This is a genomic window from Winogradskya consettensis (genome assembly GCF_018332715.1).
GTDB lineage: Bacteria > Actinomycetota > Actinomycetes > Mycobacteriales > Micromonosporaceae > Actinoplanes > Actinoplanes consettensis.
Map to the genome: position 1 here is coordinate 1 of NZ_BOQP01000008.1, position 225,557 is coordinate 225,557.

General features: G+C 70.2%; 205 protein-coding genes and 4 pseudogenes (1 of these 209 running past the window's edge). 114 read left to right on the forward strand and 95 right to left on the reverse strand.

All coding sequences use genetic code 11. The features are described 5' to 3' along the window. Window positions 1–17 precede the first annotated feature (17 nt). From Aco04nite_RS08565 to Aco04nite_RS08600, 8 genes are read right to left on the reverse strand one after another with little or no spacing between them, the layout of a single operon-like run. Window positions 18–596 (reverse strand): hypothetical protein, encoded by a 579-nt coding sequence (locus tag Aco04nite_RS08565; RefSeq protein WP_244875828.1) that lies wholly within the window; start codon window positions 594–596, stop codon window positions 18–20. A 14-nt stretch (window positions 597–610) separates the two neighbouring features. Further along, window positions 611–2,833 carry a glycoside hydrolase domain-containing protein gene (locus Aco04nite_RS08570; RefSeq protein WP_212996654.1) on the reverse strand — a complete coding sequence of 741 codons (2,223 nt, stop codon included), beginning with the start codon at window positions 2,831–2,833 and terminating at the stop codon, window positions 611–613. A gap of 49 nt (window positions 2,834–2,882) precedes the next feature. After that, window positions 2,883–4,580: an NACHT domain-containing protein gene (locus Aco04nite_RS08575; protein WP_212996655.1), complete on the reverse strand. Its 1,698-nt coding sequence runs from the start codon at window positions 4,578–4,580 to the stop codon at window positions 2,883–2,885. Beyond that, complete coding sequence (locus tag Aco04nite_RS08580) at window positions 4,505–5,911, reverse strand: VWA domain-containing protein (protein ID WP_212996656.1); 1,407 nt, start codon at window positions 5,909–5,911, stop codon at window positions 4,505–4,507. Before Aco04nite_RS08580 ends, Aco04nite_RS08575 begins: the two co-directional genes overlap by 76 nt. 25 nt (window positions 5,912–5,936) lie before the next feature. Beyond that, entirely contained in the window at window positions 5,937–8,042 is a 2,106-nt protein-coding gene (locus Aco04nite_RS08585; RefSeq protein ID WP_212996657.1) for a serine/threonine-protein kinase, read from the reverse strand. Further along, window positions 8,039–8,935, reverse strand: a complete 897-nt coding sequence (locus Aco04nite_RS08590; RefSeq protein ID WP_212996658.1) for a hypothetical protein — start codon at window positions 8,933–8,935, stop codon at window positions 8,039–8,041. The genes Aco04nite_RS08585 and Aco04nite_RS08590 overlap by 4 nt, the downstream gene beginning before the upstream one ends. After that, complete coding sequence (locus Aco04nite_RS08595) at window positions 8,929–9,978, reverse strand: transporter substrate-binding domain-containing protein (RefSeq protein WP_212996659.1); 1,050 nt, start codon at window positions 9,976–9,978, stop codon at window positions 8,929–8,931. Before Aco04nite_RS08595 ends, Aco04nite_RS08590 begins: the two co-directional genes overlap by 7 nt. Window positions 9,979–9,990: 12 nt before the next feature. Further along, window positions 9,991–11,265 (reverse strand): GlnX family signal transduction membrane protein, encoded by a 1,275-nt coding sequence (locus Aco04nite_RS08600; RefSeq protein ID WP_212996660.1) that lies wholly within the window; start codon window positions 11,263–11,265, stop codon window positions 9,991–9,993. Between the two features lie 375 nt (window positions 11,266–11,640). On the opposite strand from Aco04nite_RS08600, the gene Aco04nite_RS08605 reads away from it, so the two are divergent. Continuing rightward, window positions 11,641–12,075: a hypothetical protein gene (locus Aco04nite_RS08605; protein ID WP_212996661.1), complete on the forward strand. Its 435-nt coding sequence runs from the start codon at window positions 11,641–11,643 to the stop codon at window positions 12,073–12,075. 518 nt (window positions 12,076–12,593) lie between these two features. On the opposite strand, the gene Aco04nite_RS08610 is transcribed toward Aco04nite_RS08605, so the two are convergent. From Aco04nite_RS08610 to Aco04nite_RS08625, 4 genes are all read right to left on the reverse strand, one after another. Continuing rightward, on the reverse strand, window positions 12,594–13,715 hold the full coding sequence (locus Aco04nite_RS08610; RefSeq protein WP_212996662.1) for an IS630 family transposase: 1,122 nt from the start codon (window positions 13,713–13,715) through the stop codon (window positions 12,594–12,596). A 251-nt stretch (window positions 13,716–13,966) separates the two neighbouring features. Beyond that, complete coding sequence (locus Aco04nite_RS08615; RefSeq protein ID WP_212996663.1) at window positions 13,967–14,416, reverse strand: hypothetical protein; 450 nt, start codon at window positions 14,414–14,416, stop codon at window positions 13,967–13,969. A 2-nt stretch (window positions 14,417–14,418) separates the two neighbouring features. Further along, window positions 14,419–15,006 carry an RNA polymerase sigma factor gene (locus tag Aco04nite_RS08620; protein WP_212996664.1) on the reverse strand — a complete coding sequence of 196 codons (588 nt, stop codon included), beginning with the start codon at window positions 15,004–15,006 and terminating at the stop codon, window positions 14,419–14,421. A gap of 46 nt (window positions 15,007–15,052) precedes the next feature. After that, on the reverse strand, window positions 15,053–16,342 hold the full coding sequence (locus tag Aco04nite_RS08625; protein WP_212996665.1) for a S8 family peptidase: 1,290 nt from the start codon (window positions 16,340–16,342) through the stop codon (window positions 15,053–15,055). 99 nt (window positions 16,343–16,441) lie between these two features. On the opposite strand from Aco04nite_RS08625, the gene Aco04nite_RS08630 reads away from it, so the two are divergent. After that, window positions 16,442–19,186, forward strand: a complete 2,745-nt coding sequence (locus Aco04nite_RS08630) for a CHAT domain-containing protein (protein ID WP_212996666.1) — start codon at window positions 16,442–16,444, stop codon at window positions 19,184–19,186. Window positions 19,187–19,205: 19 nt separating this feature from the next. On the opposite strand, the gene Aco04nite_RS08635 is transcribed toward Aco04nite_RS08630, so the two are convergent. Both Aco04nite_RS08635 and Aco04nite_RS08640 read right to left on the reverse strand, forming a co-directional pair. Next, entirely contained in the window at window positions 19,206–21,263 is a 2,058-nt protein-coding gene (locus Aco04nite_RS08635; protein ID WP_212996667.1) for a hypothetical protein, read from the reverse strand. A gap of 105 nt (window positions 21,264–21,368) precedes the next feature. Continuing rightward, the gene (locus Aco04nite_RS08640; RefSeq protein ID WP_212996668.1) at window positions 21,369–23,117 is read right to left on the reverse strand and encodes a multicopper oxidase family protein; all 1,749 of its coding nucleotides are present in this window, start codon (window positions 23,115–23,117) and stop codon (window positions 21,369–21,371) included. Between the two features lie 124 nt (window positions 23,118–23,241). Between Aco04nite_RS08640 and Aco04nite_RS08645 the strand changes: the two genes are divergently transcribed. From Aco04nite_RS08645 to Aco04nite_RS08655, 3 genes are read left to right on the forward strand one after another with little or no spacing between them, the layout of a single operon-like run. Beyond that, window positions 23,242–25,032: a right-handed parallel beta-helix repeat-containing protein gene (locus Aco04nite_RS08645; protein WP_212996669.1), complete on the forward strand. Its 1,791-nt coding sequence runs from the start codon at window positions 23,242–23,244 to the stop codon at window positions 25,030–25,032. Further along, entirely contained in the window at window positions 25,029–25,997 is a 969-nt protein-coding gene (locus Aco04nite_RS08650) for a pectinesterase family protein (RefSeq protein ID WP_212996670.1), read from the forward strand. Before Aco04nite_RS08645 ends, Aco04nite_RS08650 begins: the two co-directional genes overlap by 4 nt. Before the next feature lie 9 nt (window positions 25,998–26,006). After that, window positions 26,007–26,699: a glycoside hydrolase family 12 protein gene (locus Aco04nite_RS08655; protein WP_212996671.1), complete on the forward strand. Its 693-nt coding sequence runs from the start codon at window positions 26,007–26,009 to the stop codon at window positions 26,697–26,699. Here Aco04nite_RS08655 and Aco04nite_RS08660 read toward each other — a convergent pair. Then, window positions 26,668–27,117, reverse strand: a complete 450-nt coding sequence (locus Aco04nite_RS08660) for an SRPBCC family protein (protein ID WP_212996672.1) — start codon at window positions 27,115–27,117, stop codon at window positions 26,668–26,670. The two genes, Aco04nite_RS08655 and Aco04nite_RS08660, sit on opposite strands and share 32 nt — an antisense overlap. A 72-nt stretch (window positions 27,118–27,189) precedes the next feature. Here Aco04nite_RS08660 and Aco04nite_RS08665 point away from each other — a divergent pair, with 72 nt between their 5' ends. The 6 genes and pseudogenes from Aco04nite_RS08665 to Aco04nite_RS08690 all read left to right on the forward strand — a co-directional run bounded on the left by Aco04nite_RS08665 (window position 27,190) and on the right by Aco04nite_RS08690 (window position 31,032). Continuing rightward, window positions 27,190–27,825, forward strand: a complete 636-nt coding sequence (locus Aco04nite_RS08665) for a TetR family transcriptional regulator (RefSeq protein ID WP_212996673.1) — start codon at window positions 27,190–27,192, stop codon at window positions 27,823–27,825. Then, window positions 27,822–28,538 carry a hypothetical protein gene (locus Aco04nite_RS08670; RefSeq protein ID WP_212996674.1) on the forward strand — a complete coding sequence of 239 codons (717 nt, stop codon included), beginning with the start codon at window positions 27,822–27,824 and terminating at the stop codon, window positions 28,536–28,538. The genes Aco04nite_RS08665 and Aco04nite_RS08670 overlap by 4 nt, the downstream gene beginning before the upstream one ends. Before the next feature lie 315 nt (window positions 28,539–28,853). Next, window positions 28,854–29,333 (forward strand): annotated as a pseudogene (locus Aco04nite_RS08675) (DUF8467 domain-containing protein); the annotation flags it as partial. A 10-nt stretch (window positions 29,334–29,343) separates the two neighbouring features. Continuing rightward, window positions 29,344–29,541 (forward strand): hypothetical protein, encoded by a 198-nt coding sequence (locus Aco04nite_RS08680; RefSeq protein ID WP_212996676.1) that lies wholly within the window; start codon window positions 29,344–29,346, stop codon window positions 29,539–29,541. 8 nt (window positions 29,542–29,549) lie between these two features. Next, window positions 29,550–30,128, forward strand: coding sequence for a DUF7919 family protein (locus Aco04nite_RS08685; protein WP_212996677.1), 579 nt, complete (start codon window positions 29,550–29,552; stop codon window positions 30,126–30,128). Then, on the forward strand, window positions 30,121–31,032 hold the full coding sequence (locus Aco04nite_RS08690; RefSeq protein WP_212996678.1) for a hypothetical protein: 912 nt from the start codon (window positions 30,121–30,123) through the stop codon (window positions 31,030–31,032). Before Aco04nite_RS08685 ends, Aco04nite_RS08690 begins: the two co-directional genes overlap by 8 nt. Here the strand turns inward: Aco04nite_RS08690 and Aco04nite_RS08695 are convergent. After that, window positions 31,010–31,435 carry a hypothetical protein gene (locus Aco04nite_RS08695; protein WP_212996679.1) on the reverse strand — a complete coding sequence of 142 codons (426 nt, stop codon included), beginning with the start codon at window positions 31,433–31,435 and terminating at the stop codon, window positions 31,010–31,012. The two genes, Aco04nite_RS08690 and Aco04nite_RS08695, sit on opposite strands and share 23 nt — an antisense overlap. A gap of 179 nt (window positions 31,436–31,614) precedes the next feature. Continuing rightward, window positions 31,615–32,076 carry an Asp23/Gls24 family envelope stress response protein gene (locus tag Aco04nite_RS08700; protein ID WP_244875829.1) on the reverse strand — a complete coding sequence of 154 codons (462 nt, stop codon included), beginning with the start codon at window positions 32,074–32,076 and terminating at the stop codon, window positions 31,615–31,617. A 122-nt stretch (window positions 32,077–32,198) separates the two neighbouring features. On the opposite strand from Aco04nite_RS08700, the gene Aco04nite_RS08705 reads away from it, so the two are divergent. From Aco04nite_RS08705 to fxsT, 3 genes are all read left to right on the forward strand, one after another. Then, a complete protein-coding gene (locus Aco04nite_RS08705; RefSeq protein WP_212996680.1) occupies window positions 32,199–32,708 on the forward strand; it encodes a SigE family RNA polymerase sigma factor in 510 nt (169 codons plus the stop codon). Further along, a complete protein-coding gene (locus Aco04nite_RS08710) occupies window positions 32,705–33,571 on the forward strand; it encodes a hypothetical protein (RefSeq protein WP_212996681.1) in 867 nt (288 codons plus the stop codon). Before Aco04nite_RS08705 ends, Aco04nite_RS08710 begins: the two co-directional genes overlap by 4 nt. 222 nt (window positions 33,572–33,793) lie before the next feature. Further along, the gene (fxsT, locus tag Aco04nite_RS08715) at window positions 33,794–36,343 is read left to right on the forward strand and encodes an FxSxx-COOH system tetratricopeptide repeat protein (protein ID WP_212996682.1); all 2,550 of its coding nucleotides are present in this window, start codon (window positions 33,794–33,796) and stop codon (window positions 36,341–36,343) included. A 6-nt stretch (window positions 36,344–36,349) separates the two neighbouring features. On the opposite strand, the gene Aco04nite_RS08720 is transcribed toward fxsT, so the two are convergent. The 3 genes from Aco04nite_RS08720 to Aco04nite_RS08730 form a co-directional block, all read right to left on the reverse strand. Further along, entirely contained in the window at window positions 36,350–38,134 is a 1,785-nt protein-coding gene (locus Aco04nite_RS08720) for an HEXXH motif domain-containing protein (RefSeq protein ID WP_212996683.1), read from the reverse strand. A gap of 85 nt (window positions 38,135–38,219) precedes the next feature. Further along, window positions 38,220–38,414 carry a hypothetical protein gene (locus tag Aco04nite_RS08725; RefSeq protein WP_212996684.1) on the reverse strand — a complete coding sequence of 65 codons (195 nt, stop codon included), beginning with the start codon at window positions 38,412–38,414 and terminating at the stop codon, window positions 38,220–38,222. Window positions 38,415–38,579: 165 nt separating this feature from the next. Next, complete coding sequence (locus Aco04nite_RS08730; protein WP_244875830.1) at window positions 38,580–39,275, reverse strand: NADPH-dependent F420 reductase; 696 nt, start codon at window positions 39,273–39,275, stop codon at window positions 38,580–38,582. Between the two features lie 28 nt (window positions 39,276–39,303). Here Aco04nite_RS08730 and Aco04nite_RS08735 point away from each other — a divergent pair, with 28 nt between their 5' ends. Then, on the forward strand, window positions 39,304–40,182 hold the full coding sequence (locus tag Aco04nite_RS08735) for a DUF1932 domain-containing protein (RefSeq protein ID WP_212996686.1): 879 nt from the start codon (window positions 39,304–39,306) through the stop codon (window positions 40,180–40,182). Here Aco04nite_RS08735 and Aco04nite_RS08740 read toward each other — a convergent pair. Then, window positions 40,151–41,098: an EamA family transporter gene (locus Aco04nite_RS08740; protein ID WP_212996687.1), complete on the reverse strand. Its 948-nt coding sequence runs from the start codon at window positions 41,096–41,098 to the stop codon at window positions 40,151–40,153. The two genes, Aco04nite_RS08735 and Aco04nite_RS08740, sit on opposite strands and share 32 nt — an antisense overlap. A 39-nt stretch (window positions 41,099–41,137) precedes the next feature. Here Aco04nite_RS08740 and Aco04nite_RS08745 point away from each other — a divergent pair, with 39 nt between their 5' ends. After that, entirely contained in the window at window positions 41,138–41,659 is a 522-nt protein-coding gene (locus Aco04nite_RS08745; RefSeq protein WP_212996688.1) for a CGNR zinc finger domain-containing protein, read from the forward strand. Here the strand turns inward: Aco04nite_RS08745 and Aco04nite_RS08750 are convergent. After that, on the reverse strand, window positions 41,656–42,297 hold the full coding sequence (locus tag Aco04nite_RS08750; protein ID WP_212996689.1) for a ThuA domain-containing protein: 642 nt from the start codon (window positions 42,295–42,297) through the stop codon (window positions 41,656–41,658). The two genes, Aco04nite_RS08745 and Aco04nite_RS08750, sit on opposite strands and share 4 nt — an antisense overlap. 115 nt (window positions 42,298–42,412) lie before the next feature. On the opposite strand from Aco04nite_RS08750, the gene Aco04nite_RS08755 reads away from it, so the two are divergent. Beyond that, window positions 42,413–43,429, forward strand: coding sequence for an aldo/keto reductase (locus tag Aco04nite_RS08755; protein ID WP_212996690.1), 1,017 nt, complete (start codon window positions 42,413–42,415; stop codon window positions 43,427–43,429). Here the strand turns inward: Aco04nite_RS08755 and Aco04nite_RS08760 are convergent. Beyond that, window positions 43,426–45,441 carry a M6 family metalloprotease domain-containing protein gene (locus tag Aco04nite_RS08760; protein ID WP_212997241.1) on the reverse strand — a complete coding sequence of 672 codons (2,016 nt, stop codon included), beginning with the start codon at window positions 45,439–45,441 and terminating at the stop codon, window positions 43,426–43,428. The two genes, Aco04nite_RS08755 and Aco04nite_RS08760, sit on opposite strands and share 4 nt — an antisense overlap. A gap of 14 nt (window positions 45,442–45,455) precedes the next feature. Next, on the reverse strand, window positions 45,456–46,412 hold the full coding sequence (gene ispH / locus Aco04nite_RS08765) for a 4-hydroxy-3-methylbut-2-enyl diphosphate reductase (protein WP_438874906.1): 957 nt from the start codon (window positions 46,410–46,412) through the stop codon (window positions 45,456–45,458). A gap of 115 nt (window positions 46,413–46,527) precedes the next feature. On the opposite strand from ispH, the gene Aco04nite_RS08770 reads away from it, so the two are divergent. Genes Aco04nite_RS08770 through Aco04nite_RS08780 form a run of 3 tightly spaced genes read left to right on the forward strand, consistent with a single transcriptional unit; the run spans window position 46,528 to window position 49,898 of the window. Then, window positions 46,528–47,940: a family 2B encapsulin nanocompartment shell protein gene (locus tag Aco04nite_RS08770; protein ID WP_244875831.1), complete on the forward strand. Its 1,413-nt coding sequence runs from the start codon at window positions 46,528–46,530 to the stop codon at window positions 47,938–47,940. Window positions 47,941–47,949: 9 nt separating this feature from the next. Further along, complete coding sequence (locus Aco04nite_RS08775) at window positions 47,950–49,017, forward strand: family 2 encapsulin nanocompartment cargo protein terpene cyclase (RefSeq protein WP_244875832.1); 1,068 nt, start codon at window positions 47,950–47,952, stop codon at window positions 49,015–49,017. A gap of 23 nt (window positions 49,018–49,040) precedes the next feature. After that, window positions 49,041–49,898: a geranyl diphosphate 2-C-methyltransferase gene (locus Aco04nite_RS08780; RefSeq protein ID WP_212996692.1), complete on the forward strand. Its 858-nt coding sequence runs from the start codon at window positions 49,041–49,043 to the stop codon at window positions 49,896–49,898. Window positions 49,899–51,404: 1,506 nt separating this feature from the next. Here the strand turns inward: Aco04nite_RS08780 and Aco04nite_RS08785 are convergent. Beyond that, on the reverse strand, window positions 51,405–52,295 hold the full coding sequence (locus Aco04nite_RS08785; protein ID WP_212996693.1) for a LysR family transcriptional regulator: 891 nt from the start codon (window positions 52,293–52,295) through the stop codon (window positions 51,405–51,407). Window positions 52,296–52,383: 88 nt separating this feature from the next. On the opposite strand from Aco04nite_RS08785, the gene Aco04nite_RS08790 reads away from it, so the two are divergent. From Aco04nite_RS08790 to Aco04nite_RS08800, 3 genes are all read left to right on the forward strand, one after another. Next, entirely contained in the window at window positions 52,384–53,682 is a 1,299-nt protein-coding gene (locus Aco04nite_RS08790) for an aspartate aminotransferase family protein (RefSeq protein WP_212996694.1), read from the forward strand. Between the two features lie 62 nt (window positions 53,683–53,744). After that, window positions 53,745–54,812 carry a lysylphosphatidylglycerol synthase transmembrane domain-containing protein gene (locus Aco04nite_RS08795; RefSeq protein ID WP_212996695.1) on the forward strand — a complete coding sequence of 356 codons (1,068 nt, stop codon included), beginning with the start codon at window positions 53,745–53,747 and terminating at the stop codon, window positions 54,810–54,812. A gap of 416 nt (window positions 54,813–55,228) precedes the next feature. Further along, entirely contained in the window at window positions 55,229–55,447 is a 219-nt protein-coding gene (locus Aco04nite_RS08800; RefSeq protein ID WP_244875833.1) for a hypothetical protein, read from the forward strand. A gap of 180 nt (window positions 55,448–55,627) precedes the next feature. Here Aco04nite_RS08800 and Aco04nite_RS08805 read toward each other — a convergent pair whose 3' ends face one another. Continuing rightward, the gene (locus Aco04nite_RS08805) at window positions 55,628–56,407 is read right to left on the reverse strand and encodes an SDR family NAD(P)-dependent oxidoreductase (RefSeq protein ID WP_212996696.1); all 780 of its coding nucleotides are present in this window, start codon (window positions 56,405–56,407) and stop codon (window positions 55,628–55,630) included. 85 nt (window positions 56,408–56,492) lie between these two features. Between Aco04nite_RS08805 and Aco04nite_RS08810 the strand changes: the two genes are divergently transcribed. After that, complete coding sequence (locus tag Aco04nite_RS08810; protein WP_212996697.1) at window positions 56,493–57,347, forward strand: helix-turn-helix transcriptional regulator; 855 nt, start codon at window positions 56,493–56,495, stop codon at window positions 57,345–57,347. On the opposite strand, the gene Aco04nite_RS08815 is transcribed toward Aco04nite_RS08810, so the two are convergent. The 3 genes from Aco04nite_RS08815 to Aco04nite_RS08825 are packed head-to-tail and all read right to left on the reverse strand — an operon-like array spanning window position 57,339 to window position 61,996. Then, window positions 57,339–59,702, reverse strand: coding sequence for a glycoside hydrolase family 95 protein (locus Aco04nite_RS08815; RefSeq protein WP_212996698.1), 2,364 nt, complete (start codon window positions 59,700–59,702; stop codon window positions 57,339–57,341). The two genes, Aco04nite_RS08810 and Aco04nite_RS08815, sit on opposite strands and share 9 nt — an antisense overlap. Window positions 59,703–59,714: 12 nt before the next feature. After that, window positions 59,715–61,022: a BNR repeat-containing protein gene (locus Aco04nite_RS08820; protein WP_212996699.1), complete on the reverse strand. Its 1,308-nt coding sequence runs from the start codon at window positions 61,020–61,022 to the stop codon at window positions 59,715–59,717. Beyond that, window positions 61,022–61,996 carry a cellulase family glycosylhydrolase gene (locus Aco04nite_RS08825; RefSeq protein ID WP_212996700.1) on the reverse strand — a complete coding sequence of 325 codons (975 nt, stop codon included), beginning with the start codon at window positions 61,994–61,996 and terminating at the stop codon, window positions 61,022–61,024. The genes Aco04nite_RS08820 and Aco04nite_RS08825 overlap by 1 nt, the downstream gene beginning before the upstream one ends. A gap of 187 nt (window positions 61,997–62,183) precedes the next feature. On the opposite strand from Aco04nite_RS08825, the gene Aco04nite_RS08830 reads away from it, so the two are divergent. Continuing rightward, complete coding sequence (locus tag Aco04nite_RS08830) at window positions 62,184–63,467, forward strand: pectate lyase family protein (RefSeq protein ID WP_212996701.1); 1,284 nt, start codon at window positions 62,184–62,186, stop codon at window positions 63,465–63,467. A gap of 190 nt (window positions 63,468–63,657) precedes the next feature. After that, window positions 63,658–64,413: a SigB/SigF/SigG family RNA polymerase sigma factor gene (locus tag Aco04nite_RS08835; RefSeq protein WP_212996702.1), complete on the forward strand. Its 756-nt coding sequence runs from the start codon at window positions 63,658–63,660 to the stop codon at window positions 64,411–64,413. Window positions 64,414–64,436: 23 nt separating this feature from the next. Here Aco04nite_RS08835 and Aco04nite_RS08840 read toward each other — a convergent pair whose 3' ends face one another. Further along, complete coding sequence (locus Aco04nite_RS08840; protein WP_212996703.1) at window positions 64,437–65,063, reverse strand: NAD(P)-dependent oxidoreductase; 627 nt, start codon at window positions 65,061–65,063, stop codon at window positions 64,437–64,439. Further along, window positions 65,060–66,499: an MFS transporter gene (locus tag Aco04nite_RS08845; protein WP_212996704.1), complete on the reverse strand. Its 1,440-nt coding sequence runs from the start codon at window positions 66,497–66,499 to the stop codon at window positions 65,060–65,062. The genes Aco04nite_RS08840 and Aco04nite_RS08845 overlap by 4 nt, the downstream gene beginning before the upstream one ends. Before the next feature lie 98 nt (window positions 66,500–66,597). Here Aco04nite_RS08845 and Aco04nite_RS08850 point away from each other — a divergent pair, with 98 nt between their 5' ends. Next, window positions 66,598–67,341 carry a TetR/AcrR family transcriptional regulator gene (locus Aco04nite_RS08850; RefSeq protein WP_212996705.1) on the forward strand — a complete coding sequence of 248 codons (744 nt, stop codon included), beginning with the start codon at window positions 66,598–66,600 and terminating at the stop codon, window positions 67,339–67,341. A gap of 20 nt (window positions 67,342–67,361) precedes the next feature. Here the strand turns inward: Aco04nite_RS08850 and Aco04nite_RS08855 are convergent, their stop codons facing one another. Then, entirely contained in the window at window positions 67,362–67,853 is a 492-nt protein-coding gene (locus Aco04nite_RS08855) for a DUF3253 domain-containing protein (protein ID WP_212996706.1), read from the reverse strand. Between the two features lie 55 nt (window positions 67,854–67,908). On the opposite strand from Aco04nite_RS08855, the gene Aco04nite_RS08860 reads away from it, so the two are divergent. Together Aco04nite_RS08860 and Aco04nite_RS08865 are read left to right on the forward strand one after the other, a co-directional pair. Continuing rightward, window positions 67,909–68,046 (forward strand): hypothetical protein, encoded by a 138-nt coding sequence (locus tag Aco04nite_RS08860; RefSeq protein WP_212996707.1) that lies wholly within the window; start codon window positions 67,909–67,911, stop codon window positions 68,044–68,046. Between the two features lie 179 nt (window positions 68,047–68,225). Continuing rightward, a complete protein-coding gene (locus Aco04nite_RS08865) occupies window positions 68,226–69,629 on the forward strand; it encodes a hypothetical protein (RefSeq protein WP_212996708.1) in 1,404 nt (467 codons plus the stop codon). Between the two features lie 30 nt (window positions 69,630–69,659). Here Aco04nite_RS08865 and Aco04nite_RS08870 read toward each other — a convergent pair whose 3' ends face one another. From Aco04nite_RS08870 to Aco04nite_RS08880, 3 genes are all read right to left on the reverse strand, one after another. Then, window positions 69,660–71,699, reverse strand: coding sequence for a DUF4062 domain-containing protein (locus tag Aco04nite_RS08870; protein ID WP_212996709.1), 2,040 nt, complete (start codon window positions 71,697–71,699; stop codon window positions 69,660–69,662). A gap of 1 nt (window position 71,700) precedes the next feature. Beyond that, the gene (locus Aco04nite_RS08875) at window positions 71,701–73,824 is read right to left on the reverse strand and encodes a WD40 repeat domain-containing protein (protein WP_212996710.1); all 2,124 of its coding nucleotides are present in this window, start codon (window positions 73,822–73,824) and stop codon (window positions 71,701–71,703) included. 117 nt (window positions 73,825–73,941) lie between these two features. Next, a complete protein-coding gene (locus tag Aco04nite_RS08880) occupies window positions 73,942–74,772 on the reverse strand; it encodes a S1 family peptidase (protein WP_244875834.1) in 831 nt (276 codons plus the stop codon). A gap of 173 nt (window positions 74,773–74,945) precedes the next feature. Between Aco04nite_RS08880 and Aco04nite_RS08885 the strand changes: the two genes are divergently transcribed. Together Aco04nite_RS08885 and Aco04nite_RS49540 are read left to right on the forward strand one after the other, a co-directional pair. Further along, on the forward strand, window positions 74,946–75,716 hold the full coding sequence (locus tag Aco04nite_RS08885; protein ID WP_212996712.1) for a dienelactone hydrolase family protein: 771 nt from the start codon (window positions 74,946–74,948) through the stop codon (window positions 75,714–75,716). Between the two features lie 32 nt (window positions 75,717–75,748). Further along, window positions 75,749–75,871, forward strand: a complete 123-nt coding sequence (locus Aco04nite_RS49540; protein WP_280519323.1) for a hypothetical protein — start codon at window positions 75,749–75,751, stop codon at window positions 75,869–75,871. Here the strand turns inward: Aco04nite_RS49540 and Aco04nite_RS08890 are convergent. Both Aco04nite_RS08890 and Aco04nite_RS08895 read right to left on the reverse strand, forming a co-directional pair. After that, window positions 75,865–76,491, reverse strand: a complete 627-nt coding sequence (locus Aco04nite_RS08890) for a cellulose binding domain-containing protein (RefSeq protein WP_212996713.1) — start codon at window positions 76,489–76,491, stop codon at window positions 75,865–75,867. The genes Aco04nite_RS49540 and Aco04nite_RS08890 overlap by 7 nt on opposite strands. Before the next feature lie 63 nt (window positions 76,492–76,554). Further along, window positions 76,555–77,268 carry an alpha/beta fold hydrolase gene (locus Aco04nite_RS08895; RefSeq protein WP_212996714.1) on the reverse strand — a complete coding sequence of 238 codons (714 nt, stop codon included), beginning with the start codon at window positions 77,266–77,268 and terminating at the stop codon, window positions 76,555–76,557. 128 nt (window positions 77,269–77,396) lie between these two features. Here Aco04nite_RS08895 and Aco04nite_RS08900 point away from each other — a divergent pair, with 128 nt between their 5' ends. Continuing rightward, window positions 77,397–78,773 carry a S28 family serine protease gene (locus Aco04nite_RS08900; RefSeq protein WP_212996715.1) on the forward strand — a complete coding sequence of 459 codons (1,377 nt, stop codon included), beginning with the start codon at window positions 77,397–77,399 and terminating at the stop codon, window positions 78,771–78,773. Between the two features lie 127 nt (window positions 78,774–78,900). Here the strand turns inward: Aco04nite_RS08900 and Aco04nite_RS08905 are convergent, their stop codons facing one another. Next, window positions 78,901–79,431 (reverse strand): hypothetical protein, encoded by a 531-nt coding sequence (locus Aco04nite_RS08905; RefSeq protein ID WP_212996716.1) that lies wholly within the window; start codon window positions 79,429–79,431, stop codon window positions 78,901–78,903. A gap of 22 nt (window positions 79,432–79,453) precedes the next feature. Further along, complete coding sequence (locus Aco04nite_RS08910) at window positions 79,454–79,930, reverse strand: hypothetical protein (protein ID WP_212996717.1); 477 nt, start codon at window positions 79,928–79,930, stop codon at window positions 79,454–79,456. Window positions 79,931–80,009: 79 nt separating this feature from the next. Here Aco04nite_RS08910 and Aco04nite_RS08915 point away from each other — a divergent pair, with 79 nt between their 5' ends. Together Aco04nite_RS08915 and Aco04nite_RS48675 are read left to right on the forward strand one after the other, a co-directional pair. Further along, on the forward strand, window positions 80,010–80,444 hold the full coding sequence (locus tag Aco04nite_RS08915; RefSeq protein WP_212996718.1) for a DUF4259 domain-containing protein: 435 nt from the start codon (window positions 80,010–80,012) through the stop codon (window positions 80,442–80,444). A 608-nt stretch (window positions 80,445–81,052) separates the two neighbouring features. After that, window positions 81,053–81,247: pseudogene (locus tag Aco04nite_RS48675) on the forward strand (CCA tRNA nucleotidyltransferase); the annotation flags it as partial. 82 nt (window positions 81,248–81,329) lie between these two features. On the opposite strand, the gene Aco04nite_RS08925 reads toward Aco04nite_RS48675, so the two are convergent. After that, window positions 81,330–82,601, reverse strand: a complete 1,272-nt coding sequence (locus tag Aco04nite_RS08925; RefSeq protein WP_212996720.1) for a hypothetical protein — start codon at window positions 82,599–82,601, stop codon at window positions 81,330–81,332. A 116-nt stretch (window positions 82,602–82,717) separates the two neighbouring features. Between Aco04nite_RS08925 and Aco04nite_RS08930 the strand changes: the two genes are divergently transcribed. After that, a complete protein-coding gene (locus Aco04nite_RS08930; RefSeq protein ID WP_212996721.1) occupies window positions 82,718–83,224 on the forward strand; it encodes an Imm21 family immunity protein in 507 nt (168 codons plus the stop codon). Window positions 83,225–83,243: 19 nt separating this feature from the next. After that, entirely contained in the window at window positions 83,244–83,792 is a 549-nt protein-coding gene (locus Aco04nite_RS08935) for a helix-turn-helix domain-containing protein (protein WP_212996722.1), read from the forward strand. 62 nt (window positions 83,793–83,854) lie between these two features. On the opposite strand, the gene Aco04nite_RS08940 is transcribed toward Aco04nite_RS08935, so the two are convergent. From Aco04nite_RS08940 to Aco04nite_RS08950, 3 genes are read right to left on the reverse strand one after another with little or no spacing between them, the layout of a single operon-like run. Next, window positions 83,855–85,354: an MDR family MFS transporter gene (locus tag Aco04nite_RS08940; protein ID WP_212996723.1), complete on the reverse strand. Its 1,500-nt coding sequence runs from the start codon at window positions 85,352–85,354 to the stop codon at window positions 83,855–83,857. Then, the gene (locus tag Aco04nite_RS08945) at window positions 85,341–86,867 is read right to left on the reverse strand and encodes a Vgb family protein (protein ID WP_212996724.1); all 1,527 of its coding nucleotides are present in this window, start codon (window positions 86,865–86,867) and stop codon (window positions 85,341–85,343) included. Before Aco04nite_RS08945 ends, Aco04nite_RS08940 begins: the two co-directional genes overlap by 14 nt. A gap of 23 nt (window positions 86,868–86,890) precedes the next feature. Further along, window positions 86,891–88,657: a flavin-containing monooxygenase gene (locus Aco04nite_RS08950; protein WP_212996725.1), complete on the reverse strand. Its 1,767-nt coding sequence runs from the start codon at window positions 88,655–88,657 to the stop codon at window positions 86,891–86,893. Between the two features lie 99 nt (window positions 88,658–88,756). On the opposite strand from Aco04nite_RS08950, the gene Aco04nite_RS08955 reads away from it, so the two are divergent. Further along, complete coding sequence (locus tag Aco04nite_RS08955; protein WP_212996726.1) at window positions 88,757–89,473, forward strand: SDR family NAD(P)-dependent oxidoreductase; 717 nt, start codon at window positions 88,757–88,759, stop codon at window positions 89,471–89,473. A gap of 48 nt (window positions 89,474–89,521) precedes the next feature. Beyond that, on the forward strand, window positions 89,522–90,697 hold the full coding sequence (locus tag Aco04nite_RS08960; protein ID WP_244875836.1) for a cytochrome P450: 1,176 nt from the start codon (window positions 89,522–89,524) through the stop codon (window positions 90,695–90,697). Here Aco04nite_RS08960 and Aco04nite_RS08965 read toward each other — a convergent pair. Further along, window positions 90,673–91,554: a saccharopine dehydrogenase family protein gene (locus Aco04nite_RS08965; RefSeq protein ID WP_212996728.1), complete on the reverse strand. Its 882-nt coding sequence runs from the start codon at window positions 91,552–91,554 to the stop codon at window positions 90,673–90,675. The genes Aco04nite_RS08960 and Aco04nite_RS08965 overlap by 25 nt on opposite strands. A 76-nt stretch (window positions 91,555–91,630) precedes the next feature. On the opposite strand from Aco04nite_RS08965, the gene Aco04nite_RS08970 reads away from it, so the two are divergent. The 3 genes from Aco04nite_RS08970 to Aco04nite_RS08980 all read left to right on the forward strand — a co-directional run bounded on the left by Aco04nite_RS08970 (window position 91,631) and on the right by Aco04nite_RS08980 (window position 94,677). After that, on the forward strand, window positions 91,631–92,458 hold the full coding sequence (locus Aco04nite_RS08970) for an AraC family transcriptional regulator (protein WP_212996729.1): 828 nt from the start codon (window positions 91,631–91,633) through the stop codon (window positions 92,456–92,458). 504 nt (window positions 92,459–92,962) lie between these two features. Then, window positions 92,963–93,526: a TetR/AcrR family transcriptional regulator gene (locus Aco04nite_RS08975; RefSeq protein ID WP_244875837.1), complete on the forward strand. Its 564-nt coding sequence runs from the start codon at window positions 92,963–92,965 to the stop codon at window positions 93,524–93,526. A 5-nt stretch (window positions 93,527–93,531) separates the two neighbouring features. Next, window positions 93,532–94,677, forward strand: a complete 1,146-nt coding sequence (locus tag Aco04nite_RS08980; protein WP_212996731.1) for a GDSL-type esterase/lipase family protein — start codon at window positions 93,532–93,534, stop codon at window positions 94,675–94,677. A gap of 163 nt (window positions 94,678–94,840) precedes the next feature. On the opposite strand, the gene Aco04nite_RS08985 is transcribed toward Aco04nite_RS08980, so the two are convergent. After that, on the reverse strand, window positions 94,841–95,944 hold the full coding sequence (locus tag Aco04nite_RS08985) for a lytic polysaccharide monooxygenase (RefSeq protein ID WP_212996732.1): 1,104 nt from the start codon (window positions 95,942–95,944) through the stop codon (window positions 94,841–94,843). Window positions 95,945–96,114: 170 nt separating this feature from the next. Between Aco04nite_RS08985 and Aco04nite_RS08990 the strand changes: the two genes are divergently transcribed. Next, window positions 96,115–98,790 carry an alpha/beta hydrolase gene (locus Aco04nite_RS08990; RefSeq protein ID WP_212996733.1) on the forward strand — a complete coding sequence of 892 codons (2,676 nt, stop codon included), beginning with the start codon at window positions 96,115–96,117 and terminating at the stop codon, window positions 98,788–98,790. Here Aco04nite_RS08990 and Aco04nite_RS08995 read toward each other — a convergent pair. From Aco04nite_RS08995 to Aco04nite_RS09005, 3 genes are read right to left on the reverse strand one after another with little or no spacing between them, the layout of a single operon-like run. Beyond that, entirely contained in the window at window positions 98,787–99,695 is a 909-nt protein-coding gene (locus tag Aco04nite_RS08995) for a hypothetical protein (RefSeq protein WP_212996734.1), read from the reverse strand. The genes Aco04nite_RS08990 and Aco04nite_RS08995 overlap by 4 nt on opposite strands. Then, a complete protein-coding gene (locus tag Aco04nite_RS09000; RefSeq protein ID WP_212996735.1) occupies window positions 99,686–100,843 on the reverse strand; it encodes a HEAT repeat domain-containing protein in 1,158 nt (385 codons plus the stop codon). Before Aco04nite_RS09000 ends, Aco04nite_RS08995 begins: the two co-directional genes overlap by 10 nt. Continuing rightward, on the reverse strand, window positions 100,836–101,777 hold the full coding sequence (locus Aco04nite_RS09005; protein ID WP_212996736.1) for an alpha/beta hydrolase: 942 nt from the start codon (window positions 101,775–101,777) through the stop codon (window positions 100,836–100,838). Before Aco04nite_RS09005 ends, Aco04nite_RS09000 begins: the two co-directional genes overlap by 8 nt. 37 nt (window positions 101,778–101,814) lie before the next feature. Here Aco04nite_RS09005 and Aco04nite_RS09010 point away from each other — a divergent pair, with 37 nt between their 5' ends. Further along, on the forward strand, window positions 101,815–102,069 hold the full coding sequence (locus Aco04nite_RS09010; protein ID WP_212996737.1) for a DUF7710 domain-containing protein: 255 nt from the start codon (window positions 101,815–101,817) through the stop codon (window positions 102,067–102,069). Between the two features lie 4 nt (window positions 102,070–102,073). Here the strand turns inward: Aco04nite_RS09010 and Aco04nite_RS09015 are convergent, their stop codons facing one another. Continuing rightward, on the reverse strand, window positions 102,074–102,649 hold the full coding sequence (locus Aco04nite_RS09015; RefSeq protein ID WP_212996738.1) for a TetR/AcrR family transcriptional regulator: 576 nt from the start codon (window positions 102,647–102,649) through the stop codon (window positions 102,074–102,076). Window positions 102,650–102,715: 66 nt separating this feature from the next. On the opposite strand from Aco04nite_RS09015, the gene Aco04nite_RS09020 reads away from it, so the two are divergent. Together Aco04nite_RS09020 and Aco04nite_RS09025 are read left to right on the forward strand one after the other, a co-directional pair. Next, complete coding sequence (locus Aco04nite_RS09020; protein WP_212996739.1) at window positions 102,716–103,894, forward strand: FAD-dependent monooxygenase; 1,179 nt, start codon at window positions 102,716–102,718, stop codon at window positions 103,892–103,894. A gap of 1,041 nt (window positions 103,895–104,935) precedes the next feature. Continuing rightward, on the forward strand, window positions 104,936–105,349 hold the full coding sequence (locus Aco04nite_RS09025) for a VOC family protein (RefSeq protein ID WP_212996740.1): 414 nt from the start codon (window positions 104,936–104,938) through the stop codon (window positions 105,347–105,349). A 49-nt stretch (window positions 105,350–105,398) separates the two neighbouring features. On the opposite strand, the gene Aco04nite_RS09030 is transcribed toward Aco04nite_RS09025, so the two are convergent. The 5 genes from Aco04nite_RS09030 to Aco04nite_RS09050 all read right to left on the reverse strand — a co-directional run bounded on the left by Aco04nite_RS09030 (window position 105,399) and on the right by Aco04nite_RS09050 (window position 111,461). Then, on the reverse strand, window positions 105,399–107,243 hold the full coding sequence (locus Aco04nite_RS09030; RefSeq protein WP_212996741.1) for a substrate-binding domain-containing protein: 1,845 nt from the start codon (window positions 107,241–107,243) through the stop codon (window positions 105,399–105,401). Window positions 107,244–107,409: 166 nt separating this feature from the next. Continuing rightward, window positions 107,410–107,574 carry a hypothetical protein gene (locus Aco04nite_RS09035; RefSeq protein ID WP_212996742.1) on the reverse strand — a complete coding sequence of 55 codons (165 nt, stop codon included), beginning with the start codon at window positions 107,572–107,574 and terminating at the stop codon, window positions 107,410–107,412. Window positions 107,575–107,613: 39 nt separating this feature from the next. Continuing rightward, on the reverse strand, window positions 107,614–107,949 hold the full coding sequence (locus Aco04nite_RS09040; protein WP_212996743.1) for a TraR/DksA family transcriptional regulator: 336 nt from the start codon (window positions 107,947–107,949) through the stop codon (window positions 107,614–107,616). A gap of 38 nt (window positions 107,950–107,987) precedes the next feature. Continuing rightward, the gene (locus tag Aco04nite_RS09045; RefSeq protein ID WP_212996744.1) at window positions 107,988–110,228 is read right to left on the reverse strand and encodes a M4 family metallopeptidase; all 2,241 of its coding nucleotides are present in this window, start codon (window positions 110,226–110,228) and stop codon (window positions 107,988–107,990) included. Window positions 110,229–110,402: 174 nt separating this feature from the next. Beyond that, window positions 110,403–111,461, reverse strand: coding sequence for a zinc-binding dehydrogenase (locus Aco04nite_RS09050; RefSeq protein ID WP_212996745.1), 1,059 nt, complete (start codon window positions 111,459–111,461; stop codon window positions 110,403–110,405). Window positions 111,462–111,529: 68 nt separating this feature from the next. Here Aco04nite_RS09050 and Aco04nite_RS09055 point away from each other — a divergent pair, with 68 nt between their 5' ends. Continuing rightward, window positions 111,530–112,312: a helix-turn-helix transcriptional regulator gene (locus Aco04nite_RS09055; RefSeq protein ID WP_212996746.1), complete on the forward strand. Its 783-nt coding sequence runs from the start codon at window positions 111,530–111,532 to the stop codon at window positions 112,310–112,312. 12 nt (window positions 112,313–112,324) lie between these two features. On the opposite strand, the gene Aco04nite_RS09060 is transcribed toward Aco04nite_RS09055, so the two are convergent. Both Aco04nite_RS09060 and Aco04nite_RS09065 read right to left on the reverse strand, forming a co-directional pair. After that, entirely contained in the window at window positions 112,325–114,061 is a 1,737-nt protein-coding gene (locus Aco04nite_RS09060) for an alpha/beta hydrolase (protein WP_212996747.1), read from the reverse strand. A gap of 96 nt (window positions 114,062–114,157) precedes the next feature. Next, window positions 114,158–114,916: an SDR family oxidoreductase gene (locus tag Aco04nite_RS09065; protein WP_212996748.1), complete on the reverse strand. Its 759-nt coding sequence runs from the start codon at window positions 114,914–114,916 to the stop codon at window positions 114,158–114,160. Here Aco04nite_RS09065 and Aco04nite_RS09070 point away from each other — a divergent pair. Beyond that, on the forward strand, window positions 114,906–115,073 hold the full coding sequence (locus Aco04nite_RS09070) for a hypothetical protein (RefSeq protein ID WP_212996749.1): 168 nt from the start codon (window positions 114,906–114,908) through the stop codon (window positions 115,071–115,073). The genes Aco04nite_RS09065 and Aco04nite_RS09070 overlap by 11 nt on opposite strands. Here the strand turns inward: Aco04nite_RS09070 and Aco04nite_RS09075 are convergent. The 3 genes from Aco04nite_RS09075 to Aco04nite_RS49545 form a co-directional block, all read right to left on the reverse strand. Next, window positions 115,070–116,581, reverse strand: coding sequence for a tannase/feruloyl esterase family alpha/beta hydrolase (locus Aco04nite_RS09075; protein WP_244875838.1), 1,512 nt, complete (start codon window positions 116,579–116,581; stop codon window positions 115,070–115,072). The two genes, Aco04nite_RS09070 and Aco04nite_RS09075, sit on opposite strands and share 4 nt — an antisense overlap. Window positions 116,582–116,696: 115 nt before the next feature. Continuing rightward, window positions 116,697–117,113, reverse strand: coding sequence for a hypothetical protein (locus tag Aco04nite_RS09080; protein WP_212996750.1), 417 nt, complete (start codon window positions 117,111–117,113; stop codon window positions 116,697–116,699). Beyond that, window positions 117,113–119,374 carry a DUF4132 domain-containing protein gene (locus tag Aco04nite_RS49545; protein WP_212996751.1) on the reverse strand — a complete coding sequence of 754 codons (2,262 nt, stop codon included), beginning with the start codon at window positions 119,372–119,374 and terminating at the stop codon, window positions 117,113–117,115. The genes Aco04nite_RS09080 and Aco04nite_RS49545 overlap by 1 nt, the downstream gene beginning before the upstream one ends. Window positions 119,375–119,484: 110 nt before the next feature. Between Aco04nite_RS49545 and Aco04nite_RS09090 the strand changes: the two genes are divergently transcribed. Beyond that, entirely contained in the window at window positions 119,485–120,009 is a 525-nt protein-coding gene (locus Aco04nite_RS09090) for a hypothetical protein (protein WP_212996752.1), read from the forward strand. Here Aco04nite_RS09090 and Aco04nite_RS09095 read toward each other — a convergent pair. Both Aco04nite_RS09095 and Aco04nite_RS09100 read right to left on the reverse strand, forming a co-directional pair. After that, window positions 119,970–120,521: a thymidine kinase gene (locus Aco04nite_RS09095; protein WP_212996753.1), complete on the reverse strand. Its 552-nt coding sequence runs from the start codon at window positions 120,519–120,521 to the stop codon at window positions 119,970–119,972. The genes Aco04nite_RS09090 and Aco04nite_RS09095 overlap by 40 nt on opposite strands. Window positions 120,522–120,537: 16 nt before the next feature. Then, window positions 120,538–121,497 carry a LysR family transcriptional regulator gene (locus Aco04nite_RS09100; RefSeq protein ID WP_212996754.1) on the reverse strand — a complete coding sequence of 320 codons (960 nt, stop codon included), beginning with the start codon at window positions 121,495–121,497 and terminating at the stop codon, window positions 120,538–120,540. Between the two features lie 124 nt (window positions 121,498–121,621). Between Aco04nite_RS09100 and Aco04nite_RS09105 the strand changes: the two genes are divergently transcribed. From Aco04nite_RS09105 to Aco04nite_RS09120, 4 genes are all read left to right on the forward strand, one after another. After that, a complete protein-coding gene (locus tag Aco04nite_RS09105) occupies window positions 121,622–122,245 on the forward strand; it encodes an NADPH-dependent F420 reductase (protein ID WP_212996755.1) in 624 nt (207 codons plus the stop codon). A gap of 119 nt (window positions 122,246–122,364) precedes the next feature. Beyond that, complete coding sequence (locus tag Aco04nite_RS09110) at window positions 122,365–123,300, forward strand: SDR family oxidoreductase (protein ID WP_212996756.1); 936 nt, start codon at window positions 122,365–122,367, stop codon at window positions 123,298–123,300. Window positions 123,301–123,319: 19 nt separating this feature from the next. Continuing rightward, window positions 123,320–123,466: a hypothetical protein gene (locus Aco04nite_RS09115; protein ID WP_212996757.1), complete on the forward strand. Its 147-nt coding sequence runs from the start codon at window positions 123,320–123,322 to the stop codon at window positions 123,464–123,466. A 25-nt stretch (window positions 123,467–123,491) separates the two neighbouring features. Next, the gene (locus Aco04nite_RS09120; RefSeq protein WP_244875839.1) at window positions 123,492–124,349 is read left to right on the forward strand and encodes an RNA polymerase sigma-70 factor; all 858 of its coding nucleotides are present in this window, start codon (window positions 123,492–123,494) and stop codon (window positions 124,347–124,349) included. Here Aco04nite_RS09120 and Aco04nite_RS09125 read toward each other — a convergent pair. Continuing rightward, window positions 124,339–125,073, reverse strand: a complete 735-nt coding sequence (locus tag Aco04nite_RS09125; protein ID WP_212996758.1) for an SDR family oxidoreductase — start codon at window positions 125,071–125,073, stop codon at window positions 124,339–124,341. The two genes, Aco04nite_RS09120 and Aco04nite_RS09125, sit on opposite strands and share 11 nt — an antisense overlap. A 184-nt stretch (window positions 125,074–125,257) precedes the next feature. Here Aco04nite_RS09125 and Aco04nite_RS09130 point away from each other — a divergent pair, with 184 nt between their 5' ends. From Aco04nite_RS09130 to manD, 6 genes are read left to right on the forward strand one after another with little or no spacing between them, the layout of a single operon-like run. Next, window positions 125,258–126,244, forward strand: a complete 987-nt coding sequence (locus Aco04nite_RS09130) for a LacI family DNA-binding transcriptional regulator (RefSeq protein WP_212996759.1) — start codon at window positions 125,258–125,260, stop codon at window positions 126,242–126,244. A 24-nt stretch (window positions 126,245–126,268) separates the two neighbouring features. Continuing rightward, window positions 126,269–127,492 carry an ABC transporter substrate-binding protein gene (locus Aco04nite_RS09135; RefSeq protein WP_212996760.1) on the forward strand — a complete coding sequence of 408 codons (1,224 nt, stop codon included), beginning with the start codon at window positions 126,269–126,271 and terminating at the stop codon, window positions 127,490–127,492. Further along, the gene (locus Aco04nite_RS09140; protein ID WP_212996761.1) at window positions 127,489–128,541 is read left to right on the forward strand and encodes an ABC transporter ATP-binding protein; all 1,053 of its coding nucleotides are present in this window, start codon (window positions 127,489–127,491) and stop codon (window positions 128,539–128,541) included. Before Aco04nite_RS09135 ends, Aco04nite_RS09140 begins: the two co-directional genes overlap by 4 nt. Then, entirely contained in the window at window positions 128,541–129,416 is an 876-nt protein-coding gene (locus Aco04nite_RS09145; RefSeq protein WP_212996762.1) for an ABC transporter permease, read from the forward strand. The genes Aco04nite_RS09140 and Aco04nite_RS09145 overlap by 1 nt, the downstream gene beginning before the upstream one ends. Then, a complete protein-coding gene (locus Aco04nite_RS09150; RefSeq protein WP_212996763.1) occupies window positions 129,413–130,237 on the forward strand; it encodes an ABC transporter permease in 825 nt (274 codons plus the stop codon). Before Aco04nite_RS09145 ends, Aco04nite_RS09150 begins: the two co-directional genes overlap by 4 nt. Then, window positions 130,234–131,442, forward strand: coding sequence for a D-mannonate dehydratase ManD (gene manD, locus Aco04nite_RS09155; RefSeq protein WP_212996764.1), 1,209 nt, complete (start codon window positions 130,234–130,236; stop codon window positions 131,440–131,442). The genes Aco04nite_RS09150 and manD overlap by 4 nt, the downstream gene beginning before the upstream one ends. A gap of 30 nt (window positions 131,443–131,472) precedes the next feature. Here the strand turns inward: manD and Aco04nite_RS09160 are convergent, their stop codons facing one another. The 7 genes from Aco04nite_RS09160 to Aco04nite_RS09190 form a co-directional block, all read right to left on the reverse strand. Further along, a complete protein-coding gene (locus tag Aco04nite_RS09160; RefSeq protein ID WP_212996765.1) occupies window positions 131,473–132,093 on the reverse strand; it encodes a hypothetical protein in 621 nt (206 codons plus the stop codon). Between the two features lie 71 nt (window positions 132,094–132,164). After that, entirely contained in the window at window positions 132,165–133,784 is a 1,620-nt protein-coding gene (locus tag Aco04nite_RS09165) for a glycoside hydrolase family 27 protein (RefSeq protein WP_212996766.1), read from the reverse strand. Window positions 133,785–133,843: 59 nt separating this feature from the next. Continuing rightward, the gene (locus tag Aco04nite_RS09170) at window positions 133,844–134,200 is read right to left on the reverse strand and encodes a hypothetical protein (protein ID WP_212996767.1); all 357 of its coding nucleotides are present in this window, start codon (window positions 134,198–134,200) and stop codon (window positions 133,844–133,846) included. Then, window positions 134,197–135,360 carry a molybdopterin-dependent oxidoreductase gene (locus tag Aco04nite_RS09175; protein ID WP_212996768.1) on the reverse strand — a complete coding sequence of 388 codons (1,164 nt, stop codon included), beginning with the start codon at window positions 135,358–135,360 and terminating at the stop codon, window positions 134,197–134,199. The genes Aco04nite_RS09170 and Aco04nite_RS09175 overlap by 4 nt, the downstream gene beginning before the upstream one ends. Next, window positions 135,333–135,977, reverse strand: a complete 645-nt coding sequence (locus tag Aco04nite_RS09180; RefSeq protein WP_212996769.1) for a methyltransferase domain-containing protein — start codon at window positions 135,975–135,977, stop codon at window positions 135,333–135,335. The genes Aco04nite_RS09175 and Aco04nite_RS09180 overlap by 28 nt, the downstream gene beginning before the upstream one ends. Next, a complete protein-coding gene (locus Aco04nite_RS09185; protein WP_212996770.1) occupies window positions 135,974–136,621 on the reverse strand; it encodes a TIGR04282 family arsenosugar biosynthesis glycosyltransferase in 648 nt (215 codons plus the stop codon). The genes Aco04nite_RS09180 and Aco04nite_RS09185 overlap by 4 nt, the downstream gene beginning before the upstream one ends. Continuing rightward, entirely contained in the window at window positions 136,618–137,322 is a 705-nt protein-coding gene (locus Aco04nite_RS09190; RefSeq protein ID WP_212996771.1) for a glycosyltransferase family 2 protein, read from the reverse strand. The genes Aco04nite_RS09185 and Aco04nite_RS09190 overlap by 4 nt, the downstream gene beginning before the upstream one ends. 143 nt (window positions 137,323–137,465) lie before the next feature. Here Aco04nite_RS09190 and Aco04nite_RS09195 point away from each other — a divergent pair, with 143 nt between their 5' ends. Genes Aco04nite_RS09195 through Aco04nite_RS09210 form a run of 4 tightly spaced genes read left to right on the forward strand, consistent with a single transcriptional unit; the run spans window position 137,466 to window position 141,527 of the window. Continuing rightward, window positions 137,466–138,509 carry an NAD-dependent epimerase/dehydratase family protein gene (locus tag Aco04nite_RS09195; protein ID WP_212996772.1) on the forward strand — a complete coding sequence of 348 codons (1,044 nt, stop codon included), beginning with the start codon at window positions 137,466–137,468 and terminating at the stop codon, window positions 138,507–138,509. Window positions 138,510–138,526: 17 nt separating this feature from the next. Then, window positions 138,527–139,789, forward strand: a complete 1,263-nt coding sequence (locus Aco04nite_RS09200; RefSeq protein ID WP_212996773.1) for a hypothetical protein — start codon at window positions 138,527–138,529, stop codon at window positions 139,787–139,789. 53 nt (window positions 139,790–139,842) lie between these two features. Then, window positions 139,843–140,523 (forward strand): response regulator transcription factor, encoded by a 681-nt coding sequence (locus Aco04nite_RS09205; protein WP_212996774.1) that lies wholly within the window; start codon window positions 139,843–139,845, stop codon window positions 140,521–140,523. Next, window positions 140,520–141,527: a sensor histidine kinase gene (locus Aco04nite_RS09210; RefSeq protein WP_212996775.1), complete on the forward strand. Its 1,008-nt coding sequence runs from the start codon at window positions 140,520–140,522 to the stop codon at window positions 141,525–141,527. Before Aco04nite_RS09205 ends, Aco04nite_RS09210 begins: the two co-directional genes overlap by 4 nt. On the opposite strand, the gene Aco04nite_RS09215 is transcribed toward Aco04nite_RS09210, so the two are convergent. After that, window positions 141,510–142,178, reverse strand: a complete 669-nt coding sequence (locus Aco04nite_RS09215; protein WP_212996776.1) for a HEAT repeat domain-containing protein — start codon at window positions 142,176–142,178, stop codon at window positions 141,510–141,512. The two genes, Aco04nite_RS09210 and Aco04nite_RS09215, sit on opposite strands and share 18 nt — an antisense overlap. A 260-nt stretch (window positions 142,179–142,438) precedes the next feature. After that, window positions 142,439–143,281, reverse strand: coding sequence for an S-methyl-5'-thioadenosine phosphorylase (mtnP, locus tag Aco04nite_RS09220; RefSeq protein ID WP_212996777.1), 843 nt, complete (start codon window positions 143,279–143,281; stop codon window positions 142,439–142,441). Window positions 143,282–143,410: 129 nt separating this feature from the next. Here mtnP and Aco04nite_RS09225 point away from each other — a divergent pair, with 129 nt between their 5' ends. The 3 genes from Aco04nite_RS09225 (at window position 143,411) to Aco04nite_RS09235 (ending at window position 146,236) form a co-directional block, all read left to right on the forward strand. Then, window positions 143,411–144,772 carry an FAD-dependent oxidoreductase gene (locus Aco04nite_RS09225; protein WP_212996778.1) on the forward strand — a complete coding sequence of 454 codons (1,362 nt, stop codon included), beginning with the start codon at window positions 143,411–143,413 and terminating at the stop codon, window positions 144,770–144,772. After that, a complete protein-coding gene (locus Aco04nite_RS09230) occupies window positions 144,765–145,385 on the forward strand; it encodes a TetR/AcrR family transcriptional regulator (protein ID WP_212996779.1) in 621 nt (206 codons plus the stop codon). Before Aco04nite_RS09225 ends, Aco04nite_RS09230 begins: the two co-directional genes overlap by 8 nt. Window positions 145,386–145,447: 62 nt before the next feature. Beyond that, window positions 145,448–146,236: a cupin domain-containing protein gene (locus tag Aco04nite_RS09235; protein WP_212996780.1), complete on the forward strand. Its 789-nt coding sequence runs from the start codon at window positions 145,448–145,450 to the stop codon at window positions 146,234–146,236. Here Aco04nite_RS09235 and Aco04nite_RS09240 read toward each other — a convergent pair whose 3' ends face one another. Next, window positions 146,237–146,815, reverse strand: coding sequence for a TetR family transcriptional regulator (locus tag Aco04nite_RS09240; RefSeq protein ID WP_212996781.1), 579 nt, complete (start codon window positions 146,813–146,815; stop codon window positions 146,237–146,239). Window positions 146,816–147,050: 235 nt separating this feature from the next. On the opposite strand from Aco04nite_RS09240, the gene Aco04nite_RS09245 reads away from it, so the two are divergent. Continuing rightward, window positions 147,051–147,578, forward strand: coding sequence for a GNAT family N-acetyltransferase (locus tag Aco04nite_RS09245; protein WP_212996782.1), 528 nt, complete (start codon window positions 147,051–147,053; stop codon window positions 147,576–147,578). On the opposite strand, the gene Aco04nite_RS09250 is transcribed toward Aco04nite_RS09245, so the two are convergent. Beyond that, window positions 147,575–148,126, reverse strand: coding sequence for a TetR/AcrR family transcriptional regulator (locus tag Aco04nite_RS09250; protein WP_244875840.1), 552 nt, complete (start codon window positions 148,124–148,126; stop codon window positions 147,575–147,577). The genes Aco04nite_RS09245 and Aco04nite_RS09250 overlap by 4 nt on opposite strands. Before the next feature lie 91 nt (window positions 148,127–148,217). Between Aco04nite_RS09250 and Aco04nite_RS09255 the strand changes: the two genes are divergently transcribed. The 3 genes from Aco04nite_RS09255 (at window position 148,218) to Aco04nite_RS09265 (ending at window position 151,014) form a co-directional block, all read left to right on the forward strand. Beyond that, window positions 148,218–148,982 (forward strand): SDR family NAD(P)-dependent oxidoreductase, encoded by a 765-nt coding sequence (locus tag Aco04nite_RS09255; RefSeq protein ID WP_244875841.1) that lies wholly within the window; start codon window positions 148,218–148,220, stop codon window positions 148,980–148,982. Window positions 148,983–149,033: 51 nt separating this feature from the next. Continuing rightward, a complete protein-coding gene (locus Aco04nite_RS09260) occupies window positions 149,034–150,260 on the forward strand; it encodes a VanW family protein (RefSeq protein ID WP_212996784.1) in 1,227 nt (408 codons plus the stop codon). Between the two features lie 391 nt (window positions 150,261–150,651). Then, a complete protein-coding gene (locus Aco04nite_RS09265) occupies window positions 150,652–151,014 on the forward strand; it encodes a hypothetical protein (RefSeq protein ID WP_212996785.1) in 363 nt (120 codons plus the stop codon). Window positions 151,015–152,564: 1,550 nt separating this feature from the next. Here the strand turns inward: Aco04nite_RS09265 and Aco04nite_RS09270 are convergent. Next, window positions 152,565–152,885, reverse strand: a complete 321-nt coding sequence (locus Aco04nite_RS09270) for a hypothetical protein (RefSeq protein WP_212996786.1) — start codon at window positions 152,883–152,885, stop codon at window positions 152,565–152,567. Window positions 152,886–153,110: 225 nt separating this feature from the next. Continuing rightward, a complete protein-coding gene (locus Aco04nite_RS09275) occupies window positions 153,111–154,823 on the reverse strand; it encodes an alpha/beta hydrolase (RefSeq protein WP_212996787.1) in 1,713 nt (570 codons plus the stop codon). A 207-nt stretch (window positions 154,824–155,030) separates the two neighbouring features. Here Aco04nite_RS09275 and Aco04nite_RS09280 point away from each other — a divergent pair, with 207 nt between their 5' ends. Together Aco04nite_RS09280 and Aco04nite_RS09285 are read left to right on the forward strand one after the other, a co-directional pair. After that, entirely contained in the window at window positions 155,031–155,279 is a 249-nt protein-coding gene (locus Aco04nite_RS09280; RefSeq protein WP_203840500.1) for a hypothetical protein, read from the forward strand. A 23-nt stretch (window positions 155,280–155,302) separates the two neighbouring features. Beyond that, entirely contained in the window at window positions 155,303–157,015 is a 1,713-nt protein-coding gene (locus tag Aco04nite_RS09285) for a DEAD/DEAH box helicase (RefSeq protein WP_212996788.1), read from the forward strand. 61 nt (window positions 157,016–157,076) lie between these two features. Here the strand turns inward: Aco04nite_RS09285 and Aco04nite_RS09290 are convergent, their stop codons facing one another. After that, entirely contained in the window at window positions 157,077–157,694 is a 618-nt protein-coding gene (locus tag Aco04nite_RS09290) for an LPXTG cell wall anchor domain-containing protein (RefSeq protein ID WP_212996789.1), read from the reverse strand. Between the two features lie 61 nt (window positions 157,695–157,755). Continuing rightward, the gene (locus tag Aco04nite_RS09295; protein WP_212996790.1) at window positions 157,756–159,561 is read right to left on the reverse strand and encodes a DUF4012 domain-containing protein; all 1,806 of its coding nucleotides are present in this window, start codon (window positions 159,559–159,561) and stop codon (window positions 157,756–157,758) included. A gap of 100 nt (window positions 159,562–159,661) precedes the next feature. On the opposite strand from Aco04nite_RS09295, the gene Aco04nite_RS09300 reads away from it, so the two are divergent. Genes Aco04nite_RS09300 through Aco04nite_RS09335 form a run of 8 tightly spaced genes read left to right on the forward strand, consistent with a single transcriptional unit; the run spans window position 159,662 to window position 169,093 of the window. Further along, window positions 159,662–160,696 (forward strand): polysaccharide biosynthesis protein, encoded by a 1,035-nt coding sequence (locus Aco04nite_RS09300; protein ID WP_280519324.1) that lies wholly within the window; start codon window positions 159,662–159,664, stop codon window positions 160,694–160,696. After that, a complete protein-coding gene (locus Aco04nite_RS09305; RefSeq protein ID WP_212996792.1) occupies window positions 160,693–161,775 on the forward strand; it encodes a polysaccharide biosynthesis C-terminal domain-containing protein in 1,083 nt (360 codons plus the stop codon). Before Aco04nite_RS09300 ends, Aco04nite_RS09305 begins: the two co-directional genes overlap by 4 nt. Next, window positions 161,772–163,022 carry a glycosyltransferase family 4 protein gene (locus tag Aco04nite_RS09310; protein ID WP_212996793.1) on the forward strand — a complete coding sequence of 417 codons (1,251 nt, stop codon included), beginning with the start codon at window positions 161,772–161,774 and terminating at the stop codon, window positions 163,020–163,022. The genes Aco04nite_RS09305 and Aco04nite_RS09310 overlap by 4 nt, the downstream gene beginning before the upstream one ends. Then, window positions 163,019–164,131: a non-hydrolyzing UDP-N-acetylglucosamine 2-epimerase gene (gene wecB, locus Aco04nite_RS09315; RefSeq protein WP_212996794.1), complete on the forward strand. Its 1,113-nt coding sequence runs from the start codon at window positions 163,019–163,021 to the stop codon at window positions 164,129–164,131. The genes Aco04nite_RS09310 and wecB overlap by 4 nt, the downstream gene beginning before the upstream one ends. Next, window positions 164,128–165,285, forward strand: coding sequence for a glycosyltransferase family 4 protein (locus tag Aco04nite_RS09320; RefSeq protein WP_212996795.1), 1,158 nt, complete (start codon window positions 164,128–164,130; stop codon window positions 165,283–165,285). Before wecB ends, Aco04nite_RS09320 begins: the two co-directional genes overlap by 4 nt. Beyond that, a complete protein-coding gene (locus Aco04nite_RS49550) occupies window positions 165,282–166,511 on the forward strand; it encodes a glycosyltransferase family 4 protein (RefSeq protein WP_280519325.1) in 1,230 nt (409 codons plus the stop codon). The genes Aco04nite_RS09320 and Aco04nite_RS49550 overlap by 4 nt, the downstream gene beginning before the upstream one ends. Then, window positions 166,508–167,827, forward strand: a complete 1,320-nt coding sequence (locus tag Aco04nite_RS09330) for a lipopolysaccharide biosynthesis protein (RefSeq protein WP_212996796.1) — start codon at window positions 166,508–166,510, stop codon at window positions 167,825–167,827. The genes Aco04nite_RS49550 and Aco04nite_RS09330 overlap by 4 nt, the downstream gene beginning before the upstream one ends. A 21-nt stretch (window positions 167,828–167,848) precedes the next feature. After that, complete coding sequence (locus Aco04nite_RS09335) at window positions 167,849–169,093, forward strand: hypothetical protein (RefSeq protein ID WP_212996797.1); 1,245 nt, start codon at window positions 167,849–167,851, stop codon at window positions 169,091–169,093. Here the strand turns inward: Aco04nite_RS09335 and Aco04nite_RS09340 are convergent. From Aco04nite_RS09340 to Aco04nite_RS09360, 5 genes are read right to left on the reverse strand one after another with little or no spacing between them, the layout of a single operon-like run. Beyond that, window positions 168,979–169,659 carry an HAD family hydrolase gene (locus Aco04nite_RS09340; protein WP_212996798.1) on the reverse strand — a complete coding sequence of 227 codons (681 nt, stop codon included), beginning with the start codon at window positions 169,657–169,659 and terminating at the stop codon, window positions 168,979–168,981. The genes Aco04nite_RS09335 and Aco04nite_RS09340 overlap by 115 nt on opposite strands. Further along, a complete protein-coding gene (locus Aco04nite_RS09345) occupies window positions 169,649–170,623 on the reverse strand; it encodes an ATP-grasp domain-containing protein (protein ID WP_212996799.1) in 975 nt (324 codons plus the stop codon). Before Aco04nite_RS09345 ends, Aco04nite_RS09340 begins: the two co-directional genes overlap by 11 nt. Before the next feature lie 13 nt (window positions 170,624–170,636). Further along, the gene (locus Aco04nite_RS09350) at window positions 170,637–171,449 is read right to left on the reverse strand and encodes an FkbM family methyltransferase (protein ID WP_212996800.1); all 813 of its coding nucleotides are present in this window, start codon (window positions 171,447–171,449) and stop codon (window positions 170,637–170,639) included. Further along, window positions 171,446–172,051 carry a sugar transferase gene (locus Aco04nite_RS09355; protein ID WP_212996801.1) on the reverse strand — a complete coding sequence of 202 codons (606 nt, stop codon included), beginning with the start codon at window positions 172,049–172,051 and terminating at the stop codon, window positions 171,446–171,448. Before Aco04nite_RS09355 ends, Aco04nite_RS09350 begins: the two co-directional genes overlap by 4 nt. Continuing rightward, a complete protein-coding gene (locus tag Aco04nite_RS09360) occupies window positions 172,048–173,178 on the reverse strand; it encodes a DegT/DnrJ/EryC1/StrS family aminotransferase (RefSeq protein ID WP_212996802.1) in 1,131 nt (376 codons plus the stop codon). Before Aco04nite_RS09360 ends, Aco04nite_RS09355 begins: the two co-directional genes overlap by 4 nt. A gap of 66 nt (window positions 173,179–173,244) precedes the next feature. Here Aco04nite_RS09360 and Aco04nite_RS09365 point away from each other — a divergent pair, with 66 nt between their 5' ends. Beyond that, complete coding sequence (locus Aco04nite_RS09365) at window positions 173,245–173,877, forward strand: arsenate reductase/protein-tyrosine-phosphatase family protein (protein ID WP_212996803.1); 633 nt, start codon at window positions 173,245–173,247, stop codon at window positions 173,875–173,877. Here the strand turns inward: Aco04nite_RS09365 and Aco04nite_RS09370 are convergent. Then, window positions 173,810–175,282, reverse strand: coding sequence for a tyrosine-protein kinase domain-containing protein (locus Aco04nite_RS09370; protein WP_212996804.1), 1,473 nt, complete (start codon window positions 175,280–175,282; stop codon window positions 173,810–173,812). The two genes, Aco04nite_RS09365 and Aco04nite_RS09370, sit on opposite strands and share 68 nt — an antisense overlap. A gap of 89 nt (window positions 175,283–175,371) precedes the next feature. Between Aco04nite_RS09370 and Aco04nite_RS09375 the strand changes: the two genes are divergently transcribed. Both Aco04nite_RS09375 and Aco04nite_RS09380 read left to right on the forward strand, forming a co-directional pair. Then, complete coding sequence (locus tag Aco04nite_RS09375) at window positions 175,372–177,225, forward strand: nucleoside-diphosphate sugar epimerase/dehydratase (RefSeq protein WP_212996805.1); 1,854 nt, start codon at window positions 175,372–175,374, stop codon at window positions 177,223–177,225. 10 nt (window positions 177,226–177,235) lie between these two features. Next, a complete protein-coding gene (locus Aco04nite_RS09380) occupies window positions 177,236–178,453 on the forward strand; it encodes a cysteine desulfurase-like protein (RefSeq protein WP_212996806.1) in 1,218 nt (405 codons plus the stop codon). Here the strand turns inward: Aco04nite_RS09380 and Aco04nite_RS09385 are convergent. Then, a complete protein-coding gene (locus Aco04nite_RS09385) occupies window positions 178,422–179,420 on the reverse strand; it encodes a LacI family DNA-binding transcriptional regulator (RefSeq protein WP_212996807.1) in 999 nt (332 codons plus the stop codon). The genes Aco04nite_RS09380 and Aco04nite_RS09385 overlap by 32 nt on opposite strands. Window positions 179,421–179,523: 103 nt before the next feature. On the opposite strand from Aco04nite_RS09385, the gene Aco04nite_RS09390 reads away from it, so the two are divergent. From Aco04nite_RS09390 to Aco04nite_RS09400, 3 genes are read left to right on the forward strand one after another with little or no spacing between them, the layout of a single operon-like run. Further along, window positions 179,524–181,590 (forward strand): beta-galactosidase, encoded by a 2,067-nt coding sequence (locus Aco04nite_RS09390; protein ID WP_212996808.1) that lies wholly within the window; start codon window positions 179,524–179,526, stop codon window positions 181,588–181,590. A 27-nt stretch (window positions 181,591–181,617) separates the two neighbouring features. Then, window positions 181,618–182,643 (forward strand): LacI family DNA-binding transcriptional regulator, encoded by a 1,026-nt coding sequence (locus tag Aco04nite_RS09395; RefSeq protein WP_244875842.1) that lies wholly within the window; start codon window positions 181,618–181,620, stop codon window positions 182,641–182,643. Window positions 182,644–182,660: 17 nt separating this feature from the next. Then, window positions 182,661–183,605 carry a phosphotransferase family protein gene (locus Aco04nite_RS09400; protein WP_212996809.1) on the forward strand — a complete coding sequence of 315 codons (945 nt, stop codon included), beginning with the start codon at window positions 182,661–182,663 and terminating at the stop codon, window positions 183,603–183,605. Window positions 183,606–183,885: 280 nt separating this feature from the next. Here Aco04nite_RS09400 and Aco04nite_RS09405 read toward each other — a convergent pair whose 3' ends face one another. Both Aco04nite_RS09405 and Aco04nite_RS09410 read right to left on the reverse strand, forming a co-directional pair. Then, the gene (locus tag Aco04nite_RS09405) at window positions 183,886–184,785 is read right to left on the reverse strand and encodes an aldo/keto reductase (protein ID WP_212996810.1); all 900 of its coding nucleotides are present in this window, start codon (window positions 184,783–184,785) and stop codon (window positions 183,886–183,888) included. Beyond that, window positions 184,782–185,333, reverse strand: coding sequence for a TetR/AcrR family transcriptional regulator (locus Aco04nite_RS09410; protein WP_212996811.1), 552 nt, complete (start codon window positions 185,331–185,333; stop codon window positions 184,782–184,784). The genes Aco04nite_RS09405 and Aco04nite_RS09410 overlap by 4 nt, the downstream gene beginning before the upstream one ends. Window positions 185,334–185,583: 250 nt before the next feature. Here Aco04nite_RS09410 and Aco04nite_RS09415 point away from each other — a divergent pair, with 250 nt between their 5' ends. From Aco04nite_RS09415 to Aco04nite_RS09435, 5 genes are read left to right on the forward strand one after another with little or no spacing between them, the layout of a single operon-like run. After that, window positions 185,584–187,731, forward strand: coding sequence for a glycoside hydrolase family 36 protein (locus Aco04nite_RS09415; RefSeq protein ID WP_212996812.1), 2,148 nt, complete (start codon window positions 185,584–185,586; stop codon window positions 187,729–187,731). Then, entirely contained in the window at window positions 187,728–189,047 is a 1,320-nt protein-coding gene (locus Aco04nite_RS09420) for an ABC transporter substrate-binding protein (protein ID WP_212996813.1), read from the forward strand. The genes Aco04nite_RS09415 and Aco04nite_RS09420 overlap by 4 nt, the downstream gene beginning before the upstream one ends. 2 nt (window positions 189,048–189,049) lie before the next feature. Continuing rightward, on the forward strand, window positions 189,050–189,991 hold the full coding sequence (locus Aco04nite_RS09425) for a carbohydrate ABC transporter permease (RefSeq protein WP_203840470.1): 942 nt from the start codon (window positions 189,050–189,052) through the stop codon (window positions 189,989–189,991). Beyond that, window positions 189,988–190,821: a carbohydrate ABC transporter permease gene (locus Aco04nite_RS09430; protein ID WP_212996814.1), complete on the forward strand. Its 834-nt coding sequence runs from the start codon at window positions 189,988–189,990 to the stop codon at window positions 190,819–190,821. The genes Aco04nite_RS09425 and Aco04nite_RS09430 overlap by 4 nt, the downstream gene beginning before the upstream one ends. Window positions 190,822–190,875: 54 nt before the next feature. Continuing rightward, on the forward strand, window positions 190,876–192,441 hold the full coding sequence (locus Aco04nite_RS09435) for a phytoene desaturase family protein (protein WP_212996815.1): 1,566 nt from the start codon (window positions 190,876–190,878) through the stop codon (window positions 192,439–192,441). Here the strand turns inward: Aco04nite_RS09435 and Aco04nite_RS09440 are convergent, their stop codons facing one another. Further along, a complete protein-coding gene (locus Aco04nite_RS09440) occupies window positions 192,442–193,821 on the reverse strand; it encodes an LPXTG cell wall anchor domain-containing protein (RefSeq protein ID WP_212996816.1) in 1,380 nt (459 codons plus the stop codon). It lies immediately after the preceding gene. 156 nt (window positions 193,822–193,977) lie between these two features. Between Aco04nite_RS09440 and Aco04nite_RS09445 the strand changes: the two genes are divergently transcribed. Both Aco04nite_RS09445 and Aco04nite_RS09450 read left to right on the forward strand, forming a co-directional pair. Further along, entirely contained in the window at window positions 193,978–194,307 is a 330-nt protein-coding gene (locus tag Aco04nite_RS09445) for a TfoX/Sxy family protein (RefSeq protein ID WP_212996817.1), read from the forward strand. Further along, window positions 194,300–194,536: pseudogene (locus Aco04nite_RS09450) on the forward strand (maleylpyruvate isomerase N-terminal domain-containing protein); the annotation flags it as partial. The gene Aco04nite_RS09445 and the pseudogene Aco04nite_RS09450, both read left to right, overlap by 8 nt. A gap of 30 nt (window positions 194,537–194,566) precedes the next feature. On the opposite strand, the gene Aco04nite_RS09455 reads toward Aco04nite_RS09450, so the two are convergent. Both Aco04nite_RS09455 and Aco04nite_RS09460 read right to left on the reverse strand, forming a co-directional pair. Then, window positions 194,567–195,166, reverse strand: a complete 600-nt coding sequence (locus tag Aco04nite_RS09455) for a TetR/AcrR family transcriptional regulator (RefSeq protein ID WP_212996818.1) — start codon at window positions 195,164–195,166, stop codon at window positions 194,567–194,569. Then, window positions 195,163–195,876 (reverse strand): MBL fold metallo-hydrolase, encoded by a 714-nt coding sequence (locus Aco04nite_RS09460; RefSeq protein ID WP_212996819.1) that lies wholly within the window; start codon window positions 195,874–195,876, stop codon window positions 195,163–195,165. The genes Aco04nite_RS09455 and Aco04nite_RS09460 overlap by 4 nt, the downstream gene beginning before the upstream one ends. Before the next feature lie 114 nt (window positions 195,877–195,990). Here Aco04nite_RS09460 and Aco04nite_RS09465 point away from each other — a divergent pair, with 114 nt between their 5' ends. After that, window positions 195,991–197,280 carry a PP2C family protein-serine/threonine phosphatase gene (locus Aco04nite_RS09465; RefSeq protein ID WP_212996820.1) on the forward strand — a complete coding sequence of 430 codons (1,290 nt, stop codon included), beginning with the start codon at window positions 195,991–195,993 and terminating at the stop codon, window positions 197,278–197,280. 73 nt (window positions 197,281–197,353) lie between these two features. On the opposite strand, the gene Aco04nite_RS48690 is transcribed toward Aco04nite_RS09465, so the two are convergent. Next, the gene (locus Aco04nite_RS48690; protein ID WP_244875843.1) at window positions 197,354–197,605 is read right to left on the reverse strand and encodes a hypothetical protein; all 252 of its coding nucleotides are present in this window, start codon (window positions 197,603–197,605) and stop codon (window positions 197,354–197,356) included. A 63-nt stretch (window positions 197,606–197,668) separates the two neighbouring features. Between Aco04nite_RS48690 and Aco04nite_RS48695 the strand changes: the two are divergent. Further along, window positions 197,669–197,893 (forward strand): annotated as a pseudogene (locus Aco04nite_RS48695) (STAS domain-containing protein); the annotation flags it as partial. Window positions 197,894–197,956: 63 nt separating this feature from the next. Here Aco04nite_RS48695 and Aco04nite_RS09480 read toward each other — a convergent pair. Beyond that, the gene (locus Aco04nite_RS09480; RefSeq protein ID WP_212996823.1) at window positions 197,957–198,385 is read right to left on the reverse strand and encodes an RrF2 family transcriptional regulator; all 429 of its coding nucleotides are present in this window, start codon (window positions 198,383–198,385) and stop codon (window positions 197,957–197,959) included. Between the two features lie 62 nt (window positions 198,386–198,447). On the opposite strand from Aco04nite_RS09480, the gene Aco04nite_RS09485 reads away from it, so the two are divergent. Continuing rightward, entirely contained in the window at window positions 198,448–199,407 is a 960-nt protein-coding gene (locus tag Aco04nite_RS09485; RefSeq protein WP_212996824.1) for an alpha/beta fold hydrolase, read from the forward strand. On the opposite strand, the gene araD is transcribed toward Aco04nite_RS09485, so the two are convergent. Beyond that, window positions 199,377–200,096, reverse strand: coding sequence for an L-ribulose-5-phosphate 4-epimerase AraD (araD, locus tag Aco04nite_RS09490; RefSeq protein ID WP_212996825.1), 720 nt, complete (start codon window positions 200,094–200,096; stop codon window positions 199,377–199,379). The genes Aco04nite_RS09485 and araD overlap by 31 nt on opposite strands. A 116-nt stretch (window positions 200,097–200,212) precedes the next feature. On the opposite strand from araD, the gene Aco04nite_RS09495 reads away from it, so the two are divergent. Genes Aco04nite_RS09495 through Aco04nite_RS09505 form a run of 3 tightly spaced genes read left to right on the forward strand, consistent with a single transcriptional unit; the run spans window position 200,213 to window position 202,649 of the window. Further along, window positions 200,213–201,040, forward strand: a complete 828-nt coding sequence (locus Aco04nite_RS09495) for a basic amino acid ABC transporter substrate-binding protein (protein ID WP_244875844.1) — start codon at window positions 200,213–200,215, stop codon at window positions 201,038–201,040. Further along, on the forward strand, window positions 201,040–201,834 hold the full coding sequence (locus Aco04nite_RS09500; RefSeq protein ID WP_212996826.1) for an amino acid ABC transporter permease: 795 nt from the start codon (window positions 201,040–201,042) through the stop codon (window positions 201,832–201,834). The genes Aco04nite_RS09495 and Aco04nite_RS09500 overlap by 1 nt, the downstream gene beginning before the upstream one ends. Window positions 201,835–201,839: 5 nt before the next feature. Further along, window positions 201,840–202,649, forward strand: a complete 810-nt coding sequence (locus Aco04nite_RS09505) for an amino acid ABC transporter ATP-binding protein (protein ID WP_212996827.1) — start codon at window positions 201,840–201,842, stop codon at window positions 202,647–202,649. Window positions 202,650–202,674: 25 nt separating this feature from the next. Here the strand turns inward: Aco04nite_RS09505 and Aco04nite_RS09510 are convergent, their stop codons facing one another. Then, the gene (locus Aco04nite_RS09510) at window positions 202,675–203,694 is read right to left on the reverse strand and encodes a LacI family DNA-binding transcriptional regulator (RefSeq protein ID WP_212996828.1); all 1,020 of its coding nucleotides are present in this window, start codon (window positions 203,692–203,694) and stop codon (window positions 202,675–202,677) included. A gap of 467 nt (window positions 203,695–204,161) precedes the next feature. On the opposite strand from Aco04nite_RS09510, the gene Aco04nite_RS09515 reads away from it, so the two are divergent. From Aco04nite_RS09515 to Aco04nite_RS09530, 4 genes are read left to right on the forward strand one after another with little or no spacing between them, the layout of a single operon-like run. Then, the gene (locus Aco04nite_RS09515) at window positions 204,162–206,105 is read left to right on the forward strand and encodes a beta-galactosidase (protein WP_212996829.1); all 1,944 of its coding nucleotides are present in this window, start codon (window positions 204,162–204,164) and stop codon (window positions 206,103–206,105) included. Then, window positions 206,102–206,962 carry a carbohydrate ABC transporter permease gene (locus Aco04nite_RS09520; RefSeq protein WP_212996830.1) on the forward strand — a complete coding sequence of 287 codons (861 nt, stop codon included), beginning with the start codon at window positions 206,102–206,104 and terminating at the stop codon, window positions 206,960–206,962. The genes Aco04nite_RS09515 and Aco04nite_RS09520 overlap by 4 nt, the downstream gene beginning before the upstream one ends. A 17-nt stretch (window positions 206,963–206,979) precedes the next feature. Further along, window positions 206,980–207,786: a carbohydrate ABC transporter permease gene (locus Aco04nite_RS09525; RefSeq protein ID WP_212996831.1), complete on the forward strand. Its 807-nt coding sequence runs from the start codon at window positions 206,980–206,982 to the stop codon at window positions 207,784–207,786. A gap of 11 nt (window positions 207,787–207,797) precedes the next feature. Beyond that, window positions 207,798–209,120 carry an ABC transporter substrate-binding protein gene (locus Aco04nite_RS09530; protein WP_212996832.1) on the forward strand — a complete coding sequence of 441 codons (1,323 nt, stop codon included), beginning with the start codon at window positions 207,798–207,800 and terminating at the stop codon, window positions 209,118–209,120. 27 nt (window positions 209,121–209,147) lie between these two features. On the opposite strand, the gene Aco04nite_RS09535 is transcribed toward Aco04nite_RS09530, so the two are convergent. Beyond that, window positions 209,148–209,432, reverse strand: coding sequence for a hypothetical protein (locus Aco04nite_RS09535; protein ID WP_212996833.1), 285 nt, complete (start codon window positions 209,430–209,432; stop codon window positions 209,148–209,150). 434 nt (window positions 209,433–209,866) lie between these two features. On the opposite strand from Aco04nite_RS09535, the gene Aco04nite_RS09540 reads away from it, so the two are divergent. The 9 genes from Aco04nite_RS09540 (at window position 209,867) to Aco04nite_RS09580 (ending at window position 219,296) form a co-directional block, all read left to right on the forward strand. Next, window positions 209,867–210,199 (forward strand): hypothetical protein, encoded by a 333-nt coding sequence (locus Aco04nite_RS09540; protein WP_212996834.1) that lies wholly within the window; start codon window positions 209,867–209,869, stop codon window positions 210,197–210,199. A gap of 105 nt (window positions 210,200–210,304) precedes the next feature. Then, window positions 210,305–211,510 (forward strand): cytochrome P450, encoded by a 1,206-nt coding sequence (locus Aco04nite_RS09545; RefSeq protein ID WP_212996835.1) that lies wholly within the window; start codon window positions 210,305–210,307, stop codon window positions 211,508–211,510. A 49-nt stretch (window positions 211,511–211,559) separates the two neighbouring features. Continuing rightward, window positions 211,560–212,711, forward strand: coding sequence for an ion transporter (locus Aco04nite_RS09550; protein ID WP_212996836.1), 1,152 nt, complete (start codon window positions 211,560–211,562; stop codon window positions 212,709–212,711). Window positions 212,712–213,003: 292 nt separating this feature from the next. Beyond that, a complete protein-coding gene (locus tag Aco04nite_RS09555; RefSeq protein WP_212996837.1) occupies window positions 213,004–215,523 on the forward strand; it encodes an alpha-L-arabinofuranosidase family protein in 2,520 nt (839 codons plus the stop codon). Window positions 215,524–215,532: 9 nt separating this feature from the next. Next, the gene (locus tag Aco04nite_RS09560) at window positions 215,533–216,558 is read left to right on the forward strand and encodes a glycoside hydrolase family 43 protein (RefSeq protein ID WP_212996838.1); all 1,026 of its coding nucleotides are present in this window, start codon (window positions 215,533–215,535) and stop codon (window positions 216,556–216,558) included. A 9-nt stretch (window positions 216,559–216,567) separates the two neighbouring features. Continuing rightward, window positions 216,568–217,437 (forward strand): alpha/beta fold hydrolase, encoded by an 870-nt coding sequence (locus Aco04nite_RS09565; RefSeq protein ID WP_212996839.1) that lies wholly within the window; start codon window positions 216,568–216,570, stop codon window positions 217,435–217,437. Between the two features lie 28 nt (window positions 217,438–217,465). Then, window positions 217,466–217,885, forward strand: coding sequence for an SgcJ/EcaC family oxidoreductase (locus tag Aco04nite_RS09570; protein WP_212996840.1), 420 nt, complete (start codon window positions 217,466–217,468; stop codon window positions 217,883–217,885). Between the two features lie 18 nt (window positions 217,886–217,903). Next, window positions 217,904–218,788, forward strand: a complete 885-nt coding sequence (locus tag Aco04nite_RS09575) for a fructosamine kinase family protein (protein ID WP_244875846.1) — start codon at window positions 217,904–217,906, stop codon at window positions 218,786–218,788. Between the two features lie 106 nt (window positions 218,789–218,894). Then, entirely contained in the window at window positions 218,895–219,296 is a 402-nt protein-coding gene (locus tag Aco04nite_RS09580) for a DUF6010 family protein (RefSeq protein ID WP_280519326.1), read from the forward strand. Here the strand turns inward: Aco04nite_RS09580 and Aco04nite_RS09585 are convergent. Further along, the gene (locus tag Aco04nite_RS09585; RefSeq protein ID WP_212996842.1) at window positions 219,272–220,840 is read right to left on the reverse strand and encodes a glycosyltransferase family 39 protein; all 1,569 of its coding nucleotides are present in this window, start codon (window positions 220,838–220,840) and stop codon (window positions 219,272–219,274) included. The genes Aco04nite_RS09580 and Aco04nite_RS09585 overlap by 25 nt on opposite strands. A 1,588-nt stretch (window positions 220,841–222,428) precedes the next feature. Between Aco04nite_RS09585 and Aco04nite_RS09590 the strand changes: the two genes are divergently transcribed. The 3 genes in view from Aco04nite_RS09590 to Aco04nite_RS09600 are tightly spaced (at most 4 nt apart) and all read left to right on the forward strand, a layout consistent with a single transcriptional unit that may run on beyond the window. After that, a complete protein-coding gene (locus Aco04nite_RS09590) occupies window positions 222,429–223,136 on the forward strand; it encodes a response regulator transcription factor (protein ID WP_212996843.1) in 708 nt (235 codons plus the stop codon). Continuing rightward, complete coding sequence (locus Aco04nite_RS09595; RefSeq protein WP_212996844.1) at window positions 223,133–224,572, forward strand: sensor histidine kinase; 1,440 nt, start codon at window positions 223,133–223,135, stop codon at window positions 224,570–224,572. The genes Aco04nite_RS09590 and Aco04nite_RS09595 overlap by 4 nt, the downstream gene beginning before the upstream one ends. Window positions 224,573–224,576: 4 nt before the next feature. Continuing rightward, window positions 224,577–225,557, forward strand: partial view of an HAD-IC family P-type ATPase gene (locus tag Aco04nite_RS09600; RefSeq protein WP_212996845.1) — the beginning only. The gene runs 1,470 nt beyond the window's last position; only the first 981 of its 2,451 coding nucleotides appear in the window; its start codon is at window positions 224,577–224,579; its stop codon lies off the right edge, out of view.

The window sequence follows — 225,557 nt, forward strand, 5'->3', positions numbered from 1 at the left end:
AGTTAGGACTTACTCGTCTAGCGCATCATCTTCTGGATCTTCTCGGCGCGACGTCTGCGGGCCTCGGTGTACGGCAGGGCCGTGCCCGCGCCGACCCGCGCGGAACGCCGGCCCCTGGTGAGGGATCCGCTGAGGGACCCGCTCAACCGTCCGGCGAGGGCCCGCAGCCGCGCGTTGCCCGGTGCCACGGTCAGCGTGAAGCGGCCCTCCTGCGGGACGGCGGCGTCTCCGCCCCAGGCCAGCAGCCCGTCACACTCGGCGATGATGTCGCGGATGACCGTGACCTGGTAGGGGAGCAGGCCGCCCGTGACGCCCGGGGCGTACCAGCCCGGCCGGAGGTCCAGGGCGTCGGTGCTGCCCACGAGGTCGCCCGCGTGCAGGGTGTCGATCTCGTAGTGGAAGCGGCGGGCGGCGTACAGGAAGACGGTTGCGGCCGGGCCCGGCAGGAGCTGGACCGTCGCGTCCGTGCCCTCCACCGGGAAGGACCGCAACGAAGCGGGAGCGGCAGTGGCCGGCAGGGAGAACGGCAGGGAGAACGGCAGGGCCGTGGCGACGCCGGCTCCGGCGCCGAGGACGAGCAGGGTGCGGCGGCGCATCGGGAGTCCTTTCATCATTCGGCTCCGGCGAGGGCGGTGAGCCGGTCGGCGAAGGCCTGGCAGAACGTGGTCAGCGCGGCGCTCGCGGGCACCGGTGTGGTGGCCTGGCCGCGCAGGAGCAGTGCCCGTGCCGTCACCACCGCGGTGTCCGTCGTGCTGGTCAGCACGGCGGCGGCTGCGGCGGCCGCACCGGTGGCTCCGCCGAAGCGGCCGTTGAGGAAGGTGGTGAAGCGGGTCGCGCGCGGTGCGGACCGCAGGTGGGCGGCGAGACGGGTGCCGCCCTTCAGGGCCGTGGCCAGGTGGTACGCGTCCACGTCCGCCACCAGGGCGGGCAGGTCGAACGAGCCGGCGACGCCGGGCTGGGCAAAGGTGTAGGCCCCCGTGAGCTGCCATTCGGCGTACAGGGCGGTCCAGTCGAGGCCCCAGCCGCCGAAGTCCGCGCGTACCCCCGTCTGCAGTGATCCCAGAGTCGCATCGCCGAGGCGGCTGGTGTCGATGTCGACAGCGGCCACCGGGTCGCGGTAGCGGCGGATGCGGGTGACCCCGGCCGCGCCGACCGCTGCCGGGAAACCCTTGTCGGTGGCGCCGTTGAGCAGCGACGACTGGGTGGAGTCGTGCCGGCCCGCGCGCAGATACTGCAGGACCAGCGTGTCCGGGTCGCCCTGGCCGTACGTCGTGGCGAGGGCGGTGAGGCGGTCGATCCAGGTCAGGAACTCGGCGTGGGTCGCGGCGGGCGCGCCCGTCGCGCTTTCCCCCTCTTCGGTGTACGCGCGGAGCACGCACCGGTCGACCTCGAGCGCACCGGTGCCCGTGCCGATGTCCACGGTGGAGATCTGGTCGATCGCCCAGTTGTCCGGCAGGGGGTAGCCCATGTTGCCGGTCCAGCCGGAGGTGATGCCGCTGACGAAGCTGCGCAGCGTCCACGCCTCCCGGGCGAGCCGGCTGCACACGTTGCGCGCACCGTAGACGCCGTGGGCGTAACGGCTGCCGCGGGCGCGCAGGCCGGCTGCCACGCCGAGGAAGTACGGCAGGATGCCCGCGTCGATGTTGGCGTCGGTGGCGTCGAAGTCGACCGCGAAGTAGATGGTCGCGTTCGCGTCGATGCCGTGACCCACCGCGGAGTCGTGGGCGGCGAGGGCGTCGGTGCGGCCCTGGGCGAAGCTGAAATAGCCGGCCGAGTCGGCGTACGTCTGGTAGATCGGGAACAGGCGCAGGCCGGCCGCGTACATCGTGGCCAGCTCGCCGGGTTTGATCTTCTTGTCGAGCGAGGTGCCCTCGACGTTGGTCAGGTAGCGGCCGATCAGGGTGTAGCCGCCGTCGGTCAGCGTCTTCGCGCGCGCCGTGGTGACCTGGTCGATGGTGTCGGCCGCGCCCGCGGGCCGGGCCTGGTCACCCGTGCTGATCAGCAGCGACGCCCAGGTCGTGAAGTCGCCGGCGCCGGTCTCGGCGACCTGGGCGAAGTGCTGGAACGCGCGGACCTGGGTGGCCAGCGCCGCCGTGAACGTGTCCGTGAAGACCTGCGCCGACGGGTAGAGCGACAGCGCCCCCGTGAACAGTCGCACCCAGGGGCCCGTCGAGCCGGTCTGGACGATGCCACTGGTCCGCACGCCGGACTGGGTGAGCGGGCCGAAGTTGCCGTTGGCCTGCGAGTCGGTGAGGCCGGCCTCGTACTGCACGCCGAACGTCACGGCCTTGAGGATGTCGCGGGTGGCGCGGCCGTCGGCGGGCAGCACGAAGTAGGCCGACCGGTTCAGGTAGCGGTCGTTCATCCACTGCTGCAGCGACCGTACGCTCGCCGAGCCCCCGGCCGCGAGGGTGTAGCCGTCCATGGACAGCAGCGCCTTGAAGACCTTCGGGGCGACCGTGCCGTCGACCTTCGCGGCGAGCCCGGCGTCGGTCATCATCGCGGCGACCGCCCCGGACGTGCGCGAGCCCCAGAGGCCGTCGACGACACCGGGGTCGTACCCCTTGCAGGTGGCTCCACCCTGGACGATCGCGACGATGTTGTGGTTGGCCTCGCTCGCGGTGACCGGCCCGTGCGCGGACAGCGCGGCGAGGGTCCCGGTGCCGAAGTTGTCGGCGAGGGAGGTGAGTCCCAGTTCGTGTTGCAGGCCGCGGGTCAGCGCGTACATCGTCTGCCAGCCGACGATGCCGTCCTCGGTGATGACGTTGTATCCGCTGACCGTGCGGTAGGTGGCGTTGACCCACCGCTGAACCGCCAGTACCTCGGCGCTCAAAGAGATTCCCCTCCGTCGATGACAACCGGGGGGACCCTACCCCGGCGCGTCAACCCGGTGGGGGCACGCTCATGACCGCGCGCCCGGCGAAGAACAAGTGCGCTGCTCTGCGTACGGTCCGGGGCTGGCTTTCGTCATCGGCGAGCGCGCGGAGGGCTTCGAGGTGGGCCCGGTCGGCGGCCAGCGTGATCAGAACCGCCCGGGCCTCCGGTGATCCGTCGGTGAGCAGCGTGGCGAGGACCTCCACGAGGACGGGCTCCGGCACGGGCAGCCCACCCGCGGCGAACCGGCCGACGTCCGTGGAACCGCCGGGCGCCGCCCGCATCTCCTCGATGAACTCCTCCGGTGTCCCGGCCCGCTCGAACTGCCAGCCGACGACGGCCTGACGCGACGGGGTGCCCATCCCGGTGGTCATGGTATTCCGGTCCAGCCCCGGGGCGGGCCGGTCGGCCGCCAGGTAGGCGACGAGCCCGGTCCAGGTCGGCACGAGGCCGCGGCGCCCGTTCTGGAAGATCCCGGTCCGCAGCAGCAGCTTCGTCACCGGCTCCCGCCAGCGTTCGGGCCGCGAGCCGGGCAGCTGCTCGCCGATCCAGTCGAGGGTGCCGGTCACGACGTCCTTGCCGTCCACGGACGTCTTCGCGGCGGCGACGAGCAGGTCGCGGCGGTGCCGGCTCAGCCATTCGGTGTCCGGCCCGGTGTCGCCCGGACCGGCGAAGAGGGCGTCGAGGGCGGTGCGGCGGGCACCGAGCAGCAGCCCGACGAAGGCCTCCATGAGTTCGGCGGGGCGTGGTGCCGATCCGTGGATGCCGTTCTCCCAGAGCACGGCGGCGACAGTGACCAGCAGCGGGCTGCGGGCCTTCGCGGAGGCGGGATCGCTGCCCAGCCACGCCACGAAGGGATCGGGGTCGCTGAGCCATCGACCGGCCAGCGCCTCGACGTCCTCCTCGGTGAACGGCATCAGGTGGTACGCGTCGAACGGCGCGAGGGTCTCGAGCTCCTTGTCGCCGAGCGGCCGGGTGGTCACGACGAGCCGCCGGTGCCGCGGCGGTGTCGCGGCCTCCCGGGCGAGCATGTTGATCACGCCGCTGCGCTGCTGCGGATCGGCGAGGGCGTCGAGCCCGTCGACGAGGATCACCATCCGGCGGTGCGGCAGCGGTTCCTGGTCGAGCTCCGGCACCCACGGGGCGGCCGCCTCGGCGATCGCGTGCTGCAGCGTCCGGCCCGCCAGCGCTGCGGCCGTCAGCCGGATCACCAGCGGCCCGTCCGGCGCGCGACCCAGCCGGCCCGCGCTGGTCAGCCACCGCTGCGCCGACGCCGCGGCGGCCTGCCGGACCAGCGCGGTCTTGCCGCTGCCCGGGGGACCGATCAGCAGGACGTGCGGGCCGTCCTGCAGGACCAGGTCATCGGTCGCCACGGCGTCCGCGGCCGGGTCGGCCCGGGGTTTGGCAGTGCGCGGTACGTAGACCTTCAGCAGGGGCGGGACGTGCGCGTCGAGCGGGTAGCCGTCCTCCTCACCGGTGTTGAACTGCGCGTTCCAGTAACCGGTGAGCTCGCGCCACCACGCCTGGCGGCTCTGCCGGTAGAAGGTGAGCAGCGTGACGACGGCGATGACCGCGGTGAGGATGCCCGAGACGTCGTCCGCGACGTTGATCGCGTCGAGGAACGTCCCCATCAGCCGGCCCTGTCGTAGCGCACGCCGCACCTGCCGCAGAAGCGCCCGGTCCACGTCGTGTCGTGATGGCGCCACGGCTGGATCTTGTCCGTTCCGCCCGCCGCCGCGGCGGCGCCGGGCGAGTTCCAGCGCGAGGTCTGGGGCCCGGTCGCGGTCAGCGGGGGCAGCATCCGCGGGTTGACGTCGGCGCAGATCCGGACCTTGCCCGCCGCCGCGTCGTCGATGTCGACCACGCGGGTCAGCAGGTCCAGCTTGGCGGTGTCGCCCGCGGCGTGCGCGAGGGCGGCCGCCACGCCGAACTGACGCCCGGCCTCCTCGCGGTCACCGGCCTCCAGAGCTGCCAGGCCCCGCCGGATCGCCTCGGCCAGGTCCTGCTGGCCGGCGTAGTGCGCCACGGTCGGGTGCACGGCGGAGAAGAGCGGGAACTCGTCGGTCCACTCCACGGTGATGCCCGCCTCGTCGGGGTCGGTGCCACCCGGGGACGAGAACGCGCTGAACCACGCGATCCGGCGGCGCTGACCGGCCGCCATCGGGTCCACGTCGAGGGCCACGTGGTAGTCCCGCTGATCACCGGGGCTCCACGCGCCGGTGGGGAACTCCGCCGCGGTGTCGCGGCCGGTGAGGTCGGCGATGACGGGGTACACCTGTTTGACGAACCGGATCCGGGCGACCTCCGCGTGACGGATCCGCAGGCGTACGTCCCCCGCGCGGCTCGCCATGGCATGCGCCAGCACCCGGCTGAAGTCGGCGGTCAGCGTGGAGGTGTCCTCGACCGGCACCACCGGGTTGGCGCCGAGCGCGTCCGCGATGCGCAACAGCTCGTCGCCGTCCCAATCGTGGCTGCCCTCGGCCGACCCGATGCCCCGGCAGTCGACGGTGAACGCGCCGTCGCAGGCCTCGAGCGCGGCGCTCAGCTCGCCGGCCGGCTCGCTCTCGTTGCGGCCGTCGGTGAGCAGGACGGCGTGGCCGATGGCGTCCGGCCGCTGGGCGACCAGCTCGCGGGCCAGGCGCAGCCAGGTCCCGATCGCCGTGCCGCCGTGCGGGGTGGCCCTGCGCACGGCCTTGCGCGCGTCCGCCCGGGTGCCCTCGTCCGCCACGGCCGGCTCGCGCCCCAACGGATAGATCATCTCGGCGACGTGGCTGCCGCCGACCACGGCGAACGCGACACCGTCGGGCAGCACGTCGATCGCCGCGATCGTGGCGAGCTGGGCGGCGCGCATCTTCGTCTGCGGCGCGCCCATCGAACCCGAGCAGTCCAGCAGGATCACCTCGGCCAGCCCGGTCCCGGTCCCAGGCACGGCGATGTCGGAGCCGTCGTCCTCGGCACGCACGGTCACGATGATGTCGACGGTGGCGTCACCCGCCGGCAGGTATTCGTTGTGGTGCGCGGTCACGCTGAACTTCACCTCGGTGGCCTCTCCATCAGGGACTTCACCACCACGACACCGGGCGGAGACGGTTGGCGGCGTCGACGAGCCGGACCCGGAGGCGCCGGTCCGAGGTGCGTGCGGCCAGCCGCCGGCAGCGCTGCTCGAACGCGGTGCCGAGCGCTGCCCCGGTCATCTCCACGCCGAACATGCGGCCCCCGGCGGGCAACCGGTCGCCGAAGTGGCCGACGGCGAACCCGATGGTGTCCAGCTCGGCGGCGGTCCGGTCGTCGGAGACGGGCAGCTGCTCGACGACACGTGCCGCCCGCTCGACGGCCCCGAGCCCGTCGGCACCGGTGGTCAGCAGGCAGCGCGCGTAGCCGTACCCCGCTGCCACCACGCCACGGTCCGCCGCCCAGACCCCGCCGTAGTGCTCGGTCGCGGCGGCCACGTCGCCGCAGAGCTCGGCCGCCACGGCGTACGCCAGCCGCGCCGACACCTCGCCCGGCAGCCACCCGAACGCCTGGTCGAACTGGCGCCGGGCGTCCGTGGCGCGACCGGCGACGAGCGCGATCAGCCCCCGGTGCCACCACAACGCCCAGTCCTGGTGATTCTCCGGCCGGTCCGCCAGCAACTTCTCGGCGCGCGCGATCTCGGTCTCCGCGCGGTGCGCGCGGATCGACGACCTTTCCGTGGACGCGGCCACGGCGACCGCGAGATGGGCTCGTACGGTGCGGAAGAAGACGCCGTCGGACGGCCCGGGTGCCTCCCGTAACTGGGCGAGCACTTCCTCGGAGTCCGGCCCGAGCGAGGCGAGGAACGCGGCGGCGGGGTCGCTCCGGTTGACCAGCGGCATCGGCAGCTGCCGCAGCAGGCCGGCGAGGTCCAGGTCACGCTGGTCGACGTGCAGGGCGAACGCGCACGCGGACGGGCTGAAGACGGTGGAGCGGGCGGGTTCCGGCTCCCCGGTGTCCTCGGCCCGTAGCTGCCGCAGCACGCCCTGCAGCTGCTCGCGCATCTCGGCGGCCGAGGCGAACCGGTGATCGGCGTCGGGCGCCGTGGCCCGGTCGAGGAGGCGCAGGTACACCTCGGAGGGCAGGTTCGCCCCGGTGACCCGGGCGAGAAGGCGCTCCTCGGAAGGGAACCGCGTCTCCATCCCACCCGTGTCGTCGGTGAGGGTGAGCGCGATCAGCGTGCGTCCGACGGTGTAGAGGTCCGAGCGGACCCCGGTACCCCGCGGCCCGTCCTGCACCACCTCGGGGGCGACGAAGCCGGGGGTGTACCAGGGCGGGTTCACCCGGTCGTCGATCCGGCGGACCGCGCCGAAGTCGATGAGCCTGATCGGGTCCGGGTCGTGGTTCTGCACGGCCGGGACCCGCATGACGTTCTCCGGCTTGAGGTCGCAGTAGAGCAGCCCCCGTTCGTGCAGGAACTCGAACGCGTCGAGGATCTGGTCGCCGAAGCCGAGCGCCTGCACGATGTTGACGGCCTTCGGCACCCGCGGCGTGCCGGGCCTGCCGCGGGCGTCCTCCAGGGTGCCGCCGGGGATGTACTCCATCACCAGGTACGGCCCGCCGGCGGCGTGCTCACCCGGGACCACGTCGAGGATGGCGACGATCCGCCGGTGGTTGTGGCTGATCAGCGTCCGGCGCTCCCCGAAGAACGCGTCGGCGGCGGCCTTGTCGTCCGGGTTGCGCAGTCCCTTCAGGACCCGCCACGCATCGTCCATGATCCGGTCGCGGGCGAGGAAGACCCACCCGACACCGCCGTAGCCCACGCAGCCCTTGACCAGGTAGCGGCCGTTGACCAGGGAGCCCGGTTCGAGCGGTGGCCAGAACGAGTACGCGGTGCCGCAGTTCTCGCAGAAGCCCTCCGTCTCGCGGGCGGGCCTGGCACATGTCACGCACACCCGGGCGGACGGCGCGACGGGCCCGGGCTGCAGCGCGTCGAGGGGATCGCGGACCCGGGTCGCGGGGAGCAGCACGGCCTGCTCCCACGGGTGCTCCCCGGTCCGCTCCCAATGCCGTTCCCGCTGCTCAGGCTGCTCCTCCCGCTCGATGGGAGGGGCGTCGGGAAGGCATTCGTGGCCCCACTTGCGGCAGAAACCGTCCCGGTCGACCAGGCCGGGGCACTGCCGGGCCGCGCACCGGGCGCTCACGCCGACGGTCATGGCAGGTCGCCGTTCACGGCCCGCTGATAGGCGAGCACCGCCGCGGCCGCCACCGCCAGGTCGAACCCGTCGGGGTTCAGGGACCGCCGCGCGGCCTGGTAGAACGGGTCGAGGGTCAGCAGCTCGCCGAGGCCGTCGTTGACGGCCTTCTGCCGGTACGCCGCGAGCAGCCCGGTGAGCTCCGAGTAGTAGCCCTGCCGCAGCGCCCGCCGCTGAACGGCCGCCCGCTCGGTGGCCCGGACAACCTCAGCCGGGAGCCCGTCGCCGTCCTGGTCGCCGGTCAGGAACTCGCGCCAGCGTCCGCTGTCCGCGGCCTTCTCCCACCGGGCGAGCCGGTCGAGCACCGCGAGGGCCTCCGGGCTGACCGGCGGGCGCCCGTGGCCCAGCCCGGCACGGAGCGCGTCGGCGATCAGCGTCTCCAGCTTCGCGAGCTGCTCCCGCAGCGCCACGACCGGCCCGTCCAGGGTCTCGCCGAGCCGCACCGCACGGACCGCCAGGCGGATCTCCCGCTCGCGCTCCGCGGCCTCGGCGACGATCCGGGCGACCGGCATCGTCTGCGAGCGCGGTGGCACGCCCGTCGCCGCCGTGAACACCACCCGGCACGGCGCGGACGCGAGCCGCAGCAGCTCCGCCCGGAGCGGGCCGGGCGCCGCACCGCCCTGCTGCTCGAGCCGCCGGTCCAGGGCCACGAGCTCGTCGACCCGGTTCTCCAGGGTCTGGGCGAGACACCCGAGCTGGTGCAGCAGGTCGAGCGCGTCCTGCGCCGCGATCCCGGCCCGGGCCCGGCCCTGCTGCCCGACCTGCCCGGTCACGAACCGGTCCATGTCCAGATAGGTACGCGCCACCGTGCGGCACGCCTCCCGGGTGTCCTCGTAGGCATCGGTCATCACCACGGCCACACCGCCACACTCGGCCCCGCGTCGGGCATCCCCTCGTCAGGGTGCATGGACAGCCATTCGTCGTGCGCCCGCCCCCACTCCCCGAACTTGCCGCCCGGGGTGGCGCGCATCCCCTGCAGCACGTAGTTGAAGTAGCGGACCAGCGGCTCGTCACCACGGCTGAACGCGAAGGCGTGCGGCTCGTCGGTGAACCAGGTGCAACCCGTCTTCGTCACGTTGTAGGCGCAGGAAGGCTCCCTCGGCGGGTCCGTCACCAGGATCGTGTCCGGGGCCAGCTCGGCGAAGCCCCGCAGGATGTTCTCGTCGGTGCTGGCCGCGTCGACCTGGCCCTGGCGCAGCATCACGAGACAGTCGATGGAGTGCTCGGTCTGCACCGGCACCAGTGCCTGCCCGGACGCCGTCCGGTAACGCCGGATCGCGGCCAGCGACGTCGTCAGCCGCGGGGCGCAGACCCGGCGGCCGCCCAGCTGCTCCATGCCCGCGAACTCGGGCCGCACCGCCGGCGAGCCGATCCCGGGCACCCGCCGGACCAGCGCGGTCTGCCCGGAGTCCAGATAGTCGGTGGAGAAATACGCGAGCGCGGCCCGTTCGCAGGTCGCTGTCAGCGACGTCGCCACCACGTCGACGTGCTGCGCGTGCGCCGGGTCGAGCTGCGCGAGCGCCCCGGTGCCGGGCGGCACGGCCCGGAACGTGATCTTGTCGCGCGGGTCGGCACCCGGCCAGAGCGAGCGGGCCACGGCGAGCAGCAGGTCGATGTTGAACCCCTCGAACTGGTGCGAGGTGGCGTTCCAGTGGCTCATCGTGGTGTCGGAGAGGTCCACCCCGGCGATGAGCTTGCCCCCGGCCAGCTTCGGCGGCCGGACGTCGCTCGGCGCGAAACTGCGCCGGACGAGACAGGACAGCGCGTTGTTGACCTTGTCCTCCGGCGGCTGCACCCCCTCGGGCCGTGCGGGGGCCGCGGCGACGGCCCCACCCGCCGTGCACCCGGAGAGGGTCAGCAGGACGGCTGCGGCCCACGCTGTGGTTCGTCGTATCATCACCGCCTCCTCTCAGGAGTACTCGCTCAGCCGTGCCCAGAGCCCCGCCACCGCGGCGAGCGCCGCGACCAGCAGCAACGCCGGCATCAGCAGCCGGTGCTGCACCGGTGTCGCCGGCAACCACTGCACCGCCGCGTCGACGTCGCGCTCACCCTGATCCAGCCGATCGCTGATCTGCTCCCGCGCCGAGGCGAACGCCGTCTCCACGTTCCCGCCCGGCAGCACGAGATCCACCGCCGCGTCGTAGTCGCCGGCGACGCCGCTCTGCCGTGCTGTCCACACGGGCGTCAGCGCCGTGCAGTTCACCTGACCGGCCGCCGAGCCGCACAGATCACGGGCGAGGAAGTCCTGATGATGCTTCACGGGGTCGACGCTCGCCCCCAGCGCCAGGGAGACGTCGGCCCGTCCGCTCAGCAGGGCACCGAGCTGCTGCTGCGTCGCGCCCTCACTGTCCATCCGCGACGCGAGCGCGGTGAACCCCACCTCGGCGGCCGCGTAGTGCGACCACGACGAGACGAGCAACCCGAGCACCACCACGACGGCCGCAACGGCGGCGACCAGCCCCGCGTTGAGCCGCCGCCGGGTCCGCCGCCACAACCACCACTGCACCCCGCCCAGCACGAGCAGCACCAGCACGGGCAGCCCGAGAGCGGCGATCCGCCAGAGCTGCCCGTCCCGCTGGGCCCGCGCCAGCCGCTCCTGGTCCTCGGTCCCCAGCCGCATCACCGACGGCAGCACCACATCCGAGATGTAGAACGAGGCCTCCCGCGCGTACGCCGACGCGAGCACCGCCTGCTTCGCGAAGTCGTCACCCAGGCCCACAGTCAGCCCGTCGTCCACCACCTTGCGATAGGCCCGGACCTCATCGGCGATAGTGGTGAGCCGCGCCAGCCGCGCCGGATCGTCGTACGCCCGAACCATGGCCGCACTCAGCGCACTCTGCGCCCGGTCGACCGCCTCGACGTAGAGGCCCATCAAAGCGTCCCGCTGAGCCAGACTCGTCGCCAGGAACAGGACACTCGCGGCAGCGTCCGTATCGGCGATCCCCTGGTAGATGTCCCGCGCACTCGCACTGTTGCTCGCGGACGCCGCGGCCGCATCCTGCCCCAGCGCCTCCGCCGCCCGGGGCGACACCACCGTGACCCCCGCCAGCGCACCCAGCAACAGCACCACGACTCCGACAGCCACCATCAACCGGCCCGGCGTGTCCAACCGGCCCAGCACCCCGGCCCGCCGCCACCCCGCCGGCCGGGCCCCGGCATCCACCGGCCCGCTCTCCGGACGCATCCCCCCGAGCGTGGTAGCACCAGCCACGCGAGCATCCCCTTCGGACCCCGTACCCGATCACGCAGGACCCGTCATCATGACGCCCTGACGTCACGTGATCACGATCAGTGTCCAAGATCTGACTCGCCAAAGGCTGCGCTGTGCTGTCGGGCCAGGTCGGCTGGGTGCCGGTGCACGCGCCGGCAAGACGCTGGGGGTACAAAGGTTCCGAAACCCGCGCCGCACCGGCGCTTGGGTGAACCGCTCTGGCGTCATCGGGCGTTCCGAGGATCGCAGCACCCCACGCACCCGCCCAGCAATCATCGCCGTCCCGGAACCCACCCACCGCTGAATTCCGGCTACCCCGATTACTCGCCATCTGCTATTCGCATTCCTATGATCCATCTCAACCCGACAATGGCACGCTCGCCCCTTCCGATCATGCCGTTGCACGAGAAGTATCAAGGAGTGCAATACAGGCAGCTGGAAATTTTCACGGCAGTCGAATTGGGTTGGCTACGCGACCCCACCAAGCACCGAAATTACTCCGCGGCGACCGAAGTGTTCCGGCGTGAACACCGGGTCCGGCGCGCTTTCGGAAAGGCACTGGGCCATACCGCCCGGCTGCGCCGCGACTCTCCTGAGGCGCGGACACCGGACGGCAAGGTCATGTGGATCGAGGCGGCACGTGCATTGTTCCGTGCAGCAAACACCACACAGACGTGCGCCGACGCCGCAGATGAGCGTGACCGCAGGCGCGCTGCCGGTGAACTGTTCGACTGGACCCGTTTTGCCGGCCGCTGGCAGGTGATGCACGCCGCCGTCTGCTGACCCGCAGGCACCGGACCTTCCCCGGGCGACACGCCGATGGCGCCACGCATTCACACAGGACTCTGCCCGAGGACCGGGCGCACGGACATGCCGACGCGAGGGGGTGACCTTGAGCACCTGATCGGTGCCGCCACCTCAAAGAATCCGCCGTTGACTTCGGATGCCCGGAGAAATCAATTCCCCTGATTTCCACCGGATCTGTGGCTTGGACGACCAAGGTGAACATGTCCGCGACCTGCTCCGCCGGATTCCCACAATCACAGCGACACTGGCTCCGTTCATGCCGTCTGATTCGGCAAGTGCGAGGCGATTACGGTCTGGCACTGCAGGACTTTCGGTGAGTGTGCACCGGCACATCCCGAGGTGATGCACACCTATCCGCGCCGGGCTCTCCCGCCGCTCCTCGCTGCGGTCATTCTCGGTGACGTAGCTGCCTCGGCCGCAGCAACGCCGAACCTCAGCCGGGAGGTTGAACGACAAGCTAGTGCTCTGACCGGAAACGTTGGCCGGGTCGGTGGTCAGGCCGCGCGGGCAGCGGTTTGGCCCCACCGGTGTTGGCGTTCGCTGCGGACACGGGCTCGTTCGCGGCGCTGGGCGGCCAGGACGTCGGGGTGGCGAGCGTTGGCGTTTCGCCAGCGCAGGTATTTGTGCAGGGCGCGGGTCGCGACCAGGTGGTTGGGGTGGTTCGAGCCGGCGACGACGAAGGTGCGTAGCGGCCCGAAATGCGCTTCGATCGGGTTCGCCCACGACGCATACGTCGGGGTGAAACACAGCTCGACCTTGTTGCGGGCCGCCCAGCTGCGGATCTTCCAGCCTTTGTGCGCGGACAGGTTGTCGAGGATGACATAGACCGGTGCCCCGCCCGGGCGTGCCCGGCGGATCGACTGGAGGGCGGCGAGGGTGTTGTCCGCGGATTTGCGGGCTCGCACGACGCCCCACAGGGTGTCGTCGCCGACGGAGTAGCAGGCATGGAACTGCCGGACCCCACAAAGTTTGTGGTAATTCGCGGGGAGCCGGTCCGGATGCCCCTGCTCGGCCCAGGAGGCGCCGAGGTGCGGGCGGATCGTTAACGGCCCGAACTCGTCGAACACGAACACCCGGTCCGGGAAATGACTGGTCACGTGTTCGATACGGGCGAGTTTCGCCTCGATCTGCGGATCATTGGATTCCTTCCAGGTCTTGGTCCGCTGGAAACTGATCTTGTGGTGGTGCAGGAACTCCCGCAGCCGTTCGCGGCTGACGCCCACCCGGCGATGACCACGGTTATGGGCCAGGTAGTCGCAGAGTTTGCGCAGGCTCCACCGGGTGAATGGCTGGTCAAGGGCTTGTGGTCTGGTGCGGGCCATCTCGACGATGAACGCTTCGTCGTCTTCACTGATTCGGCGGGGACGGCCACCCGCCCACCGAGGGTCCAGGCAGGCCAGCCCGATCTCGTTGAACCGGTGGATCACCTCACGGATCGCGTCCTCGTCACCTTGCACGAGACGAGCGATCGCGGGAACAGTGTTTCCACTGGCCGAGGCCATGATGACCATCGCCCGGCGCAGCCGGATCGGTGATCCGGTCTGACGCCGCACGATCTGTTGTAATCGACGGCCCTCGTCCTCGGTGAGCCGCCGTGCCCGAACAGGATCTGCCATGACGACAGCCTGACCCGCGACCCACCCCACACCACGAACCACGACCGGCGTGTCACCCAACCCGGCCAACGTTTCCGGTCAGAGCACTAGGGCGTATCTGAGGGATCACGGCGAGTCTGCGGCGAGGTCCAGGTTTCGTGTCGCGCGGGGGATTGAGGGGTGAAGACCGGTGTTGTATCCGCCCCTTCATCGCGCGCCGCGAGACGAAAGCTGGGCCCGGCGCAGGCCGTCGTGATCCCTCAGATACGCCCCTAGAGGCGGAAGGCGGCGGTGACGACGTCGGCGCAGGTCAGGGTGATGAGGCCGGTGGGGGGTGGGGCGATGCGGAAGGTGCCGTCGGGGTCGACGGGGATGGTGTAGGCGGCGCTGCCCTCGCGGTGGACGGTGACCTCGGTGGGGCCGGGTGGGACGAGCTGGCCGAGCAGGGCGGTGGTGGAGACGCCGAGCTCGATGGTGAGGGTGGACGATTCGAAGCTGAGGGTGCGCAGGTCGGCCTCCTCGGCGCGCAGGCCGGCCATGGCGAGTTCGTCGACGCGCGAGTCATGGACGAGTTCGGCCAGTTCCGCGTCGATCGTGCGCCAGGTGTAGACCGCGCGGGCTGCCTCCCGTACCGATGCCGGGGTGGGGTCCGGGGTGTGAAGGGCCTGGGTCAGGACCTGGAGCAGGGCCTCGTCGCTCTCCTGCCAGTCGTTGCTGATCATGGTCATCTCCTCACGGCGTGGCCGGCGTCGGCGATCAGGGTCTGCAGGGCCGCGCTGCGGCGCAGGCGGTCCAGGCAGCGGGAGCGGGTGGGGCCGATCGCCCCGCACGGCATGGCGAGCCGGGTGCTGATCTCGGTGTACGCCGCCGGCGGGTCGGTCATCAGCAGGCTGAACAGGGTCCGGCAGCGCTCCGGCAGCTCCGCGAACGCGACCCGCATCGCGGCGTGGAGCTCGTCGCGGATCAGGCCCGCGTCGACCGGGTCGGTGTCGTCGGCGGGGGTGCGGTCGAGCAGGCTGGTCAGGTCGTCGGGGCGTTCGCGCTGCCGGGACCGGTAGAAGCGGGTGCACTCGTGGGCCGCGGTCGTCATCAGCCAGCCGGGCAGCGCCTTCGGCTCGCGCAGCTTGGGCAGGTTCTCGACCAGGCGCAGCCACACCGTCTGGCTCACGTCGGCCGCGTCGGCGGCGTCCAGGCGCCAGCGGCGGCACGTCGCGTGGACCAGCGGGGCGTAACGCTCCACCAGCGCGTTCCATGCCTGCGTGTCGCCGCCCGCCGCGGCGGTCACGAGGGCGGTGGGGTCGCCGTCGGCCATTGTCAGTTCCTCTCGGGCAAAAACCTATTTTAGTTGGGCGAAACGGTCAGTCCCGGTGTTTGGGGAGCAGCGCCGACGTGGCGCCGTGCCGGGCGTCGTGCAGCAGCCGGCGCAGGGCGGTCGGCGCGTCGGTCTCCCCGCGCCGGATCCGCGCGGCGATCAGACCCGACACCCAGGCCGAGGCGAAGGAGGTCCCGCTCCAGGCGGCAACCCCTTGATAGGTACGCGAGGAGCGCGCGTCCGCCGGGTCGGTGATCGTGACACCGGGGCCGAAGTAGTTGCTGACCACGTTCACACCGGGCGCCAGCAGATCGACCCACGGGGCGTCCGGGCTGAACGCGGCGGGCGTACCCGTGGCAGTGACCGCGCCGACCGCGAGCACGTCGTCGGCGGCAGCCGGCCAGAGCGGGCGCCGGGGGCCGTGGTCGTCCTCGCCGTGGTTACCGGCCGAGGCCACCACGACCGTCCCCGGGCCGACGCGCTGCAGGGCGGTGCTGACCGCGAGGGACGGCTGGTTGTCGCCGGTGAAGTAGCCCGCCGACACGTTGATCACGTCGGCGCCGCGGGCCGCGCACTCCACCAGGTCGTTGGCGAGCTGCCAGGTGGTGCCACGGGCCCGGTCGTCGAGGGTGGCGCAGGCGAGGACGGCCGCGCCGGGAGCGTTGCGCAGGATGGTGCCGGTGATGAAGGTGGCGTGTCCCGCGGTGAACGGCAGCCCCTGCGGTCCGGGGGAGGGGTGCAGAGCGGACGGAGTGGCGAGGTACGCGCCGGCGAGCTCGCCGTGGTCCCACAGCCGGGTGTCGCAGACGGCGACCGTCGCGCCCCGGCCGAGCGTGCCGTGCGGACGGGGCAGCCCGCCGTCGAGCGCGTACCGGCCGCCGGGGGTGCCCTCGGGCGCGGGCAGCACGTACGTGTCCTCGGACAACGACCGGCCGCCCCAGCCGCCGTGCAGGATGTCGATCTCACCCGCCACGCTCGCGGGCATGGCGCTGCTGCCGCCGCCGCTGATCACGTGCGCGCCGCCGACGGTCTCGACCTCGCGGTTCTTGCCGAGCACGGGCGTCCAGCCGTCGTAGTCGCGCCGGAAGTAGGCGCGCAGGTCGTCGAGCAGCGCGTCGACGGGGGAGTCCCCGCCGTCGACCGCGGTGGTGGGCTCCGCCGCGTGGCCCGTCAGCTCCAGCAGGGCGAGACCGAGTGCCGGGCTGCGGCGCGGATCGCGTACCGGCTCGATGCCGAGCACGCCGAGGCGGTCCAGGACGAGGTCGAGGTGCGCCAGGGTGACGATCAGTTCGTTGACCCGGTGCGCCGCGCCGCGCCCGGTGGTGGCCGTGCTCATGGTTCCCCCTTCGATCGGGCCCTTCCCGATCCATGTTGCGGAGGGAGTACGGGCGGATCTGATACATAATGTCCCTGAGAGATCGGGCCGGGAGGGCGGATGACGCGGGACACCACCGCTCGCACGCTCTGCACCGAGGCGCTGGCCATCGCCGACGCCCAGCCGCGCCGGGCCTGGGGTCTGGCCGGGCAGGCCCTGGAGCTGGCCCGCGCGGCGCACGACCCGGAGTCCGCCGCGATCGCCGAGCGGGCGCGCGGGCTCGCCGCCCTGCACCTGGCCGACCTGGACACGGCGCTGCGGTGCGAGCGCGCGGCCGTGCGCCTGGCCCGCCGGGCCCGCAACCCCACGCTCGCCGCCGAGGCCCGGATGACCCTCGCGTACGTGCTGAGCTGCCACGGACAGCCGGGCCGTGCCATCGGCGTCATCGACCGGGCCCGCGCCGGACTGGACGGCCTGCAGCGGTTGCGCGCGAACGCGCAGCGCGGCGCGATCCTGCAGCAACTCGGGCGGCTCGGGGAGGCCCTCGACGCCTACCGGGACGTGCTGCCCCGGCTGCGCGCCGCCGGCGACTGGGTGTGGACGTGGCGGGTGCTCAACAACCGCGGCGTGCTCCAGGTCTTCCGCTACCACTTCGCCGAGGCACTCACCGATCTGCGCGAGGCCGAGCAGCTCAGCGAGCGGGAGGGGCTCGGCCTGCTCGCCGCGCAGGTGCAGGAGAACCTCGGCTTCGCCCACAGCCGGCAGGGGGCGATCCCCGGGGCGCTGCGCCATTTCCAGGAGGCCGAGCGGCGCTACCGGGTGCTCGGCGTGGGAGTCAGTTCGCTGCTGCTCGACCGGGCCGAGACGCTGCTCTCCGTCCGGCTCGCCCGCGAGGCCCGGGCCACCGCCGAGCAGGCCGTCGAGGAGCTGATCCGTACGCGCGGCGGTTTCAAGCTGCCCGAGGGTCAGCTGCTCGTGGCGACCGCGGCCCTGCTCGCCGGTGACTGCGGCACCGCGCTGCCGGCCGCTCGCCAGGCCGCTGCCGCGTTCACCCGTCAGCACCGCGGCGGCTGGAGCGCCCTCGCGAGGCTGGTCGGGCTGCGCTGCCGGCTCGGGCAGAACCTGCCGGTCGCGGTGCCGGAGGTGGTACGCATCGCCGCGGCACTGGACGCGGCCGGGTGGCGGCTGCCCGCCCTCGACGCCCGGATCATCGCGGCCCGCCTCGCCCTGACCCGCGGCCGTCCCGCGCAGGCCCGGGCGCTGCTCGCCGACGGCATCATCCCCCGGACCGGCCCGGCCGAGCTGCGGATCCGGGCCTGCCAGGCCGTCGCGCTACGGCACCTGATCGACGGGCGCCGCCGTGCGGCCAGCGCCACGATCACGGCCGGCCTGCGCATCGCCGGGCAGTACCGCGCCACGCTCGGCGCCCCCGACCTGCTGGCACACGTCTCCGGTCAGCGCACGGAGCTGGCCGAGATGGGCCTGCGGATGGCGGTCGAGGCCCGGTCGGCGCGCCGGGTGCTCGCCTGGGCCGAACGTGGCCGGGCCAGCCACCTGCTGCTCACCCGCGCGAGCCCGCCCGCCGACCCGGTCCTGGCCGCCGGGCTGACCGAGGTCCGCGCCGTGGTCGCCGAGCTGGCGGACGCCCGCCGCGCGGGCCGCCCCGTCGCCGCCCTGGAACGCCGCCAGACGACCCTGGAGAACCGGGTCCGCGACCACCTGCACTCCCGGCGCGGCGACTACGCGGACGAGGCGGCACCCGTCACGGTGGACCAGCTCACGGCAGCCCTCGGCGACGCCGTCCTGCTCGAATACGTCGAGAGCGACAACCACCTCTACGTCCTGCTGGTCGCCGACGGCCGGGTACGGCTGCACCCGCTCGGCCCGGTCGCCGCGATGACCGGCCTGCTGGAACACCTGCCGTTCGCCATGCGCCGGGCCGCAGCCGGGACGGGCCGCAGCGCGGAGGCAGCCGGCACGCTGCTCAGCTCGCTCGGCACAAAACTCGACAACCTTCTGACCCGCACGGTACGCCCGGACCTCGCCGGCCGCCCCCTCGTCGTCGTCCCGACCGGCCCGCTGCAGTCCCTGCCCTGGGCCCTGCTCCCCTCCTGCGCCGACCGCCCGGTCACGGTCTCCCCCTCAGCCACCCTCTGGCACCAGGCCGCCCGATCCCAGGCCGCCCAGGCCGCCCGGTCTCAGGCCGCCCGATCGCAGGCCGCCCGCGGCGCGGCCGTCGCATCGCGCGGTGCTGCCGGTGCCGCGTTGACCGGTTCGTCTCAGGCGGGTGGCCTGCGGAGCGCGCGGTGGCTGGCGGTGGCCGGGCCGGATCTGCCCGGGGCCGGGGCGGAGATCGAGGCCCTGCGCCGGCTGAACCCCGGGGCCGGGGTGCTGACGGGCGCGGCCGCGACGGTGGGTGCGGTGCTGGCGGCGCTGCCCGGTGCGGGGCTGGCGCATCTGGCTGCGCACGGCACGTTCCGGCGGGACAACCCGCTGTTCTCGTCGCTGCGGCTCGCCGACGGGCCGCTGACCGTTCACGATCTGCAGACGCTCGCCGGCGTACCCGAGGTGGTGATCCTCGCGGCCTGCGACAGCGGGCTGTCGCTGGTCTGCCCGGGCGACGAACTGCTGGGCTTCTCCGCCGCGCTGCTGGCCATGGGCTCCCGGGCCCTGATCGCCGCGATGCTGCCGGTCCCCGACGGGCCGTCGGCGGTCCTGATGACGACCCTGCACCGGGAGCTCGCCGCCGGGGCACCTCCGGCGGTGGCCCTCGCCACCGCCCGTCGCGACCTGCTCACCGGCGGCGGCCCCGCCGAGCGCGTGGCCGCCGCCGGCTTCGTCTGCATCGGCGCCGGCCTCACCTGACCAGGCCGTAACCCCACGATCAAGCCGCAAGCCCGTGCAGCGCCACCGCACCCGGCACCACCCCACCCGGCCCGCCAGCAACGGCCACCAAGGCCCCCGGCCGATCCGCCCCCGGCCCATCCGCCCCCGGCCCATCCGCACCCGGCCCGGCAGCAGCGGGCACCATCGCACCCAACTGGGCAGCAACAGGCGCAACAGCGCCAGCAACAGGCGCAACAGCGGCGGCAAGAGGCGCAACAGCGGCGGTAACGGGCACCCGCGGCCGGGCGCCGACGGCGAAGCGGCTCTCGGGTGTCAGCAGGAGTTCCAGGCGATCGAGGTCGCCGCACGCACGCGCCGCGGCGACCCGTTCGAGGTGCTCCTGGAAGTGCGCGACCATCCGGATCTGCCCGGCGGCGAGCGTGTGGTGCCCACCCGCGACCAGCCGGTCGGCCCAGCTCAGCAGCGGATGCGCAGTATCGCAGGGTAGTGCCGTCACGTGCGAGACCTCGTCGAGCAGCCGCTGCAACGCGCCCAGGTCGCGCCTTTCCGGGGCGCTGAGCACGGCGAACAGGTCCATCCGGTGGACGTCGTCCCAGGCGGTGAGCGTGCCCTCGAACCACATTCGGTCCAGGCGGCTCAGCGCGAGGGCGGCCCGGCCGAGGATCGAGGTTTCCGCCAGGTCGCGTTCGGCGAGGATGCCCGCGATGTTCTCCTCCAGGAACGGGCCGTGGAAGCCGGTGTCGGGGTCCATGTAGCGCAGGATCTGGGCGCCGCCCACCCCGACGCCGTCGACGCCGGTGCAGACGGCGCCGGCGAGGTTGTGCAGGCGGAAGCCCGCGGAGAAGTACGTCAGCAGCCCCCGTTCGTGCGCCCGGTGCACGAGCGTGACGGCTTCGGCGTACGACAGCTGCTCCAGTACGCACCTGCTCGGGTACGTGTTCGCCGTGCCGTCCCAGGTGACCTTGTCGAAGCCGCCCGCGCGGGTCAGGGCGATGCCGAGCAGCCCGATCTCGAGCCGGTCGACGATCATCCGGCCGTCGAGCAGGCCCCCGGCGCGGTCGTCGAAGAACGGCGTGTTCACGTTGAACGCGGCGGACAGCACCTGTGTGAAGCGGTCCCGGGTGACGCCGGCGCGGACGGCTCGCATGAACCGGACGGCCTGCCGTGCGGTCATCCCCTCGATGGCGATCTTGCATTCGGCGATGCCCTGCGCGAACAGCGCCGAGCAGGCCGCGGCGACGGTCCGGCTGGTCTTCAGCATCGACGGCTCGACGGGACCCTCGAAGACGGGCCGCCCCACGTACGACGAGACCGGCGCGTCGTCGCCGACCAGCAGCCGCACCTGCGCGACCGTCCGCGGGTCCGGGATCCGGTACGGCTCGACGTGCGTACGGTCCTGATGCCCGCCGCGTTCGAGGTGTTCGATGTGGACGATGACGCCGTCGAGGTTGGCCAGCGCGCGCACCGTACCGTCGAGATGACCTTCGCCCGGGTCGGTGACCGACATGTACGTCTGATGGTCCCGGAATCCCGAGGTGCCCCACGTGCACGCCGATCCGGGGCCCCGGGCCAGCGTCTCGAAGGCGAACCGCTCGGCGACGAGGTGTTCAGCGGTGGGCCGGTGCCCGTCGCGGCGGGCCGCGGCGGTGAGGTCCCGGAGCGCATCGAGCAGGGAAGCGCCGCCGAGCCGCAGCTCCAGGGCGCCGTCCACCGCTGTGATGAGCGAGCCGGCCCCGCCCGGCCCGAGTCGCAGCGTGTCGGCGAGCGCGGTCAGCACCGCCGAGTACGAAGCCCAGACCTCGGCGACCGTGGCGGACGGATCCAGCACGACGCCGAGCCCCCGCACCACCTCGGCGAGGGCGCCGCCCCGGCCGGGGAATTCGTCGGCCAGCAGCCGGCCCTGCTCGACCAGCTCCGCGTAGCTCTCGTCCAGGCTCAGCGCCTCGGCGAGCACCGCCCCCTGCAGCTGCCGGTACGCGGCGTCGACCGGGACCGTCGCCTTGACCCACCGCGCGCCGGCCTGGCGCAGCAGGTCCCTTGCGTGGGCCACGGCCACGGCCCGCACGGTCCCGTCAGGAATGCGGAAAACATGCATCAGTCTTTCCCCCGTTGTGCGGCCGGCGAAGGTGCCGGCTGGTTGCTCGTTACGCAGATCGGAGCAGCCCACCGGCACCTTGATACGACGGGATTCGCCACACCGTCAGTGCTCGTGCCCGCCGGGCATGCCGGGGACACCGGCGGGCATCACGACGAACGGCCGCATCATCCCGGCGTCCTCGTGTTCGAGCAGGTGGCAGTGGTAGACGTAGCGCCCGCTGTGCCCGGTGAAGCGGGCGGCGACCACGGCCATCTCGTTCGGGTTGACGCGTACGGTGTCCTTCCAGCCCTGCTCCTGCAGCGGGGTCTCGATCGTCCGCAGATATCGGACAGCCGGGTTCGCCTCGCCGGTGGCCGGGTCGAAGCCGCTCGCGTCGTACACCTCGCGCCGCAGGATCTGGAACTGCACGAGGTGCAGGTGGATGGGGTGCATCTGGCCGCTGAGGTTGAGGACCCGCCAGATCTCCCACGAGTCCTGCACGACGTGGATCGTCGCGGCATCCGCCCAGGTCCCGGCCGCCACCCGGTAACCGGTGCTCGCGCCGCTGACGTCGCTCACCTGCACGATGCCGGGCCCGGCGGGCGACTCCTGCATCTCGCGCAGGGGCTTCGTGGACTTGACCAGCATGATCATGCGATGGCCGTGCTCGTGGGGGAGGTCGTCGCGGGTGAGGCGGCGGAAGGTCGGTGACAGCGCACCTGGTACGCGTACCCGTGGGATCGGACCTTGGGCCCGCTCGACCCGCAGCTGCATGACCTGGGGGAACGCCAGTCGGTGCGCGGCATCGGGTTGTCCCGGCGGAACCTCGGCCGGCTTGCCCAGATAGGGCGCCGCCGCCGTGTTCACCAGGGTCAACGTCCGGCCCGCCTGCGCCTGCAGGTCGATCAGGACGTCGGCGCGTTCCGCGGGTGCCAGGACCAGGCCTTCCACGGGTACGGGCACCGGGGCCCCGAGCAGCCCGCCGTCCGTCCCGATCACGTGCAGCACATCGGGCACCGGGTCGCCGCACTCGTCGAGCAGCACCAGCCGGTACGTGCGGGCGTTCGACGCGTTGACCAGCCGCAACCGGTGCAGCGCGGGCCGCATCCGCGCGTAGGGCCAGATCCGCCCGTTGACGCACGTGTACGGCCCGAAGAACTCGTTCGCCCCGGTCTCCGTCTTGTGCAGCAGCCGCCCGGTGAACAGCCCGTCCTCGTCGAGGTCGAGGTTCACGTCCCGGATCGTCAGCGCCAGCTCGCGCCGCCCGGCCGGCAGGTGCAGCCCGGCCTCCTCCTCGTCGCGGATCAGGTACTGCCCGGCGAGCCCGGCGTACACCTGATAGGCCGTGAGGTTCATGGCGTGGTCGTGGTACCAGAGCCCGCTCGCGCGCTGCCGGTTCGGATACGTGTAGATCGACCGCTCTCCCGGCGAGACGCCGTTCTCGGGCCACCCGTCGCTGTCGCCCCCGACCGCCGCCCCGTGCACGTGCACCGCGGTCCAGGCAGGGACATCGGACAGATCTCTGGGTACGCCACCCGAGCGGCCCGGCTCGTTCTGGCTCCCGGGCGGCGCGGCGACCGACGCGAACGGCAGCGGCCCGGTCAGCTCGTTGATCCAGTGCACTCGCAGGGTCTGATCGCGCGACACCTCGATGGTCGGGCCGGGCAGATGGCCCTCGTACGCCCACACCGGGGTCAGCGGTAACGCCCGGTGCAGGCTCACCTCGGCGGTGCGGGCGCGGATCTTCAGGACGCCGGCGCGCCGCCCGGTCCGCGGTGGCCGTAGCACCGGTGCGACCGGCAGCTCGTCGACGAACGGGGTCAGCGTGGCGCCGGTGCGGACGGGTGCGGGTGTGCTCATGGTCATGGTCATGGAACACATTGTGGCGACCTTGGATGCAACAAACCTGCAAATCCAATTCATTGACTGACGTATATCTCTGGTGGGACATTCGGCTAGCGGCATTCAGTCACATTCCCGACAAGGAGAAATTGCTATGGCGCCATCTTTACGGGCCCGCACACTGCGCCGGGCGGCCGGCGCCGGAGGGCTGATAGCCCTGGTGACAGCGGGTCTGGTGATATCGGTGGCGACCGCGCAGGCAGCCACGGTCTTCACCGCCGACTTCGAATCGGGCAGCACCAGCGCGTGGTCGAAATCGGGTGGCACATGGTCGATCGTCGCCGATGGATCACAGACTCTGCGGCAGGCCGTCGCCACCAGTGAGAATGCCCGGGAATTCGCCGGCGACACCGCGTGGACCGACTACACGGTCTCCGCGCGGGTCAAGCCGCTCTCCCTCGCGTCGAACGGATTCGCCGGCCTGCTGGCACGGGCCGGCAGCGCGACCACGTTCTACCGGCTGGCGCTGCTGCCCGGCAACCAGGCGCAGCTGCAGGCCGTCAACAGCGGCGCGGTCACCGTCCTCGGCACCGCGTCCCGCACCGTCGCCACGGGCACTTGGTACACGCTGAGTCTCACCGTCTCCGGCTCCACGATCACCGGCAGCGTCGACGGCGCCGCGGTCGGATCCGCCACGAACTCGTCCGTCTCCGCGGGGCGGATCGGGCTGCAGACGGCATACGCGACAGCCGGTTTCGACGATGTCACGGTGAACACCACCGGCGGCTCGACGCCGTCGTCACCGCCCACGACCTCGTCGCCCACGCCTTCGTCCTCGGCCTCTCCGCCGCCGACGACCGGGGACACGATCTACGCGTCGCCCACCGGCAGTGCGAGCGCGGCCGGCACGATCTCGGCGCCCACGACCCTGGTCGCGGCGCTCACCCGGGTCGCGGCGGGCGGGACGATCTACCTGCGCGGCGGCACCTACAGCTCCACGGCGACCGTCACGATCGCGGCCGGGAACAACGGCACGTCGAGCGCTCGCAAGACGCTCTCGGCGTACCCAGGGGAAACTCCGATCTTGAACTTCTCCGCCCAGACGGAGGATCCGGCCAACCGTGGCCTGGCGCTCAACGGCAACTACTGGCGCCTCTACGGGCTGGTCGTCGAACGCGCCGGGGACAACGGGATCTTCGTCGGGGGCAGCAACAACATCATCGAGCGGACCATCACCCGCTACAACCGCGACTCCGGCCTGCAGCTGTCCCGGATCGCCTCGGACACCCCGAACAGCCAGTGGCCCGCGAACAACCTGGTCCTGAGCGCGGAATCGCACGACAACGCCGACTCGGACGGCGAGGACGCGGACGGTTTCGCCGCGAAGCTCACCATCGGCACCGGCAACGTCTTCCGCTACGACGTGTCGCACAACAACATCGACGACGGGTGGGACCTCTACACCAAGACCGACACCGGCGCGATCGGCCCGGTGACGATCGAGGACTCGCTCTCCTACACCAACGGCACGCTCAGCAACGGCACGGTCAACGCGAACGGCGACCGCAACGGCTACAAGCTCGGCGGCGACGACATCGCGGTCAACCACATCGTCCGGCGCAACGTGGCGTACAACAACGGCCACCACGGGTTCACCTACAACAGCAACCCCGGCACGATGACGATCTCGAACAACGTCGGCGTCAACAACGCCGAGCGCAACTTCTCGTTCGACGCCGGCACCTCGGTCTTCCGCAACAACACGTCGTGCCGCACCATCAGCGGCTCCAACGACAAGACCGTCGGCAACGCGGACAGCTCCAACCAGTTCTGGACCGGCACGAACGGCTCCCGATGCGCGAATCTCACCGGCGCGCTCGGCTGGTCGTTCGCCGCAGACGGCAAGCTGGTCGTCACCTTCGGCGGAAAGGTAGTCACCCCATGATCGCTCCTCTGCTGCTCGTCGCCTCGCTGTTCGTCGCGCCCACGTCCCTGGCCGCCACGATCACCGTCGCGGCGGACGGCTCCGGCAACTACACCACCATCCAGGCGGCGATCAGCGCCGCGACCACAGGCACGATCATCACGGTCAAGCCCGGCACCTACCAGGGCCAGGTGCAGATCCCGGCGAGCAAGTCGGGCATCACCATCCAGGGCTCGACCGGCACGTCCGGCGACATCGTCATCACCGGCAACAAACCCCAGTCCACCGCGGGTACGGCCGGCAGCGCCACGGTCTACAACCTCGCCGCGAACACCACCATCAAGGGCCTGACGATGCAGAACACGTACGGCGAGGGCAGCCAGGCCCTCGCGCTGTACGCCGCCGGCGACCGTCAGACGTATCGCAACGTGCAGATGAAGGGCTACCAGGACACGTTCCTGTCGTGGGGCGGCACGGGCAGTTCCCAGATCCGCCAGTACGTCTACAAGTCCTACATCGAGGGCGCCGTCGACTTCATCTACGGCAACGGCGCGGTCGTCATCGACTCCACGACCATCAAGTCCCTCGACCGCGGCAGCTCCAACAACGGCTACATCACCGCCGCGGCGACCAACGCCTCCAACGCGTACGGCATCCTCATCACCCGCTCGACCCTGCAGGGCCCGTCCGCCGCGCAGACCGTAGCCCTGGGCCGCTGCTGGCACGCGGGCGGCGCCGCAGACGCCATCGGTCAGGTGCTGGTCCGCGAGTCCACCCTCGGCGGCCATATCCGCCAGGCCGGCGCGTGGCAGGACATGAGCGGCTTCTCCTGGAAGACCTGCAGATTCAATGAGTACGCGAACACGGGCTCGGGTGCTTCCACCGGCACCAGCGACCGTCCGCAGATGAGCGCCTCCACCGCGGCTAACTACACCTCCCAGAAGTACCTGGCCGGCTCCGATGGCTGGAACCCCGTCGTTTCGTAAAGAGGCTTTGTGAAAACCTCCGTCCGTACGATCATCGTCCTGCTCGTCGCCGCGCTGACCGCCCTGATCGGGGCGCCGGCCCAGGCCGCTGTCTGGTCGTCCACCGACCGCTGGGGTACCTGGACCAGCAACGGCTACACGCTCTACAACAACGTCTGGGGCTCCGGCTACGGCCCGCAGACCATCTGGGCCAACTCGACATCCAACTGGGGCGTCTGGGCGAACCACCCGAACACCGGCGGCATCAAGAGCTACCCCAACGCCACGAAGTACGTCGGCAAGAAGGTCAGCGCCCTCGGCACTACCACGAGCAGCTTCAACGTCACGGTGCCGACCAGCGGGGTCGCGTTCACCACGGCGTACGACATCTGGAGCTCCGACAACGCCCACGAGATCATGCTCTGGATGAACAAGTACGGCGCGGTCGGCCCGCTCGGCACCCTGCAGACCACCACCTCGGTCGGCGGCCACACATGGGCCATCTACCGCGGCTCCAACGGGAGCAACCAGGTGTACTCGTTCGTCCGCACCAGCAACACGAGCTCCGGCACGGTCGACATCCGGGCGATCGCCCAGTGGATCCGCACCCAGGGCTGGTTCGGCGACGTCACCATCGGCAACGTCCAGCTCGGCTACGAGATCACGTCGTCGGCGGGCGGGAAGGACTTCATCACGAACTCCTTCTCAGTGACTGCTTCATAAGTACGGCCGGCACGGCTTCGTTCAACATCTTCTTCCTGACCGTACGCAGCAGCTTGGACATGAAGAACCCACCGGCACCCGTGAACCCTGTGTGCTCCCAGGTGAACCGGGTGCCGGTCGGCGTCTCCTCCAACCGGTACGCCACAAAGGACGGCGCCTCGCCCTCGTCCCCGACCCAGGTGTACCGCAACAACCGTGGCTCCTCGACCTCCAGAACCTCACAGTCGACGATCCCGCGCCACCCCATCACCGGCTTCGCGACCAGCCGGAATTTCGTCCCCGCCGCAGCCGCGAACCCCTCGGGCCGCCCGCCCTGCCCGGTCACGGTCCACTGGGCGACCAGCTCGGGCTCGGTCAGCACCCGCCACACCTCCTCGATCGGGTACGCGTACTCGCACACGATCCGGAACTCACTCATGAGATCTCCTTTTACGGTCGCTAGAAATTTACAGTAGCAGTAATTTTTCTGGGACCGTACTAAGCTCATCCCATGACCGAGGGCCTCCGCGAACGCAAGAAGCGCGAGATGCGCCGCCACCTGTCCGACACCGCCGCGCGCATGTTCCTCGAGCGAGGCTTCGAGGCCCTCCGCGTGGCCGACGTCGCGGAAGCCTGCGGCGTCTCGGAGAAAACGGTCTTCAACTACTTCCCGACCAAGGAATCCCTGGTCCTGGACCGCCTGGAAACCACGATGACGGCCCTGCGCACCGGCCTGGCCGACCCCACGGTCCCCCCGGTCCAGGCAGCCCTGCGCATCCTCGCCGACGAACTCACGGCGATGACCTCAGCCCTGACCGACCCCGAAGCCATCGCCGGCCACCGCCGCTTCGGCACCCTGATCGGCTCCACCCCGTCCCTGCGCGCCTACCAGAGCGACACCATGGACCGCTTCGTCACGGTGGCCGCCGAACTCCTCGCCGCCCGCACCGGCCTCGCCCCCACCGACCCGGAACCCACCATCGCCGCCACCGCCCTCCTGGGCCTCTGGCGGGTCCAATACCAATCCCTCCACCGCCACCTGACCACCACCTCGAACCCCGTGACGCTTCACGAGCAGGTGACGGCCGACGTCCACCGCGCCGCCCACCTGATCGAAACCGGCCTCACCCACTGGCCGGCGTCGTGACCTCGGGATACATCCTGGAGTCGCCGGGCGCCCTGTCAGCCCGGGCCGTCCGCTTCCTCCGCACCGCTTCCCACCGCGTGCCGATCGACCACGGCCTCACCGGAGAACGCCTGCGCCGCGAGATCGACCGGGTCCACGGCCGGCCCGACGATGACATCGTGGCGCTTCTGGACCGGCTACAGAAGCGCTACAGCGGCCTGTCCTACGGCAGCGGCTTCTTCCAGTCAAAGGTCACGTTCAGCCCCGTCTGCGAGCCCGAGCACCCCGACGAAGAGCTGGAGATCCTCTACGCCGTGGAGACCGGCAGCATCGCCGGCGCCTCCGTGAAGCCCACCGGCGAGGTCGAGATCGGCATCGACGCGCTATCCACCATCGAGTTCCGTGACCTCGACACCCTGATCGAATGCGACGCCCTGTACGCCGAAGCCTCCGGCTCCGAACGCCGCAGCTACTTCAGCCCCGGTCCGATGGAGGAGGTGCTCAACCACCTGATGTCCGACCCCGCACTCGGCCTCCACCCGGCCCCCGAAGCGTCCGGCCATCACACCCACTGGCTCACGGGCGCCGACACCCTGGTCGCACTCGAAGGCGCATGGGCCACAATCGACAGCAGGGCGCCGATGATTCGTTCCTGGCCCCGCCACCAACAGGCAGCATCCCGCCTCGACGCCGTCCTGCGAGGCTTTCGCGCGGAGCGATCGGGGGATCGCTGATGGACATCGACAGCCCAAAGGCTGGCTGACGACGAGAAAGATGCCGGCTCGGATGGTCTTGGATGATCGGGAACTCTCGTCGGAACAGGCAGGCCTGGGCTTTTGACGTATCTAGCCGTTTTTGAGGATCCTGGCCACGGGGTTCGGCGCTCGGACCTGATTGCGGCCCTGGAGCGGGACTGGCCGGGCGCCGTGCTCCTTGGGCGCCAGGGGTGGTGAATAGATGGGAATGAGCAAGAAACGTGACGTGGAGTTCTTCCTCCTCCCCGACGATGAGGTGGAGTTGACCGACGCTATAAGGGGGAGTTTTCCGGCGTCGCCTTCATTGATGAGGCGCAATGGTCGGACGTAGAAATGCCGACGGTACGTGAAAGTATTCTCGACTGCGGGCGAATCTCCGGGATCTGGTACCAGGGCGCCTATCCTAAGATTCGAGGGCGGCGCAGGGACAACGGCGCGATCGATGGTCCGGAGCGGGAGATCGTGCAATGGCTGAGAAGTCAGGTCCGCAGTCCGGGTGTTCTGCACAGTGGCCGCTGGGCATACTCACAGGACGAATTTACCGATCCGGCGATGGTCAAGTTCGTGGATCGGATCTGGCGTATCTTGTCCAAGGTCACCACGAACCGGATGAGGCGGGCTTCAGCGAATGATCCCCACTCGCCCGAGCATGGGTTCAGGGTCGGCTCCAGTGCGTTCGAGCAAAGTGCGGCCGGGGATCTCGAGCTGGCTGCCAACGCGTTGCGGCTGGCCCCGGAGGTGGGGTACGTCTGGCCGCAAAGGCGGATCCCTTAAGGGGTCAGGAATGACGGTTTGGCACGAAGGTGTGTCCGGTATGGAGTCGTTTTCTATCCTTTGCTTGATTCCGTCGGGCAAGCCCTGGTCCACGCATATTCCGGGTCTGGCGCTGCGTTCCGGACAAGGTGGTTGTCAAACTATGCTGAACGAAACGGTGACCTGTGGTTTTCCGGGCCGGTTGACCTCGCGCGAGACCCTGCGCTGAGGGGATTTGTGGAGTATCTCGATCTTTCGCCGTACGAATACATGCCGCACCCGCTTCCGCTGGTCAACATCGGGTGGCTGGGGTGGGAGAACGGGCTGCAGAACACCGGCTCGGCACTGCTGACGGATGAGGACATCGAGCGGGTTCGGGCTGCCTCGCCTCGGGTGGGGAGCATGCATCTCGGGTTTCATGACTGCGAGTTCTGTACGGGCTATGCGCCGTTCGACGGCAACGGGGAGTACCGGTATTACGCGGCCGGCGGGGTGGTCTACGCCGCGCCGGGGATGATCCTGCATTACATGGAGGCGCACGGGTATCGGCCGCCGCAGGTGTTTCTGGATGACCTGGCGAGGGGTGGCGTGCTGACCTGGGACGGCCGGGCGGATCGGCTCGTCGGGGTGGTCCGGGACGTGACCGCAGAGTGGGAGTTGCGGGTCGAGGCCGTGGTTGATCTGGCGAACTGGAAGGATTCCCGGGCTCTGGACGCGATCATGGTCGCGGCTCGGGAGGAGGAGTTCGCCGACTGCGCGGGGGCCGAGATCGGGGGGGTCACTGGCGGCGTACGTGGACAGTGGCCTCGTGATTGACGACCTGCACCCCATGGTCCGGTACGGCATCGAGGACGCCCGCATCGTCTGGCCCGGCGTGCTCGGGGACAGGCAGATCCGGCGGTGGCTCACGGAGACCTGGGATCGGGCGCGGAAGGTGATCATCGCCGATGGCGGGGAGGACGGGCCGCCGGTTGCTGAGCGGGAAGTGCTTGCCACGGTTGAGGATGAGTCCGCGTTGCGGCAGTTGCGGGAATGGACCACGTCCGAGAATTTCCGGGGTGATGTCTGCCGGTGTCCCGGGGATCTGACGGTGGCGCTCTACGACGCTGAGGACGTGCTGCTCGGGTCGGGGACCTTGCATGCGGGGAGGGTTTCCTGGGAGCGGGATCGGTTCCGCAATGATCTGCTCGTCGATGACGTCGGATTGCGGCTGGTGCTGGCCGGGCTCGGTGTCGGCGGGAGTTCGAGTGCCGTATTGGGCAGGCTGCTGACCGAGTTGGACCTGGTCGACGACGAGGCGTCGTTCAGGCAGGCCGGGGACGTTGCCGCGCTCGAGGCGAGCCGCGTGCCGCCCGTGTTGTTCGACCATCTGCGAGACCACTCGGGGCTGGAAGCGGCCGGGTTCGGGGCGGACAAGATCGAGGTGATGGTCGGGGACCTCGTGAGGTCGGCGGGGGAGAGCGGTGCGGTGCGGCAGGTGTTGGCGTGGCTCGGGTCCGTGGTGTGGCCGACCGAGGCGGTCGGTGGGGATGGGCAGGTTGCCAAGCGGATGCTGGAGCGGCTTGGCGGCGTGGAGGGGGAGCTGGCCGGGCTCACCGAGCGCGCCGAGGTCATGGGGGCCGTGGTCTGGGCGGTCTTCCGAGGCGGGGACGACACCGACGTCATGAACGCGGTGGGGCCGGCCGTCAGCCGGGTGCTCAGATCAGGGACAGGCCGCTGATCGCGGCTTTCTGGGACGTCTTCGAGGCGAAGGCAGCGACGGATGAGCCCTGCGCGGATACCTGCACCGAGATCCAGCCCGCCTCGAACAACAGCGTGGTGGTTGATGAAGCCAGCGCCGGGTCCTGCTGGTCGACGCAGCTGGTCGCGTAGCCCGCGCCGTCCGGTGGGGACGGGAGTTCGGTGGTGCAGTCGCCCGTGCGGCGTTTCACCTGGTCGAGCATGGACGCCGGGGTGTCGCGGTCCGAGCGGCGCAGCAGGTAGGTGACCATGATGAGCGCGGGCGGCGTGGACGACGTCGCGGATGCCTTACCGGAGCATTTGTGGCCGCCCGGTTCGGCCTTGTCGCCCGTTTCGGCGGGGCCTTCGGTCAGTGTCCAGGGGGCGCCCGTCGCGGTGGCCATCAGGGCGATGACGTCCGTGCAGGTCCGCTCGACCGGCTGCAGCCAAGGCGCAGAGGAGGGCGGCGGCGAGGGCACAGGCGAAAGAGAGGGCGCCGGCGCCGCGGAAGGGGAGCTGGTGCAGCCACCGGCAAGAGCGGCTATGGCGAAAAAGGGCGCTGCTGTGCGTACGGTGAGAGGTGTCATGCGGTCATCCTGATGTCATCGACCTTGACGTTGACGTTCTCGACGTGCAGGCCGTAGTTCTCCACAGCCTCGATGACCGCGGTCCGGACGGCGACCGTGACGTCCGAGACGACCTCACCCGCCGCGATGACCAGGACCACCGTGATCGCGACCTTGGTGCCCTCGACGCGGGCCGAGACGCCGCGGGTGGCGTCGCCGACCTCGTCGAGGCCGATCTTGTCGAGGACGGAGTTCATGAAGCGGGCGACGTCACCGCCGAGCTCGGCGACGCCCGGGACCGCGCGGGCCGCCGCGCCGGCGATCTTCTCGACCACCTCGCGGCCGACCGAGGTGCTGCCGCGGTAGGCGGGGACCTCGACAACGCCGGCGCCGCCCTGGTCGGGGATCGGGGCCTGGATGACGGCCGGGAGGAACATCTCCAGCGTGCGGTCGCCGGGGGCGGTGGCCTCGTCGCTCAATTGTCTACCCTCGATAGTTCCACTGGCGGAAAGTCGTGCGCGGCGAGACTACTAGCCAAAGGCGTGCAACCGTTCGGCGGTCCGGGGTCGTGCTTACCGGGACCGAACGGATAGGGGTGGGGATGAGCGATCGCGATGGGGCGTTCGCCGAGTACTTCGCGGCCCGGTCAGGGGCCATGCGGGGAACGGCGTTTCTGCTCTGCGGTGACTGGCACCGGGCGGAGGACCTGGTGCAGACCGCGTTCACCAAGCTCTACAGGCACTGGAACCGGGTCTCACACCACGAGGCCCTGGATCCGTACGTGCGGCAGGTGCTGATCCGCACCTACATCGACGACGGGCGCCGGGGGTGGTGGCGGCGGGAACGGCCGTCCGACACGCCCGCGGACCGGCCGGCGCCACCGGCGTCCTCCGACGACCGGCTGGTGCTGTTGCAGGCGCTGGCCGAGGTGCCACCCCGGCAGCGGGCAGTGCTGGTCCTGCGCTACTGGGAGGACATGACGGTCGACGAGACCGCGGCCGCTCTGGGGTGCTCGGCCGGCACCGTCAAGAGCCAGGCGTCGCGGGGCCTGGACACCTTGCGGGCGCTGATGTCCCCACCCGTCACTGTGGTACGAGGAGCAACCCGATGAACGAGAACGACTTCCGCGCGGCCCTGCGCGACACCATGACCCTCAGCCCCCCGCCCCCGATGGACTCGGCCACGGCGGTCGGTGCGGGACGCCGGTCCGTACGCCGCCGCAACTCGGTGGTCGGCGTCGGCGCGGCCGCCGTCCTCGTCGCCGCGACCGCCCTCGCGGTGAACCCCGGGATCTGGTTGAGCAGCGAAAACGTCCCGGCGGCCCCGGTGGCGGCGGTGCCCTCGGTGCTGGCGAGCCCGGCCGCGGCCGGGGACAAGACCGAGCCCGCGTGGCCGACCGACGGCGACGGCCGGCCGCAGACCGACGCCACCAGCCGTTCCGGTCCGCGCTACGAGAAGGGCAAGGCGCTGCTGGCCGGGCTCCTCGCCGTCGTCCCCGACGGCTGGACCGCCCCGACCGGCAACGTCGGCGAGGATGACGATGCCATTCCGCTGCAGTACCACCAGGCCGCCGTCGACGACATCAAGAAGGACATCTGGACCTACAGCGCCAACGCGGCGGTGGCCAAGGACGGCAGGACCGGGCAGCTGGCCGTGGAGGTGCACACGGCGAACAGCGGCCTGCCGCAGGACCCGTGCAAGCTCGCCAAGTCCCTGTGGGGCCTGGGCGGCAACTGCACGGTGGTCACGGTCGGCGGGCTGAAGGTCGGCACGGCGACCCCGGGGCGCGGCGACGGAGGCCCGGAGCAGTGGGCGGCCTACCGGCACCCGGACGGCGTCGCGGTCTTCGTGATGCAGCAGCGCACGGCCACCAACGGATCGGGCAACCCGCCGGCGCTCAAGGACCTGCCGCTGCCGGTGGCCGGGCTCGCGGCCCTCGCCGTCGACGAGCGTTTCCACGTCACCGATAACTGAGATCGGTCACCGATAAATGAGATCATATTTACCTGATCAAATATCTTCCATTGTGCGCGTCCGTACCGCTCTGTAACACTGCCGATCGGGGACAGTCGTAAAGACAATGTGATCTCAGGGTACGGAATGGGGTCGTGATTTGGCGGAGACGCTCTCCTGGCTGGGCCTGCTCACCCCGCCCGGGGAGCGCCCGGACGGCACCGCGGTGACCTGGGCCTCGGGATGACGTCCGGCGATGACCCGTTGTCCCTCGACGACATCTTCGAGGGACACAGCTCGGACGAGGCGCCGGTGGTCTGGGGCAACGTCCCGACCCGCAACCCCGTCTTCACCGGCCGCCGCGCGCTGCTTGAACAGCTCGAACGCCGGCTGCGGACCCAGCACGTCGCAGCGGTGCTCCCGCAGGCCCTGCACGGCGAGGGCGGGGTCGGAAAATCCCAGATCGCCATCGAGTACGCCCACCGCCACCGCTCCGACTACGACGTCATCTGGTGGATCCCCTCGGAACGCCCCGCGCAGATCCTCGCCTCGCTGATCGAGCTCGGCGACCGCCTCGGCCTCGACGTCGGCAACGAGGTCGTCACCGCCATCCCGAAGGTGCGCGCGGCGTTGCGGGCCGGCACCCCGTACAGCAACTGGCTCCTGGTCTTCGACAACGCGGAGACCCCCGACACCGTCCGCGACTATCTGCCCGAGGCCGGCAGCGGCAAGGTCCTGGTCACCTCGCGCAACCAGGAGTGGAGCCAGATCGCGGAGTCGCTCGAGGTGGACGTCTTCACCCGCGCGGAGAGCGTACGCCTGCTGAAGTTGCGCAACAGCAACCTCCCGGAAGCCGAAGCGGACCGGCTCGCCGACGCCCTCGGCGACCTTCCGCTGGCCATCGAGCACGGCTCGGCCTCGCTGCACGCCACGGGCATGTCGGTCGGCGACTACCTGCGCCTGCTCGACGAGAAACGCACCGAACTCAACCCCCGCGACCTGACCGCAGGGTGCGAGATGCCCGTCGCCGCCGCCGCCAACGTGGCCCTGGACCGCCTGGCCACCGAGAACCCGGCCGCCCTGCAACTGCTGCAGGTCTGCTCCTTCTTCGCCCCGGAACCGATCGACCGTGACCTGTTTGCGGGCGTCCGCGACGCGATGGGCGCCGGCGAGCTCGACGAGGTCCTGAAGAACCCCACCCGCCTCAACCAGGCCATCCGCGACATCCAGCGTTACGTCCTCGCCCGCATCGACCACCGCGGCAACAGCCTCCAACTCCACCGCCTGGTCCGCCGCGTCCTGCAGGACAGCATCCCGGACGAACAGCGGTCGTTGATGGAGCACGGCGCGCACCTGCTGCTCGCTGGTGCCGGCGTGAAGCTGGGAGATCCCGCCGACCCCACCCAGTGGCTGCGCTACCAGGGCCTCGCCTCCCACCTGATCGCCTCCGGCGCCTGGGCCTGCGAGGACGACTGGACCCGCAGCGTCGTCGTCACCCTCGTGGAGTTCTACTTCCGCTGGGGCGACTACCCCAGCGGGCAGGAGCTCTCCCGTCGGATCGTCGACGACTGGACTGTCCGGCTGGGCGCCGACCATGCCCAGACCCTGGCAGCGGCGAAGTGGCTCGGCTACTACTGGTGGATAGAGGGCAAGTTCGCCGATGCCGCCAGAATTCACGAGGAAAGCCTGCAGCGCTATCTGAACACGGTCGGCCCCGATGACGAAGGCACAATCCACGCGATGACCATGGTGGCGCTCACCTTGCGGGCCTCGGGCAAGTTCACCGAAGCCCGGGACCTCGATCTACAGGCCTTTCAGACCGCACAGCGCTGCCTCGGCAAAGATGATCCCGTCACCCTGTGCGCAGCGCACAGCCTGGGTATCAGCCTGAGGCTCATCGGTGAGTTCCGCACTGCGCGCCAGTTGGACGCCGATACCTACCGTCGCCGGGTTGTCGTACTCGGCAACGATCATCCCGAGACCCTGCACACCCTCAACAACCTCACGATCGACGAACGCGAGTGCGGTGAGTACATCCGATCCCGGCGAATGGCCGAGCGGAACTACGCGCGATACGTGCATCTGCTGGGCGTCGGTCATCAGGAAACCATCCGCGTCGCCCGCAATCTCGCTGTGGCGCGCCGCCGGGCCGGTGATCACGAGGGTGCCTACAAGCTGGCCGAGGACACCTTGAACAGGTTCCGCGAGGGTTTTGGAGCGACGCAGCCTGACACCCTCGCCGCTGCTGTGAACTTTGCTGTGGACCTTCGCGAGGCTGACGACCTGGCGCGGGCCTCGGACCTGGCGAGCTGGACGGTGGAGGCCTACGGGGAGATACTCGGGGCCGAGCATCCCTGCACGCTCTACGCCCGGACGAATCTCGGGATCGTGCAACGGTTGGTAGGCCGGTTCGAGGAGGCCGAGCGCAACAACCGGGTCGCCTGGGAAACCCTGGAACGGATCCTGGGCCCGAACCACGTGCTCACCCTGACGTGCGGTATCAACCTGGCCAGTGATCTGGCCGCGCTGGGCGACCACCAGGGCGCCCGCGATCTGGATACGTCACTGCTGGCACAGTGCCGTCAGCTGATCGGTGCGGACCATCCCTCGACGCTGGCCTGTTCGCTCAACCTTGCGTTCGATCTGGAAGCACTTGGCAGGGCGGAGGAGGGCGCACGACTCTACGACGAGACGCTGGCCGCGTACGTCCGGGTGCTGGGCGACCATCCGGCCATCGTGGCGGCGCGTGCCCGGCATCGGGCGAACTGCGACGTGGACCCGATGTCGTTCTGAATCCTGTCAGGGGCGATCGGGGAACGCCGGTCCGAGCCAGGTGGCGATATCCGCCGGGTCCACCCTCCGGCCCATCCCGGCGTAGACGGCGCGGACGAGGTCGGGGCGCCGTCTGAGCGCCGTGGCAGCCGGTGTGTCTCCGGCGGCCGCAAGGCTCAGGGCCAGCCCTGCCCAAGCGCGTGCCTCGTCATCGGGCACGTCGGCATTGTCAACCGCCCCGCTGGTCCGGCCGATCGCGCTGACGAAGGCTGCCCGCGCGCCCGGAACGTCGTGGGAAAGGAGGGCTGCCTCTCCTGCGATCAGCGGATCGGGTGATGCGGTGGTGGAGAGGATCCGCCGGCGTGCGGCCGCGGGGATGTGCTGGTCCCAGCGCAGACCGGCGTGCGGCCGGATCGCGGCGGGCACGGGACCGAGCGGCTCCGCCGGTTTCCCTGCCGTCCGAAGGCTGATCAACTCGGCGACATCGTTCTCCCGGGGCCGGAAGTGGCGTAGCCGCCAGCCGATGCGGTGACTGTCCGCGGTGATCGCCGCAAGCCGGGCGACGTCGGGATCGACGGCGTCCGCCGGTTCGTGTGACCACTCGCCGAGCCGGGTGTGCAGACCCTGGAAGAACCGCTGTCCCGATTCGGTGAGGCCGGGTGCGGACAGGACGATCCGCAATGCCTCGGCGGTCTGCTGCCGGGCCAGGGCGTACTCGAATGCGGCCTGCGTACGCTCGGTGCCGCTGGTCGTTCCCCACCGGATCCGCCAGAACTTGGCGATACCGAAGAAGGCGTAGACGCCCTGGATCAGACCGGGCAGAGGCCGCGGATCGTCACGCCAGGGCGCGTAGTACAGCGTGCCGTCGTCCGGTTCCGTGAGCCGGATGAGGTGCAGAAGGGCGCCCAGCCTGATGTGCTGGAACTCGTGGATCAGAGTGACCGCCATCTCGACGGCGTCGCGCGGCTCGGACATCATGACGGCGCCGAACGCCTCGCCGTGGGAGGCACTGCGGGTATCCCAGCCGGGTTCGTGCTGGAGTGGCACGATCGAGACCACGCCCCCGGCCATCGCCTCGGCGTCGGCCCGGTAGTCGCGGCACAGCAGCTCCCAGGCGCTGGTGATGAGACGGCGCCAGCGCTCGAACGCCGCGTCGTCGAGCCGCGCCGGTGGCACCGGATCCGCGAGATCACGCAGCGGGTCCAGGTCGTCGAGCCGTACGGTCAGCGGCAGTTCTTCGCCGGCTCGGATGCTGCGCAGAGACCACCAGGAGGCGCCACCGTCGGGGTCGTCCATGTCGACGTGCTGCCCACCGCTCCGGAGCCGGATGTCACCGTCTGTGGTGTGTGCCTCGGTGACCTGCTCCGGGCCGGCAGCGAAGCGAGCAATGCCATACGAGGGGATCATCGCGTTGCCGTCACGCAGGGGGAGGCGTGTAGACCAGGGCAGACCGGCCCGCGCCGAAGCGGCCAGCGCCAGTGCGTGCACGATGCCGAGATCGAGCCAGAGCGGCCCGTCACCCCGGGCGCCGCCACGAAGCCGCCTGAGCGCGTACGCGCAGCCGCTGCCCACCTCCGGGTCGATCAGGAGCGCACCGACCTCTGCGGGTGCCTGCTCCTGGGCCTCGGTGAGTACCCGGATGACCTCGGTGATCGGGGGGAGCGGGCCGAGCAGGGCGGGGTCCTTCCCGATCTCGGTCATCAGGGTGCTGGCCAGCAGGAGTCGCCGGCTCTCCTCGGTCTTCCAGAAATCCTGGGTTATACGAGGAGAGCCGTCGCCCCGGGAGAGGGCAGCAAACGACGCTGCGGACAAGGAATGGTGGGGAACACCGGGTGGCGTTTGTTCCGGGTCCATCCAGATCTGCCTTCTCCCGATGAGGACGCGGGCGGGTTCTTGATCAGTCGGCGCGACCAGGCGGACCGGAGCCGAGGTTGATGCGCGGACGCTCGACCTGTGCGATGAGGCCGTTCCGGTAGTGCTCCAGAGTTTCCTGGGTCTGCTGCCGGCACAGCTCGTCGATGGTGCGCCCGTGCAGGTCAGCGAGTTCGGTCTCTATCATACTTGAACATATGGTTTCGTCCTTGAAACTCATGTAAGTCCCTTTCGTAGCGAACTGGGCGTTTTGCGCACAGTGTTGCCTACGGCTTGTGCAGCTGCAAGAGGGAGATGTTCGAGAGCGCGACGCAGCTGCGCCATAAGGGCGTATCTCTAATAACGAGGAAGGGTCCCTTTAGGATCCCCGGCACCGGATTTTGTGTTATTTGACGGGCGGTTGCCGGCGGGCGGCGAGTACGGCGCGGCCGCGTTCCGATTCGGGGAAACGGGCGATCATGGCAGCCAGGGAAGCGGCGTCGACGTTGGCGCCGAAGGGGTCGGTGCCGGGCTCGAGGCGTACGCCCTCGGTGAGGTTGCCGGCGATGACCGGGTCGAAGCCGAGCCGGTCCACCAGGGCGGTCACGGCGGCGAGATCCTCCGGGGCGTCACCGGCGACGGCGATGGCCTTGCGCTTGACGTCGCCGGTCGGGCGGGCCTCCTGCTCGAGGTCGTGGTAGCCCATGTGGTTGAAGGCCTTGACCACCCGCGAGCCCGGCAGGAAGGCCTGAACGATCTCGCTCGACGACGTCCGCGGGTCGGTCAGGTCGTCGCGGATCCCGTCGACCTCCCACCAGTAGTTCATGGCGTCGACGACGATCTTGCCGCGCAGCTCGGCCACGGGGATCGTGCGGTACTTGCCCAGTGGCAGCGCCAGCACGACGAGGTCTGCCTGCGCGGCGGCCTCCGCGGCGGTGGCGACCACGGCGCCCGGCACCAGGACCTCGACGATCAGGGAGATCCTGGTGGCCGGTCCGGAACCGGCGATGAGGACGCGGTAGCCGGCGGCGACGGCGAGGCGGGCCAGTGCCGTGCCCACCTTGCCGGCGCCGAGGATGCCGATGGTGCTGATGTCTGTCACGGTCACCGAGGGTAGCAAGATGGTGGGCATGGACGATCAGCGAACGACGGTGGCGGTGGTGAGCCCGGGGTACATGGGGGCGGGGCTCGGTGGGGCTCTACTGGCGGGCGGGGCCCGGGTGGTGGCGACGGTGGCGGGGCGGTCCGCGCGGACGGGGCGGCTCGCTGAGCAGGCCGGGCTGGAGTTGCTGGCGACGCTCGACGACGTGATTGCCGTGGCGGACGTGGTGCTGTCGGTGACGCCGCCGGCCGATGCGATCGATGCTGCCGTGGCGATCCGGGCCGCCGCGGACCGGGCCGGGGTGGTGCCGCTGGTCGCGGATCTGAACGCGGTGTCGCCGGCGACGATGGAGCGGATCGCGGCTGAGCTGAAGGGCCTGGTGCTGGTCGACGGGTCGATCTCGGGGCCGCCGCCGAGCGCGAAGCCCGGTGCGCGGGTCTATCTCGCCGGGGCCGGTGCGGACGTCGTCGCCGGGTTGCCGTGGGCGGGGCAGGTCGAGCCGGTGGTGCTGCGGGGCGCGGTGGGCACGGCGAGTGCGCTCAAGATGTGTACGGGTGGCGTGTACAAGGGGCTCACCGCGCTGATCACCCAGGCGATGCGGACCGCGGGCGCTTACGGCGTACTCGATGCCGTGGTTGAGGATCTGGCCCGCAACGGCCTTGAGCAGACCGCTGGGGTGGCGCGGTCCGCGACAAAGGCCGGGCGTTTCGTCGATGAGATGCTGGAGATCTCCGCGACCCAGGAGTCGGCCGGGCTCACTCCTGAGCTGTACGCCGCCATCGCCGCCGTCTACCGCGACGTCGCGGGCACCCCGCTGGCCGGCGCCGACCCGGAGCAGGAGCGTGAGCTGACCGCCGCCGAGGTGGTGGCGCTGCTCAGCCAGCCGGTGGGGGATCGCCCAGCTTGACCAGGACGACGCCGGCGATGATGAGCAGGCCGCCGGCGACCTGGGCGGTGCCGGGGAGCTGGTCGCGCAGCAGCCAGGCGAACAGCACCCCCGCGACGACCTCCAGCAGGGCCACGAACGACGCGACGCGGGAGCCGAGGCGGCGGCTGGCGACGATGCCGGCGATGTAGGCGAGGGCCGCGGTGACGAAACCCAGCAGCAGCAACGGGATCCACCAGGCGACACTGCCGGTGGCGTACGCCGCGGGCCGGGTGCTGGCGTGCATCGGCAGGACGCCGATCAGGGCGAGGGCACCGAGAGCCAGGGCGCCGATCGTCAGGCCGGCCCCGGCGAGGGCGACCGGGGGCAGGCCGTTGCCGGTGTCCGCCGAGATCAGGAAGTACGACGTGGCGCCGACCATCGCGGCCAGCGACCAGGCGACGCCGGCCCACGCCAGGTTGGCGCCGGAGAGCAGGTCTAGCACGAGGACCAGGCCGAGCGCGGCGAGGGCGGCGCCGGCCACGGTGAGCCGGGTGGGCCGCTGCCCCTGTCGGATCCACAGCCACGCGACCACGGCGGCGGGTGCGGTGTACTCGATGAGCAGAGCCGGCGCGACGTCCATCGTGGCGACCGCGGCGAAGTAGCAGAACTGCGCGCCGGCCGTCGCGAGCAGGCCGTAGAGCAGCACCTGACGCGCGTGGGTGCGCAGCTTGTGCCAGTGCCCGCGCATCGCCAGGGCCCCGAACGGCGCCACGACGACGGCGGCGATGCCGATCCGGGCCAGGACGACCGCGCCGGGACTCCAGCCGGTGGCGAACATCCCGCTGGCGAGCGGCCCGGACAGGCCGAAGGAGGCCGCCGAGACGACGGCGAGCAGCAGCCCGGCCGCCGTACGGCTGCGGCGTGCGGAGGTGATGTCATCGGCCAACTGGGTCATAGACCATGACGCTAGGAGGCGTCGGCGTAATATGTCAAGGTGCTCTTTGCCTATGACACCGAGTGCTCCCTGCGAGCGGCCGTCACGCTGGTCAACACCGCCTTCACCACAACCGCCGACGTGGACACCTGGTACGCCCACCATGGGTACACCGGCCGCCGGGACCGCGACGCCGCCGAGCTCGCCGCCCTGAACGCCCTGCGCCCCGTCCTGCGCACCCTGCTGACCAGCGACCGCGACCACGCCGCGACCCTGGTCAACGACCTGCTCGCCCACGCCCCGGCCAGCCCCCGCCTGGTCCGCCACGGTGACCTCGACTGGCACGTCCACGCCATCGCCGACGACGCCCCCCTCGCCGCCCGCGTCACCGTCGAGACCGCCATGGCGATGATCGACCTCGTCCGCGCCGACGAGGTCGCCCGCCTGTCGCTGTGCACGGACGACACGTGCGACAACCTCGTCCTAGACCTCACCCGCAACCGCTCCCGCCGCTTCTGCAGCACCGCCTGCGCCAACCGCAACGCCGTCGCCGCCTACCGCGCCCGCGCAAAAGACCGTTAGCCCGCTGCCCAGAGCAGGCCGCGTTCGGTGATGGTGCGGGTCTGGGGGAGCTGGAGGTCGGCGGGGGAGTGGCCGAGGGTGTTGACGAAGACGCGGCCCCGGCCGAAGTGGCGCAGCCAGACGACCGGCATCACCGCGCCCGCGGTTTCCGGGGCGTCGTGGGCGCCGGTGAACGTGGTGGTGGCGAGGACCTCGAGGGTGGGGTCGACGTGGCAGTAGTACTGCTCCGTGCGTACGGAGAAATCGTTGATGTCCTTCATGATGGGGTGGGCGGCGGTGACGTTGACGTCGTAGTCGACGAACTCGCCGGGGTGGCACAGGAAGCGCCCGCCGATCATGAACTGGTAGTCGCGGGCCTCGTAGGCCGTGGCGACGATGCCGCCGTGCCAGCCCGCGAAGCCCGCTCCGGTGCGTACCCGATGGATCAGGTTGTGTTCCTGCTCCTCGGTGAGGGTGCCGCCGGTCCAGCACTGCACGATCAGGTCCGCACGATCCAGAAGACCTTCATCCTCGTACGCCGAGAGCGTCTCCGCGACCTCGACGGTGGCCCCCTGAGCGCGCAGGAAGCCGATGAACAGATCCGTGCAGGCGACCGGTTCGTGCCCTGCCCAGCCGCCGCGAACCACGAGTGCCCTCATGATCCCGGGAGCCTAGTCGTTGCGGGGGAGAGCCGCTCCCATGATGAGTGCTCCGCTGCCGCGCCGGTCCGGGCGGGGGCATCGTGAGGGGAACCGCAACGGCAGGAGGCAGGTCATGCAGTACCGCACGCTCGGGCGTACCGGGATCAAGGTCAGCCCTTATGCTCTCGGCGCCATGATGTTCGGCAGGGCGGCCGGGGTCGGCAACCCCGACCACGATGACGCGATCCGCATCATCCATCGGGCCCTCGACGCGGGGATCAACGTCATCGACACGTCGGACGTGTACTCGTACGGCGAGTCCGAGGAGATCGTGGGGGAGGCGCTGCGTGGGCGCCGGGACAAGGTGGTGATCGCCACCAAGTTCGGCCGGCCGATGAGCGACGACCCCAACGAGCAGGGCATGTCCCGCCGGTGGATCATGGCTGCCGTCGAGGGGTCGCTGCGCCGGCTGGGCACCGACTACATCGACGTCTACCAGGTGCACCGGCTCGATCCCGGCACGGACGTCGAGGAGACGCTCTCCGCGCTCACCGATCTGGTGCGCAGCGGCAAGGTCCGGGCTGTCGGCTCGTCCAACACGCCCGTGTCCGAGATCGTCGAGGCGCAGTGGTCGGCCGAGCGCCGCGGTCTGGAGCGGTTCCGCACCGAGCAGGTCGCGTACTCGATCCTGAACCGTGGCGTCGAGAGCGAGGTGCTGCCGGCCGCACAGCGCTACGGGATGGGGACGCTGATCTGGGGCCCGCTCGCGCAGGGCACCCTCACCGGCCGCATCCGCAAGGGCCGGGAGACCGACCTGCGCCGGGGCGCCTTCTTCAAGCACATCAGCGACGAGCGCCGCCTCGACGTCGTCGAGCAGCTCGTCCCGCTCGCCGAGAAGGCGGGCCTGCCGCTCATCCATCTCGCCATGGCGTTCGTGACCGCCCACCCCGGTGTCACCAGTGCCCTGCTCGGGGCGCGGACGATGGAGCAGCTCGAGGACCTGATCGCCGGGTTCGACGTCACCCTGAGCGCCGAGCTGCTCGACCGGATCGACGAGATCGTCCCGCCGGGCACCGACGTCGGCCGGCTCGACCAGGACTACCGGACGCCGCCGCTGCTGGACGCGGCGCTGCGGCGGCGTGCCGCCTAGGCTTTCACCACCACGCACCTGCGGGTGACCGTCTTCGCGGGGTCGGACTCCGAGGTCGCCGTCAGCGAGACGACCCCGGCGGGTGCGGCGCCGGCGTCGGCCCCGACCGCCACCGCGACCGTGGTGGTGGCGCCGAACTTCGCGGTGGCCAGGGCGTTCGGTGTCACGGCCCGCCAGCCCCGGCCCGTCACCGTTGCGGAGAGCCGGTAGACATCCGACGTCAGGTACGCGGACGCGTCCTCGGGATGCCCGCCGCCGGCGACGTAGCCACCGGTGTTGGTCAGCGGGAACGAGCACGTGACGCCGCCACGGGTAGGCCGGGTCGCGGTGGTGACCGTGCCGGCGCCGAGGCGCACCCCGTGCTTGCTCGCGCCGGCGCCGTCCAGGGAACGGACCGCCACCGTGTAGGACAGCTCGCCGCCGTCGCGGCGGAGGTTGAGCACGTAGAAGTGCAGGCGGTTGGCCTCGTCGACGTACTCGTACTCGCTGCCGGACCGCGTGCCCGCGTGCAGCAGGGCGTCGGAGAGCTGCCGGTAGTCGCCCATGGTGATCATCGCCGTGCCGCCGCCCGGGCGCGTGAAGTCGGTCATCGCGATGTCCTGCGGGTTGGCGTCGACGACCCACTGGAACGGCTGGCGGTCCTGATCCTTGGTCTTGCTGATCAGCACGCCCGCGTCCGGCGTGAACGAGTCCGCACCGACCCGGTCCACGACCTCGATGGTGTAGTTGTCGTAGCCGCCGCCGTCGCAGAGCACGTCCGTCTCCACCTGGCAGGCGGGCTCGCGGTCGGCGTCCATCGCTATGTTCAGGCCCATCAGCCCGTTCTCCCCGGGGTCGACGGCCCGGGCGGTGACGTCGGCGACCACCAGCCCGGAATCCGCGAGCGCCTCCCGGGAGAGCCGCAGCACGTTGCGCTCGTCGACCAGGCCGATCTTCGCCTTGTCCCGCAGGGTGTGCAGCGAACCCATCGAGCCGCCCCGCACGGCCGGGATCTGCCAGCGGGTGTGCGGGCCGCCGGGGCCGTTGAAGGAACCCCGGGACATCATCGACCAGGGACCCGTATACGCCCGGCGCAGCGGCACCCCGTACGGATTGTTGTAGTTGTCGCCGATGCTCAGCAGGTGGCTCAGCTCGTGGGCGTACACCCCCATGCCCGAGCTCTCCGCCTGGGTGGACGAGCCGCCGCCCGCGTTCGGCCAGATCGTCGCCGCCGACGCCCACGACGTCCAGTCCACGTAGCGGGTTTTCGCGTAGTTCGGCTGCGGCTCCACGGGCGGCCCGAACACGTCCGTGACGTCCTCCTTCGTGGCGAACCGCATCTCCCCGAACTCCTGCCACGTCGACGACTCGTCCTGACCGGCGGAGAGGATGAAGACCAGCTCGTACGAGCCGGCCACGTCGGCACCCACGTCGGCGCGCCACGCTGCCAGGGCGTCCGTGCGCAGGTTGCGGTTGCACGTCGACCCGGCCGGGCACATCCCCGGGTTCATGTCGTTGCTGATGCCGTACTCGTAGGACGGGTTCGGCATCTGATAGGCCCCGTACGCGGTCAGGTCCACCCCGAACCGCCCGCCGGAGTCACCCATCCAGTACTCGTGCAGCGTGTGCCCGCCGTTGAGCTCGTTCGGCGTGTTCAGCAGGTCGCGGTAGTACGCCGGCACGTCCGCCCGGTCCAGCCCCGAGACGGCCGGTTGCGGGTTGCCGAAGATCGTGGAGCCCGGCTGCTGCGTCACCACGAACGGCTGGTCCGGATAGTCGAGGGTGACCAGGGCGATGTCGAAGTCGCGCACCGAACCCCGGCGGGCCGGGTCGTTCCACGTCGTGCCGGGCGGCGCGACGTAGTCCGACCACGTCATGTGATCGGGGTTCTCCCAGTTCTGCGGGTCCACGACCCGGAACGGATCGGCGGCCGTGGCCTGCGCCGGCCCGCTCGTGGCGAGTACGAGGCCGCCGGCGAGCACGGTGGTGAGCAGGGTGCCGAGGATGGCATCGATATATTTAGATCTATGCATCACTGGGTCATTATCTACGGGCGGAGCGCGGGCGGAAGGACGAACGTGACCGTCTCCTCGCTCGTGCGGTGCTCGGTCACGGTGAGCGGGCCGAGCCCGCCCAGCGCGGCGACGAGCTCATCGACCAGGTGCGGGGGCGCGGAAGCGCCGGCGGTCACTCCGATCGTCCGGGCATCGACGAGCCATTCCGGGCGTACGCGGGAAGCGTCCTCAATCAGGTGAGCCGGAGTGCCTCGGCGCGCGGCGACCTCGACGAGGCGTTGCGAGTTGGAGGAGTTCGCGGAGCCGACCACCAGCACCAGATCGCACCGGTCCGCGATCGCGGTGACCGCCTCCTGGCGGTTCGTGGTGGCGTAACAGATGTCGTCGGTGTCCGGGCCGGCCAGGTCGGGAAAGCGGTCCCGCAGCGCGTCGATCACGGCGCCGGTCTCGTCGGCGGCGAGCGTGGTCTGGGTCAGGTAGGAGACCCGCCCGGGATCGGGCACCGTGACGGTACGGGCCTCGCCGGCGTCCTGGACGAGCCGGATCTGACCGGGGATCTGGCCCAGGGTGCCTTCCACCTCGTCGTGCCCGTCGTGGCCGATCAGCAGCACGGTGTCGCCGCGGGCGGCGTACCGGCGGGCCTCGCTGTGGACCTTGGTGACCAGGGGACAGGTCGCGTCGACGACGTCGAGGTCGCGGCGGCCCGCCTCGGCCCGGACGGCGGGGGCCACACCGTGGGCGGAGAGGACCACTGTGGAGCCGTCGGGTACGTCGTCCAGCTCGTCGACGAAGATCGCGCCGCGGTCCTGCAGACCGGCGACGACGTGGGCGTTGTGGACTATCTGACGGCGTACGTAGACCGGGGCGCCGCGCTGCCGCAGCACCTGGTCGACCATGTCGATCGCGCGTTCGACGCCGGCGCAGAACGAGCGGGGTGCGGCCATGACGACCGTGCGGGCGATGCCGTCGGGTACCAGGGCTTCCATGATCACGAGCCTAGGTGCTGAAACGGCTCAATTAACGCGAAACCCGACAAACGGCTGAGATCAGTGCGATAGAACTGGCCTTGATCAAGACAAACCCGACGAAACGGGGTTTTCATCCGTGGTCAGTCCAGTGAAGTCCGAGATCCGTGACGAAGAAGTCGACAAGAAGCACAAGCAGAGCCTGAGCACGGCCGCCGCCCGGAACCTGACGCACACCACCAAATCCGTTCCGCAGATGCAGGAGATCAGCTCCCGGTGGCTGCTGCGCTCGCTGCCCTGGGTCCAGGTGTCCGGCGGCACCTACCGGGTGAACCGGCGGATGACGTACCGCCTCGGCGACGGCCGGCTCACGTTCACCAACACCGGCTCGGCCGTCCAGGTCGTCCCGGCCGAACTGCGCGAGATCCCGGTCTTCGCCGGCGTCGAGGACGACGAGATCCTGCGCTCCATCGCCGACCGGTTCCAGCAGCAGGAGTACGAGCCGGGCCAGGTCCTGGTCGAGTTCGGCTCGGTCGCCGACCACCTCTGCCTGATCGCGCACGGCAAGGTCGACAAGATCGGCGTCGGCTCGTACGGCGACCCGGTCAGCCTCGGCGTCCTCGCCGACGGGGAGAAATTCGGGGAGCAGGTCCTCGTCCAGGACCAGACCATCTGGGACTACACCGCGAAGGCGATGACCGCGGTGACGCTGCTCGTGCTGCCCCGCAGCGCGTTCGCGGAGCTGACCTCCCGCAGCGAGACACTGCGGGCGCACGTCGAGCAGTTCCAGGCCAAGTCACGCCGGCCGCAGAACAAGCACGGCGAGGCGGAGATCGCGGTGGCGGCGGGCCACACCGGCGAGCCGGTCCTCAACGGCACGTACGTCGACTACGAACTCACCCCGCGAGAGTACGAGCTGAGCGTCGCCCAGACCGTCCTGCGCGTCCACACCCGCGTCGCGGATCTCTACAACGAGCCGATCAACCAGATGGAGCAGCAGCTGCGGCTCACCATCGAGGCACTGCGCGAACGCCAGGAGTACGAGCTCGTCAACAACCCCGAGTTCGGTCTGCTGCACAACGCCGACCTGCGCCAGCGCATCCACACCCGCAGCGGCCCGCCCACCCCCGACGACTTCGACGAGCTGCTCAGCATGCGGCGGGGCACCCGGTTCTTCCTGGCCCACCCGAAGGCGATCGCCGCGTTCGGCCGGGAATGCACCAAGCGGGGCATCTACCCGCCACCGACCGAGATGGACGGGCACACCGTCCCCTCGTGGCGCGGCGTGCCGATCCTGCCGTGCGGCAAGATCCCGGTGAACGCCAACCACACCACGTCGATCATGGCCATGCGGATCGGCGAGGACAACCAGGGCGTCGTCGGCCTGCACCAGACCGGGCTGCCCGACGAGTACCAGCCCGGGCTCAACGTACGGTTCATGGGCATCACCGAGCAGGCGCTCATGTCGTACCTGGTCAGTGCCTACTACTCGGCCGCGGTGATGGTCCCGGACGCGCTCGGCATCCTCGACCACGTCGAGCTGTCCCACTAGCGGGCCCTCGTGAGCCTTTCGCACACGATCATCGCGGACCTGCGGGGTGCCCCACCCGGCGACCTGGGCCGCCTGCTTCCCACCGGTCTGGGTACGTCAGCCGCGCGCGCGTTCCTGAAACCGTTCCACGCCGCCGACGACGAGCTGTTCTGCCCCGGTGCACTGCGCGAGGACGTCGCTCTCGGGGAGTTCGTCAACGAGCAGGTCGTCGCGTGGGCGGACCAGGTCGGCATCTACGCCGGACGCCTGGAGAAGCTGCGCGCCTGCGGCTTCGGGCGGTTCATGATGCTCGCCCACCCCGGGGCCCTCGACGCCGACCGGCTGGTCGCCGCCACCAAATGCCTCGTCGCCGAATGGGCGGCCGACGACTACTACGTCGACGAGGTGGAACTCGGCGCCGACCCGATGCAGGTCGGCTCGCGGCTGGCGAACCTGCACGCCGTGACCGACCCCGCGCAGCTGCCCCGGCGTTACGCCGCCGACATGGACGCCCACCACCGGCTCCAGCCGATCTCGGTGGCGTTCCGCACCGCGATGGAACACCTTTCCCGGTACGCGTCGATCACGCAGATGGGCCGCTTCCAGCACCAGATGGCGACCCTGTTCCTCGCCTGGACCCAGGAGGCGGACTGGCACGCGAACCGCCGCACCCCACCGGTCTGGGAATACCTCGTGCAACGGCACCTCAACAACTACCTCCCGCCGATGATCCTCGTCGACGTCCTGGCCGGTTACGAGGTCCCGGCGCAGGAGTTCTACCAGCCCCTGGTCCGCCAGGCGTTCACCACCGCGGGTAACGCCGCGGTCCTGATCAACGACCTGTACTCGGGCGCCCAGGAGTCCGAGAACGATTTCAACCTGCCCACCGTCCTCGTCGCCAACGAGGGCCTGACCCGCCACGAAGCCGTCCTGCGCACCGTCGAGATCCACAACGAGCTCATGCACACGTTCGTCGGCCTCGCCACCCAGCTCAGCGCGACCGGCAGCCCGATGCTGCGGCGCTTCTTCGCGGACACCTGGGCCTGGCTGGGCGGCAGCCGCCAATGGCACGCCACCTCCGGCCGTTACCACTCGTAGAATTCAGCAGAGGAGCCTGATCCATGACCACCACGTTCGAGACGCCCGTCCTGCGTACGCACTTCGAGAAGTCCGTCGCCGCATACTGGAACACCAACCAGGAGGACCCGGTCAACCTGCGCCTCGGCGAGGTCGACGGCCTGTTCCACCACCACTACGGCGTCGGCGGCTACGACCCGTCCGTCCTCGAAGGCCCCGCCGAAACCCGCGATCAGCGCATCATCAACGAACTCCACCGCCTCGAAAGCGCCCAGGCCGACCTCCTCCTCGACCACCTGGGCCCCCTCGGCCCCGACGACAAGGTCCTGGACGGCGGCTCAGGCCGCGGCGGCACCAGCATCATGGCCAACCGCCGCTTCGGCTGCGAGGCCGACGGCGTCTCCATCTCGGAATACCAGGTAGGTTTCGCCAACGACCAGGCCGCCCGCCGCGGCGTCTCCGACAAGGTCCGCTTCCACTTCCGCAACATGCTGCAAACGGAATTGCCCACCGCCTCCCGCCAGGCAATCTGGACGAACGAGACGACGATGTACGTCGACCTCGGCGACCTCTACCGAGAATTCGCCCGGGTCCTCGACTTCGGCGGCCGCTACGTCTGCATCACCGGCTGCGCCAACGACGTCACCGGCCTCCGCTCCAAAGCAGTCAGCAAAATCAACGAGCACTACACCTGCGACATCCACCCCCGCAGCGCCTACTTCAAGGCCCTCGCCGACAACGGCCTGGTCCCCATCAACGTCGTAGACCTCACCGCCGCCACCATCCCGTACTGGCAACTCCGCGCCAAGTCCTCCGTCGCCACCGGCATCGAGGAAGCCTTCCTCACCGCCTACCAGGAAGGCAGCTTCCACTACCTCCTCATCGCCGCCGACCGGGCCTGACCCACCCTTGTGAGCGTGGCCGGCCCCCGTCCGGCCGGCCACGCTCCGGGTCGGAGGATGGGCATGCAGCCCGGGTTGTGCCCTCCGGATCGGCTGTCTTTCCGGATCGGCTGTCTTATGGCCGAGCGCCGGGGCCGGCGCTCTCGGAGGACCGGTCGCTGCCGGCGCATGTTGGCCTGACCGCACTCAGGCTTCGTGGCTCGATGTTGCGTCCAGTCACGCTTTCGCGCAGTTTTCTGCGGTCCGTCCTGTCGAGTTCGGGTATTTATTTCCGGGTCCGGAAGTTGTCTTACGGCGTATGGCTCGGTGTTGCGGCGGAGCGGCTTTTCCCGCAGCTTTGTGCCGCCCGTCCTGTCAAGCGCGCGGCAGTTGTTGTTCGGCCTGGAAGTTGTTTTGCGGCGTGTGGCTCGAAGTTGCGTGGGGCTCCTTTTTCCGCAATTTTGTGCGGCGTTTCTGTCAAACGCGGGGCAATCATTGTTCAGTGCACGGCACGCATCCGCTCTATGGTCCGACGTCCGCGTCAGGAGGCTTGCCACCTAGCCTCCTAGGATGCTGAAGAGGGTGTGACCCGGGCAGCTGCGACCCGCGGCGATAGCGCAGGCGGTGGTGACGGCGCGGGGCTTTGCTGGCTCGCGGCAGAGCTGGGGTGAAGGATCGCCGCTGAGAATTGCGGCCCTCGCCGTCTTCGACACCGCCTATGTCGCATGAATCGGCGAGGGCACCGGGGACCTCGAAACGCGCTGAGGCTCGCGCAGCAAATATTCAGCGACGGCGGCTCTGCGGCGGGGCCTCCGCTTCGAACCCCGGGGCCATGACCCTCCGAGCCACCCGGCCCCGGCCATACGGCCCGGCCCCGGGCAAGGCCCCATGCTCCGGGCAAGGCCCCCCTGCTCCGGGTAGGGCTTCCCTCTCCGGCCAGGGCACCCTGCTCCGCCCAAAGCACCCCGCTCTGGGCAGACCTCCCCGCCGCGGCAAACCCCCGCAGCTCGGTAGGCCCGTAGCCAGGTAGCGCCGTAGCCCGGCTTTGGGATCGCGGTCAACGTGAGCTTCCCCGGGAACCTGGCATCAAAATCTCAGCCGCGACACCCCGATCCCCATGGACCGCGGGCCCGTTGACCTCCCGGCCCCATGAACGCAGCCGTGACCTTCAACCGCCTCCGGGCCGGGCCGGGCCGGGCCGCATCAGGATCTGGCCCCCTGAAGGCCGGGTCGCATGAAGGCCTGGTCGCATCCGGGTCTGGCCGCATCCGGGTCTGGCCGCATGAAGGTCTGGTCGGATTGGGGTCTGGCCGCGTGAAGGCCTGGTCGCATCAGGATCTGGCCGGAGTCTCAGGTCGGCAGGGAGGACCGTCCTGGCCTGGTGTTCGCAGCGGGGAGGTCTGTCCCTGGGTCTCAGCGGGCCGGGAGCGTCATGGCCTGGGGTTCGCGGTGAGGGAGGGGTCAGTCGGGTGGAGCGGCGGCACGTCGTGGGTGAGGAGCCGTGTTTGCACCTGGCTGGGGGCAGCGTCAGGGGATGGGGGTGGTCAAGGATTGGAGGGTGGTGAGGACGGTTCGGGTGGCGGGGGGTGGGGTGGGGGTGCCTCGGGTGGCGGCGTAGACGTGGCGGGTGAGGGGGGTGTGGAGGGGGCGAGGGGATACGTGGTAGCGGTGGTCGATGGCGAGGGAGGGGAGGAGGGAGATGGAGAGGCCGGCTTCGACGTGGGTGAGGAGGAGTTCGTAGCTGGAGAAGCGTCCGGTGATGATGGGTTCGAAGCCGGCTCGGCGGCAGGTGCTGGTGACGAGGTTGGACAGGTAGGTGCCGGGCATGTCGATGGACCAGGCGGCGTCGGCCAGGTCGGCGAGGTTGACGGGGGACAGGTCCGGGGCGGGGGAGGGTACGACCAGGACGACGTCGTCCGCGAGGAGCGGGAAGGTGGCCAGCGTCGGGTCCAGGGTGGTGGAGCCGTCGATGAAGTCCGCGGTGACGATGATGTCGTACTCGCCTCGGCGGAGGGCCTGGTGGGCGGCCATGGGGTCGAGTTCCGCGACTGTCAGGGTGATTGCCGGGTGGGTTTCGGCCAGGCGTTTGCCCAGGGGGATGGCCAGGGCGCGGATGGCGCTGGAGAACGCTGCCATGCGTACGTGTCCGGCTGGTTCTCCGGTTGGGCTCTGGAGTTCCTGCTTGGCGGTTCTGAGCTGGTCGAGGATGATCCGGGCGTGGCGGGCGAGGGTATGGCCGGCGGGGGTCAGTGTGACGCGGCGGCCGGTGCGGTGCAGGAGCTCGGCGCCGGCCTCGGTTTCGAGGACGGCCAGTTGGGCGGAGACCGCGGAGGGGCTCAGGTGCAGGGCGGCGGCGACCGCGCGCACGGTGCCCAGGCCGTCCAGGAGGCTGAGCATCTCCAGCCGGGTCGGGTTCAACGGCAGCGACTCCTTGTGCGGATTGTCTGCACAGCGTAGCCAGATATCCGTGCTTTAACGCACAGCAGCGGATGCCTATCGTGAGGGCATGACGCAAAGCTTCTGGTCGGACGCGGAACGGCATCTTGTGCGGTACGGGGGGCCGTTCACGCCCGAGATCATCGAGCGGGCGGCGGGGAGCTTCGTCTACACCGCGGACGACCGGAAGATCCTCGACTTCACGTCGGGGCAGATGAGTGCGATCCTCGGGCACAGCCATCCCGCGGTGGTGCGGACCGTGCAGGAGCAGATCGCGAGCCTCGACCATCTGTTCAGCGGGATGTTGTCGCGGCCCGTTGTCGAGCTCGCGCGCCGGCTCGCCGAGTCCTTGCCGGAGCCGTTGACGAAGGCGATGCTGCTCACGACGGGTGCCGAGTCGAACGAGGCGGCGATCCGGATGGCCAAGCTCGTGACCGGCAAGCACGAGATCGTCGCCTTCGCGCGGTCGTGGCACGGCATGACGCAGGCGGCGGCTGCCGCGACCTACAGTGCCGGACATCAGGGGTACGGCCCCACGTCCCCGGGTAACTTCGCCATCCCGGCGCCGGACTCGTACCGTCCCGATTTTCTCACCTCCGACGGTGAGTTCGACTGGCGGCGGCAGCTGGACTTCGGGTTCGCCCTGGTCGACGCGCAGTCGACCGGGAGCCTCGCGGCCTGCATAGTCGAGCCGATCCTCAGCTCGGGCGGCATCCTCGAACCGCCGCCGGGTTACCTTGCAGCCCTGGCGCAGAAGTGCCGCGAGCGGGGGATGCTGCTCATCGTCGACGAGGCGCAGACCGGGTTGTGCCGCACAGGGACGTGGTACGCGTTCGAGCGCGACGGCATCGTCCCCGACATCCTGACGCTGTCCAAGACGCTGGGCGCCGGTCTGCCCCTGGCCGCTGTCGTCACCACGGACGAGATCGAGCAGCGTGCCCACGACCGCGGCTACCTGTTCTACACCACGCACGTTTCGGACCCGTTGGTCGCGGCAGTCGGTAACACCGTGCTCGATGTGCTTCAAGAAGAGCGGATGGAGGTACGCGCTCAGCAGCTGGGCGCGTACCTGAGGGCTGGTCTGCTGGCCATCCAGGACCGGCACGACGTGGTCGGGGATGTCCGGGGTCGTGGCCTGATGCAGGGGATCGAGCTGGTCGTCGATCGCAAGACCAAGGAGGGCTCCGATGCGCTCGGCGCCGGCGTCACCCGGCGCTGCCTCGAGCTCGGCCTGCACGTGAACGTGGTCCAGCTGCCCGGAATGGGAGGAACGTTCAGGATCGCGCCGCCGCTGACCGCGACCGTGGAGGAGCTGGCGCTCGGCCTGGAGATGCTCGATCAGGCGATCGGGGACGTCGTGGCCGCGTAGCCGACGCCGGGGCGCAAAGGGGGTCGAAACGCGAGCGTGCACGCGCTTGCAAGGATCAGGTCATGTTGTCGTCCACCGCAGAGCCGCCCGACGCTCCCCGATCGTGGCGCAGCCGGCGGTTGCGGCTGGCCGGGGTCGCCGTCTCGGTGCTCGTGCTGGCCGCGATCGGGTTGCGCGGCCGGCTGCCCGACCCGCACGAGTTCTTCGTCGCGCTGACCGGCGCCCATTGGGGCTGGGTGGCCGCCGCCGTCGTCCTGCAGGTCGCCTCGATCGGGGCCTTCGCCTGCCAGCACCAGTACCTGCTCAACGCGCTCGGCGTCCGCATCCGCCGCCGCCGGGTCATGGCCATCACCGTCGCCGGGACCGCGATCTCGATCTCCGTGCCCGCCGGTGCCGCGGTCTCGGCCGGCTATTCGATCCGCGAGTACGAGCGGGCCGGCGCCCCCCGCGAGATCGGCGCGGTCAGCGCGATCGTGAACGGCCTCGCCTCCATCGGTGGCCTGGCCCTCATCTACGTGGCCGGCGGCGCCGTCGTCGTCATGTACAGCTCGACGGCATCGCTGACCTGGCGCCCGCTGGTCATCGTCGGCGTTCTGGCCGCCCTGACGTTCGCCGCGGTCGCCCTGGGCCGCCGCCTCGCCGAGCCGCCCCCATCGCCATCCCCGTCGCCCACGCCTTCGACGGCGAAGCAGCGCGGCCGGGTCGCGCTGTACGTGCACGGCCTGCTCGTCGCAGCCCGCGAGGCGTGGCGGGCCGGCGCGGGTCTCCGGATCCGGGACTGGTGCGCGGTGGTCGGTTACGCCGCACTGAACTGGCTGACAGACCTGCTCTGCCTGGTCGCCTGCACCCGCGCCCTGGGCCTGAAGGTCAACCTCATCACCCTCGCGGGCATCTACCTCGGCGTCCAGATCGTCCGCCAGGTCCCCCTCTCCCCGGGCGGCATCGGCGTCATCGAAACAGCCCTGGTGGCCGGCCTCACCACGGCCGGCGCTACGGCGATCATCGCCTCCGCCGCCGTGCTGATCTACCGCCTGCTGTCGTGCTGGATCCTCCTCCCGGCAGGCGGCGCCGCAGCCCTCTTCCTGCGCCGCGCCGGCACCCGGCAACCGGTTCCCATCGGCACCCGATAACGCCGCACCCTGGGCCCGATACGCCGCACCTGGGGAGGTGCCCGGGGAAGCCGGTGTGCCGGGTCCGGGCGGCGGTGGCTGCGGAAGACCGTGGGAAGCCGGTGTGCCGGGTCCGGGCGGCGGTGGCCGCGGAAGGCCGTGGGAAGCCGGTGTGCCGGGTCCGGGCGGCGGTGGCCCCGAAGACCGTGGGAAGCCGGTGTGCCGGGTCCGGGCGGCGGTGGCCCCGAAGACCGTGGGAAGCCGGTGTGCCGGGTCCGGGCGGCGGTGGCCCCGAAGACCGTGGGAAGCGGGTGCGCAGGGCGAATCGGGTGGGCCCATTAGTGGGTCTACCAGGGGGAATGCGGGCCGATCGGAGGGTCGGGGGTCGCCCGGACGGACGGTAGGCCGCAACGGGCCGGCGTGCGAGATTGGCGCGCATGCCGGACGAGACCCCGATCGACGATGCCCTGCTCGCCTATGCGGCCGGCCACGAGGACGGCGCCGTGCGCCGGCCCGATCCGCAGCGGGCGGGTGACCCCGGGACCGGCCCGGACTACCGTGTCGGCGTCGTCGACGGCAGCCTGATCGCGTTTCAGACCGAGCTCGTCGACCAGGTCCGCCGTCTCCTCGGCGACCCCACCCGGGACAGCCGGTAGCCCTCGAAATCCGCGACGAGACGGCCGGGACAAACGGCCGCGACAAACGGCCGGGACAAACAGCCGCGACGAGACGCCCGCGCCGAGACGCCCGCGACGGCAAGCCCGCGACGGCAAGCCCGCGCCGGGAAGCCCGCGACCACCGCGCTGCCGCCCCCGAATGGTGTCGGGGGCGGTTTGTCAGGCGCCGGCGGCGCCGTCGACCGGGAGGATGGCGCCGCTGACCGCGGAGGCCCGGTCGCTGAGCAGCCACAATGCGGCTTCGGCGACCTCGTCCGGGGTTGCCATGCGGCCCATGGGGCTGGTGGCATTGATCTGGTCGATGATGCCGGGGGTGGCGGCCTCCCAGGCGTCGATCATCTCGGTGGCGGTGCCGCCGGGGGTGAGGCCGTTGACCCGGATACGGTCGGGGGCCCAGGTGACGGCGGCGGTTTCGGTGATGCTGTTCAGGGCGCGCTTCATCGCGCCGTAGGCGGGCAGGGCCGGGTTGGCGCGCCGGCTGCCGATGCTGGAGGTGTTGACGATGGCGCCGCCGCCGGTGCGGCGCATGATGGCGGCTTCGTGGACCATGGCGGTCCAGTGGCCGCGGAAGTTGACGGCGAACTGGGTCTCGAGGTCGTCGGGGCTGGTGGCGTCGAGGGGGCCGGGCTGCTGGATCGCGGCGCCGTTGTTGAAGGCGCCGTCGAGGCGGCCGTGCAGGTCGGCGACGTGGTCGATCGCGGCGCGGATGCTGGTGCTGTCGGCGAGGTCGCAGGCGACGGCGTCGGCGGTGCCGCCGGTGGCCCTGATGCCGGTGACGATGCGGTCGAGGGCGTCGGCGGTGCGGGCGGCGAGGACCACGCTCGCTCCTTCGCGGGCGAACAGGCGGGCCGCTGCCGCGCCGATGCCGCGGCTCGCGCCGGTGATGAGGACGACCTTGCCGGAGAGCAGGCCCGTGGTGGTGGTTGTGCTGTCGGTCATGGGACCAGCGTCATCGGCTGCGAGGAGCGGATACAGGCACAATCGGTACCAGGCTGCCGGGGGTGGTGCCGCGCATACTGGGGCCGTGGACAAGCACGAGCTGGGGTTGTTTCTGCGGAATCGTCGCGCGCGGCTGATGCCGGAGGACGTGGGGCTGCCGTCCGGGCCGCGGCGCCGGACCCCGGGGCTGCGCCGCGAGGAGGTCGCGGTCCTGGCGCACATCTCGACCGAGTATTACGTGCGGCTCGAGCAGGGCAGGGCGCCGCGGCCGTCGGGGGAGGTGCTCGCCGGGATCGCGCGGGCGCTGCTGCTCACCGACGCGGAGACCGGGCACCTGCATGTGCTGGCGGGGACGCTCCGGTCGGGGCCTGCCCGGCACCGGCGGGACGTGCGGCCGAGCATTCTCGCGTTGCTCGACCGGCTGCCGGGGACCGCCGGGTTCGTGGTGTCGGCGGCGTTCGAGGTGCTCGCGTGGAACGAGCTCGCCGCGGCGCTCATGGAGGACTTCGCCGCGCTCGACCCCGCCGGGCGCAATCTTGCCCGGCGGGCGTTCCTCGGGCCGAGGTCCGGCAGCAGCCTGTACGGGGCCTCGCGGTCACCCGGGTTCCGTCAGCACGTCGCCGTGAATCTGCGGGCGTCGCTGGCCCGCTACCCGGACGACCCGGAGATCGCGGGGCTCATCGACGATCTCCGTGCGGGCAGCGCCGACTTCGCCCGGCTGTGGGAGCGGCGTGACGTGCAGGTGGCCCCGATGCTGACGAAGACGTTCCGGCATCCCGAGGTCGGCCTGGTCACGGTGGACTGCGATTCGCTCACGCTGACCGACCGCGACCAGAGCCTCGTGCTGTACACCGCGCCGAAGGGGTCCCGCGACGCCGATGCCCTCGCCCTTCTCCAGGCGCTGGGCCCTGGTGTGCATCAGCAAAGCGCGTCACGCTGAGATCTCGTATCGCCCGCCTGCCCGTGCGGTGAACGTGCACGACCCGTCGGTGTGCGCAGGGTGACGGAGGCCGTTCACCTCGTGTGGTGCCGCGAACAGGGTGCTGCGGACGGTGACCGCGCCGGGGTGACCCGCCGTGATGGCGATCGTCCGGGCCTGCCCGCCGGACCAGGTGATGCCGACGGTCAGGTCGCCGCGGGCGCGCAGCCCGGTGACCCTGCCCTGCGGCCACGCCGAGGGGAGCGCCGGGAGCACGTCGACGGAGCCGGTGTGGCTCTGGAGCAGCATCTCGGTGATGCCGGCGGTGGCACCGAAGTTGCCGTCGATCTGGAACGGCGGGTGGGTGTCCCAGAGATTGCGCAGGGTGCTGGTGCGCAGCTGCTCGCTGAGCATCAGGTGGGCATGGTCGCCGTCGAGCAGCCGGGCCCAGAAGTTGATCTTCCAGGCCTTGCTCCAGCCGGTCCCGCCGTCGCCGCGCGCCCGCAACGACGTCTGAGCCGCCGCGGCCAGGCCGGGGGTGCCGGCGGGGGTGATCTGGCGGCCCGGGTGCAGCCCGAACAGGTGGGACACGTGCCGGTGGTCGTCGGCGGGGTCGTCCCAGTCGCCCTTCCACTCCTGCAGCTGACCCCACGAGCCGACCCGGGTGCCCGGGTCGAGGCGGCGCAGCGCGGCCCGCACCTCGCCGCCGAGCTGCCGGTCGCCGAGCAGGTTCGCGGCCTCGAGGGTGCTGGTGAGGAGGTCGCGGACGATCTGCTGCGACATCGATGCCCCGGCGGAGAAATCCCCGTGCTCGGGTGAATAGCTGGGCGACACCACCAGCGTGGAATCGCGCGGGTCGACGTGCAGTTCGTCGAGCCAGAAACGGGTGATCTCGCGCATCACCGGAAAGGCGCGCTCGCGGAGAAAGGATTCGTCGAGGGTGAACCGGTAATGGTCGTAGAGGTGCCAGGCGAGCCATGCCGCGGCCTCCGGGAACCAGAACGCGGTGGGCCAGTCGTGGACGCCGGTGAACCCGAACGGATTGGTCTCGTTGTGCACGACCCAGCCGCTCGCACCGAACATTTCCCGGGCGGTGACGCGGCCCGGGCGGCGTAGCGCGTCGATGAACTCCACCAGCGGCGCGACGGTCTCGAACAAGTTCGCGGGCCCGGCGGGCCAGTAGTTCATCTGCAGGTTGATGTTGACGTGATAATCGGCGGACCACGGCGCCGACGGATACGGATTCCAGATGCCCTGCAGATTGGCGGGCAACGGCGTCCCGGTCCGGGAGGAGGCGATCAGGAGGTACCGGCCGTACTGAAAGAAGAGCCCCTCCAATGCGTCACCCGGCTGATATTGCGCGAGTGCGACATCCGTCGGCACCTGCGGCAGGGCCCGCCCCAGGTCCAGCCGCACCCGGCCGAAAAGCGACCCATGGTCCCGCACGTGCGTTTCCAGCAGTTGTGGGTACGCCCGCAGCGCCGCCCGATCAACGATCGCGGTCACTTTCCCGTGCGGATCCGTGCCCCGGTAATCCGGATAGCGGTCGGCGTAATCGGTCCCGGCGGCGAGCACGATCGTCGCCGCCGAAGCCCCGCTCACCGTGACCGAGCCGTCGGCGTTGTCCGTCCGCTGCCCGTCCGTGGTGACGATCCGCAGCTGGACCTCGTAACGCAGTGCATTGTCGTCGAGCGCCCCGGCAACCGTGATCCGCCCGTCCGCAGCGGTGGTCGTCGCCATGCGTCCTTCCGGGACGCCGAACGCCGCGGTGAACGAGACGCTCCCGCCGCCGAGCCGCACGACAACAACCCGGTCCGGGTGACTGACGAAGTACTCCCGCGTGTGCCGCACGCCGTCCGTGGCGTACTGCACACGTGCCACCGCCCGTTCCAGGTCGAGCTCCCGGCGATACGAACCGGCGGTCGCGGCCCCCGCGGCGGTGGTCAGGGTGAGCGTGCCCAGGGCCTGATAGCTGCCGTACGCGTTCCGCGCCTGACCGAGCTCCGCGGCGACCTCCTCCGGCGACACCCGTACCCGCTCGTCGATCGCCTGCTGCACCCGAGCCACGGCACCCGGCCGGGGCGTACGCCAATTGCCGAAGTCATAGCCCGCCGAACCGGGTCCGCCGGTCCACAGCGTCTTCTCGTTGATCAGGATCTCGTCGGTCCCGACGCCGCCGAGGATCGAGGCGCCGAGGATCCCGTTCCCGATCGGCAACGCCTGGCTCTCCCACTCCGTGCCCGGCGCGTCGTACCAGAGGGCGAGCTCCCCGGGCTTGTCCAGCGGGGACGGGCTGGTCAGTGACTCCGGGCCGAGCGGCACCTTCGAGGCGACGACGGCGGCCCCGGTCCCCGCGAGCACAGTCCTGCGGTCCATGCGTACCACCTTCTAGATCTTCCAGTCCTGGACGTCGATCTGGCTGCCGCCGTACCGGGGCGCGAAGATGCTCAGTACGCCGAGAGTGCGCAGCCGTTCGTGGTCGATCAGGGGATCGGAGTAGTAGATCGGGCTCGACGTGTAGCGGATGGTCCAGTCGCTCCAGCCGGAGGCCTTCGACGCCGTCTCGATGTGCAGCTTCTTCGTCGACGAGTCCCCGCTCGCGACGTAGAGGTTGTCGTTCGCGTCGACGGCGATGTCCCCGCGCGCCGAGCGTTCCAGGAACGGCGTGTAGTCCTGGTGCCACGCTTTGGAGGCCTTGTCGCGCCAGTAGTGGACGAGCACGGCGCTCTCGCGGGCCGCGGTGAAGTCGGTGTTGCTCGCGGCGGCGGCCGGCAGGTGCGAGGCGAGCACGTGCACGATGCCCGCCTTGTCGACGACCTGCGACTCCTGGTTCATCAGGCCCCGGTTCTGAGCGACGCTCCACGTCCGCAGCCCGGCGTTGTCGGAGACCAGGGGAGTGGTCCCGGTGGTCGCCACGACCGAGCCGTCGTTGTTGCGCCAGGTGCGGCCCTTGTCCTTGCTGTACGCGTAATAGAGGTCATGGTTCGTGCTCGCGTCGGAGGTCTCCCGCACCGTCCACGTGACGTGGAGCAGGCTCGTGGAGTCGTACTCGATGCCGAACAGGTACGCGTTGTTACCGGCCGTGGTGCCGTCGATGAACTTTCCGACGTAGGTCCACGTGCTCCCCGCGTACTCATAGAGAACTTCGTCTCCTGAACCGCTGAGACCGGTGCGGATCGCGAGCTGGAGGGTGCCGTCCGGGACGCTGATGAACTGGGGATAGGTGACCTGGTTCAGCGTGGCCCCGGCCAGGGTGCTGGTGACCGCGCCGAAACTCGACGCGGACCACGCCGCGGTGCCGGGCGACGTCGTCAGGCCCGCCACCGACCGGCGGTAGCGCAGCACGCTGGAGTGCATGTCGAACGCGAGGTGCAGGCTGCCGTCACGCGCGCTGATCCCGATGCTGATCGTGTTGTGCGAGTCGGTCGACGTGGTCACGTAGTCGGTGAGGCGCAGGTTCTGCCACACGCCGGAGGGCAGCTGGCGCCGGGCGACGTTGACGTACCCGGCCTGGTCCCAGTACGCCGAGTACTGCCAGCCGTTCGCCGTGACGATCCCGTCCTGCTGGAACGACTCCCCGTTCATGTACCCGGTGTACGTGAGCGCGGTGCGCCCGTTCGTGGTCAGCGTCGTCGTGGAGATCGGCGTGACGGCCGGCGCCGCGGCCAGCACGACGGCCATCAGGAGCTTCAGCATCAGAGACCCCAGCCCCAGCGCAGCTGCGCGACCCCGGACGCGTTGTTGACGGCCAGGCCGGTGCCGCTCTGCCGGGTGATCGAGTACGTGTCACCCGAGCGCAGCCCCGGCCAGTAGACGACCCCCATCTGCTTCGCCCGGGTCAGGTCGGTGAGGGCGGCGAAGTACGAGGTGAACACGTTGCCGTCCTGGGTGGCCCCGTTCGTGTACGTCAGCCCGGTGGTCATCGGTGCGCCGGCCTCGTCGATCACCGTGCGGGACGCGTACGAGCCGATCCTGGGGGTGAGATCAGCCGTCCACTGAGCGCGCGTGGTGTAGGTGTTCCAGAAACCGTAGAAGTGCAGCGACAGCAGGGTGCCGCTGAGCGCGCTCGCCGCGCCGACCCCGGTGACGTTGTCGTTGTAGCCGGTGCCGCTGATCAGGACCCGCCCGCGGGCGATGGTGCTGTGCCGCGCCAGCCACGTCGAGCACAGCGACACCCACGCGGACAGGGTGTAGCCGAAAGGCTCGTTCATCGGCTCGAAGTAGACGTTCGCGTTGCCCGCGTAATCGCTGGTCACCGTGTCCCACATGGTGTTCCACGCCGCGGAGTCGTCGACGTAGCCGTCCTTGGTGGCCTCCCAGTAGCCCAGGATCACCTTCATCCCGTGCGCCAGCGCCGAGTCGACAGCCCCTTTGTACGCCGCCCACCACGTGGAGTTGACGCTCTGCGGGTTGATCGGCAGCCGCAGCGTGTTCGCGCCGAGCTGCGACTGGAACCCCGCCACGATCCCGTCGGCCTTGCTGCGCACCGTCGCGTAGCTGTCCGACGCGGTCAGCCCGGTCGGGATGACCCAGCCGTCCACGTAGTTGTCCCGGGCGTCGGCCCAGTTGACACCGCGGAAGCTGTTCGTCGCGGCCTGTGCCGGGGCGGGCGTGACGACGGCCAGGGCGGTGACGGTGAGCAGGGTGGTGAGGGCGGCGCGGAGCTTCATCCGAACTCCAGATGTTTGCGTTAACATGGACATCGAAGTTCCTGAATAATTGCCCCCGCGTTACCGGCGTGTCAAGGACACGTGCCGACCGCAAATTTCCTGCACATCCGAATGCATTGACTGGTGCCTATGGTCATGTGAGCGTGACCGGGTAAGCGCTTACCCCGTCGCCCTTCCGGAGTTCGCCATGCCCTTGCTCGCGGCCCTGCTCGCCGTCACCACCGCCCTCACGCCCGCGGCTGTTCCCGCCGCGGCGGTCAGCCTCCCGGATTCCGTCGCCCGTCAGGTCCTGGCGCCGAACGACGGCTGGGCCGCTGCCGGCACCGGGACAACGGGCGGTTCGGCGGCCGACGACGCGCACGTGTTCGTCGTACGCACCCGGGCCGAGCTGCTCGCCGCCCTCGACAACGGCAGCGCCGTCCCGAAGATCGTGAAGGTCGCCGCCCGCATCGACCTGACCGCCGGGGCGACCTGCGCGGACTACGCGGCCCCCGGCTACGACCTCGACGCCTTCCTCGCCGCGTACGACCCGGCCGTCTGGGGCAGGACGACCAAACCCACGGGCCCCCTCGAGGACGCGCGGGTGGCCTCCACCCGCCTGCAGGGCGCGCAGATCCGCATCCCCGTCGGCAGCAACACCACCCTGATCGGCATCAACGGCGCCCGGATCGAGCACGGCAGCGTCACCCTGACCGGCGTCAGCAATGTGATCGTGCGCAACCTCGAGATCACCGACGCCGCGGACTGCTTCCCGGCCTGGGACCCCACCGACGGCGCGACCGGCAACTGGAATTCCCTCTACGACCTGGTCTCGCTCAGCGCGGCCACCAACGTGTGGATCGATCACAACACGTTCAGCGACGGCAACAACCACGACGCCGCGCAGCCGCTCTACTTCGGCCGCCCGTACCAGGTGCACGACGGCGCCAGCGACATCATCCGCGGCTCGGACCTGGTCACCGTCTCGTGGAACAACTACTACGATCACGACAAGACGATGCTGATCGGCTCGACCGACACCCCGGGCGTCGACGTCGGCAAACTGCGGGTCACGGTGCACCACAACCGGTTCGCCAACGTGCTGCAGCGGGCTCCGCGCGTACGGTTCGGGCAGGTCGACGTCTACAACAACAGCTACGTCGCCACCGACGAGGACTACTCGTACTCACTGGGTGTCGGGGTCGAGTCCTCGATCTACGCCGAGAACAACTTCTTCCAGCTCAGCTTTGACGTGGACCCGGCCGACATCCTCAAGGACTGGAAGGGTACGCGGATCAGCGCACTCGGCACCCTCGTCCGCTTCGGCAGCCGCCCGGCCCAGCCCGTGGACCTCGTCGCCGCGCACAACGCCGCCTACGACCCCGACTTCACCCCCGACGCCGGCTGGACCCCGCTCCTGCGCACCGGCGTCGACCCGACCGCCCTGGTGCCGGTCGTTGTCGCCGCCGGCGCCGGTCACGGGAAACTCTGACCCGCGGGCTGTCGGGCGTACGTGGCCGACCGTGGGATCGCGGTCGGCCATCAGGGGCTTGACCTGGGGCCTGTCATCCTTTCGGTTGGTGCCTGAGAGCCCATCGGCTAGGGTTGGGGCAAATGTTTGCCATAGGGCATACATTTTCGGTGCCGCCCCGACTGCGGGGCGGCGGATCCTAGGAGTCGCCATGACGACCGTCACCACCACCGAGGTCGCCAGCGAACTCACCGCCGCCCTCGCCGCGATGAGCCCCGACGACCCCGCGCGGGAAAGCCTGCGGGACCGGTGCATCGAGGCGTGGCTGCCGATGGCGCGGCACCTGGCCCGCCGCTACGCCAACCGCGGCGAGCCCCTCGACGACCTCGTCCAGGTCGCCGTCGTCGGCCTGATCAAATCGGTCGACCGTTACGAGTCCGACCGCGGCGTCGAGTTCGCCGGCTTCGCGATCCCGACCATCGTCGGCGAGATCAAGCGCCACTTCCGCGACCGCACCTGGGCCATCCGCGTCCCGCGCCGCCTGCAGGAGCTGCGGCTCGCGATCAGCGCCGCCAACAACGCCCTCACCCAGTCGATGGGCCGGCTGCCGACCGTCGCCGACATCGCCACCTACCTGAACACCACCGAGGAAGAGGTCCTCGAAGGCCTCGAAGGTGGCCGCGCCTACAGCGCCACCAGCCTGTCCACCCCGGTCAACGAGGGCAGCCAGGAACTCAGCGACACCCTGGGCAGCGAGGACGCGGGCTTCGAGCTCACCGAGCTGCGCGTCGCCCTCGGCCCCGCCATGGCCAGCCTCGACCCCCGCGAGCAGCGGATCCTCACCATGCGCTTCTACGGCAACCTCACCCAGACCGAGATCGCCGACCAGATCGGGATCTCCCAGATGCACGTCTCCCGCCTCATCACCAAGTCCCTCGCCAAGCTCCGCACCCAGCTCGCCTCCTAGAAGCCACGCTCATTCGGCCAGGCTCATTCGGCCAGGCTGGGTGCGCGGCGGCTCCACCGGTGGGCGTCGAGCTCGTCGACGATGAAGCGGGCGACGTCGGTGCGGGTGATGCGCCAGCCACCTGCCGGCGTGCTGTTGTCCGTCGCCCGGTAGGTGCCGGTGGGTTCGCGGTCCTGCAGGTAGGTGGGGCGTACGAACGTCCAGTCGAGGTCGCTGCCGCGCACGATGTCCTCCATCCGGGCCATGTCGGCGTAGAGGTCCCGGCCCAGGGGGCGGATCAGGCCCCGGTACCACCAGGAGTGGTGCGGGTCGTCGTGCCGGACGCCGACCGACGTGATGGCCAAGAACCGCTCCACGCCGGTCGCCCGCATCGCGGCGACGATGGCCCGGGCGCCGTCGGAGTAGAGGTTGCCGGCCCTGCTGCCGGGAGCGCCGATCGCGCAGACCACGGCATCGTGACCCGGGATCACCGCGCGGAGGCTGTCCGGGTCGCGGACGTCGGCCCGCTCCACCCGCAGGCCGGGGGCTGGCTGGACGCTTGTGGGATTGCGGACCGCGGCGGTGACGCGGTGACCGCTGCGCAGGGCCTCCGTGACGATCAGGCGGCCGGTGCGGCCCGCGGCGCCGAGGACGACTACATCGATGCTCATGCTGATTCCCTTTCGGTGCTGGGCTTGCGTCCAGTAGTGGGCTCGCGTTCGGTGGCGGGCAGGGCTCGGACGAGGGCGGCGCAGAGTGCGCAGGAGGCGGCGACGATCAGCGTGCCGGTGAGCAGCGCATCGGCCGGGGAGTCGCCGGCGAGGAAGACCGTGCCCAGGACGGCGACGCCGAGTGCGGTCGCGATCTGCTGGACGGCGTTGAGGGTCCCCGAGGCGCTGCCCACCTCGTCCGGCGCTGCCACGCCGAGGGTGCTCTGGATCAGCGGCCCGAACAGCAGACCCAGCCCGAACCCGCTCACCAGGCCCGCAACGCCGAACGCCACAATCCCCGCCACGCCGCCGAGCCCGCCGGTTGCCGCTGCGGTGCCGAGCGCTCCGGTTGCTGCCGTGGCGCCGAGGCCGAGTACGCCGAGCAGTTCGATGCCGAGTCCGATGTGGAGCAGTGTGCGGCCGAGGCGGGTGTGCAGGACCGGGGCGAGCAGCGACGAGACCGCGATGCCGATGGCGATCGGAGCGAGCGCGAGACCGGTGTGCAGCGGCGAGTAGCGCAGGCCCAGCTGCAGGAAGAGCGACAGGACGAGCATCAGCCCGCCGACCCCGGCGAACAGCACCGCGGCCACGGACAGCCCCGCCACGAACGGCCGCCTGCGCAGCAGGGCCGGCGCGAGAATGGGCGAGGGGCTCGTGCGCTGCCGGCGGCCCAGCACGGTGAATGCCGCCACCGCGGCCGCCGGCAGCGCGAAGGTCCACCACGGCCAGCCCGCCTCCCGGCCCTGGATCAACGGCAGGACCAGCGCCGCGGACCCGGCGGCGACCAGCACCGCACCGATCGGATCCAGCCGCACCGTACGGTCACCGCGGTCGCCCGGCATCCAGGCCAGCGCCCCGAGGATCGCGAAGGCGCCCAGCGGCACGTTGATCAGGAAGATCAGCCGCCAGCCGAGCCCGGCGAGGTCCCCGGCGATCAGCGCACCGGCGAGGATCGGCCCGCCGATCCCGGCCAGCGCGTTGACCGGCCCGAAGAGCGAAAATGCCCTGCCGCGCTCCTGGGCGCCGGCGAACACGGCGGTCAGCACCCCGAAGCCCTGCGGAATCATCAGCGCCCCGAGCCCGCCCTGCGCCACGCGCCCCGCCACGAGCATCTCCGGTGACCCGGCGGCGGCGCAGGCCACCGACGCCAGCGTGAAACCGGCCGCGCCGATGAGGAAGAGCCGACGCCGTCCCCACCGGTCGCCCAGCCGCCCGCCGATCACCAGGAACACCCCGAACGGGAGCGTGTATCCCGCGGTCAGCCACTGCAGCGTGGCCTGCGTCCCGCCGAGCCCGGACCGCACCGAGGGCCCGGCGACGGACATCACGGTCGAGTCGAGCAGGTCCATCACGGCACCCGCCAGCACCACGGCGAGCACCCACCAGCGTCTTCCCATCACCCCTCCAAGTCTACGAACGTCGTTCGCTACGAACACTGTTCGTTGCGAACGATGTTCGTTGCGAACGATGTTTGTCAACCCGGTAGGCTGTGTGGGTGACCGACAGCACCAGCCGGGTCCGGGACAACCCACGCACCCGTCCCGCCAAAGCAGCACTGAGCCGCCAGGCCGTCATCGCGGCCGCGCTGGCCCTCGTCGACGAGGTCGGCTACGCCGCGGTGACCATGCGCCGTGTCGCGCAGGCCCTGGACACCGGCCCGGCATCGCTCTACGTCTACGTCGCCGACCGGGACGAGTTGATGGCCGGCGTCCATGACCTGGCGCTGGCCGCGGTGGAGCTGCCCCGCCCGGCCGACGGCGACTGGCGGGCCCGGCTCGAGCTGCTCGTCAGCCGGCTCATCGAAACCCTGGGCGGCCACGACGACATCGCCCTCGTCGCGATCACCCGGGTGCCGACCGGGCCACAGGCCCTGCGCATCCTGGAGGAGACGCTGACGCTGCTACGCGCCGGCGGCATCGACGACGCCACGTGCCCTTGGGCAGCGGACCTGCTGGACCAGTACGTGACCTCGTCCGCCCTGGAACTCGCCGCCCGGCTGCGCGACCAGCGCGCGATGACGGCGGCGGCGGGCGCCGCCGAGGCCACCGAGGAGGCCATGACCCGGGCCGCCCGATCCGAACTCGACGCCGTCTACAGCGAACTGCCGGCCGCCACACATCCGACCATCCACGCGCTGCGGCCCGCGATGACCACCGCCGGCCGCACCAGCCACACCTCCGCCGCCTGGAAACTCGGCGTCATCATCGACGGCCTCCTGGCCCACCACCCGCAGCCCTGAGGGGCGGGCCGTGCCGCGTCTCACCAATCGGGGCCGCGGGCGAGGCGGATCGGCCCGGTCGCGGTGGCCACGTCGACATCGGAGCCGTGCTGCCGTACGGCGATGACTCCCGCTCGTGACAACTCGGCGGCGACTTCCCGCGCCGTGCCCATCAGATCGCGCCACGACTCGCCACCGGTGACCCGGGCGGCATCGCTGGGACAGATGGTGGCCTCGGGCCGGCGATGCCGTAACAGCGCGCGCATCGTCGCGGCCAGGCGCACACGTTGACCGTCGGACGTCGGTTCCCACCAGGGGTCGCCTCGCTCACCCAGGGCCACCTCGGCGTCCTCGACCCGAGTCCGGGCGGCGTCCGGGGTGTCGCGGGCGAGTGAGCGAGCTGTGGTCAGCTCGTTCACCAGTTCCCGGCGTAAGGAATCCGGGACGCCCGGGTCAGCGGCTTGCCGCCGGCGGCCGGACCCGGTCACGTATCGGCCGTCCGCCGCCACGCTGCCGTCGTCGTCCGGGCTCATCGGGCCATTGTCCCTCGGCGCAACGCCCGCCGGGCGTTGCGCACAAATGCGCGGCGTGACTTTCGATTCTGATCGCCCGCGGGGCCCGAGGCCGGCCGGCAAGGTGCTCGGCGGGGTTGTGGCCCACCACGACGATCCCTCGCTCACCGACGAGCTTGCGTGGCTCGCGACGGCGGGTGTGCGTACCCCGTGAATCTGTTTACGACCCTGATTTCCATGGTGGAGATTAACCGGTAAAGTCTGCGCCGCGATTGCGCGTACGCGCAATTCTTAAGAATGAATTAAGCCGTGGCGGAAATGGATATGAGCGAGCACCCACCGAATCCAAGGAATCACCGTGCGGTCCCTTCCCCGGGCCGTCGCCGGCTCGTCGTGGGCATCGGCGCGGGTCTGGCCGTCGTCGTCGCGGCGGCGGGGGCCTACTTCGTCGCCGGGCCCGGGACCGGGTCCGCGTCGCTGACCTCGGCCACCGCCTCAGAGCGCGCCGCCGATGCTTCCGGCGCGACCAACGGCCAGGCGCTGGCAGCCGGGGCAGCGCCGTCGGCGTCGGTCGCACCGCAAGCGTCGGCGTCCGGGCCACCGGCGGCCTCGGCGAGTCCGTCCGCACCCGCCGCGAAGGCTGCCGGCGGGTGCACGCGGCCGGTCGCCGCGACGCCCAAGGCGAAGGTCACCGAGGTGAAACTCGGGGTGAAGGTCACCGGGTACGGCGGGCAGGGTGACACCGAGGCCCTGCCGATGGCGATCGCCGCGCGGCCGGCCGGTGGGTCGTGGCTCGCGTGGCTCGGCACCGACAAGCGGGTCTACCTGGGCAAGCTCGACTGCGACGACAAACTGGTCGGCAAGCCCACGAGCTTCACCGGGATCGATCTGCAGGACGTGCAGGCCGACAGCAAGGGCGGGGTCATCCTGCTCACCCGCGCCGGGAGCTGCGGCTCCGGACCGCTGTGCGGTGGCGCGTCCAGCCCGTGCAACACCATGCACATGATCCGCTTCGACGACTCGGGCAAGCAGGTGTGGGAGCGCCAGGTCACCAACCTGAGCAGCAGCCGTACGGGCTACGACGACGGCGCCCGGTTCGTCTGGTGGTACCAGCACCACGGCCGGCTCGCCACCGACGGCAAGAACTATGCGGCGTACTTCGGCGTCGCCATCACCGTCAAGAACGGCAGCTGCGTCGACATCCACGAGGGTGACCGGATGCAGGTCGTCAGCGCGAGCGGCAACCTCGTGACGAGCAACAAGGACGCCTTCGAGGTCGGCTGCAGTCACGCGTGGACGTCGCGCATCGTGTGGGACCCGCGTACCGGTCATTTCGTCACGGTCTGCGCCACCGACAACGACTGCCGCATCGCCCGGCCGAACCCCTACCGGACGGTCGCAGCGGGCACCTGCGACGGAACCCTGTTCGGCGGGGACCTCGTGCTGTCGTCGAAGAGCGGCTACTGGACGGCGTGGAGCCAGGGCGGCACGGCCAGGCTCGAGCATTTCACGACCGGCAAGTCCGACACCACCGTGAGGACGGGCGCGGCGACGGCCCATCCGCACCTGGTCGCGTACGGAAGCAAGCGGATGTTGATGGTGTGGGGTTCCGGCAGCTCCATGGCCGCCCAGGTCTACGACGCCGGGTCCGGCAAGGCGGTCGGCAGCAAGTTCACCATCGCCGCCAAGGACCACGACTACCAGGCGTTCAAGGCCTTCCCGGACGGCAGCGCCGCCTACGCCGCCGCCGGCAGCACCAGCACCTCTGTCAGGATCGCCCGCATCCTGCCCAGCTGACGACGCCTGTGGGACGGAGGCCGGCTTTCGCTACGCCGGCCACCGTTCCACGGCGAGGTCGAGGTCCCGTTCCAGGTCGTGGACGCCGTCGGGGACGGCCGCCTTCGCCGCCAGGAAATCCATGTCGGTCAGGGTCGCGTACAGCTCCGGCCAGCACTCACCGTACGCCTGCTGGTAAGGCAGTTCGCTGACCTTGCGCAGGTGGGGTCTGCCCTCCCCGAGCCACAGCGGCTCCTCACCGAAGTAGCGGGCCAGGTCGCGGTGCCGGCCGGGCCCGGTCCCGTACCGCTCGCGCACCACGTCGGCCAGCTGGCGGTGGTAGAAGCCGTAGAGCGGGACGTCGCCGGCCTGGTATTCGCTCAGGTACGGCTCCAGGTCGACGAAGAGCAGCGCCCAGAGCACCGGCGGCAGCCGCTGCCGGACGGCCGGGGCGTGCCGGGCCTGCTCGGCCACTTCGGCCAGGACGGCCGGGTCGCGCGACAGCAGATCCAGTAACTCGTCCTCGCTGAGCCCGGCACGCGCGGCGGCGAGATGGCTCAGCGCGGAGCCGACCCGGTGGGCACCGTGCTCACTCTCGAGGCGGTCGAGCATCTGCCCGGCGATACCGGGGACGTCGTCGGCGATTCTGCCCTCCGGGACCCGCAGTGAGGACGGCCACCGGCGGGCCTCCTCGTACGCCAGCCGCAGGTGCAACGGCCTGCGGTGCACGGCGAACGCGGCCAGGACCGCATCCCGCTGATCCGGCCGCAGGGTACGCCGTGCCGCGTGCAGCCATCGCTCGAGCAGTTCCCCGCCCTCCGCCGCGGACATCGCCGGGACGGTCACCGTTGCTGTACGCGGGTATCCGGCAGGCGGCTCCGCGTCGTCGCCGATCCGGGTGGACAGCACGATCCGCACGCCCGCCGGCAGGTCCTCGGGCAGCCAGCCCACATCGGGCACGGAAAGCTGGTCCAGCGCGTCGAGAACGAGCAGTGTCGGCTCCGCGGCGAGCGCCCCGGCCCAGGCGTCCGGGTCCGCGGGCGCCGGGCCGGTCCCTCCGCCCAGCTCCTGCCACAGGTCCTGGCGCAGCGTGCGCGGGTCCGAGGAGCGCGGTGTCGCCCCGATGAAGCGGACCACCGTCCGCACGTCCGGCCGGTCCCGCCGGGAACGGCGGGCGAGCTCCGCCAGCAGCGCGGTCTTGCCCACGCCGGGCGGCCCGGTCACCAGCACCGGCCGGTCCGGGGCGGCGGCGCGGACCTCGCGCAGGACGCCGGCACGCCCCGTGAAGTGCGCACCCCGCTCCTGCCCGAAGTCTTGGTGCGCCTGGCGTTCCCTCTCGGCCGTATCGGGGGTGCCCCCATCGCACAGTTCGGTCCGGACGGCCGCAGCCATCGTCTCGTAGACGTCGTCGCAGAACCGCGCGATGTCGGCGCCGTCGTACGTCCGGGCCCGGTCCGCCGGCAGGCTGTTGTGGAGCAGAGCCCGGAATCCGTCGAGGGCCGGGTCGCCTCTGTCCGGCGTGTCCCGGAGGAACGCGTACATGCCCGGTGCCCCGGGAGCGGCTGCCAGAGCGGAGCGGACCTCCCACTCGGTCATCGAGACGTGTGCGCCGACCGCGGCACGCAGGCGTTCTTCCACCTCGTCCCACCTGTCGCCGGGCGCCGCGCCACGGCGTGATCGCAGAAGGTGCTCCGGCGGCACCGCGTTGTCGTCCCGGGCGTACCAGCGGTGCAGCTCCTCAGCGGCTCCGGCGGTCAGTCCCGGCAGGAGCGCGGCGAACGGGCCGGCGGGGATCCTCGGCGGCGCGGGCTGCCATCCGTACCGGTCACCGACCAGCACCAGGAAGTTCGGGCCCGGCGTGGTGGCGCAGCGCCGGGCCTCGTCCAGGCAGATGGTGACGGTCCGCTGGTCCAGGGCCGCCGCGTCGGAGACGCCCCAGCGCAGATCGATCGGACGGAAGGACGCGCCCAGCCCGGCGCAGAGCGTCCGCAGGCGGGGGAACACGTCGCGGTGCAGCGCCTCCCGTTCCACGACGAGGTCCTGGAACGTGGAGCTGACGAAGACGCGGAACGCGCGGGTGCCGGCCGGCATGTCAGGAGGGCCTCCGAAGCTCGCAGGCGGAGGTGATGCCGCCGTCGTCGCTGCAGGTGAACAGCGCTCTGGTGGGGTGGGCGGCGACCAGCTGGCCGCGGCTCTGCAGCGGGAGCACGGCGACCTGCCGTCCGCTGTCCAGCTCCCACACCCGGGTCGTCCGGTCGTCGCTGGTGGAGACGACGAGCCGCCCGCGATCGCCGACGGCGACGTTCCGGACGTCGGCGCTGTGACCGCTCAACGGGGCGGCCGCGCCGGCGGCTGTCCATCGGAGGATCACGCCGTCCTCGCCCGCTGAGACGAGGGGGAACCGCGCGGTTCCGGCGGCGAGGTGGCGGACCCGGCCACGATGCGCCGCACCCGCCGTCGAGATGGGGGTGAGGGTGTTGTCCCAGGCGAGCACCTGGCCGGTGGCCGTGCCGGCGGCGAGCACACCCTCCGCGCCTACGGCACAGGCCGAGATCTCTGCGTCATCGCCCGGCCGCAGGACCGTCCGCGCGCCTGTCGCGGCATCGAGGAGGGCGACGGCGCCGGAGGTGTAGCCGACCAGGACCGCGCCGCGGTCCGGGTCCGGAGCCATCGTCGTGAGGCCCCGGTGCCCGTCCAGATGCCAGAGCGGATCGCCCGACGTGAGGCTCCAGGCGTTGACGGTCCCGTCGTCCTTGCCCGCCGACACGATGACGCCGTCCACGAACGCGCCGATGGTGGCCTCGGGATGTCTCAGGGTGTGGAGCTGCTCCTGGCCGGTGCCGAGGCGCCACACCTGGAGACCGGTTCCCCGGTCGACGGCGAGCAGGGTACGGCCGTCCGGCGTGGTGGCCGCCGCCCCGCAGAACCGCCGGCAGGTCTCGAACTCGCCGGACTTCTCCCCGGTGCGGGTGTTCCACCGCCGGGTGATGCCATAGGCGTCGATCGCGGCGACCGTGTCCTCGTCCGGGATCAGCCATAGGTGTTGCAGGAGTTTCCGGAACGGCTCCTGCTCGGCGTCGCCGAACAGCTCCGTGTCCCAGATGTGCACCCGGCCGTCCTGCCCCGCCGAGACGACGCGGGATCCGTCAGGTGACATGGCCACGGCGTCGGCGTCCCCCGAGTGGGCGCTCACCGTGCCGAGCAGGGTTCCCCGCCCGGTGTCCCAGAGCTGCAGCACCCCGCCGGTCAGCGCGGACACCGCCCGATCGAGGGTCGCATCGCCGGCGCAGGCCCACACCGCCGGTACCACGCCGAGGCCCGGGTCGTCGAGCCGGTGGATCCGCCGGAGTCCGGCATCGAGCACGTGGAGCCGGCCGTCGGCGGTGGCGGCGACGATCCTGGTCCCGTCCCCGCTGACCGCGCATCCGGTGACGGTGTGCCCGGTCGTGCAGAGCTGGACGGCCGGGCCGGGCGCCGGGTCGTCGCCCCCCGGCCAGGCCCGCAGGGTGCCGTCGTCGTAGCCCGCCACGATCAGCGCGCCGCCGGGGGTGATGGCGGCGCACGTCGCGTCGCTCCGGTCATCGAGGGTGCGGACGACCTCGAGGGTCCGGCCGTCGCAGAGCCGTACCCCGTCGCCGGCCACCACGATCCGGTCCTTCGCCGCGGACATCGCACGGCCGCTGGCACCCGCCGATGCCCCGCCGGTGTCGTGCCAGGCGCGCTCAGCGTCGTACCGCCAGCGATCCACCCTGCCGCCGCGGTCGAGGAGATACACGAACTCGCCGTGGGGATGGAACGCGCAGGACGTGATCATCCGTCCGTGCCCGGCAAGCCCCACCGGTTCGCGCCCCGACTCCAGGGCGAACAACCGGGCGTTCCCGTCGCGTCCACCGGCCAGCAGCCGGGTGCCGTCCGGGCTGATCGCGCAGCAGTCCACCTGATCGAACGCGGCCAGGACCCGGAGCAACCCGTCGGGCTCGGCCGGTCGCAGCAGCCCGGCCAGCGAATACTCGCCGGGACCGGGGTCCGCGCCGGCGGCGAGGGCGCGCGTGGCGGGCTCCGGATCCCAGCGGAGCCGGTTGATGAGCTGCTGCCGGAGCAGGGCAGGCTCCCGGCTGAGCAGATCACCCTCGAGCCGGACGGCACGGGCGAGAGCCGCCAGTGTGCGCCGGTGCTCCACCGAGGGGACGGCCCGCCGGTCATCGCTGTCCGTCATGAACCAGGTCCTTCGCCGACACCCGAACTCGGACTGAGGGTCAGCGCGACCATATCCGACCCGCCGGCTGCCGTCAGCCACCCGCAGGGGTGGCTGACGGGCCGTGCCCGGAGCGGATCAGGGCTTGGTGAGCAGGCAGCCGCTGATGGTGAGGTCGATGACGCGGGCCGAGGTCAGGCAGGTGGTGAACCAGTAGGTCTCCTGGCCGTAGCTCTGCCCCTCGATGACGGTGGTGGTGCCGTCCGCGGCGACCTCGCACGGGTTGTCGAGCGTGCACATCTCGCCGCTCTCGTTGCCCGTGTTGTTGATGCCGACGACCTGGCCCGTGGTGGTGTCGACGATCGGGGAGCCGGAGGTGCCGGGGATCGTGTCGCAGCCGGTGCTGTAGCGGATCGAGTCGTGCCAGGTCCACTCGTCCTCGCGGAGCTCGCCGACGAAACCGTTGATCGAGCAGTTCCAGATCTCTTTCCAGTAGCTCGACGGGATGGCCATCGTGCTGCCGGCGACCGGGTGGCTGCCCGAGATCGTCAGCGCGGTCACGCCGTACGAGCTGGTCAGGGCGGCGTACGTCGACGTCAGCCGGTAGAGGGTGACGTCGGTGCCGGTCATCGTCGCGTAGAGCACGCGGTCGGCGCGGACCCGGCCGAGGGAGGCGCCGGTGCTGCTCAGCAGCGTGCCGGTGCGGGTGCTCGTGCGGTTCTGCAGGACCTGGCCGGCGGAGAGGAAGCCGCCCTCGTAGCAGTGCCCGTTGGTGAGCATCATGGCCCGGTCGGTGCTGACCGAGCTCGGGTAGCGCACCAGGGACGCGGAGCAGTTGCTCAGCGCGATGGTCGAGGCCAGGGTCACCGCCTTCACCGCCGGTGCCGCCTTGACGGCGGCCTGCGCCGGGGCGGGCCCGAAGAGGATGCCGCCGGCAGCGGCGATGGCGGCGGCTCCGAGCGCAATCATTTTCCGTACGCGCACAGGTGGTCCCTTCCGAGAGCGCTGATCTACCTGCCCGAACCTTTACATCGGCGTTTATCGATGTCAACGCCCCGCTTTGCTCATACCACCGCCGTGACACGAGCGGGGCCATCGCGACACGACCAGCGTCGGCGCCACCGCCGTGACACGATCGGGGCATGATCGATTGGCGGCGCACGTCGCGGACCGGGGCGGGGATCACGCACGACTGCTACGAGAAGGGCTCCGGCCCGGGTGTGGTGCTCATCCCGGAGCTGCCCGGCATCACCCCTGAGGTGTACGCCCTCGGCGACCACCTCGCGGCGGCCGGCTTCACGGTCGTCATCCCGTCGCTGTTCGGCACCCCGGGACGCGCGGCCACCGGCGGGTACGTCCTCGGTGCCGTCGCCCGGGTGTGCGTGTCGGCGGAGTTCCGGGCGTTCGCCGTGGACGCGGCGCGGCCCGTCACCGCGTACCTGCGGAGTGTGAGCCGTGAGCTGGCGGCCCGTACCCCCGGCCGGGGTGTCGGTGTGATCGGGATGTGTTTCACCGGCGGTTTCGCCCTCGCGGCGGCCGTGGACGACGTGGTGCGGGCCCCGGTGCTGAGCCAGCCGTCCGCGCCGTTCCCCATCAGCGCCGCCCGTCGTGCCGACCCCGGGCTGTCCGCCGGCGAGCTCGCCCAGGTGAAGGCCCGGACAACCGGTGACGGACTCTGCGTGCTGGGCCTGCGGTTCAGCGAGGACCGGGCCTCTCCGGCGGAGCGTTTCCGAACGTTGCGGGCGCAGCTCGGGGACGCGTTCGAGGTCATCGAGCTGGACTCGTCGCCCGGCAACCCGGGCGGTTTCTCGAAGGGCGCCCACTCGGTGCTGACCGGCGAGGTCAGGGACGGCAACCCGGCCGCTGAGGCCCGGGACCGGATTGTCGCGTTCCTGCGGACCCGTCTGGTCTGAAGGACTGGCGTGCGGTTCCTACAGTGTCGGCCGTGACTGACGATCGTTTCCGTCCCGCACTGCTCAACGGACTGCGGGTGCTGCTCCTCGGTGGGGCGAGTCTTGTTCTCCTGGCGCTGTTCCTCGGCCCCGTCATCCGGATCATCGTTCACTGAGCGCAGGCGGTGCCGTTCACGGCGCACGTCCGCGGGCGGGTCGACGCGCCTTCGCGGGCGATGTGGAAACGCAGCGCGACCGTGGCTCCGGGTTCCACCGGCACCCCAGAGCGCCAGGTGTAGGTCTGGCCGTCGACCGTCAGGTTCGCCTGCGGCGCCGACTCCACCCAGGAGGTCCGCAGCGCGCCCGTGCCGGCCGCGAAGGTCAGCACGACGGTCCAGTCCGACGCCTCGGCGCCGGAATTCGAGACCAGGACCTCACCTATGTACGCGTCGTCGTACGCATCCACGAGCTGGTACTCGCCCGTGACCGTCGGCTTGACCGTGGGCTTCTGCGCCGGCGCCGGAACCCGCGACGGCGAAGGCGACGGCGAGCGTGACGGCGCCGGCGATGAGGTGCGCGGTGGGGGAGCGGGGGCCCTGGTCGGCGTACCTGTAGGGGTCGCACTTGATGGTGGGACCGGGATGAACGGCGCGAGAGGGATCGGCAGGACCTCGATCACCGGGCCGCGCTTCCAGGCAATCTGCTGGACGGCGGTTATCGCCAGCAGCGTGGAGAGCGCCCCCACCGCGGCGAATATCACGAGCCAGGGCAGCAGATCCCGCAATTGTCGCCTCATCGAAGGCGAACAATATCGAATTTGGATCTTCAGCAAAACTGCCAGTAAAGCTAACAGCTGTCGTCAGGCGAGCTCGAGGAGCAGTTCGCTGAGCTCGACGGGCATGGTGATCATGCAGTCGTGCCCGGTCGGCAGCTCCCGCACCTGCGCGGGGGAGCCGTTGGCCTGCACCGCCGGGACGGGTGGCAGGGCCAGGCCCGCATCACCGGCGACACACCGGATGTGGGTACGCGGGACCGCGCGCACGGCGGGATCGTCGAGCCGGACGGGTTGCTGCAGGCAGAGCACCGGGTGGTCCGACAGCATCGTGCGCAACCAGGCGATGTCGGCCGGATCGGTGACGCCGTACAGCCCGGCCGGTGCCGGCTGCTCCGGCAGCGGCGGCAGAACCCACGACGGAGCGACCGCGTCGAGCACGTCCTGCAACCAGGGCAGGACATCGACCCCGCTCCTGCCGTCCAGCGGTTCGTAGCTGTCGACGTAGACCAGGTGCGCGACCCGGTCCGGCCGCTCGTTGGCCGCGGACGCGATGACCGACGCCGCGTAGCTGTGCCCGACGAGCACCACGCCGGTCAGCTCGTCGTCGTCGATCAGCGTGACGATGTCACGGGCATGGGTGTCGAGGCCGACCTCGGGGCTGAGCAGGTGCGCCTTGTCGCCGTACCCGGTCAGGGACGGTGCGAGCACCCGATGCCCGGCGGCCTCCAGCAGCGGGACCACCCGGTCCCAGGAGTGCCCGTTGTGCCAGGCGCCGTGGACCAGCAGAAATGTTGTCATGATGATCATGGTGATGCACCTGCCGAGACCAGGCAATAAGGCACATTTAGGTGCCTGCGGTTCCCCGGAGGTAACGAGCACCGGCGCGCCCATTGTGGAGCCCCGGCCGCCTCGGATAGCTTTCCATCGTGCGACGTCGATATCTGGTGGTCCTGCTGTCCGTGCTCGCCCTGCTCACCCCGGCTGTCCCGGCTGCTGCCGCCGACGACCTGCTGGAGCGGCTGGAGGCCATTCCCGGGCTGACCGTCGTGTCGCAGAGCGCACCCCAGGGCTACCGGTTCTTCGTGATGACGTACCGCCAGCCCAGCGACCACCGCCACCCCGCACAGGGCACCTTCGAGCAGCGCCTCACCCTGCTGCACCGCTCCAGCATCGCCCCGGTCGTTCTCGCCACCGGAGGGTACGGGCTGAGCGCCAACCCCCAGCCCGGCCGCACCGAACCCACCGCGCTCCTCGACGCCAACCAGGTATCGGTCGAGCACCGCTTCTTCACGCCGTCCCGCCCGCAGAACGCCGACTGGTCCGACCTGACGATCTGGCAGGAGGCCACCGACGAACACCGGATCGTCCAGGCGCTCAAGGGCGTCTACGGCGGGCGCTGGATCCAGACCGGCGCGAGCAAGGGCGGCATGACCTCGGTCTACCACCGCCGCTTCTACCCCCGCGACATCGACGGCGTGGTCGCGTACGTCGCCCCGAACGACGCGATCAACCCCCTCGACGGCGCGTACGACCGCTTCTTCGCGACCGTGGGGCCGGCGGACTGCCGAGCCGCACTGGACGCCGTACAGAAAGAAGCATTGCGCCGCCGCGACCGCCTGGTCCCCCTGCTGGAAGCGGATGCCTCAGCCAACGGCTGGACCTTCACCCGCACCCTCGGCACCGCGGACCGCTCCTTCGAACTCACCGTCCTCGACACGGTCTGGGCCTACTGGCAGTACAGCTCAGCGGCGGACTGTCCTTCCGTCCCCACCGCCACCGCGACCGACGCTGACCTGTACGCCTGGATCGACTCGGTCGCCGGCTGGAGCTTCTACACCGACCAGGGCCTCGACTACTACACCCCGTACTACTACCAGGCCGCCACCCAACTCGGCTGGCCCGACCTCCGCTTCGACCACCTCCGTGGCCTACGCCGCTACCCCGGCCTCTACGCCCCGAACTCCACGCTCCCGGCCTCGCTCCGATCGCCGCACAACCCGCTCCCTATGCTCGACGTCGACCACTGGGTCCGCACCAGCTCCGAGCGCATGCTCTTCATCTACGGCCAGAACGACCCGTGGAGCGCCGAACAGTTCACACCGAGCGGGCGTGACTCGTTCCGCTACGTCGCCCCCGGCGCGAACCACGGCGCAAACATCGCCCGCCTCACCCCAGCCGACGCCACCGCGGCCACGGAGACCTTGCGCCGCTGGGCAGCCGCCCCCGCAACGACGGCCCGCCAGGCCACGGCAGCACTGCCCCACGAGGACATGCTCCCGACCCGAGGATTGTCCGTGCGCTGAACCTGTTGCCGGGAGACACCGACGCCCGGCCGGGAGCCCTGACGGTCGGGGACCAAACAGTTCCACCAACCCTGCAACCAAGCTGGGGCCACCTGCTGAGTGAACACCCCGAGTACCTGGCCGCCCTTCACCAGGGTCCATGGTGAAGGGCGCAGGTGCTGCAAAGCTCGACCCTGCGCAGACTGGCCAGCGCCCACAGGTCGTGCGAGGGCAGCACACGCTCCGCATCGTGCGGGATGCACGCTGGCGCCGGCTCACCGGTCCTGGCCGCGTGGGCAATCGTTCGATGTCCTTCCGGCACTGTGATCGTGAGATTGCTGTAGTCATGCGCAGGCGGCCGGCCGTCGACCGTGGAGGTCTGAACGGGATTGATGATCTCGTACCAGGTGATGAGGTCAGGCTGATCGATCGCGCGTGCGGCGAGGGCGGGGGCTACCAGGGCGACGTTCAGCGCGAGAAAAGGTTCGCGGGCGGGGCCGACAGTGACTCCGGGCCGGTACAGCTCGACCACCAGCCAAGCGATATCGGGTGCCGCGTCCCGCGCGGCGTCCACCTCCGCGCCGTCCCGGTAGCGGCGGACCGGCACCTGTGATGCGTACCGTGGATCAAGTTTGTGCAGGGCCTCCGCGGCGGCATCGACCTCGCAGCCGTAGAGCATGACGCCCCTCATCGGCAGCCTTTCAGTAGTGGGCCTGGATCTGGAGGACAGGGTGGCCGAGGAGGGCGGCTGTTGTGGTGAGCTCGTGGTCGCTGAGTTCCCAGGGGCCGCGGGTCCAGTTCTTGATGGTGATCTCGAAGCGGGCGAAGCCGAGGGGGTCCTCGAAGCGTAGTTCGGGCAGGGCGAGGGCGGCTCCGCAGCAGGGGACGGTCACCGCCAGGTCGTTGAGGGTGGGGTCGTTGCCGGTTCTGACCTGCAGGAGGTCCCAGAACCAGTCCACACCGATCGAGGCCTCGCACCGCGGGCAGAACACATCTTCCAAGTACTCGCCGCCGTCGATCACCGCGATGCGGTCATAGAACAGCGGCTCGACCGACTCGACGTGGTCGCCCGGCCCCGCGAACAGCCCGGCAACGTACTCCGCAGCGGCGATGGCAGCCTCGGGCGTGGGCTGCCACTCGAGGTCTGTGGGGATCACCCGGATCAAGAGTTCGCTCATCTCACCCTCCTGCGCTGCGGGAGATGGTAGGGGTGCACTCTGTGTGATTCAGGATCTGACACCGAGTGGGAGAAACAATATGGGTACGTGGGACGTCGGGCCGTTCGACAACGATGCCGCCGCGGACTGGTGCGGTGGCCTGAATGACGCGGCCCCGGAACGACGACCAGCGCTGATCCGTGACGCACTGGTCCGGGTCGCGGAGCACGACGACGAGTATCTCGACAGCAGCTATGCGGAGAAGGCCATCGTCGCCGCAGCCGTCGTCGCTTCCCTGCTACCGGGCGGGACGGGGATCAACACCCCGTACGCGCCGGACTTCCTTCTGGAGGGCGGCACCGTGACAGTCGCCGATGACGTCCCCGCGATCGCGGTGCGAGCCCTGGACCGGGTCGTCGAGGAGAACTCGGAGTGGCGCGAGCTGTGGGAGGAGGCCGGGGACTCGTATCCGCGGGCACTCGCCTCGGTGCAGGTCGTCCGCTCCTTCCTGGAACGGGCAATCAGCCCTGCATGATGGCTGGCACGAGCTCGCGGGTTTGAAGGGCTTTCCATGATTCTGGGGGACGGGTGTATCAACTGGCCGCTGTTGTCGGCGATGAGGGGATGCTCCGGGATCGGGTGGCCGGGGTGAGCCACGGGGTCGTCGGAGTGCTTCGCGGTGGCCTGGCGATGGTGCCGGTCAGTGATGCGTTGTTCGAGGAGCTGGCCGGCTCCTGGCGCGGTGGCCCGTTCTTCGAGCAGATGCCACCGGCGTTCGACCGGGCGCTGGCCGGGTGGTCCGTGCACGGCCCGCTCGCGTTCGTGCAGGCCAGTTTTCACGGCGGCGACGGGGAGCAGCTCGCCGCCGTGTGGCGCGACGGGGCGCTGGCCTGGGGCCCGGTCTTCGACGGCGGGTTCGACGGTCCGCGGGAGCAGTGGCCGATCAACGCCGCGCTGGCACAGCTCGGTTTGAAGCAGAGCGGCCGTGCGTACTCATGGAACCCGGACCTGCCCGTCGACCTGTTCGACGAGGTCGGATTCGGCCTGGAACGCGACATGACCGATTGGCTCGCCCGCGCTCGGAACGGCCTGGTACCGCCCTCCCTCGAGGCGCTGGCGCGGGAACGGCAACGCCACGACGTCGAGCGGGCACTGGCTCGGATTCGCCCGGATCTGGACGGCCGGGCGATCATGACGCTGCTGGACATCGCACCCGGGCCGCACGTCGGCGCGGCGACGCGGCGGTTGCGCGAACTGAGTCTCGAACGGGGTCCGCTACCCCGTGCGGAGGCCGAGGCCGAACTGCGCGCGTGGGCTCACGAGCAGGGCATCGGCTAACCCGCAAGTGACAGGTTTGGCCGACCTGGCGATGGCGCCCGGGATGCCAGAAAGGTGAGGTCGACGACGAGATCACCAGCGGTCAGGATTCCTCCTTGCTTCCGAGCTGACGCTGCGCTCGGTCGGTGAGTTCGCCGGAGACCTTGCCCATCATTGATCTGGCGCGGCCGACGGCGCCCATGCCGAAACGGCCGGCGGCGCCGACTCCGTCCGCACCGGTCTCCAGGACTTTGTCCTTCACCTCGGTGCTGGTGTCGAGGACCCTGTCCCGCACGTCTGCGGCCGCGTCGAGCCAGCGCCTCGCGTTCCAGGACTGGCGATCGCGTTCGATGCCGAGGCAGCCGTTGAAGTCGACAACGGTGGTGGAGATGTGGTTGGTCGAATGGACGACGGAGCGAGAGGTCGTCGGGTTGAGCAGAACCTTCGCGTTAGCGGTGCCGGCGGCGTCGTCCATCCTGGCCAGCAGGCGCTCGGTGGCGCGGGAGATGAGGTCGAGGCGGTTGCCGCGGGCGATGCGGATGCCGACGCGATGGTTCTCCAGCTCTTCCGGGGAGGCGTCGAGCACGCGGTCGAGTTCGAGGATGGCGACCGCGTCCTGGAGCTGGAAGCAGCGGGCCAGGACAGCCAGCCACTCCTGGACCTTGATCTCGGCTTCCTTGGTCGATTTGGCCAGGTCACCGACCTTGGTCTGACTCTCGAGTTTCTCGGCAACGGCGTCGAGCTGCCGCAACGCGTACGCCTGGGTGCGGGCGAGCGGCACCGGAGTGGCCTGCACCTTCGACCAGGTGACCTCGGAGACCCGGCCGACCTGCGCGCGGATCATCAGGGCCTCGTCGATGACGAGTTCAACGCCGATCATGTCGGCGACCACGGCATCGGTCTGGGCGCGCAGGACGGCGTCGACCTTCGCGTCGATCACGGCGAGATAGTCGGTGATCTCGTCCATGGCCTGCTGCATCGCGAGCTGTGCCATGAGCCCGGCGGCACCGGTCAGGACCGCGGGACTGGTCAGCATCGCGCCGGGCTTCTGCACGATCTGCAGCAAGCCGGTGATCTTGCCGTGGTCGGTGAGTACCGCCCGGCCGACACCGTCCGTCGGCCCTTTCATCAGGGGGTACTTCTTCATCGCCCGGGCGGACTCCGCGGTCAGCTTGACCCAGCGGCCGGAGTGCTCGGCGATCACGGAGCCGGCCTGGGCGACTGCCGAGCCGGCGTGAAGGGTCGAGCTGAGCCGTGAGAGGCCGAGATCCTGAGACGGCAGTCGCTCCGCGGTCAGGAAACGATCGACAGCCGCCGGATGCCCGATGACCGCCAGGCCATCGCCGTCACTGATCAGCTGGATTTCGTTCTCCACCGTCTGCTCCTCAAGAAGTGAGGCCCCACGCTATCGTCGGCGTCTCCGGCCTCACCATGGTCCGCTCGTCTCGAGGATCTCGAGATCGGAGGATGTCGCACAGCAGGTGGAGCCGGATGGCACGGAGGTGGGTATCGGTGCGCCATACATGGGTTTCGTCGCTCGGTGGGCCGTTGGTTGTCGTTCCTCGATCGGCGCTGACGCTCTGGGATGGCGGTGATGAGGGGGACTACGGCCGGGCGTGTGCGGTGGATGGTTACCTCGGGCTGGTCGCTGTTGGTCAGCAGCGGGCGCTGGTGCTGGGTGATGAGCCCACGCTTACGACGTACCTTCCTGCAGAGCGGTTGTTCCTGCGGTGGGCGGCAGCGTATGAGGAAGCGGACCTGGTGAGCGCCGCGCGTCGGGCGGTCCGTGACGGCGTGGAGTGGGATGCCGGGGAGGATGTTCGCTGGGTGGTGGACGGCCCGGTGGTGTTGTTCGATTCGGTTTGGCCCGGGGCGGATCTGGAGCCGGACAACCATCTGGTGGTCGATCTGCTTCCAGGCACGTACCGGGTGCGGGCGACGTATCGCGTCGATGGCGACAACTGGATGGTCCTCGTCCAGCTCCAGCCCGTGCCGTGAAGCCCATAGGCTGTCGCGAGTGGATGATGAGCTGACTCGCGCGCAGTTCGACGCACTGATGAACGAGCGGGGCGGCGACCGGGAGATTCTGGTGGCGCTGCTGAACGAGTGCGTGGGGCGATGGCCGTGGTGGGACCGCTCGTGGAAGGTCATCGAGATCCGGGAGGTGCGGACCCGGCGGCTCAACACATTGCAGCGCCGGGTTGTCGTGAACGGGGTGGTCGGCAGGGACACGGGGGAGACGCTGCCGTTGTCCTTCACCGTACGAGTGTGGGGGCCGGGGCGTGTCCGGTTCGAGGTGCGGGTGGTGGATGCCCTTGTCGGGGAATCAGTTCGGGACAGTGATCCGTATCCGTTCGGGTTGATTCTGTGTGCGTTGATGGACCGGCGGGGGCTTTCGCGGAGGGACGTGGCTCACCGCTGCGGACTCGCCCAGTCGACCGTGGCGAAGATGATGGCGGGATACATGGTGCCTCGAGAGCGAGGCCTTCTGGCCGGCCTGGCGGCGGCGCTCGACCTCTCCGTCGGCGATCTGCGGGCAATCGCAGGCCTGCCCGCCGACGACTGAACAGGCCTGCCCGCCGACGACTGAAATAGCCGTAGCCGTAGCCCGGGCGCTGGTCAGGGCGGTCAGGTATCGCGGCGGGGGGTGAGGGCGACCTGGTCCACGGCGGGGGCGCCGTCTGCTGCGTCGGCGGCGACGGATGCGGCTTTCAGGGGGTCGGGGACGTCCAGGCTGGTGCGGAGGGTGACTGGTCTGAGGAGGACGGCGGCGACGATGCCCAGGGCTGCTACGGCCGCTGAGATCAGGAAGACCTGGCCGGTCGCGTCGCCGAACGCTGTCGCGGGGGAGGCGCCGGCGGCCGTGGATGACGCTACCTGGCGGGCCAGGACTGCGCCGAGGACCGCGACGCCGATCGTGCCGCCCAGGGAGCGGAAGAAGGCGACCGTTGAGCTTGCCGCGCCGATGTCGCTCAGGGGGACCACGTTCTGGACGACCAGGACGAAGTTCTGCAGGGTCATGCCGACGCCCGCGCCGACCAGGACCATTGCTACGGCGATGAGGGCTATGGGCGTACCCGCGTCTATGAGGCTGAGGAGCACGAAGCCGGCGGTGAGGGAGATCGCGCCGGTGACCACGAAGGGTTTGATGCGGCCGGTGCGGGTGATCAGGCGGCCGGCGACGATGGAGGCGATGAGGATGCCGGCCATCATGGGGATGGTGAGCAGGCCGGCCTGGGTGGGGGTGTGGCCGCGGCTGAGCTGGAAGTACTGGGTGAGGAAGACGGTGGCGCCGTACATGGCGGTGCCCGCGGCGAGGCTGCCGAGGATGGCCAGGGCGGTGGTGCGGCCGCGCAGGATGCGGGGCGGGACGATGGGTTCGGCGGCTCGGGTCTCCACCCGGGCGGCCAGGATGAGCAGGAGGACGGCGCCGCCGGCCATGGCGAGGGTTTGCCAGGAGAGCCAGGCGAAGGCGTCGTCGACGAAGGAGATCCAGATGAGCAGGAGGCTGACGCCCGCGGTGATCAGGGTGGCGCCCGCGTAGTCGATGGTGACGTTGTCGCGGCGGACGACGGCGATTCGCAGGGTGAGCTGCAGCAGGACGAGGGCGGCCACGGCGAACGGGATGGCGATGAAGAAGCACCAGCGCCAGCCGAGCCAGGACGTGTCGACGATGACGCCGCCGAGCAGCGGGCCGCCGATCGTGGAGACCGCGGTGACGCTGCTCAGGTATCCGCTGTAGCGGCCACGTTCGCGGGGCGGGATCATCGCGGCGATCGCGATCTGCACGAGGGCCTGCAGGCCGCCGACGCCGATGCCCTGCAGGGCGCGGGAGGCGATGAGCTGGCCGACGTTCTGACTGAGACCCGCGGCGAGGGAGCCGGCGACGAAGACCACGATCGCGATCTGGACGAGGGCCTTCTTGCTGAACAGGTCGGCGAGTTTGCCCCAGATCGGGGTGGCGGCGGTCGCGGCGAGCAGGGTCGCGGTGACCACCCACGTGTACTGGGACTGCGTACCGTGCAGGTCGCCGATCATCCGCGGTAGTGCGGTGGACACGACGGTGCTGCTCAGCGTCGAGACGAACAACGCGAGCAGCAGGCCGCTGAGGGCTTTAGGGGTGCTCATCGGGCTTTTCCAGGAGGGAGAGGATGGTGCCTTCGCCGTCGGCGGCGAGGTGGAGGGTGCCGTCGGGGGCGACCGCGAGGCCGGCGAATCGCTGGGGTACGCCCGGCATGCCGTTGGTGAACAGGTCAGTGCAGGGGAGCGGCGTTCCGACCGCAAGTTCCGTGATGTCAGTACGCGCAGAGCCCGTCACCAGGTCGAGCACGCGCAACGATCGCGTGCCCGCCTCCACGACGAACAGCTCGTCACCCCGGACGGCGATGCCCTGTGGGTCGATCAGGTCCGCAAGAACCACGGCAGAGTCGCGATAGACCACCCCGTGGCCGGAATCGCTGATGTACAGGCGCCCCGAGGCGTCCAGGGCCACGTCGACGGGATGGCCGAGATCGGTCACCAGCGGCGTCACGGTGTCGTCCGGGGAGATCGCCACCACGCGTCCCGCCCCGGCTTCGGCGACGAGAATTGCGCCGTCCGCGCGTACACACAGGCCCAGGGGTTGATCGAGGCCCGAGGCCCGCGTGCGCACCTGGCGTGACCCGCGGTCGTACGTCTTGACCTGGCCGTATTGGGACGTCAGGTGGAGCAGGTCGCCGTCGGCGACGATGCCGTGGACGAAGTGCAGGAGCTCGTCGGCGGGGTCGGGCGGGCTGGCGATGCGGTAGTGGTCCCCGGCGTGGACCCTGCCGTGCAGGTCGACGGTGATGCCGTAGGGGCCGCTCAGGCCGCGCGGCACGATCTCGCGGGTGCGGCCGTCGGGGTGCAGTTCCAGCACGCCGCCGGTGGAGAAACTGGAGACGAACATCCGGTTCTCCGCGTCGAAGGCCGCGTTGTCCAGTCCGGCCACGTTGCTGACTTTTTCGGTACGCCCACCGCTGCCGAACAGATCGACGCAGGTCACGACCCCGTTCACGCCCCGCGACAGCACCTGCAGCACACCCCCGCGGTCGAAGCGGACGGCCACCGGATCGCTCACCCCGGCCTCGACGAGTTCCGGGTCGCCGCCGTCGGGAGAGATCCGGAAGATCTGCCCGGTGACCATGTGCGGGTAGTACAGATTGCCGTCCGGGCCGCGCTGCATGGCGTTGCCCAGCGCGAGCCCCTCGGTGAGCACCACGGGCTCGCCGCCGCCGGGGAAGAGCTCCAGCAGCCGCCCGTTCATCCGCATCTCGTTGACGAACAGGCGGTCGCCGACGCAGGTGATGCCGTTCGGTACGCGTACCGAATCGGACACCAGGTCGTAGTCGCCCGCGGGAGTGCGCCGCCAGACCCGGCCCGGCACCAGGTCGGCGATGTACATGGCACCGTCCGGGCCGAACGCGAGATCGTCCGGGGCCTCGACCGGGCTGTCCGGGCCGGTGATGTCCTCGAGGTCCCCGGTGGTGAGGTCGAGGGCGCTGATCCGCCCGGCGAGGAACTGCGCGATGTAGAGCCGCCCGTCCGGGCCGAACGCGACGCCGTTGGAGCCCCACAACCGGTTCGGCGCCATCATCCTGCGGATCTCCCACCGGCTGCTCACCGGCTCGGACGTCCCGCAGCGGCTCACTTGCCGACCAGGACGTCGTCCAGCCCGCCGCCGGCACGCCATTCCCGCAGCAGGGCGTGGAAGGCGACGGGACCCGGACCGTACGCGTTGTTGACCGTCCTCGGTTTGCCCTCGTTGTTGTAGTAGCCGGGGGTGCACTCGGAAAGGAACTCGTAGTTGTCCGGTGCGTTCGCGCGGATCGTGGCGACCCACGCGCTCTCGGCCTCGGCGCTCGGCTCGATGCGGGCGGCCCCCGACTCGCGGGCCGCGGCGACGACCGCGCCGATGTGGGTGGCCTGCTCCTGCAGCACGTGCACGAAGTTCACCGACGCGGCGTTCTGCAACGAGCCGAGGTGGAACAGGTTGGGGAATCCGTTGCTGTAGAAGCCGTGCAGCGTACGCGGCCCCTGCGCCCACGAGTGCAGCAACTGCGTCCCGCCGCGGCCGTGCACGGGCAGGCTCCCCGAGAGGATCCCGGACATGCCGACCGCGAAGCCGGTCGCGAAGACCACGCAGTCGACCTCGTACTCCCGGTCGCCGACGACGATCGAGGTCTGCGTCATCCGCTCGATGCCGCCGTGGTCCGCGGTGTCGACCAGCGTGACGTTGCCCCGGTTGAACGCCTGCAGATACAGGTCGCTGAACGTGGGCCGCTTGCACATGTAGCGGTACCAGGGTTTGAGCAGCTCCGCGGTGGCCGGGTCGTCGATCACCTCATCGACGCGGGCCCGGATCTCGCTCATCTTCACGAAGTCGGCGTACTCGCTGGTGTCCTCGCCCGCGGGGACGGTGCCGGGCAGCATCTTGCGTTGCAGCAGCGCGGTGCCGGTCCAGCCGTCGCCGACCAGGTCCTCCTCGGCGTCGCCGCCGGTGACGACGGACAGGAAGTTCTCCATCCGGGCCTGCTGCCAGCCCGGTTGCAGGGACTTCGCCCATTCCGGGTCGGTCGGGCGGTTGGCCCGTACGTCGACCGAGGACGGCGTGCGCTGGAAGACGTACAACCGCTGGGAATCGCGGGCCAGGTGCGGGATGACCTGGATGCCGGTCGCGCCGGTCCCGACAACGGCGACCCGCTTGTCCGCGAGCTTCGTCAGGCCGCCGTACTGGTCGCCGCCGGTGTAGTCGTAGTCCCAGCGGCTCGTGTGGAACGTGTGGCCCCGGAAGTTCTCGATGCCGGGGATGCCGGGCAGTTTCGGCTGGGTGAGGGTGCCGCTGGAGACGACGACGTAGCGGGCGCGGGTCTCGTCGCCGCGGTCGGTGCGCACGATCCACTCGGCGCTGTCGTCGTCCCAGCGCAGCTCGGTGACGCGGGTGTGGAACAGGGCGTCGTCGTAGAGACCGAACCGTTGCGCGATCGCGACGGCGTGCTGCCGGATCTCCTCGCCGGGGGCGTACCGCATGGTCGGGACCGTGCCGACCTCCTCCAGCAGGGGCATGTACACGTACGACTCGATGTCGCAGTGGATGCCGGGATAGCGGTTCCAGTACCAGGTGCCGCCGAAGTCACCGGCCTCCTCGACCATCCGGATGCTCCCGACGCCGGCCTGGCGCAGCCGTGCCCCGGTCAGCAGACCGCCGAACCCGCCACCGATCACCAGGGCCTCGACCCGGTCGGTCAGCGGTTCACGCTCAGTCCTCGGCGTGTACGGGTCGGTCGCGTAGTAGCCGAACTCACCGGTCGTGCGCTGGTACTGGGCGTTGCCGTCGGGGCGGATGCGGCGCTCACGCTCGGCTCGGTACCTGGCGCGGAGGGCAACGAGGTCGGGGGAGTCGGATGTGGACATAGGGGATAGCTAATCGACCTTGGGGCGTACCCGTCAAGCAATTGACTTAAATCGCATGACGTCAGGTTCTCGTCAGGATCGTGTGATTCGCTGCCCTTTGTGGACTCACTGCGCTTCGCGGGTAGAACCGTCATCGTGACCGGGGCCGGCTCGGGGATCGGCCATGCGACCGCCACCCGGATCGTGGCCGGGGGTGGCAAGGTCGTGGCCGTCGACATCAACGCCACGAGCTGGGACAACGGTGTCGTCGGCGACCTCACCGATCCCGCGCTGATCGGGCGGATCGTCGAGGCGGCCGGCGGGCCGGTGCACGGGCTGGCGAACGTCGCCGGGATCATGGACGGGTTCCTGCCGCCCGACGAGGTCGACGACGCCACCTGGGACCGGGTCCTCGCCGTGAACCTCACCGCGGTGATGCGGCTGACCCGGGCGGTGCTGCCGGGAATGATCGAGGCGGGCGGTGGGGCGATCGTCAACGTCGCGTCCGAGGCGGCGCTGCGGCCGTCGGCTGCCGGGGCGGCGTACACCGCCTCCAAGCACGCCGTGGTCGGCTACACCAGGAGCGTCGCGTTCTTCCACGGCCCGCAGGGGGTGCGCGCCAACGCCGTCGCTCCCGGGCCGACCGTGACCAACATCGAAGGATCGATGCGCTCCGCGTACGCAGCACGCCGCGCCGGTCCGGTCATGCAGGCCACGATGCCGCCGCCGACGTCCGCGGACCGGATCGCCGCCGCGATCACCTGGTTGCTCAGCGACGACTCGGCCAACGTGAACGGGATCGTCCTGCCGAGCGACGGAGGATGGGCCGTTGCTTGACTTTCCGGATATAGCGGGCATTAACTGATTTCTATGCATACGTTCCCCATGGCACGTGCAGCGAAATGCCCGTTCGACCCGCCGCCGCAGCTCAAGGACCTGCAGGAAGAGGCCCCGCTGACCCGCGTCGAGCTCTGGGACGGCTCGACCCCGTGGCTGGTCACCCGTTACGAGGAGCAGCGCACTTTGCTGCGCGACCCCCGCCTCAGCTCCGTGGTCACCCGCCCCGGCTATCCGTCACCGGCGCCGCTTCGTCCCGGCGCGGACTCGATCGGTTTCATCCTCATGGACGACCCGGAGCACATGCGGCTGCGGCGCATGGTCACCGCCCCGTTCGCGATGAAACGCGTCGAGGCCATGCGCCCCGCCGTGCAGCGCATCGTCGACTCGCTCATCGACGACCTGCTCGCCGGCCCTAACCCGGTCGACCTGGTCGAGGCGTTCGCGCTGCCGGTGCCGTCGCTGGTGATCTGCGAGCTGCTAGGCGTCCCCTACGCCGACCACGACCTGTTCCAGGCACACAGTCGCAACCTGGTCAGCCGCTCGGTCTCCCCGGAGGACCGCGGTGCGTCCTTCGGCGTGCTCAACGACTACCTCGCCGGGCTGCTGGAGAAGAAGGCTCTTGAACCCGCTGAGGACGTCCTGTCCGGCCTCGCCACCCGCGTCACGGCCGGCGAACTGACCCTCCGCGAAGCCGCCGGCATGGGCGTCCTCCTCCTGATCGCCGGCCACGAGACAACGGCCAACATGATCGCTCTGGGTACGGCCGCCCTGCTCGAGAACCCCGGCCAGCTGGCCCTGCTGCGCTCTTCCTCCACCGACCCGGCGCTCGTCGAATCCGCCGTCGAGGAGTTGCTGCGCTACCTCAACATCACCCACAACGGCCGCCGCCGCTCGGCCGTCGAGGACATCGAGATCGCCGGCGAGACCATCCGCGCCGGCGAGGGCGTCATCATGGCCAACGACATCGGCAACCGCGACCCCGCGATCTTCGAAAACCCCGACGACCTCGACCTGACCCGCACCGGCAACCGCCACGTCGCCTTCGGCTTCGGCATCCACCAGTGCCTCGGCCAGCCCCTCGCCCGCCTGGAACTCCAGGTCGTCTACAGCACCCTCTACCGCCGTATCCCCACCCTGCGACTGGCCACCGACCTGGAGAAGATCCCCTTCAAACACGACGGCTCTGTGTACGGGGTCTACGAACTCCCGGTCACCTGGTGACTTATCCCGTACGCCCCGAGCGCCCCGAGAAACTCCGCCGCGTCGAGCACTTCCCCCGGAGCCGCCACCCCCGTCCGCGCCGTAGCCGTCAGCCGTAGCAGCGTCTCAACGGCGATGACGGCGGTGGTGCCGTACGTGTCCCGCCCCTCGACGACGCCCTGTACTTCGCGGTTGTCGAGGGTGCGGGCGTCGACGACGTACCGGAAACGCTGGAGTCGCCGATCCTCCTCGCCCGGCCCTTCCGGCAAGCTCTCGATCAGCCCTGCGGCCAGCGGTGTGCCGAACCCCGCCGCGAGCGCCGTACTGACAAATCCCTCGACCCGCCCGACCTGGACGTGCCGCGGAATGGTCAGCACCTCGGTCAGCGGGAAACCGGTGTCGCCCTCGGTGCGGGGCCGCCACCTGATCCCGGCGAGCGACCGCAGGGAACCCCGCGAAGCGCCGCCGCCACCCACGATGTCGTGCGTGACAGCGATATCCGCGAGCGGCCCCCACCGGTCCGCGATCAGATGGGCGAGCAGATCGGTAGGCACCCCGGCATCGGTGGCTGCCGGCACAGCGGGCCCCATACCGCTCAACGCGTACGTGTCCCTCAGGTAAGCCTGCTCGCCCGCGGTGTCGACATAGGGGATTCCGGCGTCCAGCGCTGCCCGCAACGGCCCGAGCCCGGAGATCAGGAACGGCCCGGCGCAGTTGACGACCCCGTCGGAGCCGGTGAACGCCTCTGTCAGGGCCGCGTGATCGGTCGCGGCGGCGTCCGCGCGCCCGAGCGGGACGGCGGCGATGGCACGGCGGGCGAGCTCGGCCAGGACGAGACGCCCCTGGTAGCCGGCCGCGCCGTAGACGGCAATCTTCATTCCCCGACGCTATGGCTGCTCGATGAGCTGTTCAATGCGTGAAACAGCCTTCTCCATGTGCGATACGTTCACTGTCATGGACGTTCTGTCCGACGCTGTTGCCACTTTGCGGATCGGCCGTCCGCACTCGTCGATCGTCCGGCTCACGTCGGACCGTGCTCTCGGGGCGGTGGCGGGTGCGGGCTTCCACGTCGTACTCGAAGGTTCCTGCCTGGTCACGACGGCCTCAATTCCCCCGGTGCCGCTCGCAGCCGGCGATGTCGTCTTCCTGCCGCAGGGCAGCGCACACGGCCTTTCCGGCGCCGACGCCGTCCTGCTGTGCGGTGCCTACCTGCTCGACCGTTCCCGGTCCCACCCGCTGCTCGACGGCCTGCCCCCGGTGATCCACCTGCCGTCCGGCTCCTGCGACGGACTGCGCACCACAGTGGACCTCGTCGGCGCCGAACTGCGGGGTTCGCGCCCGGGGGCCGACGCGATGCTGCCCGCTCTGCTCGACGTGCTTCTGCTGCAGATGCTGCGCGCTCACTATTCCGAATCCGACACCGGCTGGGCAGCGACTCTGCGCGACCCCGCGGTCGCCGCCGTGCTCCGTGCCATCCACGGTGACGTTGCCCGCCCCTGGACGGTGCCGGCCCTGGCCGCTGAGGCGAGCCTGTCCCGGGCCGCTCTCGGCCGCCGGTTCACGGCCCTGGTCGGCCGTCCGCCCCTGTCCTACCTCACCTGGTGGCGGATGACCGTGGCGGCCGGTCTGCTCACCGCCTCGGCCGCACCCCTGGCCACGATCGCCCGGCAGGTGGGTTACACCTCGGAGTTCGCCTTCGCGGCAGCGTTCAAACGCTCGCACGGCCGGCCCCCGGGGGTCTTCCGGCGTGAGTCAGCGCCGCCTGGTGTTCTGAGTCCTTGATTCGTTTGCAGTAGGTGGCGAGGGTGTCAGGTCCAGTTGCGGGGCACGACGGTGCGCCGAAACCCACGATGCCGCAACATCCTGCGGCTTCAGGTGTCAAGCATGGACCAATCGCGTCTGGCCGGAAGGCATACGTTTCGCTGTCGGACACGATTACTCGGACTTGACGAACCGCGCCGCACAAAGTTGTCGTATATCGGTGCTTCGCGCAACATCTAGCCTCGTGACCTTGCGGCCGTTGGTGTCCCGTGGCGGAGAGTCGCGTCCGGACCGGCCGGAATGACGAGCCAGGGCCCTACGTCCGGACCAAACCGCCGACGAGATTCTTGCCACCTGACTGCGAACGAATCAAGGGCTCAAGACAGCAGGCCGACCGTGATCAGGCCGCTGTTTAGGTTGTGCGCAATTAAGTTGTGCACAACTTAATTGCGCACAACCTAATCGCACGCAACCTAAAGGTGTTAGGCGAATGTGTGTTAGCTTTAGGGAGTGCAGAGGGCGGGGTTGACGAGGGAGCGGCTGGTGCTGGCCGGGGCCGAGTTGGCGGATGAGATCGGGTTCGCGGCGGTGACGGTGTCCGAGCTGGCGCGGCGGGCCGGGGTGAAGGTGCCCAGCCTTTATTCGCATGTGCGCAACTCGCAGGATCTCAGGACCGGGGTCGCGCTGCTGGCGCTGGAGGACCTGGCCGATCGCGGTTCCGCGGCGCTGGCCGGGCGGGCCGGTAAGGACGCTCTCGCCGCGCTGGCGAACGTCTACCGTGACTATGCGCGTGAGCATCCCGGGCGGTATGCGGCTGCCCAGATGCCCCTCGACACGGAAACGGCCCTCGGCAGTGCCGGCCCCCGGCATTCGCAGATGACGCGGGCGATCCTGCGGGGCTATGACCTCGCCGAACCCGATCAGACCCATGCCGTGCGCCTGCTGGGCAGCGTTTTCCACGGCTACGTCAGCCTCGAGCTGACCGGCGGGTTCAGTCACAGCGCCCCGGACTCCGCGGAGTCGTGGGTGCGGATCCTGGACGCGCTCGACGCGATGCTGCGGGCCTGGCCCCCTACCCCGGAAAGGTGAGCACCATGGACTGGATCACGACGCCGATCACGGCGGAGCTGCTGCGCGGCGCGTCGGAGCTGGAAAGCACCTCGCGCGGGTTGCTGCCGCACCGGCTGCCGGCGTGGGCCCGCGCGCAGAGCCCCGACCCGCAACTGGCGATGGTGGAGGCGCAACCTTCGGGTGTGCGCCTCGTCTTCCGCACCCGCGCGACCGCGGTCGAGCTGGAAACCCTGCCCACCAAGCGGGTGTACGCGGGATTCCCGCCGCGTCCCGAAGGTGTCTACGACCTGCTCGTCGACGGCCGGCTCACCCGGCAGGGCAGCGTGACCGGCGGCAACACCCTGACCATCGACATGGCGACCGGCACTGCCGACTACCGCGACGGCGACCCGGGAGCCGTGGTCTTCGACGGGCTGGCGGGCGGGTCCAAGGTCGTCGAGATCTGGTTGCCGCACAACGAGACCACCGAGCTCGTCGCGTTGCGCACCGACGCTCCGATCGAGGCGGTCGCGGATTCGGGGCGCCGGGTGTGGTTGCATCATGGCAGCTCGATCAGTCACGGTTCGGATGCCGCGAGCCCGTCGGCGACGTGGCCCGCGCTTGCCGCGGCTGCCGGGGGCGTGGAGCTGATCAACCTGGGGCTGGGCGGCAGTGCGTTGCTCGACCCGTTCACCGCGCGGACGATGCGGGACACCCCGGCCGACCTGATCAGCGTCAAGATCGGGATCAACCTGGTGAACGCCGACCTCATGCGGTTGCGTGCCTTCATCCCGGCCGTGCACGGGTTCCTCGACACGATCCGGGACGGGCATCCCGGCGTGCCGCTGCTGGTGATCTCGCCGATCCTGTGCCCGATCCACGAGGACACCCCGGGGCCGGGAGCGTTCGACATCGAGGCTCTCAAGGAGGGCCGGGTCGCGTTTGTCGCCACCGGTGAGCCCGGCGGCGGGAGGCTGACCCTGCGCATGATCCGCGAGGAGCTGGCCCGGATCGTCGCGCAGCGGGCTGCCCATGACCCGAACCTGCACTACCTCGACGGATTGGACCTCTACGGCGAGGGGGATCCGCCGTTGCCGGACCGGCTGCACCCCGACGCGGCGACCCACCGGCTCATGGGTGAGCGCTTCGCCAAGGCCGCGTTCGGCGGCGTTTTCGCCGCTGGAAGATAGGCGTGGGGGCGGGGAATGGGGAGGGCGCCTCATTCCCCGCCGAGGATGATTCGCAGAGCCACGCGGTACTTCGCTGAGCCTCCTCTCGCCGGGGGACGTCACTGATACCTGGGAGCGCTCCCATCGATGATTGTGACTGTCGACCGGCGTTCTGAGAAGGGGGTCAGGCGGTGCAGCTCAGGGTCGGCACGGTCGAGGTGCCCGAACCGGTGAACCCGAAACTGGTGCTCGCCCCGGCTGCCACCGATCCGTTGTAGCTCGCGTTGACCGCCGTGGCCGTCGTGCCGCTGGTGGTGACCGTGGCGTTCCAGGCCTGCTGGATGACCGGTGCGGCGGGGAACGTCATGGCCACGCTCCAGCGCTGGATCGCCGCCGTTCCCGCCCGTACCGTGACCGTGCCCTGATACCCGCCGGACCACTGGCTGTCAACGGCATACGTCGCGGAGCACGCCCCCGAAGCCGGCGGCGTCGTGGTAGGCGGTGTGGTGGTAGGCGGCGTCGTAGTGGGCGGAGTAGTCGTAGGCGGAGTGGTGGTCGGTGGTGTAGTGGTAGGCGGCGTGGTGCTGGTGCCGCCGAACGTGATGTCGCTGCAGAAGTAGTAGGACTGGTCGAGGTGGCTGGCCTGCCAGATGGTGTAGACCATGGCGCGCCCGGTGCGGCCCGTCGCGGTCACCGGCAGGTCGATCTGGACGCCCCCGGTGGCGGGGGTCCACTGTGCCGCCGGGGTGTTGCCGATCTGGCTGACCAGGTCGAGGTCCGACCACTTCAGCGGCTGGGTGACCGGGTCGTAGCTGGGCTTCGTGACGTACACCCGGATGTAGTCGGCGCCATGGCTGGCCTGGTCGAAGAGGCGTACCGAGAAATTGGTCCCGACCGAGGTGGTCTTCCAGTTGCCGACCGTGTCGAGGGCGTTGTAGCGCCCGCTCTGGGTGTGCCCGGCGCTGCAGAGCTGGCCGTCGGGGATCGCGGCCTGGTGGTTGCCGGCGACCCCTTCGCGGAAGAGGCCGTTCCAGTTCCACATGGCGTTCGGGTCGGCCTGCCAGGCCTGCCAGCACATCGGATCCTCGGTGGCCATGACGGGATCCTGGAAGCGGGTGCCCCAGCGTTCGAAGCAGCCGTAGTTGCGGGACGCGGGCCCGATGACGTTGCCGTGTGCGGAGGCCGGGCCCGATGGCAGGGCGACGACCGCGAGGGCGGCGATGACCGCGCCGATCAGGGCGCTGACGAGCAGCCGCCTGCGGGGAGGGGAAAGCGCGATGGAGGACATGAGGACTCACACTTCGTCGTGAGGACGGGAGGTGTGGCGAAAGCTGCCCAGGGCCTTCGCCGGCCGCGTGGCTGAGTCGGCTCTCGTAGCCTCCTCTTAACATTTAGACACGTCAATGTCTGATTGAGACGATCATGACCCTCTTTGCGCGGATCGGCTAGTAAGGGGGCATGCGGAAAACATTGGTGTCGGCCGCCCTTGCCGTGGCCCTGGTGATCGGCGCGTATGAACCAGCTCGGGCTGCGCCACCGCCCGCACCCGCCGGCAGCACGTTGCCGGCGGGCTGGTCCGTCGAGGACGGACAGCTGACGTGGCGCTCGGCGCAGCGGGTGCCGATGGGCGACGCCGCGGTCGAGTTCTGGTCCGGCGACCGGCTCCTCGGCCGGCCCCGGGCCCAGAGCGACCAGAGGACCTTCAAGCTGGCCCCGGGCGAGGCGGGTGCGCTCACCGATCTGGCGGTCCGCTCCGGCGGCAGGCGCCTCGACGCGGCCGCACCGAAGGCGCAGCGCCAGTCGAAAACGCAGATCACGACCCCTGCCGCGCAGCCGGCCAACGCGGTCGACCCCGGCCGCCAAGGACCATATTCCACCGTACGAGGTGAGTACGCCCTCGCCGGCGTCAAGCTCCCCGACTACGAGCAGAACGTGGAGATGCAGGCCGTCGTCGTGGCGCCGAAGGGTGCCCCGGGCAAGCGGCCGCTCGCGCTGTTCCTGCACGGGCGGCACTCGATCTGTTACGGCGGTGGCGACGACGACCTGGGGGAGTGGCCGTGCACTGCCCCGAGCAAGCCGATCCCCAGCTACCGCGGCTATCTGCAGGCGCAGGAGCTGCTCGCGTCGCAGGGCTACGTGACCGTGTCCATCTCGGCCAACGGCATCAACGGCCAGGACTGGGTGTCCGACGACGGCGGTGCCCAGGCCCGCTCGTCCCTCGTGCGCCTGCACCTGGCGAAATGGGCTGACTGGGCCGCGGGCGGGCGCGGGAACGCCCCGGCGATCGTGAGGTCCGCGCCGGTCGCCGACCTGTCCCGGGTGTTCCTGATGGGCCACTCCCGTGGCGGGGACGGCGTCAGCCGCGCCGCGATGGACACGCTCACCCCGCCGCCGGCCGCGCAGGACGGCTATCACGGCAAGGTGCGCTGGACGATCCGCGGCCTGCTGCTCATCGGCCCGACCATCTTCGGCCACGACCCGGTGCCGGACGTGCCCTCCGCGACGATCCTGCCCGGCTGCGACGGCGACGTCTCCGACCTGCAGGGCCAGCAGTTCATCGACGAGACCCGCGGCGTGAGCAGGGGCCGGGCACTGCACAGCTCGCTGTACGTCGTGGGCGCCAACCACAACTTCTTCAACACCGAGTGGACCCCGGGACAGGCGGTCGCGCCGGCGTCGGACGACTTCTGGAGCGACGACCAGCCCGACGCGGTCTGCTCGCCCGGGACGCCGACCCGGCTGACCGCGCAGCAGGAACAGACCGTCGGCGCGACCTACATCGCCGCTGCCGCGCGGCTGTTCGTCGCGGGTGACGACCGGGTGCGGCCGTTGCTCGACGGCAGTGGTGCCCGGGCGGCGTCGGCCGGTCCGGCGAGCGTGTACAGCCACGCGCTGGGCGGTGTGCGTACCCCTGTGATCGTGCCGGATCCGTCGGTGAGCGTGACCGGTGCCGGGAAGCTCTGTGAGCAGGTGGCCGCCGAAGCCTCGAAGGCCTGCCTCGACCCGGACGACTGGACGCAGCGGTCGGCGCACTTCACCTCGTTCAACGGCATCACCCCCGAGCCGGGGCGGTGGGCGGTCGGGCTGAGCGGGACAGGGCCGGTGACACTCACGCCGGCACGGCCGGTCGCGACGGGCGGGGCGCGGGAGCTCACGCTGCGACTCATGGTCCCGCCCAACACCACAGGCAATAAGTACGCCGTGAGCGCGATCGACTCCCGCGGTAAGCGCACGGTGCTCGGGGAGGTGCGCGTCGACGGGCTGCCGGGTACGGAGTTCACGACGTCGTACTGGGCGCGCGAGGTGCGCGTACCCCTCAAGGGTGTGAGCGCAAGGATCGCCAAGCTGGAGCTGACCCCCGGGGAAGGCGCGAGCAGGGCCTGGCTGATCGACGCGTGGGCGTGGAACCCGGGCACACCCGCCCCGCTCGCGACGTCGCTGCCGCGGATCGATCTCGGCGCCCTGCAGGTCGACGAGGGTGACTCCGGCACGAAGACGTACCAGGTGCCGGTGACGATCACCGGGCGCGGTGCCGGCCGGGTGCGGTTGTTCCTGGTCGACAGTGCCACGTACGAGAGCACGTCCTGGACGGCCGACATCCGGCCCGGTCAGCGCACGATCCGGGTGCCCGTCGACGTTGCCGGCGACACCCTCTACGGCGAGGGCGAAGGCGAATATCTGCTGGCCAAGGCCGAGCGGGGCGTCGTGATCGGCGACTGGGTCGGCAGTATCGACATCCGTAACGACGATCCGATGCCGGCGATCACCGTCAGCCCGGCCGCCGCCCGGGTCGCCGAGGGAGGCACCCTCACCTGGCAGGTCACGCTCTCCGCGCCGACCGAGACGGGGTTCTACTTCGTCGGTGACCCTGAACCCCCGGCCGGCGGGAACGAACTGTCCAGCACGGACGTCGACCCGCAGTGGTTCCTGGACAACACCGGCGAGGACCCCGAACCGTCCCGGCCGCTGTCCGGGACGTGGGTCACGCCGTACGTGTACCTCGAGCCCGGTCAGACCGCCGGTGACCTGTCCATCCCGACCGTCACCGACGATCTCGACGAACCGGAGGAGACCGTGGAGCTGCACTTCGACGACTCACCGGGCATCCCGCCGGTCACGGGGACTGTTTTCTAGTCGGTGTCGTTGGTGAGCTGTTCGTAGGCGGCGGGGTCGAGGTCCGTGGCACCTTCGGGGGCTGTCTGGGCCGCGGTCCCGCCGTACTGCGAGATCGTGATGACGATGGGCTTGCCGGCCGGCTCGGTGGGCGCGTCGGAAGGGAACGTCTCCGGGGCCTGGGAGGCCGCGTCCTTCAACTGGCCCGGTAGCTGCAGCGTCAGCTCGGCGAGGCGGCCCTGCGCGTCGAGGGTCGCGGTGAACGGCATGGCGTTGGCGCGGGGGCCGTACGCGTAATAGGGGTCGTTGGTCAGCAGGTTGAGCTGCGGGTCGACCTTCGTGGCGTCCAGGGTGCCGGTGATCTCGTCGCCCTCGCGGGTCGCCGTGACGACGGCGGCGACCAGATCGGACGCGCCGGTGACGTCGGGTTTCGCCGCCGTGGGGGTCGGTGGCAGGTTCTCCATCCCGCTCAGGTCCTCGGCGTCGGCCGCCGCGACGAGCCGCTTGTAGTCGGCCTTCACCCAGTGCTCGCCGTCCAGGATCGTGAGTATCTCCTTCGACTTCGCCAGCGCGGCGGCCTGCTTCTTGTCGGCCTTGTCGGAGTACTGCTCGAACAGCTTCGCGTACTGCTCCTGAGCCTCGCCGTAGATCCTGTACCTCAGGTAGACGGCGTCCCCGACCCGCAGGATCGACGGGCGGCCCTCCTGGCGGATCACCGAGCTGCCCGGCACGTCCACGGCCCCCTCCACGAGGCCGCCGTCGGTGCGGCTGAACGTGTAGTTCCCGGCCTGGAGCCCGTCCAGCGACTGCGACAGGGCTGCTTTGCCGTCCGTACCCTTCTCCCCTGCCGGGGTCGTCCCGGCCTCCGCGCATCCGGCGAGTGTCACCCCGGCTGCGAGCACAACAGCGAGCTTCTTCATGGACATGACGGCACCGTACCGTCCTGACGCAAGTGCCGATCAACGTCATGGAGCAGCCAGTACGCGTGTCTGGTGTCGTTCCGGGCCTGTAACTCTCGGTAAGCCCGCTTGTCTCCGTGCCGGGCGAGCCCGGCCAGCGCCTCCAGGCGTACCTCGGGATCGGGGTCGTCCCGGCGGGCGGACAGCGCCCCGGCCGTCACCGGGCTGTCCGGGGCATGATCGCGCAGGACGATCACGGCCATCCTGCGCACCGAGGCGTCGTCGTCCGCGGCCAGCTCGGCCAGCAGGCTCTCCCGCCCGGATCCTGCCAGGCCGAGTGCCACGGCCCGCCGCACGCCGGGATGAGCATGCCGGGCGAACGTCACCAGCTCCGGCAACTCCTCGCCCGGCGCGCGGTATTCGTCGAACGCGCCGATCAGCTCGCTGAGCACCGCACCGTCCTGTTCGGCGGCCAGGCGTTCCCGTAGCGGCGCAAGGGCCCGATCGAAGCCGGGCTGTTCGCCGTCCACGTCCTGCATGCCGATCGTCCGCACCACCTCGGCGCCGAACAACCGCGCCTCCCGGTCCGCGTGGGTCAGCAGCATGGCGGCCCAGTCGAACGTCGCCTCGCGGTCCGGCAGGCTGTGGACCCCGTGCCACGACTCGGTCCAGGTCGCCGAGCCGGGATCCGGATCGGTCAGGGCCCGGGCGAGCAGTTCGTCGCGGGACAGCGGGATGAGCAGCCGCCGCTCCAGCAACGTCACGATGCCGAGATGGGTACACAGCGCCTCGGCCCACGTTCCATCCGCGGCCGTGACCCGCACCCGCTCGGCGTGCGTGAATTCCGAGGCGGGCGCGGTGTCCCGGCGCACCGTGGCGCTCTCGCTCTCATCGCCGAGCCTGCGGCGTAGCTCAGTCTCCAGATCCAGGCCGGCCCAGCCGCGCGCGACCCGTAGCGCGGTGTGGATCGGGTGGCGCGGATCGATCAGTGGCAGGTGATCGTTCCTGCGCCCCACAAGGCGTTCCACGACTTCGATCGCGCCGTAATCGGCTGCCCAGAACAAGAATTCGACATCGGTGCCGTCCCAGCCTTGCCAATCGTCGCCGAGCACCTCGCGTACGGTCCCGCAGTGGGGGTCCTCTGTTTCGGGGTGGTGCACCAGGCGGTCACTCATCGCCGGGCAGGATGCGCGCCAGCCATTGCAGGCGGGCCTGGCGGGCATCGCGGGAGAGGGCGATGTCGGGGGCCATCGAATCGAAGGCGTGCACACCGCCCGGCCAGACATGCAGCTCGGCGGCGCCACCGGCCTGCCAGATCCGGGACGCGTAGGCCACGCCCTCGTCACGCAGGGTCTCGGCCGACCCCACGTCCACAAACGCGGGCGGCAGCCCGGAAAGGTCGGTTGCCCGGGCCGGTGCGGCATACGGGGACACGTCCGCGTCCCCCAGCAGCGCGTCCCATCCCGTCCGGTTGGAGACCCGGTCCCACATGTCGATGTCGGCCATCTGTATCGCGGACGGCGAGTCGTTGCGGTCGTCGAGCATCGGGCACAGCAGCAGCTGCCCGGCCAGCGCCGGCCCGTTGCGGTCCCGGGCGAGCAACGCCACCGCGGCGGCGAGACCACCACCGGCGGAAATCCCGGCGACCACGAGAGCCGCCGGGTCGAAACCGAGCTCCCCGGCGTGCTCCGCGATCCACTGCAGACCGAGATAGCAGTCCTCGACCGGTGCCGGATGAGGGTGCTCCGGCGCGAGCCGATAGTCCACCGAGACCGCGACCAGCCCGAACGCCTCAGCCCAGTCAAGGAGCCGCCCTACACCCCGCCGGTTGTCGCCGAACATCATCCCGCCGCCGTGGATGTAATAGATGCAGCCGCGCGCCTTCGTGACCGGCCGGGCGATCAGCAGCGGAACGCCGGCCCGCGTGTGCTCCTCGACCGTGAACCTGCCGCCGCGCTCCAGGTCGACCTCCGGGGACGGCGGGGCGGTCGCCCTCACCTCGGCGATCATTTCGGGCGTGAGGCGCGCAGGCCCGGCATTCTCGGCGGTGAGCACCTTCGCCAGCTCGGCATCGAGTGGCGGCGCGTCATAACGTTGATCGGCGTCCATGCCGTCATCAGATCACGGCCGCCGGCACACTGTGGGGGTGCCTACTGTGTGGATCTTTCACGGCGACGCCGCCCGCTTCGCCTCCGGCGTTTTCGCGTCGCGTGAGGAGGGGCTCGCCTGGGTGGCGAAGCACGGGCTGACCGGTGTGCTCAGCGAATACCCGCTCGGCGAGGGTTGTTACGACGCCGCGGTCGCGCAGGGTCGTTTTCAGCCGAGCAGGCCCCACCACGGCACGCCATCTCACGTCGCAGGGTTCTCCCCGGGCCTGGACCACGTCCATATCGCCGGCTGACCGGTCAGCTCCGGCGGTGGTCGCGGACAGCCAGGACGTTGTCGACCAGCGTGGCGGGGTCGGCGAACCGCTGCCACGCTCCCGCCGGCAGCATGGCGCGGACATACATCGGGGCGAGGATCAGCTCGAACACGTCCAGCGGGGTGAGCTCCGCGGTCCCGCTCGCGTCCAGCATCGCCTGGAACTGGTCGAGGCGGGGCACCATCAGCTCCAGCGAGCCCTCCACCGACTCGTGGGCTGCGGCGACGATGGCCCGGAAGAAGTCGAGGCCGCCCGGGCGGGTCAATTCCTGGGAGAGCCTGCTCGCGTACGCCGTGAGATCCGCCCGTAGGTCCCCCGTCGCCGGCACCGGGGCGCGGGCTGCCAGATCGTTGACCGCGACGTCGAGCAGCAGCGCGTTCGGCGAGCGCCACCGGCGGTAGATCGTCGCCTGGTGCACGCCGGAACGGGTGGCGATGTCGGCGATCGTGATCCCGCCGCCGGGCAATTCCACCATCAACTCCCGCACAGCGGCGTGAACGGACTCCCGCGTGCGTGCCGTGCGCCCGCCGGGGCGAGCCGTCCCTGTCTGCTGTGCCACACCATCAGCCTACCGACGCCTAACGCGAGTACGCTCGCATTTAGCAAACAACCTCGGAGGTGCTCCATGGCACGTGTCCTCATCGTCGGCGCCGGCATCGGCGGCGACTCGCTCGCGCTCCTGCTCGGGCGGGCCGGGTGGGACGTGACGGTCGCGGAGATCGCCCCCTCGCTGCGCACCGGTGGTCAGACCGTCGATCTGCGCGGCGACTCCCGCGACGTGCTCGAGCGCATGGGCCTGCTCGAAACCTGCCTCGAGCGCCTCGTGCCCCAACGCGGCGCTGCCTGGATCGACGCGGCCGGTCACCCGCAGGCCGAGATGCCGGTCTCCGCGTTCGACGGCCAGGGCCTCGTCTCCTCGCACGAACTGCTCCGCAGCGACCTGTCCCGCATCCTGAACGACGCCGCCGCCCGCCACGCCACCTACCGCTTCGCCGACACTGTGACCGCCCTGACCGGCACCCGTGCCACCTTCCGCAGCGACGGCGCCACCGAAGACTTCGACCTGGTCGTCGGCGCCGACGGTGCCCACTCCCGGGTGCGCACGCTCGCCTTCGGCCCCGAGGCGGACTACCGCAAGCCGCTCGGCCTCGCACACGCCTGGTTCACCCTCGTCGAGCAGCCCACCACCCCCGCCCTCGACGGCTGGTTCCTCATCCACCACGCCCCCGGCTCCCGCGTCGTGGAGGCCCGCCCCGGCCACCCCGGCGAGCAGGAAATCGGCTTCACCTTCCCGGCCGCCAACCTCCCACCCCGCAGCGACCGCCAGGCCCAGCTCACCCTCCTCGACACCGTCTTCACCGACGTCGGCTGGCGCACCCGCGAGCTCCTCACCGCCGCCCGCACCGCCCCCGACTTCGCCTTCGACACCTACGACCAGATCCTCATGCCCCACTGGACCCACGGCAACGTGGCCCTTCTCGGCGACAGCGCCTGGTGCGCCAGCCCCCTCAGCGGCCTCGGCACGGCCCTGGCCCTCCAAGGCGCCGAGTCTCTCGCCGCTGCCCTGCTCACCCACGCGGACCCAGCCGCGGCCTTCGCCGAGTACGAATCCCAGATGCGCCCCCGAGTCACCACCGCCCAGAAAATGTTCCCCGGCCGCGTCAAAGCCGCCGCACCCCGCACACCCCTGGGCATCCGCACCAACGCCCTGGTCATGCGCCTGGTCCAGACCCCACCCGTGGCCGCCGCCCTCACCCACCTGATGCGCCCCGAAATCCCCACCCCCACCCCACAACCCTCCTGACACAGGCCTTCTGACACAGGCCACCTTGGCCTGCGTGGGGCTTGGCCTGCGTGGGGCTTGGCCTGCGTGGGGGCTCGCCCTGCGTCGGGCTGGGCCTCTGTCCGGCTCGGTCTGCGTCGGGCTGGGCCTGCGTAGGATCCGGTCTGCGTCGGGCTGGGCCTGTGTTCGGCTCGGGCTGCGTCCGGCTCGGGCTGCGTCCGGCTCGGGCTGCATTCGGCTCGGGCTGGGTCTGCGTCGGGCTCGGCCTGCGTCCGGCTGTGACCTCGTCAGGGGCGAACTCACCAGGGGTGGGTCGACGGCCGCAACGAGAGCCGGCGGCTCAAGGAGCTGAGTGCCGACCAGCCTCCGGGCCGACCAGCCTCCCGGCCGACCAGCCTCCCGGCCGACCAGCCTCCCGGCCCACCGGCCGCCCGGCCGAAGGTGACCGCTGCACAGGCCGCCGGAGTCCTTCCGCACGGCGATGCGCTCAGCCTTGAGGCGATTGAGTGGTCGAACGATGGTCTGTGGCTGTCGGTCGGCGGCCCCGGATGGCGATCTGCCGGTTCTGCGGCACGACGTCGGTGCGCGGGCGGTGCTCACGCGAGGTGACGGACGTTCCGATCGCGGGCGTGCTCACGGCGATCGGCCTGGCGTTCGCCTGCGGGGCAGGTGCGCGGCTGGGGACGGCCACGAGCCGTGGCAGGCTGGTGCGGGCGCTGTGAGACCCGTCTGAGCGTTCGGTAACGGTCCTGGATGTCGACGACTTCACGATCAAGAACGGCCGGACTACGGCACTGTCCTGATCGATCGCGAGGATGGCCGAGAGATCGACCTGCTGCCCGGACGACGTGCCGTTAGCGGGCTGGCGCGACGCGTACTCGAAACCGATGGAATGTGGTGTCAGCAGAGAGGGCGCGGCCCTGGCTTCTTCTATATCCCGGTGGTCTCGCCTGAGACAGCCGGCGCAGGCGCTGCATGCTGCCGGGCCGGCCAGGTAATCAGCAGGGGTGTTCTCGTCCGGGCGCTGGTGGTGCGTGGGGTGGAGTGCGGGACGATGGCGGTATGAAGCTGAACATGATCGGGATGGTGCTGGCTGCTGCGGAGCCTGCGAAGGCTGCTGGGTGGTTTGCCGAGCATTTCGGGTTCACGGTGGATGTGGACCTTGGGTGGTACGTGAATACGCAGCACACCGGGGATCTGAAGCTGAGCCTGGATTTTGTGCAGCGGGACCATGAGTCGTGGCCGGTGGTGACGCGGGGGCGGAGCGTGGCCGGGACGCTGATCGCGTTTGTGGTCGACGATGTGGACGCTGAGCATGAGCGGCTCGGGCGGGCGGGGCTCGAGGTGGTGCTGCCGTTGGTGACCGAGCCGTGGGGGCAGCGGCGGTTCCAGGTGGCCGGGCCCGACGGTGTGTTCGTCGAAGTGCTGCAGCGGGTGGAGCCGGACCCGGACTGGCTCGCCGCCAACGGGTTCTGAGCGCGAAGGCAGTCGGCGCCACCCCGTCGAGCAGGGTGGCGCCGGAGGGCTACTTCGGGGCGTGGGCGGCCAGGAAGGCCTGGGCGATGGCGGAGGCCATGTCGGCCGGGTCCGTTGCCGAGATGGCCTTGCCGCCGGTGGCCTCGGCCATGGTGGTCAGGGCGTTCATGTCGGCGTCGCCGCCGTAGCCGACTGCGATTATCGGGACCGGCTTGGTCGGGTCCTGGTCCTGTTTGAGTTCGCCCAGGAATTCCTGCTGGGTCATCTCGAAGGACGATTCCTCGTCGCGGCCGTCGGTCAGAACGATGACCAGGTTGACCGCGCCTGCCTTCTCCTGGGAGCGCATGGCGGCCACGCCGTCGAGGACGGTCCGGTAGAGCGGGGTTCCCGCGTCGTTCTCCGCCTTGTAGCGGGCGATCGCCGCGCCCATCGCCTGGCGGCGGGTGACGCCGCCGATCTCCTCGGCGAGGGGGCCCAGGGGGACGGCCTCGGTGTGGGCGGGGCTTTCCGGGGTGGGGGCGGAGAAGAACCACATGCCGATGCTGGTGTCCTCGCCGAACAGCGCGTTGGCGTTGGCGCCGGACTCGCGCAGCAGGGCCGCGCGGGTGGTGGTGCGGCCGGACTTGTCGGTGACCTTCTGGTTCATCGAGCCGGAGCCGTCGATCAGCAGCAGCACCTGGAACGGCAGCGTGCGGTACTGCGACCAGTTCAGCGCCGGGCCCTGCAGGTCCTGGGGCTCCTCCGGCAGCTTCAGCGCCCGGGGCGTCTTCTCGGTGCGAAAGCCCGCGGCCTTGACGGCGGCCGGCTTGATCGCGGTGTGCAACTGGTCGGCCAGCTGCTTGTGGGTGCTCGAGCGGGCCACCGCGAACGGGTAGTCGGCCTCGACGATCGCGTCCGCCGGGACCACCCCGGTGAGTTCAACCCCATGATCAGCCTTCGCGTACGCCCGGAGCTGCTGCTCGGTCGTCGGGAAGAACCCGATCTCGGCGGCGGCCTCCGCGTCGTCCTTCATGTCCGCGGTGCGGGTCAGCAGCACAGCCGGGTCCGCGTTGGGATCCTTGAGCCGGCTGCGCAGGGTCAGGGCGCGGAGCTGCGCGATGCCGCTGTCGGGCGTGGTGCGTTCCATGGCGGCGTGCACCGCGAAGACGGAGAGCATGCCGACGGTGTTGTGGGTCGGGTCGGGCATGGACGACGCCGGGATGCGTTTCTTGGCGACGCCGTCGACCAGGGCGGCCCAGGAGCCGTGGCCGTCCTTGACGATCATCGGGGCGATGGCCTTCGGTGCCGCGAGGACGACCGGGGAGCGGGCCACGGTCTCGCCGCGGGCGTCGTACGTGGTGCCACCGGTCTCGGCGATCTTCAGCCAGGCGCTGCTCGACGGGATCCAGACGTCGGGACGCCGGGCGGCCTGCGCGACGGCGGACGGGTCCTCGGCGGTGACGTGGATGGGACCGCACTCGGACTCGTCGGGGCCGGCGAGACTGCGCGCGGCCTCCTCGATCACGGGGGCGATCTCGGGCGCCGCCGAGACTTCCAGCGTCGTGTCCGGGCAGACCGTGCGCTGGGTGTCGGTGGTGGTGCGTCCGCGCTGCAGCAGGGTCATCCCACCACCGGCGGCGACCAGCACCACGATGGTCGCCGGCACGATCAGCCACCGGCCGCGTGGGCGCTCGGCGGTCTGCGCGGCCTCCAGGGCGAGCCGGTCGGCGGCGGTCACGAACCCGTCGAAGGACGTCGTGCGCTCCACGGGCGCGGGTGCTTTCTTCTTCCTGCGCCGGGCGACGAGCACGAGGCCCACGACGAGCAGTGCGGCAGTCAGCCCTGCAGCGATCCATAGCAACGCTGTGCCTATGGTTGCACTACTGGCTGCCAGCACTACGGCAGTGTCGGCCATGCGTATCGATCCTCCCCAATTGACCAGGGCGTTCCCTGCGGCGTTGTCGAACAGTAGCCGAGAGAACGTGAATCGCGTGGATCATCGATTCGTCGGGTGGCCGACACTGTGGCGCAGGCAACTTCTCTGTATCAGGTGACCCCGTCATGACCAGGCGAGAGGGGCGTCACTGCCGTTCGGGAAGGGGCTGCCCGCCGGTGTCGCGCAGCGTGGTCACGAGTCCACTCGGCGCGAAGCGATCGCGGGCCACGGGCAGGCGCAGCGCGCCGGGCGAGAGCAGAGCGGTCGTCGCTGATCCCGGCGTGACGGCCGGGGTGAAGTGACGGATCATGCGCGAGGGGCGGACGGCGCGGGCGCGTGAAGCACCCGGCTATCGACGTTTTGCGGCGCAGGTGATGCAGGTGCGGGCGCCGGGGCGGGCCTCGAGGCGGTCCGGGTGGATCGGGCGGCCGCAGGTCTCGCAGGTGCCGTAGGTGCCCGCCTCGTGGCGGGCGAGGGCGTCGCGCAGGTCGGCGATCCGGTGGTGGGCCGCGGCGAGGGTAGCGGTCAGCTGGGCTCGTTCGAAGCCGACCGTGGCGCCCTCGGGGTCGTGCTCGTCGTCGGCGTTGGAGTCGCGGGACGCCTCGAACAGGGCCCGCAGGTCGTCCTCCAGCGATGCGGCCTCGGAAACGGCGCGGGTGAGGAGACGCTCGAGATTCTCGCGCATCCCCTCACCCTAGGCCGAACGCTCAGCGGGAGGGCCTGTCAGAGCGACAGGGTCCAGCTGTTGATGTAGCCGGTGTCGATCGAGGCGGCGTCCTGGACGCGGAGCTTCCAGATGCCGTCCGGGTTCTCGCCGGAGACGTTGACGCTGTAGGTCTGGTCGATGTTGTCGGTGCTGCCACCGGTGCGGCTCTGCAGGGTGTAGGCGCTGCCGTCCGGGGCGACCAGGCTGACGACCAGGTCACCGATGTACGTGTGGACGATGTGCACCTCGACCTTGCTGCTCGAGGACGGCGTGATGGTGCAGCCGGCCAGTGAGATGTCGCTGGTGACGGTGGTGTTGTCGGGGATCGCGACGTCGTCGGCGTTCGTGCCGGAGCAGCCCGCGGGGCTGTTGATCCCGAGCGTGAACGACGTCGAGTGGCTCACCGAGGGCGACGTGCCGGTGAACGTGATCGGGTAGGTGCCCGTACCGAGCGACTCCGGCGTGACGATGGTGACCGTGGACGACTCGCCGGCGGTGACCGAGGCGGGGTCGAAGGTGACCGTGACGTCGGCCGGGACACCGGAGGCGGTGAGGTCGATCGTCTCCGCGGTGCCGTTGGTGCTGGTCGTGGCGAGGGTCGTGGTGACCGTCTCGCCGCGGTCGGTGGCGACGGAGGCCGGGGAGGCGGCGACGGAGAAGTCGTTGCCGACGGGGCAGTAGTCGCTGCCGGCGACGTTGACCGCGGTCCACGCGGCCTGGACGGCCTTGTACTCGGTGCCGCACTCGCCGTACAGGTCGGCGGCGGCCGCGAGGCTGTACGCGCGGGCGGTGTTCGACGGCGTGGTGGTGTTGACGTACTTGGTGTTCGACACGAAGTAGGTGTCGAGCGCGCGGAACCAGATCTTCTCGGCCTTGTCGCGGCCGATGCCGGTCACCGGCTCGGCGGCGCCACACACGGGGGAGGTGCCGTACGCGGTCTGCCCGGTGCCCTCGGCGAGGTCGAAGAAGAAGTGGTTGGCCACACCGGACGAGTAGTGCACGTCGACGCTGTTGGTGCTGGTCGACCAGCAGCCGTGCGACGAGCCGTCGAGCGTGGGGTTGTACATGTAGCGCAGCGGCGAGCCGTCGCCGTTGATGTCGATCTTCTCGCCGATGTCGTAGTCACCGGGGTCGGCGGTGGTGTCGGCGTAGAACTCGACCATGCTGCCGAAGATGTCGCTGGTGGCCTCGTTCAGGCCGCCGGACTCGCCGGAGTAGGTGAGGCCGCCGGGCACCACGTTCTCGGTGACGCCGTGCGACATCTCGTGACCGGCGACGTCGAGGGCGACCAGCGGGTTCGCGTTGCCCGTGCCGTCGCCGTAGGTCATCTGGGCGCCGTCCCAGAACGCGTTGACGTAAGCGTTGCCGTAGTGCACCCGCGACGGCACACCCGCGCCGGTGCCGAAGATGCCGTTGCGGCCGTGGACGTTGAGGAAGTAGTCGAACGTCTTCGCGGCACCAAAGTGCGCGTCGATCGCCGCGGACTGCCGGCTCGCGTTGGTGCCGGTGCCCCAGACGTTGTCGGCGTCGGTGAACGTCGTGCAGGTCGAGCTGCCGTTGTTCATGTCGCACGTACGCCCGTTGCCGTGCGACGGGTCGATCAGGCTGTACGTCGAGCCGGACAGCGTGGTGTCCACGCCGACCGTGCCGGAGTAGATGCTGCTGCCCTCACCGGCGATGGTCTCGATCTCGTCGTACGAGCCGATCGCCGCCCCGGTCAGCGCGTCCGTGATCACGTGGAGCTTCGACGGCGTTTGCCCGTCCTTCGCCCATCCGGTCACGACGGTTTCCCAGGCGAGGCGCCCCGAGCCACTGTTCGCGTCGACGAACAGTTCCGGCGTACCCGTCGCAGTGATCTTGCCGGAGAACGCACCGGAAGCGAGCGACTTGGCCTTCGCGGCAGTGACCTTCGGGGTGACCTCGAGCGACAGCGGCGCCTTCAGCCCGTTCGAGCTGCCGGTGTACGCACCGTCCTTGCCGACCCGGATGATCAGGTCACCACCGTCCACCCGCAGGCCACGATAGGTGCGCTCGTAGCGCACCACCCCGCTGCCGTTGTCCAGCTTCTTGCTGCTGTACGCGGTGAACCTGTCGAGGGCGGACCCCTTGACGGCCTTGACGTTGTCCTTCAGCGCCGTGTCGGCGGCGGTGAGCAGTGACGGCGTGGACGGCGGAGCGGCGGACACGCTGGTAGCGGAGACCGCGAGACCGCCGCTGACCAGCAAGGTGATGCCGGTCAGCGCAAGAGCCTTTCTCAACCTGATCCTCCCCAATCCCAGGACGCACGTGCATCCATTGGTTTCAATATCATTGCTCCGGGGAAGGGGGGACGGGAAGTAATCAGAAGCTTAATTAACAGGTTTGACATCGATGGACATAGATCAGCCCGACTTCTGACAGATCGAACTGATCCTCCGGCCCGGCGCCGACGGTCAGGGGACGAGGGCGACGAAGGCGAGGCCCGTGGTGCGCTCCGCCAGGTCGAGGGCGGTGGCCGGGTCGTCCAGAGCGACCGTCAGCAGTTCGACCGCGGCGAGGTCCAGCAGTCCGGAGCGGATCATGTTCCAGACCGTGGTGACCGTCTGGTTGTCGCTCATCCAGGAACCGCGCAGGGTGAGGCGGCGGTGCATCAGGTCGCCGTACGGGATGGTGAGGTCCTGGCGTACGCCGCCGACGAGGACCAGGGTGCCGCCGCGGCGCAGGCTGTCGTATGCGGCCATGGTCGCGTCCGCCGTCGGGGTGGCGCCGAGGGTGTCGAGGGCGACGTCGACCGGGCCGATTCCCGCCGCGTCCGCGGCGCGGTCGCCGGTCAGCCGGTGGGTGCGCACGCGGGGGCCGAGTTCGGCCAGCCGGTCGAGTGCCGCCTTGTTGCGCCCGACCGCGGTCACCGTCGCCGCGCCCGACGCGAGTGCCACCAGCACCGCCGCGCCACCCAGCTGGCCCGTCGCGCCGATCACGGCGACGTCGCGGCCGGTCAGGGGCCCCGCCGCGTGCAGGCCCGATGCGGCGATGCAGAGCCACGGCAGGAACGACAGGCGGGCGGGGTCCGGGTAGTTCTCGGCGCCGGGCAGCTTGACGAGGGTCTCCTTGGCGCACAGGGCGCGTTCGGCGAAGACCCCGTCGCGCCACACCGTACGCATGCGGTCCGTGCGCTCGGTGCCGGTGCCGGTGCCGGTCCCGCCGAGGCCGACCCAGCCGACCAGGATCTCGTCGCCGTCACCCGCGTCGAGCCGCGACGTGTCCACCACGACATCGCCCGGCGCTACGTGGAACACGTCCGGCGCGACATCGGTCACCCGGGCGATGCAGGAGGGGCCCAGGGTGAGGGGCACAGGCAGGCCGCCACGGTTCCCGGTCACGACCATTTTCGTGTACGCAGGGAGGTGCGCGGCGAGCACCTCCACCAGCACGCCACCGCCCTGCAGCGCCGGCGCGGGGATGTCGGAGAGGCGTACGACATCGTCTTGTGAAGCAACTGTCCAAGCTTTCATGGACTCAGCGTGACTCAGCGATAAGCTGGTATCCAGAATCGCTTTATGCTGGTATTGGAGGTTCCAGGGTGAGCGTCGAGCTGGGTACTTTCCTGCGCAGCAGGCGGGAGCGGGTCAATCCCGCCGACGCCGGTCTGCCGGTCACCGGGCGGCGACGCACACCCGGGCTGCGCCGCGAGGAGCTGGCCCTGCTGGCCGGCATCAGCGCCACCTGGCTCACCTATCTCGAGCAGGGCCGTGACGTGCGCCCCTCCGACCAGGTGCTCGACGCCCTGGCCCGGGCGCTGCGGCTGACCGCCGCTGAGCAGGAGCACCTGCGCCGCCTCGCCGGCGGGGGAGTGGTGTCCGGTCAGGACGTGCCCGAGGAAGCGGCTCCCGAGGTTGCGGGCGTTCCGGCGCTGCTCGGCGACAATCCCGCGTACGTCACCGGCATCTGTTATGACGTCCTCGCGAGCAACGCGGCCGCGGCGGAGTTGTTCCGGGGCATGGCACCGGGTGGCAACGTCGTGCGGTGGATGTTCACCGAGCCCGCCGCCCGGGAGGTCCTGGTCGACTGGGAGCTCGAGGCGAGCACCGTCCTGGCCCGGCTGCGGGCGATCGCGGGACGCCACCCCGGCCACCCGCGCGTGACCCGGCTCGTGGCCGAGCTGACTGCAGCCAGCCCCGAGGCGAGGCGGTGGTGGCCGCAGTACGACATCCAGTTCAGCCGGGCCGGCAGCAAGCGGCTACGGCACCCCCGGCTGGGTGAGATCACCGTTTCGCACGCCGCGTTCCACGTCGCCGAACGGCCGGAGCAGACGCTGGTCGTATACAACCTGAACGCGGCGCCCGTTGCCGGGCGCCGCGCGTGAACTACAGGGTGATTACCGGGTGCCGTTGAGGGTCGACGGCATCGGCGGACCGGCGATCGGCGGCCGCTGGCTCTGCACCGCGTTCAGCGTCCTCGCGGCCTCGCCGGAGTCGTCCGGCAGGGGCTCGAGGAACGGCTGGTACGCGCCCTGGCAGACCTTCCCCCTGGCGGGGAGGGTGCCCTTGAGCAGGTAGTTGTCGATCGCACCGGTGGCGCAGGCCGACGAGCCGTAGGACGTGTGGCCCCAGTTGGTGTTCGACAGCAGGCGGCTGTTGGGCAGCCGCTTGGATGCCGAGACGGCGTCGTCGTAGTTGGTCGCCGGGTCCCACTTGGTGCCGACGATCAGCACCGGGGCGGCGGTCCGGCGGTTCCACGGCCCGGTGTACGCGTCCTCGTCGCGTACGGTCCAGGTGTTGCGGGCGCACTGAGCGGTGCCCCAGCCCCAGGCCCGGCCGAAGTACGGCGCCCGCTTGTCGGCCTTGACCATCAGACCCGGCCACGCGCCGGCGTCCTTCGGGTGCAGCGCGTCGGTGCAGTCCACCGTCGCGAAGGTCTCGAAGCCGTTGTCGTACGGGAAGTCCCGGCCCACCTTGGCCCGGGCGTCCTTGATCCGCTTGGCCAGCGCGGTGCTCGCGGTGGCCTTCGCGGCGGCGCTGGACGAGTCGAGCAGCGTCTTGATGTACTGCGCGTCCTGGGTCACCCAGTCACCGGCACCCGTGTCGTACAGGTCGCCGAGGATACCGCTGACGAAATCGGCGTACGTGATGGTGAAGCTGCCGAATTCCTCGTCCTCGACCACCAGCGGCTTCTTCTTGAGCTTCGCCGCGATCGCGTCGAAGTTCTTCACCGGGTCGCCGGCGGCGAAGGCGCAGTACTTCTCGCCCGCGGCGTCGCAGCGCTTGAGGATCTCCCGCAGCGCCTTGTACGCCCCGTCGGCCGAGCGGAGCCGCTCGTCCTGCTCCTGGTTGGCCGTCTTCGTCGTGCCGACCCAGTGTTCCGGGTCGAGCACGCCGTCGACCACGATCGCCCGGAAGCGGTCGGGGAACATGTTGGCGTAGTACTGCCCGATCGCGGTGCCGTAGCTGAAGCCGAGGTAGTTGAGCTTCTTGTCACCGACGGCGCGGCGCAGGACCTCCATGTCCCGCACCACCTCGGCGGTGGACGCCGCTCCGGTCAGCGGCTTGCCCGTGGTCGAGCACGCCTTGCCGAACTTCTTGGCGGCGGCGACGTACTTCTTCTCCTCGGCCGCGCCCAGCGGGAACGCGACGTTCATGTCGCCGAGCACCGCGGTCTGGTCCTTGACCGACTTGAAGCACTTGATGTTGGCGCTGTTGGCGATGCCGCGCGGGTCGACACCGACGATGTCGAACTTCGCGAGCACCGCCGGGCTCAGGAAGTTCGGCGCCGCGAGCGCGATGCTCGTGCCGGAGCCACCGGGACCGCCCGGGTTGAGGAACAGGCTGCCGATCTTGTGCTTCTGGTCCGTGGCCCTGACCCGCAGCAGCGCGATCTCGGTCTTCGCGCCCTTCGGGTTGTCGTAGTCGAGGGGAAGCTTGGTGGTCGCACACTCGGCGTAGTCGTAGCACTTGTACCAGCCGAGCTTCGGAGTGGGCACGCGGTCGACCCGCTTGCTCTCCTTGGCACTGGTGCGATCGGTCTTCGTGGCCGCCGCAGCGGGCGCCGCGGCCCCCGCCACCAGCACACCGGCGATCATGCCGGCCGCCAGAAGGCTTCTTCCCAGATGTCGCATTCGCATCCCTTCCGTCGAGGATCGCAGGGCTTCATAGCCACGCGCTCCTGGACTGTAAAGAGTGGACGCAATAGATCTGAATAAGTCGATCTCTAATCAGGACACCACGAGATCGTCGAGCAGTGCGGCGTGGGTGGGGGACCAGCCGAGCAACGTCCGGGTGTACGCGCTGACGACCGGCGCGTCCATTGCGTAAATGGTGGCCATGAACGGGCTCGGGAAATGCGCGAGAGCCTCGCCCGGCGTCAGCGACACCGCGGGCACGCCGAGACCCCGGGCGATCGTCTCCGCGATGCTCCGCAGGGTGACGTTCTCGGCCACGCCGTGCAGCACGCTGCCCGCGGGCGCCTTTTCCAGCGCGAGCCGGAACAGCACCGCGGCGTCGAGCCGGTTGACCGCGGGCCACCGGTTGCCGCCGTCGCCCACGTAGGCGGAGACCCCGGTCCTGCGCGCGGTGCTGACGAGCATGGGAATGAACCCGTGGTCGTCGGGGCCGTGGACAGTGGGGGCCAGGCGGACGACGCTCGCACGCACGCCCCGGCCGGCGAACGCGAGGCACGCCCGCTCGCCGACGATCCGGAACGCGGCGACCCCGGCCGGGTCGGGCTCGTCGTGCTCGCTGCTCTCCTGCCCGGCAGGCATGACCAGCGTTCCCGAGGTGACGACGAGCGGCTTGCCGGTGCCTTCGAGCGTGCGGCCGAACGTTTCGATGGCGTTCCGGTCGCGGCGGATCATCGGCTCGGGGTCGGCGAAGTCGCCGCCGTAACCCATGTGCAGGACGCCGTCGGCTGCCTCGGCACCCACGCGCAGCCGGTCAAGGTCTTCCAGGGAGCCGCTGTAAGGCGTGGCGCCCACCGATTCCAGCCGGGCGGCCGCGGTGTCCGACCGGGCGAGCCCGGTGACGGTGTTCCACCACGCGGCCCAGGACTGGATCGACGACCCGTCGCGAGGCCTGGAGGAGTACCTCCTCCAGGCCTTCGACGACCTCCGCTCACTTTCGGAAAAACCCTAGTAGCGACCCACGTAGTGGTAATTGGCGTTCAGGCTGCCCGGTGCGGCGTGTACGGGGGCCAGGGCGTCGAACGGCTCCACGTCCACGTCGCGGATCAGGTCGGTGAAGTCGCTGTTGAGCGTCGGGACGTTGATCGTGCCGGGGGCGGTGCCCTGCTCGACCCAGTCCATCAGCGGCTGGAGGAGCTCCGGCACGGCGACCTCCGAGGGGCTGTCCGCTTCCGGGCCGAACAGGCAGTGGTAGCCGGCCGGGATCAGGTAGAGCCGGGTGTACGCGTCAGCGCCGCCCCGCTGCTGCACCGCGCGGTAGTAGTCCACGGTGGAGAACGGCGGGATGAACGGGTCGGCCCAGCCGTGATACATGATGAGCTTGCCGCCATGCGCCCGGAACGCCGACAGGTCGGGGTCGTTCGCGTTGTACAGGGCATCGCCGACCCGGTTCAGGCGATCGAACGTCGCCTTGGTGAACCGCACGTCGGTGAGCTGGAAATCGTCGGGCAGGACTGTGGGATAGCCGAGATACTTCAGATAGTTGAAGCCGATCGCGGCCGCGTTGCCGTTCAGCGGTGAGCCGGAGCGGACCACGAACAGCCCGGTCCAGCCGAGCTCGGAACCGTACGGCATCCCCCCGTTGTAGAGGCCGGCCGGTCCCCGGTAGAAAGCCACCACCGCGGCAACCTGTGCCCCGGTCAGGCACGTCGGCCGGTCGACGCCGGCCGGGCAGCGCAACGACGACGGCTGAAACCCGCACCTGCGCGGATCCTGGATCACGTCACCACAGGCCCGGACCACGGCGTCGTGCAGCGCCGGGATCTTCTCCGGGCCGAGGATCTGCCCGCCCCGCGAATCGGTGTTGCGCACGGCCAGCCACGCCTGCAACAGCGCGAGCGGTGCCTCGTTGTTAGCCGGGGCACCGGCCAGGATGCCGTCGAAGTCGGCCGGGAACCGCTGCGCCAGGTTCAGCCCCTGCCGCCCGCCGGTCGAGCAGCCGTCAAAATAGCGGTACGTGGGTCCGTACCCGTAGAAGCTCGTCATCACCGTGTCGGCAGCGAGCCGCAGCCGGTGCTCGGACGTGCGCCCCCACTCGACCCGGGCACGCGGGTCGGCGCCCCAGGTGGCCGGCGCCGTACTCAGCGGATCCCCGGTGTGCCCGGTGTCATCGGCGGCCACGACCAGTGTCTTGGCCAGCGCAGCGGGGCAGCTGAACCCGAACAACGGGAACGCCAGATCGGGCACCTCCCCGCACAGCCCGCTGCACCCCTGCTGCACGTACTGCCCGGTCCACCCACGGACCGGCAGCTTGACGGTGAAGCGGGTCGCGGGCAGCAGCACCCCCTGCACCTGGCAGTAACCGTCGGCGACGGTGGCCGAGGTGACCTTCCCCTGGGCCAGGTGCGCGGCGGTGAGCCCGCCACAGTTCACGGTCGCCGGCGCGGCACCGGCGGCGCTCGCCCCACTCAGGACCAGCGCGAGAGCCGCCATCACGACCAGCGGTTTGCGGATCATCATCGAATCCCCTCCTTGGAGGACCGACGTTGCCACCGCGCTGATCCCGGCACATCGGTCCCAGGACGGGTCCTGAAATCATCCCCGGGACGGAGAGCTCCCCCTGATCCGGAAACTTCTACAGCGCGAACGGGCGGTAGCTCAGGATCTCGTCGACGATCTCCTCGGGTGTCGCGTCGTCACGCAGGACCGGGGCGGGGTGCGTGACGTTGACCTCCAGCACGTGCAGATAGAAGGGGTTGGTCAGCGCCCGTTGGACGATCTCGATCAGCTCGTCGCGGGTGATGTCGGGGACCTTCGGCCAGGCGGGCCACAACGCCGCCCGGGCGAACTCCTCGACCGATACCGACCCGCTGTAGCCGAGGAAGTCGTGAAGCCCCAGTTCACCGCCGGTGTCCGCGTTGAACGCCGCGATCGCGTCAGCGGTCGGCTCCCCGCGCCAGTGCAGCTCCTCGATCCGTTCGATCGCGGCGCACACCTCGGCGAGTCGCTCGGCCGCGATCTCCGGCTCGCACAGCTCAGCCCGCAACTCCATCAGCGCTCCATCCCCAGAAGCTCGACCAGCCGCTCCGAGAGGATCGCAGGATCACAGGCCCCCATAGGAGTACGCCGATCAAATTGCCAATGATCCGACCAGGAATCGTCAGCCCAGATCTCCGTGATCCGCTGCTCCGGGACGGTGTTGTAGCCCGCCGTCGTCACGCCCGGCTCGACCTCGACCACCAGCGTCAGCCCGCCGGGCAGTTCCCGCGCCAGCTGGGTGTGCAGGTGGTTGCGGGTGTGGAAACCGTTGCCCTGCCAGTCCCCGCCCAGCAACCGCGCGAGCCGCTCCGTCTCCACCGGCTCGAACCCGCTCAAGCTCGTCGCCGCGCGCTGTTCCCCGGTCAGCGTCACCACCGTCCGATGGACCTGTGGGAACGGTTGCAGCACCTCGTAATCGGCGAGCATCTCCGCCCACACGGCCAGCTCAGGACCCAGCTCCGCCGGGTGCACGATCCCGAGCCGCGCATCGCCGTCGACGACCGCGGCGGAGTCGTGCACGTCGGCGAAGCTGCCGTCCTCCGCGACCCGCAACGCCCTGACGAGCCGCTTCTCCGTGTCGTACTCGCCCCACACGATCCGCCGCACGACCGGCCCGAGAATCGGATGCGGCAGCAGCACCGCGGCGAGGTCAGCCGCGGGACGGAACCGGTGGGCGAGCATGTCCCGCTCGAACCGGGCGATCTGCGCCGCCGCGGTCGCTCGTAGCCCCTTCTTGAAGCGCAGAAACCACTGGTACGCCTCCGGATTGGTGTCCTTGACCCCGGGTTTCGGCGGGCGCGCGAGCCGCCGGCCGTCGGCGCCCACGGCGTACGGTGTGAGGTGATCGTCGGTTATGACCGTGAACTTCCGTGGCCCGTAATCGAGCGTGACCCCGCTGTCGAGCCCGTGGGTGATCGCCAGCCGGTCCGCCAGCTGCGTCACGGACAGCCCGCGCCGCGCGGCAGCCTGCGTCAGGTGCACAACGGCCCGCTCGTTCGTCGGCCCGCCGGACATGCCCTCCTCGATCGCCAGCAGGTGCCGCAACGCCACATCCGACCCCACCGTGGCCAGCACCGCGAGCCCGTCGATCGCCCGTGCCCACCGGCTGCGCGCCGGCCACGACTTCACCAGCGGCGCCAGCCTGTCCATGGTGTCGTCGTCCCCGACGTGTGCCTGCGCCAGCACCACCCAGGCTTCCGCGGGTGGCATGTCATCCGTCACCCAGTCGTCCAGCAGCGCCCGCCCGAACTCCGCCAGGCTCCGCCGGTCACCGCCCGCGATCAGCTCCGCCGTCCCGGCATCGGCCGCCGCCACCAACGGCTGCGCGGCGGCCGCCGACTCGACGATCATCGGCACCCCGCCGCCGTCCGGTGCGGGGTCCCCGGGCGCGGGCTCCGGTGCCGCCGCCAGCCGCGACCGGGCCAGCGCGCCCACCAGCCGCAGAACCTGATCCTCCGGCATCACCGCGCCGGTCGCGGTCCGCACCTCCGGCCACCGCTCCGGCCACCGCTCCGGCTGCAGCTTCTGCTTCCGCGCCGGCTGTGGTCCCTGCGCAAACGCCACAGGTACGGGCGTGAGCAGCTCACCGTCCGGCAACTCCCACCCGGGTGCGGGCTCGATCAGCGCGGTGATCACGGCGAGCGCAGCCGGTCCGTACCCGTCAGCGGCTTTGACAACGACCGGTCCCTTGCCGGTGGCGGACAGATAGCGCAACCCGTCCTCAGCGTTCTGCCGTGCCTTGCCCGCTTTCCCCGCCGCAGCCGGGATCAGCGCCCGAGCCGCGCTCTCCGCATGCCGTTGCAGCCACATCCGGCCCCACAACCGCGCGGACCCGAGATGGCGCAGCCATCCCGCGGCCAGCGTGGCTGCCTCCGGCCCCCGGAACGGCAGCAGCAGCAGCCCCAGCCGGTCGGCGTCCTCCCCGGCCTCGTTCAGGGCGAGCGCCAGCGCGTCCAACTCGAACCGCGCGACCGCCACCCGGTCCAGATCGGCCCGCTGCTGATGCCGCAACAGAATCGTCGTCGCGAGCAACGCCCGCGCCGACGCCTCCGGCCCCTTCACGAACAGCCACGACACCTGCGCCGGCGTCAGATCCGACAACCGGTCCGCCCCGGTCGCCGCCGTCACCCAGTCCGGCTCCTCCCGCCCGTGCTCCAGCGCCGCCGCCCGCGACCACCACAGCTCCCGCTCCCCATCGAGCCACACCACGACGGTCGGATCCGCACAGACCAGCCCCTCGACCACCCCCGGCCCGCGCCCCTTACCCGCCACCATCGCCTGCCCCTCCAGGTCCGTCCGCTGTCCGTTCGCTGTCCGTGCGATCGGTCCGGAGACCGTATCGGAACCGCCTTGCCCTCGCTGCGGCGATTCGGCACGATGCCGGCGTGGGATCGGACTGGACCTGGGAACTGCACATCCCGGTGACCGCGGAGCACGCCCTCCGCGACCTGCACCCGCACCGCCCGGACGGCCTGACCAACCTCTTCGGTCTCGCGGACCCCGGCCCGCGAACGGTCGGCGACCCCCGGATCGCAGTCGCCGCAATGGCAACCGGCCGCGTGTACGGCCAGTTCTGGACCCCCGACGAGGTCGACATCTTCGTGACCTGGACCGACGGCGTCCTACTGGACGAATGGTCGACGGAGCAGATCTGGCACCTCGGCATCCACGACGCGGCCCAGCCGGCCGGTCCCTGGACCGCCGAACTCGGCTGGCTGACCTACCTCGGCCCCGGCCACCCTTCGCCGCCGCTGGTCGACACTCGCTCGCTACCGAACGGTGGTGTGCTGATCACCCTCCTGGAGGACCCGGCGGCCGTCGATCCGGTTCGCTATCAGGGTATCCAAGCCCGCTGGTGGGAGTCGGAGGGTCAGGGGAGGACGACGCAGCGGCGGCAGCGGGCTTCGTAGGTGTAGGTGCCGTCGTCGGGGAGAGCGGTGGAGGGGGCTAGTTCGCGGATCATGGGTTTGCCGTGTTCGAGGACCTGGGTGTGGGTGGCGTCGAGGGAGCGGCAGACGTCGCAGACGGCGCGGCGGTAGATGACCTTCTCCGGGGCGAGCTCGAAGAGGGCCTGGACCGGGGCGAAGAGCTGGCCGCGGTGGTCGAGGTCGATGCCGGCGACGACGACCTTGATGCCCTGCAGGACGGCGCGGCCGAGCTCGGCGATGTCGGAGACGGTGAACATGTGGATCTCGTCGACGCCGATGACCTTGACGTCGGTGGCCGCGGCGCCCGCGAGGGTGGTGACCTTGACCGTCTGGAGGCTGCCGCCGGAGCGGGAGGTCACCGCGGTGTCGCGGCCGTGGCGGGCCGACTGGTAGATGCAGTGCGGGATGCCGGCGTGCTGCAGCGGGGACAGCAGGCTGATCATCTCGAGCGACTTGCCGCCCTTCATCGGGCCGAGGATCACGGTCAGGTCCATGCCGCAGACCGTGCCATCAGCCGGGTTGCCCGTCGTGGGCGGCCACCTGCGGCGAGACCGGTGCCACAGTGGCGCCGGCAGCGGTCTCGCCGCCGAGTTGCCACATCTCGTAGTTCCCGCATTCGGCCGTGATCCCGGCCGTTGCCCGGGCCGCCGCGAGGAAGTCGTCGATCATCGGCGAGGAGCGTGATGCCGCGACCGCGAGGCGCACCTGCTCGGGTGCCATGTCCGGGACCGGCACGAAGCTGACCTCGGGATGTGAGTGGAACACGGTCGCCGAGCGGGCCAGGAACGAGATGCCCCGGCCTGCTGCGACGTGCTCGAGGGTCTCGTCCACCCCGCGCACGAGGTAGCCGGCGTTGGGGTGCGGGCGCCTGGTGGGCTGCGTGCCGGGGTCGGCGTGCCAGAGCAGCGGCTCACCGGCCAGGTCCGCCTCGGTGATCTGCTCCTTACCGGCGAACCGGTGGCCGGCGGGCAGCACCGCGACCCGCGGCTCGGTGTACAGCGGTATGACGCGCAGGCCGGTCTCGTCGATGGGCAGCCGCACGAAGCCGATGTCGATGCGGCCGTCGAGCAGCATCGTGGCCTGGTCGTCGCCTTCGATCCGCTGCACGTCCACGAGCACGTCCGGGTGCCGGGTGGCGAACTCCCGCACCGCGGCGGTGACCGTGATGCCCGCCCGGAAGCCGACCATCAGCCGCCGGTTGCCCCGCGCGGCCACGGCCACCCGGTGCCGGACCGCGTGGGCGGAGGCCAGCAACGGGCCGACGTCGATCAGCAGCTGCCGCCCGGCGTCGGTGAGTGCCACACCGTGGCTGTCCCTGGTCAGCAGCGGTGTGCCGAGGTCGTGTTCCAGGGCTCGGATCTGCCGGCTGAGCACCGGCTGCGCGATGTGCAGCTCCTCGGCGGCGCGGCCGAAGTGCAGCTTGTCGGCGACGGCGGCGAAGTAGCGCAGCTTGCGCAGGTCCAGATCCATGGGGCCTCCCGGTCCGGCGATGCCCCAAGGGTATCGCAGCGACCGAAAGAGGTCTTGGACAGCCATTCGACGCAATGGCACCGTGAATCGAAGCGCCATTCAGCGTCAGAGAGCGGGAACATCAATGAGCAGCATCAGCATTATCGGCCTGGGCGGCATGGCCCGCGCCATCGGTGCCCGCGCGGTAGAAAGCGGTAACGCCGTCGAGGTCATCGGTCGCGACGCGGCGAAGGCCAAGGACCTGGCTGCCGCGCTCGGCGGCGGTGCCACGGCCGGAACATTCGGCACCGTCCCGGCCGGCGACATCGTCATCCTCGCCGTGCCGAACGCCGGCGCCGTGCCGGTCGTCACGCAATACGGTGACGCGCTCGCGGGCAAGGTCATCATCGACATCACCAACCCCCTCACGGCGGACGGTGCCGGGCTGGTCACCCCCGACGGCACGTCCGCCGCGCAGCAGATTGCCCAGGCCGCCCCGGCGAGCGCGCACGTCGTCAAGGCGTTCAACACCGTCTTCGGTCACGCCCTGACCCCGGGCCGCTCACTGGACGTGCTCTACGCCGGCGACGACGCACGGGCCAAGGCGAGCGTCTCGGCGTTCATCGAGAGCCTGGGGTTGCGCCCCCTGGATGCCGGCGGCCTGGACATGGCCCACTGGCTGGAGGGGACGGGTCTGCTGATGATCAGCCTCGCCCGCCACGGCGTCGGGAATTTCAATTTCACCCTCGGCGTCACCATTATCGGCTGACCGCAAAAGGCCATTATCGGCTGACCGCAAAGCCTTTCTCGGCTGACCGCAAAGCCTTTCTCGGCTGACCGCAAAGCCTTTCTCGGCTGACCGCACAAAACATTTTTGAGGATAGTCGCATGCGCGTTTTTGTCACTGGCGGGACCGGCCATTCCGGTTCGTACATCGTTGCTGAGCTTCTCGCCGCCGGGCACGAGGTCACCGGCCTGGCCCGGTCGGATGCCGCGGCTGCGGCGCTGTCCGCGCTCGGCGTGAAGGTGCGCCGCGGTGGCCTCGAGGATCTCGACGGGCTCAAGGAGGCGGCCGCGGACTCCGACGGCGTCATCCACGTCGCGCACCGGCAGGACCTGCTCTTCTCCGGCGGGGTGCATGCGGTGGCCGCCGCGGAGGTCCCGATCATGCTCGCGTACGGCGAGGCGCTGGCGGGAACCGGCAAGCCGCTGGTCGCGGCGGGGAGCATCGGCTCGCCCGGGCAGGGCGTCCTGGGCCGGACGGCCACCGAGCAGGACCCGGCCCTTCCCAGCGGTGATGAGCACAGGGCCACCCTGCGAGCTCGCAACGTCGTGGAAACCACCGTGATCCGGCTCGCCGAGCGGGGAGTGCGGTCCTCGGTCGTGCGGATCGCCAACATCGCGCACGACACGACCGATCGTGCCGGATTTCTCCCCGCACTGATCGCGCTCGCGAAGGAGAAGGGCTTCGCCGGCTACCCCGGGGACGGCGCCAACCTGTGGAACGCCGTGCATGCCGCCGATCTCGGCTCCCTGTTCCGCCTTGCCCTGGAGAAGGGACCGGCCGGCAGATACTGGCACGCAGTCGATGACGAGGGTATCCCGTTCCGTGAGATCGCCGAGGCCATCGGGAGCCGTCTGGGTGTGCCCGCAGTGAGCGTTCCCGTGGACGAGCTGGTGCTGCCGGCGTACTTCGGGTTCCTCGCGAACGTCGTCACGCAGGGCTATCCGGCCTCCAGCCTCATCACCCGCCGGACCCTCGGCTGGGAACCCGCTCAGCCCGGCCTGCTCGCCGATCTGGACAACGGCCATTACTTCGCATGACAACGGGAGAGCGGTGACCATGACAACTGTGGGACTCATCGGGAGCTGGCGGCAGGCGGCGGGTACGCCGGTGTGGGGCACGCCGTACGGGCCGTACTCGGACGATAAGGGTCAGCCGGCCGGTGAGGGTGCCATCCGCGCGGCACTGGCTGTCGCCACGCGGTAGTTCAGCCCCGGGATAGGGTCGTGCTGTGGGGGATCTCGACGAAGCGACGACGCTGTTCATGGATGTGCGGCCGCGGCTGTTCGGGATCGCGTACAGGATGCTCGGCAGTGCGGGTGAGGCCGAGGATCTGGTGCAGGACGTGTGGTTGCGGTGGCAGGCGACCGACCGCGGTGTCGTCCGCAATCCCGGTGCGTTCCTGGCGACGACCACCACCCGGCTGGCCATCAACGAGCTGCAGTCGGCGCGGGCGCGGCGGGAGACGTACATCGGCCCGTGGTTGCCCGAGCCCGTCGACACCAGCGCGGATCCGTTCCTGGGTGCCGAGCGGGGTGAGGCGCTGGAGCTCGCCGTGCTGATGCTGATGGAGAAGCTGACACCTCACGAGCGGGCCGCGTACGTGTTGCGGGAAGCGTTCGACTACCCGTACCCGCAGATTGCCGAGATTGTGCAGTCCACCGAGCCGGCCGTGCGGCAGCTGGTGAGCCGGGCCCGCAAGCACGTCGCCGGGGAGCGCAAGATTCCCGTGCCGGAGCAGGCGCAGCGGCAGTTGCTCGTGACGTTCCTGGAGGCTGCCCGCGGTGGTGACCTCGAGGCGTTGGAGAAGCTGTTCGCGGCCGATGTGGCGAGTGTGTCCGACGGCAACGGCGCGCGGCAGATCTCCCGCAGGATCGTCACCGGTGCGGGGCGGGTCGCGAAGTACATCGCGGCGTTCTCGAGCTGGTGGTGGGACGGCGTGGACGTGCGCTGGGCTACCACGAACGGGCAGACCAGCGCCGTCCTGCGCCGCGATGACACGCTGCTCGGGATGGTGACAGTGGTGGCTTCCGAGGACGGGATCGATCAGGTGCTGTGGCTGATGAACCCGGAGAAGCTCACGATGTGAGGGCGAGCCACTCCCGGAACGTCGTGGCCGAGAGGATCGAGCCGGCCGGCCCGGTCAGGACGTCGCCCTTCACCGCGGCGAACATGCCGGCGGTGGGGTCGACGACGACCTCGCGCGGGTCGCCTTGTGCGGAGAGGGCGATCCGGCCGAGCTCGTCGAGCGTGAACACTTCGGGTCCCGCGTAGTTGCGCGTGCCGTGCAACGGCGTGCCCGCGGCCACGGAAGCCACCGCCACGGCGACGTCGGCCGACGCCATCGGCTGGACCGGCGTGGCGGGGAGCCGGACCGTGTCGCCGTCGGTGGTCCAGGACAGGATCGCGTTCACGAACTCGTAGAACTGCGTGACCCGGACGATGGAGTACGGCACCGGGCCGGCCTTGAGGATGTCCTCCTGCAGGACCTTGGCCCGGTAGTACGCGAGATCCGGCACCTGGTCCACGCCGACGATCGACAGGACCACGGCGTGCCCGACCCCTTCCCGCGTCGCGGCTGCCAGCATGTTGTCCATCGTGGTCCGGAAGAACGCGGGCGACGCCTCGTCGAAGGTGGGGGAGTTCGTCAGGTTCACCACGACGTCGGCGCCCTTGAGCCCCGCGTCGAGGCCCTCGCCGGTGAGCAGGTCCACCCCGTTCGACGGGGACAGCGACACCGTCTCGTGAGCGTGGAGCAGCTTGACGACCTGCGAGCCGATGAGCCCGGTGCCACCCAGTACGGCGATCTTCATGTCCTGCACACCTCTGTCCGTTGCGCTGCCGGGGCCTTCGCCCGGCGACGCCAGCTATGACCGGACAGCGTCTCCAGGTGTGACAGCAGTCGATCATGTAATCGGAAAGTCACTCATTGACAATCTCCTGGAAACGGTTCCAGACTGACCCACGTCAATATGTAGATCTACTCGGGAGCGCGGCGTGGCGGTGACGATCAAGGATGTGGCGAGGCTCGCCGGCGTGTCCGCGTCGTCGGTCTGCCGGACCCTCGCCGACCCCGGCGCGGTGCTGCCCGGGACCCGGGAACAGGTCGAGAAGGCCGTCCGCGAGCTCGGCTACTACCCCAACCGGGCCGCCCGGGGCCTGAGCACCGGGCGTACCGGGAATCTCGGCGTGGTCCTGCCCGACCTGGCCAACCCGTTCTTCGCCAGCGTCGTGAAGGCCGCGCAGACCCAGGCGCGGCGCCTCGACTACGCGGTCTTCCTCAGCGACATCGACGAGGACCCGGCGGTGGAGACCCTGCTGATCCGTGCCCTCGCGAAGCAGGTCGACGGGTTCCTGCTCTGCTCGCCGCGCTCCAGCGACGACGAGCTGCGCGCGTTCGCCGGGCACACCCCGATCGTCCTGCTCAACCGCCGGATCGGGCCGTTCCCGTCGGTGACCGTGGACGCCGCCGACGGGATGCGGCAGGCGCTGACCCACCTGCACGCCCTGGGCCACCGCCGGGTGGCGTACGTAGCGGGCCCGCGTTCCTCGTGGTCCAACCGGGAACGGCTGCGGGGGCTGCGCGCGGTCGCCGGGACGCTCGGCGTCGACCTGGTCGAGGTCGGGAACGTGCCGCCCACGGTGGAGGGCGGCGTCTCCATCGCCGACGTCGTGCTCGCCAGCACGGTCACCGCGGTGCTCGCGTACAACGATCTGACCGCGTTGGGGCTGCTCAACCGGTTCCATGCCCGTTCCGTCGCCGTGCCCGGCGACATCAGCGTGATCGGCTTCGACGGCATCCTGCTGTCGGCGCTGGTGAGCCCCGCGCTGACCACGATCGCCGTCGAGATGGACCGGATCGGCCGGGTCGGGGTGGATCTGCTCTTGGAGACCATGACCGACCCCGGGCGTACGCCCATCCGCCGGGTCCTGCCCGCCCAGCTCATCGTCCGCGCCTCGACCGGACCCGCCAGACCTTCCTGAGAACCGCCGAAGGAGAGCAGAGCCATGCCGTCCAGCAGACGCCAATTTCTCGCCATCACCGCCGCCGTCGGGGTCTCGGTCAGCACCGGGCTGAGCGCCTGCGGCGCCCCGGACTCGGGCCAGGGCTCGGCCAAGACCGACGGACCGGTGCCCGACAAGCCGTCGGCGCCGCAGACCGTCAACGTCCTCGACGTCGCCGGCAACCTCCAGCTCACCCAGCCCATGATCGACGACTTCGTGGCGAAGAACGACAAGGTCATCGCCAAGGTCACCTACACCAAGGCGACCGCGCCCGAGCTGGTCGGCAAGGTGAAGGCCCAGCAGGGCGCCGGGCGGGTGGACATCGACCTGGTCCTGACCGGTGTCGACGGGCTCGCCGCCGGTATCGACCAGGGGCTCTGGCTCGACCTGCTGCCCGCGTTCGCCGCCCGGCTGCCCGGGATGGCCGACTACCTCCCCGGCGCCGCCGCGATGCAGAAGCTCGCGGGAAACGCCGGTGTCGCGGTCACGTACTACCCGTCCGGGCCGCTGATCGAATACCTGCCGAAGAACGTCGCCACCCCGCCCACCGCGGCGCCGGCGCTGCTCGAATGGGCCAAGGCCAACCCGGGTGGCTTCCAGTACGCGCGCCCGTCGAACTCGGGCCCCGGCCGTACGTTCCTGATGGGCCTGCCCTACCTGCTCGACGACGCCGACCCCAAGGACCCGGTGAAGGGCTGGGACAAGACCTGGGCCTACCTCAAGGAGCTCGACAAGTACGTCACGCTGTACCCGTCCAGCACCAGCGAGACCATGAAGAACCTCGCCAACGGCTCCGCGAAGATCATCGCGTCGACGACCGGGTGGGACATCAACCCCCGGGTGCTCGGTACGGTCCCCAAGGAGGCGAAGGTCGGCACGCTCGCCGGTTTCCACTGGATCACCGACGCGCACTACGCCGTCATCCCGAAGGGCGTCTCGGTCGACAAGCAGGCCGCCGTGCTCGCGCTGATCGCCTCCATGCTCACCCCGGAGCAGCAGGCCAAGGCGTACGACAAGGGCTACTTCTACCCGGGCCCCGCGATCAAGGACGTACCGCTGTCGATGGCGCCGGAGGACAGCCGCAAGGCGATCGAGGAGTTCGGCCGTCCCGAGTACGAGGCGCTGATCGCCGGCAGCCCGCTCACCGTCCCCCTCGACGCGAAGTCCCTCGTCGCCGCGTTCGACCGCTGGGACCGCGAGGTCGGCGGAAACAAGGTGAAGAAGTGACCGACGGATTTCAGGAGCTGCGGCTGGAGGGAGTCAGCCGCAGCTTCGGCGGCAGTGACGCGCTTGCCGACCTCGACCTGACGATCAAGCGCGGCGAGTTCATCGCGTTGCTCGGGCCGTCCGGCTGTGGCAAGTCCACCGCCCTGAACTGCCTCGCGGGGCTGCTGCCCCTCACCCGCGGCAGCATCTGGCGCGACGAGACCCGCCTCGACACCCTCCCGGCCGAGCGGCGCGGCTTCGGCATGGTCTTTCAGAATTACGCCCTCTTCCCACACATGACCGTACGCGGAAACGTCGCCTTCGGTCTCCGCATGCGCCGCCTGCCCCGGGCCGAGATCAACCGCAGAACCGACGAGGCGATCCGACTGGTACGCCTCGACGAGCACGCCGCGAAACTGCCCGGTCAACTCTCCGGCGGCCAGCAGCAGCGCGTGGCGATCGCCCGCGCCGTGGTCCTCGAACCGTCGCTGGTGCTGATGGACGAGCCGCTGTCGAACCTCGACGCGATGCTGCGCCTCGAGATGCGTACCGAGATCAGGCGCCTGCACCAGTCGCTCGGCCTGACCACCGTCTACGTCACCCATGACCAGGAGGAGGCACTGTCCATGTCGGACCGCCTCGTCGTGCTCCGCGGCGGCCGGGTGCAGCAGATCGGCACCCCGGAGCAGGTGCACACCCAGCCGGCGAACCGGCACGTCGCCGGGTTCATGGGCTACCGCAACATCCTGCCGATGCGGCTGACAGAGGGCAGCATCGTCGAGGGCGGGGGGCTGACGCTGCGGGGGACCAAGGTCGGCGAGATCGCGGCCGGGGACGCCGTCGAGGCGGCGATCCGCCCCGAGGACATCCACCTGGCCGCGCATCCCGGCGAGGGGATCGAGGTGACCACCGAGGTCGTCGAGTACCAGGGCCGGAAAGTGGCCGCGGAGGTCCGCACACCCGGCGGCGTGCTGCTGCATCTGCGTACGGACAGAGCTCTGAAACCGGGCGACAAGGCCGAGCTGGTCTTCGATCCGGACCGGCTGCTGATCTTCCCCGAGGGGGACTGATGGTCGCGCTGAGCCACCGCCTGGCCGACCGCGGCATCGACCGGCACCTGTTCCTGCTGGTGCCGGCGACGCTGTTCGTCGCGGCGCTGTTCATCTACCCGTTCTGCTACGGGCTGGGCCTGTCCCTGCAGCCGGCGCAGGGCGGCGCGTTCGGCGCCTACCGGGAATTCTTCACCGACGCGTACCAGCGCGACACCATCATGACGACGTTGAAGATCGCGCTGCCCGCCGCACTGCTGAACGTGGTGGCGTCGGTGCCCATCGCGTACAAGATGAGGGGCCGTTTCCGCGGCAAGCGGTTGCTCACCACCGTGCTGGTCGTCCCGATCACGCTGGGGACCGTCCTCACGGCCGAGGGGCTGCTCAACTTCCTCGGCCCGACCGGCTGGTTCAACCGGACCCTGCTCGCCGCCGGGATCGTCGACACCCCGCTCACCCTGACCCACAACTACACGGGCGTGTTCCTCTCGCTGGTCATCACGGGATTCCCGTTCGCGTTCCTGCTGGTCCTGTCGTACCTGTCCGGCATCGACCCCAGCCTCGAACGGGCCGGGGCGACCCTCGGTGCGGGCTGGGCGCAGCGCTTCTTCCGGATCACGCTGCCGCTGCTCGCCCCCGGCCTGGCCACCACGTTCTGCCTGACGTTCGTGCTCGCGTTCAGCGTCTTCCCGTCCGCGATCCTGGTCGGCGACCCGTCCGGCAGCACCCGGGTCATCTCCATCGCGGCGTACGAGGCGGCCTACGTGCGCTACGACTACGCGGCCGGCAGCGCGGCCGCCCTGATCATGGGCCTGGTCGAGCTGATCGTCATCGCCGTGGTCCTCGGCCTGCGCAGCCTGCTCTACACCGGCACCACGAGCGGAGGAAAAGGATGACGCGGCCTCGCCTGGGCACGTGGTTCATCGGGACCGCGGTCACCATCTTCTTCATCGGCCTCGCCGGGGTCGTCGGCTCGGTGGTGGTCAACTCGTTCGGGACCCGCTGGTTCGACACCTGGCTGCCCGAAGGCTTCACCCCCGACTGGTACGGCCAGGCGTGGGACGAGTTCACCCTGCTGCCCGTCCTCGGCGTCACCCTGACCGTGTGCCTGCTCGTGGCCGTGATCTCGGTGCTCGTCGGCGTGCCCGCGTCCTATGTGCTCGCCCGCCGCGCCTTCCCCGGGCGCCGGGCGCTCTACCTGCTGTTCCTGCTGCCGATCCTCATGCCACCCATCACGTACGGCATCCCGCTCGCCACGGTCCTCTACAAGTACGGGCTCGCGGGCCACCTCTCCGGCGTGGTCCTCGCCAACCTCGTGCCGTCGATCCCGTTCGTCATCCTGACCATGACACCGTTCATCGAGCAGATCGACCCGGCCGTCGAGCGGGCCGCGCGCATGTGCGGGGCGCGTACGGTGCAGATCTTCACCAAGATCTTGGCTCCCCTGCTGATCCCGGGGATCCTCGCCGCGACCATTCTGGTGGTGGTCCGGACGGTCGGAATGTTCGAGCTGACGTTCCTGACGGCCGGGCCGGACTCGCAGACGCTGGTGGTCGCGCTGTTCTACTCGATGTCGGCGGCCGGCATCCGCGCCCAGCAGTCGGTCGACGCGATGGCTGTCATCTATACCGCGATGATGCTGGTGCTGCTGGTGGTCGCGCTGCGTTTCGTCAATCCGACGCAGCTCGTCGCCCGGGTCAAGGACGACTCCGAGTGAGGATCGTCGACGCCCGGGTCATCGTCACCTGCCCGGGGCGCAACTTCGTCACCCTGAAGATCGTCACGTCCGACGGGGTGACCGGGGTGGGGGATGCCACGCTGAACGGGCGCGAGCTGTCCGTGGCCAGCTATCTCAGCGAGCATGTGGTGCCGGCGCTGATCGGGCGGGACCCCGCGCGGATCGAGGACACGTGGCAGTACCTCTACAAGGGTGCTTACTGGCGGCGCGGGCCGGTGACGATGTCCGCGATCGCCGCCGTGGACACCGCTCTGTGGGACATCAAGGGGAAAGTGGCCGGTCTTCCCGTCCATCAGCTGCTGGGTGGGCGGTCTCGGGACGGGGTGACGGTCTACGGGCACGCCAACGCGGTGGACGTGGATGCCGTTCTGTCCGAGATCTCGGCATACATCGACCTCGGCTACCGGGCCGTGCGGGTGCAGACGGGGATCCCGGGCCTGGCCAGCACGTACGGCGTGGGCAAGGACCGCACGTTCTACGAGCCCGCCGACGCCGCGATCGCCACCGAGAACACCTGGTCCACCGAGGCCTACCTCGCGCACGTCCCGACCGTCTTCGCCCGGGTCCGCGACGAGTTCGGCCCCGCCCTGAAACTGCTCCACGACGTCCACCACCGCCTCACCCCGATCGAGGCCGCCCGCCTCGGCCGCAGCCTGGAGCCCTACCACCTGACCTGGATGGAGGACCCCGTCCCGGCCGAGCTGCAGAGCGGCTTCCGCGAGATCCGCCGCCACACCACCACCCCGATCGCGGTCGGCGAGGTCTTCAACACCATCTGGGACTGCCAGGAACTCATCACGGACCAGTTGATCGACTACATCCGTACGACGGTCGTCCACGCCGGCGGCCTCACCCACCTGCGCCGCATCTTCGACCTGGCCGCCCTCTACCACGTCCGCAGCGGCTCCCACGGCGCCACCGACCTCTCCCCGATCTGCATGTCCGCCGCCCTGCACCTCGACATCAGCATCCCCAATTTCGGCCTCCAGGAATACATGCGCCACACCCCGGAGACCGACGAGGTGTTCCCGCACGGCTACCGCTACGAGGGGGGCTACCTTCACCCCTCCGAGGAACCGGGCCTCGGCGTCGACATCGACGAGGAACTGGCCGCGCGCTACCCGTACCGTCCGGCGGCCTTGCCGGTCAACCGCCTCGAAGACGGAACGATGCACAGCTGGTAGCCGCGGCCGGGCGACAGCGTGGGCGGGTGGTCAGTCGAACCAGGCCACGATGCGTACGCCGTCGTCGCCGAAGCGGCCGGCCAGGGCCCGCATGACGGCGAAGACATGTTCCCAGCCGGTGCCGGGGCCCAGCGCGTCGAGGCGGCTCAGGGACACATATTCGAGCCGTTCGTCGTCCACCTGCCAGCTGCCGTACGGTGCCTGCGCCGGGGTGGGTCCCAGCGGGGGAACGCCGTAGCGGGTGACGATGTCGGCCGGCCACTCGTCGTCGACCCGCCAGTAACTGCAGTCACCCTTGGCCGACCATTTCTGCAGCACGCCGCGGCATTGCGGGGTGACCGTCATGTCCAGGTCCTTCAATTCGGCCCACGACACCCAGGTCTGATCCCCGACCGCCGCGTCGATGCCGGCGTCACTCTGGAATTCCGTGCGGACCGCATCGGAGACGTCACCCGGAAGCCCGCGTCGTGCGGCGATCGGCTCCCAGTTGGCCCAGTTCCGCACACCGAACAGGCACCCGAATGCGAAGTAGTTGTTGTTGGGGTACAGCGGGTACAGATCCATGGCCCGTGTCCACGGTTCCATGTCGTCCGGGTCGTCATGTGGTCGCAGCTGGTAGACCTCGATGACGCCGTAGATATCGGTGGACACGGCCGCCGACTTTACCCACAGTGCAGGGCGGCCTCGCGAATGGCCGCGAGACCGCGCCATCATGCGGATGGTCAGGTGAAGGTCCAGCGCTGATTGGCGGCGCCGGTGCAGGTCCAGAGTTCGAGGGCTGTGCCGTTGGTGGTGGCGCCTCCCGTGACGTCCAGGCAGAGGCCCGACTGGACGCCGGTGATCGTGCCGTCGGCGTTGGATCGCCACTGCTGGTTGGGGCCGCCGTTGCAGGTCCACAGCTCGATCTTCGTGCCGGGCGTGGTCTGATTGTCGAAGGCGTCGAGGCACTTGCCGTAGACGACGAGCTGACCCGCCGGGGTGCGGGTCCACAGCTGGTTGGTGCCGACGTTGCAGTCCCAGATGCCGATCAGGGTTCCGTCGGTCTGGCTCCAGTTGGGGTCGTCGACGCAGCGGTTCGAGGCCGCGCTGACGAGGGTGCCGGCCGGGGCGTTCGGGTTGCCTGAGGCGCCGCCACTGACGCGGTACATCGCCGCGCCGTGTGCGGGGACCGAGGTGCTGATCGCTCCGGTCGTGCTGGAGGTGGCACCGGTCCAAAGATCCGTGAGGGTGTACGCGCTGCCCCCGCTTTTGCCGATCGTCGCCGCGTCCGTGCTGATCGGCTGGGCGGTGGTGGTCTCGTTGAACAGCACCACGGCCACGTCGCCGTTGGACAGGCGCTTGGACAGTACGTCGAGACCGTTGCGGGTCTGGACCAGCACGCCCTGGGCGCCCAGGGCGTCCTGGTCGACCGCGATGACCGCGCGGTTGGTCAGGGTGGCGAGGGTGGTGGCGCTCGCCGTGGTCAGGTTGTTGCCGGCGATCAGCGGGGCCGCCATGATCGCCCAGAGGCTGAAGTGGGCCCGGTCCTCGATGGCCGACCAGCCGTTGCCGACCTCCAGCATGTCCGGGTCGTTCCAGGCGTCCGGTCCGGCGTAGCGTGCCAGGCCGACGCTCTGGTGGAAGTTGCGCAGCATGCTGTCGAAGCCGGTGTTGATGTCGTCGGTCGTGCGCCACAGGTTGCCCACGTTCGGAGCCCAGGTCCAGGGTGCGTTCACCCCCCACTCGCACAGGCTGTAGACGATCGGCCGGCCGGTGGCGGCCAGCGCGTCCCGCATCGCGGTGTAGCGGTCGATGTACTGCTGCTGGGTCGTGCTGCCGTTGTTGTAGCAGTTGTCGTACTTGAGATAGTCGACGCCCCAGGCGGCGAAACTGCGGGCGTCCTGCTGCTCGTGGCCGAGGCTGCCGGGGTAGCCCGCGCAGGTCAGCGTCCCCGCGTCCTCGTAGATGCCCAGCTTGAGACCCTTGCTGTGGACGTAGGCAGCGGTTTCGGTGATGCCACCGGGAAACTTGGCGGGGTCGGGAACCAGGTTGCCGGCGGCGTCGCGGCTGCTCGTCATCCAGCAGTCGTCGATGTTGACGTAGCGGTAGCCGGCTGCGGCCATCCCGGAGGAGACCATGACATCGGCCGTCTGCTCGACGAGGGCCTGGGTCACGTCACACCCGAAGGCATTCCAGTCGTTCCACCCCATCGGCGGGGTGCGGGCGAGCCCATTGCCGACAGCGACGGCGGGTGGGGCGGCTTGGGCAGTGGTGGGTGGGGTGGCTTGGGCGGCGGTGGAGGGGACGGTTGTTGTGGCGGCCGCCAGGACGATGGCGGCGACCACGCGGGGAAGGCGGGTCATGGCGGAATCTTGAGCCTTGTATCGACATATGGCAATGTCTGAACGTGGGGATCGCCTGTTCAGGCACCGCTTCGGCGACGCAACCGTTCCCAGGTGACAGCGGCGACGGCGATGGCCGCGTAACAGGTCAGGAGGCCGAGGGCGTACCGGCTGCCGCCGGTGACAACCAGGGGTAGTCCGACGAGGGTCACCGCGGCGGTAGCTGTCAGGGATGCTGCTAGGTAGGGGCCGAATCGGGTGGCTACGGCTCCGACGCCGATCATGAGCGGGAGCAGGATGCCGTCGTGGGCGATGAGGACGGCGATGAGGAAGATCAGCGCCCCGCCTTTGACGTTGTGGTCGGTGAGGGCGCCGCTCACGGCGTACACCATGATGAGGGTGCCGGAGGCGATCAGAACGCGCCGGACGGTTTTCACGAAGCGCTCCGGATCGTGATGCGAGAGATCCATTTGGTCTGCAGGACGCCCGGGCGGTTCGGGGCGATCAGGCGGGCGGGGTAGCCGTGGTCCGGGTGCAGCGGTTCGCCGCCGAGCCGCAGAGCGATCAACGTGTACGGGTCACGCGTGTGCGGTGGCGCCACGGTGCTGGTGCGGTAACGGCCCTGAGCTTCGAGGGACTCGACGTACGCCGACGCGTGCGAAGGGTCCACGCCCACGAGCTCGGCGAGGTCGCGCAGCCGGACCCCCGTCCAGGTGCCCGTGGCGCTCCAGCCTTCGACGCAGCTGATCGGCAGGACGACCGTGTGCTGGGGGAGGGCCTGCAGGTCGCCGAGGGTGAGCTGGACGGTCCGGCCGGGTCCGGTCACGGTGAGCAGGTAGGTGCCGGCGAAGATCGCGTCGCGGACGCCGGCGCCGGCCGAGGTCTTGTTGACCGGGACGTGTTGCGGATCGTCGCCGCGACGGCGGGGTGCCAGCACCGAGATCGGGGCGAGCGGCGTGACCGTCTGGCCCGCCGTGCTGAGCGTGATGAGGCCGGCCGTGGCGGCGACGGTGCCGATGAGCCCGCGGCGGCTGAGCGTGCCGGGGGCGGTGTGGTCCGGCTCCGGCCGGGTCAGCGCCGACCGGACGACGGGCAACTGCACGCCGATGTGCACCAGCAGCGCGCCGATCGCCAGCCAGGCCGCCCAGTAGTGGCCGGCGGTGAAGAAGAACGGCATCGGGTCGTACCAGCGGGCGACGTTGAGGACCCCGCTGACCACCTGGAACAGCGACGCGGCGACGAGCACGGCGATGCTCGCGCGTTCCAGGCCGTGCACGAGCGACCGTAGCGGCGGCCACTCGAACAGCTTCGGGTAGACCGACCAGAGCTTCACCCCGAGCAGAGGCACACAGGCAAGACCCGTGATCACGTGTACGCCCTGAGTGGCGCGATACAGCCCCACCGGCCGTGACGGCCACCAGAACCACGCCGGTGGATGCTGGATGAGATGGCTGAGCAGCCCGGTTCCGAAGCACACCGCGAACGCGAGCCCGAGCGCGATGCCGAGCACAGCGGTGAGCCGTGTGGACCGCAGCGGCGAGGTGAAACTCTCGTCGGTGACCGGTGGTTTCAGGCGGAGGTCAGGGAGGCGAACCATCGTTCCCCCTCCGTCCACGAGTCGGTGACGGTCAGACCGGTCGCGGCTGCGAGCGCCGGTAGATCGTCGATACAGAGCACCGCCCAGCCGAACGGTGCGCTGACGGCGCCGTCCACGACGCTGAGCCGGGCGTTGCCGGACCAGCTGCGGGTGCCGGGCCGGGCCAGCTCGACGTGCAGCCGCCCGGCCGGTGCCATCAGGTCGCGGCAGCGCCGCAGCAGCCGGGCCGGGTCGCCGCCGATGCCGATGTTGCCGTCGGCGAGCAGCAGGTGGCGCCAGCGGCCGTGCCCGGGCAGCGCCGCGAAGACGTCCCGGCGCAGAACTGTCGCTCCCCGCGCCCGCGCCAGCCGGACCGCGGCGGCGCTGATGTCGATCCCCAGCGCCGGGCGCCCGAGCCGGTTCAGCGCGCTGGTCAACCGGCCCGGCCCGCACCCGACGTCCAGCGTCGGCCCGCTGCACCTGCCGAGCAGCCCCCGATCACCGGGCAGATCCACCCGCGACCAGTCCGCCGCGTCGACCCGGAAAGCCGGCCCGTGATCGTCGTGCACGGTCAGCCCGGCAGGCTTCCCCGCAGCCGCCCGGCGCAACGCGGTGTCGAACACCGCGAGCGCGGTCATCGTGAGGCCGCCGCTGGTTGCCGCTCGCCGCGGGCGGCCAGCACCCCCGCGAACCGGCTTTCGGGGCGCATCGCCGCCACCGCGCGGGCATCCTCGATGGTGTCCACGTCGCGCAGCACGGGCAGGTGCGTGATTCGTAGGCCCCGCAACGCTTTCAGGGTGAGCTCGCCGGTCTGCGGGGTCGACGTCGGGACGTCGCGCACCAGACCCGCGCAGGCCGGGTCGCGCAGGCCGAGGGCCCACCAGCCGCCGTCCTCCGCGAGGCCGAGCACCGCGTCGGTCCCGTCCCCGGCCAGCAGCCCGATCGCGGCACCGAGCACCGCGGGGGTGACTTGCGGGGTGTCCATGCCGATCAGCAGGCTCGGCATGCCGGGGACGGCCGTGTCGGCGAAGGCGTTCGCGATCCGTGCGCCGAGGGACCCGCCCCGCTGCGGGATCCGGGCCCAGCCGGCCGGTGCCGGGAGGTCGCCCTCGATCACGAGTACGGGGTCCGCGCCGGTCGTCGACGAAACGGTGTCCACGGTGTCCGCGAGGGCGGCGGCGGCGAGCGTTGCCGCCTCGGCCGGCGTACACGGCGGGCAGAGCCGGGTTTTGACCCTGCCCGGAACCGGGGTTTTCGCGAGCACGAGCAGCCGTGTCCTCATCGGGCCAGCACCGCGCTCATGTCGCGGATCGCGCGGGCCGTGCCCCGGACCGTGCCGGTGACCTTGGAGTGGGTGCCCGCCGCGCGCGGGTGGTAGGCGACATCGACCTCGGTGACCGTCCACCCGGCGCGGGCGGCGGCGATGAGGAGTTCGAGCGGATAGCCGAAGCGGCGGTCGCGCAGGCCGAGTGAGAGCAGGTCGTCGCGGCGTGCGGCGCGCATCGGGCCGATGTCGTGGACGGGCAGGCCGGTGGTGCGGCGCAGCCGGGAGGCGAGGATCGCGTTGCCGAGCCGGGCGTGCGGCGGCCAGGCCCCGCGGGTGACCGGGCGGCGCCGGCCCAGTACGAGCCGCGCGGCACCGGCCCGGACCGGGTCGGCGACCAGCGGAAGCTCGGCCGGGTCGAACGACCCGTCGGCGTCCATCACGCAGACGATGCCGTCGTCCTCGGCGGCGGAGGAAGCGGAGGATGAGCCGGAGGAGCAGCGCGAGGGGGAGGCCGCGAGGATCCCCGCGTGGACCGCCGCGCCGTAACCGGGCTGCGGCACCGTCACCACGTACGCGCCGAGGTCGCGGGCCACCTCGGCCGAGCCGTCGGTCGAGCCGTTGTCCGCCACGATCACCCGGTATCCGGCGGGCATCCGGGACAGCAGCCCGGGCAGGGCGGGTGCCTCGTTGAGACAGGGGAGAACCACATCGGTCATGACCGGGAAAGTTAGCCGGATCCGCAGGTCGGCAACCCGGGAAAGGCATTACCGATCGCTTACGGCGGCCCGGTTCTTACGAAGCGCTGACGGAAGCGCACAAATCCGTCCGGCCGGGCCGCGTCCGTCCTACGGTGGCCGCCATGACGCACGTACTAGTCACCGGAGGCGCCGGGTTCATCGGCACCCACGTGACCGCCGCTCTGCTCGCATCCGGGCACCAGGTGAGCATCCTGGACTCCGGTCATCCCGCCGCCCACAGCGCTCCGGTGCCGGGGGACGTGCACGGCGTACCCGTGATCCACGCCGACCTGCGCGACCGGGAAGCTGTCACCGACGTACTGCGCGGGGTGGACGCGGTGGTGCACCAGGCGGCGATGGTCGGGATGGGCGTCGACCTCGACGACCTGCCCGAATACGTCGGCTGCAACGACCTGGGGACCGCCGTGCTGCTCGCCGGCATGGCCCGCGCCGGGGTGCGGCGGCTCGTGCTCGCCAGCTCCATGGTGGTCTACGGCGAGGGTGCGTACGCCTGCCCCGGGCACGGAGCGGTCCGCCCACCCGCCCGGGACATCGCGGATCTCGCCGCGGGGCGGTTCGAGCCGCGCTGCCCCGTGTGCGGTGACGAGGTGCTGTCGACGGAGGTCGGCGAGGACGCGTTGCTCGATCCGCGCAGCGTCTACGCCGTCACGAAGGTCGCGCAGGAGCAGTTGTGCTCGGTCTGGGCGCGGCAGACCGGCGCATCGGTGGCCGCGCTTCGCTACCACAACGTGTACGGGCCGGGGATGCCGAAAGACACGCCGTACAGCGGGGTCGCCGCGATCTTCCGGTCCGCGCTGGAGGGCGGGCGGGCGCCGCGGGTGTTCGAGGACGGCGGTCAGCGGCGCGATTTTGTGCACGTGTCCGATGTGGCCCGCGCGAATGTGGCGGCGCTGGAGGCTGAGGTGGGTGGGCTCCGGGCGTACAACATCGCTTCGGGCCGGCCTGCGACGGTGGGGGAGCTGGCGACGGAGCTGGCGTCCGTCTCGGGCGGCCCGGAGCCCGTGGTGACCGGGGAGTTCCGCCTGGGAGACGTGCGGCACGTCGTCGCGTCCCCGGCGCGCGCGACCGCCGAGCTCGGGTTCACCGCGGCGATCGACCTGACGAGTGGGGTGACGGAATTCGCGTCCGCGACGCTGCGCGGGTAGACGGCGCCGCTGCAGCAGTGGGGCTCGGGCTGGTCGCGCTCGCCTGCGTGACCGGGGGCGCGCTGTACCTCGCCGGGCATCCCGTCCATGCCACCTCGGCGCCGTTCACCGGCATCTGGCTGCCCCACGCCGGGCCGGGCACCCCGCTCGCCCTCGCCGTCGCGGCGCTGGTCGTCCTGCACGGTCCCCGGCTCGCCGTCCGCCTTCCATGGCGGCGGCTGCTCCTTGCCGCCTACGGGGGTGCGGTCGCGTGGATCGTGTCGCTCGCCCTGGTGGACGGGTGGCAGCGGGGGATAGCCGGGCGGCTGGTCACCAGGGACGAGTACCTCAGCGAGGTCGGGGGCGTCACCGGCGTACGCGTGATGCTGCGCGGCTTCTCCGCCAGGATTCTCGACTTCCAGCCGGACTCGTGGACGACGCACGTCTCCGGCCATCCGCCCGGCGCGTTCCTGATCTTCGTCTGGCTGGACCGGATCGGGCTCGGTGGCGGGGTGTGGGCGGCGCTGACCTGTGTCGCGATCGCCGGCCTGGCCGCCGTGGCCGTGCCGGTGACGGTCCGGGCGCTCGGCGACGAAGAGGGCGCGCGGGCCGCCGTACCGTTCCTGGTGCTCTTCCCGGGCGCGGTGTGGATGGGCGTCTCCGCGGACGGGCTGTTCACCGGGCTCACCGCGAGCGGGCTGGCGCTGCTCGCCATCGCTCTGACCCGGCGCAACGTCGTGGCCGGGCTCGGTGCGGGGCTGCTGCTCGGCTTCTCGCTCTATTGCTCGTACGGGTTCACGTTGCTCGCCGTCCTCGCCCTCGCGGTCGCCGTCCTCGCCCGGCGTACCGGCCCGCCACTCGCCGCTGCGGTCATCGGGTTCGCTGCTGTCGTCGCCGCGTTCACGCTGTCGGGGTTCTGGTGGCTCGACGGGTATCAAATGGTGACCGTGCGTTACTACCAGGGGATTGCGCGCGTCCGGCCGTACGCATATTGGGTCTGGGCCGACCTGGCACTCGCCTTCGCCTGCGCAGGTCCGGTCTCCGCCGTCGTGCTGCGCAGGGCTTTCACCCGTCTGCGGTGGGCGCCGGTGATCGTCCTGCCCGTCGCGGCGCTGCTCACGATCCTCGCCGCCGACCTGTCCGGGTACAGCAAGGCCGAGGTGGAACGGATCTGGCTGCCGTTCGCCGTGTGGCTGATGGCCGGCGCCGCGCTGGTCCCGGCACCGGCCCGGCGTGGCTGGCTCGCCGCCCAGGCCCTGCTCGCGCTGCTGATCAACCACCTGCTGCTCACCACCTGGTGACCCGTAATGATTTCGCAAGGCCTCCGCGGCCCCGGCCCGGATAGCCTCTGCAGGTGCCCCATGTGCTCGTCGTCGACGACGACCCGACCGTCAGCGACGTCGTGCGCCGCTACCTCGAACAGGACGGCTGCCGGGTGCGGCTCGTCTCGGACGGCGACAGCGCGCTCGCCGCGGTCGCCGCCGAACAACCCGACCTGGTCGTGCTCGACCTGATGATGCCCGGGCTGGACGGTCTCGAGGTGTGCCGGCGGCTCCGCGGCGGCCTCCCCGACCTGCCGGTGATCATGCTGACCGCGCTGGGGGAGGAGGCCGACCGGGTGATCGGTCTCGAGGTCGGCGCGGACGACTACGTGACCAAGCCGTTCTCCCCGCGCGAGCTGGTCCTGCGGATCCGGTCGGTCCTGCGCCGCGCCGCGCCGCCCACGGAGCAGACCGTCCTGCGCGACGGCGACCTCGTCGCGGACACCAGCCGCCGTGTCGCCGAGCTCGCCGGTCACCGGCTCGCGCTGACCGTCCGCGAGTTCGACCTGCTCGCCTTCCTGATCCGCCACCCCGGCCGCGCCTGGTCCCGCGCCGACCTGCTCGCCAAGGTCTGGGGCTGGCAGTTCGGCGACCAGTCCACGGTCACCGTGCACGTCCGCCGCCTCCGGGAGAAGATCGAGGCCGATCCGGCCGCACCCCGGCGCCTGCTCACCGCCTGGGGCGTCGGCTACCGCTACGAGCTGACCCCGTGAGCGACCAGGTGCTGATCGGGCTCTACTCGCTGCTCGCCGGAGGCACGGTCGGCGCCGCCGGTCTGCTGGCCCTGCGGCTGCTGCGCCACCGGTCGATCGCCGTGCACGTCACCGTGCTGCTCGTCGTCACGGTCGCCGCCGTGGCCGCCGGGGTCATCACCGTCGCGACCGCCATGTTCCTCTCCCCGCACGACCTGCAGGTGGTCCTGCTGACCGTCGCCGCGGCCGTCGTGGTCAGCCTCGGCGTCGGCATCGCGTTCGGCCGCCGGCTCGCCGCCGCCGCGGTCTGGTCGGCGCAGGCCCGCGAGAACGAGCAACGGCTCGAAACCGGGCGGCGCGAACTGGTCGCGTGGGTCTCGCACGATCTGCGTACGCCGCTGGCGGGCCTGCGCGCCATGGCCGAGGCCCTCGAGGACGGCGTCGTCGCCGACCGGTACACCGTCGCCGAGTACCACCGGCGCATCCGCGTCGAGACCGATCGCATGACCCATCTCGTCGACGACCTGTTCGAGCTGTCCCGGATCAACGCGGGCGCGCTGCGGCTCACGCTGGCCCGCGTACCCCTCGCCGACGTGGTCTCCGACGCCCTCGCCGCCACCGCGCCCCTGGCCGCGACCCGCGGGGTCAGGCTCGTCGCCGCCGAATCCGGCTGGCCCGTCGTCCGCGCCAGCGAACCCGAACTCGCCCGCGTCCTCACCAACCTGCTGATCAACTCGGTCCGATACACCCCGGCCGACGGCACGGTCCACGTCGAAGCCGGCCACGACCAGGACAACGCCTGGTTCGCCGTCTCCGACACCTGCGGCGGCATCCCCGCCGCCGACCTGCCCCGCGTCTTCGACGTCGCCTTCCGCGGCGAAACCGCCCGCACCCCCGGCGAAGCGGGCGGCGGGCTCGGCCTCGCGATCGTCCGGGGCCTGGTCGAGGCGCACGGCGGCCGGGTCGCGGTGGACAACATCACCGCCGGCTGCCGCTTCGTGGTCCGCCTACCCGTCGGTGCCTGAGATCTCGGCCTTTTCCGCTCCGGCTTCCCGTTCGGCGATGGCGGTTCGGATGCGCCGCAGGGTTCGCAGGGCCTTCTTCGCCGCGGCCCGGACTTCCCCGTCGAACACGGTCACACCGCGATCCTCGGCCAGCAACCGTTCGAGGGCCGGCTTGGCCCGCTCATCACCGGTCGACCCGAGCGCGACCGCGGCCCAGTACCGCTGATCCGGATCCGGGGACTCCGCCGCCTTCAGCAGCCGGGGCACGACCTCCGGCGTGAACAGGGCAAGCGTGCTGGCGAGATACCCGATCCGCGGGAACCGGCGCTGCTCGAACTCGGCCCAGAGCGCCTCCATCGCCGCGTCCCCACCGATGTCGGCCAGCGCGTCGGCGGTCCGCTGACGCAGCCAGTCAGCATCGTCGTGCAGCAGCGGTGCCAGCGCGGGCACGACCGAGGCATCCCCGAGGCTCTTGAGCGCCGTCACCGTCTCACCCCGGACGATCCACTGCGGGTGATCGAGCAACGTCACGAGCTGCGGCACCGCGGCCCGGATGTCCATCGCCGCGCAACCCATCGCGGCCCACGCCTGACAGTTGTAGCGGGTGTCCCCGAGCGCGGCGAGCAGCGGCTCCTCCAGGCTCGCGTCCGCGAAGACAGCGGCGTGGTTCATCGCCCGCGAGTACAACGACCGGTGAAAATCCGGGTATTCACGAACAAGCACATGCAGGGCCGCGATTGCTGACTCGTCACCGTGAGTCTCGGCCCGTTCAAGCAGTTGATGCACATGAGCTTCGCGGGTTTCAAGGTCTCCCGATCGAAGTTTCTGGAGGTCAGCGGGATTCACGCCCCGACCTTACGCGGCGCCACCGCCACCCCCGGACCCGGCGTCACGGCCCGCCGGGCGCCGGGCCGAGCTACATTCCGCACCGTTCAGTGCTGCGGTTGCCAACTGGAGAGGCCGAGGCGGGTCCGGGTCTCGTCGGGGATGAGTGCCGGGTCGGTCATCACGGCCGAGGTCAGCGATGTGTGGCAGGTGCAGCGGACGTCGGGATCGGCCTGGGTGATTGCCGTTGTCAGGACCTCGCGGGCGGCGTTCAGGTTGGCGCGCATGGTCTGGGCGACCAGGTCGACCGTGACGCTCGCGGCGCTGTCGTGCCAGCAGTCGTAGTCGGTGACCAGGGCGAGGGAGGCGTAGCAGAGCTGGGCCTCGCGGGCCAGGGCGGCTTCCGGGACGGCTGTCATGCCGATGAGGTCGAGGCCCCAGGAGCGGTAGAGGTTCGACTCGGCGCGGGTGGAGAACTGTGGGCCTTCGATGCAGCAGTAGGTCGCGCCGTCTGTGACGCCGGTGCTGAGCAGGTCCTTGCGCAGGCGGGAGCAGTACGGGTCCGCCATCGGGACGTGGCCCACGACGCCGTCGCCGAAGAAGGTGCCCGCTCTGATGCCCTTGGTGCGGTCGACGAGCTGGTCGGGCACGACGAGGGTGCCGGGGGTGTAGCGCTCGGCGAGGCTGCCGACGGCGCTGATCGCGAAGATCTGGCGGACGCCGAGTGCGCGCAGGGCGAAGATGTTCGCACGGTACGGAACCTCGCTCGGCAACAGCCGGTGCCCTGAACCGTGCCGGGCCACGAATGCGACCCGGTGGCCCGCCATGGTGCCGACTGTGATCGGCCCGCTGGGATCCCCGTACGGAGTGCTCGGCGTGACCGTTTCCACCTCCTGAAGCAGGTCGAGGTCGTACAGTCCGCTGCCGCCGATGACTCCGATGTCCGCCATGGCCCGACCGTAATCCGGATCGGCATTACGGCGCTCTTACGAGTGCCGGGCGGCGCAGGTCACCGAACGTTGACTTGATCTGCCCCGCGGCGTACGGTCAAGTCACCGATTGGTGACTTAGGAGGCGTCATGGATGTGCTCGTGGTGGGTGGCGGCCCGACCGGGATGACCCTGGCGGGGGACCTGGCCAGGGCCGGGCGGGACGTGACGGTGCTGGAGCGGTGGCCGTCGATCAACCCGTCCAGTCGGGCGTTCGCGACGATGGCCCGCACGCTCGAGGTGCTCGACGCCCGCGGTCTCGCCGATGAGTTGCTCGCCACGTCCGGGCGTACCGAAGCGGTCAATCTCTTCGGGGGTGGCCGGTTGGATCTCTCCCACCTGGACTCCCGCTACCGGTTCGCGATGATCACCCCGCAGGCGAAGGTCGATCAGGCACTGGGTCGTTACGCGCAGGACCAGGGCGCCCGGATCGTGCGGGGCGCCGAGGTGACCGCCCTGACCCAGGACGCGACCTCGGTCACCGTGACCACCGGCGACGGCAGGACCTGGCAAGCCGCGTACGTGGTGGGTGCCGACGGCGCGCACAGCACCGTACGCGGCCTGCTCGGCGCCGAATTCCCGGGCCGGACCGTCCTGTCGTCGGTGGTCCTCGCCGACGTCCGGCTCGCCCGCGGCCCGTCCGACGGCGGCCTCACCGTCGGCTCCCAGCCCGACTCGTTCGCGTTCCTCGCACCCTACGGCGACGGCTGGTTCCGCAGCATGACCTGGGACCGCAACCATCAGGTCCCCGACACCGAGCCGATCGCCGACGGCGAGGTCCAGCGCGTCCTGACCCGGGGCCTGGGCCGCGACCTCGGCGTCGAGGAGATCAGCTGGCAGTCCCGGTTCCACTGCGACGAACGCCAGGTCCGCGACTACCGCCACGGGCGCGTGTTCCTGGCCGGCGACGCCGCGCACGTCCATTCCCCGGTCGGCGGGCAGGGCATGAACACCGGCATCCAGGACGCCGCGAACCTCGCCTGGAAACTCGACGCGGTGCTCGGCGGCGCGAACGAGGCCGTGCTCGACACGTACCAATCGGAACGTCATCCCATCGGCAGGCGTGTCCTGCGGCAATCAGGTCTGATGATGCGCGCGGTGGTGCTGCATCCCCGGCCCGCGCGCTGGCTGCGCGACCGTCTCGCACCTCGCGTCCTGGCGGTGCCCGCTGTCCGGGATCTGGTCGCGGGAAGCTTCGCCGGCACCGGCCTGCGGTACGGCCGCGGCTCTCTGGTGGGCACCCGCGCGGCCCAGGTGCGCACGCCGGTCTTCACATTGGTACGCCCGCGGCGCACCCCGCCGTTGGACACCCCCGTCGCGCAACAGGAACGGACCGGCCCTGGGCCCGCACTGCTCGTCCGCCCCGACGGCTACATCGCCTGGTCCGGTGACCTGACCGACAACGGCCCGCGAGGCTGGCAAGCGGCCCTGGCACGCTGGACCCATGCCTGATTCACCCCGCCCTTCTTTGCCGGAACCGCCGCGACGCCGTGACGCCGCGCGTACCCGTGAGCAGATCTTGACCGCGGCCCGGCGGCGGTTCGGCCGCGACGGCTACGAGCGCACGACCCTGCGGCTGGTCGCGGCGGACGTCGGCGTCGACCCGGCGATGGCGGTCCGCTACTTCAAGACCAAGGAGGCATTGTTCGCCGCGGCCGCCGACTTCGACCTGCGCCTTCCGGACCTTTCCACCGTACGCCCGGAGCAGCTCGCCGACGTCCTCCTGCCCCGCTTCTTCGCGGTCTGGGAGGAGGAAGGAACGTTCCTGCCCCTGCTGCGCGCCAGCACCGGCAGCCCCGCCGCCGCCGAGGCGATGCGCGAGGTCTTCGCCGCCCAGGTCGCCCCCGCGATCGGTGCCCTCGCCGTCGACCACCCCCTGCAACGCGCGGGCCTGCTGGGCGCGCTCATCCTCGGCCTCGCCATGACCCGTTACGTGATGCAGGCCCCGGCAATGGCCGACCTGAGCCGGGACCAGCTCACCGCCTGGATCCGCCCCCTCATGCACCACATCCTGACCGGCCCGGCACCGGCCCTCGACGGCCTTGATGTCACGACGCGACATTAGTGCTACGGTGATGTCACGACGCGACATCAGGTCGCGGATGCTACCTCAAGGAGGCCGTAACCATGGCTCCAGTCACGATCGTCCGTCCCGGCGAAGGTGAGCTCATCGCCAACAACGGGCCGTCGCAGATCCGCATCCTCGAGAACGGCAGCAACACCGGGCACCGCCTGGGGGTCGGCGAGATCACCCTGCTGCCGCACACTCCCGGGCCGATCCAGCACCGTCACGCCCAGCACGACGAAGGCTTCTACGTGCTCGCGGGCGAGGTGCGGTTCACCGTGGGCGAGGACGACTACGTCGCGGGCCCCGGCACCTGGGTCATCGTCCCCCCGGGCGCACCGCACACCTTCGCCAATCCGGGCGACGACACGGCGGTCATGCTCTCCACCTTCACGCCGGACCTGTACGTGCAGTACTTCCGCGACCTCAAGGCGATGGTCGAGTCCGGGCAGTCGATGACGCCCGAGACCATGACGCCGCTGTGGAGCAGGTATGCCACCGAAATTTCCTCGGAGTACGCGGATCCTCCCGCGACCCCGACCTTCATGGTGGTCGGCGCACTGCGCCCCGACACGGACCTCGCGAAGTTCAACGCATTGAGGGAGGACGAGCACAAGCAGTTGGAGGTGCTTCGTTCGCAGGGAAAGGTCGGCGCACACTACGTTTCCCCGGCCCGGCGTGCCACCTTCGTCGAGATCATCGCCGCGGATGAGGAGGAAGCGGCGCGGACGCTGGCAACTCTTCCGTTCGCGCAGTTCTTCGATGCCGACATCTATCCGACCATGCTTCCCGACGACGCGGAGCTCGCCCACCGCTCGCGTCTGCTGAGCCGTTCTCCCCTGGCGGGCTGATCAGCGCAGCCGCGCGGCCGCCGGCACGATCGTGGCGAGCAGCGACATCACCGTTGCGGTCCTTGTCGCCAGGTCGGTGTCGTCGCTGCCTTCCAGCCACTGCCGGTATGCCGTACGGAAAACCTGAATCCCCACTGCGGCGGCCAGCTCGGCACCGGCGGCGTCGACGCCACGCTCGCGGAGCGTGTCGCTGAAGCCGGCCGCCATCCGCTGGTGCTTGCTCAGCTCGCGTTCCAGCAGCTCGGAGTTCGCCGCGATCAAAGCGTTCCGCCGGCGCTGGGCTTCGCGTGACCCGAGTTTCTCCCAGTCGAAACCGGCCAGGGTCCCGGCCACTGCCAGCAGCGGTTCTGCCACGTCGGCCGACTCGTGGAGCTCCCGGACGAGCGCCTCGTTGAGAGCGTCCGCGTCAGCGAAGAACACCTCTTCCTTGTCGGCGAAATACCGGAAGAACGTCCTGGTGGTGACGCGGGCCCGCTCCGCGATCTGAACGGCACTGGTGGCCTCGAAACCCTGTTCCGCGAACAACTCCATGGCGGCCTGCTTCAACCGCTCCTCACTACCGTGCTCCCACCGAGGCATGGCATCAAGATACCCAGCCGCGGGGAGACGTCATCAACTTCGGAGATCGTCAGCCGCTACCTGTATGTCCCGGAAATCGATGACGGCTTGGCGGGCGATGCAGGACCTGCGTTCCTCGCGTCGTTGCTCACTGCCGACAGCCATCCTGGTCCTCCCCTGCTTCGTGGGTCTCGACCGTAGCTCCGGCAGGCGAGCGGTCCGATCCGGTCGCCTACCCCGTGGGAGAGTGGTGGTTGTGGATGCTGCGGGGCGTGCGGTTGTGCTCGAGACCGGGCGGTTGCGGATGCGGGCCTGGCGGGTGGCCGAGGCCGGGGTTCAGCGGGAGCTGTGGACCGAGCGGGATCCGCGGGTGCCGCCGCATCGGCGGATCGACGCGCAGGGGCGGCCCACGGTGGGGGACCTCGAGGATTCGATCCGTGACGATGAGTTCTGGTCGACCGGGTTGCTGGCGGTCGAGCGGAAGGCCACGAAGGACGTCATCGGCTACTGCGGGCTCTTCGACGGCGGGCGGGGGACGCCGGAGGAGCCGGACCTGGCATTCGAGCTGCTGCGGCGGGTGTGGGGTCAGGGGTATGCGACCGAGGCCGCGCGGGCAGTGCTGGAATGGGCGCGAGCGTCGGGGTACGAGCGGCTGTGGGCCACCGTCTGGGACTGGAACGTCGCCTCTCGCCGGGTACTCGCCAAGGTCGGGTTCACCGAGACCGCGCGCACGGTGGTGGACGCGGAGCGGGGGACCACGCTGTTCACCACGATCCGGCTCTAACGGGCGGTGACCAGGGCGGTCAGGTCGGCCTCGGTGATGTCCTGCTGGAGGAAGACGACGCGGTAGACGACGTAGCCCATCCAGGCGTCAGCGGTGACCGTCACGGGGAAGTCCTGGGCGAGCTCGCCGCGGGTCCGGCCGCGTTCGAGGATCGTGACGAGGCTGTCGTGCCAGGGCTGGAGGATGCCGGCGAGGTCGGCGCGGCCCTGTTCGCCGCGGGAGCTCATCGCCGCGGCCGTCACGCTCGCGTCGCCGTACGGTGCGATGACCTTGATCAGGGCGTCGAGCTGGGTGCGAGCGTCCGTGGTGACCGAGCCGGTGTCCGGGGTCGTGGCCGGGGCGAGGGTGTCGCGGACGGCGTCGGTGATGATCGCGGCCTTGTTGGGCCACCAGCGGTAGAGGGTCATCTTGGCGACGCCGGAGCGTTCCGCGATGCGTTCCATGGTGACCTTGTGGAAGCCGAGCTCGGTGAGCAGCTCGGCGGCCGCGGCCAGGGCGCGGCGCTGGGCTTCGGGGTCGCGCCGGGGGCCGGTGCGCGGGCGGGTCATGGGAAACGTCTCCAACATCACACTGCGTTAATGACGATACGAGACGTATCGTCAAGTCATTCCAGGGTACGCCGGAATCGACGACGAACCTGTGGCACTTGGAGATCAGATCATGGCCCGGCTCAACGGCAAGACAGCACTCGTGACCGGTGGCGCGAGCGGCATCGGCAAGCAGACCGCACTGCGGATGGGACTCGAGGGGGCGACCGTGGTCGTCGCCGACGTGCAGGACGCGCTCGGCCTCGAGGTGGCCACCGAGATCGAGAAGAACGGCGGGCGGTCGCTCTACGTACACCTCGACGTGGCCGACGAGGCGAACTGGGCGCAGGCCGTCGCGACTGTCGAGGAGGAATTCCGTGGTCTCGACATCCTGGTGAACAACGCGGGGATCGACCACAAGGAGATCCTCGAGGACACCTCGCTGGCGACCTACCAGCGGGTCATCGCGGTCACCCAGACCAGCGTCTTCCTGGGCACCAAGGCCGCCGCGGCACTGCTCAAGGCGTCCGGCTCCGGCTCCGTGATCAACGTCAGCTCCATCTTCGGCACGTCCGGCGGCTTCGGCTCGTCACCGGCATACCACACCGCGAAGGGCGGGGTCCGGACGCTGACCAAGAACATCGCGATCGAGTGGGCGCCGCTCGGCGTACGGGTCAACAGCGTGCACCCCGGTTTCATCGTGACGCCGCTGATGGGTGACGACCTCGACCGCACCCCGCTGATCGAGACCACCCCGCTCGGCCGGCTCGGCGAGCCCGAGGAGGTCGCCGCCGCGATCGTCTTCCTCGCGAGCGACGACGCGTCGTTCATCACGGGGTCCGAGCTCTACGTCGACGGCGGATACCTCGCACGCTGAGCAGTCATTGTGCGGATGCCGGGTCGATCATCGACCCGGCATGATCGTTTGATGAGAAAGTCTGTGCTGGTCACGGCCGCCGTCCTGGTCCTGGCCGCGGGCGGCTCCGCCGCGGTGCTGGTACGCCCGTCGCAAACCGTCCCCGCGAACACGTTCGTGGCCGGCGTCGCGGTGGGCGGCCAGAGCGACGAGCAGCTGACCACCACCCTCGAAGGCCGGGTGCGCGACAAGGTCGAACAGGTCGTCACCGCCAAGGTCGCCTCGTCCGTGGTCCGGCTCCACCCGGCCGACCTGGGCATCCGCCTCGACGTGGCCGCCACCCGGGCGGGCATCGGCCACTCCTGGCTGCGCTGGCCGAAACCCGCCCGCCACGACGTCACCCCCGTGCTCGTGGTGCCCGCGAGCGCCCGGACAGCCCTGGCCGAGCGGCTCGCGGAGTTCCAGCAGAAGCCCCGCAACCGGTCGGTCACCCTCGCCTCGCCCCGCAAGGTGCTCGACGGCAAGGAGGACCTCTCCTACACGGCCTCACGCCGCGGGGTGACCGTCGAGGTGGGGCGGGCGGGGAGTGCGGTTGATGCCGCTGCGGGCGTACGGTCGATCTCGGAAGCCATGCGTGCCGGACGCACCGGCGTGACCTTCGCGGTCACCGCGACGGAAGCGGGTGACGACACCCCGAAGCTCGCCGGGGTCGACCAGCTCATCGGCACGTTCACCACCTACCACCCGTGCTGCGCGCCCCGGGTCACCAACATCGACCGCATCTCCGAAATCGTCGACGGCACGATCATCCCGCCCGGCGGCACCTTCTCCCTGAACGACACGGCGGGGGAACGGACCGCCGCCCGCGGCTTCGTCGCCGCCCCGGCCATCGTCGAGGGCGAGCTCCAGGACCAGTTCGGCGGCGGCGTCTCCCAATTCTCCACCACCCTGTTCAACGCCGCCTGGTTCGCCGGCCTCGACATCCGCACCCACCAGCCCCACAGCCTCTACATCAGCCGCTACCCACCCGGCCGAGAAGCCACCCTCGACTGGCGCGCCATCGACCAGATCATCCACAACCCCACCGACGCCCCCGTCGTCATCCGCGTCCACAGCACCCCGACGGGAATCACGGTCGCCCTCTACGGCCACACCGGCAACCGAATCGTCGACTCGGTCACCGGGCCGCGCCGGCCGGTGGGCACGGGTTTCGCGATCCAGGTCCGCCGCACCATCACCCAGGACGGCAAGGAAACCGGCACCGACACCCTCAACTGGACCTACCAGGGCCTCGACTGAACCGGCCACAATGATCGGAGTGTCAGCTTTCGCTGCGCATGTGGTGGCCGTCGCACTTGCCGTTGCCCTGGGACCCGGTCAGTACGTTCCCACCACGCTCGTAGACCGGGCCGCTCGCCACAGCAGATTCCAGAACGCGACGCTGCCGGCCGCTTCACACACCGCCCGTCGAAGCCGCATGGCCAGGTATTCGCTTCTGCCGATGACAGCAAGACGGCCAACGAATTCGTGGCGCGGTGAGCACCAGGATCGCCTCCCGGGATCCATCCGCCACCACTTCACGGCTATCCGAATACTCGCTATCTGCCATTCGAATTTGTGTGATCCCCCTCAACCCGACAATGGCACACCCACCCTTCCGATCATGGAACTCCCTGAGAACAATAAAGGAATGAAATACGCTCAGCTGGAGATTTTCACGACCGTTGAACTGGCGTGGATGCGTGACCCGACACGGCGCCGGAACTACTCCCCGGCAACCGAAGAGTTCCGGCGCGAGCACAAGGTCCGGCGGGCTTTCGGAAAAGCTCTCGGCCACACCACCCGCTTGCGGCGCGACTCCCCCGAAGCCCGGACACCGGACGGCAAGCTGATGTGGATCGAGGCCGCACGAGCGTTGTTCCGTGAGGCGAACTCCCACCGGGCGCAGGCCGTCGCCGAATATGAGCGTGACCGCAGGCGTGCCGCCGGTGACCTGTTCGATTGGGGCCGGTTCACCAACCGCTGGCTGGTGAAGTACGCCGCCGCTTACTGACCCACGAACACCGGACTCTGCGTCACACCCCGGGGCGTGACACGACAAGCAACGCGCGCACGTGAAAGCACTCAACCAGAGGCGGCGGCCAGCTCCGAGGGTTGCCGGCCGGTGCTGCGATAGGTCAGTCCACGATCGGTGGCGAGCCCGGCGGGAACGGACGCGACATGGGCGACGTGATGGCTCTACGCGTACGAGCCGGACACAGGCAGGCATTCCTGCGTAACGGAGGAAATCCTGCGCGTCTTCTTCGCGAGGCCCGCCCATGCCGTACTTCGCCTCGGCAATGGCAGCAACCCTGCCGCGATCGAGCAACAAACCGATCTTCGACCACTATTCCGGCGGCACGCTCTCATGCCGATGACAGCGCTGGCTGCATGCCTCGGCCAGATCGAAGCTTGAGCGATCCGAATTTAGTCAGCGTCGAATGTGAAAAGGGCTAGCCCGCATCCGAGGACCGCAGCAAGTCTTTGAATTCGGCGGCTTCTAGGAGCACTCAGATCTCGGTCAAACCGCGGCCTGATCAGCGATAGGCTATCCAGCAGTGCATCCTCAAGGGACTCGAGATTCATAGAGTCATGTCGCACTCTCTCTCGAGCGGCGCCAGCACGGTCGTTGGCCGCACTGAGTAGCGTCGACCAATGCACTTGTTTCTGAGGAGGACGCGGCTGCGAAAGCACGAGGCTTTCTCCTTCCGCGGTCACCACGAAGTGGTGAACTCCAACATTTTGCTCGAGTTCGCTGGGCAAGACGATGCTCGATCTCTCTAGGACCTCCCCGAACCCATAAGCGTGATCAAAGTCTTCCTGAAGGTGAAATGTCGGAGCAGTGTAGAAGACCTCGCCGCTGCCAGGAGTGGAGTTCAACCGAGCCTCGAGTCGAGCAAGCGCAGCATGCTGATGACCGGCCGTGTCAATGGTGAATCGATAGTGCGGCATGTTGACGTGCTCCCACGTGGGGGACGCCGGATGCCGCCTACTGACATATTCGGTCCTCTTAAACTGCAGAAACAGTGCATAGTCAACAAAAGGGATTCGGGCGTCGTATCCTAGTTCTTCCTCCTGGATTAGGGACGGCAGCACCGGAGCTCCGTGTTGGCGATAGATTTGCCCAATCACGGACTCAGCCTCCCTGATGGCGGCGTACCCGTACGAGAATTCGGAGAATTTGCAATCCACAGCAGTCGCCCCTCAACCGTAGGGCTCTCCCTGTTCAAGAAGCGCCGTCCGACCAACTTCGAGCACTCTAGCAGGCGCCTCGATGAGCCGCCCCAGATACGAGCGCAGGGCAAATCGGCTTGGGGGCATGAAACTAGGTTGCGCGAATGGAAAATAGGTACGAATGCGCACTCGTGTTTGTTGGGGTCGATCATCCGCCTATTTCTCCATGCCAAACCTGACATGCTATTCTGCCGCGACGTGCTCGCTGCAGCGCAGGGCTTCCTTCGGCGACGGGCCGGCCGTCAGCCGAAGGGTGGTCGGCGTCAAAGGCTGGTGGGGTTGCCGAGGGTGACTGGCGCCCCGAAGCTGGTGTTGGGGCGGTCGGGTGCGTCAGTGCTGGACCCACCAACCGATTCCCAGCACGATGTCGCCGATGATCAGGGGAACCAGCGCCACGTAGCGGTCCTCCCATTCGACGCCTTGCTTGCCGATCAGCCATTCGATGTAGTCGCTGAAGATCCAGAATGGCACGAGAGCACCCACCAACCAGATCCAAGCGCGGAAGGGTGGTGGCCCGTCCCAGGCTCGCCCGATCTTGTAGACGTAGAGGCCATACGGAACCAGAGCCGCCAGGATCAACGACACCAGCAGAATCGCCAGCGCCGCTTTCCTGATCGCGACTCGTCCCCGGGTGCCGCGAGCGCCTGCCATGCATTGATGCTAACAACTGTGTACCGTCGTCGGACCGTGCTGAGCGCCACGACGAACGTGGCATGAGCAGACTCACTTCCGCGAGCGGTACTCCGGTCCACTTGGGCCGGTCCACCTTGCGACCGCGCCGAACACCATGTCAATCCATGGACAACGATCGACAGAAGACCGACAGTCAACCGGTCGAAATGACAGCTTCGCCTCGGCGTGGCGGGGGAGCCGCGGTCACGGCCAGAGGTAGGGGGATTTCGGCGGCTCGGGTTCGTGGGGCTGGCGGTAGGGGTGGGCGCGGAACTGGTCGCTGTGCAGGCTGAAGGAGCGGTCGAGTTTGGGCAGCCAGTACGCGTCGTCGTGGCGGCCCGGGCCGAGTTGGTAGTCGTGGCGTACGCCCTTCGAGGCCAGGGCGACGCTCATCTGTTTCGCGGCCTCGCCGAAGCGGTAGTCGTCCTGGTCGCCGCCGTCGAAGTAGTACGTGTGCCGGTTGAGTTCCGCGGCGGGCAGTGCGGCGACCATCGTCAGCGGTCGCAGCCCGGCGTTGGCGGCCTGCTCGGCGGGGGTGCCGACGAGCGGGGCGAGGCTGAGTGCGCCCATGTGGCTGGCGATCGAGCTGAACAGCTCCGGGTGGGTCAGTCCGAGGGTGAACGCGCCCTGGCCGCCCATGGAGACGCCGCTGATGCCGCGGTGGTCGCGGTCCGGGATCGTGCGGTACGCCCGGTCGACCAGCGGGACGATCTCATCGACGATCATCGAGCGGAAGTTGCCCGCGGACGTGTCGACGTACCAGCCGCTGTCGCCGTCGGGGAAGACGACGATGGCCTCCTCGGTGGTCAGCCGGTCGAGGACGGCGTCCATGTCGCGCGCTTCCCATTCGATGTTGCTGCCGTTGAAGCCGTTGAGCATGTACACGACGGGGAAGCGTTTCGCGGTGCTCCGGGTGTAGCTCTTCGGGAGGTAGACGTTGAACTGCGTGCGGCGGCCCATCGCCGTGGAGTCGTAGCTGTCCCGGAAGAAGCGGGCGTGGTCGCCGAGTTCGGCGTTCTTGCGCGGGTCGAGGTAGAGCAGTTCCCGGGCGGGTTCCTGGCTGCCCCAGCTTCGGATGGTGTCGACCACGAGCCGGCCCTGGTTGTCGACGAAGGCCTCGGCCTGGTCGTCCTTCAGGGTGACCGGGCCGCTCGCGCGCAGGTCGGCGAGGCGGCGGGCGGTGGTGTCGCCCTGGTGGAAGAAGCCGGGGGCGAGCGTGGCGGCGTAGGCGCGCAGGTCACCCCGGGCCACGGCGCGGTGCTGGGCGTTCAGGACGGCGCAGGCGTGGGCGAGTTGCGTACGGTTCGCGGCCGTGCCGGTCACCCCGGCGAGCGTACGCAGCCGGGCCTTGGAGAAGAGCCCGATCGGGCCCTGGTAGAAACCGCCGCCGCCGGTGCCGTCATACACGCGTACGGCCAGCACGTTCACCGCACCCCAGCGCAGCAGGCCGTCGGCGGGGTAGTACTCCCGGGGAACCTCCCAGGTCGAGTCGAAACCCGGCGGGAAGCCGCCGGTCCGCCCGACCTCGGTGCCGTTGAGGAACGTCTGGTCCGCGTCATCGATCTTGCCCAGCGCGGCGACAACGGCGGAGTCGGTGACCCCGGCCGGTCGCTCCGGCAGGGTGAAGGTCCTGCGGTACCACGCGAACCCGTCATAGGTGGACAGGTCGCTCGCGCCCCAGTTGTCGGGCACGGTCCACTCCTGCCAGCCCGTGTCCACGAACGACGGGTCGGCCCAGGCCGGGTCGTCGCCGGTGCGGAATTTCCAGCCTGCGCCGGCCAGGTCGACGCCGAAGTCGACGGATCCGGTGGTGGCGCAGGAGGTGTCGGCGGGGGAGCGGGTGGTGGGCACGGCCAGGGTGACGGCCGTCAGCAGGGCGGTGACCAGGAAGCGCGGTGACATGAACAGGCCCCTCATGCACGGATAGCTACGAAACAACGCCGTAACGCAGTCGACGAAGATTCGCAACAATCACCGTCGATGTCAACGAAGGGTTCCTAGGAAGCTTCGCGCGGTGTGAGGCGGGCCACGTGGGAGGGGGATAAAAGTGTTTTACCGGGCAATATGCCGGTTGAGGGGCGAGCGGATCTGCGTCGCCGGAGCGACCGCTCTACCCTTGACGTCGTGACTGACCTAGAAGAGGCTGCCGAGATCGAGGCGGCCCCCGAACTTATCGCCACCCACTACCTGACGAGCATCGACGACGTGGTGGAGCATCTGCGCGCCGCGAGCCAGCTCGGCCTGGGTGTCCGTGTCCGGACATACCTGGAGCAGGAGGAGGATGGCGACACGCTCGCCGAGCGCTGGGAGCTGGAGCTGCTCACGGCTTCTCCGGTGGACGAGCCGGTGCACGAAGACGCCCCGGCTGAGTGACGAACGCGAACCCGGAGCTGATGATGACTGAGTACCCCGTCGAGGAGGAGCCGTTCGGCTTCGCCGGTCTGGCGTTGCGACCGGAGTTGCTCCAGGCCCTTTCCGGTCTGGGGTACGAGGAGCCGACGCCGATCCAGCGGGAGGCGATCCCTCCGCTGCTGGACCGGCGTGACGTGCTGGGGCAGGCCGCGACCGGCACCGGCAAGACGGCCGCGTTCGCGCTGCCGCTGCTCAACGCCCTCGACCTCGACCTGGGCCACGAGCCCGACGCCGGCCCCGCCGCCCTGGTGCTGGTGCCGACCCGCGAGCTGGCCGAGCAGGTGTCCCAGGCCGTCCACAAGTACGGCAGCGCGCTCGGTGTGCGCGTCCTGCCCGTCTACGGCGGCACCCCGATCGGGCGGCAGCTGTTCGCCCTGAAGCGGGGCGTCGACGTGGTCGTCGGCACGCCCGGCCGGGTGCTCGACCACATCGGCCGCGGCACCATCGACCTGGCCGGGGTGCGCACCGTCGTGCTCGACGAGGCCGACGAGATGCTCGACATGGGCTTCGCCGAGGACATCGAGGCGATCCTCGCCGAGACGCCCGACGAGCGTCAGACCGTGCTGTTCTCCGCGACCATGCCGGCGCGCATCGAGACGATCGCCCGCCAGCACATGCACGATCCCGTGCGGATCCAGATGGGTCGCGCGACCACCGCGCCGGGCGAGATGCCCAAGGTCCGGCAGAGCGTCTACCTCGTCGCCCGTGCGCACAAGCCGGCCGCGCTCGGCCGGGTGCTCGACATCGAGGCGCCGAAGGCCGCGATCGTGTTCTGCCGCACCCGGGAGGAGGTCGACGAGCTCACCGAGCTGCTCAACGGCCGGGGCTACCGGGCGGAGGCACTGCACGGCGGGCTGAGCCAGGACCAGCGTGACCGGGTCATGGGGCGGCTGCGCAACGGGGCCACGCAGTTGCTGGTCGCCACCGACGTCGCCGCGCGCGGTCTCGACATCGAGCAGCTGACGCACGTCGTCAACTACAACGTGCCGTCGGCGCCGGAGGCGTACGTCCACCGGATCGGCCGGGTCGGCCGGGCCGGGCGTGAGGGCGCCGCGATCACCCTCGCCGAGCCGCGTGAGCAGCGCATGATCGCCGCGATCGAGCGGCTCACCCGCCAGCCGATCGCCATCGAGAACGTGCCGACGGTGGCCGACCTGCGGGCCCGCCGGCAGGAGCAGACCCGTGAGGCGATCGAGGAGCACCTCGGTGCCCCCGACCTGGACCGCTTCCGGGGGGTGCTCGGCAAGCTCACCGAGGAGCACGACCTCGAGACCGTGGTGCTGGCAGCGATCAAGATGCTGCACGAGGCGTCCGGCGGCGACGGTGACGACGTCGAGATCCCGTCGGTGGCCCGCAGCCCCCGCGACAAGGGCGGCCGGGACCGTGGCGCGCGCCACGACGACCGGGGCCCCGACGAGCGGCGTGGCCGTCCCGGCGCCGGCCGTCCGGCGAATGCCGGCTCGGCGCGGTTGTTCCTCGGCATCGGCAAGCGGGCCGGCCTGCGCCCGCAGGACATGGTCGGCGCGATCGCGGGCGAGTCGGGGCTCAGCGCCCGCGACATCGGCCAGATCCAGATCTCGGACCGGTTCACCCTGGTCGAGGTCCCGGAGCGGTCGGCCGACATGGTCATCGCCGCCCTGCGCCGGGCCACGATCCGCGGCCGCAAGGCGACCGTGCGCCGCGAGCGTCCCAACTGAGGCGCGGAACATGAAAGCGGGGCCCGGTCACGTGACCGGGCCCCGCTTTCATGTGTGGCTGTCAGAGGCTGCCGCGCCGGCGGGACCGGGTCGCGAAGAGCAGGGCGGCACCGACCAGGATGGCGCCGAGACCGCCGGCGAGCGCGATCAGCAACGGGGTGCCCGACGGCCCGGTCGTGGGCAGCGCCGCCGACTCGTCATCGGTGTCGTCGCTGTCGTCCCCGCCGCCGTTCCCGCCGTTGTCACTGTCATCGCTGTCCAGCACCTTGACGTTCTGGGTGATCGTGACGCCGGAGGTGACCCCGGTGGCCATCAGCGTGGCCGTGCCGACCTCGGTCAGGGGAACCTCGACGCTGATGGAACCCTGGGCGTCGGCGGTGGCCGTGATGGTCGCCCGCCGGGGCAGCGTCACCGCGGCCAGGACGAAACCGTCGTCACGACGCGACGTGAACGCCGCGGACGAGTTCCCACCGCCGTAGCTGATGGTGATCGTGACCCGCTCGAACGGGATGAACCCCGACGCGGTGAAGGTCACGGTGCCGCCGTCCGACACGGTGCCGTCCGAGACGTTGGAGGCCGGCGGTTCCACCGGGTACGGCGCCGCGTGGGCGACTCCCGGTGCGATGAGAACTGCGGTGATGGCGGCGACTAGCAGCCCCAGGATGCGGTGTACGCGCACGGTGTCCCCCGACAATTCACTACAGAAGCACATGAAAGTGTTTATTAGCTCACGAGAAAACTTACCGATCTTGCGGGCATCCGTCCGCCGAATCGACCGATTGGTCCCATGGGGTGATCCCCGGCGTCGTCTGCAACCTCGGCGTCACGCTCGTGCCGTAACCGCCCGCCGGGATGCCGGTGAGCAGCGAAACCTCCAGCGACCGCCGCTGACCCGGCCGCAGATCCACGGTCATGATCCCCACCGCCCGCCGCCGGTCCGTCCCGGACCCGAACGCCGCGGCCGACCCGTCCAGCCGCATCCCCACGATGCTGCCCCCGGTCGAGCTGTAGACCGACACATTGGTACGCACGACGTACGGATCCCCCGCCAGCGCCAGCCCCGTCACGGCCTCCGGCAGCCCCGACCCCGGCACCGCCGACCCGAGCGTGACCGTCAGCGTCAACTCCCGCCGCCCGTCGCGCCGGCACGTCGGCGTGACCTTCAGGGCGGCCCGCTGCGTCAGGTAGTAGCCGAGCTTCGCCCCGCTGCCGTCGTTGAGGAAGACCCCGACGGTCGGCTCGGTGCCGTCGCTGGCCGGCAGCACCCCCGCCAGGGCGCTGCCCGCGAGCAACTCGTTCTCCGCCGGATGGGCACTCCAGAGGAGCAGCCTGCGCTCGGCGGTCGCGCGGGTCAGCGCGTCCAGCATCGCGGCGGGTTTCAGCGGACGCGCCACCACCGCTTCGAACACCGCTCTCGCGGCGGCGGCGAAGTACGCGTCCTGCTCCTGGGGTGCTGACTTCGTCATGTACGTCTCGGACAGCAGCACGGACACCACGTTCGCCGCGGTCAGATCCTTACCACCGGGCACGCTCACCTTGCCGACGGCGCCCAGCAGGTAGGAGAGCGCCACCGGGTCGGTCGCGAAGACGCCGTCGACGGTCGTCCCGGTCCGCCGCCGGTACATCTCCCGGGCGAGCCGCCCCACGGTCGGGAAGTCCGGTGTCACGTTGATGTCGGCGGGGAACGTGGCCATCTTGTCGGTGTAGAGCGCCCGGTCCGACGCGGTCAGCGCCAGGACCGGCTCGGCGAACGTGCGCAGGTCCGCCGCGGCCGAGCCCTGGTCGGTGATCGTGATCCGGCCCTCGTTCGCCGTGATCACCACGTAGGCGCCGGGCATGCCGCCGGTGGCCCGGACCTCGGCGAGGTTCTGGAACAGCGCCAGATAGGTACGCGGCCCCGCGCTGCCGAGCATCGGTGGCACCAGGGCCGAGCCGCGCGCGGCGACAGCGGTCAGCGCGGAGGCCCGCCGCAGGTCGTCGCGCAGCCCGGTCACCGCCGCCCGGACCCGGCCGACCAGCCCGTCCACGGCGATGGCGTCGACCCGTTCCCGGGCCCGGCGCAGCGCCGCGTCCGCCGCCGCGAGTTTCGGCGCTGCCCGCTCGATCGGTTCGAGGTCGATCCGGCCGTCGCGGGGCGCGAGGCTGTCGAGGCGGATCGAGCCTGCCGTCTCCACGAGCGGCGGCAGCCCGTCGCGGGCGAAGTCGTCCAGGGCGTCGGCGACGGTCCGCACGGCGGCGAGGTCGTCACCCGCTACGGGCAACCGGGTGCCCGCCTGCCAGACGGGGTCGTGCACATCCTTGCGGGCCGCGCGTGTCTCGCTCTGCAGTGCGGCGAGCGTCCCGGTGGCTGCCGGGTCGCTGGTCTGCAACTGTGCGCGGAGCCGGCGTACGAGGACGGCCGCCTCCTGCAGATGGTCCTGGGAGCTGCGCGCCCGTATCCCCGCCCACGCCGTCCCCCCGGCGCCCGCGACCACCACGACCAGGGCGGCGACCAGCGCTCTGCGGACATGTCGGCGCCTCGAACGACGCCTTCGGCCTTGTGTCACGCGCTCCTCCTCAGTAACAAAATGGATTTTAGGGACACAGAGCAGTCAAGTCCGCATAATGCGTTTACAGGCTCTTTCGCCCATCGAAAGGGAGGCACCCGTGCCCGTCCCGCTCTCCGGCCGCCGCTTCGCCATCACCGGCGGCACCGGCTCGTTCGGACAGGCGATGGTCGGCCACCTGCTCGCCGCCGGTGCCGCGGAGATCCGCGTGCTGAGCCGCGACGAGGCCAAGCAGGACCAGATGCGCGGCCGCCTGCGCGACGACCGGGTGCGCTACTACGTCGGCGACGTCCGGGACCGCGACACCGTGCGCAAGGCGACCCGCGGTGTCGAGTTCGTCTTCCACGCCGCGGCCCTCAAACAGGTGCCGTCGTGTGAGTTCTTCCCGCTGGAGGCGTTGCGTACCAACGTGCTGGGCAGCGCCAACGTCGTCGAGGCCTGCGAGCGCAACGGCGTCGGGTCGCTCGTGCTGCTCAGCACCGACAAGGCCGTCTACCCGGTGAACGCGATGGGCATGACGAAGGCACTGATGGAGAAGGTGGCCCAGGCACACGCCCGGACCAGCCCGGACTCGCCCACCACGGTCTCCTGCGTGCGGTACGGCAACGTCATGTACTCGCGTGGCTCGGTCATCCCGCTGTTCGTGGAGCAGCTGCGCACCAACCGCCCGTTGACCGTCACCGACCCCGCGATGACCCGGTTCCTCATGTCCCTCGCGGAGTCGGTGGAGCTGGTCGAGCGGGCGTTCACCGGCGCCGTCCCGGGTGACGTGTTCATCCGCAAGGCCAGCGCCTGCACCATCGGGGATCTCGTGCTCGCGCTCGGCAACCTGTTCGGCGTCACCCCGAAGATCGAGGTCCTCGGCATCCGGCACGGCGAGAAGATGGACGAGACCCTCGCCAGCCGCGAGGAGCTCCGGCACGCCCGGGACCTCGGCGAGTTCTTCCGCGTGCCGCTGGACACCCGGGACCTGAACTACGCGCCGTACGTCGAGGAGGGCGAGGCGGGGACCGAGCGGCTGTTCGACTTCAACTCCGCGAACGCGCCACGGCTCGACGTACCGGAGATCGAGGCCCTGCTGCTCACCCTCCCGGAGATTCGCGCGGAGCTGGGCACCCTGGTGGCTGCCGGATGACGTCCCCACTGATCCTCACCGGCGCGAACGGCTTCCTCGGCTGGCACGTCCGGGTCCTGGCCCGCGCTCACGGCCTGCCCGACCCGATCGCCGTCACCCGCGCCGACCTGCGCCACCCCGACCGGCTCGCCGGCCTGCTCAGCGGCGCCGACCGGGTGCTGCACGTCGCCGGCGTCAACCGGGGCGACGCGGATCTCGGCAACCGCGAACTCGCCGATCAGCTCGCGGCGGGGCTGCGGCGGTGCGCGACACCGCCCAAGACCGTGGTGTTCGCCGACTCGATCCAGGCCGGCAACGGCACTGCGTACGGTGATGGGAAGGCAGCCGCAGCCGCCACACTCGCCGAGACCACCGAATGGTCCGGGTCCCGTTTCGAGGACATCCGGCTGCCGAACCTGTTCGGGGAGCACGGCCGGCCCCACTACAACTCGGTGGTGGCGACGTTCTGCCGGGAACTCGCCGACGGCAACACGCCGCGCGTCGACCGGGACCGGACGCTGGACCTGCTGCACGCCACCGACGCCGCGGCGCTGCTGGCCGGGCTGCCCGCCGCCGAACCGACCCCGTGCGGCGTGGGTGACCTGCTCGACCGGTTGCGGGAGATGGCCGCGCGTTACGCGATGGGGGAGATCCCATCGCTGACCAGCCGCTTCGACGTGCGGCTGTTCAACACCTACCGCTCGCACCTCTTCCCGGCCACCACGCCGTTCCCGCTGCCGTGCCACAGCGACACCCGCGGCGACCTCGTCGAGGCGGTCAAGGTGCACGGTGGCGGCGGCCAGACGTTCGTCTCCACCACCAACCCCGGGATCACCCGCGGCGAACACTTCCACCTGGCCAAGGTGGAGCGCTTCCTGGTCCTGCGCGGCGAGGCCCTCATCCGGGTACGCCGGGTGCTGCACGACGACATCCACACCTTCCGGGTACGCGGTGAGCGCCCCGCCTTCGTCGACATGCCCGCGATGTGGGCGCACAGCATCACCAACATCGGCGATTCCGACCTGCTGACCATGTTCTGGTCCAACGAGGTCTTCGACCCGGGACAACCCGACACGTTCCCGGAGCGGGTGGTGGCGTGAAGATCGGCATCGTCAGCCAGTGGTACCCGCCGGAACCCGCGTACATCCCCGCCGACCTCGCCACGGGTCTGGTCGGGCGCGGCCACCGGGTCCGGGTCCTGACCGGCTACCCCACGTACCCCGCGGGCAAGCTCTACCCCGGATACCGCCAGCGCCGCCACGACACGGCGACGGTCGAGGGCGTGACCGTACGCAGGGTGCCGCTCTACCCGAGCCACGACCGCTCCGGCACCCGCCGCGCGGCCAACTACCTGTCCTTCGCGGCCAGCAGCGCCGCCGCCGCGCTGAGCTACCTGGGCGAGGCCGACGTCGTCTACGTCTACCTGACCCCGGCGACGGCGGTCGCGGCCCCGGCCCTGCTGCGCCTGCTGCGGGGGATTCCGGTCGTCATCCACGTCCAGGACATCTGGCCGGAGTCGGTGACGTCCTCGGGCATGCTCCCCGGCGGCGTGGCCGGACGGCTGGCCGGCTCGGTGCTGCACGCGGCCATGCGGCGGACCTACCGGATGGCGTCGGCCATCGCCGTCATCGCGCCGTCGATGCGGGACCTGGTCGTCGCGCGCGGTGCTGTGGCTTCGCGCGTACGGGTCGTGCTGAACTGGGCCGACGAGTCCCTCTTCCGCCCGGTCGGTATCGACCCCGCGGCCCGCGCCCGGCTCGGTCACCGCGACCGCTGCACGATCATGTACGCCGGCGCGATGGGCCCGTTCCAGAACATCGGCGACTCGATCCGCGCGGCGTCCGCGGCCCGCGACGACGTCGACCTGGTCCTGGCCGGCTCGGGGATCGGTGAGAGCGACGCCCGCACCCTGACCGCCCGCCTCGGCGCCGACAACGTCCGCTTCCTGGGCCGCCTGCCGGTCGCCGAGATGGCGGCCCTCTACGCCGCGGCCGACTACCAGCTCGTCACGCTGAAGGACCTGCCGATCTTCCACGGCACGATCCCCTCGAAGCTGCCCGCCGCACTGTCCTGCGGCTCCCCGGTCCTGGTGTCCGTCCCCGGCGACTCCGCCGCACTCGTCGAGGGCAGCGGCGCCGGCCTCGCCTGCCCGCCGGAGGACTGGCAGGCCCTGGCAGCCCGGTTCCGGCAAGCAGCGGCCCTGTCACCCGCTGCCCGCGCCGAGATGGGCCGCAACGCCCTGGACACCTACCGCGCCCGGATGTCCCGCCGGGCCGGCCTCGACCAGCTCGAGGACATGCTGGTTTCCTCGGCCGAAAAGCACAACAGGGTGGGGGCGGCCCGATGACCCGCGTGATGACCGTGGTGGGCACCCGCCCCGAACTCATCCGGCTCTCCCGCGTGCTGGTCACCCTGGACCGCACCGTCGAGCACACCCTCGTCCATACGGGCCAGAACTGGGACCCGGCCCTCAGCGACGTCTTCTTCGACGAGCTCGAACTCCCGAAACCGTCCCGCAACCTCGCCGTCGACACGACCTCCCTGGGCGCGGTCCTCGCCGGCGTCCTCACCGGCGTGGAGAAGGCCCTCGAGGAGGTACGCCCCGACGCGCTGCTCGTGCTCGGCGACACCAACAGCTGCATCGCCGCGCTGATGGCCCGCCGCATGAAGGTGCCGGTCTACCACATGGAAGCGGGCAACCGCTGCTTCGACCAGAACGTCCCCGAGGAGACCAACCGCCGCCTCGTCGACCACGTCAGCGACTTCAACCTCGTCTACACCGAACACGCCCGCCGCAACCTGCTCGCCGAAGGCCTCCACCCCCGCCGCATCCTGCACACGGGCTCCCCGATGCGCGAGGTCCTCGACCACTACCGCCCCCGCATCGACGCGAGCCCGGTCCTCGACCGCCTCGCCCTCGAACCGGGCGGCTACTTCGTCGTCAGCGCCCACCGCGAGGAGAACGTCGACGACCCCGCCCGCCTCGCCCGGCTACTGGGCTGCCTGCACGCGGTCCGGGAGAAGTGGGGACTCCCGGTGCTCGTGTCGACGCACCCGCGTACCCGTGACCGCCTGGAACGGGCCACGACGGACCCGGCACTGCTCGACGGCCTGACGTTCCACCCGCCCTTCGGCTTCTTCGACTACGTCCACCTGCAACTACGCGCCCGCTGCACACTCTCGGACAGCGGCACGATCAGCGAGGAATCCGCGATCCTGGGCTTCCCCGCGGTCTCCCTGCGCGAATCCATCGAACGCCCGGAAGCCCTCGACACCGGCGTCACGATCATGACCGGCCTGGACCCCGCCGGTCTCCTCGAAGCCATCGACCTGGCGACCACCCACCGCACGGCCTGCCCCGCCGACTACGAAATCCCGGACACCTCGGCCCGCGTCGTCCGCTTCATCCTCTCCACCGTCCGCCGCCACCACGACTGGGCCGGAATCCGCCGATGACCGACGACCGCTACCGGGTCCTGATGACCTGCGGCGTCTTCGAACCCGGCTTCCGCGGCGGCGGCCCGGTCCGCTCCCTCGCCCAGATGCTCGACACCATGTCCGACCGCATCGACGCGATCCTCGTCACCAGCGACCGCGACCACGGCACGTCTACCGCTTACCCCGGCCTCTCCGGCCGGTGGGTGGACCGTGACCGCACCCGGATCTTCTATCTGAATCCCTGGGCTCCGTGGCACTGGCTGCGACTCTGGCGTGAGCTCCGGGACATCCCATTCGACCTCCTGTACGTCAACAGCTTCTTCTCACCGTGGTTCACCTTGGTCCCGATCCTTGCCATGCGTTTACACCTGCTGCGGTCCGGCAGATTGCTGATTGCCCCGCGCGGAGAACTGTCCCCGGGCGCACTGTCACTGAAGGCGACGAAGAAACGGACTTTCCTGCGGGCGTGGAGGCCCGTACTTGGCCGGTCCGGGGTTCGCTGGCACGCCTCCACCAGCGAGGAGGCTGCAGAGATCAGATCTGTGTACCCCTGGGCCGACGTCGAGATCAGCCTTGATCAGGTCGCTCTGCCACTGGATCCGCTGGATCCGCTGCCCACGATGTCCGATGTCCGGTTGGCTTACATCGGGAGGATCTCCGCCAAGAAGAACCTCGACCTGACTCTCGCCGCGTTGCATCACGTATCCGCCCCGGTCACATTCGACATCTACGGCCCGATCGAGGACCGCGCCTACTGGGCGCGATGCCGGGCGCTGATCGACGGCGTCGGTGCCCACATCGTGGTCAGGTACCGAGGTGAGCTGGCGCCCGACCGGGTGCGTGCCACGTTCGCCGGGTACGACGCCTTTGTGTTCCCAACCCGGGGAGAGAACTTCGGGCACGTCATCGCCGAGAGCCTGTCCGCGTCCTGCCCGGTGATCTGCACCGACCGCACACCGTGGAACGACGTGCTGAATGCCGGGGGCGGGCGGGTGCTGCCCGCCATGGGCTCGGACGAGCTCGGCGCCGAACTGGACCGGATCGCGGCGATGACCCCCGCTCAAAGACTGCGCGCCCGGGAGCGGGCGGGCGCGGCTTACCGCCGGTGGCGGGCCGGCATCGCGAACCCGAACGTGCTGGACCAGATCCGCGAGGGGAGTACCGTCCGTTGACCCGAATCGCCCTAGTGACCCACGGATTCTCGGGCGGCGGCGGGGTTCCTGCGGTCGCCCGCTGGCTGCGTTCGGGGCTCGAGACCCGGTACGGCATGACCGCCGACGTGCACGATCTGGCGACGTCGTCGCTCGACGAGGCCAGCAGGCGCATCAGCAGCCCGGCCACCTGGCGGCGGACGAGCCTGAGAACCTCGCGGACCGACCCTGAGCCGCACGAGCACTGGGGAGCCGGGGGTGTCGAGATCGAGACCTTGCGTTACCTGCCTCGACGGGAGCTGACCGAGGCGTTGCGCGGCTACGACCTGATTCAGGTGGTCGCCGGATCTCCGGCGTGGGCGGCGCCTGTGCTGGATTGCGGGCCGCCCGTGATCCTTCAGGTGGCGACGCTCGCGGCCTGGGAGCGCGCGTCTCAGCTTTCCGCCGCAGGCCCCCTGCTCCGGACATGGCGCCGGGGGATGACCGCCGGCGTTTCCCGGGTCGAGTCTGCTGCGCTGTGCCGGGCCGACGCGGTCCTGGTGGAGAACGAAGCGATGCTCGCCCATGTCCGCGCGGCCGGGCAGGAGCGGGTGCTGAAACTACCGCCGGGTGTCGACACAGCGACCTTCGTTCCCGCCGCCGGTGGCTGGCGCCGCGACGGTCACCTGCTGACGGTGTGCCGTCTCGGCGATGCCCGTAAGGGGCTCGCGACCATGATCCGTGCGTATCACCGGCTGGTGGAGCAGGACGACTCCGCGCCGCCGCTCGTCCTCGCCGGCCACGCAGCGGTCCCCGACACGCTCACCACCCTGATCTCCCGGCTCGGCCTGGCCGGCCGGGTGCGGATCCACGAGGATCCGACGCCAGCCGCGCTGATCAGGCTGTACCAGCGTGCCTCCGTGTTCCTGCAGACGTCGTACGAAGAGGGGCTCGGCCTTGCCGTGCTGGAAGCGATGGCCTGTGGACTGCCCGTGGTCGCCACCGCGACCCATGGAGCCCGGGAAACGGTGGTCGACGGGCTGACCGGATGGCTCGCAGGCTTGGCCGATGCCGATGCCGATGCCGATGCCGACCTCGCCTCGGCGGTAGCGGCCCGGGTCAGCACCGCCCTGGCCGGCGCCGGCGGGCTGGCCGGGAAGCGCGGGCGGGAACGCTGTGTCGCGGAGTTCTCCACGGACGCCTGCCTGCGCCGGTTCGTCGACGTCTACCACAGTGCGTCGCGCGGACAGTGGGCGACCGTGTCATGACTTCACCTCCCGAGGCCCCGGATGCCGTGGCACCACCGCTCGACCCCGTCACCGGCTCCGCATTCGGCCGCAGCGTGGTCCGGACGGCCATCTTCAACGCGGGCGCGACCCTGGCCGCTGGACTGGCGGGCATTCTCATCGCCCGGAGTCTCGGTCCCAGCGTCCGCGGTGACTACGCCGCCATCTGTGTCTGGCTTATCGTCGCCTACACCGTCGGGGATCTCGGCATGTCCGCTGCCACGACGTACTTCGTCGCGCGCGACCCTGTGCGAGGACGGGACTACCTCGCCACCTCACGGGTTCTGACCACGGTCGCCGGCGCGGCGGTCGTCCTGACGGGGTTCGCCGCCGCACCGCTGCTCGCTCGGTCCGAGCCGCACCTCGTAACGGGCTACCGGATCACCGCCATCACCTGCGCGGTGATACTCGCCGGCTTCAGCTGCAACGCCGCCCTGCAGGCTACGAACATTCATCGCTGGAACGTCGTGCGCGTCGCGCAACCCGCGCTGTACCTAGTCGCCGTTTCAGGGCTGCATCTCGCGGGGCGCCTCGACCTCATCACTGCCCTGGTGGCGCTGCTGGCGACCTCCACGGCGCAGACGACGCTGGCCTACGGCTACTGCCGCGTCCAGAGACTCATCCCGGGCCGGGCCGGTGCCGGACTCACCGCTCCGATCGCCCGGTACGGTGCCGGCCAGGTCGCGAACTCGGTGCCGGACCTCGCGGTGAACCGGATGGACCAGCTTGTGCTCTCTTTCACCGTGGCACCGTCCGCCCTCGGTCACTACGCCGTCGCCTCATCGTTGACGAATCTCGCGGTCCCGCTGGTCGCCGCTGTGGGGCACGTTGCCTTTCCCCGTCTCGCGTCCGCCGATCAGTCCGCGGCCGGAGCCGTGAGCTTGAGCCGCCGTGCCATCGGCGCGAGCGCGGCTCTGAGCGTCGCGCTCATGGCCGTCCTGGCCGCAACGGCGTGGTGGCTGGTGCCGACGGTCTTCGGGGCCGATTTCCGCGATGCCGTGACACTGGTTTGGCTGCTCGCGCCGGCAGCGGTATTCATGCCCTGTTCCAAGGTGTGCGCCGACCTGCTGCGCGGACACGGCCGGCCGTTGACGGTTGCCTATGTGCAGAGCGCCGCGACCGCCGTGCTGGCCGTTCTGCTGGCCGTTCTGGTGCCGGCCTTCGCTGAACGAGGCGCGGCGCTCGCGGTGAGTGTCACCGCGGCAGTGTCCTTTGTGCTCATGCGGAGCGCTCTGGGCCGGTTGCCGGGACGGGTAGCAGCACACCGGCGTGGATCGCGAACCCGCGGGGAGGCCTGAGTGGGTCTACCACCTGGTGAAGTGAGCGCGCGGACCAGCAGACTCGCCACCTGGGTCTTCATCGTTCCCGCGCTGACCGGTTACGTGCGGCTGCCGGGCGGGGCCAACGTCGTCCTGCCGGTCAGCGAACTGGGTCTCGGTCTGCTTCTGCTGCTGGTCCTCGGCGTGATCGTCAAGGGCCCGGTCCGGTTGCGGGCACTGGCCACCATCGCGGCTACGGTGGTCGTCCTTTTCGGCCTGTTCGTGGCTTACACGCTGGCGTGGCCCCACCTGCGCGGCTGGGCCTTCGCGGAACCCGCGCCCCATCTGGCGCTGGCGGCCGTGGTGTCCTGCTGCACGGCGGTCGCTTATGCGCTCCTGTTCTACCGCGAGGACGTCTTCATCGACGTGTTCTGGAAGGCAGCCATCGGGGCGATCGTGACAGCCGTCGCGGCGTACGTCATGAACGAGCTCGCCGGTTCTGGGTGGCTGGTACACCGGCAGTACGGAACCCCGAGGCTCCAGGGGTTGCTCAGCGAGCCGTCCGCGTGGGCGCCGTTCGTCTCGGCGCTCCTGCTGCTCGCTCTGGCCCGGCGCAGGCGACTCTGGGTAGGGTTCTTCCTGCTTGCTGCGGTCCTGACCAAGTCGCCCACCGTGCTGTTGTCGACGGTTGGTTCCTTGGCAGCCTGGTACGTCCTTATCCGGCGGCGTTCGACCACGCGGTACGCGATGCTGGCAGGCCTGCTTGTAGCAGGGACGATCGCGGTCAACTGGCTCAAGGGGATCGACATCTACCGGCCGCTGTCCAGCAGCCTCGTCGATCAATTTGTCGTCCGGCTCGCCTCGGGTGTGCACGCAGTCACCTCCGGCGGGGTTACCGGGCGTAATGACCGGTTCACCAGCACCCAGGCCGTGATCGATGAGATGGCACTGCGCGGCTGGCTGTGGACAGGTATCGGGCCGGGATCGGAGGGTTATATCCTGGGCTCCACCGGTCTGCTGCCCAACGCGCTTCCCGTATATGTGATGGCCAGCTTTGGCATCCTCGGCGTCATCGTACTGATGGGGATGCTGGTGAGGACGATCATCAGGTTGCGTACCCGGGCTTCGCTGGGGTTGTTTCTGGCCTTCATCATTGCCTCGATGATCAATTCTGCTGGCGGCTGGGAGTTCTACAAGTTCGTGATTGTCGCCGTCGTGGTCGCCGGGATACCAGCCAGAAGCGCTGTCAGATTTGAGAGCCGGGGGGTGGTCACGTCGATGTCGTCGTCGCCGGTGAGGGCGTAGTGCAGGCCCCCCTCCCGCCGGACCCGCACCGTCGTCCACCCCAGCCTGCCGGGGCCGGCGAAGTCCTTGGCCGGGTTGTCGGCCACATACGCAAGCGACGAGGCCCCGGTCTCCTTGGCGATCCGAAGAAATCCCTGCGGGCTGGGCTTTCCGCAACCAGGGCCGAGCGCGTCGGTGAGCACGATGGAGCTCGCGAAGGCCGAGAGCCCGAGCGCTCTGACCTTGGCGGCCTGGCTCACGACCGGCCCATCGGTCAGGAATGCCGTTGTGATCCCGAGAGCGTCGAGGTCATTCAGGGCCTTCAGCGCGTCAGGCAAGATCGCTATGTGTGGCTGGTGGTTCCGGTAGGTCCACACCATGCGCCCGATGTCCGCCCGCACCCCGAGCTCGGCGAGCGCGTCGTCGAAGATCCGGCCCCGGCGCCCCCGCAGGAAGCCGTCCCAGGCGACCGAGGCGAATCCCGGGATGCCGAGTTCCGCCTCGACCGCCGCGAATCCGCTGGCCACGTAGTCGCGTTCCAGGTACAGCGTGTCGTCGATGTCGAAGACGACGACCTCAGTCCGCACGGACGAACACCTCGTCGTCCCAGCGCAGCATCATCAGCCCGTACTCGATGACGGGTGCGGCGGGCGGGGCCTCCTTGCGGGCGACCTCGCGGATCAGCCATTCGGCGTGCCTGCCGCCGGCCTGGAAGCTGAGCGGGCAGCCGCCGCCGAAGCGGGCGTTGATCTCGATGACGGCGGCGCGAGGGCCGTCGGAGAAGATCTGCACGTTCATCGGGCCGTACGCGCCGGGCAGGGCCTCGACCGTGCGCACCGCCAGCGACGCGAGCAGGTCGTCCCGGACGACCTGGGCCTTGCTGACCTCGCCGGCGCGTACCTCGAGCCGGCGGCGGACGACCGGGCCGTGGGCGTAGCCGTCGCGGTCGACGAAGACGTCCACCGTGTGTTCGATGCCGGGGGCGGTCTCCTCCACGACCAGGGCGGGATCGGCGGGGATCGCGTCCAGGGCGGCCCAGGTGGTGACCCGGTGCAGGCCCACGCTCGACGACCCGCCGGCCGGCTTGACGATCAGGGGCAGCCGCCAGCCGCTGGCGTCGCGCTGCACGTCGGCGAGGGGTGCCTGGCGTGGGCACGGGATCGCCGACTCGGCGCAGTGCCGGTTCGTGAGCCGCTTGTCGCCCGCGACGGCGATGGCCTCGGGGCTGGAGACCGCGACGGTCGTACCCATGGTGGCGAGGTCGGGTTTGAGGGTGGCCCAGACGGGGAGCTCGGTGTCGATCGTCGGCACGACCAGGTCGACATGTTCGCTGTCGCACAACGCCGTGACCTCGGCGGCGAAGCCCGGGTCGGTGCAGCGCGGCACTATGAACCCGGCATCGGCCAGGTGCATCGCCGGCGCGGTCCAGTTGAGGTCGCACGTGATGACCCGGGCGTCGAGGCCGGCGGCGGTGGCCGCGTGCCGCAGCGACCGCAGCAGGCTGACCCGGCGGCCGGCGGAGGACAGCAGAATTGTGAATGGCACAGTCACTCCCGGATGGTGTTCAGTGCGTGGGGAAGGCGCGTCCCTCGGGGAGCGCGAAGACATTGACCGTGTTGTCGGGGATCTCGGTCAGGAGGTGCCCGTCGGCCTCGTACAGCTGATAGCCGAGCCCGTGCAGCATCGCCGCGATCTCGGCCCGATGACTTTGCACCTCCACCATCAGTACCGGGCGGTCGCGGTCCAGCACCTGAGCGGCGCCCTGCAGTACCTCCCATTCGAAGCCCTCGACATCGATCTTGATGAAGGTCGGACGGACGGCTGTACGGCCTACGTACGCGTCGATCGTCGTGACCTCGACCAGCTCCTGCGTGATGTTGGCCCTGATGGCGTTGCGTTCGTTACCCGCGAGTCCCGCGAAGTTCGCCACCAGCGAGTTGTTCTGTCCGGTGAGATCCTCGACGTGCATCGTGAGGGCGCCGGCGGCACTACCGAGTGCCTGGTGGGTGACCGTCACATTGGATTTGTGCCCGACGTTCGCATCGACATAGGGGAGGTTGTTCGATCCGGGTTCGAAGACGTGGACCGAGCCGCCGGCACCAACCAGCTGGGAGAAGTACAGCGAGATGTAGCCGATGTGCCCGCCGGCCTCCACGACGCAGTCTCCGGGTCCGATGAGCCTGCCGAAGCATTCCATGGAGTCACGCTCCCGCCGCCGGCCGTGGAACCAGTAGCCCTTGTGCCGGAACGAATGCAGCCGGATCCGGTCTGCGGTGTAGTGGTGCCTGATGGTGACGTCGCCGGGATTTGCCCGGGACAGCAGAAAGAGCGCCGCCCTGCGGAGTTGCCTGGTCGTGCCGCCGAGCAGGTCTGTCATACCGGGGATCCCTTGAACTCGGGGGCGGTGGCTTCGTCGTGGGCGCTGATGCCGTCGCGGCGGATCACGGCGAGGGCGGTGGCGGCCAGCAGCCGCAGGTCCAGCGAGAGTGAGCGGGCGCCGACGTACGCCACGTCGTAGTGGAACTTCTCTTCCCAGGTGAGCAGGTTACGACCGCGGACCTGGGCGAGGCCGGTGATGCCGGGCAGGACCTCGTGCCGGCGGGCCTGGTCGGGGGTGTAGCGGTCCAGGTAGCGCACCGGGAGCGGGCGGGGGCCGACCAGGCTCATCTCGCCGCGGAGCACGTTGACCAGCGACGGCAGCTCGTCGAGGCTGGTCGAGCGCAGGAAGCGGCCCCAGCCGGTGAGCCGTTCCGCGTCGGTCGCCAGGCCGCGGGCGGGGTCCTCGTCGACCATCGTGCGGAACTTGAGCAGAGTGAACGTGGTGCCGTGGCGGCCGGCGCGGTGCTGGCGGAACAGGACGGGGCGGCCGAGGGTGAGGGCGACTGTGAGCGCCAGGATCAGCATCAGTGGCAATGTGAGCAGGAGGCCGAGCACGGCGGCCGACACGTCGAGGAGGCGTTTGCGGGAGTCGTACGTCATGCGTGGTCGTCCAGGAATTCGGTGATCGCGGCGGTGACGTGGGCGATCTGTTCCTCGCCCAGCGACGAGCCGCTCGGCAGGATGAGGCCGGTGTCGAAGAGGCGTTCGGCGGCGCCGCTGAGCAGGCCCGGCCGGCCCGCGAAGACGGGTTGCAGGTGCATCGGTTTCCAGATCGGGCGGGTCTCGATGCGGGCCGCCGTCAGGTGGGCTGCCAGCTCGGTCGTGGACCAGCCGGCTTCCTCCGGGTCGGCCACGACCGGGGTGAGCCAGGCGTTCGTGCCGTCAGAGTCACCGAGGATGCGTACGCCCTCGAGCCCGGCGAAGAGCTTGCCGTAGCGCCGTCGCAGGTCACGCCGCCGGGCGATCATCTCGTCGAGGCGGCAGAGCTGGGCGCGGCCCAGGGCGGCGAGCACGTTGCTCAGGCGGTAGTTGTAGCCGATGTCGGTGTGCTCGTAGTGCGGGACCGGCAGGCGGGCCTGGGTGGCCAGGTAGCGGGCCCGGTCGGCGAGCGCGGCATGGGCGGTGAGGAGCATGCCGCCGCCCGATGTCGTCATGATTTTGTTGCCGTTGAAGGACAGGGCCGCGGCCTGGCCGAAGGAGCCTGCCGGTCTGCCGCGATGGTCGGCTCCGAGGGCTTCCGCGGCGTCCTCGATCACGGGTACGCCGTACCGCTCGCACATCGGCAGCACCCGGTCGTAATCAGCGCAGAGCCCGAACAGGTCCACCGTCAGCACCGCGCCCACCGGGGTGCTGTCGCGGCGCAGACCGGCGAGGGCGGCGCCGAGCAGGTCCGGGTCGAGGTTGCCGGTGGCCGGGTCGCAGTCGACGAAGTAGGGGGTGGCTCCGGTGTAGACGACCGCGTTGGCCGTGGCCGCGAACGTGAGGGTGGGGACGACCACCACGTCGCCGGGGCCGACGCCGACGCCGAGCAGGGCCAGGTGCAGGGCGGCCGTGCCGGAGCTGAGGGCGACCGCGTGGGCCACGCCGGTGCGTTCCGCCAGCTCGCGTTCGAAGGCGTCGAGGTCGGGGCCGATGGGGGCGACCCAGCCGGAGCGCAGGGCGGCGAGGACGTATTCCTGTTCCAGGGGGCCGATGTCGGGGCTGGACAGCAAGACTTGGTGACTCATCGCGATACTCCTCTCACGCGCTGATGTGGCGGGTTAGGGTGACCCGACCCGGGAGGAGGAACCTCGATGACGACCGATGAGCGGTTTTCGATTCTCGTGGTCTGCCACGCCAATCTGTGCCGGTCGCCGTTGGCCGAGGGGCTCGCACGCCAGAGCCTCGGCCCGGCTGCGGGGGTGGTCGAGGTGAGCAGCGCCGGCACGCACGCGTGGAGCAACCAGCCCATGCATCCGTACGCGGAGCAGGTGCTGGGCGAGTACGCCGTCGACACAGCGGGCTTTCGCACCCGGCGGCTCGGCGAGCTGCAGGTGCGTACCGCTGATCTGATCCTGACCGCGACCCGGCAGCAGCGCTCGGCCTGCGTCGCCCTGGACGCGGTGGCGGTGCGCCGCACCTTCACGATCCCGCAGTTCGGCCGGTACTTGCAGGCCACGCCCCCGGACGCGTTGCCGGGCATCGAAACCGCGCCGCGCCGGCTGCGTCGGCTGCTCGACCTGCTCCCGGTCGTCCGCGCGTCGGTGCCGGTCGGTCTCCCGGCGGACGACGACCTGGCGGACCCGGTGGACCAGCCGGTCGAGGCGTTCCGGCGCTGCGCCGCCCAGCTGCTGGCGGTTTTCGGTGCGCTGAACGGCCTCATCGCACCGATCCCACCGGCGGCGCTGACACGGCATCGGCTGCCGGCACGTCCCGGGCGGCCATGACGTCGGGCACGACGCCGATCGCCTCGCGGCGCCCGCTCGCGCGGCGGCCCGCGCTGTGGCCCTTGGCCGAGTACTCGTCGTAGTAGTAGTACGCGTCGGGGCCCTTGGCGGCGACCATGTTCAGGACGCAACCGAGCAACCGGGCGTCAACCGATTTGAGGGCCTTGACCGCGCCGGTGACCTGGGCGCTGGTCGTGCGGCGGGAACGGGCGAGCAGCAGGGCGCCGTCGGCGCGGGCAGCGACCACGGCCGCGTCGGTCACCGGGAGCAGCGGCGGGCAGTCGATGATGATGGTGTCGAAGACCTCGCGCAGCTCGTCCATCAGGGTCGCCATGTGCTGGGAGCCGAGCAGCTCGCTGGGGTTCGGCGGCAGGAAACCGCTGGGCAGCACCCACAGGTGGTTGCCGTAGCGCTGCAGGACGTCGTCGACGGAGGCCTTGCCGGCCAGCACCGTGGTGAGCCCGGCGGCGCCCTCGAGGCCGAGGTAGTCGGCGATGCGGGGACGGCGCAGGTCGGCGTCGACGATCAGGACCCGGTGCCCGGCCTCGGCGAAGAGCATCGCGACGCCGCACGCCGTCGAGGACTTGCCCTCGCCGGGGACCGCGCTGGTCACCACGAGGGTCTTCACCGGGCGGTCGACGTCGACGTACTGCAGGTTGGTGCGCAGCTGCCGCAGGGCTTCGGCGCGTGCGGAGTGGCCGCCGCCCGTCAGCGTCATCGGGCCGCCCTTGGCGTCGTTGTCGAACGGCACCCCGGCCAGGACCGGCGCGGAGGCCAGCTCCTGCAACGCCTCGGCGGTCTTGATCGTGGTGTCCAGAACCTCGCGCAGCACCGCGGCGGCGGCGCCGACGATGAGGCCGAGCACCGCGGCGAGGGCCAGGTTGCGCAGCGGGCGCGGGCTCACCGGGGTGTCCGCGGTCTCGGGCCCGGCGACGACCTCGACCTTCACCGACGAGACCTTCTTGCCGGGCGGGGTCTCCAGCGACTCGACGAGCGTCTTGAACCGCTCGGCCGTCGCGGCGGCGATCAGCCGGGAGCGGTCCTTGCTGCTGTCGGTGACCGTGGCCTGCAACAGCACCGTCTCCGGGACCGCCTGCGCGGTGATCCGGGCCCGGACCTCGGTGGCGTCCAGGTCGATGCCGGGCGAGCCGGCGACCAGCTGGGCGATGCGGTCGCCGCTGAGCAGTGTCGAGTAGGACTTCACCCGCTCCTGGGAGAAGAGCCCACCCTGGTACGCGTCCGACACCCCGGCGCTGGGCGTGGTCACGAAGAACGTCACCGACGTCGCATACCGGGGGACGGCCTGGACCGTGAGCAGGGTGCCGAGGGCGAGCGCCACCGCGACGGCGGTGACCACCATCCACCAGCGCTTCCGGGCGACGCGGATGTAGTCACGCAACTCCATATCGCCCAAGATATAGTCCATAAGGGGCACAAAGGCGAGAATGCGTATTTCGTCCTTCCGGGGGCGTTGAAGTTCCTAGTCTGAGTTCCATGCGCGCACGGGGAAGGGCCATCGCCGCCCTGGTCATCGATGGTGCCGCGTGGGGCGCGGGCCTGACCGCCGCGGTACTCACCCGGTACGAGTTCGCGCTGAGCACCCGCCAGCTCGTCACGACGACGCTGGCCGTTCTCGGCACCGTCGTCCTGCACGCGGTGATCGGCCACCTGCAGTTCCTCTACCGTGGCCGCTACCGTTTCGCGAGCTTCGAGGAGGTACGCGCGGTCTCGCTGACCGTCCTGCTGACCGCGTTCCTCGTCCTCATCGCCGACCTGGGCCTGCCGTCGCGCCCGATCCCGGCCAGCGCCCCGGTGGTCGGCGGGATGATCGCGCTCGTGCTCATGCTCGCCGTGCGGTACCTGCGCCGGCTCCAGCGCGAATACAGCTCCCGGCCGGACCCGAGCACCGCCACCCCCGTGCTGCTGTTCGGCGCGGGAGCCGCCGGGCACGTCCTGACCCGGTCCATGCTGAGCGACCGGCGCGGGCGCTACCTGCCGGTCGGGGTCATCGATGACGACCCGGTGCAGCGGCATCTGCGGGTGCACGGCGTACCCGTGCTGGGTGGCCGGGAGGCGATCCCCGCCGCACTCGCCGCGACCGGGGCCGGCACGGTCGTCTTCTCCGTCGCGAACGCCGACGCCGCCCTGGTCCGCGAGGTCCGGGGGATCACCGTGGCCGCCGGGGCCGCGTTCAAGGTCGTGCCCGCGCTCAGCGAGCTGATCGACGACCGGGTCAGCGTCACCGACGTCCGCGACGTGCAGATCACCGACCTGCTCGGCCGCCGCCAGATCGACACCGACCTGGACGCCATCGCGGGCTACCTGACCGGCAAACGGGTCCTGGTCACCGGCGCCGGCGGCTCGATCGGCTCGGAGCTGTGCCGCCAGCTCAGCCGGTACGCCCCCGCCGAGCTGATGATGCTCGACCGCGACGAGTCCGCCCTGCACGCGGTGCAGCTGTCGCTGGACAAACGGGCCTCGCTGGACGACCCGTCGGTGATCCTCGCGGACCTGCGCGACGCCGCCACCATCCGGTCGATCTTCAAGGCCCGCCGCCCACAGGTGGTCTTCCACGCCGCGGCGCTCAAGCACCTGCCGCTGCTCGAGCGCTACCCGGGCGAGGCGGTGAAGACCAACATCTGGGGCACGCTGACCGTGCTGGAGGCCTCCGCCGGGGTCGAGCGGTTCGTCAACATCTCCACCGACAAGGCCGCCAACCCGATCAGCGTGCTCGGCTACAGCAAGCGCATCACCGAGCGGCTCACCGCGCACACGGCGGCGGCCGGGCCCGGCTCGTTCCTGAGCGTGCGCTTCGGCAACGTGCTGGGCAGCCGCGGCTCGGTGCTGACCGCGTTCAACGCGCAGATCGCGGCGGGCGGCCCGATGGTCGTCACCCACCCGGACGTCACCCGCTACTTCATGACCATCCAGGAGGCGGTCCACCTGGTCATCCAGGCCGCCGCGATCGGCCGGGGCGGGGAGGCCCTGGTGCTGCAGATGGGCAGTCCCGTCCGGATCGCCGAGGTGGCCCGGCAGATGGCCCAGCTCGCCCCGGTCCCGATCGACATCGAGTTCTCCAGCCTGCGCCCCGGCGAGAAGCTGCACGAGGAGCTCTTCGGCACGGGCGAAATCGACCGCCGGCCGCTGCACCCGCTCATCTCGCACGTCCAGGTGCCGCCGCTCGACCCCGCCGAGGTGCGCTTCCTCGACAGCCACGCCGCCCCCGACCTGGTCACGGCCGAGCTCGCCCGGCTCTGCGACCAGACCCTGCGGCTGCCGCGCCACGGGAACACCGCGGGCCTGCGGCGGATGGACCCCACCATCACGCGTACGCCCTCCGCGACCTAGGGTCGGAGCCATGTCGTTCGATGTGGCTCGGATCAGGTCCGCGTACCCCGCCCTCGATGAGGGATTTGTGCACTTCGACGGGGCCGGCGGCACGCAGGTCGCGTCCCCGGTCGTCGTCGCCGTGACCGGGGTGATGCAGGCCGCCGTCTCCAACCGGGGGACCAACTACAAGCCGGCGCGGCGTTCCGGGGACATCGTGGCCTCGGCGCGGGCGGCCGTCGCCGACCTGGTCGGCGGGGATCCTGCCGGGGTGGTGTTCGGGGCGAGTGCCACGGCGCTGACCTATCTCGTCGCGCGGACGCTGGCGCAGGGATGGGGGCCGGGGGACGAGATCGTCGTGACCCGGCTCGACCACGACGCGAACGTGCGGCCGTGGATCCAGGCCGCCGAGTCCGTGGGCGCGACCGTGCGCTGGGCCGACGTCGACGTGCGCGGCGGTGAGCTGCCCGTCGCGCAGTTCCGGGAGCTGATCGGGCCGCGGACCCGGCTCGTCGCCGTGACCGCTGCCAGCAACGCCACCGGGACCATGCCCGCGGTCCGGGAGATCGCCGCGATCGCGCACGCGGCCGGGGTGCTGACGTTCGTCGACGGGGTGCACTCCACCGCGCACCGGGTGACCGACGTGAAGGAGCTGGGCGCCGACTTCTACGTGACGAGCGCCTACAAGTGGTCCGGGCCGCACTACGCCGCCGTGGTCGCGGATCCGGCGATCTGGGAGCCGCTCGAGCCGGTCAAGCTGGTGCCGTCGCCGAAGTCGGTGCCGGAGCGCTTCGAGTTCGGGACGCTGAGCTTCGAACTGCTCGCCGGGATCACCGCGGCGGTGGATCACCTGGCCGGGCTGACCGGTGCCACGGGTGGGACGCGGCGCGAGCGGCTGGTCGAGAGTCTGACGGCTGTCACGGCGTACGAGAACGGTCTGCTCGAAAGGCTTCTGACCGGTCTGGAGAAGATCGACGGGGTGACCGTCCTCGCGGCCCCGGCCGACCGCTGCCCGACGGTGTCGTTCCGGCTCGCCGGGCAGGCACCCGCGGAGACCGCCCGGATCCTGGGCGAGCAGAACATCTGCGTGTCCAACGGCGACTACTACGCCGTCGAGTATTTCGAGGCCGCGCAGCTGCGCGACAGCGGTGGCGCCGTCCGGGCCAGCATCTACCACTACAACACCGAGGACGAGATCGACCGGCTGCTCGAGGCGCTCAGGGCGGCGGGGCCGTCGTCTCTCGGGTGATCAGGGTGGTGGCGAGGCGCAGGTGGCGGGAGATCGGGGGCTCGCCGTCCGCCATCGCCAGCAGGGTGCGCAACGCCGTCCGGCCGATCTCGTGCATGGGGGTGCTCACCGTGGTGAGCCGGCTGTCGGTGGCCGCGATCGCGTAGGTGTCGTCATAGCCGGCGACGCTGAGATCCGTGGGGACCCGCAGGCCGTGGGCGCGGGCGGCGCGGATCGCGGCGAACGCGTCACCGTCGGTCGTGGCGAAGACCGCGGTCGGCCGGCGGGGCAGCGCCAGCATCCGGCGGACGGCTGCCTCCCCGCTGCCGATGCCGTCCTGGGAGATCAGGTCCGGGTCGGGCGGCACCCCCGCGGCGTCCAGGGCCTCGCGGTAGCCGCCGAAACGTTCGCGCAGGCCCTGGTTGTGCGGGGAGCCGCCGACGAACGCGATCCGGCGATGGCCCAGCCGCAGCAGGTGGCTGGTCGCCTGGAGGCCGCCTGCCCAATGGTGGGAGCCGATGCTGACCACCGAGTCGTCGAGAGCGTCGGGCGGGTCGACGGCGATCAGCGCGATGCCGTGCCCGGCGCAGGCCCTGACCACCTCCGGGCCGATGCGGGTGGTGATGACCAGCAGGCCGATGTGGCCCTTGGCGGCGACGGCGTCGACCGGGATTGCCGTGCTGCCGGTGACGAGCGTCGTCGTGACCAGGTCGGCGCCGTGCTCGCGGGCGGCGTCGACCGCGCCTTCGAGCACGCGCAGCGAGTACAGGCTGGTCAGGGTGTCGAAGACCGCCGTGACCACGCGGGTGGTGCGGGGGTCGCGGGCCGTGGTCGGTGCGTAGCCCAGGTCGTGCAGCGCCTGGTCGACCCGCCGGCGGGTGGCGGCGGAGATGCCCGGTCTGCGGTTGAGCACCTTGCTCGCCGTGGCCTTCGAGACGCCCGCCCGCGCGGCCACCTCGTCGAGGGTCGCCCGCTGTTCTCTGCTCACGGACCCGACCCTAGCGACTTGGAAACAATTTCGTAAATCTCAGCACTTGATCATGCTCTGATCAGCGCTTAGGCTCTCAGAAACTGTTTCCCGAAGGGTCGTCATGGTGCTGTTCGGTGCCGCTTACTACCACGAGTACCAGCCGTCGCCGCGCCTGGACGAGGACTTCGCGCTGATGCGGGCGGCCGGGTTCACGGTCATCCGGGTCGGCGAATCGGTCTGGTCCACGTGGGAGCCCGAGGACGACGTCTACGACCTCGAATGGATCACCCCCGTTCTCGACGCCGCGCGGGAGCACGGCATCGGCGTCATCCTCGGCACCCCGACGTACGCGGTCCCGCCCTGGCTGCAGCGCCGCTACCCGGAGATCAACGGTGACGTCGCGACCGGTCGTCCGTTCGGCTGGGGTGCCCGCCAGGAGGCCGACATCACCCACGCGGCCTTCCGCTTCCACGCCGAGCGGGTCGTGCGGCGCATCCTCGAACGGCATGCCACGCACCCGGCGATCATCGGGTTCCAGGTCGACAACGAGCCCGGCAACGTCGTGCTGTTCAACCACGGCGTCTTCGAGCGCTTCCGCGACCGGCTGCGGCACCGCTACGGCAGCGTCGACGAACTGAACCGCGAGTGGGGCCTGACGTACTGGTCGCACAAGCTCAGCGACTGGAGCGACCTGTGGCGCCCCGACGCCAACTCGCTGCCGCAGTACGAGCTGGCCTGGCGGCTGTTCCAGGCGGACCTGACCACCGAGTACATGGCGTGGCAGACCGACATCGTCAACGAGTACGCGGGGGAGCGGTTCGTCACGACCTGCATCTCCTACACCCGCCCGACGATGCGCGACGACGCCGTGGGACAGCTGTTCCCGGTCACCGCGGGCAACCCGTACTTCAAGGCGCAGGACGCGCTCGCGCTGCCCGACACCGAGGTCAAGCCCCAGACCTGGTGGACGCAGGGGACCTGGGCGCTCTATCAGAGCGCCGATTGGATGTACGGCACCAAGCACGCCCCGTTCCTGGTGACCGAGACCGGCGCCCAGTCGATCGGCGGCCCGGAGATGAACCAGCCCGCGTGGCCGGGGCAGCGCCGCCAGAGCGTGTGGGCGCTCATCTCCCGTGGCGCGCGGATGATCGAGTACTGGCACTGGCACACCCTGCACTTCGGGCCCGAGACGTACTGGGGTGGCGTGCTGCCGCACAGTCAGCGCCCGGGGCGTACCTATCGGGAGATCGCGGAGATCGGTGCCGAGCTGAAAGCGCTGGGCGACCGGATCACAGGCCTACGCCCGGACGCGCAGGTCGGTATCCTCTACGACCACGCGAGCAAGTGGAGCATGGGTGCTTCGGGTTTCCTGCCCGGCGGCGACGGCACGCCGGTCGAGGACTCCTACTCGCCCGCGGTCGAGGCGTTCACCCGTGGTGCCTTCGACGCCGGGCTGCAGAGCCGCGTTTACCACGCCAGTGCGCTTACCAGCCACAACCCGGCTTCCGTGGCCGCCGAGCTGCCGGTGTTCGTCGCGGCCGGCTACTACGTGGCCGATGACGCGGTCCTGGAATGGCTGCTCGCCTATGCCGCGGCGGGCGGCCACCTGATCATCGGACCCAGGACGGGGTACGCCGACACCGAGGCCCGGGCCCGCACCGAGGTGGCACCGGGCGGCGGCCTCAGCGACGCGGCCGGCGCGTTCTACGACGAGTACTCCAACCTCGATTCCCCGCTCCCGGTCCGCGCCACCCCGGGTTCACCGCTGGACCTTCCGCCCGGCGCCGCCGCTCTGCAGTGGATCGAGAACTACCAGGCGACCACGGGTACGGTGCTGGCCTCCTACGATCACCCCTTCCACGGCGGGTACGCCGCCGTGACGACCCGCGACCACGGCGCCGGCCGGGTCATCACCGCCGGCCTGATCCCCAGCCCCCAGCTCGGCGCGGCCCTGCTCGGCTGGGCCGCCGGGGCTCCGCAGTGGCAGACCCCGCCCGGCGTCCGGGTGCACTCCGCGGTCAACGCGCGCGGCGAGCGGCTCTGGGTCGTGCAGAACTGGTCCTGGGAGCCGGCGTCGGTGATAGTGCCCCTGACCGGCGAGAACCTGCACACCGGAGACCGGGTCGAGTCGGGCGGCACCCTCGAACTCGGCTCCTGGGATGTCAAGGTGCTGGTCACCGCCACCTGACCGGTCCACCTGGGTAAGGTGACCGGCGTGACCGCCCGCCCCCTCAAACGCCCGCCCGTGCTCGCCGATGTCGCGCGCGCGGCAGGTGTCTCGGTCCCCACGGTCTCCCGGGTGCTCAGCGGAGTTACCCGGGTCAGCGACGACAAGCGCGTCCAGGTGATGCGCGCCATCGAGGAGCTCGGCTACCACCCCAACGCGGCCGCCCGGGCCCTCGTCACCGGGCAGCGCTCGATAATCGGCGTCCTCACCGGCGACACCACCCGCTACGGGTACGCGAGCACGATCCAGGGCATCGAGGAGGCGGCCCGGTCCGCCGGCCTCGTCGTCGCGATCACCGTGGTCGGTGCCGCCGACGAGGATGCGGTCCGGGCCGCTGTCGGCCTGGCACTGGGGCAGCCCCTCGCAGGGGTCATCGTGCTCGAGTTCGACATCCAGGGCAGCCGCGCGCTGGCCGCCCTGCCCGACACCGTCGCCGTGGCCGCGGTGTCCTCGACGGCGGGCAACGGCCGCATCCCGCGCGCGCTCTTCGACGACCACCAGGGCGGCTGGGACGCCACGAACTACCTCCTCGGCCTCGGCCACCGCACGGTCCATCACGTCGCCGTCCCCGGCTCGGGCCGCCCCAGCGGCCGCATGCTCGGCTGGCGGGAGGCCCTGAAGGCAGCGGGCGCCCCGGTGCCCCGCCCCCTGGAAACCGACTGGACCGCCCGCTCCGGCTACGACGCCGCCCTGAGACTGGCCAAGCGCGACGACGTCACCGCCGTCCTGTGCGGCAACGACGAGGTGGCGTTCGGCGTGATCAAAGGCCTGCAGGACGCCGGGTTGCGCGTGCCCGACGACATCAGCGTCGCCGGCTTCGACGACCATCCCCTCGCCCAGCTCTGGACCCCGGCCCTGACCACGATGGCGCAGGACTTCGCGGAGCTGGGCCGCAGCGCGGTCGGCTTCCTCCTGGGCCGTCTCACCGGCGACCAGTTCGAGGCCCCGAGCGCCAACCTGCACCTCGTCGTCCGGGACAGCACCGCCCCGCCCCGCCCCGCAGCGGCCTCCTGACGGACAGCCTCGCGCTCATGACCGACGGCGACTGGAGGGACGGCGGCTTCCGGCAGCGCCGGCCCTCCGCGGAGACTCTGGCCTGGGTCGCGGCGTCGCTGGGCCGGGGCAGCCGCATCGTCGGCTCCCGCCGGATGACCGGTGGCGTCAGCTCCGCGGTGACTCGGCTGACCGTCGAACGAGGTGGCACACGAACGTCCGTCGTACTACGGCAGTACCCCGGCGGCCTGGGCCTGCGGGGGAGCCTGGAGAAGGAGATCGCCAACCTCGGTGTCGTGGCGGGAAGCGGGCTCCCGGTTCCGGGCATCCTGGCTGCCGATGCCGCCGGTGCCTCGACAGGGGGCGCGCCATCGTTACTGATGACCCGGTTGCCGGGGCAGGTTCACCTCAACCCCGCGGAACCTCGATCATGGTTGACGAGGATCGCGGAGATCGCCGTGTTACTGCACTCCCTCGATCTCCCCGCGACGACGTTCAGACCCTGGACGCATTCCTGGATCGCTCCCCGGGACGGGTTCCAAGTGCCGGCCGGCGCCCAGAAACCGGCCGTGTGGCAGGCGGCATTCGCTGCCATGGCGGCGCCCCCGCCGAAAGACACCGCGGTCTTTCTGCACTGCGATCTCCTGCCCGTCAACCTGCTCTGGTCACGCGGGAGGATCACCGGACTGACCGACTGGAACTCCATCCACCGGGGGCCACGCGCGATCGACGTCGGGCACTGCCGTCGATACCTGGCGGCGCTCTACTCATCCGAGTGGTCGGAGCAACTCCGCTCACTCTACGAGTCGATCGCCGGCGTGACCCTCGATCCCTGGTGGGACCTGTACGCCCTGCTGCACTACGACGACAGCGCACCGAAGTGGATCCGCGCCCAGGTCGCCGGGCGCCGCCCCGTCGACGTGCCCGGCATGACCTCCCGGGTCGAGGTCGCCGTCGAAACAGCACTACGGCGCCTCGGCTAGCTCAGTCCGGGTGGATCACCCTTGCCGCAGTCCATGCCAAGAGGCTGAAAGTTGCGCTGGACGCCCGGATACGAGAACTTTCTGCGGTGGGGCTCCTCAAAACCGGCCAATCGCGTCTGACGTGAAGAACGTACGTTTTCCAGCCAGACGTGATTGGCCCACGCTTGACACCTGACGCCGCAGCAGGTTGCGGCACAGCCGGTTTCGGCGCAACTTCGTGCCCGTGGCCAGCTCCTGCCACCCTCGCCGCCTACTGCGAACTGATCAAAGACTCAGGACACTAGCCGAGCGAGATCTGCGAGGAGCGCGACGGGACGGCGTCGAGGGCCGCCAGGGTTTCCGCGTCGAACGTGATTGCGCCGGCGGCGATGTTCGCGTCGAGGTGGTCGAGGTCGGCGGTGCCCGGGATCAGGTGGACGTTCGGGGCGTGGTGCAGCAGCCAGGCGAGGCCGATCTGGGCCGGTGTGACGCCGAGGCGGGCTGCGGTCTGCAGCACGACCGGTTCGTCGGTGACCTTGGGCATGCCGGGGAAGGCGCCGCCGAGGGGGAAGAACGGGACCCAGGCGATGTTCTCGGCGGTGCAGAGCTCGAGCAGCTTCTCGTCGTCGCGGGCCACGAGGCTGTAGGCGTTCTGGACGCAGGCGATCGCGGCAGGGAGGGCGCGCTGCAGGACGTCGAGGGTGACGCCGCTGAGGCCGATGGCGCCGATTTTGCCCTCGTCGCGCAGGGCGGTCATCACCGCGAGCTGGTCGTCGAGGTCGACGAGCTGGTCACCGGTGGCCCTGACGCCGGGGCCGCCGTCGGTGCGGCGCAGGTTGACCAGCGGGATCGTGTCGGTGCCGAGGCTGCGGAGGTTGGCCTCGACGCTGGCCCGCAGTTGCTCGGGGCGCTGGGCGAGTTTCAGCGGGACCGGGCCGTCCGGGTCGGGGTCGGCGCCGACCTTGCTGACGACGATCACGTTGTCGCCGTCGCGCAGGGTTCGGCGGATCACGTCGTTGGCGTAGCCGAAGCCGTAGAACTCGGCGGTGTCGACGTGGTTGACGCCGAGGTCGATCGCGTAACGCAGCACGGCGATCGACCGGTCCTTGTCGGCGAGGCGGGGCAGCTGCATCGCGCCGAATCCGACTCGGGCAGCGGGGTGGCCCGCGAGGGGTGCGGTGCCGCCGGGGGAGGCGTTCATTGTGGACTCACTCTCAGGTCGAGGGCTCTGCTGAGGATCTCGGATTGGAACTGGGCCACCAGGGGGCCGACCATATGGACGGCGCGTTCCTGGGCGGCCGTCCGGGTGGTGTCCTGGGTCTTGATCAGCCAGGTGGTGGCGTAGTCCTGGAGCAGGGCACACAGGCCGTCGAACATTGCGGCCAGGACGGCCCGCACACCCGGGTCGACGGTCGCCGCGGCCCAGGTCTGCACCGCCACGCGGGCCTTCTCGGGGCTCATCAGGGCGACCAGGCGGGCCGGCAGCTCGTCGGGGTGCGGCGGGGGATCCTGCGCGGCCCACTCCTGCAGGACGGTGCTCTTGCGGTCGAGCACCTGGCCGGTCACCGCGGTGACCAGGTCGGCCTTGTTGCGGTAGTGGGCGTAGATGGAGCCGGCGGAGAGCCCTGACTCGGCCACGATGTCCGCGATCGAGGTGCGGTCGAGGCCGTTGCGGGCGAAGCACCGCATGGCGGCGTCGGCGATCTGGTCGCGCCGCATGTCGCGCCGGGCCTCGGTGAGCCTGGGCATGACCCTCCTCGAGCCAACAAACGTAATAGCCATTCTCGTTGTGACTCTACAACAAGAACGAACGTTACGTTTGTGACCGCCAGTGGCGGCCCTGAGGAGGTGGGGGTCACAAGAGAGGCGACGCAGGTCACGGGGTGGCGTGATGAAAACGTTATCGGGCGACTTCCGGAAAAACTCTTGTAACAAAGTCTGATAAACGTTTTCATGGGCCTGTAGGCACGCTGACCTGCCTCTCGGTCGAAGGGTTGTCATGACGAGCACGTTCATTCACTGGTCTCCCGGCGCACTGAGCCTGGTCGTGGAGACCCCCGCGGACGCCCCGGCCCGGATCGCGGCGCTGGGCACCGCGGCGGCCGGCCCCGATCCGCAGCACCGGCTCCAGCCACTCGTGGAGGTGCTGACCCTGGGGGAGGGCCACTCGCTCTCCAACCTGCGGTTCAGCAACACCGCCGTCGGCAACCGGTTGCGCTACACCGGTTCCGACCGGACCGACGGTGAGCTGCGGATCCGCCAGCGCGACCCGCAGACCGGCATCGAGGTGACCTCGGTGTTCCAGGCCGAGGCGGCGATCGCGGCGTTCCGCACCTGGACCGAGGTCGAGAACACCGGCACCGCACCGCGGATCCTGCAGATGGTCTCCTCGTTCGCCGCCGAGAGCCCTGCCGAGAGCCCTGCCGAGAGCCCCGCCGAGACCGGCGATGATCCGGCCGACATGGTGCTGATGCGGGCCCGGGCCGACTGGTGCGCCGAGGGCCGCTGGGTCACGATCCCGCTGCGCGGCGCCGACGGGCTCGCCGACATCAACAGCGTGCTGCACGGCCACGACGGGCGGGGCTCGCACGTCACGGCGGTCAAGAGCACCTGGTCGTCGGGGGAGTTCGTGCCGGTGGGGGTGCTGGCCGATACGCGTACGGGCAGAGCCTGGGCCTGGCAGATAGAGCACAACGGCGCGTGGCGCTGGGAGGTCGACGGCCGCCGGGACGCGCCGGACGCATACGCGCTGATCGTCACCGGCCCCACCGACGGCGACCACCAGTGGGCCACCCGCCTGGCCCCCGGCGAGCGTTTCGTCAGCGTCCCCGTCTCGGTGGCGGTCTCCGACGAGGGCTACCAGGGCGCGATCGCGGCCCTGACCCACCAGCGCCGGGCGAGCAGGCGGCCGCACGCCGCCGATGCGGGCCTGCCGCTGATCTTCAACGACTACATGAACACGCTGATGGGCGATCCGACCACGGAACGCCTGCTGCCCCTGATCGACGCCGCCGCGGCGATCGGCGCGGAGTACTTCTGCATCGACGCCGGCTGGTACGACGACGGCGGGCACTGGTGGGACAGCGTCGGCGAGTGGGAGCCGTCGACCGGCCGGTTCCCCGACGGCGGTCTGCGCAAGGTCCTCGACCACATCCGGGCCGCGGGCATGCAGCCCGGCCTGTGGCTCGAGCCCGAGGTGGTCGGCGTCCGCAGCCCGATCGCGGACAAGCTGCCCGCGGAGGCGTTTCTCAGCCGCCACGGCGAACGGGTCGTCGAGCATTCCCGCTATCTGCTCGACCTGCGGCACCCGGCGGCCCGCGCGCACCTCGACGAGGTGGTGGACCGGCTGGTCAACGACTACGGCGCGCGCTACTTCAAGCTCGACTACAACGTGACCCCCGGGCCCGGCACCGACCGCGACGCGCTGCAGCCCGGCGAGGGCCTGCTCGACCACAACCGGGCGCACCTCGAGTGGCTCGACGGCGTGCTCGACCGGCACCCCGACGTGATCTTCGAGAACTGCGCGTCCGGTGCCATGCGGGCCGACTACGCGCTGCTGTCGCGGTTGCAGCTGCAGTCGACCTCGGATCAGCAGGACTTCCGGCTGTACGCGGCGATCGCGGCGGCGGCGCCCGCGACGATGCTGCCCGAGCAGGCCGGTAACTGGGCCTATCCCGAGGCGGGCCAGTCCGACGAGGAGATCGCGTTCACGATGGTGAACGGGCTGGCCGGGCGGCTCTACCTCTCCGGCTACCTGAACCAGATGGGCGAGCGCGAGGTGTCCCTGATCCGCGACGCGGTGCGGGTGCACCAGCGGATCCGCGGCGACGTCGCCCGCTCGGTGCCGTTCTGGCCGGTCGGGCTGCCCGAATGGGAGGACGACCTGGTGGTGCTGGGTCTGCGTACCCCGGAGTGCACCTACCTGGCCGTGTGGTGGCGCGGCGATGCCCCCACGGTGAAGACCCTCGACCTCACCCACGAAAAAGGCGGCGCGCTCGTTGTGCGTACCGAATATCCCGAGAGTTTGACCGACTGGGACCCGCAGTGGGACGCCCAGGCCGGACGTCTGACGTTTTCCCCGGGGGCCGGACCGGCCGCCCGTCTGTTCCGCCTCGACCCGATCTCGGACTTGGAGAACCAGCTATGAGTGCATCACGTCTTTACCGGGCCGCGATCGCGGCCGCGGGCGTCGCCGCGCTGCTGGCCGGCTGCTCGGCGGGCAACCCGGAGACCCCCAGCGGCTCGGACGCCGCCGTCACCTGGCCCGACCCGACGGCGAGCCTGTCCGGCGTGACCCTGACCTACTGGACCGCCACGCAGACCGCGACCATGGCCGACTCCGTGATCAAGGCCTTCGAGGAGAAGACCGGGGCGAAGATCAACAAGGTCATCATCCCGGATGTGTACGAGACCAACGCGCCGACCAAGCTCGCCACCGGCGCCAAGCCCGACCTGGCCACGTGGCAGCCGACCGGGAGTGAGCTGGCCCTGCTCAAGCCCGCGACCGGCCTTCAGGTGCTCGACGGCGCCCCCTGGCTGGCGCAGCAGACACCGGCGGTGCAGCAGCTCGGCCTGGTCGACGGCAAGCACTACGCCGCGTTCGTCAACGTGCCCTCCACGCTCGGCATCTTCTACAACAAGGAGGCCTTCGCCAAGGCCGGCATCACGGCCGACCCGAAGAACTTCCAGGAGCTGCTCACCGATGCCGGCAAGATCAAGGCGACGGGTACGGCACCCTTCTTCGGCGCCGCCGGTGACCAGTGGCCGACCCAGTGGTGGCCGCAGGTGCTGCTCGCCGAGCAGTCCAAGGCCGGCCTGTGGGACAAGGTGAACAGCAACAAGGAGAAGTTCACCGACCCGACGATCCTCGACGCGATCACCACGTTCAAGAAGATGAACGACGACGGCCTGTTCAACGCCGACAACAAGACCTCGAAGTACACCGAGTCCGGCCCGGCGCTGCTCAGCGGCAAGGCCGCCATGGTGCTGCAGCTGACCTCCTTCACGTCGCTGCTGCAGTCGACCGCCGACACGGCCACGATCAACAGCAAGATCGGCTGGTTCCCGATCTCCAAGGACGGCACCACCGCCACCGTGGTGCCCGGCGGCGACAACGCGCTGGTCGCGATGAAGACCGGCGACGCGAAGCGCGAGGCCGCGGCCCGCCAGTTCCTCGAGTTCTGGCTGCAGACCGGCTACGCCGACTACATCAAGCAGGCCAACGCCGTCTCGATCGAGCCGTCCGTGGAGAGCCCCGCCACCGTGCCCGACGTCGCCAAGGCCGCCTCGGCCGCCCTGGACGGCGCCGCCGGGTCGATGCAGCAGAACGCCGCTGTCAACCCCGACTTCTATGTCAACCTGGCGAACATGGTCAACGGCACGATGACCCCGCAGCAGGTCGCCTCCACCACCCAGGCGCAGTTCGCCCAGCTGGCCCAGGCCCTCGGGGTCGAAGGGTTCTGACAATGACAGCCACCACCTCCGCCGCGCCGGTGTCCGCACCGGCGCGGCGCGAGCCGGAGCGCAAGGTGCGCCACTCGCGGGCCGCGGGGCTCTACCCCACGTGGTTCCTGGCCCCCGCCTTCGCCATCCTGCTCGTCTTCTTCTTCGTCCCGACCCTGTTCAACTTCATCTACGCGTTCACGAACTGGTCGGCGTTCCACAACGACATCGCGGGCGTGGGCCTCGCCAACTTCCGCGCCGTCCTGAGCAACGGCGCGCTGGTGTCCTCGCTCGGGATCACCGTCGTGTACGCCGTCCTCGTCGCCATCATGCAGAACGGCTTCGGTCTCGGCCTGGCCCTGCTGCTCGAACGCGACACCCGGCTCAACCGGTTCGCCCGGGTCATCGTCTTCCTGCCCGTGCTGATGTCCGCGCTCGCCGTCGGCTACATCTTCCAGGCCCTGCTCAAGCCGGACGGCGCCCTCAACGGCCTGCTCGGCGGGATCAGCGGGCATCCGGTGACGATCCCGTGGCTCGGCAGCACGACCTGGACCATCGTCGTGGTCGCGTTCGTCAACTCCTGGAAGTGGATGGGGCTGGCGATGGTCATCTACCTGGCCGGCCTCAAGACCATCTCCGAGGACGTCCTGGAGGCGGCCCGCATCGACGGCGCCGGGGTGTGGAAGACGTTCCGCGACATCCGCTTCCCGCTGCTGGCCCCCGCGATCACGTTCAACGTGGCGACGGCGCTGCTCGGCTCGTTCAACGGCTTCGACACGATCCTGTCCACCACCGGTGGTGGACCGGCGCAGAAGACCGAGGTCCTCGACATCTACATCTTCAAGGTCTACGGCAACGGCCTGTTCGCCCAGGCCACCACGATGAGCCTGGTGTTGTTCCTGGTGGTCACCGTGCTGGCCTTCCCGGTCATCGGCTACCTGCGCAAGAGGGAGCGTGTGCTGTGAACGGCTCCGCGTTGTGGAAGCGCGTACTCCAGCCGGCCGTGGTGGTGATCCTGCTGGTCGTCGTGATCGGCATCCCGCTCTACCTGGCGCTGGTCACCTCGGCGAAGTCGCAGGGCGAGGCGAACATCCCCGACCTGTCGCTGCCGTCGTCGTGGCACCTCGCCGACAACTACTCCAAGGCGTTCACGCAGGGCGACGTGCCGTGGGCGCTGTTCGGGAGCCTGCTGGTGATGGTGCCGGCGGTCGTGGGCGTGCTCGTCTTCGGATCGCTCGCCTCATGGGTGCTGGCGCGCCGCTCCGGGCGTACGGTGTCAATTCTGTACTCGGCCGCGATCAGCGGCATCATCCTGCCGCCCGCGGTGGTGACCATCGTCCTGCTGCTGCGTCAGCTCGGCCTGGCCAGCACCCCGTTCGGCATGATGTGCGTCTACATGGGCATGTACATGTCGCTGGTCATCTTCTTCATCACCGGCTTCATCCGCACGATCCCCCTGGAGCTCGAGGAAGCGGCCCGCATCGACGGCGCCAAACCTCTGATGATCTTCGTACGCGTGATCCTGCCGCTGCTGCGTCCCGTGATCGCCACCGCCACGATCCTGATCTGCCTCTACATCTGGAACGACGTCTTCTACTCGTTCTTCGTCCTCGGCGGCGGAAGCGTCACCACGCTGCCCCTCAACCTGTACTCGGTGGCCAGCAGCAACCTCTACCAGAACAACTGGAACCTCGTCTTCGCCTACGTGGTCCTGATGAGCCTGCCGCTGGTCGTCATCTTCACGTTCGCCCAGCGCCGCATCATCTCCGGCATCACCGGCGGCGCCGTCAAGTAGCTCCCGTTGTGGAAACCCGCAGGTCCGGTCGGTGCACCTCGGCACAATGGACAGGTGGAAACCTTCGACGTCGTCATCGTGGGCAGCGGTCACAACGCCCTTGTCACCGCCGCGTATCTGACCCGGGCCGGTCGCTCGGTGCTCGTGCTGGAACGCAACGACCGGCCCGGTGGCCTGGTCCGCACCGAGGAGCTGACGGTGCCGGGCTTCCACCACGACGTCTACTCCAGTGCGCACCCGTTGCTGCTCGCCGGCCCGGTCTACGCGGATCTCGGGCCGCAGCTCGAGGCGCGGGGCCTGACCTATGTGAACACCGACCTGCCGAGCGGGGTGTCGTTCCCCGACGGGCGGACCGCCGTCGTGCACCGCGACATGGACGCGATGGTGAACGAGGCCGACCGGCTCGCACCCGGTGACGGTACGGTGTTCGCGGACATGCTGACGTCGTTCGCTCCGTACGCCGGGGACCTGTTCGGGCTCTTCCAGCAGGACCTGACCGCCCCGGGCGCCGCCGACACCGTGCGCCGGTTGTTCGGCGGGATGACGCCGTTGACGGGTCTGCTGTTCGACTCCGCGCGTACCGTCGTCGGTCGTTTCCGGTCCCCGGAACTGCGCGCCATGCTCGCGCACTGGGTGATGCACATGGGCCGCACCCCCGACGCCGCCGACAGCGGCCTCTGGGTCATCCTCATGACCCAGGCGATGATGATGGCCGGCATGCCCATCCCGGTCGGCGGCAGCCAGGCCCTCACCGACGCGCTCGCCCGGATCGTCACCGACGGCGGCGGCCGGATCGAGACCGGCGCCGAGGTCACCCGGATCCACGTCACCGGCGGGCGGGCCACGGCCGTCGAGACCGCGGCGGGGGAGCGCTACACCGCCCGGCAGGCAGTCGTCGCGGGAACCGGCCCGGACCAGCTCTACCTGCACCTGCTCGACCCCGCCGACGTCCCGGCGTCGCTGCGCACCCAGGCCACCGGCTACCGTTACGGCCGCGGGTGCGTCCAGATCCAGTTCGCACTCAGTACGCCGCCAGCGTGGCCCGACAGCCGCTTCGCCACGATCGGCCAGCCGCACCTCACGAACGGCCTCGACGCGACCACCGTCGCCGTCGCCCAGGCCACCGCCGGCCTGCTCCCCGCCGACCCGACGTTCACCGTCGACTGCCCGACCGCCCTCGACCCGAGCCGCGCACCCCAGGGCCGGGCCATCCTGCGCGCCCAGCTCCTGGAGATGCCGATCCGGCCCACCGGCGACGCCCTGGGCACCATCGACGTCGGCGACGGCACCTGGAGCAAGGACCTCACCGAACGCGTCGTCGAACGCACCCTCGACACCATCGACAAGCACATCCCCGGCGTACGCGGCACCGTGCTCGCCCACGCCACGGTCACGCCCGACGACCTGGCGGGCTTCAACCCCAACTGCGGCCCGGGCGATCCGTACGGCGGCGCCAACGACCTCGCCCAGAGCTACCTCCTGCGCCCGCTGCCGGGCCACGCCTCCCACCGCAGCCCCATCGACGGGCTGTTCATGGTGGGCGCGGCCACGTGGCCCGGCCACGGCATCAGCGGAGCCTCGGGCTACATCGTCGCCCAGCAACTCCTCGCTGATCGGTGACTACGCGCTGAACCGGGTCCGGCGGCGTCGTGCCAGGACGAAACCGGCGAGTCCGGCGATCACCAGCAGCACCCCGGCTCCCGCGACGACCACGGTGCGGGAGCCGGTGATCGGCAGACTCCCACCGGCCTCCCCGTCATCGCCACCACCGCCCGGTGCCGGGGCCGGTGACGTCGTCGGGGAGCTGCTCGGCGGATCCGGGGTCGGAGGCCAGAAGAGCATCACAAAACCGGTCGATCTGCTCACGGTGCCGACGAGGTCCGCCGCCCCGCTCGTGAGCGTGAAGGCCGCCGCGGTGCCTTTCGTGGCGGTGGTGTTCTCGATGGCGTCTATGCCCGCCAGCTTCGCGATGCCGCCTTTGTCGTCCGCCCACTCCTTGCTCACCCAGTGGAAGCGCAGGTCCTTGCCGTAGTCGCCGACGAGGTACGGTGCGACTGTGGTGCCGATGGCGCCGTCGACCCGCAGCGTGGCTCCGGGAGCCAGATCGGTGTCGAACGAGCACCACGCGGAGTCCGGCTTCTCCTCCAGCGTGAACCAGCAGTTGTCGCCGAGCCGGATGAACTTCAGCCCGTTGTCCGACAGCCGCACGTCGAGGACGAGCCCGTGCACGGTTTCGCTGCCGAGATTACGGACACCCAGCGTTCCCGGTAGCGGCTGGCCCGGGCCGACGTTGTAGGACCACCGGGGGTTGTCGTTCTGGGACTTCTTCTCGTGCATCGCGAGGAGCTCCGCGCTGTCCGGCCCGGACGGCGGGATCGGCGGCAGAGCCGTCGGCGTGGGGCCTGTGGCCGGCCCGACGCCGTTGTGGATGATGCCTTCGGAGATGGAGGAGCCGATCCGTGGTGAGCCGGGCTCCAGGACCAGGGTGCCCTGGTCGCCCCGGACGGCGTCGGCACCGGCGAGGGCTTCGAGTCCGCCCTTCGAGTCCGCCCATTCCTTGCTGGACCAGTCGAAGAACGTCGACTTGGTCCGGTGGGCCGGGTCCGGCTCGGGGACGGCCCCGTAGACCGGCCCCTTCAGCGCCAGCACCTGTCCCGCCGCGATCGTGTCGGCGAACTCGCACCAGGCCGAGCCGTCCGTGGTGAAGACGCAGTTGTCGTACTTCCGGGGGAACCGCAGGTTCTCATCCCTGAGGTTGATCTCGACGACGAGCCCCGGAATCGCCGTGGTGCCCCTGTTCCGCACCCCGATCACCGCCCGCGACACGTATCCGGCCCGCATCGAGGAGCCTTCGGGCTTCCCGCTCTCGACGGAGTATTCGGTTGCATCCTCCAGCGCGCCCTTGGCGGGCGCGGCATACGCCACGACGGGCACCGCGGCGACGGCAGCCGCGAGCGCAGCCAGCCCCGCCGCGGCACGATATATGAATCCGTTCTTCATTTTCTGTTCCCCCGGGATCGTTACGGTCGCAACACCTTACAGAACCCGGGTCCATCATGGAGTCCCGCTGCGCCGGCCCTGGTGATCGCGGCCGCCACGCTCTGCGCCACCCGATCCCGGCCGGAGCCACGGGCCCGCACCCTTTACGCTCGCACCATGGCCTATGACGAAGATCTCGCCCATCGGGTGCGGGCCCTGCTCGGCGGCGAGCGAGGTGTCGACGAGAAGCGCATGTTCGGCGGTCTCGCCATGCTGATCGGGGGCCGGATGGCCGTCGCCGTGCGCGGTGTCGGCGGCTTGATGGTCCGCGTCGACCCCGCCGAGCTCGACGGCTACTGCACCGAGCCCGGAGCCTCGCCCACCGTCATGCGCGACACCCCGATGAAGGGGTGGATCACCGTGACATCCGAGGCGTGCGAGGACGACGAGGCCCTGGCCCGCTGGGTGGGGCGCGGCACGGCGTACGTGCGAAGCCTTCGTGCTTGAAGCCATCACGGCAGCCACCGAGCGCCTACTGCGGACCGCGACGGCGTTCTCGGACGCGGACGTCCGGCAGCCGTCGCTGCTGCCCGGCCGGACCCGCGGGCATGTGCTGACCCACGTCGCCCGCAACGCCGACGGCGGCACCCGCCTGCTGACCTGGGCCCGGACGGGCGTCGAAACCCCGGAGTACCCCAGCATGGCGGCCCGCGCCGAGGAGATCGAAGCGGGCCACCATCGGCGACCTGCCCCCGGTGCCCTTCCTCTACTGAGATGGTCCGGGAGCCGTGCGGACGGAGAGCAGGGCGTCGATCATGTCGCGCAGGGGGCCGACCAGGTCTTCCTTGGTGGCCGAGGCGAGGGGTTCCAGGCCCTGCAGCCGCATCAGGAGCATGCCCGTGGTGGCGGCGAGGACGATGTTCGCCCGGAGCACCATCTGCGGGTCAACGTCGGGGTCGGCGCCGGTTGCGGCTGCCAGTTTGGCGCCGTAGCCGCGCAGGACGTCGAGCCGGATCTCGTCGGCTCGCACATCACCCGATGACCGGAGCAACAGCAGCAACATCGGGTCCGGGGTGCCGGTCCGGTCGGAGTCGCCGATCCGGGCGGCGATGGCCTCGGCGATGCGTTCCAGGGGGACATTGTCGGCGCGGCGCCGGAATTCGTCCGCGGCCAGCGTCAGGCACGCCGAGAACAGGCCCTCCTTCGACTCGAAATACCGGCTGACCAGGGCGATGTTGACGCCGGCGTCGTCGGCGATCTCGCGCAGTGTGGTGGCTGCGTAGCCGTTGTGGGCGAACCGCTGCCGCGCGGCGTCCAGCAGCAGCTGGCGGGTGCGGGCCGCGTTGCGCCGGCGGGGCTCGGTCATGGGGTGGCCGCCAGTTTCTTCAGCGCCTCGGCGGCGCCGGTGGTGAGGGGGTCGCCGTGGCCGGGCAGGATCGTGGTGACCGGCAGGGCTGACAGTTTGCGTACGGACAGCGCCGCCTGCCCGGGATCCGCGGTGTACTGAGGGTCCGCGCCGGCCAGCCCGTCCGTGGTGCGCAACGCGTCACCGGCCACGAGGGTGCCGGTGGACGGGTCGAACACGCTGATGTGCCCGGCGGTGTGTCCGGGCGTACCGATGATCTGCAGCCCGAAGACCTCGTCGCCGTCCTTGAGCCCGACCGGTGACTTCGCCGCCTTGATCCCGGCGACATCCGCGACCCCGGCGTAGAACACGGCGTTGACCTGCGGTTCCACCCCGGCCAGCCCGCCCGCGTGGTCGCCGTGGTTGTGGGTGAGGATGACGTGCTTGACCTCGCCCCAGCCGCTGCCGGCAGCCGTGAGCGCCGAGCCGATCGCGTCGGCCGAGCCCGCGGTGCCGAGGTCGACCACCGCCGCCTCGTTCCCGCGGATCAGCAGATAGGCCGACACGAAACTCAGGTTGACCCGCTGCCAGCCACCGGTGCCGCCGCTGCTGCTGCTGCTGCTGCTCGGTGCGGGCGCTGCGTTCTCCGGCTTCTCGGAGCAGCTGCCGAGCAACGCGACGCCCAGGACTCCGGAACCGGCGGTGAACAGGAGCCGACGGCGGGTGATCATGTCACCGAGTTTACGGCGTGCCGCGGGTTTTCCCCGCAACTGGCGGCCCGCCATCGCTGAACAGCGGCTGTATCGTGTGCCGCACGAGCGGGATGACAGATCGGGGTGACGACGGTGGCCCGACCTGTTCCGGCGCAGGTTCTCGACCCCGCCCGCCTCGCCGCGGTCCGCCGGACGGGGCTGCTCGACACCGGCGCCGAGGAGCCGTTCGACCGGCTCACCGGGCTGACCGCGACGCTGCTGGAGACCCCCTTCGCGTTCGTGACGCTGGTCGACGAGAGCCGCTCGTTCTGGAAGAGCTGCATCGGGATCACCGCCACCGACCCGGCGGACCGGCAGAACACCGTCGAGCAGTCCTTCTGCCAGTACGTCATCGGCGCCGCGGCCGAGGTCATCATCGAGGACGCCCGGACCGACGCGCGGACGTACGACAATCCGTCGATCGACCTGATGGGTGTGGTGGCCTGGGCCGGCTTCCCGGTCTTCTCCGCCGACGGTCACGTCCTGGGCAGCTTCTGCGCCGTCGACACCGTGCCCCGCAGGTGGACCGCCCACGACGTCGAGGTGCTGCGGACCATGTCCCGGGCCGCCGCCGGGGAGATCGCCCTGCGCACGGCGCTGGAGGACGCGCAGAGCGCCGCCGACCGGGCCGAACGGTCGGCGCAGAAGGCGAACGCGCTGGCCCGGACCCTGCAGGAGAGCCTGTTGCCGGTGACGCTGCCGGAGATCCCCGGTGTCCAGGTCGCCGCCCGCTACCGGCGCGGCGCCGGGGGCGACGAGGTGCTCGGCGACTTTTACGACGTCTTCGCCTCCACCGGGGACAGCTGGTCCGCGGTAGTCGGCGACGTGTGCGGCAAGGGGCCGTTGGCGGCACGGGCGACTGCCCTCGCCCGCTACACCCTGCGGGCGGCGGCTGCCCGCTGTGCGGTGCCGAGCCGCAATCTGGCCACCCTGAACACCGCGCTGCGGGAGTGGGTGACGGTCGACAAGCCGTACCTCACCGCGGTTTACGCGACCCTGCGCCCGCACCCGCGGGGCTTCAGCGTCCGGGTCAGCTGCGGCGGCCATGACGCGGCCCTGATCCGGCGCGCCGACGGCACGGTCCGTGCATTGGGGCGGCACGGCCTGATCCTGGGCTGGCTCGACAACCCGCCCCTGCGTGACCAGCGTACGGTCCTGCACCCGGGCGACAGCCTGCTGCTCTACACCGACGGCGTGACCGAGGCCCGCCGCCCGTACGACCAGGAGTTCTTCGGTATCGACCGGCTGTGTCACCTGCTCGCGCAGACCCCTGCCAGGGACGCGGAAACCCTGGCCACGGCCATCGAGACCGCGGTGGCCGGGCACAGCGACGGCCGCGCCGGCGACGACACGGCGATCCTGGTCCTGCACATCCCCGCCTGAGAGCCGGGTCTTTGCCCCGGAGCGATACCACCGCGGCGTCCCGTCCACCTTGAAGTCAGCGAGCATTGGACGTTCAGAGGACGGGGCGGGAAAATCTCTGTACTGGCTCGCAACCGGCGTCTGCATCGCGATCGGCCAGATCAGCACCGAGCTCTTCTCGATCCACTGGCTCGAATGGCTGCTCGACGGCGTCGGTGTCGTCCTGAATGCCGCGTCGATCGGTGACGGGTTCCGCGGCCTTGCCGGGCGCGTACCACGTTTGAAGTAGAAGGTTGACCGCGTTCGGATGACGCGCCGGGGCCTTCGAGGGTGCATGCTCGTTCACGTGCTCCAGCAATCGCAGAGAACGGTCGCGGTGGTCCGCATCGGAGCGGGCGGTGATTTGCGCGCCCTGCCGGCGGCGACGAGTGGGACCGCGCGGCACGTGGTCGTGGATCTCTCGTCCGTGCGTACGGTCGATGCCGAAGGCCTGGCCCTGCTGGTCCGCGTGCGGCAGAAGGTCCGGCAGGATCATGGTGGGTGGTTGTGCCTGGCCGCGCCGTCGCGCCTGGTCCTCACGGTGCTGCACACCATGCGGCTGGAACGCGCGTTCCCCACCTTCGCCGACACCCCGGCCGCGCTCGCCTGGCTGCGCAGGGACGGCGAGACCGAGGCACCCCCGCCCCTGTGGACCGGGCTAGCCGATGCTCAGCAGGAGCTGCCGGGTCGGGGGCTCGGTGAGCGCCGCGACGGTGATCGGGTCAAGGGTGACGTAGAAAGCTTCCTGCGCCCGGCGTAGGGCTCCGCGCAGCCGGCACCCGCTGCGCAACGGGCAGGGGGCGGCCGGGTCGCCGTCGCAGTCGACGACCTCCGTGGCGCCCTCGAAGTCGCGCACGATCGCGCCGATCGACGCCGCAGCGGCCGTGGGGGAGAGGCGAAGGCCCCCGTTACGCCCGCGGACGGTGTCGAGCAGCCCCAGGTGCTGCAGGCGCTGGACCACCTTGGCCAGGTGGTGCCGGGGCACGTCGAGCGATGCGGCCAGCCCGTCGATGGTGAGCAGGCCGTCGTGGGTCGCGCCCATCATCAGGATGCGCAGGCCGATGTCGGTGGAGCGGTTCAGTCGCACGGTTTTACCCTACGCGAAGAGGCATGTGATACTCCTGTTTCACTTCTGCCCTGAGGACTTCAATGCTTCGCTGGTCGCTCCGCATTCTCGCCGCGTTCCTGACCCTGATCGTGCTGGCCGTCGGCACGATCTACGTCTGGCCACTGGGCAGCGACCACCTCACCCACGCGGACGCCGCCACGCTGTCCTTCACGGACGCGCAGGCCAGGGCGACCCAGGAGGTCACCCGGGACACCGGCGACGCGACGGTCCAGCCGGAATGCCGGACCAAGGCCCTGATTCACGAGAACCGTACGCCCGGAGCCGTCCTGATGCTCCACGGCTACACCGACTGCCCCGTCCAGTTCGGCGCCCTCGCCCAGCTCTACTACGACCAGGGCTACAACGTTTTCGTGCCCCGCGCTCCCCGCCACGGCGTCACCGACCTCAACGCCCACACCGGCCTGCACGCCGATGAGCTCGTGGACTACGCCGACGACGCGCTGACCGTGACGGCCGGCCTGGGTGACGAGGCCGGCGTGGTCGGCATCTCCGGTGGCGGCGTCCTGGCCACCTGGCTCGCCGATTACCGCCCGGACGCGGTCGCGCGCCTGCTCACGCTCTCACCGTTCTACTCCCCGGCCGCGTCCCAGGCCCCGAGCTGGCAGATCAAACCGCTGATGGTGCTCTACGGGAACAGGTTGCTGCCGGATCACATCAACAGCCAGGGCTTCTCGTACGCCGCCCTGTCGCAGTACCTCCGGATCGCGCGCAACTACCCGAAGAACCCCCGCAACGCCTCCCTCAAGTCGGTCGCCGTGGTGACCTCGGCCGGCGACACGTACATCGACCTGACCCGTGCCACCGCGATCCCCGGCGACCTGGCCAGGGCGAACGGCCTGAAGCTCGCGGCGTACGAGATCCCCGGTTCCTGGAACGTCGGCCACGACACCGCCGACCCCGCGGGCCTGGGCACGCACGCCGCCGAACTCCAGCGCGCCTACCTCGATCTCTACGAGGGCAGAACCCCGGCATTGCCGTAGTACGCCCCCGGGCCGTGCTTACGCTTGAAGTGCCGCTCCTGCAGATGCGCCGGGGTGCTCGCGTTCGGGTTCAGCGCCAGCGTCTTGAGCGCCATCTCGGCGACCTTCTCGATGATGATCGCGTACTCGATCGACTTCACCGGCGTAGCACCCCAGGTGAACGGGCCGTGGTTGGCAGCCAGCGCTCCCGGCATGCCAACCGCGTCCTCGTCCCCGCCGACCAGCTCGATGAGCGCCTTCCCGGTGTTCAACTCGTAATCGGTCGCGCACTCCTCGGGCGTCAACTGCCGCGCCACCCCGACCGGCCCGCTGAACGAGTCGGCATGCGTCGTCCCCAGCACCGGGATGTCGAGCCCGGCCTGGGCGAACGCCACCGCGTTCGTCGAATGGGTGTGCGTCACCCCGCCGATCGACGACCACTGCAGGTAGAACGCCCGGTGGGTCTCGCTGTCCACCGACGGCCGGAGCTCCCCGCCCAGCACCTTCCCGGTCGCCAGGTCCACCGGGACCAGCATCTCCTCGGTCAGCTCCGAGTAGGCCACCCCGGAGGGCTTGATCAGGTAAAGCCCCGCCTCACGGTCCACGCCGCTGACGTTTCCCCAGGTCAGGGCGGCAAGACCCGCCTCGGGAATCATGAGATTGGCGCGAAGCACCGCCTGCCGAAGCGCACTGGATCCGTAACTGCTCATGGCGGGATGTTAACGCTCACACGCGCGGAACGCTCCCGATGGCATCACCTGAATTCGCAGAGATCGCGTGTCTTCGATGCCTATGCGGTGGATCTAGAGGCAGTAGCCTGTGATGTATGGACATGCTTCGACGTGTGCGCAGGGCGACCACGCTGACGGCCGCCGTTCTGCTGGCGGGGATCGGGCTCGCCGGCTGTGCCAAGGAGGACACCGGGGGCACCACTGCTTCCGGCGTCTCACTGGTCAAGGCCGGAGTGCTCACCACCTGCACGCACCTTCCCTACGCGCCGTTCCAGGCGAAGGACGAGACCGGCAAGGTGGTCGGCTTCGATGTCGCGCTCATCGACCTGGTCGCTGCGAAGCTGGGTGTCAAGCAGGAGATCGTGGACACACCGTTCGAGGGCATCAAGTCCGGGTCCGACCTCAACGCCGGCAAGTGCGACGTCGCCGCGGCCGGCATGACCATCACCGATGAGCGTAAGCAGGTGCTGGATTTCTCGGCACCGTACTTCGACGCGACCCAGGCGCTCGCCGTGCTCACCGGCAGCCAGGTCAAGACGCTGGAGGAGCTCAAGGGCAAGCGCCTCGGCGTGCAGGGTGGCACCACCGGTGAGGATTACATCAAGACCCAGGTGAAGGACAAGAGCCTCGACATCGAGGTCGTCTCGTACAAGGACCTCGCCGCGCTGCAGCAGGCCCTGGCCACCAACCAGATCGCCGCGGCCGTCAACGACCTGCCGGTCTGGAACGAGTACATCCGGGCCAACCCCGCCAAGATCGTCGTCGCGGCCGGGTTCGACACCGGTGAGCAGTACGGTTTCGCCGTCAAGAAGGGCAACGCGGCGCTGCTCAAGACCGTTGACGAGGCCCTGGCGGCGGCCCGGTCCGACGGGACGTACGACAAGATCTACACGAACTGGATCGGCGAGAAGCCGGCGAGCTGATGAAGCTGAGTCGTCGCCGGCGGCAGCGGATCGCGCGGATCGGCGGATACGTCGTCTTCGCGCTGGTGCTCCTGGCCGTGGCCGGCTCCGCGGACTGGGGCCGGCTGTCCGAGGCGTTCTTCCGGCTCGACGTCGCCGGCAGCATGTTCCCCGAGGCCATCACGATCGCGCTGCGCAACACGGTCGCGTACACGTTGCTGGCCTTCGTCTTCGGTCTGTCGGTCGGACTGGTCCTCGCGCTGATGCGGCTGTCGTCGATCGGGCCGTATCGCTGGCTGGCGACCGCCTACATCGAGCTGTTCCGCGGGCTGCCGGCGCTGCTGGTGTTGTTCATGGTCGGTTACGGCGTGCCGCTGGCCTTCCCCGACCGGGAGATCCCCGGCGGCGTCTACGGCTCGGTCACGGTCGGGCTCGGCCTGACCGCCGCCGCGTACATGGCCGAGACCATCCGCGCCGGCATCCAGGCGGTGCCCCGCGGGCAGCTGGAAGCGGCCCGCACGCTCGGCATGTCGCACACCCGCGCGATGATCTCCATCGTGCTGCCGCAGGCGTTCCGCATCGTGATCCCACCGCTGACCAACGAGATCATCCTCCTTACCAAGGACACCTCCCTGGTGTACGTCCTGGGCGTCACGTCCACGACCATCGAACTGACCAAATTCGCCGGTGACTCGCTCAACACCCGCGTCAACCCGACCCCGCTGGTGGTGGCCGGCCTGCTCTACCTGGTGGTCACCCTGCCGTTGTCGCAGCTGGTGCGCGGGCTGGAACGCCGGGCGGCGAGGGAGAGATGACCACGATGTCCACCATCGAGATCAGCGGCCTGCACAAGTCGTTCGGCACCCTGGAGGTCCTGCGCGGCATCGACCTGGCCGTCGAACCGGGTGAGGTCGTCTGCGTCATCGGCCCGTCCGGCTCCGGCAAGTCCACGCTGCTGCGCTGCGTCAACCTGCTCGAGGAACCGACCTCCGGCACGATCCGGGTGGCTGGCGTCGAGGTCACCGACCCGGATTGCGACATCGACGCCGTACGCCGCGGTATCGGCATGGTCTTCCAGCAGTTCAACCTGTTCGGCCATCTGACCGTCCGGGAGAACGTCACCATCGCCCAGCGCCGGGTCCTCAAACGCAACCGAGCCGAAGCCGCCCGGGTGGCGACGGAGAACCTCGCCCGCGTCGGCCTCACGGACAAGGCCGACGCCTACCCGGCCCAGCTGTCCGGCGGCCAGCAGCAGCGGGTCGCCATCGCCCGTGCGTTGTCCATGGACCCGCAGCTGATGCTCTTCGACGAGCCGACCAGCGCACTGGATCCCGAACTGGTCGGGGAGGTGCTCGCGGTCATGCGGGGCCTGGCCGCCGAGGGCATGACCATGCTGGTGGTGACCCACGAGATGGCCTTCGCCCGCGAGGTGGCCTCCCGAGTCGTGTTCATGGACGCCGGCGTGATCGTCGAGCAGGGCCCACCCGCACGGGTGTTCGGCGAACCCCGGGAGGACCGCACCCGCGAATTCCTGCACCGGGTCCTGGAACCCACCCGGGTCAGCGAAACCGAGATCGGCGCCCACCTGCCTGGCAACCGTGGCAGCGGCACCGACGACCCTGATCCTTGATCGATGCGGAACCGGCGGCATGGCGTCAGGCAGAGGTTCGCCAGACGACCGGGGAATCCAGCAGAATGGATTCCGGGACGGGGTCCTTGCCGCGGAGCTGGAGCAGGACGAGTTCGGCGGCGTTGCGGCCGACGTCGCGGGCGGGCTGGTGGACGGTGGAGAGTGGGGGCTGGGTTCGCAGGGCCCAGGAGCTGTCGTCGAAGCCGACGATGCCCACGTCCTCCGGCACCCGGCGGCCCGCCTCGCGCAGCGATTCGAGCGCGCCGGCTGCCACCGCGTCCGATGCGGCGAAAACCCCGTCGATGAGCGGCTCGCGGTCCAGGAGCGCCCGCATGCCCTTCACGCCGTACGCGTAGTCGTAGAGCGGAATCTCCGCCACCAGCGCCGGGTCGAAGTGGGAGCCGAGCGCTTCGCGGAAGCCGGTGAGCCGGTCCGCGCCTGAATCCCGGTCGAGGGCGGCTGCGATCATGCCGATGCGGCGGCGGCCGGTGGCCAGGAGGCGTGCGGTGATCGCGCGGGCCGAGCCGGTGTTGTCTATGCCGACGTAGGGGATGCCACGGTCGAGGTCCGGTGGGTGACCGACGAAGCAGGCCGGGAGTCCGATCTGGGCGATCAGCCGGGTGATCGGGTCGTGCGAGCGTGCCGAGACGATGATCGCGCCGTCGACGAAGCCGCCGCTGAGGTAGCGCGACACGCGCTGGGTGTCGCGGTCCGAGTCGATGACCAGGCTGACCATCTGCTGGTCGGCCAGGGACAGGATCTCGTTGGCACCGATCATGATCGCGCCGATGTTCGGATCCTCCAGCAGCAGCGCCGGATCCTCGAGGGCTATGAACCCGATGGCCTGCGACCGCCTGCGCGCCAGGTTGCGTGCCGCGGTGTTCGGGACGTAACCGACCATCGCGATGGCGGCCTCGATCGCCGTCCGGGCATCCGCCGAGACGTAACCGCCGTTCAGGACACGGTTGACCGTGCCACGGGACACGCCGGCCGCCGCGGCGACGTCGTGCACCGTGGCCCGTCGAGGAGTCCCGGGTCCGGCCACACCAACCACATTACGTGCCGGCCACCCACCCTCCACCTCCCGGCCACCCGCCACGGTGATCGGCCACCCGCCACGGTGATCGGCCACTCGCCACGGTGATCGGCCACTCCGGGCGAAGCACCGGCGGCCCGGGGCGGGAGGACCGGCGGCCCGGGGCGGGAGGACCGGCGGCCCGGGGCGGGAGGACCGGCAGCCCGGACCGGCAGCTCGCACCGGAGGGCCAGCGGGCCGGGGTGGGAGGCCCGGCAGGCCCGGCGGTCCCGGCGGCGGCCCACCTGCGGCCAACGCCGGACAGGGCGACAGGCGGCCGGACGGGGGAGTGGCAGATGCGGGAGTTGAAGCGAGTGCACGACGGCTATTGACCGCCCGGCGCGGGCGTGTCTAGTGTGTGCCCGTTCACACATCCGTCATCGATGTGTCAGCGCGCGGAAATGTGTGCACGTGCACACACGGCCAGAAGGACCTCCATGATCCGGCTCGGGTGCGATTACAACTACGAACAGTGGTCGGCGGATGTGTGGCGCGAGGATATGGCGCTCATGCGTACCGCCGGCATAGATCTTGTGGCTATCAATGTTTTTGGCTGGTCCAGCGTTCAGCCGCGGCCCGGCGTCTTCGACTTCACCGCGCTCGACGAGATCGTCGGGCTGCTGCACGACAACGAGATCAAGATCAATATGGGTACGGGCACGTCGTCGCCGCCGCCCTGGCTGACGCATCGCCATCCCGAGGTGTTGCCCGTGACCGCCGATGGCACGACGCGGTTCCCGGGTGGGCGCCAGGCCTGGTGCCCCAGCTCGCCGGTGTTCCGCGACCATGCCCTTGCCCTGGTCGACGAGATGGCCCGCCGCTACGGCAACCACCCGGCTGTCGACCTGTGGCACATCTCCAACGAGCTGGGCTGCCACAACGCGCTCTGCTACTGCGAGAACTCCGCGGCGGCGTTCCGGGAGTGGCTTGCCCGGAAGTACGAGACCGTGGAGAAGCTCAACGAGGCGTGGGGGACCGCGTTCTGGAGCCAGCGGTACAGCGACTTCGCCGAGGTCGGGCCGCCGCGGTTGACGCTGTCCGCGCGGAATCCGGCGCAGCTGGTCGACTTCCAGCGGTTCTCCTCCGACGCGCTGCTGGACCACTACCGCGCCGAGGCCGAGGTGCTGCGCCGGCACTCGGCCGTGCCGGTCACCACGAACTTCATGGTCACCGCGCACATCCGGAACCTGGACTACTGGTCGTGGGCGCCCGAGATGGACGTGATCGCCAACGACCACTATCTCGATCACCGGCTCGAGGACCCGGTCGCGGAGCTGTCGTTCGCCGCGGATCTGACCCGCGGGCTGGCGAAGGGGCGGCCGTGGATGCTGATGGAGCAGGCCACGGGCGCGGTGAACTGGCAGCCGTACAACGTGGCCAAGGAGCCGGGGCAACTGCTGCGCAACTCGCTGACCCACGTGGCCCGCGGTGCGGACGCGCTCTGCTTCTTCCAGTGGCGGGCATCGGCGCAGGGCACCGAGAAGTTCCACTCCGCGATCGTGCCGCACGCGGGGACCGACACGGACCTGTGGCGTGAGGTGCTGGAACTGTCGGCCACCGTGGACCGGCTCGCCGACGTGGCCGGGACGACGGTCGAGGCGGACACCGCGCTGATCTTCAGCTGGGAGTCCTGGTGGGCGACCGACACGGAGGCACGGCCGTCGCAGGACGTCACGTACCTCGATCAGGTGCACCACGCGTACCGTGGCCTGCGCGATCTGGGCGTGACCACCGACGTGGTCGCGCCGGGCGCCGACCTCAGCCGCTATCGCACCGTCGTCGTGCCCTGCCTGCACATGGTCTCCGACGCCGAGGCCGCCGCGATCACCGATTTCGTGCGGGCGGGCGGCAACGCGGTCGTCACGTTCTACAGCGGGATCGTCGATCAGGACGACCGGGTCCGGCTCGGCGGTTACCCCGGCGCGTTCCGGGAGCTGCTCGGCGTGGTCACCGAGGAGTTCCAGCCGCTGCTGCCGGGGCAGGAGATTCCCCTGCACGGCGGGGGCAAGGCCACCGTCTGGACCGAGCGCTTGCGACTCACGACAGCCGAGCCCATCCTCGCGTACGCCCAGAGTCCGCTGAAAGACGTCCCCGCCGTGACCAGAAACTCGTACGGCGCGGGCCAGGCCTGGTATGTCGCCACCCACCTCGACCACGCCGACCTGCGCACGGTCCTGCGTGACGCCGTCGGGGCCACCGCCGAGCCGGGCGAGCTCGAAGTCGTCCGGCGCGGGCAGTTCCGCTTCGTCATCAACCACGGCGCGAAGCCGGTCGAGCACCCGGTCACCGGTCACGAGCTCGTCACCGGCGACCACGTCGACGGGTCGCTGCTCGTGCCCGCCGGCGCCGTACGCGTCGTACGTCTCGGGGAGGCGTCATGAAGAACAGAGCCGTACCCATCTTCGTCGTGCCCTTCGGGGTGCTCTTCATCGCGTTCTACCTGGTGCCGATCGGGTACGCGGTCGTCCAGTCGCTCTACAAGGTCGAACGCAGCGGCACGTTCGGGCCCGTCCGCGAGGTCTTCGGCGGTCTCGACCAGTACCAGCGGGTGTTCCAGGACGGCCCGTTCTGGGCGTCCCTCGGCCGGGTCGCCGCGTTCGGCGTGGTGCAGGTGCCGGTGATGCTCGGGATCGCGCTGATCCTGGCGCTGCTGCTCGACTCCGGCCTCGTCAAGGGGCGCAGGTTCTTCCGCCTCGCGTTCTTCGTCCCCTACGCGATCCCCGGCGTCATCGCGGCGATCATGTGGGGCTTCCTCTACTCGCCGAACCTGTCCCCGCTCAAGCCGGTCACCAGCGCGATCGACTTCCTCTCCGCCGACCTCGTGCTCTGGTCCATCGCGAACGTCGTGACCTGGGTCTACGTCGGCTACAACATGCTGATCATCTACTCGGCGCTGCTCGCCGTCCCGACCGAGGTCTACGAGGCGGCCCGGATGGACGGCGCCGGGCAGTTCCGGATCGCCTGGTCCATCAAGATCCCGCTGGTGCTGCCGGCGATCGTGCTGACCACGGTCTTCTCCATCATCGGCACCCTGCAGCTGCTCGCCGAGCCGCAGGTGTTCCGCAGCTTCAGCTCGGCGGTCACCAGCACGTACACGCCGAACCTGACCGTCTACTCCACCTCGTCGATCCCCAACTTCAACCTGGCCGCGGCGTTCTCGGTGGTGCTGGCCCTGACGACGTTCGTCCTCTCGTTCGCCTTCCTCAAGGCGACCCAGCGCCGGAGCGCCGAGCAGTGAAAAGTCGCGTCGGCGTCATGGCCGTCATGGGTCTGTGCACGATCTACTTCCTCGCCCCGATCTGGTGGCTCTTCGTCGGAGCCACCAAGAACAACGACCAGTTCACGGGTACGGCGCCCATGTGGTTCGCCGATTTCCACCTGGTCGACAACATCCGCGAGCTGGTGACGTATCGCGACGGCGTGTTCCTGCGCTGGATGCTCAACAGCATCGCGTACACCGGCGGAGCTGCCCTGCTCGGCACGGTGCTGGCCGCGATGTGCGGTTATGCGCTGGCCAAGTACCGGTTCCGCGGCCGGGAGCTGCTCTTCAACATCGTGCTCAGCGGGGTGCTCGTCCCGGCCACCGCGCTCGCACTGCCGCTCTTCCTCATCTTCAGCAAGGCGGGAGCGGCGAACACGTTCTGGGCGGTCTTCCTGCCCAGCCTCGTCAACCCGTTCGGCGTCTACCTGGCGCGGATCTACGCGGCGGCGAGCGTACCCGAGGAATTGCTGGAAGCGGCCCGCATAGATGGCTCCGGCGAGGTCCGGACGTTCTTCACGGTCTCGACCCGGCTCATGTTCCCGGCCCTCGTCACCATTTTCCTCTTCCATTTCGTCGCGGTCTGGAACAACTTCCTGCTCCCGCTGATCATGCTCAGCGACGAGCGGCTGTTCCCGGTCACGCTCGGCCTCTACACCTGGAACACCCAGGTCAACCAGGTCCCCGAGCTCCGCGGCCTGGTGATCGTCGGTGCCCTGCTCTCGATCACCCCGCTGGTGGTCGCTTTCCTTCTCCTCCAACGCTTCTGGCGCAACGGTCTGGGCGCCGGAGCTGTCAAATGAAAGGTGTATCCGTGCGTCGTCTACTCGCCTCGTTAATCGTTCCGGCCCTCTTCCTCACCGCCTGCTCGTCCAGCGACTCGGACTCCGGCTCCGACGCGTCGGCCGCGGCCTGCGCGCCGTCGTCGGCCGGGCCGGTCACCCTCACCTACACGTCGTGGATCCCCGGGATCGAGGACGTCGTCAAGGTCTGGAACGCCAAGAACCCGAACATCCAGGTCAAGGTGCAGACCGGCCCGAACGGCAACGGCGGCACGTACCAGAACTTCTTCAACCAGCTCAAGGCCGGCAACGCCCCCGACCTGGGCCAGATCGAATACGACGCGCTGCCCAGCTTCCGGGTGCAGGACGGCCTGGTCGACGTCGGTGCCTGCGACAACGTGGCCAAGGCGAAGGACCAGTTCATCCCCTGGACCTGGAACCAGGTCAGCTTCGGCGACGCCAAGGGCGCCTGGGGCGTACCCCAGGATGCCGGTCCCATGGCGCTGTTCTACCGCGCCGACCTGTTCGAGAAGAACGGCATCGCGATCCCGACGACCTGGGACGAGTACGCCGCCGCAGCCGAGAAGGTCCGCGCCGCCGGCGGCTACATCACCAACTTCTCGCAGAGCGACATCAACCAGTTCGCCGGGCTCACCTGGCAGGCGGGCGGCCGCTGGTTCGCCAACGACGGCCAGAACTGGACGGTGAACCTCACCGACGACAAGACCACAAAGGTCGCCGACTACTGGCAGAACCTCATCAGCAAGAAACTCGTCTCCACCGTCCCGCCGTGGACCACCGAATGGGACAACGCCTACAACTCCAGCTCCGCCTGGACCTGGGTCTCCGCGGTGTGGGGCGCCAACTCCATCGCCAGCGGCGCCCCGAAGACCGCCGGCAAATGGCGCGTAGCCCCGATGCCGCAGTGGACAGCGGGCGAGAAGTCCGCGGGCAACTGGGGCGGCTCGTCCACGGCCGTCTTCAAGGGCTCGAAGCACCCGTACGAGGCCGCGCAGTTCGCCCTCTGGCTCAACACGGACCAGGAGGCCCTCACCCTGCTCAACGAAAAGGCCAACCTCTACCCGGCCACCACCGCGGGCACCAGCCTGCCGGCGCTGTCCAAGGGCGTCGCGTTCTACGGGGACCAGAAGATCTACGAGGTCTTCGCCCAGGCCTCCACCGAGGTCGCCCCCGACTTCACCTGGGGCCCGACCATGACGGCCACCTACGCCAACGCCTCCGACGGCTTCAAGGCCGCGGTGTCGGGCAAGGGCTCCCTCACCGAGGCACTCACCGCCGCCCAGGCCTCCACCATCCAGACCCTGAAGTCCCAGGCCATCCCGGTCAAGGAATAGCCTTCCGCCTCCCACCGGCGGCCCGGCTCATTCCCCGGGCCGCCGGTGCAGCAACTCGCGCAACCCGCCCGTCAGCCGCCGGACCCGCTCATTCTCGGCCACGGTCTGCTCGGCATCGGGCCGGACGATGATGAAGTCGGCGAAATCGCTGATTCTGTCGAAGGCGAGACCGGCATACTTCAGCACCTCAGCCGGGTCGTCGTCGGTCTCCAGAATGTCGACCACCTGGCGCAACCGGTCGTACCAGGCCATCCGAAAGCCCCGCTCCGCCTCGCGCAGAACCAGCTCACGCAGCTCAATCGCGATCGGCACAGCGGCAGCTATGCGTTCCCGTGGTTCGAGTGGCGTCGTCATGGCAGGTGCCGTCCATCCCCCGTCCGCATCGAAAGCCGTCAGGTGGATGTGCACCTCCGCCTCGCTCCCCGCAGGCTGGGTGGTGAACAAGTCGCCGCACCCGCTCCGCGCTGTCGTCGCTGAGGCAGAGCGTATTGCCCCACGTCGACCAGCGTCTCGGCCTGGTCGATCGAGACCGATCGGGTGAGCCCCGAGTGGGGCCGCTCGGAAAAGCGTTACAAGCGGCCCTGAGAAGAAATGATGCTCGGGACAGAGGGGGTCCTGGTGGGGGGAAAGCCGCAGCACTGGCCAGCGGTCGTTGCAGGAGTCGTAGCGCTCCTTGCGGGAGGCGTTAGCGCTTTCGGTCGGCCAGCGACGCAGGAACGACCGCTCTTCTTGTTGTTGGTGCCTTGTTGCTGGGCCCGTTCATCATCCCGCGCATCGAGAAGATCTCCGTCAGCGCTGACGCTTTTGAGCTGGCGCTGACCAAGCAGATCGCTGAGCAAGGTGCTCCGGCGACTGCCCAGCTGCTGAACCACTCCGATTTGGCCAGGCTCACGGAGGCCTACGGTGTGATCCGCGCGACACAGAACGAGCAGTATCACGGCCTGAGGTTGGCGGAGAAGTATTGGTCACGACTCGACCAGGCGGAGCGGGCAACGATTCGGTCCCTTACCTCTGCTGCGGACTTCGGCGGTGGGCAGACAGCTCGGCGTGTGGTCGCGGACAGGCTGCTGACTAAGTGAGGCCGGGGCAGGGCTGCTGTTTGACGGCGAGGACCGATGAGGGCGGCTTCGTTGATCGCAAAACTTCGATATGTTGTGGGGACGTCACTCTTCGGAGGTGTTCCGATGATCGAGCAGCGTGCCCCGATTGACTTTCCCCTGCCGCCGCCGGGGTCGATTTTTCATCCGGGGGTTGAGCTTGCCGAGTTGCAGCGGGATCGGCCGGTGGCGGAGTTCCGGTTGGCTGACGGGTCGACCGGGTGGCTGGTGACGCGGTACGAGGATGTGCGGACCGTGCTGGTTGATCCGCGGTTCAGCAGGGCTGAGGCCAACAAGCCGGGTGTGCCTGATCCGGGGCTCGGGCAGGCGACCACCGACTCCATTCTTGGCATGGATCCGCCGGAGCACACGCGGCTGCGGCGGTTGGTGGCCGGGGCGTTCACCGTGCGGCGGGTGGAGGCGTTGCGGCCCCGGGTGGTGGAGATGGTTGACGAGCTGATCGATCAGCTGGTGAAGCTGGGGCAGCCCGCCGATCTGGTGGAGAACTTCTCGCTTCCGCTGCCCGTTCAGGTCATCTGCGAGCTGCTCGGGGTGCCGGCCGAGGATCGGCACGAGTTTCATGGCTGGTCCGATGTCGTGCTGAGCGACTCGACGGCGAAACCGGAGGAGATTCAGGCCGGGTTCGGCCACCTGTCGGCGTACTTTCAGAAGTTGATCGCGGTGAAGCGGGAGCGGCCCGCCGATGATCTGATGACCGCGTTGATCGCCGCCCGCGACGACCGGGACCGGCTCTCCGAGAGTGAGCTGGTGCGGCTCTGCCTGACCGTGCTGATCGCCGGGCATGAGACCACCGCCAACCAGATCAACATGTTCCTGCTGACCCTGCACCAGTTCCCGGACCAGCTGGCCCGGTTGCAGGAGCGACCGGAGAGCATTCCGCAGGCCGTCGAGGAGCTGATGCGCTTCGTCCAGCTCGGCGCGGGCGGCGTCGGCCTGATCCGGGTGGCGACCGAGGAGGTCGAACTGAGCGGCGTACGCCTGCCCGCCGGCTCCGCCATCCTGCCCGTGACCGCTATTGCCAACCGGGACCCCGCGCTGGTGTCCGATCCTGACCGTTTGGACATCCTGCGGTCGAACGGCGCGCATCTCGGCTTCGGCGCGGGTGTCCACCACTGTCTCGGTGCGCAACTGGCGCGCATGGAGTTGCAGGAGGCGTTACGCGGCCTGCTCGGCCGGCTCCCCTCGTTGCGGATAGACGTGCCGGTCGACGAGCTCCACTTCAAGGAAGGCATGATCGTACGGAGCCTGCACGCGCTCCCCGTTCGTTGGTGAGGCTACGATCCCGGCGGTTTTCACACCGTCCGAGGAGCGTTCGCCTTTCATGTCCTATGTAGTCTCTCGCCGCTGCGCCGCCGTAGTCGACGCCGCCTGGTTCAACCTCGCCGGCTTCGCCGTGATCGTGGTCAACGCCCTGCTGCTGGGCCTGGAAACCTACGACGGCGTGGTCGGCGCGGCCGGGCCGGTGCTGCAGCTCATGGAGCGTTTCTGCATAGCATTGTTCGCGGTGGAGCTCCTGGTGCGCTTCGGCGCGCAGCTCGCCACCCCGGGCCGGTTCTTCCGGGACGGCTGGAATCTGTTCGACCTCGCGATCGTGGTTGCGCCGTTGCTGCCGGGCGTGCGCGAGAACGTCACCATTCTGCGGCTGCTGCGGCTGGCGCGCATCCTGCGTACGTTCCGGCTCTTCCCGAGCCTGCGGGTCATCCTGGTCGGCATCCGCAAGGCCCTGCCGGGCCTCGGCAGCTTCGTCCTGATCACGGTCCTGGTCATCTACGGGTACGCGATGCTGGGCTGGATGATGTTCGCCGACGCCTACCCGGAGCGCTACGGCACGGTCGGCCAGGCGATGCTGACGCTGTTCCTGCTGCTGTCGCTGGACGGGATCACCGACGCGCTGGAGGCTGGGCGCGAGGTCAGTGACTGGGCTGTTCTTTACTACGTGTCCTACATGGTCGCTGCGTGCTATCTGCTGACCAACCTGCTCGTCGGGCTGGTCCTCACCGCGCTGCAGGAAGCGCACGAAGCTGAGCGATCCGGCATGAAGGTCGCGCGCGATGCTGAGCGGTCCGGGCCGAAGGGCGCGCATGGCGGTGAGCGGTTCGGTCCGGGTGTTGGGCACGAGGGTGAGCGGTTCGGTTCGGAAGTCGGACATGAGGGTGAGCGCTTGGGTTCGGGTGTCGGGTATGAGAGTGCGCGGCTTGGTTCGGATGGCGCGCGGGGGAGTGGGCGAATCGGATCGGGTGGGCAGTTCGGGTTCGGCGGCGGGCAGACGGATTCACGGCTGGGGGCGGGCATTGTGCGCGAGGTTGACCGGGCCGGGTTGAGTGGTGCAGATCCGGCCATCGCTGCGCCGGGGGTCGGGGTGCCGGCGGTCGCCGCGTTGCCGGTCCGGCATCACATCGCCGAGCTGCGGGCCTCGCTCGACGCATTGGAGCAGCGGCTGGGGCAGGACGAGGTTGAATCGGAACGTATCTGAGCCGCACCACGGCCGATCGGACCGCGACAGCCGCAGCGCCGGCAGCCGGCGTCGCCACGGCAATCACGACCGGGACCTGGGCCGGACCCGCAACCTGCCGCGCCCAGGTCCGATACGGGCCGGCACCGCCTCCTGGCCTGGGCCCGGACGCAACCGTGACTTGGCCTTGCCTGGGCTCGGTGTCTTGGGCAGGCGGGAGGGGCGACTGTCGGTAACGGGTTCGTTGACTCGTGGTAACACATCGACAATAATCACTGCCGTTGTTGTTAACGCTCACAACGGGAGGACACGGATGTTCCATGCCCGGCCGCTGCTGACAGCGGCGACGGCGGTGCTGGTGGCCGTTGCTTTGAACGGTGCTGCCCCGGTTCAGGCTCGAACGGCTGATCCGGATTACACGATCACGCTGGATCCGCGCGCTCAGGGTCCCGCGATCAACGATGACATGTACGGCGTTTTCTTCGAGGACATCAACTATGCGGCCGATGGTGGGCTCTATGCGGAGCTCGTGCGTAATCGCTCGTTCGAGTTTCTGCCTGCGGACAACGGGGCGTACAACGGGCTGACTGCCTGGACGCCGACAGTGGACGGCGGGGGCAGCGGCACCGCGACGACCGTGAACGACGATGCGCGTTTGAATGAGCGGAACCGTACGTATCTCAAGCTCGACCTGACCAGTACGGCCGGTGGGCGCTACGGCGTGACGAATGCCGGGTACAACACTGGGTTCGCGGTCGAGGCCGGTGCGCGGTACGACTTCTCCGTCTGGGCACGTAGTGACAATCCCGCGGGGACGGCTTTGACCGTCGGGCTCACCGGTGCTGCGGCGAGGACGCTTACTGTGCGCGGGGACAGGTGGCGCAAGTACGCGGTTTCGCTCAGGTCCGGGCGTACCGTCGATGATGGAAAGCTGTCCGTTCTTGCAGCCGGCGGCGGGACGCTCAGGCTTGATGAGGTTTCGCTCTTTCCGCGGGACACGTTCAAGGGGCGCGCGAACGGGCTGCGTAAGGATCTCGCGCAGAAGGTCGCGGCGCTCAACCCGGGCTTCGTGCGGTTCCCCGGTGGGTGTCTGGTCAATACCGGCAGCATGTACGGGTACGACGCGGCGAGTGGTTTCCCCCGTTCGCGTTCGTACCAGTGGAAGGACACTGTCGGGCCGGTGGAGACGCGGGCCACGAACAGTAATTTCTGGGGTTACAACCAGTCCTACGGGCTCGGATACTACGAGTATTTCCAGTTCGCGGAGGATGTCGGCGCGATGCCGCTGCCGGTGGTGCCGGCGCTGGTGACCGGGTGTGGGCAGAATCGCGCGACCGATGATCCCGCGCTGCTGCGGCGGCACATCCAGGACACGCTGGATCTCATCGAGTTCGCGAACGGGCCGGTCACCTCGACCTGGGGCAAGGTGCGCGCGAAAATGGGCCACCCTCGTCCGTTCGGGCTCACGTCGATCGCGGTCGGGAACGAGGAGAACCTGCCGGATGCCTACTGGGCCAATTTTGTGCAGTTCCGGGCGGCGATCGAGGCCGCGCATCCGGGGTTCACGGTGATCAGCAACTCCGGCCCGGATGACCAGGGGACCACCTTCGACAACCTGTGGGCCAAGAATCGCGCGGCCGGGGTGGCGATGGTGGATGAGCACTATTACAACAGCCCGAGCTGGTTCCTGCAGAACAACAACCGCTATGACGCGTACGCCCGCAGCGGCCCGAAGGTCTTCCTGGGTGAATACGCCTCCCAGGACGCGAAACTGTTCAATTCGCTGTCCGAAGCCGCGTACATGACCGGCCTCGAGCGTAACGCCGACGTCGTGAAGATGGCGTCCTACGCCCCGCTGTTCGCGAACATCGACAATGTGCAGTGGCGCCCGGACATGATCTGGTTCGACAACGACGAGTCGTGGGGTTCGACCAGTTACCAGGTGCAGAAACTGTTCATGAACAACGTCGGCGACCGGGTCGTGCCGAGCACCGCCACCGGTGCGGTGGTGCAACCCCAGCCGATCACCGGCGCGATCGGGTTGTCCACCTGGGCAACGTCGGCCCGCTACGACGATGTCCGGGTGACCCGTCCGGACGGCACGGTGCTGTACAGCGATGACTTCAACGACGGTGACGCCGACGGCTGGACGCCGGTGCAACCGCGCGGTTCGTGGTCGGTTGTCGACGGCGCCTATGTTCAGAGCGACACCTCCGCGCAGGACACGATGGTCAAAGCAGCCACCATCGGCGAGACCGACTACGACCTGAGTGTCACGGCGACCAAGATCGCCGGCGCCGAGGGCTTCCTGGTCGCGTTCGGGGTGCAGGAGACCGGCCAGTTCTACTGGTGGAACCTCGGCGGCTGGAACAACACCCAGGGTGCGGTCGAGAAGGGCTTCACCAGCGCCAAGGAGCAACTGCTCACCAAACCCAACTCGGTGACCACGGGTACGCCGTACGACCTGCGCATCGAGGTCCGCGGCACGCACGTCCGGCTGGTCCTGAACGGCGAGGAGTGGGGCAGCTTCGACGACGACAAGGTGACCGAGCCGTTCGCGCAGGTGGTCACGCGCAACGACCGTACCCGTGAACTGATTGTCAAAGTGGTCAACGCGCAGGACACCGCGGCGGTCACGAAGGTGGACCTCGGCGGTCTGCGGGTCGCACCGGTCGGTGAGCAGACGGTCATCACCGGCGACCCGGGTGAACAGAACACACGCACCGCCGAGCCGATCCAACCCGTGACCAGCACCGTACGCGGGCTGGGGACCACGTTCACCCGCACGTTCGCGCCGAACTCGGTCACCTTCCTGCGCCTGTCTCTTCGTTAGGGGATCGTCATGACGCATCGCATCACCCGCCGCGGCCTCCTCAGCGGGGGCCTGGGCATCGCCGGAGTCGGTGTCCTGAAACTGCCCGCCGCCGCGAACCCGCCGCTGATCAGCCAGCGCGCCGACCCGTTCATCACCAGGCCGGTGGCCGGGCAGTACTACTTCACCGGTTCCGTCCCCGAGTACGACCGGATCATCGTCCGCGGCGCGCCCACGATCGCGGGGCTCGGCGGGGCAGCGGAATCCGTGGTGTGGCGCCGCCCCGGCTCCGGCCGGATGGGTGGGCACATCTGGGCGCCGGAACTGCACCGCATCGACGACAAGTGGTACATCTACTTCGCCGCCGGGGACAGCGATGACGTCTTCCGCGTACGGATGTATGTGCTGGAATCGTCTCTTGCCGACCCGCGCGACCCGGCGGGCTGGACCCTGCGCGGCCAGATCGCCACCGAATGGGACAGCTTCTCGCTGGACGCGACCACCTTCGCGCACCGCGGCCGCCGCTACCTGGTCTGGGCGCAGAGCGAACCGGAGATCGCGGTCAACTCGAGCCTCTACATCGCGGAGCTCACCAACCCGTGGACCCTGCGCACCAAGCCGGTCCGCATCGCCACCCCCACGCGCAGCTGGGAGATCCAGGGATACCGGGTCAACGAGGGCCCGGCGGTGATCGTACGCAACGGCAAGGTCTTCATCTCGTTCTCGGCCAGCGCCACCGATGCGCGTTACTGCATCGGGCTGATCTCGGCGAGCGCCACCGCGGACCTGCTCAAGAACGCGTCGTGGACCAAGACCCCGGACCCGATCTTCACCAGCAGCCCCGCAACGGAACAGTACGGCCCCGGCCACAACTCGTTCACGGTCGGCGCGGACGGCGTCACCGACGTCCTCGTCTACCACGCCCGCGACTACCGCGACATCACCGGCGACCCGCTCTACGACCCCAACCGGCACACCCGCGTCCAGAAGCTCACCTGGAACGCGGACGGCACCCCGCACTTCGGCGTCCCCCAGGGCGGTGCCGGCCCGATCTAAGATCTGCGTATGGCGAATTTGAGTCTCGCGGACGGCCGTACCCTGGAATATCGGGTCGCGGGTCCCGCGGACGGCATGCCCCTGGTTCTGCACAGCGGCACGCCGTCCGCGGCCCGGTTCCACGACCCGATGGTCGCCACCGCGGCCAAGCACGGCCTGCGCGCGATCGCGATCAGCCGCCCCGGCTACGCGGGATCAACGGCGCAGCCCGGCCGCACGGTCGGATCGGCCGCGCTCGACGTCACCGCCGTCCTCGACGCCATCGGCGCTGACCAGTTCCTGACGGTCGGCTGGTCCGGCGGCGGCCCGCACGCCCTCGCCTGCGCGGCTCTGCTACCCGAACGCTGCCTCGGTGCCGCGACTGTCGCCGGCGTCGCCCCCTACACCGCGGCGGATCTCGACTGGCTCGCCGGCATGGGCGCGGAGAACATCGAGGAATTCGGCGCGGCGGTGGCCGGATCGGTGCCGCTCGGCGACTACCTGACCGCGCAACTCCCCGCCCTGACCGACGTCACCGGCGGCCAGGTCGCCGACTCGCTGGGCGACCTCATCTCCGACGTGGACCGTCGGGCGCTGACCGGTGACTTCGCCGACTTCATGGCAGCGGCGTTGCGCGCCGCGGTCTCCACGGGCATCGACGGCTGGCGCGACGACGACCTGGCGTTCATCGAGGAATGGGGCTTCGACCTCACCACCATCACCACCCCGGTGGCCATCTGGCAGGGAGAACAGGACCGCATGGTTCCGTACGCCCACGGCCGCTGGCTCGCCACCCACGTCCCCGGCGCAACCGTCCATCTGGAGCCGGCCGAGGGCCATTTGTCGCTCATGCTCCTGGCCTTCGACGCCATCCTCGGCGAGCTGAAGAGCTGGACCTGAACTGAACTTCAGGTCCTACGGTCGGTGCATGACAGCACCTTCAGTCCTCCCGGCGGATGCGCCGGCCGTTGACATCGCCACCCTGATCGCCCTCGTCGCGGAGATCGAACGCAGCCAGCGCCATGAGGATGTCGAAGGCTTCCTGGGCCTGTTCGACAGCTCGGCGGTCTGGGTCAACGGCGCCGGCCGCCGTCTCATCGGTCTCGACGAGATCAGCGTCTTCACCCGCAGCGTCCTGCCCGGCGCCATGGCCAACAGCTCCGTCGGCTACACCGTCGAACACATCGCCTTTCTCACCCCGGACGTCGCCCTCACCGGAGTTGCCCAGCAATACACTGACCTCGACGGCAAACCCCAGGGTGGTACGGGCGCCCCGACCTATATCTGGCGCCGTACGCAAACATCGTGGAAGCTCGTCGCCGGCCAGAACACCACCGTGCTCGGATAGGCACCACGGAAGGCTTTCGTGACGCATTCGACGGCGTTTCTGCTCGACTGCCTGCGCCGCTCGGGGATGCGCGATGTCGTCTCGGTGGAGCCGGTGGCGGGTGGGCTGGCGGCGGTCGCGGGCATAGCGATCCGCCGGGATGCGCCGCCGGTGTTCGTCAAGGCCTTCGCTGACGCGCCGGACGACGATGTCTTCGCCGCGGAGGCCGAAGGGCTGCGGGCTCTGCGGGAGCTCGGCGGCGTGGCGACACCCGGCGTGATCCGGGCGGATCGGGAGTTGCTCGTGTTGTCGGTGCTGGGACCCCGGCCGCCCGGTGAGAGCTTCTGGGAGCAGTTCGCGCACGAGCTGGCGCGGATGCATCTGAGTACGGTTCACCCCCGCTTCGGGTGGCCCAGCGACAACTGGCTGGGCCGTCGGCGCCAGATCAATACCTGGGGTACGGATGGGTTCGCGTTCTTCGCCGAGCACCGGTTGCTGCGGTGGCTCGGGGAGCCTCGCGTCGAGGCGGCACTCGACGCCGGTGACCGGGTGGCGCTGGAGCGGCTGTGCCGGCGTCTGCCCGAGCTGTTGCCGGATCGGCCCGCCTGCCTGGCCCACGGTGACCTGTGGACCCAGAACCTCCTGGCCACCCCGGACGGCCGGCCGGCGCTGATCGATCCGGCGGTGTCGTACATGTGGGCCGACGTCGACCTGGCTCACGTGTGGTCGACCTCGCCTCCGCCCGAGGCGCAGCGGTTCTTCGCCGTTTACGCCGAGCTGATGGCGCTCGACGCGGGCTGGCAGGCGCGGATGCCGATCGTTCAGCTGCGACAGCACCTCGCTGTGCTGGCCCAGTTCGACGATGACTGGGGCGCGGCCGATCAGATCCGGGCGACTCTCGCCCCGTTCCGCACGCTGAGCTGATTGGCGGGATTCCGCGGGAATGTGGCTCTCAGCGGCCTGTTCGCGGCGCAGACGGGGCTCCTACGCTTCTCGCGCATTGTCGGACTGAGCGGGAAACGAGTGCCACATGCTTCGCTACGTTTTGCCGGTGGTCATCGGGCTGATCTGGGTGGGGATCTTTTCCTTCGTCCCCGAACCGCATCGGCGCCGGATCAACGCGGTTGTTGTCGGGGGCGCCGGGGCTGCGTACATAAGTGGAGGCAGTTTTGGTCTCGGAGAACTTGCCTTCACCACGCTGATGACGCTCGTCGCCTATGTGGGGCTGCGGTCGTGGACGTTCATCGGGATCGGGTGGCTGCTGCATACCGGCTGGGATGTGCTGCATCATCGGCGTGGTGCGCCGCTGATCCCTTCGGTGCACGACTCGTCGTTCGGGTGCGCGCTGTGCGATCCGGTGATCGCCCTGTGGTGCTTCACGGGCGGGCGATCACCGTGGCGGAAACGTCAGGACGAGGATTTGGGGGTGTAGAGGGCGAGGGTGCCCTCCTTCATCCGCCAGATCTGCGTCCGGGTGTAGTCCTCGGTCAGCAGATCGCGCAGATCCGTGCGCAGTTCCAGCGGGTCGCCCTTGGCCTTGTTCGTGAACAGCCAGAGGCGGGTGGCGGATTCGACGCGGTCGGGGGTGCCCGGCCATTCGGCGGCGTAGAGACTGTCCACGTCGGCCGCGTCCTTGCGGATCAGCAGATCCTTCGGGGTGTACGGGGCGTCGGCCAGGTAGTAGTAGACGCCGGGGCGCAGGATGCGGTTGCCGGGGGAGAAAAGCAGGCCGTCGCCCGGCTCCTGGCGCTTCTTGATGATTTTCGCAGCCGTACGGTAATCGGTGCCGTTCTTCACCGTCTTGCCGCGCACCTCCCACTGCGCCGGGTAGACCAGCGCGGCGATCAGGACGAGTACCGCCGCGATCCGGGTGTAACGGCCCCAGGGGCGCGTCTCCGGCAGTGTGCGGGCCTCTGGCAGCGCGCCGGACTCCGGCAGTGTGCGGGCCTCTGGCAGAGCGCGGACCAGGCCGACTCCGGCCAGGAGTGCGGCGAACGGCAGGACGAACAGCACGTAGCGGGCCACCCAGAACGACGGGCCGTGCCACGAGACCAGGCACACCACGACGAGCGGAACGAGCGCCGCGAGCGCGACCACCGCGACGTTGCGGGCGCGGAACCAGGCGGCCGTGACCGCGAGACCGATGATCAGCCAGGCGATCTCGGCCTGCCCGGTGAGCCCGGTGGGCATGTACCGCACGGCCTTGACGGTCAGCGGCGGAACCCAGGTCAGCTGCGTGTCGTGCTGACCCGAACCCATGATCACGATCGGCGCGATGCAGGCCGCACCCACCGCCGCGGCGCCGGCCCACCAGAGGAACAATTTGCGGCTCGACCAGGACTTCCCGTCCCGCTCGTCGTCCAGGTCGACCGGTGTCCGTTCGGGCTTCCAGAGCCGCATCAGCACGACGAAGAAATGCGCGCCGACCGCCGTCAGGGCGATCAACTGCGCAACACCCAGACCCACCACGGAGATGGCGTACGCAAGCCAGCGCACCCAACCGGGCTTGTCCAGCGCCATCAGGAGCAGCAGCAGGCTGAGCGCCGCAACGAAGACGGCGAACGCGTACGGGCGGGCCTCGGACGCGTACCGGGAGATGTTGGGAATGGAACAGAGAATGAGCCCGCCCACGACCCCGGCCAGCGGGCTGAACAAGCGCCGGCCCAGCTCCCCGGTCACCGCCGCCGCGGCAGCCATGGCCAGAATGGACGGTACCCGCACGGTGAGCACGGTCTGCCCGAAAACGGCGTCCCAGAAATGCAGGAACATGTAGTACGGACCGAAGACGCCGTCAACGTTGTTGATCAGATCCCAGATCTGCGGCACCGACCGCCGCGCCACATCCACACTGGCGATCTCATCCCAGCTGAGCACCGACCGCGTCGCACCGAGCAGACCGAGAACGAGCATCGTCAGGCCCGGAATGAGTGCGGGCAGCACACGTCGGACCGGGGCAGCCCGGAGCGCTGAGATCATTCGCGGTAAACTACATCAGCTGCCGGACCGTTGTCGGGGCAGCCCCTTGCCGCCACCCGATCGAGCATCGCTCTCCGGCAGCGCCCCTGTTCCGCCTGTTACGGCACTCGTGGCGCCCATCGCGGCGTGCGGGGCTTTCGTCCTGTTTCGGCCAGGCTGGTGCACGGGTTCTTATGTTTTTCATAGACATCGCCTGTGGGAACCCTTATTCACCGTCGGCACGCTTGAAGCGTCCGATCCCCAGCCCCATGATCCCAGCCCCATGATCCAGCCCCATGATCCGATCGTCATGATCCGAGCCGATGATGTCGGCGCCATGATCCGATCGTCATGAGCCGATCGCCAGAGGAGACGTTGTGAGCGACGAGAACCCGCCGCGGGAAACACCGGCCCAGCAGGGTGCTACGGCCCAGCCCGCCGCCCCGGCCGGCGACGCGACCACACCCACGGAGCGCATTCCTGCCACCCCGGCAGCACACGACGCACCCACGGAACCGATCCCGCCGGCCGCTGCGCCCGCCGCCAACCCTGCCGCCCCCAACCCGGCCGCCGCGGGCCCGGTCGTAGGTGCAGCCGCGCCTGCCGCTGGGACTGCCGCGCCTGCCGCTGGGACTGCCGCGCCTGCCGCTCAGACTGCCGCGCCTGCTTCGGCAGTTGATGGTTCGGATGCTGCACCTCATGGGGATTCTGCCCATGCCGCCGCGCCCGGTGGGTGGGCTGCGCCGGGTGGAGCCGCGTCGGGTGGGGGGCCTGGTTACGCGGGCGGTCCCGGTTACGCGGGCGGCCCTGGCTATGCGACTGGTACGGGTGGCGGGCGGTGGGCTCGGGCGCGGCGTTCGCGGGTGCCGTTGTGGGTGGCCGGAGTGCTGCTGGTGGCGGGATGCCTGGTCGGGTGCGGTATCGCGGCGGTTGGTGCGGTTATCGGCCGGCATGACGGTGGCGGGTCGCATCACCGGTTCGACCGGGACGGCGGGGACCGGAACGAACGGTTCGGGCCGGGCGGGCGGGACGACAGCGGCACCCGGGGCGACAACGGGGGCCGGCCTTTCACCGGTCCGGGCGGTATGAACCCCGGCCGTGGGCCTCGGGGCAACACCAACGGTGATCCCGCACCGAACGGGTCGGCGGCGCCTGCGGCCCCGCCCGCGCCCAATGCCTCGGCTGCCGTCCCCGGCGCGCCGGTGCCGACCGCGTCGTCATAGCGCGAGCGGCTCCGGCCGGCTCATTCCAGCGCGGCCGGCCCAGGTCCCGCCTCGCGGCGGCGCGGCCGGTGGCGGGACCGCCTTGGTGCGACACGGCCAGGTGGCGGGACCGCCTTGGTGCGACACGGCCGGGTGCCGGGACCGCCTCGCGGCGGCGCGGCCGGTGCCGGGACGGTCTGGTCGTAACGCGGGCGGGCGGTGACCGGACCGCCTGGTCTCAATCCGCCTGGTCGCAATTCGGCTGGTCGTGATCCGGCTGGTCGTGATCCGGGCGGTGCCAGGATCTGCTCGCAGAGGCGCAGCCGGTGCCGGGACGGGTGGGACGTGGTGCGGTCGGTGCACGGGGGTGGGTTCGGCGTGGAACTCTTGGGTGGGGGTGGTGGGCCGTGCGGGTTCTGGTGGTTGATGATGACGCGGCGGTGCGGGATTCGCTGGCTCGGACGTTGCGGTTCGAGGGGCATGAGGTGGAGACCGCGGGGGATGGGCGGGAGGCGCTGGATCGGGTTCGGGGGCGGGAGCCTGATGCCGTGATCCTGGATGTGAGTATGCCGGTGCTGGATGGGCTCGAGACGTGCCGGGAGTTGCGGGGCGGCGGGGTTCTGGTGCCGATTTTGATGCTGACGGCGCGGGACAGTGTCGGTGATCGGGTGGCGGGGCTGGATGCCGGGGCCGATGACTATCTAGTGAAGCCGTTCGCGTTGCAGGAGTTGCAGGCGCGGCTGCGGGCGTTGCTGCGGCGGTCGCTGATCACGACCGGGGCGCAGGAGACGACCGTGGCGCCGGCGGGGGAGTTGCTCACGTTCGAGGATCTGCGGATGGACGCGGGGAGTCGTGAGGTGTGGCGGGGGCAGCGGGCGGTGCGGCTCACGCGTACGGAGTTCGCCATTCTCGAGGTCTTTCTGCGGCATCCGCGGCAGGTGCTGTCGCGGGCGGCGCTGTTCGAGAACGTCTGGGGTTACGACTTCGGCGAGACGTCGAACAGCGTGCACGTCTACCTGGGGTATCTGCGTCGCAAGCTGGAGGAGGCGGGTGAGCCCCGGCTTCTGCACACCGTGCGCGGAGTGGGGTTCGTGCTGCGTAGCGAAGGGCCATGAGAAGGGTGGGGACGTGGTGGGGGCGGCGTACGTTGCATGCCCGGCTGTCGTTGCTGGTGACCGGGGCGGTGGCGCTGGCCGTGCTGGTCGTCGCGGGGCTGGCGTGGGCGGCGGTCGCGGAGATTCAGGACCACCAGTTGCAGAACGATCTGACCACCGATGCCACCACGATCGCCGCCGACCCCGCGCAGTGGCTCGCCACGGGGCCCGTCGTCGAGGAGGAGCACCGGGGCGGGTTCGGGCCGCCGCGACGGTTCCGGCGTGACGCGGGGCCGCGCTGGCAGATCCTGGATGCCCAGGGTGTCGTACGGAACAAAGCTGTCAACGCTCTTCCGGTGACCCCCGCGGCCCGGGAGATCGCCGCCGGGCGTCGGGTCCGCGCCGAGGAGCAGGTCACCGTCGGGGCGGTCAGCTATCAGATGGTCACGGTGCCGATCTCCGGCGGGGGAGCGGTCCAGGTCGCGGTCAACCGCACCCCCGGGGACCGTACGCTCGTGGTGTTCGCCATCGCGCTGCTCGCCTGTTGCGCGGTCGGCATCGCCGGGGCAGCGGTGCTCGGCCGGACCGTGGCGCGGGCGGGTCTGCGGCCGGTGCAACGGCTGACCGGCGCCGTCGAGGAGGTCGCGGTCACCATGGACCTGACCCGGCCCATCCCGATCAACGGTGCCGATGAGATCGCGCGGCTGGCGGGCTCGGTGAACACCCTGCTGACGGCGATCGACACGGCCCGGACGGCCCAGCGCACGCTGGTCGAGGACGCGGGTCATGAGCTGCGGACGCCGCTGACCAGCATCCGTACGAACATCGAACTGCTCCTCGAGGTGGAACGTCACCCCGAGCTCGCCCATCGGCTGCCGCCCGAGGATCGCACGAAGCTCCTGCACGACCTCGACGCCCAGGTGACCGAGCTGGCCACCCTCACCACCGAACTGGTCGAGCTGGCCCGCGACGAGACCACCCGCGAGGACGTCGAACCCCTCGATCTGACGGCGGTGACGCAGGCCGCCCTGACCCGGGTGCGCATCCGGGCGCCCGGGCTGACGTTCACGACCTCGCTGACGCCGTGCGCGGTGCAGGGCCGTCCCGGCGAGCTGGAACGGATGATCCTCAACGTCCTCGACAACGCGGCGAAGTGGAGTCCGGCGGGTGCGACCGTCCACACCGGGCTGCGTACCGACGAGACAGGCCACTGCGAACTCACCGTGACCGACACCGGCCCCGGCATCGCCGAAGCGGACCGCCCGCACATCTTCGACCGGTTCTACCGCGCGACCGCGGCCCGCTCGATGCCCGGCTCCGGCCTGGGGCTCGCCATCGTCGCGCAAACGGCGGAGCAGCACGGCGGCACCGTGCGGGTCGAGCCGAACGTCCCGCACGGCACCCGGGTCATCATCCGGTTGCCTACCACCGACGGGACAGCAGACGCTATAGCCTGACCAAGTGGGACAAAATGGATTGACGGCGGTCGAGGTCGCGGCGCGGGTGCGGGCGGGGGAGGTTAACGTTGCCGCGGGGCGGAGCAGGGGGTACGCCGCGATTCTGCGTACCAACGTGTTCTCGTTCTTCAATGTCATTCTGTTCGTCATCGGGGCGGCGCTGCTGGCGCTGGGGCGGTATTCCGACGCGCTGATCAGTGTCGGACTCGGGCTGATCAATGCGCTGATCAGTGCCGGTCAGGAGATCCGCGCCAAGCGCAAGCTCGACGGGCTGCAACTGCTGGACCGCGCCGCGGTGCGGGTGATCCGCGACGGCCGCGAGACCGAGGTCGCCCCGGAACGGGTGGTACGCGGTGACGTGCTGCGCATCCGCGCCGGTGACCAGATCGTCGTGGACGGCCCGCTGCTCGACGGGGAGCGGGTCGAGGCGGACGAGTCCCTGCTCACCGGGGAGGCGGACCCGGTGCCGAAGGCGACCGGGGACGAGCTGCGCTCCGGCAGCCTGTGCGTGGCCGGGAACGGGTATCAGCTCGCCCGGGACGTCGGCACGCACAGCTATGCGGGACGGCTGACCGCGCAGGCGCGGCGGGTGACGACGGACCGCACCCCGCTGCAGCGGCGGATCGAGTTCGTGGTCCGGCTGGTCATGGTGCTGACCGTGCTGATGAGCGGGGCGATCGTCGCGCAGGCCCTGCTCGAGGGGTTCAGCCTGCTGCGGGTCGTGCAGATCAGCGCGGTGCTGTCGGGCCTCGTGCCGTACGGGCTGTTCTTCCTCATCGCCGTCGCGTACACGGCCGGTGCCGCCGCGCTCGCCGGGCGGGGTGCGCTCGTGCAGCAGGTCAACGCGGTCGAGTCGGTCAGCAACGTGGACGTGGTCTGCACCGACAAGACCGGGACGCTGACCACCGGGCGGCTCACCCTCGACGGGATCGAACCGCTCGGCGGCATGGACCTGGCCGAGGTCCGCACGACGCTGGGCGCGCTC

What these genes read in the sequence shown, in the direction of transcription:
- Aco04nite_RS08565 (WP_244875828.1), bottom strand. Translation starts at nt 596, where the DNA reads ATGCGCCGCCGCACCCTGCTCGTCCTCGGCGCCGGAGCCGGCGTCGCC.
- Aco04nite_RS08585 (WP_212996657.1), bottom strand. Translation starts at nt 8,042, where the DNA reads ATGACCGTCGGCGTGAGCGCCCGGTGCGCGGCCCGGCAGTGCCCCGGC.
- Aco04nite_RS08595 (WP_212996659.1), bottom strand. Translation starts at nt 9,978, where the DNA reads ATGATACGACGAACCACAGCGTGGGCCGCAGCCGTCCTGCTGACCCTC.
- Aco04nite_RS08600 (WP_212996660.1), bottom strand. Translation starts at nt 11,265, where the DNA reads ATGCGTCCGGAGAGCGGGCCGGTGGATGCCGGGGCCCGGCCGGCGGGG.
- Aco04nite_RS08605 (WP_212996661.1), top strand. Translation starts at nt 11,641, where the DNA reads ATGATCCATCTCAACCCGACAATGGCACGCTCGCCCCTTCCGATCATG.
- Aco04nite_RS08610 (WP_212996662.1), bottom strand. Translation starts at nt 13,715, where the DNA reads ATGGCAGATCCTGTTCGGGCACGGCGGCTCACCGAGGACGAGGGCCGT.
- Aco04nite_RS08615 (WP_212996663.1), bottom strand. Translation starts at nt 14,416, where the DNA reads ATGATCAGCAACGACTGGCAGGAGAGCGACGAGGCCCTGCTCCAGGTC.
- Aco04nite_RS08620 (WP_212996664.1), bottom strand. Translation starts at nt 15,006, where the DNA reads ATGGCCGACGGCGACCCCACCGCCCTCGTGACCGCCGCGGCGGGCGGC.
- Aco04nite_RS08625 (WP_212996665.1), bottom strand. Translation starts at nt 16,342, where the DNA reads ATGAGCACGGCCACCACCGGGCGCGGCGCGGCGCACCGGGTCAACGAA.
- Aco04nite_RS08630 (WP_212996666.1), top strand. Translation starts at nt 16,442, where the DNA reads ATGACGCGGGACACCACCGCTCGCACGCTCTGCACCGAGGCGCTGGCC.
- Aco04nite_RS08635 (WP_212996667.1), bottom strand. Translation starts at nt 21,263, where the DNA reads ATGCATGTTTTCCGCATTCCTGACGGGACCGTGCGGGCCGTGGCCGTG.
- Aco04nite_RS08640 (WP_212996668.1), bottom strand. Translation starts at nt 23,117, where the DNA reads ATGACCATGACCATGAGCACACCCGCACCCGTCCGCACCGGCGCCACG.
- Aco04nite_RS08645 (WP_212996669.1), top strand. Translation starts at nt 23,242, where the DNA reads ATGGCGCCATCTTTACGGGCCCGCACACTGCGCCGGGCGGCCGGCGCC.
- Aco04nite_RS08650 (WP_212996670.1), top strand. Translation starts at nt 25,029, where the DNA reads ATGATCGCTCCTCTGCTGCTCGTCGCCTCGCTGTTCGTCGCGCCCACG.
- Aco04nite_RS08660 (WP_212996672.1), bottom strand. Translation starts at nt 27,117, where the DNA reads ATGAGTGAGTTCCGGATCGTGTGCGAGTACGCGTACCCGATCGAGGAG.
- Aco04nite_RS08665 (WP_212996673.1), top strand. Translation starts at nt 27,190, where the DNA reads ATGACCGAGGGCCTCCGCGAACGCAAGAAGCGCGAGATGCGCCGCCAC.
- Aco04nite_RS08680 (WP_212996676.1), top strand. Translation starts at nt 29,344, where the DNA reads ATGACGGTTTGGCACGAAGGTGTGTCCGGTATGGAGTCGTTTTCTATC.
- Aco04nite_RS08695 (WP_212996679.1), bottom strand. Translation starts at nt 31,435, where the DNA reads ATGGCCACCGCGACGGGCGCCCCCTGGACACTGACCGAAGGCCCCGCC.
- Aco04nite_RS08705 (WP_212996680.1), top strand. Translation starts at nt 32,199, where the DNA reads ATGAGCGATCGCGATGGGGCGTTCGCCGAGTACTTCGCGGCCCGGTCA.
- Aco04nite_RS08710 (WP_212996681.1), top strand. Translation starts at nt 32,705, where the DNA reads ATGAACGAGAACGACTTCCGCGCGGCCCTGCGCGACACCATGACCCTC.
- fxsT (WP_212996682.1), top strand. Translation starts at nt 33,794, where the DNA reads ATGACGTCCGGCGATGACCCGTTGTCCCTCGACGACATCTTCGAGGGA.
- Aco04nite_RS08725 (WP_212996684.1), bottom strand. Translation starts at nt 38,414, where the DNA reads ATGAGTTTCAAGGACGAAACCATATGTTCAAGTATGATAGAGACCGAA.
- Aco04nite_RS08735 (WP_212996686.1), top strand. Translation starts at nt 39,304, where the DNA reads ATGGACGATCAGCGAACGACGGTGGCGGTGGTGAGCCCGGGGTACATG.
- Aco04nite_RS08740 (WP_212996687.1), bottom strand. Translation starts at nt 41,098, where the DNA reads ATGACCCAGTTGGCCGATGACATCACCTCCGCACGCCGCAGCCGTACG.
- Aco04nite_RS08750 (WP_212996689.1), bottom strand. Translation starts at nt 42,297, where the DNA reads ATGAGGGCACTCGTGGTTCGCGGCGGCTGGGCAGGGCACGAACCGGTC.
- Aco04nite_RS08755 (WP_212996690.1), top strand. Translation starts at nt 42,413, where the DNA reads ATGCAGTACCGCACGCTCGGGCGTACCGGGATCAAGGTCAGCCCTTAT.
- Aco04nite_RS08760 (WP_212997241.1), bottom strand. Translation starts at nt 45,441, where the DNA reads ATGCATAGATCTAAATATATCGATGCCATCCTCGGCACCCTGCTCACC.
- Aco04nite_RS08780 (WP_212996692.1), top strand. Translation starts at nt 49,041, where the DNA reads ATGACCACCACGTTCGAGACGCCCGTCCTGCGTACGCACTTCGAGAAG.
- Aco04nite_RS08790 (WP_212996694.1), top strand. Translation starts at nt 52,384, where the DNA reads ATGACGCAAAGCTTCTGGTCGGACGCGGAACGGCATCTTGTGCGGTAC.
- Aco04nite_RS08795 (WP_212996695.1), top strand. Translation starts at nt 53,745, where the DNA reads ATGTTGTCGTCCACCGCAGAGCCGCCCGACGCTCCCCGATCGTGGCGC.
- Aco04nite_RS08800 (WP_244875833.1), top strand. Translation starts at nt 55,229, where the DNA reads ATGCCGGACGAGACCCCGATCGACGATGCCCTGCTCGCCTATGCGGCC.
- Aco04nite_RS08805 (WP_212996696.1), bottom strand. Translation starts at nt 56,407, where the DNA reads ATGACCGACAGCACAACCACCACCACGGGCCTGCTCTCCGGCAAGGTC.
- Aco04nite_RS08815 (WP_212996698.1), bottom strand. Translation starts at nt 59,702, where the DNA reads ATGGACCGCAGGACTGTGCTCGCGGGGACCGGGGCCGCCGTCGTCGCC.
- Aco04nite_RS08820 (WP_212996699.1), bottom strand. Translation starts at nt 61,022, where the DNA reads ATGCTGAAGCTCCTGATGGCCGTCGTGCTGGCCGCGGCGCCGGCCGTC.
- Aco04nite_RS08825 (WP_212996700.1), bottom strand. Translation starts at nt 61,996, where the DNA reads ATGAAGCTCCGCGCCGCCCTCACCACCCTGCTCACCGTCACCGCCCTG.
- Aco04nite_RS08830 (WP_212996701.1), top strand. Translation starts at nt 62,184, where the DNA reads ATGCCCTTGCTCGCGGCCCTGCTCGCCGTCACCACCGCCCTCACGCCC.
- Aco04nite_RS08835 (WP_212996702.1), top strand. Translation starts at nt 63,658, where the DNA reads ATGACGACCGTCACCACCACCGAGGTCGCCAGCGAACTCACCGCCGCC.
- Aco04nite_RS08840 (WP_212996703.1), bottom strand. Translation starts at nt 65,063, where the DNA reads ATGAGCATCGATGTAGTCGTCCTCGGCGCCGCGGGCCGCACCGGCCGC.
- Aco04nite_RS08845 (WP_212996704.1), bottom strand. Translation starts at nt 66,499, where the DNA reads ATGGGAAGACGCTGGTGGGTGCTCGCCGTGGTGCTGGCGGGTGCCGTG.
- Aco04nite_RS08855 (WP_212996706.1), bottom strand. Translation starts at nt 67,853, where the DNA reads ATGAGCCCGGACGACGACGGCAGCGTGGCGGCGGACGGCCGATACGTG.
- Aco04nite_RS08870 (WP_212996709.1), bottom strand. Translation starts at nt 71,699, where the DNA reads ATGCCGGCCGGCACCCGCGCGTTCCGCGTCTTCGTCAGCTCCACGTTC.
- Aco04nite_RS08875 (WP_212996710.1), bottom strand. Translation starts at nt 73,824, where the DNA reads ATGACGGACAGCGATGACCGGCGGGCCGTCCCCTCGGTGGAGCACCGG.
- Aco04nite_RS08880 (WP_244875834.1), bottom strand. Translation starts at nt 74,772, where the DNA reads ATGATTGCGCTCGGAGCCGCCGCCATCGCCGCTGCCGGCGGCATCCTC.
- Aco04nite_RS08885 (WP_212996712.1), top strand. Translation starts at nt 74,946, where the DNA reads ATGATCGATTGGCGGCGCACGTCGCGGACCGGGGCGGGGATCACGCAC.
- Aco04nite_RS08890 (WP_212996713.1), bottom strand. Translation starts at nt 76,491, where the DNA reads ATGAGGCGACAATTGCGGGATCTGCTGCCCTGGCTCGTGATATTCGCC.
- Aco04nite_RS08895 (WP_212996714.1), bottom strand. Translation starts at nt 77,268, where the DNA reads ATGACAACATTTCTGCTGGTCCACGGCGCCTGGCACAACGGGCACTCC.
- Aco04nite_RS08905 (WP_212996716.1), bottom strand. Translation starts at nt 79,431, where the DNA reads ATGCTCTACGGCTGCGAGGTCGATGCCGCCGCGGAGGCCCTGCACAAA.
- Aco04nite_RS08910 (WP_212996717.1), bottom strand. Translation starts at nt 79,930, where the DNA reads ATGAGCGAACTCTTGATCCGGGTGATCCCCACAGACCTCGAGTGGCAG.
- Aco04nite_RS08915 (WP_212996718.1), top strand. Translation starts at nt 80,010, where the DNA reads ATGGGTACGTGGGACGTCGGGCCGTTCGACAACGATGCCGCCGCGGAC.
- Aco04nite_RS08930 (WP_212996721.1), top strand. Translation starts at nt 82,718, where the DNA reads ATGGCACGGAGGTGGGTATCGGTGCGCCATACATGGGTTTCGTCGCTC.
- Aco04nite_RS08940 (WP_212996723.1), bottom strand. Translation starts at nt 85,354, where the DNA reads ATGAGCACCCCTAAAGCCCTCAGCGGCCTGCTGCTCGCGTTGTTCGTC.
- Aco04nite_RS08950 (WP_212996725.1), bottom strand. Translation starts at nt 88,657, where the DNA reads ATGTCCACATCCGACTCCCCCGACCTCGTTGCCCTCCGCGCCAGGTAC.
- Aco04nite_RS08960 (WP_244875836.1), top strand. Translation starts at nt 89,522, where the DNA reads ATGGCACGTGCAGCGAAATGCCCGTTCGACCCGCCGCCGCAGCTCAAG.
- Aco04nite_RS08965 (WP_212996728.1), bottom strand. Translation starts at nt 91,554, where the DNA reads ATGAAGATTGCCGTCTACGGCGCGGCCGGCTACCAGGGGCGTCTCGTC.
- Aco04nite_RS08970 (WP_212996729.1), top strand. Translation starts at nt 91,631, where the DNA reads ATGGACGTTCTGTCCGACGCTGTTGCCACTTTGCGGATCGGCCGTCCG.
- Aco04nite_RS08980 (WP_212996731.1), top strand. Translation starts at nt 93,532, where the DNA reads ATGGACTGGATCACGACGCCGATCACGGCGGAGCTGCTGCGCGGCGCG.
- Aco04nite_RS08985 (WP_212996732.1), bottom strand. Translation starts at nt 95,944, where the DNA reads ATGTCCTCCATCGCGCTTTCCCCTCCCCGCAGGCGGCTGCTCGTCAGC.
- Aco04nite_RS08990 (WP_212996733.1), top strand. Translation starts at nt 96,115, where the DNA reads ATGCGGAAAACATTGGTGTCGGCCGCCCTTGCCGTGGCCCTGGTGATC.
- Aco04nite_RS08995 (WP_212996734.1), bottom strand. Translation starts at nt 99,695, where the DNA reads ATGTCCATGAAGAAGCTCGCTGTTGTGCTCGCAGCCGGGGTGACACTC.
- Aco04nite_RS09000 (WP_212996735.1), bottom strand. Translation starts at nt 100,843, where the DNA reads ATGAGTGACCGCCTGGTGCACCACCCCGAAACAGAGGACCCCCACTGC.
- Aco04nite_RS09005 (WP_212996736.1), bottom strand. Translation starts at nt 101,777, where the DNA reads ATGGACGCCGATCAACGTTATGACGCGCCGCCACTCGATGCCGAGCTG.
- Aco04nite_RS09020 (WP_212996739.1), top strand. Translation starts at nt 102,716, where the DNA reads ATGGCACGTGTCCTCATCGTCGGCGCCGGCATCGGCGGCGACTCGCTC.
- Aco04nite_RS09025 (WP_212996740.1), top strand. Translation starts at nt 104,936, where the DNA reads ATGAAGCTGAACATGATCGGGATGGTGCTGGCTGCTGCGGAGCCTGCG.
- Aco04nite_RS09030 (WP_212996741.1), bottom strand. Translation starts at nt 107,243, where the DNA reads ATGGCCGACACTGCCGTAGTGCTGGCAGCCAGTAGTGCAACCATAGGC.
- Aco04nite_RS09035 (WP_212996742.1), bottom strand. Translation starts at nt 107,574, where the DNA reads ATGATCCGTCACTTCACCCCGGCCGTCACGCCGGGATCAGCGACGACC.
- Aco04nite_RS09040 (WP_212996743.1), bottom strand. Translation starts at nt 107,949, where the DNA reads ATGCGCGAGAATCTCGAGCGTCTCCTCACCCGCGCCGTTTCCGAGGCC.
- Aco04nite_RS09050 (WP_212996745.1), bottom strand. Translation starts at nt 111,461, where the DNA reads ATGAAAGCTTGGACAGTTGCTTCACAAGACGATGTCGTACGCCTCTCC.
- Aco04nite_RS09060 (WP_212996747.1), bottom strand. Translation starts at nt 114,061, where the DNA reads ATGCGACATCTGGGAAGAAGCCTTCTGGCGGCCGGCATGATCGCCGGT.
- Aco04nite_RS09075 (WP_244875838.1), bottom strand. Translation starts at nt 116,581, where the DNA reads ATGATGATCCGCAAACCGCTGGTCGTGATGGCGGCTCTCGCGCTGGTC.
- Aco04nite_RS09080 (WP_212996750.1), bottom strand. Translation starts at nt 117,113, where the DNA reads ATGGAGTTGCGGGCTGAGCTGTGCGAGCCGGAGATCGCGGCCGAGCGA.
- Aco04nite_RS49545 (WP_212996751.1), bottom strand. Translation starts at nt 119,374, where the DNA reads ATGGTGGCGGGTAAGGGGCGCGGGCCGGGGGTGGTCGAGGGGCTGGTC.
- Aco04nite_RS09095 (WP_212996753.1), bottom strand. Translation starts at nt 120,521, where the DNA reads ATGGACCTGACCGTGATCCTCGGCCCGATGAAGGGCGGCAAGTCGCTC.
- Aco04nite_RS09100 (WP_212996754.1), bottom strand. Translation starts at nt 121,497, where the DNA reads ATGGATCTGGACCTGCGCAAGCTGCGCTACTTCGCCGCCGTCGCCGAC.
- Aco04nite_RS09105 (WP_212996755.1), top strand. Translation starts at nt 121,622, where the DNA reads ATGAGCAGCATCAGCATTATCGGCCTGGGCGGCATGGCCCGCGCCATC.
- Aco04nite_RS09110 (WP_212996756.1), top strand. Translation starts at nt 122,365, where the DNA reads ATGCGCGTTTTTGTCACTGGCGGGACCGGCCATTCCGGTTCGTACATC.
- Aco04nite_RS09115 (WP_212996757.1), top strand. Translation starts at nt 123,320, where the DNA reads ATGACAACTGTGGGACTCATCGGGAGCTGGCGGCAGGCGGCGGGTACG.
- Aco04nite_RS09125 (WP_212996758.1), bottom strand. Translation starts at nt 125,073, where the DNA reads ATGAAGATCGCCGTACTGGGTGGCACCGGGCTCATCGGCTCGCAGGTC.
- Aco04nite_RS09135 (WP_212996760.1), top strand. Translation starts at nt 126,269, where the DNA reads ATGCCGTCCAGCAGACGCCAATTTCTCGCCATCACCGCCGCCGTCGGG.
- Aco04nite_RS09145 (WP_212996762.1), top strand. Translation starts at nt 128,541, where the DNA reads ATGGTCGCGCTGAGCCACCGCCTGGCCGACCGCGGCATCGACCGGCAC.
- Aco04nite_RS09150 (WP_212996763.1), top strand. Translation starts at nt 129,413, where the DNA reads ATGACGCGGCCTCGCCTGGGCACGTGGTTCATCGGGACCGCGGTCACC.
- Aco04nite_RS09165 (WP_212996766.1), bottom strand. Translation starts at nt 133,784, where the DNA reads ATGACCCGCCTTCCCCGCGTGGTCGCCGCCATCGTCCTGGCGGCCGCC.
- Aco04nite_RS09175 (WP_212996768.1), bottom strand. Translation starts at nt 135,360, where the DNA reads ATGGTTCGCCTCCCTGACCTCCGCCTGAAACCACCGGTCACCGACGAG.
- Aco04nite_RS09180 (WP_212996769.1), bottom strand. Translation starts at nt 135,977, where the DNA reads ATGACCGCGCTCGCGGTGTTCGACACCGCGTTGCGCCGGGCGGCTGCG.
- Aco04nite_RS09185 (WP_212996770.1), bottom strand. Translation starts at nt 136,621, where the DNA reads ATGAGGACACGGCTGCTCGTGCTCGCGAAAACCCCGGTTCCGGGCAGG.
- Aco04nite_RS09190 (WP_212996771.1), bottom strand. Translation starts at nt 137,322, where the DNA reads ATGACCGATGTGGTTCTCCCCTGTCTCAACGAGGCACCCGCCCTGCCC.
- Aco04nite_RS09195 (WP_212996772.1), top strand. Translation starts at nt 137,466, where the DNA reads ATGACGCACGTACTAGTCACCGGAGGCGCCGGGTTCATCGGCACCCAC.
- Aco04nite_RS09215 (WP_212996776.1), bottom strand. Translation starts at nt 142,178, where the DNA reads ATGAACCACGCCGCTGTCTTCGCGGACGCGAGCCTGGAGGAGCCGCTG.
- mtnP (WP_212996777.1), bottom strand. Translation starts at nt 143,281, where the DNA reads ATGGCGGACATCGGAGTCATCGGCGGCAGCGGACTGTACGACCTCGAC.
- Aco04nite_RS09225 (WP_212996778.1), top strand. Translation starts at nt 143,411, where the DNA reads ATGGATGTGCTCGTGGTGGGTGGCGGCCCGACCGGGATGACCCTGGCG.
- Aco04nite_RS09230 (WP_212996779.1), top strand. Translation starts at nt 144,765, where the DNA reads ATGCCTGATTCACCCCGCCCTTCTTTGCCGGAACCGCCGCGACGCCGT.
- Aco04nite_RS09235 (WP_212996780.1), top strand. Translation starts at nt 145,448, where the DNA reads ATGGCTCCAGTCACGATCGTCCGTCCCGGCGAAGGTGAGCTCATCGCC.
- Aco04nite_RS09240 (WP_212996781.1), bottom strand. Translation starts at nt 146,815, where the DNA reads ATGCCTCGGTGGGAGCACGGTAGTGAGGAGCGGTTGAAGCAGGCCGCC.
- Aco04nite_RS09250 (WP_244875840.1), bottom strand. Translation starts at nt 148,126, where the DNA reads ATGACCCGCCCGCGCACCGGCCCCCGGCGCGACCCCGAAGCCCAGCGC.
- Aco04nite_RS09260 (WP_212996784.1), top strand. Translation starts at nt 149,034, where the DNA reads ATGAGAAAGTCTGTGCTGGTCACGGCCGCCGTCCTGGTCCTGGCCGCG.
- Aco04nite_RS09265 (WP_212996785.1), top strand. Translation starts at nt 150,652, where the DNA reads ATGAAATACGCTCAGCTGGAGATTTTCACGACCGTTGAACTGGCGTGG.
- Aco04nite_RS09270 (WP_212996786.1), bottom strand. Translation starts at nt 152,885, where the DNA reads ATGGCAGGCGCTCGCGGCACCCGGGGACGAGTCGCGATCAGGAAAGCG.
- Aco04nite_RS09275 (WP_212996787.1), bottom strand. Translation starts at nt 154,823, where the DNA reads ATGAGGGGCCTGTTCATGTCACCGCGCTTCCTGGTCACCGCCCTGCTG.
- Aco04nite_RS09285 (WP_212996788.1), top strand. Translation starts at nt 155,303, where the DNA reads ATGACTGAGTACCCCGTCGAGGAGGAGCCGTTCGGCTTCGCCGGTCTG.
- Aco04nite_RS09305 (WP_212996792.1), top strand. Translation starts at nt 160,693, where the DNA reads ATGACGTCCCCACTGATCCTCACCGGCGCGAACGGCTTCCTCGGCTGG.
- wecB (WP_212996794.1), top strand. Translation starts at nt 163,019, where the DNA reads ATGACCCGCGTGATGACCGTGGTGGGCACCCGCCCCGAACTCATCCGG.
- Aco04nite_RS09320 (WP_212996795.1), top strand. Translation starts at nt 164,128, where the DNA reads ATGACCGACGACCGCTACCGGGTCCTGATGACCTGCGGCGTCTTCGAA.
- Aco04nite_RS09330 (WP_212996796.1), top strand. Translation starts at nt 166,508, where the DNA reads ATGACTTCACCTCCCGAGGCCCCGGATGCCGTGGCACCACCGCTCGAC.
- Aco04nite_RS09350 (WP_212996800.1), bottom strand. Translation starts at nt 171,449, where the DNA reads ATGACAGACCTGCTCGGCGGCACGACCAGGCAACTCCGCAGGGCGGCG.
- Aco04nite_RS09355 (WP_212996801.1), bottom strand. Translation starts at nt 172,051, where the DNA reads ATGACGTACGACTCCCGCAAACGCCTCCTCGACGTGTCGGCCGCCGTG.
- Aco04nite_RS09360 (WP_212996802.1), bottom strand. Translation starts at nt 173,178, where the DNA reads ATGAGTCACCAAGTCTTGCTGTCCAGCCCCGACATCGGCCCCCTGGAA.
- Aco04nite_RS09365 (WP_212996803.1), top strand. Translation starts at nt 173,245, where the DNA reads ATGACGACCGATGAGCGGTTTTCGATTCTCGTGGTCTGCCACGCCAAT.
- Aco04nite_RS09370 (WP_212996804.1), bottom strand. Translation starts at nt 175,282, where the DNA reads ATGGAGTTGCGTGACTACATCCGCGTCGCCCGGAAGCGCTGGTGGATG.
- Aco04nite_RS09375 (WP_212996805.1), top strand. Translation starts at nt 175,372, where the DNA reads ATGCGCGCACGGGGAAGGGCCATCGCCGCCCTGGTCATCGATGGTGCC.
- Aco04nite_RS09380 (WP_212996806.1), top strand. Translation starts at nt 177,236, where the DNA reads ATGTCGTTCGATGTGGCTCGGATCAGGTCCGCGTACCCCGCCCTCGAT.
- Aco04nite_RS09390 (WP_212996808.1), top strand. Translation starts at nt 179,524, where the DNA reads ATGGTGCTGTTCGGTGCCGCTTACTACCACGAGTACCAGCCGTCGCCG.
- Aco04nite_RS09400 (WP_212996809.1), top strand. Translation starts at nt 182,661, where the DNA reads ATGACCGACGGCGACTGGAGGGACGGCGGCTTCCGGCAGCGCCGGCCC.
- Aco04nite_RS09405 (WP_212996810.1), bottom strand. Translation starts at nt 184,785, where the DNA reads ATGAACGCCTCCCCCGGCGGCACCGCACCCCTCGCGGGCCACCCCGCT.
- Aco04nite_RS09410 (WP_212996811.1), bottom strand. Translation starts at nt 185,333, where the DNA reads ATGCCCAGGCTCACCGAGGCCCGGCGCGACATGCGGCGCGACCAGATC.
- Aco04nite_RS09415 (WP_212996812.1), top strand. Translation starts at nt 185,584, where the DNA reads ATGACGAGCACGTTCATTCACTGGTCTCCCGGCGCACTGAGCCTGGTC.
- Aco04nite_RS09420 (WP_212996813.1), top strand. Translation starts at nt 187,728, where the DNA reads ATGAGTGCATCACGTCTTTACCGGGCCGCGATCGCGGCCGCGGGCGTC.
- Aco04nite_RS09425 (WP_203840470.1), top strand. Translation starts at nt 189,050, where the DNA reads ATGACAGCCACCACCTCCGCCGCGCCGGTGTCCGCACCGGCGCGGCGC.
- Aco04nite_RS09440 (WP_212996816.1), bottom strand. Translation starts at nt 193,821, where the DNA reads ATGAAGAACGGATTCATATATCGTGCCGCGGCGGGGCTGGCTGCGCTC.
- Aco04nite_RS09445 (WP_212996817.1), top strand. Translation starts at nt 193,978, where the DNA reads ATGGCCTATGACGAAGATCTCGCCCATCGGGTGCGGGCCCTGCTCGGC.
- Aco04nite_RS09455 (WP_212996818.1), bottom strand. Translation starts at nt 195,166, where the DNA reads ATGACCGAGCCCCGCCGGCGCAACGCGGCCCGCACCCGCCAGCTGCTG.
- Aco04nite_RS09460 (WP_212996819.1), bottom strand. Translation starts at nt 195,876, where the DNA reads ATGATCACCCGCCGTCGGCTCCTGTTCACCGCCGGTTCCGGAGTCCTG.
- Aco04nite_RS09485 (WP_212996824.1), top strand. Translation starts at nt 198,448, where the DNA reads ATGCTTCGCTGGTCGCTCCGCATTCTCGCCGCGTTCCTGACCCTGATC.
- araD (WP_212996825.1), bottom strand. Translation starts at nt 200,096, where the DNA reads ATGAGCAGTTACGGATCCAGTGCGCTTCGGCAGGCGGTGCTTCGCGCC.
- Aco04nite_RS09495 (WP_244875844.1), top strand. Translation starts at nt 200,213, where the DNA reads ATGGACATGCTTCGACGTGTGCGCAGGGCGACCACGCTGACGGCCGCC.
- Aco04nite_RS09500 (WP_212996826.1), top strand. Translation starts at nt 201,040, where the DNA reads ATGAAGCTGAGTCGTCGCCGGCGGCAGCGGATCGCGCGGATCGGCGGA.
- Aco04nite_RS09505 (WP_212996827.1), top strand. Translation starts at nt 201,840, where the DNA reads ATGTCCACCATCGAGATCAGCGGCCTGCACAAGTCGTTCGGCACCCTG.
- Aco04nite_RS09515 (WP_212996829.1), top strand. Translation starts at nt 204,162, where the DNA reads ATGATCCGGCTCGGGTGCGATTACAACTACGAACAGTGGTCGGCGGAT.
- Aco04nite_RS09520 (WP_212996830.1), top strand. Translation starts at nt 206,102, where the DNA reads ATGAAGAACAGAGCCGTACCCATCTTCGTCGTGCCCTTCGGGGTGCTC.
- Aco04nite_RS09525 (WP_212996831.1), top strand. Translation starts at nt 206,980, where the DNA reads ATGGCCGTCATGGGTCTGTGCACGATCTACTTCCTCGCCCCGATCTGG.
- Aco04nite_RS09545 (WP_212996835.1), top strand. Translation starts at nt 210,305, where the DNA reads ATGATCGAGCAGCGTGCCCCGATTGACTTTCCCCTGCCGCCGCCGGGG.
- Aco04nite_RS09550 (WP_212996836.1), top strand. Translation starts at nt 211,560, where the DNA reads ATGTCCTATGTAGTCTCTCGCCGCTGCGCCGCCGTAGTCGACGCCGCC.
- Aco04nite_RS09555 (WP_212996837.1), top strand. Translation starts at nt 213,004, where the DNA reads ATGTTCCATGCCCGGCCGCTGCTGACAGCGGCGACGGCGGTGCTGGTG.
- Aco04nite_RS09560 (WP_212996838.1), top strand. Translation starts at nt 215,533, where the DNA reads ATGACGCATCGCATCACCCGCCGCGGCCTCCTCAGCGGGGGCCTGGGC.
- Aco04nite_RS09565 (WP_212996839.1), top strand. Translation starts at nt 216,568, where the DNA reads ATGGCGAATTTGAGTCTCGCGGACGGCCGTACCCTGGAATATCGGGTC.
- Aco04nite_RS09570 (WP_212996840.1), top strand. Translation starts at nt 217,466, where the DNA reads ATGACAGCACCTTCAGTCCTCCCGGCGGATGCGCCGGCCGTTGACATC.
- Aco04nite_RS09580 (WP_280519326.1), top strand. Translation starts at nt 218,895, where the DNA reads ATGCTTCGCTACGTTTTGCCGGTGGTCATCGGGCTGATCTGGGTGGGG.
- Aco04nite_RS09585 (WP_212996842.1), bottom strand. Translation starts at nt 220,840, where the DNA reads ATGATCTCAGCGCTCCGGGCTGCCCCGGTCCGACGTGTGCTGCCCGCA.
- Aco04nite_RS09595 (WP_212996844.1), top strand. Translation starts at nt 223,133, where the DNA reads ATGAGAAGGGTGGGGACGTGGTGGGGGCGGCGTACGTTGCATGCCCGG.